The 230686-nt window shown below is 59.6% G+C and carries 208 protein-coding genes and 6 pseudogenes (2 of these 214 running past the window's edge); 124 read left to right on the forward strand and 90 right to left on the reverse strand.

Features of this window, described 5'->3' with window-relative positions; translation table 11 throughout:
• Positions 1-262 carry the 5' portion of a YbaY family lipoprotein gene (locus tag JFU48_RS10525; protein ID WP_003228658.1) on the reverse strand. The gene continues 203 nt to the left of window position 1, outside the view, so only the first 262 of its 465 coding nucleotides appear in the window; it begins with the start codon at positions 260-262; its stop codon lies off the left edge, out of view.
• 128 nt (positions 263-390) lie between these two features.
• Between JFU48_RS10525 and nrdR the strand changes: the two genes are divergently transcribed.
• From nrdR to JFU48_RS10585, 12 genes are all read left to right on the forward strand, one after another.
• Entirely contained in the window at positions 391-855 is a 465-nt protein-coding gene (gene nrdR / locus JFU48_RS10530) for a transcriptional regulator NrdR (RefSeq protein WP_003228656.1), read from the forward strand.
• Positions 852-1985, forward strand: a complete 1134-nt coding sequence (gene ribD, locus JFU48_RS10535; protein ID WP_201136457.1) for a bifunctional diaminohydroxyphosphoribosylaminopyrimidine deaminase/5-amino-6-(5-phosphoribosylamino)uracil reductase RibD — start codon at positions 852-854, stop codon at positions 1983-1985. The genes nrdR and ribD overlap by 4 nt, the downstream gene beginning before the upstream one ends.
• A gap of 47 nt (positions 1986-2032) precedes the next feature.
• Positions 2033-2698, forward strand: a complete 666-nt coding sequence (locus JFU48_RS10540; RefSeq protein WP_003228652.1) for a riboflavin synthase — start codon at positions 2033-2035, stop codon at positions 2696-2698.
• A 16-nt stretch (positions 2699-2714) separates the two neighbouring features.
• Positions 2715-3806 (forward strand): bifunctional 3,4-dihydroxy-2-butanone-4-phosphate synthase/GTP cyclohydrolase II, encoded by a 1092-nt coding sequence (ribBA, locus tag JFU48_RS10545; RefSeq protein ID WP_003228650.1) that lies wholly within the window; start codon positions 2715-2717, stop codon positions 3804-3806.
• 236 nt (positions 3807-4042) lie between these two features.
• Positions 4043-4519 carry a 6,7-dimethyl-8-ribityllumazine synthase gene (gene ribH, locus JFU48_RS10550; RefSeq protein ID WP_003228649.1) on the forward strand — a complete coding sequence of 159 codons (477 nt, stop codon included), beginning with the start codon at positions 4043-4045 and terminating at the stop codon, positions 4517-4519.
• The gene (gene nusB / locus JFU48_RS10555) at positions 4516-5016 is read left to right on the forward strand and encodes a transcription antitermination factor NusB (RefSeq protein WP_003228643.1); all 501 of its coding nucleotides are present in this window, start codon (positions 4516-4518) and stop codon (positions 5014-5016) included. The genes ribH and nusB overlap by 4 nt, the downstream gene beginning before the upstream one ends.
• Before the next feature lie 18 nt (positions 5017-5034).
• Positions 5035-6000 (forward strand): thiamine-phosphate kinase, encoded by a 966-nt coding sequence (thiL, locus tag JFU48_RS10560; RefSeq protein ID WP_201136458.1) that lies wholly within the window; start codon positions 5035-5037, stop codon positions 5998-6000.
• Positions 5997-6500 carry a phosphatidylglycerophosphatase A family protein gene (locus tag JFU48_RS10565; protein WP_003228639.1) on the forward strand — a complete coding sequence of 168 codons (504 nt, stop codon included), beginning with the start codon at positions 5997-5999 and terminating at the stop codon, positions 6498-6500. The genes thiL and JFU48_RS10565 overlap by 4 nt, the downstream gene beginning before the upstream one ends.
• A 34-nt stretch (positions 6501-6534) precedes the next feature.
• Positions 6535-7272: a substrate-binding periplasmic protein gene (locus JFU48_RS10570; protein ID WP_201136459.1), complete on the forward strand. Its 738-nt coding sequence runs from the start codon at positions 6535-6537 to the stop codon at positions 7270-7272.
• A 255-nt stretch (positions 7273-7527) separates the two neighbouring features.
• A complete protein-coding gene (gene ribA, locus JFU48_RS10575; RefSeq protein ID WP_003228637.1) occupies positions 7528-8145 on the forward strand; it encodes a GTP cyclohydrolase II in 618 nt (205 codons plus the stop codon).
• A complete protein-coding gene (locus JFU48_RS10580; RefSeq protein ID WP_003228636.1) occupies positions 8142-8561 on the forward strand; it encodes a hypothetical protein in 420 nt (139 codons plus the stop codon). The genes ribA and JFU48_RS10580 overlap by 4 nt, the downstream gene beginning before the upstream one ends.
• Positions 8561-9361: a cobalamin-binding protein gene (locus tag JFU48_RS10585; RefSeq protein ID WP_201136460.1), complete on the forward strand. Its 801-nt coding sequence runs from the start codon at positions 8561-8563 to the stop codon at positions 9359-9361. The genes JFU48_RS10580 and JFU48_RS10585 overlap by 1 nt, the downstream gene beginning before the upstream one ends.
• Positions 9362-9514: 153 nt before the next feature.
• On the opposite strand, the gene JFU48_RS10590 is transcribed toward JFU48_RS10585, so the two are convergent.
• From JFU48_RS10590 to JFU48_RS10610, 5 genes are all read right to left on the reverse strand, one after another.
• The gene (locus tag JFU48_RS10590; protein WP_201136461.1) at positions 9515-11398 is read right to left on the reverse strand and encodes a TonB-dependent receptor domain-containing protein; all 1884 of its coding nucleotides are present in this window, start codon (positions 11396-11398) and stop codon (positions 9515-9517) included.
• Positions 11399-11538: 140 nt separating this feature from the next.
• Positions 11539-13437, reverse strand: a complete 1899-nt coding sequence (dxs, locus tag JFU48_RS10595) for a 1-deoxy-D-xylulose-5-phosphate synthase (RefSeq protein ID WP_201136462.1) — start codon at positions 13435-13437, stop codon at positions 11539-11541.
• Between the two features lie 91 nt (positions 13438-13528).
• Entirely contained in the window at positions 13529-14416 is an 888-nt protein-coding gene (gene ispA, locus JFU48_RS10600) for a (2E,6E)-farnesyl diphosphate synthase (protein WP_201136463.1), read from the reverse strand.
• On the reverse strand, positions 14413-14655 hold the full coding sequence (locus JFU48_RS10605) for an exodeoxyribonuclease VII small subunit (RefSeq protein WP_003228627.1): 243 nt from the start codon (positions 14653-14655) through the stop codon (positions 14413-14415). The genes ispA and JFU48_RS10605 overlap by 4 nt, the downstream gene beginning before the upstream one ends.
• A 112-nt stretch (positions 14656-14767) precedes the next feature.
• Entirely contained in the window at positions 14768-15913 is a 1146-nt protein-coding gene (locus JFU48_RS10610) for a Fic family protein (protein ID WP_201136464.1), read from the reverse strand.
• Between the two features lie 282 nt (positions 15914-16195).
• Between JFU48_RS10610 and JFU48_RS10615 the strand changes: the two genes are divergently transcribed.
• The 9 genes from JFU48_RS10615 (at position 16196) to JFU48_RS10655 (ending at position 28742) form a co-directional block, all read left to right on the forward strand.
• Complete coding sequence (locus JFU48_RS10615) at positions 16196-16987, forward strand: YfaP family protein (RefSeq protein ID WP_103521354.1); 792 nt, start codon at positions 16196-16198, stop codon at positions 16985-16987.
• 38 nt (positions 16988-17025) lie between these two features.
• Positions 17026-18738 carry a DUF2138 domain-containing protein gene (locus JFU48_RS10620; protein ID WP_201136465.1) on the forward strand — a complete coding sequence of 571 codons (1713 nt, stop codon included), beginning with the start codon at positions 17026-17028 and terminating at the stop codon, positions 18736-18738.
• Complete coding sequence (locus JFU48_RS10625) at positions 18723-19373, forward strand: DUF1175 domain-containing protein (RefSeq protein ID WP_003228618.1); 651 nt, start codon at positions 18723-18725, stop codon at positions 19371-19373. Before JFU48_RS10620 ends, JFU48_RS10625 begins: the two co-directional genes overlap by 16 nt.
• The gene (locus JFU48_RS10630) at positions 19370-23944 is read left to right on the forward strand and encodes an alpha-2-macroglobulin family protein (RefSeq protein WP_201136466.1); all 4575 of its coding nucleotides are present in this window, start codon (positions 19370-19372) and stop codon (positions 23942-23944) included. The genes JFU48_RS10625 and JFU48_RS10630 overlap by 4 nt, the downstream gene beginning before the upstream one ends.
• 1 nt (position 23945) lies before the next feature.
• Positions 23946-25565 (forward strand): DUF2300 domain-containing protein, encoded by a 1620-nt coding sequence (locus JFU48_RS10635; RefSeq protein WP_201136467.1) that lies wholly within the window; start codon positions 23946-23948, stop codon positions 25563-25565.
• 3 nt (positions 25566-25568) lie between these two features.
• Positions 25569-26381 (forward strand): YfaP family protein, encoded by an 813-nt coding sequence (locus JFU48_RS10640; RefSeq protein ID WP_201136468.1) that lies wholly within the window; start codon positions 25569-25571, stop codon positions 26379-26381.
• A gap of 210 nt (positions 26382-26591) precedes the next feature.
• The gene (locus tag JFU48_RS10645; RefSeq protein WP_003228609.1) at positions 26592-26780 is read left to right on the forward strand and encodes a hypothetical protein; all 189 of its coding nucleotides are present in this window, start codon (positions 26592-26594) and stop codon (positions 26778-26780) included.
• Complete coding sequence (locus JFU48_RS10650; protein WP_003228607.1) at positions 26777-27376, forward strand: restriction endonuclease subunit S; 600 nt, start codon at positions 26777-26779, stop codon at positions 27374-27376. The genes JFU48_RS10645 and JFU48_RS10650 overlap by 4 nt, the downstream gene beginning before the upstream one ends.
• Positions 27366-28742, forward strand: a complete 1377-nt coding sequence (locus JFU48_RS10655; protein ID WP_201136469.1) for an HsdM family class I SAM-dependent methyltransferase — start codon at positions 27366-27368, stop codon at positions 28740-28742. The genes JFU48_RS10650 and JFU48_RS10655 overlap by 11 nt, the downstream gene beginning before the upstream one ends.
• Before the next feature lie 181 nt (positions 28743-28923).
• On the opposite strand, the gene darG is transcribed toward JFU48_RS10655, so the two are convergent.
• Both darG and JFU48_RS10665 read right to left on the reverse strand, forming a co-directional pair.
• Positions 28924-30003: a type II toxin-antitoxin system antitoxin DNA ADP-ribosyl glycohydrolase DarG gene (gene darG / locus JFU48_RS10660; protein WP_201136470.1), complete on the reverse strand. Its 1080-nt coding sequence runs from the start codon at positions 30001-30003 to the stop codon at positions 28924-28926.
• A gap of 57 nt (positions 30004-30060) precedes the next feature.
• Positions 30061-30981: a restriction endonuclease gene (locus tag JFU48_RS10665; protein ID WP_201136471.1), complete on the reverse strand. Its 921-nt coding sequence runs from the start codon at positions 30979-30981 to the stop codon at positions 30061-30063.
• A 287-nt stretch (positions 30982-31268) separates the two neighbouring features.
• Between JFU48_RS10665 and JFU48_RS10670 the strand changes: the two genes are divergently transcribed.
• From JFU48_RS10670 to JFU48_RS10695, 6 genes are read left to right on the forward strand one after another with little or no spacing between them, the layout of a single operon-like run.
• Positions 31269-32807, forward strand: a complete 1539-nt coding sequence (locus JFU48_RS10670) for an N-6 DNA methylase (RefSeq protein ID WP_201136472.1) — start codon at positions 31269-31271, stop codon at positions 32805-32807.
• Positions 32804-34009 carry a restriction endonuclease subunit S gene (locus JFU48_RS10675; RefSeq protein ID WP_201136473.1) on the forward strand — a complete coding sequence of 402 codons (1206 nt, stop codon included), beginning with the start codon at positions 32804-32806 and terminating at the stop codon, positions 34007-34009. The genes JFU48_RS10670 and JFU48_RS10675 overlap by 4 nt, the downstream gene beginning before the upstream one ends.
• Before the next feature lie 3 nt (positions 34010-34012).
• Positions 34013-34843 carry a hypothetical protein gene (locus tag JFU48_RS10680; RefSeq protein WP_242486629.1) on the forward strand — a complete coding sequence of 277 codons (831 nt, stop codon included), beginning with the start codon at positions 34013-34015 and terminating at the stop codon, positions 34841-34843.
• 1 nt (position 34844) lies between these two features.
• The gene (locus tag JFU48_RS10685; RefSeq protein WP_201136474.1) at positions 34845-38255 is read left to right on the forward strand and encodes a DEAD/DEAH box helicase family protein; all 3411 of its coding nucleotides are present in this window, start codon (positions 34845-34847) and stop codon (positions 38253-38255) included.
• Between the two features lie 54 nt (positions 38256-38309).
• Entirely contained in the window at positions 38310-39074 is a 765-nt protein-coding gene (locus tag JFU48_RS10690) for a ubiquinol-cytochrome C chaperone family protein (RefSeq protein ID WP_201136475.1), read from the forward strand.
• Positions 39067-39990 (forward strand): hypothetical protein, encoded by a 924-nt coding sequence (locus tag JFU48_RS10695; RefSeq protein ID WP_201136476.1) that lies wholly within the window; start codon positions 39067-39069, stop codon positions 39988-39990. Before JFU48_RS10690 ends, JFU48_RS10695 begins: the two co-directional genes overlap by 8 nt.
• A gap of 358 nt (positions 39991-40348) precedes the next feature.
• Here the strand turns inward: JFU48_RS10695 and JFU48_RS10700 are convergent, their stop codons facing one another.
• The 9 genes from JFU48_RS10700 to exaC form a co-directional block, all read right to left on the reverse strand.
• Positions 40349-41095: a S24 family peptidase gene (locus tag JFU48_RS10700; RefSeq protein ID WP_003228601.1), complete on the reverse strand. Its 747-nt coding sequence runs from the start codon at positions 41093-41095 to the stop codon at positions 40349-40351.
• Positions 41096-41318: 223 nt separating this feature from the next.
• On the reverse strand, positions 41319-41846 hold the full coding sequence (gene ppa, locus JFU48_RS10705) for an inorganic diphosphatase (RefSeq protein WP_003228599.1): 528 nt from the start codon (positions 41844-41846) through the stop codon (positions 41319-41321).
• A gap of 112 nt (positions 41847-41958) precedes the next feature.
• Positions 41959-42771 carry a M90 family metallopeptidase gene (locus tag JFU48_RS10710; RefSeq protein WP_003228597.1) on the reverse strand — a complete coding sequence of 271 codons (813 nt, stop codon included), beginning with the start codon at positions 42769-42771 and terminating at the stop codon, positions 41959-41961.
• 4 nt (positions 42772-42775) lie between these two features.
• Complete coding sequence (locus JFU48_RS10715) at positions 42776-43426, reverse strand: DedA family protein (protein ID WP_003228594.1); 651 nt, start codon at positions 43424-43426, stop codon at positions 42776-42778.
• 346 nt (positions 43427-43772) lie between these two features.
• Complete coding sequence (locus JFU48_RS10720; RefSeq protein WP_003228592.1) at positions 43773-44234, reverse strand: GNAT family N-acetyltransferase; 462 nt, start codon at positions 44232-44234, stop codon at positions 43773-43775.
• 114 nt (positions 44235-44348) lie between these two features.
• Positions 44349-45173: an ethanolamine ammonia-lyase subunit EutC gene (gene eutC, locus JFU48_RS10725; protein ID WP_201136477.1), complete on the reverse strand. Its 825-nt coding sequence runs from the start codon at positions 45171-45173 to the stop codon at positions 44349-44351.
• Positions 45174-45178: 5 nt separating this feature from the next.
• On the reverse strand, positions 45179-46573 hold the full coding sequence (locus JFU48_RS10730) for an ethanolamine ammonia-lyase subunit EutB (protein ID WP_201136478.1): 1395 nt from the start codon (positions 46571-46573) through the stop codon (positions 45179-45181).
• A gap of 207 nt (positions 46574-46780) precedes the next feature.
• Entirely contained in the window at positions 46781-48151 is a 1371-nt protein-coding gene (eat, locus tag JFU48_RS10735) for an ethanolamine permease (protein ID WP_201136479.1), read from the reverse strand.
• Positions 48152-48440: 289 nt separating this feature from the next.
• Positions 48441-49961, reverse strand: a complete 1521-nt coding sequence (exaC, locus tag JFU48_RS10740; RefSeq protein WP_003228584.1) for an acetaldehyde dehydrogenase ExaC — start codon at positions 49959-49961, stop codon at positions 48441-48443.
• Between the two features lie 442 nt (positions 49962-50403).
• Here exaC and JFU48_RS10745 point away from each other — a divergent pair, with 442 nt between their 5' ends.
• The 7 genes from JFU48_RS10745 (at position 50404) to JFU48_RS10775 (ending at position 55114) form a co-directional block, all read left to right on the forward strand.
• Positions 50404-52311 carry a sigma-54-dependent Fis family transcriptional regulator gene (locus tag JFU48_RS10745; protein ID WP_201136480.1) on the forward strand — a complete coding sequence of 636 codons (1908 nt, stop codon included), beginning with the start codon at positions 50404-50406 and terminating at the stop codon, positions 52309-52311.
• A 53-nt stretch (positions 52312-52364) separates the two neighbouring features.
• Positions 52365-52436, forward strand: coding sequence for a helix-turn-helix domain-containing protein (locus tag JFU48_RS30515; protein WP_400507864.1), 72 nt, complete (start codon positions 52365-52367; stop codon positions 52434-52436).
• 53 nt (positions 52437-52489) lie between these two features.
• Positions 52490-52561 (forward strand): helix-turn-helix domain-containing protein, encoded by a 72-nt coding sequence (locus JFU48_RS30520; protein WP_400507864.1) that lies wholly within the window; start codon positions 52490-52492, stop codon positions 52559-52561.
• Between the two features lie 53 nt (positions 52562-52614).
• Complete coding sequence (locus JFU48_RS30525; RefSeq protein WP_400507864.1) at positions 52615-52686, forward strand: helix-turn-helix domain-containing protein; 72 nt, start codon at positions 52615-52617, stop codon at positions 52684-52686.
• A 157-nt stretch (positions 52687-52843) separates the two neighbouring features.
• Positions 52844-54193: a UDP-N-acetylmuramate:L-alanyl-gamma-D-glutamyl-meso-diaminopimelate ligase gene (mpl, locus tag JFU48_RS10765; protein WP_201136482.1), complete on the forward strand. Its 1350-nt coding sequence runs from the start codon at positions 52844-52846 to the stop codon at positions 54191-54193.
• The gene (gene ubiX, locus JFU48_RS10770) at positions 54190-54837 is read left to right on the forward strand and encodes a flavin prenyltransferase UbiX (RefSeq protein ID WP_003228582.1); all 648 of its coding nucleotides are present in this window, start codon (positions 54190-54192) and stop codon (positions 54835-54837) included. Before mpl ends, ubiX begins: the two co-directional genes overlap by 4 nt.
• A complete protein-coding gene (locus JFU48_RS10775) occupies positions 54830-55114 on the forward strand; it encodes a YceK/YidQ family lipoprotein (RefSeq protein ID WP_201136483.1) in 285 nt (94 codons plus the stop codon). The genes ubiX and JFU48_RS10775 overlap by 8 nt, the downstream gene beginning before the upstream one ends.
• Before the next feature lie 163 nt (positions 55115-55277).
• On the opposite strand, the gene JFU48_RS10780 is transcribed toward JFU48_RS10775, so the two are convergent.
• The 3 genes from JFU48_RS10780 to JFU48_RS10790 all read right to left on the reverse strand — a co-directional run bounded on the left by JFU48_RS10780 (position 55278) and on the right by JFU48_RS10790 (position 58232).
• Positions 55278-55919: an oxidoreductase gene (locus JFU48_RS10780; protein ID WP_103520271.1), complete on the reverse strand. Its 642-nt coding sequence runs from the start codon at positions 55917-55919 to the stop codon at positions 55278-55280.
• A 27-nt stretch (positions 55920-55946) separates the two neighbouring features.
• Positions 55947-57674, reverse strand: coding sequence for a C13 family peptidase (locus tag JFU48_RS10785; RefSeq protein WP_201136484.1), 1728 nt, complete (start codon positions 57672-57674; stop codon positions 55947-55949).
• A 102-nt stretch (positions 57675-57776) separates the two neighbouring features.
• Positions 57777-58232, reverse strand: a complete 456-nt coding sequence (locus JFU48_RS10790) for a MaoC family dehydratase (protein ID WP_003228575.1) — start codon at positions 58230-58232, stop codon at positions 57777-57779.
• 181 nt (positions 58233-58413) lie between these two features.
• On the opposite strand from JFU48_RS10790, the gene JFU48_RS10795 reads away from it, so the two are divergent.
• From JFU48_RS10795 to JFU48_RS10805, 3 genes are read left to right on the forward strand one after another with little or no spacing between them, the layout of a single operon-like run.
• Entirely contained in the window at positions 58414-58776 is a 363-nt protein-coding gene (locus JFU48_RS10795) for a CidA/LrgA family protein (protein ID WP_201136485.1), read from the forward strand.
• Positions 58776-59492, forward strand: coding sequence for an LrgB family protein (locus tag JFU48_RS10800; RefSeq protein WP_003228570.1), 717 nt, complete (start codon positions 58776-58778; stop codon positions 59490-59492). The genes JFU48_RS10795 and JFU48_RS10800 overlap by 1 nt, the downstream gene beginning before the upstream one ends.
• 10 nt (positions 59493-59502) lie before the next feature.
• Entirely contained in the window at positions 59503-60093 is a 591-nt protein-coding gene (locus JFU48_RS10805) for an LON peptidase substrate-binding domain-containing protein (protein ID WP_201136486.1), read from the forward strand.
• Between the two features lie 3 nt (positions 60094-60096).
• Here JFU48_RS10805 and JFU48_RS10810 read toward each other — a convergent pair whose 3' ends face one another.
• Positions 60097-61413: a bifunctional DedA family/phosphatase PAP2 family protein gene (locus JFU48_RS10810; protein WP_003228566.1), complete on the reverse strand. Its 1317-nt coding sequence runs from the start codon at positions 61411-61413 to the stop codon at positions 60097-60099.
• Between the two features lie 191 nt (positions 61414-61604).
• Entirely contained in the window at positions 61605-62303 is a 699-nt protein-coding gene (locus JFU48_RS10815; protein ID WP_201136487.1) for a DNA-3-methyladenine glycosylase, read from the reverse strand.
• A 177-nt stretch (positions 62304-62480) separates the two neighbouring features.
• Here JFU48_RS10815 and JFU48_RS10820 point away from each other — a divergent pair, with 177 nt between their 5' ends.
• The 13 genes from JFU48_RS10820 to JFU48_RS10880 all read left to right on the forward strand — a co-directional run bounded on the left by JFU48_RS10820 (position 62481) and on the right by JFU48_RS10880 (position 75022).
• Positions 62481-63752: a glutamate-5-semialdehyde dehydrogenase gene (locus tag JFU48_RS10820; RefSeq protein ID WP_201136488.1), complete on the forward strand. Its 1272-nt coding sequence runs from the start codon at positions 62481-62483 to the stop codon at positions 63750-63752.
• Positions 63721-64443 (forward strand): nicotinate-nucleotide adenylyltransferase, encoded by a 723-nt coding sequence (nadD, locus tag JFU48_RS10825; RefSeq protein WP_103520267.1) that lies wholly within the window; start codon positions 63721-63723, stop codon positions 64441-64443. The genes JFU48_RS10820 and nadD overlap by 32 nt, the downstream gene beginning before the upstream one ends.
• A 72-nt stretch (positions 64444-64515) precedes the next feature.
• Positions 64516-65010 (forward strand): ribosome silencing factor, encoded by a 495-nt coding sequence (rsfS, locus tag JFU48_RS10830; RefSeq protein ID WP_003228555.1) that lies wholly within the window; start codon positions 64516-64518, stop codon positions 65008-65010.
• Between the two features lie 9 nt (positions 65011-65019).
• Positions 65020-65487 (forward strand): 23S rRNA (pseudouridine(1915)-N(3))-methyltransferase RlmH, encoded by a 468-nt coding sequence (gene rlmH / locus JFU48_RS10835; protein ID WP_003185785.1) that lies wholly within the window; start codon positions 65020-65022, stop codon positions 65485-65487.
• A 10-nt stretch (positions 65488-65497) separates the two neighbouring features.
• The gene (gene mrdA, locus JFU48_RS10840) at positions 65498-67393 is read left to right on the forward strand and encodes a penicillin-binding protein 2 (RefSeq protein ID WP_201136489.1); all 1896 of its coding nucleotides are present in this window, start codon (positions 65498-65500) and stop codon (positions 67391-67393) included.
• Positions 67394-67424: 31 nt separating this feature from the next.
• Positions 67425-68528 carry a rod shape-determining protein RodA gene (rodA, locus tag JFU48_RS10845; RefSeq protein ID WP_049827977.1) on the forward strand — a complete coding sequence of 368 codons (1104 nt, stop codon included), beginning with the start codon at positions 67425-67427 and terminating at the stop codon, positions 68526-68528.
• Positions 68529-68545: 17 nt separating this feature from the next.
• The gene (gene mltB / locus JFU48_RS10850; protein WP_201136490.1) at positions 68546-69556 is read left to right on the forward strand and encodes a lytic murein transglycosylase B; all 1011 of its coding nucleotides are present in this window, start codon (positions 68546-68548) and stop codon (positions 69554-69556) included.
• Positions 69556-70566, forward strand: a complete 1011-nt coding sequence (locus JFU48_RS10855; RefSeq protein WP_007960588.1) for a septal ring lytic transglycosylase RlpA family protein — start codon at positions 69556-69558, stop codon at positions 70564-70566. Before mltB ends, JFU48_RS10855 begins: the two co-directional genes overlap by 1 nt.
• A 187-nt stretch (positions 70567-70753) precedes the next feature.
• Positions 70754-71911, forward strand: coding sequence for a D-alanyl-D-alanine carboxypeptidase family protein (locus JFU48_RS10860; protein WP_003228546.1), 1158 nt, complete (start codon positions 70754-70756; stop codon positions 71909-71911).
• An 86-nt stretch (positions 71912-71997) separates the two neighbouring features.
• Positions 71998-72273 carry a DUF493 domain-containing protein gene (locus JFU48_RS10865; RefSeq protein WP_201136491.1) on the forward strand — a complete coding sequence of 92 codons (276 nt, stop codon included), beginning with the start codon at positions 71998-72000 and terminating at the stop codon, positions 72271-72273.
• On the forward strand, positions 72273-72920 hold the full coding sequence (gene lipB, locus JFU48_RS10870; protein ID WP_003228543.1) for a lipoyl(octanoyl) transferase LipB: 648 nt from the start codon (positions 72273-72275) through the stop codon (positions 72918-72920). The genes JFU48_RS10865 and lipB overlap by 1 nt, the downstream gene beginning before the upstream one ends.
• A gap of 25 nt (positions 72921-72945) precedes the next feature.
• A complete protein-coding gene (lipA, locus tag JFU48_RS10875; protein WP_160768663.1) occupies positions 72946-73944 on the forward strand; it encodes a lipoyl synthase in 999 nt (332 codons plus the stop codon).
• Positions 73945-74071: 127 nt separating this feature from the next.
• Positions 74072-75022: a S66 peptidase family protein gene (locus JFU48_RS10880; RefSeq protein ID WP_201136492.1), complete on the forward strand. Its 951-nt coding sequence runs from the start codon at positions 74072-74074 to the stop codon at positions 75020-75022.
• Positions 75023-75148: 126 nt separating this feature from the next.
• On the opposite strand, the gene JFU48_RS10885 is transcribed toward JFU48_RS10880, so the two are convergent.
• The 5 genes from JFU48_RS10885 to leuS form a co-directional block, all read right to left on the reverse strand.
• Positions 75149-76471, reverse strand: coding sequence for a lytic murein transglycosylase (locus tag JFU48_RS10885; RefSeq protein WP_003228538.1), 1323 nt, complete (start codon positions 76469-76471; stop codon positions 75149-75151).
• A 61-nt stretch (positions 76472-76532) separates the two neighbouring features.
• Positions 76533-76697 (reverse strand): alternative ribosome rescue factor ArfA, encoded by a 165-nt coding sequence (gene arfA / locus JFU48_RS10890; protein WP_003228536.1) that lies wholly within the window; start codon positions 76695-76697, stop codon positions 76533-76535.
• Positions 76698-76896: 199 nt separating this feature from the next.
• Entirely contained in the window at positions 76897-77934 is a 1038-nt protein-coding gene (holA, locus tag JFU48_RS10895) for a DNA polymerase III subunit delta (protein WP_003228535.1), read from the reverse strand.
• Between the two features lie 39 nt (positions 77935-77973).
• Positions 77974-78579: an LPS-assembly lipoprotein LptE gene (locus tag JFU48_RS10900; RefSeq protein WP_201136493.1), complete on the reverse strand. Its 606-nt coding sequence runs from the start codon at positions 78577-78579 to the stop codon at positions 77974-77976.
• A gap of 88 nt (positions 78580-78667) precedes the next feature.
• Positions 78668-81274: a leucine--tRNA ligase gene (leuS, locus tag JFU48_RS10905; protein WP_201136494.1), complete on the reverse strand. Its 2607-nt coding sequence runs from the start codon at positions 81272-81274 to the stop codon at positions 78668-78670.
• Positions 81275-81529: 255 nt separating this feature from the next.
• Here leuS and JFU48_RS10910 point away from each other — a divergent pair, with 255 nt between their 5' ends.
• Together JFU48_RS10910 and JFU48_RS10915 are read left to right on the forward strand one after the other, a co-directional pair.
• Positions 81530-81853 (forward strand): hypothetical protein, encoded by a 324-nt coding sequence (locus JFU48_RS10910; RefSeq protein WP_003228531.1) that lies wholly within the window; start codon positions 81530-81532, stop codon positions 81851-81853.
• 104 nt (positions 81854-81957) lie between these two features.
• A complete protein-coding gene (locus tag JFU48_RS10915) occupies positions 81958-82719 on the forward strand; it encodes a YdcF family protein (RefSeq protein WP_103486247.1) in 762 nt (253 codons plus the stop codon).
• 174 nt (positions 82720-82893) lie between these two features.
• On the opposite strand, the gene lnt is transcribed toward JFU48_RS10915, so the two are convergent.
• The 5 genes from lnt to miaB form a co-directional block, all read right to left on the reverse strand.
• Entirely contained in the window at positions 82894-84417 is a 1524-nt protein-coding gene (lnt, locus tag JFU48_RS10920) for an apolipoprotein N-acyltransferase (RefSeq protein ID WP_201136495.1), read from the reverse strand.
• Between the two features lie 14 nt (positions 84418-84431).
• Complete coding sequence (locus tag JFU48_RS10925) at positions 84432-85271, reverse strand: HlyC/CorC family transporter (RefSeq protein WP_003228526.1); 840 nt, start codon at positions 85269-85271, stop codon at positions 84432-84434.
• A 5-nt stretch (positions 85272-85276) separates the two neighbouring features.
• Positions 85277-85771 (reverse strand): rRNA maturation RNase YbeY, encoded by a 495-nt coding sequence (ybeY, locus tag JFU48_RS10930; RefSeq protein WP_003228524.1) that lies wholly within the window; start codon positions 85769-85771, stop codon positions 85277-85279.
• Positions 85764-86762 (reverse strand): PhoH family protein, encoded by a 999-nt coding sequence (locus JFU48_RS10935; protein WP_003228522.1) that lies wholly within the window; start codon positions 86760-86762, stop codon positions 85764-85766. Before JFU48_RS10935 ends, ybeY begins: the two co-directional genes overlap by 8 nt.
• 250 nt (positions 86763-87012) lie before the next feature.
• Positions 87013-88341 (reverse strand): tRNA (N6-isopentenyl adenosine(37)-C2)-methylthiotransferase MiaB, encoded by a 1329-nt coding sequence (gene miaB, locus JFU48_RS10940; protein WP_007960557.1) that lies wholly within the window; start codon positions 88339-88341, stop codon positions 87013-87015.
• A 133-nt stretch (positions 88342-88474) separates the two neighbouring features.
• On the opposite strand from miaB, the gene JFU48_RS10945 reads away from it, so the two are divergent.
• Positions 88475-88804, forward strand: coding sequence for a DUF1820 family protein (locus JFU48_RS10945; protein WP_003185742.1), 330 nt, complete (start codon positions 88475-88477; stop codon positions 88802-88804).
• A 138-nt stretch (positions 88805-88942) separates the two neighbouring features.
• Here the strand turns inward: JFU48_RS10945 and JFU48_RS10950 are convergent, their stop codons facing one another.
• From JFU48_RS10950 to JFU48_RS10965, 4 genes are all read right to left on the reverse strand, one after another.
• Entirely contained in the window at positions 88943-89497 is a 555-nt protein-coding gene (locus JFU48_RS10950) for a tetratricopeptide repeat protein (protein ID WP_003228518.1), read from the reverse strand.
• A gap of 225 nt (positions 89498-89722) precedes the next feature.
• Entirely contained in the window at positions 89723-91006 is a 1284-nt protein-coding gene (gene hemL / locus JFU48_RS10955) for a glutamate-1-semialdehyde 2,1-aminomutase (RefSeq protein ID WP_098965768.1), read from the reverse strand.
• A gap of 15 nt (positions 91007-91021) precedes the next feature.
• On the reverse strand, positions 91022-91645 hold the full coding sequence (gene thiE / locus JFU48_RS10960; RefSeq protein ID WP_003228513.1) for a thiamine phosphate synthase: 624 nt from the start codon (positions 91643-91645) through the stop codon (positions 91022-91024).
• A gap of 18 nt (positions 91646-91663) precedes the next feature.
• Positions 91664-92461 carry a hydroxymethylpyrimidine/phosphomethylpyrimidine kinase gene (locus tag JFU48_RS10965; protein ID WP_007960553.1) on the reverse strand — a complete coding sequence of 266 codons (798 nt, stop codon included), beginning with the start codon at positions 92459-92461 and terminating at the stop codon, positions 91664-91666.
• 473 nt (positions 92462-92934) lie between these two features.
• Here JFU48_RS10965 and JFU48_RS10970 point away from each other — a divergent pair, with 473 nt between their 5' ends.
• The 4 genes from JFU48_RS10970 to JFU48_RS10985 all read left to right on the forward strand — a co-directional run bounded on the left by JFU48_RS10970 (position 92935) and on the right by JFU48_RS10985 (position 99427).
• Positions 92935-95289 carry a hybrid sensor histidine kinase/response regulator gene (locus JFU48_RS10970; protein WP_201136496.1) on the forward strand — a complete coding sequence of 785 codons (2355 nt, stop codon included), beginning with the start codon at positions 92935-92937 and terminating at the stop codon, positions 95287-95289.
• Between the two features lie 97 nt (positions 95290-95386).
• Entirely contained in the window at positions 95387-97036 is a 1650-nt protein-coding gene (locus JFU48_RS10975) for an acyl-CoA dehydrogenase family protein (RefSeq protein WP_201136497.1), read from the forward strand.
• A gap of 183 nt (positions 97037-97219) precedes the next feature.
• Positions 97220-98719, forward strand: coding sequence for an AMP nucleosidase (amn, locus tag JFU48_RS10980; protein WP_177434769.1), 1500 nt, complete (start codon positions 97220-97222; stop codon positions 98717-98719).
• Between the two features lie 72 nt (positions 98720-98791).
• Entirely contained in the window at positions 98792-99427 is a 636-nt protein-coding gene (locus tag JFU48_RS10985; RefSeq protein WP_242486630.1) for a pseudouridine synthase, read from the forward strand.
• Here JFU48_RS10985 and JFU48_RS10990 read toward each other — a convergent pair.
• Entirely contained in the window at positions 99422-99631 is a 210-nt protein-coding gene (locus JFU48_RS10990; protein ID WP_003228500.1) for a DUF2788 domain-containing protein, read from the reverse strand. The genes JFU48_RS10985 and JFU48_RS10990 overlap by 6 nt on opposite strands.
• A 191-nt stretch (positions 99632-99822) precedes the next feature.
• Positions 99823-100302, reverse strand: a complete 480-nt coding sequence (locus JFU48_RS10995) for an Lrp/AsnC family transcriptional regulator (RefSeq protein ID WP_007909658.1) — start codon at positions 100300-100302, stop codon at positions 99823-99825.
• Between the two features lie 464 nt (positions 100303-100766).
• On the opposite strand from JFU48_RS10995, the gene JFU48_RS11000 reads away from it, so the two are divergent.
• Positions 100767-101816 (forward strand): DUF6515 family protein, encoded by a 1050-nt coding sequence (locus JFU48_RS11000; protein ID WP_201136498.1) that lies wholly within the window; start codon positions 100767-100769, stop codon positions 101814-101816.
• Here the strand turns inward: JFU48_RS11000 and JFU48_RS11005 are convergent.
• On the reverse strand, positions 101810-102718 hold the full coding sequence (locus JFU48_RS11005) for a cation diffusion facilitator family transporter (RefSeq protein WP_103521008.1): 909 nt from the start codon (positions 102716-102718) through the stop codon (positions 101810-101812). The genes JFU48_RS11000 and JFU48_RS11005 overlap by 7 nt on opposite strands.
• A 9-nt stretch (positions 102719-102727) precedes the next feature.
• Positions 102728-103147 carry a hypothetical protein gene (locus JFU48_RS11010; RefSeq protein WP_003228492.1) on the reverse strand — a complete coding sequence of 140 codons (420 nt, stop codon included), beginning with the start codon at positions 103145-103147 and terminating at the stop codon, positions 102728-102730.
• Between the two features lie 362 nt (positions 103148-103509).
• On the opposite strand from JFU48_RS11010, the gene hrpB reads away from it, so the two are divergent.
• Entirely contained in the window at positions 103510-106026 is a 2517-nt protein-coding gene (gene hrpB, locus JFU48_RS11015; RefSeq protein ID WP_201136499.1) for an ATP-dependent helicase HrpB, read from the forward strand.
• A gap of 41 nt (positions 106027-106067) precedes the next feature.
• Here the strand turns inward: hrpB and JFU48_RS11020 are convergent, their stop codons facing one another.
• Positions 106068-107477, reverse strand: a complete 1410-nt coding sequence (locus JFU48_RS11020; RefSeq protein WP_201136500.1) for an amino acid permease — start codon at positions 107475-107477, stop codon at positions 106068-106070.
• Positions 107478-107799: 322 nt separating this feature from the next.
• On the opposite strand from JFU48_RS11020, the gene JFU48_RS11025 reads away from it, so the two are divergent.
• From JFU48_RS11025 to JFU48_RS11060, 8 genes are all read left to right on the forward strand, one after another.
• On the forward strand, positions 107800-108819 hold the full coding sequence (locus JFU48_RS11025; protein ID WP_207198989.1) for a TauD/TfdA family dioxygenase: 1020 nt from the start codon (positions 107800-107802) through the stop codon (positions 108817-108819).
• A gap of 4 nt (positions 108820-108823) precedes the next feature.
• Positions 108824-110407: a phenylalanine aminomutase (D-beta-phenylalanine forming) gene (locus JFU48_RS11030; RefSeq protein ID WP_201136501.1), complete on the forward strand. Its 1584-nt coding sequence runs from the start codon at positions 108824-108826 to the stop codon at positions 110405-110407.
• Positions 110404-111465: a pyridoxal phosphate-dependent aminotransferase gene (locus JFU48_RS11035; RefSeq protein ID WP_201136502.1), complete on the forward strand. Its 1062-nt coding sequence runs from the start codon at positions 110404-110406 to the stop codon at positions 111463-111465. Before JFU48_RS11030 ends, JFU48_RS11035 begins: the two co-directional genes overlap by 4 nt.
• Before the next feature lie 79 nt (positions 111466-111544).
• The gene (locus JFU48_RS11040; protein ID WP_201136503.1) at positions 111545-112285 is read left to right on the forward strand and encodes an alanyl-tRNA editing protein; all 741 of its coding nucleotides are present in this window, start codon (positions 111545-111547) and stop codon (positions 112283-112285) included.
• Entirely contained in the window at positions 112278-113210 is a 933-nt protein-coding gene (locus tag JFU48_RS11045) for a hypothetical protein (RefSeq protein ID WP_201136504.1), read from the forward strand. The genes JFU48_RS11040 and JFU48_RS11045 overlap by 8 nt, the downstream gene beginning before the upstream one ends.
• Before the next feature lie 139 nt (positions 113211-113349).
• Positions 113350-114732: an FAD-binding oxidoreductase gene (locus JFU48_RS11050; RefSeq protein ID WP_003228480.1), complete on the forward strand. Its 1383-nt coding sequence runs from the start codon at positions 113350-113352 to the stop codon at positions 114730-114732.
• A 38-nt stretch (positions 114733-114770) separates the two neighbouring features.
• The gene (locus JFU48_RS11055) at positions 114771-116006 is read left to right on the forward strand and encodes an ATP-grasp domain-containing protein (protein WP_201136505.1); all 1236 of its coding nucleotides are present in this window, start codon (positions 114771-114773) and stop codon (positions 116004-116006) included.
• The gene (locus JFU48_RS11060) at positions 116003-117184 is read left to right on the forward strand and encodes an MFS transporter (RefSeq protein WP_201136506.1); all 1182 of its coding nucleotides are present in this window, start codon (positions 116003-116005) and stop codon (positions 117182-117184) included. The genes JFU48_RS11055 and JFU48_RS11060 overlap by 4 nt, the downstream gene beginning before the upstream one ends.
• A gap of 107 nt (positions 117185-117291) precedes the next feature.
• Here JFU48_RS11060 and JFU48_RS11065 read toward each other — a convergent pair whose 3' ends face one another.
• Both JFU48_RS11065 and JFU48_RS11070 read right to left on the reverse strand, forming a co-directional pair.
• Positions 117292-118371: an endonuclease/exonuclease/phosphatase family protein gene (locus JFU48_RS11065; RefSeq protein ID WP_201136507.1), complete on the reverse strand. Its 1080-nt coding sequence runs from the start codon at positions 118369-118371 to the stop codon at positions 117292-117294.
• 74 nt (positions 118372-118445) lie between these two features.
• The gene (locus JFU48_RS11070) at positions 118446-119120 is read right to left on the reverse strand and encodes a YciC family protein (RefSeq protein ID WP_045122649.1); all 675 of its coding nucleotides are present in this window, start codon (positions 119118-119120) and stop codon (positions 118446-118448) included.
• Positions 119121-119298: 178 nt separating this feature from the next.
• Here JFU48_RS11070 and JFU48_RS11075 point away from each other — a divergent pair, with 178 nt between their 5' ends.
• The 3 genes from JFU48_RS11075 to JFU48_RS11085 all read left to right on the forward strand — a co-directional run bounded on the left by JFU48_RS11075 (position 119299) and on the right by JFU48_RS11085 (position 121414).
• The gene (locus tag JFU48_RS11075) at positions 119299-120060 is read left to right on the forward strand and encodes a DUF2076 domain-containing protein (protein WP_103486200.1); all 762 of its coding nucleotides are present in this window, start codon (positions 119299-119301) and stop codon (positions 120058-120060) included.
• 244 nt (positions 120061-120304) lie between these two features.
• On the forward strand, positions 120305-120784 hold the full coding sequence (locus JFU48_RS11080; protein WP_003228475.1) for a LabA-like NYN domain-containing protein: 480 nt from the start codon (positions 120305-120307) through the stop codon (positions 120782-120784).
• Between the two features lie 24 nt (positions 120785-120808).
• The gene (locus JFU48_RS11085; protein WP_098965754.1) at positions 120809-121414 is read left to right on the forward strand and encodes a 3'-5' exonuclease; all 606 of its coding nucleotides are present in this window, start codon (positions 120809-120811) and stop codon (positions 121412-121414) included.
• 135 nt (positions 121415-121549) lie between these two features.
• Here the strand turns inward: JFU48_RS11085 and JFU48_RS11090 are convergent, their stop codons facing one another.
• Positions 121550-122002 (reverse strand): Lrp/AsnC family transcriptional regulator, encoded by a 453-nt coding sequence (locus tag JFU48_RS11090; protein ID WP_103520998.1) that lies wholly within the window; start codon positions 122000-122002, stop codon positions 121550-121552.
• Between the two features lie 163 nt (positions 122003-122165).
• Here JFU48_RS11090 and yedA point away from each other — a divergent pair, with 163 nt between their 5' ends.
• Positions 122166-123107 (forward strand): drug/metabolite exporter YedA, encoded by a 942-nt coding sequence (gene yedA, locus JFU48_RS11095; protein WP_201136508.1) that lies wholly within the window; start codon positions 122166-122168, stop codon positions 123105-123107.
• A 65-nt stretch (positions 123108-123172) separates the two neighbouring features.
• On the forward strand, positions 123173-124513 hold the full coding sequence (locus JFU48_RS11100; protein ID WP_201136509.1) for a DEAD/DEAH box helicase: 1341 nt from the start codon (positions 123173-123175) through the stop codon (positions 124511-124513).
• 117 nt (positions 124514-124630) lie between these two features.
• Here the strand turns inward: JFU48_RS11100 and JFU48_RS11105 are convergent, their stop codons facing one another.
• Both JFU48_RS11105 and JFU48_RS11110 read right to left on the reverse strand, forming a co-directional pair.
• Positions 124631-125872, reverse strand: coding sequence for a TIGR03862 family flavoprotein (locus tag JFU48_RS11105; protein WP_201136510.1), 1242 nt, complete (start codon positions 125870-125872; stop codon positions 124631-124633).
• A 292-nt stretch (positions 125873-126164) separates the two neighbouring features.
• Entirely contained in the window at positions 126165-127085 is a 921-nt protein-coding gene (locus tag JFU48_RS11110) for a histone deacetylase family protein (RefSeq protein WP_201136511.1), read from the reverse strand.
• Between the two features lie 96 nt (positions 127086-127181).
• Here JFU48_RS11110 and JFU48_RS11115 point away from each other — a divergent pair, with 96 nt between their 5' ends.
• The 3 genes from JFU48_RS11115 (at position 127182) to JFU48_RS11125 (ending at position 129316) form a co-directional block, all read left to right on the forward strand.
• Positions 127182-127751, forward strand: a complete 570-nt coding sequence (locus tag JFU48_RS11115) for a GNAT family N-acetyltransferase (RefSeq protein ID WP_201137070.1) — start codon at positions 127182-127184, stop codon at positions 127749-127751.
• 105 nt (positions 127752-127856) lie between these two features.
• Positions 127857-128726, forward strand: a complete 870-nt coding sequence (gene tesB, locus JFU48_RS11120; protein WP_003228466.1) for an acyl-CoA thioesterase II — start codon at positions 127857-127859, stop codon at positions 128724-128726.
• Complete coding sequence (locus JFU48_RS11125; protein ID WP_201136512.1) at positions 128723-129316, forward strand: HAD family hydrolase; 594 nt, start codon at positions 128723-128725, stop codon at positions 129314-129316. The genes tesB and JFU48_RS11125 overlap by 4 nt, the downstream gene beginning before the upstream one ends.
• A gap of 115 nt (positions 129317-129431) precedes the next feature.
• Here the strand turns inward: JFU48_RS11125 and JFU48_RS11130 are convergent, their stop codons facing one another.
• Together JFU48_RS11130 and ypfJ are read right to left on the reverse strand one after the other, a co-directional pair.
• Positions 129432-130385 (reverse strand): alpha/beta fold hydrolase, encoded by a 954-nt coding sequence (locus JFU48_RS11130; protein ID WP_201136513.1) that lies wholly within the window; start codon positions 130383-130385, stop codon positions 129432-129434.
• Positions 130386-131276, reverse strand: a complete 891-nt coding sequence (ypfJ, locus tag JFU48_RS11135; RefSeq protein ID WP_003228458.1) for a KPN_02809 family neutral zinc metallopeptidase — start codon at positions 131274-131276, stop codon at positions 130386-130388.
• 148 nt (positions 131277-131424) lie between these two features.
• On the opposite strand from ypfJ, the gene JFU48_RS11140 reads away from it, so the two are divergent.
• Positions 131425-132216 carry a hypothetical protein gene (locus JFU48_RS11140; protein WP_201136514.1) on the forward strand — a complete coding sequence of 264 codons (792 nt, stop codon included), beginning with the start codon at positions 131425-131427 and terminating at the stop codon, positions 132214-132216.
• 19 nt (positions 132217-132235) lie between these two features.
• Entirely contained in the window at positions 132236-133636 is a 1401-nt protein-coding gene (locus tag JFU48_RS11145; RefSeq protein ID WP_201136515.1) for a hypothetical protein, read from the forward strand.
• 18 nt (positions 133637-133654) lie between these two features.
• Here JFU48_RS11145 and JFU48_RS11150 read toward each other — a convergent pair whose 3' ends face one another.
• Together JFU48_RS11150 and JFU48_RS11155 are read right to left on the reverse strand one after the other, a co-directional pair.
• The gene (locus JFU48_RS11150; RefSeq protein WP_201136516.1) at positions 133655-134488 is read right to left on the reverse strand and encodes an aldo/keto reductase; all 834 of its coding nucleotides are present in this window, start codon (positions 134486-134488) and stop codon (positions 133655-133657) included.
• Positions 134472-136211: an FAD-dependent oxidoreductase gene (locus JFU48_RS11155; protein ID WP_201136517.1), complete on the reverse strand. Its 1740-nt coding sequence runs from the start codon at positions 136209-136211 to the stop codon at positions 134472-134474. Before JFU48_RS11155 ends, JFU48_RS11150 begins: the two co-directional genes overlap by 17 nt.
• A gap of 175 nt (positions 136212-136386) precedes the next feature.
• Here JFU48_RS11155 and JFU48_RS11160 point away from each other — a divergent pair, with 175 nt between their 5' ends.
• The 4 genes from JFU48_RS11160 to JFU48_RS11175 all read left to right on the forward strand — a co-directional run bounded on the left by JFU48_RS11160 (position 136387) and on the right by JFU48_RS11175 (position 140261).
• A complete protein-coding gene (locus tag JFU48_RS11160; protein WP_103484811.1) occupies positions 136387-137163 on the forward strand; it encodes an IclR family transcriptional regulator in 777 nt (258 codons plus the stop codon).
• A 223-nt stretch (positions 137164-137386) separates the two neighbouring features.
• The gene (locus JFU48_RS11165) at positions 137387-138448 is read left to right on the forward strand and encodes a Gfo/Idh/MocA family protein (protein ID WP_201136518.1); all 1062 of its coding nucleotides are present in this window, start codon (positions 137387-137389) and stop codon (positions 138446-138448) included.
• A 2-nt stretch (positions 138449-138450) separates the two neighbouring features.
• Positions 138451-139266, forward strand: coding sequence for a sugar phosphate isomerase/epimerase family protein (locus tag JFU48_RS11170; RefSeq protein ID WP_201136519.1), 816 nt, complete (start codon positions 138451-138453; stop codon positions 139264-139266).
• A 116-nt stretch (positions 139267-139382) separates the two neighbouring features.
• Positions 139383-140261, forward strand: a complete 879-nt coding sequence (locus tag JFU48_RS11175) for a DMT family transporter (protein ID WP_003228449.1) — start codon at positions 139383-139385, stop codon at positions 140259-140261.
• A 128-nt stretch (positions 140262-140389) separates the two neighbouring features.
• On the opposite strand, the gene JFU48_RS11180 is transcribed toward JFU48_RS11175, so the two are convergent.
• Positions 140390-141727: an MFS transporter gene (locus JFU48_RS11180; RefSeq protein WP_027612856.1), complete on the reverse strand. Its 1338-nt coding sequence runs from the start codon at positions 141725-141727 to the stop codon at positions 140390-140392.
• A gap of 268 nt (positions 141728-141995) precedes the next feature.
• On the opposite strand from JFU48_RS11180, the gene quiC reads away from it, so the two are divergent.
• Both quiC and JFU48_RS11190 read left to right on the forward strand, forming a co-directional pair.
• Positions 141996-143897, forward strand: a complete 1902-nt coding sequence (gene quiC / locus JFU48_RS11185) for a 3-dehydroshikimate dehydratase QuiC (protein WP_201136520.1) — start codon at positions 141996-141998, stop codon at positions 143895-143897.
• Positions 143898-143999: 102 nt separating this feature from the next.
• Entirely contained in the window at positions 144000-144677 is a 678-nt protein-coding gene (locus JFU48_RS11190) for a TetR family transcriptional regulator (RefSeq protein ID WP_201136521.1), read from the forward strand.
• 116 nt (positions 144678-144793) lie between these two features.
• Here the strand turns inward: JFU48_RS11190 and JFU48_RS11195 are convergent, their stop codons facing one another.
• Together JFU48_RS11195 and aroQ are read right to left on the reverse strand one after the other, a co-directional pair.
• Positions 144794-145648, reverse strand: a complete 855-nt coding sequence (locus JFU48_RS11195; RefSeq protein ID WP_103521682.1) for a shikimate dehydrogenase — start codon at positions 145646-145648, stop codon at positions 144794-144796.
• Positions 145645-146094 carry a type II 3-dehydroquinate dehydratase gene (gene aroQ, locus JFU48_RS11200; RefSeq protein ID WP_003228440.1) on the reverse strand — a complete coding sequence of 150 codons (450 nt, stop codon included), beginning with the start codon at positions 146092-146094 and terminating at the stop codon, positions 145645-145647. The genes JFU48_RS11195 and aroQ overlap by 4 nt, the downstream gene beginning before the upstream one ends.
• Before the next feature lie 586 nt (positions 146095-146680).
• Between aroQ and JFU48_RS11210 the strand changes: the two genes are divergently transcribed.
• Positions 146681-147127: a DUF2442 domain-containing protein gene (locus tag JFU48_RS11210; protein ID WP_201136522.1), complete on the forward strand. Its 447-nt coding sequence runs from the start codon at positions 146681-146683 to the stop codon at positions 147125-147127.
• A 55-nt stretch (positions 147128-147182) separates the two neighbouring features.
• Here the strand turns inward: JFU48_RS11210 and trmA are convergent, their stop codons facing one another.
• Positions 147183-148262 carry a tRNA (uridine(54)-C5)-methyltransferase TrmA gene (gene trmA, locus JFU48_RS11215; protein WP_201136523.1) on the reverse strand — a complete coding sequence of 360 codons (1080 nt, stop codon included), beginning with the start codon at positions 148260-148262 and terminating at the stop codon, positions 147183-147185.
• Entirely contained in the window at positions 148259-149554 is a 1296-nt protein-coding gene (locus tag JFU48_RS11220; protein ID WP_003228434.1) for an NCS2 family permease, read from the reverse strand. Before JFU48_RS11220 ends, trmA begins: the two co-directional genes overlap by 4 nt.
• Before the next feature lie 224 nt (positions 149555-149778).
• Between JFU48_RS11220 and JFU48_RS11225 the strand changes: the two genes are divergently transcribed.
• The gene (locus tag JFU48_RS11225) at positions 149779-150228 is read left to right on the forward strand and encodes a DUF4879 domain-containing protein (protein WP_103484801.1); all 450 of its coding nucleotides are present in this window, start codon (positions 149779-149781) and stop codon (positions 150226-150228) included.
• A 67-nt stretch (positions 150229-150295) separates the two neighbouring features.
• Complete coding sequence (locus JFU48_RS11230; protein WP_201136524.1) at positions 150296-150847, forward strand: DJ-1 family glyoxalase III; 552 nt, start codon at positions 150296-150298, stop codon at positions 150845-150847.
• A gap of 5 nt (positions 150848-150852) precedes the next feature.
• On the opposite strand, the gene JFU48_RS11235 is transcribed toward JFU48_RS11230, so the two are convergent.
• The 3 genes from JFU48_RS11235 to JFU48_RS11245 form a co-directional block, all read right to left on the reverse strand.
• Positions 150853-151140 (reverse strand): HigA family addiction module antitoxin, encoded by a 288-nt coding sequence (locus JFU48_RS11235; RefSeq protein ID WP_003228428.1) that lies wholly within the window; start codon positions 151138-151140, stop codon positions 150853-150855.
• 14 nt (positions 151141-151154) lie between these two features.
• Positions 151155-151433 (reverse strand): type II toxin-antitoxin system RelE/ParE family toxin, encoded by a 279-nt coding sequence (locus JFU48_RS11240; RefSeq protein ID WP_027612847.1) that lies wholly within the window; start codon positions 151431-151433, stop codon positions 151155-151157.
• A 100-nt stretch (positions 151434-151533) separates the two neighbouring features.
• The gene (locus JFU48_RS11245) at positions 151534-152772 is read right to left on the reverse strand and encodes an MFS transporter (RefSeq protein ID WP_201136525.1); all 1239 of its coding nucleotides are present in this window, start codon (positions 152770-152772) and stop codon (positions 151534-151536) included.
• A gap of 538 nt (positions 152773-153310) precedes the next feature.
• Between JFU48_RS11245 and JFU48_RS11250 the strand changes: the two genes are divergently transcribed.
• From JFU48_RS11250 to JFU48_RS11260, 3 genes are all read left to right on the forward strand, one after another.
• Positions 153311-154753, forward strand: a complete 1443-nt coding sequence (locus JFU48_RS11250; RefSeq protein WP_003228422.1) for a cytochrome ubiquinol oxidase subunit I — start codon at positions 153311-153313, stop codon at positions 154751-154753.
• A 3-nt stretch (positions 154754-154756) separates the two neighbouring features.
• The gene (gene cydB, locus JFU48_RS11255; protein ID WP_007963753.1) at positions 154757-155764 is read left to right on the forward strand and encodes a cytochrome d ubiquinol oxidase subunit II; all 1008 of its coding nucleotides are present in this window, start codon (positions 154757-154759) and stop codon (positions 155762-155764) included.
• An 83-nt stretch (positions 155765-155847) separates the two neighbouring features.
• A complete protein-coding gene (locus tag JFU48_RS11260) occupies positions 155848-156015 on the forward strand; it encodes a DUF2474 domain-containing protein (protein WP_080963309.1) in 168 nt (55 codons plus the stop codon).
• Between the two features lie 74 nt (positions 156016-156089).
• On the opposite strand, the gene JFU48_RS11265 is transcribed toward JFU48_RS11260, so the two are convergent.
• Complete coding sequence (locus JFU48_RS11265) at positions 156090-157214, reverse strand: methyltransferase (protein ID WP_201136526.1); 1125 nt, start codon at positions 157212-157214, stop codon at positions 156090-156092.
• Positions 157215-157372: 158 nt separating this feature from the next.
• Positions 157373-158095, reverse strand: a complete 723-nt coding sequence (locus JFU48_RS11270; protein WP_201136527.1) for an autoinducer binding domain-containing protein — start codon at positions 158093-158095, stop codon at positions 157373-157375.
• A 319-nt stretch (positions 158096-158414) separates the two neighbouring features.
• On the opposite strand from JFU48_RS11270, the gene JFU48_RS11275 reads away from it, so the two are divergent.
• A complete protein-coding gene (locus JFU48_RS11275; protein ID WP_201136528.1) occupies positions 158415-159191 on the forward strand; it encodes a ferredoxin--NADP reductase in 777 nt (258 codons plus the stop codon).
• A 41-nt stretch (positions 159192-159232) separates the two neighbouring features.
• Here the strand turns inward: JFU48_RS11275 and mscL are convergent, their stop codons facing one another.
• Positions 159233-159646 carry a large-conductance mechanosensitive channel protein MscL gene (gene mscL / locus JFU48_RS11280; protein WP_003228412.1) on the reverse strand — a complete coding sequence of 138 codons (414 nt, stop codon included), beginning with the start codon at positions 159644-159646 and terminating at the stop codon, positions 159233-159235.
• 286 nt (positions 159647-159932) lie between these two features.
• Here mscL and katB point away from each other — a divergent pair, with 286 nt between their 5' ends.
• Genes katB through radA form a run of 3 tightly spaced genes read left to right on the forward strand, consistent with a single transcriptional unit; the run spans position 159933 to position 163482 of the window.
• Positions 159933-161474: a catalase KatB gene (gene katB, locus JFU48_RS11285; protein WP_201136529.1), complete on the forward strand. Its 1542-nt coding sequence runs from the start codon at positions 159933-159935 to the stop codon at positions 161472-161474.
• 60 nt (positions 161475-161534) lie between these two features.
• Positions 161535-162071: an ankyrin repeat domain-containing protein gene (locus JFU48_RS11290; RefSeq protein ID WP_201136530.1), complete on the forward strand. Its 537-nt coding sequence runs from the start codon at positions 161535-161537 to the stop codon at positions 162069-162071.
• A gap of 43 nt (positions 162072-162114) precedes the next feature.
• The gene (gene radA, locus JFU48_RS11295) at positions 162115-163482 is read left to right on the forward strand and encodes a DNA repair protein RadA (protein WP_007963764.1); all 1368 of its coding nucleotides are present in this window, start codon (positions 162115-162117) and stop codon (positions 163480-163482) included.
• A 192-nt stretch (positions 163483-163674) separates the two neighbouring features.
• Here the strand turns inward: radA and JFU48_RS11300 are convergent, their stop codons facing one another.
• The gene (locus JFU48_RS11300) at positions 163675-164043 is read right to left on the reverse strand and encodes a PilZ domain-containing protein (protein ID WP_103485423.1); all 369 of its coding nucleotides are present in this window, start codon (positions 164041-164043) and stop codon (positions 163675-163677) included.
• 159 nt (positions 164044-164202) lie between these two features.
• On the opposite strand from JFU48_RS11300, the gene JFU48_RS11305 reads away from it, so the two are divergent.
• The 3 genes from JFU48_RS11305 to yjiA all read left to right on the forward strand — a co-directional run bounded on the left by JFU48_RS11305 (position 164203) and on the right by yjiA (position 167607).
• Positions 164203-166269 carry a carbon starvation CstA family protein gene (locus JFU48_RS11305; RefSeq protein WP_003228403.1) on the forward strand — a complete coding sequence of 689 codons (2067 nt, stop codon included), beginning with the start codon at positions 164203-164205 and terminating at the stop codon, positions 166267-166269.
• 15 nt (positions 166270-166284) lie between these two features.
• Positions 166285-166482, forward strand: a complete 198-nt coding sequence (locus JFU48_RS11310; protein WP_003228401.1) for a YbdD/YjiX family protein — start codon at positions 166285-166287, stop codon at positions 166480-166482.
• Between the two features lie 153 nt (positions 166483-166635).
• Positions 166636-167607, forward strand: coding sequence for a GTPase (yjiA, locus tag JFU48_RS11315; RefSeq protein WP_103485422.1), 972 nt, complete (start codon positions 166636-166638; stop codon positions 167605-167607).
• A gap of 116 nt (positions 167608-167723) precedes the next feature.
• On the opposite strand, the gene JFU48_RS11320 is transcribed toward yjiA, so the two are convergent.
• From JFU48_RS11320 to JFU48_RS11330, 3 genes are all read right to left on the reverse strand, one after another.
• Complete coding sequence (locus JFU48_RS11320) at positions 167724-168434, reverse strand: GntR family transcriptional regulator (RefSeq protein WP_201136531.1); 711 nt, start codon at positions 168432-168434, stop codon at positions 167724-167726.
• A 24-nt stretch (positions 168435-168458) separates the two neighbouring features.
• Positions 168459-169163: a FadR/GntR family transcriptional regulator gene (locus JFU48_RS11325; RefSeq protein WP_045122643.1), complete on the reverse strand. Its 705-nt coding sequence runs from the start codon at positions 169161-169163 to the stop codon at positions 168459-168461.
• Positions 169164-169247: 84 nt separating this feature from the next.
• Positions 169248-170561: a C4-dicarboxylate transporter DctA gene (locus tag JFU48_RS11330; protein WP_003228396.1), complete on the reverse strand. Its 1314-nt coding sequence runs from the start codon at positions 170559-170561 to the stop codon at positions 169248-169250.
• Positions 170562-170936: 375 nt separating this feature from the next.
• Between JFU48_RS11330 and JFU48_RS11335 the strand changes: the two genes are divergently transcribed.
• Positions 170937-172142, forward strand: coding sequence for an ISL3 family transposase (locus JFU48_RS11335; protein WP_201135813.1), 1206 nt, complete (start codon positions 170937-170939; stop codon positions 172140-172142).
• Positions 172143-172203: 61 nt separating this feature from the next.
• Here JFU48_RS11335 and glyA read toward each other — a convergent pair whose 3' ends face one another.
• The 7 genes and pseudogenes from glyA to JFU48_RS29925 all read right to left on the reverse strand — a co-directional run.
• Positions 172204-173457: a serine hydroxymethyltransferase gene (gene glyA, locus JFU48_RS11340; protein ID WP_003228394.1), complete on the reverse strand. Its 1254-nt coding sequence runs from the start codon at positions 173455-173457 to the stop codon at positions 172204-172206.
• Between the two features lie 239 nt (positions 173458-173696).
• Positions 173697-177545, reverse strand: a complete 3849-nt coding sequence (morA, locus tag JFU48_RS11345; protein ID WP_103485420.1) for a cyclic di-GMP receptor MorA — start codon at positions 177543-177545, stop codon at positions 173697-173699.
• 753 nt (positions 177546-178298) lie between these two features.
• Positions 178299-178505: a helix-turn-helix domain-containing protein gene (locus JFU48_RS11350; RefSeq protein WP_446739766.1), complete on the reverse strand. Its 207-nt coding sequence runs from the start codon at positions 178503-178505 to the stop codon at positions 178299-178301.
• Positions 178506-178662: 157 nt separating this feature from the next.
• Positions 178663-179586, reverse strand: a pseudogene (locus JFU48_RS11355) (IS3 family transposase); the annotation flags it as partial.
• A complete protein-coding gene (locus JFU48_RS11360) occupies positions 179582-180787 on the reverse strand; it encodes an ISL3 family transposase (protein ID WP_201136532.1) in 1206 nt (401 codons plus the stop codon). The pseudogene JFU48_RS11355 and the gene JFU48_RS11360, both read right to left, overlap by 5 nt.
• 93 nt (positions 180788-180880) lie before the next feature.
• A pseudogene (locus JFU48_RS11365) lies at positions 180881-181129 on the reverse strand (transposase); the annotation flags it as partial.
• A gap of 105 nt (positions 181130-181234) precedes the next feature.
• Positions 181235-181728, reverse strand: a pseudogene (locus JFU48_RS29925) (site-specific integrase); the annotation flags it as partial.
• Between the two features lie 302 nt (positions 181729-182030).
• Here JFU48_RS29925 and JFU48_RS11370 point away from each other — a divergent pair.
• The 9 genes and pseudogenes from JFU48_RS11370 to JFU48_RS11410 all read left to right on the forward strand — a co-directional run bounded on the left by JFU48_RS11370 (position 182031) and on the right by JFU48_RS11410 (position 195193).
• Positions 182031-182273 (forward strand): hypothetical protein, encoded by a 243-nt coding sequence (locus JFU48_RS11370; protein ID WP_201136533.1) that lies wholly within the window; start codon positions 182031-182033, stop codon positions 182271-182273.
• Positions 182274-182478: 205 nt separating this feature from the next.
• Positions 182479-183975, forward strand: a complete 1497-nt coding sequence (locus tag JFU48_RS11375) for a CapA family protein (RefSeq protein ID WP_201136534.1) — start codon at positions 182479-182481, stop codon at positions 183973-183975.
• Between the two features lie 913 nt (positions 183976-184888).
• Positions 184889-186004, forward strand: a pseudogene (locus tag JFU48_RS11380) (type VI secretion system Vgr family protein); the annotation flags it as partial.
• A 462-nt stretch (positions 186005-186466) separates the two neighbouring features.
• Complete coding sequence (locus tag JFU48_RS11385) at positions 186467-188296, forward strand: DUF1302 domain-containing protein (protein WP_201136535.1); 1830 nt, start codon at positions 186467-186469, stop codon at positions 188294-188296.
• An 11-nt stretch (positions 188297-188307) separates the two neighbouring features.
• The gene (locus JFU48_RS11390) at positions 188308-189684 is read left to right on the forward strand and encodes a DUF1329 domain-containing protein (protein WP_242486631.1); all 1377 of its coding nucleotides are present in this window, start codon (positions 188308-188310) and stop codon (positions 189682-189684) included.
• A gap of 161 nt (positions 189685-189845) precedes the next feature.
• The gene (locus JFU48_RS11395; RefSeq protein ID WP_201136536.1) at positions 189846-190766 is read left to right on the forward strand and encodes a LysR family transcriptional regulator; all 921 of its coding nucleotides are present in this window, start codon (positions 189846-189848) and stop codon (positions 190764-190766) included.
• A 170-nt stretch (positions 190767-190936) separates the two neighbouring features.
• The gene (locus tag JFU48_RS11400) at positions 190937-192235 is read left to right on the forward strand and encodes an MFS transporter (RefSeq protein ID WP_201136537.1); all 1299 of its coding nucleotides are present in this window, start codon (positions 190937-190939) and stop codon (positions 192233-192235) included.
• 105 nt (positions 192236-192340) lie between these two features.
• The gene (locus tag JFU48_RS11405; RefSeq protein ID WP_201136538.1) at positions 192341-193429 is read left to right on the forward strand and encodes a M14 family metallopeptidase; all 1089 of its coding nucleotides are present in this window, start codon (positions 192341-192343) and stop codon (positions 193427-193429) included.
• 123 nt (positions 193430-193552) lie between these two features.
• Positions 193553-195193, forward strand: a complete 1641-nt coding sequence (locus JFU48_RS11410) for a CapA family protein (RefSeq protein WP_201136539.1) — start codon at positions 193553-193555, stop codon at positions 195191-195193.
• Between the two features lie 135 nt (positions 195194-195328).
• Here the strand turns inward: JFU48_RS11410 and JFU48_RS11415 are convergent.
• From JFU48_RS11415 to JFU48_RS11430, 4 genes and pseudogenes are all read right to left on the reverse strand, one after another.
• Positions 195329-195766: pseudogene (locus tag JFU48_RS11415) on the reverse strand (Tn3 family transposase); the annotation flags it as partial.
• 327 nt (positions 195767-196093) lie between these two features.
• The gene (locus JFU48_RS11420; RefSeq protein WP_201136540.1) at positions 196094-196996 is read right to left on the reverse strand and encodes a transporter substrate-binding domain-containing protein; all 903 of its coding nucleotides are present in this window, start codon (positions 196994-196996) and stop codon (positions 196094-196096) included.
• 30 nt (positions 196997-197026) lie between these two features.
• Complete coding sequence (locus JFU48_RS11425) at positions 197027-197377, reverse strand: RidA family protein (RefSeq protein ID WP_201136541.1); 351 nt, start codon at positions 197375-197377, stop codon at positions 197027-197029.
• Positions 197378-197404: 27 nt separating this feature from the next.
• Positions 197405-198646: a D-amino acid dehydrogenase gene (locus JFU48_RS11430; RefSeq protein WP_201136542.1), complete on the reverse strand. Its 1242-nt coding sequence runs from the start codon at positions 198644-198646 to the stop codon at positions 197405-197407.
• Between the two features lie 109 nt (positions 198647-198755).
• Here JFU48_RS11430 and JFU48_RS11435 point away from each other — a divergent pair, with 109 nt between their 5' ends.
• The 3 genes and pseudogenes from JFU48_RS11435 to JFU48_RS11445 all read left to right on the forward strand — a co-directional run.
• Positions 198756-199703: a LysR family transcriptional regulator gene (locus tag JFU48_RS11435; RefSeq protein WP_201136543.1), complete on the forward strand. Its 948-nt coding sequence runs from the start codon at positions 198756-198758 to the stop codon at positions 199701-199703.
• 91 nt (positions 199704-199794) lie between these two features.
• On the forward strand, positions 199795-199890 hold the full coding sequence (locus JFU48_RS11440; protein WP_342216040.1) for a DUF4113 domain-containing protein: 96 nt from the start codon (positions 199795-199797) through the stop codon (positions 199888-199890).
• 272 nt (positions 199891-200162) lie between these two features.
• Positions 200163-200654: pseudogene (locus JFU48_RS11445) on the forward strand (IS66 family transposase); the annotation flags it as partial.
• A gap of 92 nt (positions 200655-200746) precedes the next feature.
• Here JFU48_RS11445 and JFU48_RS11450 read toward each other — a convergent pair.
• The 5 genes from JFU48_RS11450 to JFU48_RS11470 all read right to left on the reverse strand — a co-directional run bounded on the left by JFU48_RS11450 (position 200747) and on the right by JFU48_RS11470 (position 206665).
• Positions 200747-201046: a chorismate mutase gene (locus JFU48_RS11450; RefSeq protein WP_201136544.1), complete on the reverse strand. Its 300-nt coding sequence runs from the start codon at positions 201044-201046 to the stop codon at positions 200747-200749.
• Positions 201047-201211: 165 nt separating this feature from the next.
• Entirely contained in the window at positions 201212-201604 is a 393-nt protein-coding gene (locus JFU48_RS11455; RefSeq protein ID WP_201136545.1) for a hypothetical protein, read from the reverse strand.
• Between the two features lie 2 nt (positions 201605-201606).
• On the reverse strand, positions 201607-203817 hold the full coding sequence (locus JFU48_RS11460; protein WP_201136546.1) for a hypothetical protein: 2211 nt from the start codon (positions 203815-203817) through the stop codon (positions 201607-201609).
• Positions 203814-205403 (reverse strand): site-specific integrase, encoded by a 1590-nt coding sequence (locus tag JFU48_RS11465; RefSeq protein WP_201136547.1) that lies wholly within the window; start codon positions 205401-205403, stop codon positions 203814-203816. Before JFU48_RS11465 ends, JFU48_RS11460 begins: the two co-directional genes overlap by 4 nt.
• Positions 205400-206665, reverse strand: a complete 1266-nt coding sequence (locus JFU48_RS11470; RefSeq protein WP_201136548.1) for a site-specific integrase — start codon at positions 206663-206665, stop codon at positions 205400-205402. The genes JFU48_RS11465 and JFU48_RS11470 overlap by 4 nt, the downstream gene beginning before the upstream one ends.
• Before the next feature lie 144 nt (positions 206666-206809).
• Here JFU48_RS11470 and ettA point away from each other — a divergent pair, with 144 nt between their 5' ends.
• Positions 206810-208501: an energy-dependent translational throttle protein EttA gene (gene ettA / locus JFU48_RS11475; RefSeq protein WP_201136549.1), complete on the forward strand. Its 1692-nt coding sequence runs from the start codon at positions 206810-206812 to the stop codon at positions 208499-208501.
• Positions 208502-208852: 351 nt separating this feature from the next.
• Positions 208853-210190, forward strand: coding sequence for an NADP-specific glutamate dehydrogenase (gdhA, locus tag JFU48_RS11480; protein ID WP_003228389.1), 1338 nt, complete (start codon positions 208853-208855; stop codon positions 210188-210190).
• On the opposite strand, the gene JFU48_RS11485 is transcribed toward gdhA, so the two are convergent.
• The 4 genes from JFU48_RS11485 to JFU48_RS11500 form a co-directional block, all read right to left on the reverse strand.
• Positions 210187-210681, reverse strand: a complete 495-nt coding sequence (locus tag JFU48_RS11485) for a GreA/GreB family elongation factor (protein ID WP_201136550.1) — start codon at positions 210679-210681, stop codon at positions 210187-210189. The genes gdhA and JFU48_RS11485 overlap by 4 nt on opposite strands.
• Positions 210682-210751: 70 nt before the next feature.
• Positions 210752-211108 carry a hypothetical protein gene (locus JFU48_RS11490; RefSeq protein WP_007963787.1) on the reverse strand — a complete coding sequence of 119 codons (357 nt, stop codon included), beginning with the start codon at positions 211106-211108 and terminating at the stop codon, positions 210752-210754.
• Between the two features lie 217 nt (positions 211109-211325).
• The gene (locus JFU48_RS11495; protein WP_103485417.1) at positions 211326-213179 is read right to left on the reverse strand and encodes an Lnb N-terminal periplasmic domain-containing protein; all 1854 of its coding nucleotides are present in this window, start codon (positions 213177-213179) and stop codon (positions 211326-211328) included.
• Between the two features lie 265 nt (positions 213180-213444).
• Positions 213445-213933, reverse strand: a complete 489-nt coding sequence (locus tag JFU48_RS11500) for a DUF3015 domain-containing protein (protein ID WP_003228382.1) — start codon at positions 213931-213933, stop codon at positions 213445-213447.
• Between the two features lie 300 nt (positions 213934-214233).
• On the opposite strand from JFU48_RS11500, the gene JFU48_RS11505 reads away from it, so the two are divergent.
• Together JFU48_RS11505 and JFU48_RS11510 are read left to right on the forward strand one after the other, a co-directional pair.
• Positions 214234-216672, forward strand: coding sequence for a Lon protease family protein (locus tag JFU48_RS11505; RefSeq protein WP_003228380.1), 2439 nt, complete (start codon positions 214234-214236; stop codon positions 216670-216672).
• A gap of 323 nt (positions 216673-216995) precedes the next feature.
• Complete coding sequence (locus JFU48_RS11510) at positions 216996-217325, forward strand: PA4575 family protein (RefSeq protein WP_003228378.1); 330 nt, start codon at positions 216996-216998, stop codon at positions 217323-217325.
• Between the two features lie 6 nt (positions 217326-217331).
• On the opposite strand, the gene JFU48_RS11515 is transcribed toward JFU48_RS11510, so the two are convergent.
• Complete coding sequence (locus JFU48_RS11515) at positions 217332-219164, reverse strand: hypothetical protein (protein WP_201136551.1); 1833 nt, start codon at positions 219162-219164, stop codon at positions 217332-217334.
• Positions 219165-219339: 175 nt separating this feature from the next.
• Between JFU48_RS11515 and JFU48_RS11520 the strand changes: the two genes are divergently transcribed.
• The 3 genes from JFU48_RS11520 to JFU48_RS11530 all read left to right on the forward strand — a co-directional run bounded on the left by JFU48_RS11520 (position 219340) and on the right by JFU48_RS11530 (position 221008).
• A complete protein-coding gene (locus JFU48_RS11520) occupies positions 219340-219828 on the forward strand; it encodes a TIGR00645 family protein (protein WP_003228371.1) in 489 nt (162 codons plus the stop codon).
• Between the two features lie 135 nt (positions 219829-219963).
• Positions 219964-220269 (forward strand): DUF6482 family protein, encoded by a 306-nt coding sequence (locus JFU48_RS11525; RefSeq protein ID WP_201136552.1) that lies wholly within the window; start codon positions 219964-219966, stop codon positions 220267-220269.
• Between the two features lie 121 nt (positions 220270-220390).
• Positions 220391-221008, forward strand: a complete 618-nt coding sequence (locus tag JFU48_RS11530) for an FKBP-type peptidyl-prolyl cis-trans isomerase (RefSeq protein WP_003228367.1) — start codon at positions 220391-220393, stop codon at positions 221006-221008.
• Between the two features lie 137 nt (positions 221009-221145).
• Here JFU48_RS11530 and JFU48_RS11535 read toward each other — a convergent pair whose 3' ends face one another.
• The 3 genes from JFU48_RS11535 to JFU48_RS11545 all read right to left on the reverse strand — a co-directional run bounded on the left by JFU48_RS11535 (position 221146) and on the right by JFU48_RS11545 (position 223100).
• Positions 221146-221403, reverse strand: a complete 258-nt coding sequence (locus tag JFU48_RS11535; protein WP_003228365.1) for a PA4570 family protein — start codon at positions 221401-221403, stop codon at positions 221146-221148.
• A gap of 207 nt (positions 221404-221610) precedes the next feature.
• Positions 221611-221952: a zinc ribbon domain-containing protein YjdM gene (locus tag JFU48_RS11540; protein WP_003228364.1), complete on the reverse strand. Its 342-nt coding sequence runs from the start codon at positions 221950-221952 to the stop codon at positions 221611-221613.
• 179 nt (positions 221953-222131) lie between these two features.
• Entirely contained in the window at positions 222132-223100 is a 969-nt protein-coding gene (locus tag JFU48_RS11545) for a polyprenyl synthetase family protein (protein ID WP_003228362.1), read from the reverse strand.
• 241 nt (positions 223101-223341) lie between these two features.
• Between JFU48_RS11545 and rplU the strand changes: the two genes are divergently transcribed.
• From rplU to JFU48_RS11570, 5 genes are all read left to right on the forward strand, one after another.
• On the forward strand, positions 223342-223653 hold the full coding sequence (gene rplU / locus JFU48_RS11550; protein ID WP_003228361.1) for a 50S ribosomal protein L21: 312 nt from the start codon (positions 223342-223344) through the stop codon (positions 223651-223653).
• Between the two features lie 35 nt (positions 223654-223688).
• Positions 223689-223946: a 50S ribosomal protein L27 gene (gene rpmA / locus JFU48_RS11555; protein WP_003228360.1), complete on the forward strand. Its 258-nt coding sequence runs from the start codon at positions 223689-223691 to the stop codon at positions 223944-223946.
• A 194-nt stretch (positions 223947-224140) separates the two neighbouring features.
• The gene (gene cgtA, locus JFU48_RS11560) at positions 224141-225364 is read left to right on the forward strand and encodes an Obg family GTPase CgtA (protein WP_003228358.1); all 1224 of its coding nucleotides are present in this window, start codon (positions 224141-224143) and stop codon (positions 225362-225364) included.
• Between the two features lie 137 nt (positions 225365-225501).
• Positions 225502-226620: a glutamate 5-kinase gene (proB, locus tag JFU48_RS11565; RefSeq protein WP_103521657.1), complete on the forward strand. Its 1119-nt coding sequence runs from the start codon at positions 225502-225504 to the stop codon at positions 226618-226620.
• Between the two features lie 11 nt (positions 226621-226631).
• A complete protein-coding gene (locus tag JFU48_RS11570; protein ID WP_003228353.1) occupies positions 226632-227099 on the forward strand; it encodes a CreA family protein in 468 nt (155 codons plus the stop codon).
• Positions 227100-227283: 184 nt separating this feature from the next.
• On the opposite strand, the gene rpsT is transcribed toward JFU48_RS11570, so the two are convergent.
• On the reverse strand, positions 227284-227556 hold the full coding sequence (rpsT, locus tag JFU48_RS11575; RefSeq protein WP_003228351.1) for a 30S ribosomal protein S20: 273 nt from the start codon (positions 227554-227556) through the stop codon (positions 227284-227286).
• Between the two features lie 252 nt (positions 227557-227808).
• Here rpsT and murJ point away from each other — a divergent pair, with 252 nt between their 5' ends.
• The 3 genes from murJ to ileS all read left to right on the forward strand — a co-directional run.
• Positions 227809-229347 carry a murein biosynthesis integral membrane protein MurJ gene (murJ, locus tag JFU48_RS11580; protein WP_003228348.1) on the forward strand — a complete coding sequence of 513 codons (1539 nt, stop codon included), beginning with the start codon at positions 227809-227811 and terminating at the stop codon, positions 229345-229347.
• Positions 229348-229476: 129 nt separating this feature from the next.
• The gene (gene ribF, locus JFU48_RS11585) at positions 229477-230415 is read left to right on the forward strand and encodes a bifunctional riboflavin kinase/FAD synthetase (RefSeq protein WP_003228347.1); all 939 of its coding nucleotides are present in this window, start codon (positions 229477-229479) and stop codon (positions 230413-230415) included.
• Positions 230416-230428: 13 nt separating this feature from the next.
• Positions 230429-230686, forward strand: partial view of an isoleucine--tRNA ligase gene (gene ileS, locus JFU48_RS11590; protein ID WP_201136553.1) — the beginning only. Its footprint extends 2574 nt past the window's final position; the window shows 258 of its 2832 coding nt (coding positions 1-258); it begins with the start codon at positions 230429-230431; its stop codon lies beyond the right edge, outside the window.

Raw genomic sequence — 230686 nt, forward strand, 5'->3', positions numbered from 1 at the left:
CGAGCAACTGTTGCGGGCGGGACTTATCGTCGATCACCAGCAACGCCAGTTCGACTTCGGCCCCGGCCGGCACGCCTTGCAGGGTGCCGCTCAGTTCCCGTTGATAAGCCGGCAGCGGACCGAGGTCAGCGGCTTCCCGGGCTTTTTTCTGCGCCTGTTGTGGCGCCGGGCCCGGCGTTGGCGGCTGCGGCTTGGGTTTATCGCTGCCACAGGCCACCAGCAGGGCGAAAAGACTGAGCAAAACGAGCGGTCGTAGCGGCATGGGCTGCTCCAGCAAAATGAAATCCATGGATCAAATGATCATGCCCGTCTGTATACCGCAAACCCTATGGCTTGTCTTGCCACCGGGATGCGCTACCATGGCCCTCCCTTTTTTTGTTGCCAGCCACCATGCACTGTCCCTTCTGCGGTGCCAACGACACCAAGGTCATCGACTCGCGTCTGGTCGCCGAGGGCGAACAGGTGCGCCGCCGGCGTGAATGCCTGGCCTGCGGCGAGCGTTTCACGACATTCGAGACGGCCGAACTGGTGTTGCCGCGCCTGATCAAAACCGACGGCAGCCGCCAACCGTTCGACGAAGAAAAGCTCCGTGCCGGCATGCAACGCGCGCTGGAGAAACGTCCGGTGAGCGTCGAGCGCCTCGAATCCTCTCTGGTTCACATCAAGCACAAGCTGCGCGCCACCGGCGAGCGCGAGGTCAAATCCCTCGTGGTCGGCGAGCTGGTGATGGCCGAGCTGCAAAAGCTCGATGAAGTGGCCTACATCCGTTTCGCCTCGGTGTACCGGCGCTTCCAGGATCTCAATGAGTTCCGCGAAGAGATCGACCGCCTCGCCCGCGAACCGGTGAAAGAATGACCAGCGCCGCCGAGCAGGCGATCCTCGACGCCCACTTCATGGCGCGCGCGCTGCAACTGGCGCGCAAGGGCCACTACACCACCCACCCCAATCCACGGGTTGGCTGCGTGATCGTGCGTGACGGGCAGATTGTCGGCGAAGGCTTTCACGAGCGCGCCGGCGAACCCCACGCCGAGGTCCACGCCCTGCGCGCTGCCGGTGAATTGGCCCGGGGCGCCACGGCTTACGTGACCCTTGAGCCGTGCAGCCACCATGGCCGCACACCGCCGTGCGCCGATGCGCTGGTGACTGCCGGAGTGGCTCGGGTGGTCGCCGCGATGCGCGATCCGAATCCACAGGTCGCCGGGCGTGGCTTGCAGCGTCTGAGCGATGCCGGGATCGCCACCGAAAGCGGCGTGCTCGAAGCCGAGGCGCGCCAGCTCAATCAAGGTTTCCTGAAGCGCATGGAACACGGCTTGCCGTTCGTGCGGGTCAAGCTGGCGATGAGCCTCGACGGCCGCACGGCGATGGACAGCGGCGAGAGCCAATGGATCACCGGCCCGGCCGCGCGTTCCGCCGTGCAGCGTTTGCGCGCGCAGGCGGCCGTGGTGTTGACCGGCGCCGACACCGTACTGGCCGACGGCGCACGCCTGACCGTGCGCGCCGACGAACTGGGGCTGGATGCCGAACAAACCGCACGGGCCATGAGCCGTCCGCCGCTGCGGGTGCTGATCGACGGGCGCCTGCGGGTGCCGCTGGACGCGCCGTTCTTCAAGGCCGGCCCGGCGCTGGTCGCGACCTGTATGGCAGTCGAAGAGCAATACGCCAATGGCCCGGAATGCCTGATCGTGCCGGGTGACGACGGTCAGGTCGATCTGCATCAACTGCTGATCGAACTGGCCAACCGTGGCGTCAACGAAGTGCTGGTCGAGGCCGGTCCGCGTCTGGCTGGCGCGTTCGCGCAGCTCGGTCTGGTCGATGAGTTCGTGATCTTCATCGCCGGCAAGTTTCTCGGCTCCACGGCGCGGCCGTTGCTGGACTGGCCGCTGGCCTATATGAAGGACGCTCCCGAGCTGAAAATCACTGAAATCCGCGCGGTTGGCGATGACTGGCGAGTCACTGCGACGCCAGTCGTTTCGGCGAGCGTATAATTCCCGGCCATCGCGTTAGCGCTGGCTTCGTTCTCAAGGAGAACCCCATGTTTACCGGCATCATCGAATCCATCGGCAGTATCCGCGCACTGACCCCAAAGGGCGGTGATGTGCGGGTGCATGTCGAAACCGGCAAGCTCGACCTGAGCGACGTCAAACTCGGCGACAGCATCGCGGTCAACGGCGTGTGCCTGACGGCGGTTGAGCTGCCGGGCAATGGCTTTGCCGCTGACGTCAGCCGCGAAACCCTCGACTGCACCGCCATGAATGACCTGAAAAGCGGCAGCCCGGTCAATCTGGAAAAAGCCCTGACCCCGACCACCCGTCTCGGTGGGCATCTGGTCAGCGGTCACGTCGACGGTGTCGGCGAAGTGGTGTCGCGCAGCGACAATGCTCGTGCGGTGGAATTTCGCATTCGCGCACCAAAAGAGCTGGCCAAGTACATCGCCCATAAAGGCTCGATCACCGTCGATGGCACCAGCCTGACCGTGAACGCGGTCGATGGTGCTGAATTCATGCTGACGATCATTCCGCACACCCTGAGCGAAACCATCATGGCTTCCTACAAGCCGGGCCGCCGGGTGAACCTGGAAGTCGATTTGCTGGCGCGTTATCTGGAGCGTTTGCTGTTGGGTGACAAGGCCGCAGAGCCTGCATCCGGTGGCACGATCACTGAAAGCTTTCTGGCCGCCAACGGCTACCTCAAATCCTGACTGAAGGGGGTGCCTTGTGGCGCTCAATAGCATCGAAGAACTGGTTGAAGACATCCGCCAAGGCAAGATGGTCATCCTCATGGATGACGAAGACCGCGAGAACGAAGGCGACCTGATCATGGCCGCCGAATGCTGCAAGGCCGAACACATCAACTTCATGGCCAAGCACGCCCGCGGCCTGATCTGCATGCCGATGAGCCGCGAGCGCTGCGAACTGTTGAAGCTGCCATTGATGGCGCCACGCAACGGTTCCGGTTTCGGCACCAAGTTCACCGTATCGATCGAAGCCGCCGAAGGCGTCACCACCGGTATTTCCGCCGCCGACCGTGCGCGCACCGTGCAAGCGGCTGCGGCGAAAGACGCCAAGGCGGAAGACATCGTCAGCCCGGGGCACATCTTCCCGCTGATGGCTCAGGCTGGCGGTACGCTGGCTCGTGCCGGTCACACTGAAGCCGCCTGCGACCTGGCGCGCATGGCCGGTTTCGAACCAAGCGGCGTGATCTGCGAAGTGATGAACGACGACGGCACCATGTCCCGTCGCGCCGAACTGGAAGCGTTTGCCGCCGAACACAACATCAAGATCGGCACCATCGCCGACCTGATTCACTACCGGATGATCCACGAACGTACCGTTCAGCGGATTGCCGAACAGCCGCTGGACAGCGAACTGGGCCAATTCAACCTGGTGACCTATCGTGATTCGGTGGAAGGCGATGTGCACATGGCCCTCACTTTAGGTACGGTTTGCGCCGAAGAGCCGACCCTGGTTCGCGTGCATAACATGGATCCGCTGCGCGACCTGCTGATGGTCAAGCAACCGGGCCGCTGGAGCCTGCGCGCCGCGATGGCTGCGGTCGCCGAGGCCGGCAGCGGTGTGGTGCTGTTGCTCGGTCACCCGCTGGACGGCGACGTGTTGCTGGCGCATATCCGCGAAACCGGTGAGCAGGCAGCGGTGAAAAAACCGACCACCTACAGCATCGTCGGTGCCGGTTCGCAGATCCTGCGTGACCTCGGCGTACGCAAAATGCGCTTGATGTCTGCGCCAATGAAATTTAATGCGATATCCGGTTTCGATCTGGAAGTTGTAGAATACGTGCCCTCCGAATAATGACCGGTCGTTTCCGGCATTGTTGACGTAGATCCTTGTGGTGAGGGGATTCATCCCCGACGGGCTGCGTAGCGGCCCTATTTGATTGGGACTGCTGCGCAGTCCATCGGGGATAAATCCCCTCGCCACAGGGGTGTAGTCGAACAGCAATGCGGTGTTTCCGGTCATGAATTTGTGGCTAATATCACTGAGGGATGCGTACGAAACGCGTCCCGGCTCTTTAAGAGATCTGACGAATGACCCTGAAGACCATCGAAGGTACCTTCATCGCCCCTAAAGGCCGCTACGCTCTGGTAGTGGGCCGTTTCAACAGCTTCGTGGTTGAAAGCCTGGTCAGCGGTGCAGTTGATGCCCTGGTTCGCCACGGCGTGAGCGAAAGCGACATCACCATCATCCGCGCACCTGGCGCCTTCGAAATCCCGCTGGTTGCGCAGAAAGTCGCTCAGAAAGGCGAGTTCGCAGCCATCATCGCCCTCGGCGCGGTCATTCGTGGCGGCACTCCGCACTTCGAATACGTGGCTGGCGAATGCACCAAGGGCCTGGCCCAGGTGTCCATGGAGTTCGGCGTACCGGTCGCGTTCGGCGTCCTGACCGTTGATTCCATCGAGCAAGCCATCGAACGTTCCGGCACCAAGGCCGGCAACAAAGGTGCTGAAGCTGCCCTGTCCGCTCTGGAAATGGTCAGCCTGCTGGCGCAGTTGGAGGCCAAGTGATTAGCGACGATAGCGATCGTTTCAACCCGCGCGATCCGAAACCTGCGGATGCCGGCAAGCCATCGAAAAGCGTCAAGCGTCGCGAAGCCCGTCAGCTCGCGACTCAGGCTCTGTATCAGTGGCACATGGCCAAGGCTTCGCTGAACGAAATCGAAGCGCAGTTCCGCGTTGATAACGATTTCACCGATGTCGATGGCGCGTATTTCCGCGAAATCCTCCACGGGGTTCCGGCGAGCCGCACCGAAATCGACACCGCGCTCAAACCGTGCCTGGACATCGAAATCGAAGAGCTGGATCCGGTTGAACTGGCGGTTCTGCGCCTGTCCACCTGGGAACTGCTCAAGCGCGTCGACGTGCCGTACCGCGTGGTGATCAACGAAGGTATCGAGCTGGCGAAAGTCTTCGGTTCGACCGACGGCCACAAGTTCGTCAACGGTGTACTCGACAAGCTGGCTCCGCGCCTGCGTGAAGCTGAAGTCAAGGCGTTCAAGCGCTGATCAGCGCTTGATATCGCAATGGGCGAGTTTGAGCTGATCCGCAATTTCTTCGCCGCCGCGCCTTGTGCGCAGGGCGGCGAGGGCGTTGCCCTGGGGATCGGCGACGACTGCGCCTTGCTGGCGGTTCCCCCCGGGGAGCAGTTGGCGATTTCCACCGATACGCTGGTGGCCGGCGTGCACTTCGCCGATCCCTGCGATCCATTTCTGCTCGGTCAGCGCTCGCTGGCCGTTGCGGTCAGCGACCTGGCCGCCATGGGCGCCACGCCCGTTGCCTTTACCCTTGCCCTGACTGTGCCGACGGTGACCGCCGATTGGCTGCAAGCCTATGCCCGCGGTTTGAACCGCATGGCGCAGAGCTGCGGCGTCGCGCTGGTTGGCGGCGACACCACCCGTGGGCCGTTAAGCCTGACCGTCACCGTGTTCGGTCGCGTCCCGGCCGGGCAGGCCTTGACCCGCAGCGGCGCACAACCGGGCGACCTGCTTTGTGTTGGCGGCGAACTGGGCAATGCCGCCGGTGCCTTGCCGCTGGTGCTTGGCCAGCGTGAAGCCGACACTGATATTGCCGAGCCGCTGCTCAGTCATTACTGGTCGCCGCAACCGCAACTGGCTCTTGGTCAGGCGCTGCGCGGCAAGGCCACCTCCGCCCTGGATATCTCCGATGGCCTGCTTGCCGATTGCGGCCATATCGCTCTGGCTTCGCAGGTGCGGCTTGAGGTTGAACGCGAGCGCGTACCGTTGTCCGATGCTTTAGTGGCGTTTCTCGGCCAGCGTGGCGCCGAACGGGCGGCGTTGAGCGGCGGCGATGATTACGTGCTGGCCTTCACGCTACCGTCCGTCGAGTTGCCGGCACTGCTGGCCGATGGTTGGCCGATCCATGTGATCGGGCGTGTGGCGCAGGGCCAGGGTGTGGTGCTGCTGGATCGCGAAGGACACGACATCACCCCGCAAATCCGGGGTTATCAACATTTTCAGGAGACACCGTGACAGATCACCCGAAACAGGTTCCGGCCGAATTCGTTCCGCCGTCGGTCTGGCGCAATCCCTGGCATTTCCTCGCGTTCGGCTTCGGCTCCGGCACCTTGCCGAAAGCGCCGGGCACGTGGGGTTCGTTAGTTGCGCTACCCTTTATTCCGTTGTGGCAGATGTTGCCCGACTGGGGTTACTGGCTGATGCTCGGGATTACCATGCTGTTCGGCTTCTGGCTGTGCGGCAAGGTCGCCGACGATCTGCGGGTACACGACCACGAAGGCATCGTCTGGGACGAAATGGTCGGGATGTGGATCACCCTGTGGTTGGTGCCGGAAGGCTGGTACTGGTTGCTCGCGGGGTTCCTGATGTTCCGCTTCTTCGACATTCTCAAGCCATGGCCGATCCGCTGGATCGATCGGCATGTCCATGGCGGCGTCGGCATCATGCTCGACGACGTGCTGGCCGGCGTGTTCGCCTGGCTGGCGATGCAGGGACTGGTGTGGATTTTCGCCTGATCCGGATTGTCAGGGTTAAGTGGGGAGACTAAGGATGGTTAGTCGCTGGCTGGCGCTGGTGTTTTTTACCTTGCTGGGCACTGTCGCCAGTGCGCAGGAAGCTGCGCCGACGCCCGCGGTCATCCATCTGGCCAGCGAAGACTGGGAAGACTACACCGCCGCTGACGGTCACGGCCTGGGCTGGGACGTGCTGCGCAAGGTCTTCGAACCGGCCGGGGTGCAACTCGACATCCGCACCGAGCCTTACACGCGCTCCGTGGGTCTGGCCCAGCGCGGCGAAGTCGATGCTTGCGTCGGCTCGTATAAAAACGAGGCCAGCGATCTGCTATACCCGCGCTGGAATTTCGACACCGACCACATCTACGCCCTGGGCCTGGCGAGCAATCCTTCACCGACCCCGGACACTCTCGGCAGCTATCGCCTGGCCTGGGTGCGCGGCTATGACTATCAGGATTATTTGCCCAATGTGCATAACTTTAACGAAGTCATGCGACGTACCGGGATCCTGTCGATGCTCACCCACAACCGCGCTGACTATTACATCGATGCGCAGACCGAAATCGATTACGTGGTTGGCCGGGCCAAGGATCCAACGCAGTTTCGCAAGACCCACATCGCCGAATTGCCGCTGTACCTGTGCTTCGCCGATACGCCGCAAGCGCGCACGCTGATGGCGCTGTTCGACAGGCGCATGGAGCAGTTGGTGAAGAGCGGCGAGCTGAAGCCGATTTTCGAGCAGTGGAAGCAGCCGTATCCGTTTGATACGCCCTGATTGCGAATCTTGTGCCCAACACTGTGCCCCCTGTGGGAGCGGGCTTGCTCGCAAATACGGTGGTTCCGCCAGCCTATTGCCGACTGACACGACGCCTTCGCGAGCAAGCCCGCTCCCACAGGGGGGCAAGGCAAGTCGGGTGTTATCAAACTTTTTGATCGTTATGCCCGATAATTCAGCCTAAGCGCCTGCCGGAACCTGCTGTTACAATGCCGGCCTGCGAATCTTCAGACTTTTTAGATCAGGAGCACACAGGTGCCTGTCGTTTTTGTCGCCGCTTGCAAGCTGCCAACGCCTTTTGCGCAATTCACCATGCACGGTTTTCTCGATGAAGCCACCGGCCGCGAGCACGTTGTGCTGAGCCTGGGTGAAATTGACGACGGTGCCCCGGTCCTTGGCCGGTTGCATTCCGAGTGCCTGACCGGTGACGCCCTGTTCAGCCAGCGCTGCGACTGCGGTTCGCAACTCGAAGCGGCGCTCAAGGCCATCGCCCGCGAAGGCCGTGGCGTGCTGCTGTACCTGCGCCAGGAAGGTCGTGGCATCGGTCTGCTGAACAAGATCCGCGCCTACGAGTTGCAGGACGGCGGCGCCGACACCGTGGAAGCCAACGAGCGTCTGGGTTTCGCCGCCGACCAGCGTGACTACGCGATGTGCCTGCCGATGCTCGAGCATCTGGGCGTGAAGTCCCTGCGCCTGATGACCAACAACCCGCGCAAGGTCAAAGCCCTGACCGACATGGGCATCGTCGTCGCCGAACGCGTGCCGCTGCACACCGGCCATAATCCGCACAACAAACTGTACCTGGCGACCAAGGCCAGCAAGCTCGACCACATGATGGGCAACGAGCATCAGGGCGAGGTCGACCGCGCGTGACCCGCGGTCAGGTACGACGCCGTCTGGCGGTCGACTGGTGGAAGTATCTGGCGTTGGCGCTGCTGCCGCTGTTCGTGCTCAACGCACTGTTCGGCCAATATGAAGCGTTTCTGCCGGTACTGACCATGCCAATGTTCATTGCCGGTGTCGCCTCGATGTTTGTCAGTCTGAAGTTTTTTGGTGGCTACAAACACGCCCTGATCGCCACCCAGAAAGCTCTCGATACGCCTGCCGAGCCGGCGGCCTGGATCGCGCTCGCGGCCCGTCGCCGTATTGCGTTCCTCGCTGCATCGTTGCCGGCATGGATCGGTGCGCTGGCCGTGTTCGTCGGCCTCGAAGCCGTACCGCTGATGCTGCTGGCGCTGTCCACGGCCGTGCTGTTCTACCTCTATCGCATCCCGCGTCAACTCGGCTGATGCGTCGTCTGTGGCTGGCGGTGCTGTTGCTGGCCGTCGCCGGCCCGGCGCTGGCGAGCCTACGGGTGGTGAGCCTCGCGCCTTCGCTGTCGGAAATCGTTGTCGAGCTGGACTCGGCCGATCTGCTGGTTGGCGTGCTCGATGCCGGCGAGCGTCCTGCCGCGCTCAAGGATGTCCCGTCAGTGGGCCGCTACGGTCAGCTGGACATGGAGCGTCTGCTCAGTTTGAAGCCCGATTTGTTGCTGTTGTGGCCCGGCAGTGTCGGCCCGGCGCAACGCGATCAGCTCAAACGCCTGAACATCCCGACCTACGTCGCCGAACCGCACAATCTCGAACAGCTCTCTGCACAGATCGAAGCCATTGCCGCGCAACTCGGCCGGCCTGAACGTGGGGTGACACTGGTGGCGGATCTGCGCCAGAAACTCGATGACCTGCGCCAACGCTATCGCCGGGAGACGCCGCTGACAGTGTTCTATCAAGTCTGGGACAAGCCGCTGTACACCGTCGGTGGCGGGCAGATCATCAGCGATGCGCTTGAGGTATGCGGCGCGCGCAATGTGTTTGCCGATCTGAGTTTGCCGGCGCCGCAGGTCAGTATCGAAGCGGTGTTGCAGCGCGATCCCGGGGTGATTCTGGCCGGTGATCAGGCCCAGCTTGATGCCTGGAAAGCCTGGCCGCAGGTGGCGGCGGTGAAGCAGGGGAAACTACTGTTGGTTACTGATAAAGGCCTTGAGCGCCCAAGCGGCCAAATGATCGATGCCACCGCCAAACTCTGCCAACTCATTCAGCCACACCGCTAGTTTTGTGGCGAGGGAGCTTGCTCCCGCTGGGTTGCGAAGCAACCCCAAAACCTGTCCCCCAAATCCGTCTGTCACTCTGAGCAAGCCGGGGTTGCGACTGCTGCGCAGCCGAGCGGGAGCAAGCTCCCTCGCCACAGTTGATTGAGGTTTACCTTAGAGTCCCGGCGTCCAGGTCACCCCAAACACCCAGGCCCGACCTTCCTCGCGATAGCCATACTGGCTGCCGTCATAGCTGTAGAGCGCGCGGCTATAGCCTTTATCGAACAGGTTCTCGACCTTCATATCCAGTTTGATCTCACGGTTCAGTGCCCAACTGCTGCGCAATCCGATCAAGCCGTAGCCGCCCAGTGACTGGGTGTTGTCCTTGTCGTCGTAGCTACTGCTTACCGCCTGCCAACTGGCGCCCAGACCCAGTCGGTCAAACTGCCGATCCAGATCCCAACTCATCGTGCGCCGTGCGCGGCGGGCCAAGGTGTGCCCTGTATCGCGATCACGCGGATCGATGATCGCCACGCCGAGATTGCTCTGCCAGCCGAACAGCTCCTGCTTCAATGCCGCTTCGAAACCGTTGATCCGTGCCGAGGCCACGTTCTCCGGGCGTGAGTTGCTGCCGAAGATGATCGCGTCTTCCAGGTCTGTGCGGTAAATCGAAGTTTCCAGGCGACTGGAATCGCTCAACTGGCTACGCCATTGCAACTCGTAGCTTTTCGAGGTTTCCGGTTTCAGGTTCGGGTTGCTGAAATCCGGGTAGTACAGGTCGTTGAAGGTCGGCGCGCGGAAGCCTTCGCTGTAGCTCAGCAGCAGATCGTTGTCCGGGTTCAGCGGCAGCGTAAAGGTGCCGCTCCAGGTGTTCTGGCTGCCGAACTGCTGGTTGTCGTCGTGGCGCAGGCCCAGCTCTGTGGAGAAGCTGTCGGCCTGATAGCGATGCTGGATGAACGCGGCGCGGTTCCAGCGGCTGTCTTCGTCGAACGCGGTGCTGCTGTTGACCCGGTCTTCGTACCAGTCGCCGCCGAGGATCAGGCTGTTGCGCGCATCCAGAGTCAGGTCGTTCTGCCAGTTCACCGAATCGCGATAGGTGTTGAAAACCGTGCGCTCGTCGCTGAGTTTGTCGAGGGTCTTTTCGCGGTTTTCGGTGTGACCGAATTCGACGCGGGTTTTCCAGATTTCGTTGACCCGGGCATCGACGTAGCTGCTGACACTGCTGACGTTGAAGTCGCTGTAGGGCTGCTGTTGCACCGACTCGAAAGTGGTCGTATCGAAGCGCCCGAACGGGTTGTCGAACTCGCTCTTGCCGCGGTTATCCAGCAGGTTGGCGCCGACTTCGATGTCATCGGTCAGCGCATGGCTGAGACTCAGGCTGACGGATTGATTGCGATAGGCATCGTGATCGCTGTCGCTGGGGTAGGACTCGTGAGTACGGTCGAGGCCAGCGGTGTCATCGAGGCTGGCACCCAGGTTGAAGCGGGTTTTCTCGTCGCCACCCGACAGGCCGAGACTGCGTTCCCAGGTCTGGTTGCTGCCGAAACCGACGTGCAAGCGAGGCTGTAAACCTTGCTGGTTACCGCGCCGGGTGAAGATCTGGATCACCCCGCCAATCGCATCGCTACCGTAGATCACCGAACGCGAACCGCGCAGCACTTCCACGCGTTCGATCTGGTCGATGTTCAGGTGCTGCAGGTTGCTGTCGCCGGAGGTCGAGCTGCCGATGCGCTGTCCGTCGACCAGCACCAGACTTTGCGCAGATTGCGTGCCGCGAATGTAGATCCCCGGCAGACTGCCGCGCCCACCGGCCTGCGCCACCTGCACGCCCGGCACCCGTTGCAGCAGGTCGGTGACGCTGCTCGGTTGCAGGCGGTCGATGTCTTCGCGGGTGAACACGGTGTTGGCGGCGCTGCTGTCGTTGCGCGCTTCGACCTGGCGGTTGGCGCTGATCAGCGTGTCCGGCAGTTTCAGGGCCTGATCGCGTTCGAAGCTGTCGGCGAGGGTGCTGGTGGCTGGCAGCAGGAAGAAGGGCAGGGCGAGGCGCGAGAGGTTCATCGGTGATCCATTGGGTATTTCTGATGTACACAAATCAAATGTGGGAGCGGGCTTGCTCGCGAATGCGGTGTATCAGTCAGCATTACTTTGACTGACAATCCGCATTCGCGAGCAGGCTCGCTCCCACAGGGGTATTGCGTTTATTTGTCGAGTAAAGCCAGACGCTCACGAATCGAAGCTTCGATTCCCGCTTCGTCCAGCCCGCACTCGGCCAGCATCTGCGCGGGTTTGGCGTGCTCGACGTAGATGTCCGGCAAGCCCAGATGCAGCATCGACTTGAGGATGTTCTCGCGCGCCAGGAACTCGCTGACCGCGCCACCGGCACCGCCCATGACCGCGTTCTCTTCGATCGTCACCAGCAACTCGTGGTTGCCGGCGATTTCGCGCACCAGTGCCTCATCCAGCGGCTTGACGAAGCGCATGTCGACCACGGTCGCATCCAGCTTCTCGGCGACTTTCAGTGCTTCGCTCAGTTGCACGCCGAACACCAGCAGGGCGACTTTGCTGCCCTGGCGACGGACGATGCCCTTGCCGATTTCGATCGGCTCCAGATCCTTGTCGATGGTCGCGTTCGGGCCGGTGCCGCGCGGGTAGCGCACCGCCGCCGGGCCGTTGTACATGTGGCCGGTGGTGAGCATTTTGCGCAATTCGTTTTCATCGCTCGGGGTCATGATGACCATGCCCGGAATGCAGCGCAGGTACGAGAGGTCGAAGCTGCCGGCGTGGGTCGGGCCGTCTTCGCCCACCAGACCGGCGCGGTCGATGGCGAACAGCACGTCGAGGTTCTGCACCGCGACGTCATGCACCAACTGGTCATAGCCGCGTTGCAGGAATGTCGAGTAGATCGCCACCACAGGCTTGGCACCTTCGCAGGCCATGCCGGCGGCGAACGTCACCGCGTGCTGTTCGGCAATCGCCACGTCGAAGTAGCGCAACGGGAAACGTTCGCTGAACGCCACCAGGTCTGAACCTTCCTTCATCGCCGGGGTGATGCCGACCAGACGCGGATCAGCCGCCGCCATGTCGCACAGCCATTCGCCGAACACCGCCGAATACTTCGGCCCGCCAGCCTTTTTCGGCGCCGCGGCCGGAGCGTCGAGCGGTTCGAGCTTGGTGATCGCGTGGTAACCGATCGGGTCGACTTCCGCCGGGGCGAAGCCTTTGCCTTTCTTGGTGACGATGTGCAGGAACTGCGGGCCTTTCAGATCGCGCATGTTGCGCAGGGTAGCGATCAGGGTTGGCAGGTCGTGGCCGTCGATCGGGCCGATGTAGTTCCAGCCCAGCTCTTCGAACAGGGTGCCGGGAACCAGCATGCCTTTGGCGTATTCTTCGGTGCGACGGGCGATTTCCCAGGCGCCGGGCAGGCGCGACAGGACTTTCTTGCTGCCCTCACGCATGCTCGCGTAAGTGCGGCTGGAAAGGATCTTCGCCAGATAATTCGACAGACCACCGACGTTGCGCGAGATCGACATGTCGTTGTCGTTGAGGATCACCAGCATGTTGGCGTTGACTTCCGGCGCATGGTTCAGCGCCTCGAAGGCCATGCCGGCGGTCAGCGCGCCGTCACCGATCACCGCAATCGCCTTGCGATCGCTGTTTTGCAGGCGGGCGGCAATTGCCATGCCCAGCGCGGCGCTGATCGAGGTGCTGGAGTGGCCGACGCCAAAGGTGTCGTACTCGCTCTCGGCGCGACGCGGGAAAGCGGCGATGCCGTCCTTCTGGCGCAGGGTTTCCATGCGCTGGCGGCGACCGGTGAGGATCTTGTGCGGATACGCCTGATGACCGACGTCCCACACCAGCCGGTCATCCGGGGTGTCGAAGACGTAATGCAACGCGATGGTCAGCTCGATGACGCCCAGGCCGGCACCGAAATGCCCACCGGTCTGGCCGACCGTGTAGAGCAATTCCAGGCGCAACTCATCGGCCAGGGTTTCCAGCTCGGCTTCGCCTAACCGGCGCAGGCCGTCCGGCGTGTTCGCGCGGTCGAGCAGGGGCGTGGTCGGGCGCTTGCGGGGAATCTCATGAAACGTCGTGGGCATCAGGCGAATCGTTATAGGTATAAAAGATGCGGCAGTTTACCTGATGCATCGCCCCCTGCCCACGCGTTGGTCTTTTTTGGCAGGTTGGCGTTCAGTTACGCCGCTCGACGATATACCGGGCCAGGTCGCGCAAAGGCTCGGCTGCCGCGTCAAACGGTCGCAGCGCGTGCAGTGCCTGATCGCGCAGTTCCAGGGCGTAGACCTTGGCCGCGTCCAGCCCCAGCAAGGCCGGGTAGGTCGGTTTGTCGCGGGCGATGTCGGCGCCCTGGCGTTTACCGAGGGTTTCGGTATCGCTTTCGACGTCGAGAATGTCGTCCTGCACCTGGAAGGCCAGACCGATGGCTTGTGCATAAGTCTGCAGGGCTTTGAGTTCATCCTGCTCGGCACGGCCGCTGGCCAGGGCGCCGAGTTTGACGCTGACTTCGATCAGCGCGCCGGTCTTGTGCTGGTGCATCTGCTCCAGCGCTTGCTGATCCAGCTTCAGACCGACCGAACCGAGGTCGATGGCCTGACCGCCGACCATGCCCGCCGGGCCCGCCGCGTGCGCCAGCGCCGTGACCTGTTGCAGACGGATGTCAGCGTCGAGGTTGCTCAGGCGCGGGTCGAGCAGGGCGCTGAAGGCCAGGCTCTGCAAGCCGTCACCGGCGAGAATCGCGCAGGCTTCGTCGAATTTCTTGTGAGTGGTGGGCTGGCCGCGACGCAGATCGTCGTCGTCCATCGCCGGCAAATCGTCGTGCACCAGCGAATAGGCGTGGATCAGCTCCACCGCGCAGGCCGCGCCGTTGGCTTGCTCAGCCTTGCCACCGAGCGCTTCGCACGCGGCGTAGGCCAGCAGCGGGCGCACGCGTTTGCCGCCGATCATCACGCTGTAGTGCATCGCCTCATACAGGCGCGACAGCTCCGGCAGCGGAGCCTTGAAAAGGATTTCCAGTGCCGCATTGACCCGCGCCTGACTGGTCGCCGAATACGCCGCAATCATTCTGGCTGTTCCGCGTCGAAGGGTTCCTCGGCGAGTTCGCCATCGCGCTCCAGCAGCACTTGCACCTTCTGCTCGGCCTGGGCCAGCGCTGCCTGGCAGTCACGGGTCAGGCCGATGCCCTGCTCGAAAGCGGTCAGCGAGTCTTCCAGCGACAATTCACCGTTCTCCAGACGCTCGACCAGTGTTTGCAGGTCGGCGAGGGACTGTTCGAAATCCAGTGCAGCTTTTTTGCGGGCCATGGCGGCGATTTCCGGTTGACGTTAAACCGGCGCGACACTAGCAGATAGGGGGTTTATGGGCAAATGAGCGGGGCGCGGCCGATCCTTACCTCCTCACTACAGACGCCAGTGGTCAGTTTGAGGAATCGCCCGGGTAATTGATTTTGTAGCGGGTACTCCGTCCACCCCCCGGCATTCTTTGCAGGCAGCCCTTTTCCAGCAGTTCCGCCAGATGGCGGGTTGCCGTGGCTTTCGAGACCTTGGCCACCGCCTGATACTGTGCCGCGCTGATGCCGTGCTCGAAACCTCGTTCTCCACCGTCGAGCAGGCGATTGAGCACTTTACTCTGTTCCACCGACAGTTCGGATTCACGGTGTGCCTGCCAGAAGCGTGTTTTGCCCAGCACGCTTTCGATCCGTGCGATGGCTTGCTGCAGACTGCGTAAAAGAGTCTGCAGAAACCAGGTGAGCCATTGGGTGACGTCCAGCGTGGCCTTTTGGCTGGCCTCGAGCACTCGGTAGTAGCCGTTGCGGTCATCCAGAATGCTGGCCGACATCGCGTAAAAGCGGATCGCCTGGGCTTCACCTTGCGCCAGCGCCAGATCGGTAAGGGTGCGAGTAAGGCGACCATTGCCGTCATCAAACGGATGCAGCGTGACAAACCAGAAATGCGCGATGCCGGCACGTAGCAAAGGATCAAGCGCTGTTTGATGCTGGCTGGCCTCGAACCAGGCGAGAAATTTATCCACCTGTCGCTCGAGACCTTGGCGCGGAGGGGCCTCGAAATGCACAGTGGGCCGGTCGAGGCGACCGGAAACTACCTGCATCGGCTCCTCGCCGCGAAGCGCACCGACATGCATTGATCGTGCGCTGAAGTCGCTTTCCTGATCCGGAAACAACCATCGATGCCATTCCAGCAGTCGATCCAGCGTCAGTGGTTCGGCGAAGCGCCGCGTGGCGTCAAGCATCAGTTGCGCAAGGCCTTCGCTGCGTTGGCTGACTTTATCGCCGTCAGACAATTCCAGCCCCAGGCGTCGAGCCAATGACGAACGCACCGAGCCGACATTCAACTGCTCACCCTCAATGGCCGAAGAGGTCACGATGTTTTGCAGCAGTGCGTCGAGTTCGGTCTGAGCGCTCAGGGAGTTGCCCACGGATCCCGCCATACCCATCAATTGGCCTTGTGCCTGAACGCATTCACGCAGCAGCGGCGCCAGACGTTCTGCCTGCCAGTTGAAGTCGGGCCAATCCGGCTGCTGCCAGATCCATTGAGTGGTCATCGGTTACTGCCTGTAATAGGGGCGTGAGCCGAATAGAAATGCTATTCGGCTCATTTAGTGAGCCGAATATGACGGCTATTCGGCTCACAGTCCACCCGTACGGCGTGATTCCCACAGCAAATCCAGATGTATCCGATTGTTAAAAAACTGCCGAATCGCTAATCTTCGCGCCTTCTACGACCCGCTGGTCACGGGGTCTTTCAGACGAAACGCAGTTTCCACCGCTGTGAAGTACCGAGGATCGGGTGCAAGGTTTCGTTCAGGCATGGCAGGAGGCACTACATGCGTTCATTTCTTTTGTTGCTGATCGGTCTGGCTGGCGCGCCTGCGCTGCTGGCGGCGCCGACTGCCGAGCTGTCGGAACCGTCGGGCGGTTGGCGCTACAACGGTCTGCTTGATCGCAGTGAAAACCCGCAAGTCGCCTATCCGACGCCGCCAATCGACCGTGGCATCCAGCGCAATCGCACGATGATCCAGGGCCAGCTCAAGGCCATCGGCAATCAGCGCGGGCCGCACACGCTGGCGGTCAATGGCAATCCACTGAATCTGTACACCGACGATGACGGGCGATTTGCCCGTCCGTATGCGTTCGGCGCCGGTTCCAACAGTGTCGAAGTGCGCAGCGCCGAGGGGCAGTCGCTCAAGCGCGTGCAGTTCTACGAAGCGAACAACCTGCGCACTCCGGCGAAAATCCGTGTGGTGCTGGGTTGGGACGATCCCAAGGCCGAACTCGACCTGCACATCATTACGCCCGACGGTCAGCACGCGTTTTTCGCCCACACGGCGCTGACCAACGGCGGCGGTCTGGACCCGGACGGCGTCGATGGCCCCGGCCCGGAAATGTTCACCATGACCGCGCCGCTGCATGGCACCTATCTGGTTTACGTCAACTATTGGGGCAACTTTGGCGACGGCGGCTATAACTTCGAGGAGGCCAGCAATCAGAACGAGGTCATCACCTCGCAAATCACGCTGGTGCTCAACGAAAACACGGTCGACGAAAAACGTGAAACGTTCATCGTGCCTCTGCGGGCGATCGGTGATCTGCTGCTGGTCAAGACTTTCAACTATTAAGCATCCCGCTCCACGGATGAACTTCGGGTTTTGTGAACATGAGTGATAACGCTGCTTCTCCGGCCGTCCCGACACCTGCCGGCAAACCTTCCCGGCGCTGGCCGGCGCTGCTGATTGGCCTGGTCCTGGTGGCCGGGGTGGCGGGCGGTCTCGGCTGGCTGCTGCACAAGCCCAAGTTGCCGGCGGCTCTACTTGCCAGCGACAAGCTCGGCCTGAGCCGCCCGGACGCACTGCTGGAAACCCGCTCCCTGAGCCAGTTGCCCAAGGACCTGCTGACGGTGCCGTTCCTCAAGGCCACGCTCACCGAAGATTTCGTCTTCTATTACGAAACCCACGGTGACCGCCTCGGCCTGATCGGCAGCCTGCGACGGATCATCTACGAGCACGACCTGCAGCTGCAGGACAGCCTGATCGAGCAGCTTTTCGATCAGCCAGCCGATGTCGCGTTGTGGCGGGGCGCCGATGGCCGACTCAAGGATTTCCTGCTGGTGATGGATCGCGGCGGTCTGGCGAAACTGCTGGAGCCGCTGGCGAAAGTCGCGCTGGATGACTCGCAACTGAGCAAGTTCGGCACGCTGAAAGTCGGCAGCGACGAGGTGACGCTCTATCAGCTCAGCTACAACGCCAGCAAATCGCTGCTGTTCGCTTCGCGCGGCGACAAGCTGGTAGTGCTGTCCAATCCGGCCAAATACTACGACTCTGAAAACGGCGCCTCGGAGGAGTCGGGCCACGTGTCTTCACAAGCGCTGGCAGCGTTGCTCAATGGCGACAAACTGTTCCCCGAAGCCTTCGGTTTGGCAACGAAAGCGCCGGAAATCAAACAACGCCTGTCGGTGAGCTCCAGCGTGCTTGCCATGGGGTATCAGCGCTTCATCCCGAACTTCGCCGGCCTGCGTTTCGACATGGACGACAAGGGCTGGCACAGCTTTCTGGCCATGGACGAACTGGACAATCAGCCGGACTTCGATTTCAAACCGGTGTGGCAAGCCATGCCGCTGGGCGCCAGTGCCTGCGTGACCTTGCCGGTGGCGGCCGAACCGCAGAAACCATTGCTGGTGAAACTCGGCGCCGACGAGGCCGTGGCCGGACGCATGATCACCCACGTCGCCGGTGCCGCCGGGCTGTGCTGGTATGCCGACTCACGCCTGTACACGCCGTTGCTGGTGGCGAGCCTGAAGAACGAGGATACCGGCCGGATCGACGGTGAACTGGGTGCATTGTTCAGTTCGATGATCGGCGCGTATGAAAACAACGTTGAGTACCACGCATTCCCGGTGGTCGAGAAACAGGAAGGCCAGAGCCACGTGTGGCAGCGTCAGGTCAGCTCGAACTTTGGCCAGTACCCGGCCAAGGATGCCGAGAACCCGGACGCAATCACCGGCAAGGCGTTCATGAAAGTCAGCATGGCGCGTCACAACTCGACCCTGCTGTTTTCCCTCGACGACAAACTGGTGGAAAAGGCGATTGGCACCCTCGACAAACGCTTCCCGCCGATGGCCGACGTGCTGCCGAAAGACGTGCTGATGCCGATCTACTTCGGTCCGGATGCGATGGCGCAACTGATGCAGCAGGAAACCCTCGACAGTCTGCCGCAGGACATGGAGCCGGTGTTCTACAACGCCGCGCAAACCTACCTGATCCCGAAACTGCGCACCCTCGGCGGTTATGGCAAATACGCGCTGACCCTGCCCGAAGGCAGCGAGCCTGACGGCCACTGGCAATGGCTGCCGCTGGAATGGAAAGCGCTGTGACGACACTGATCCGCAGCCTCGGCCTGCTCGCGCTGCTGCTCAGCGCCGGCGCCCGAGCCGTCGAAGCGCCTGCACTCGATCCGGCACAGTCCCAGGTGTTCCGCGCCTGGTTCGTGCGCATCGCTCAGGAGCAACTGAGCCAGGGGCCGAGCCCGCGCTGGTATCAGCAGGACTGCGCAGGCCTTGTGCGTTTCGCCGCCAACGAAGCGTTGAAAGTCCACGACGACAAATGGCTGCGCAGCAATGGCCTGTCCAATCGCTACCTGCCCCCGGAGCTGACGCTCAGCGATGAGCAGCGCAAGCTCGCCCAGCAATGGCAGCAGGGCGGCGGCAAGGTCGGGCCGTACGTCAACGCGATCAAACTGATTCAGTTCAACAGCCATCTGGTCAGCCGTGACGTGTCCCAGGCACGCCCCGGCGACCTGATGTTTTTCGATCAGGGCGACGACCAGCACCTGATGATCTGGATGGGCCGCTACATCGCCTATCACACCGGCACGACCACCCCCACTGACAACGGCATGCGTTCGGCAAGCCTGCAGCAACTCATGACATGGAAGGACACCCGATGGATACCCGACGCAGCCAACCCCAACTTCATCGGCGTCTATCGACTGAACTTTCTCTCCCAATGACCGGTGCCCGCATGCTGCGACTCTGCGCTCGAATTCCCCTGCTGCTGGCGCTGTTGCTGCCACTGGCGACCGTCAACGCTGAAGATTCGGTGGAGCCGAGCGGCTACACGCCGGTCTCTGGTGAAAGCTTCTTCCTGCTGGCCGATAGCAGTTTCGCTGCCGACGAGCAGGCAATGGTCCGTCTCGAAGCGCCGGGTCGCGACTACCGCCGCTTCCGCATGGAACCGTACGGCGGCGCCGACATCCGCGTGTACCGCATCGACAAACCGCTGGATTTCCTCAAGCGCCAGAAGAACCTGCACCGCGTGGTCAGCGACGGTCAGTTCAAGGGCGAAGGCCTGTCCAACACCCTCGCGTACCTGTGGGACAACTGGTACCGCAAATCGCGGCGGGTGATGCAGCGTGCGTTCTCCTACGAATCGCGCAAGCAGGTCACCGAGGAAGTGCCGGAACTGAAGATGGGCAACGCCATCGCTGCGCCGACCCCGTACGACGCACAGCCGCAATTCGCGTTGATTCCGGGTCTGCCGGTGGTCAGCCAGTTCCGTTATCCGCTGTGGCAGGCCAAACCGATTCAGCCGCCGGCCGGGGTCAATCTGGCCGGGTCTTCCAGCGAGTTCGTCAGCGTTGCGCCGGGTAACGTGTACATCCCGTTGGGCAAGCTGAAACCGGGCCTGTATCTGGTCGAAGCGCTGGTCGGCAAGTACCGCGCGACCACCATGGTTTTCGTCTCCAACACCGTGGCGGTGAGCAAGATTGCCGGTGATGAATTGCTGGTCTGGGCCGCACGCAAACACGAAGGCAGTTCGGTGCCGAAGGTCAATGTGCTGTGGACTGACGGCCTCGGCGTGATGAGCAGCGGCGCCACCGATGCCGATGGTTTGCTGCGTCTGAAACACGTCAGCCCCGAGCGCTCGTTCGTGATCGGCGAGGACGAAGAGGGCGGGGTGTTCGTCTCCGAGAACTTCTATTACGACAGCGAAATCTACGACACCAAACTCTACGCGTTCACTGATCGACCGCTGTATCGCCCGGGGGATTGGGTGTCGCTGAAAATCGTCGGTCGCGAGTTCAAGAATGCGCGGGATTCGGTATTGCCGGGTGCGGCGGACGTCACGGTCAGCGTACTGGATGCCACCGGCACCGAGTTGCAACACCTCGACCTGAAGCTCGATTCCAAGGCCGGTACCCAAGGCCGTTTCCAACTGCCGGATAACGCCGTGGCCGGTGGCTACGAGATCCGTTTCAACTACAAGGATCAGGCCTACAGCAGCGCCTTCCGCGTGGCTGAATACATCAAGCCGCACTTCGAGATTTCGCTGAATCTGGCCAAGCAGGATTACCGCACCGGCGAGCCGGTGAAGGGCAGTCTGGTGCTGCTGTATCCGGACGGCAAACCGGTGGCCAACGCCAAATTGACCCTGAGTCTGCGTGCCCAACAACTGTCGATGGTCGACAACGAGCTGCAATATCTTGGGCAATTCCCGGTGGAACTGACCAGCACCGAACTGACCACTGACAGCAAGGGCAACGCGACCCTCGACCTGCCGGCCGCCGACAAACCGAGCCGCTACATGCTCACCGTGTTCGCCAGCGACGGCGCGGCGTATCGGGTCAAGACCACCAAGGAAATCCTCATCGACCGTGGCGCCGCAAGTTTCCGTCTGAGCGCGCCGCAACGTTTCAGCGCGGTCAACGACAAAGTCGCGTTCAGCTACGTCAACGAAGGTGGCAGCGAGCAAAGCAAAGCCGTGACCCCGAGCAGCTACAGCTGGGTGCGTCTGGAAGACCAGAGCACCGTCGAAGGCAAACTGGCGGCAACAGACAAGGGTTTCAGCATTGCCTTCGAACGTCCGGGTACTTACAACCTGACGCTGAAAGATCAGCACGGTCGCGTCCTCGGCGCCACCGGCCATTCGGTCACTGGTGACGGCGTCAAAGCGGTGCCGGGCACTGTGGAAATCGTCCTCGACAAGCCCGAGTACAAGGCTGGCGATGAAGCTCTGGCGCTGATCACGTTCCCGGAGCCGGTCAGCGATGCCCTGCTGTCGCTGGAGCGTGACAAGGTCGAAGCCACCGCGCTGCTGGCCAAGGGCGGCGACTGGCTGAAACTGGAAAAACTCAGCGACACTCAATACCGCGCACGCATCGCGGTGAAGGACAATTTCGCGCCGAACCTGACCTTCTCGGTGCTGTACACCAAGGGCGGGCAGTACAGCTTCCAGAACGCCGGGATCAAAGTGGTCGCGCCGCAAATCGACGTGGCGATCAGCACCGATAAAACCGTGTACCTGCCGGGCGACACGGTCACGGTTGACCTGACCACGCAGTTCGCCGGCAAAGCGGTCCCGGCGCATCTGACCGTCAGCGTCGTCGATGAAATGGTCTACGCGCTGCAACCGGAAGTCGCACCGACCATCGACCAGTTCTTCTACCACCCACGCCGCAACAACGTGCGCACCAGCGCCAGCCTGTCGTTCATCAGTTACGACGTGGCGTTGCCGGGCAGCCCCGGCGCGCCGGGCAAGGCCAACCGCAGCGAGCGTGGGGTGAAAGTGCTGGAGCGTCCGCGTCGCGAAGACGTCGATACCGCTGCGTGGCAACCGGAATTGCTCACAGGTGCCGACGGCAAAACCCGTTTCACCTTCAAGATGCCGGACTCGCTGACTCGCTGGCGCATCACCGCCCGCGCCATTGCCGATGACGGTCAGGTCGGGCAAAAGAAGCAGTTCGTCCGTTCGGAGAAACCGCTGTACCTGAAGTGGAGCGGGCCGAGCAAATTCCGCAAGGGCGATCAGCCGCAACTCGGTGTGTTCGCCTTCAGCCAGGCGGAAAAACCGGTCAAGGCTGAGCTGGTCACCCATTACGCAGGCGCCGAACAACGCCTGCCGGTAACCCTGAACAACGGCATCAACTACGTGCCGCTGCCAGCGTTTGCGCTGGCGACGGGTGAGTGGACTGCCGAGCTGGTGCAGGATGGCAAAACCGCGGACTCCCTGGCCGTGCGCCTGAGCGCGACCGGTGACGGCTGGCAAGTCACGCAAACCCAAAGCCTCGACGTGGCCAGCGGCGACACTCCGTTGAGCCTGCCGGCGGACGCCACTGACATTCGTCTGCGTCTGGATGACAGTCCGCAAGCGCTGTACCGTTCCGCGCTCGACGATCTGCTGAGCTACCCATACGGCGGCGTCGAGCAGACGGCCAGCCGTTTGCTGCCGCTGAGCATCGCTTATCCGTCGCTGGCGTCGAGCCCGCAGATCCGCGATCGCCTGCGCCTGATCATGCAGAACAGCCGCCTGCGTCTGGTGCAAATGGCCGGGCCGTCGGCGAGCTTCACCTGGTGGGGCTTCGATGGCGAGCCGGACGCGTTCCTCACCGCTTACGCCTACTACGCCGACTGGAACGCCAGCCAAGTGCTGGAACTGACCTTGCCACCGGAGCACTGGCAGCGAGTGCTGGAGGTCTACGCCAAACAAGCGCCGAACACGCCGCTGCTGCAGCGGGCACTGATTCTGTCGTTCGCCAAGCAGATGCACCTGCCGGTGAATACCCTGCTCAGCGGTTTGATGGACGATCTGGCCAAGGCCGGTGAGGGCAATGCCGAAACCCTGATGGACGACGGCGAAGACAGCCTGGTGATGAGTGACCCGGATTCGGCGCTCGGTCTGGCGGCGGCGCGGGTGTTGACCGCGGCGCTGGCGACTCAGTCGAAAGTCGCGTTGCCGGAGGCATTCAATCGTCAGGTCGGCGCGGCGCAACAACGTCTGGCGGTCAGTTCGCAGCCGTTTGCCGAAGCGCTGAACCTGTCGCTGCAAGCGTTCGATCAGGCCCGGGCGACGGCGTTGCTGCAACGTCTGCTGCCACAGCAATCGACCCTCGAGCGCGCCCTGGCGCTGAGCTGGTTGCAACGCAGCATCGCCGAGGCCTCGCCGACCATCGCGCTGATGCCGGGTGAAGGCTGGAAGAAAAACTACGGCGCGACCGGCGAGATGTTCTGGACCTGGCAGGGTGCGACGCCGGTGCCGAGCGTGTTGTCGGTGTCCGGCACTCAGGAGCGTCCGCTGCGGGCGGCGCTGAGCTTCCAGACCCAGCAACCGGCGGTCGATCCAATGGCCGTGACCATCACCCGGCGCCTGTCGCGACTGGTGCCGGGCGACGAAGCCTTCACCTTCAAGCTGGAACCGGTCGGCAGCAAACCGCTGTCCAGCGACAGCCTGTACCTGGATGAAGTGATCCTCACCAGCAAGGCGCCGAAACCGCTGCGCTACGGCATGCTCGAAGTGCCGCTGCCGCCGGGCGCCGATGTCGAGCGCACCACCTGGGGCATCAAGTTGCAGGGCAAGGACGGCACCGAACCGACCGCGCTGGAGAAAGCACGCTTCGAGCCGGGGCAACTGGCTTACGCGGTGCCGGTGGATGCGCTGAGCGGCGAATTGCGTCTGCGCCATCTGGTGCGTTTCTCGCAGAAGGGGCAGTTCAACCTGCCGCCGGTGCGCTTCACTCAGGTCTATGCGCCGCAGCATCAGGCCCAGGAAGCGAAAGCCGCCCTCGGTCAGGTCACGGTCAACTGACATGAACCGGCCGCTGCTGTGGCTGTTGATGTGTGTGATGCCTGCGCTGGCGACGGCGCAGGATGAGCCGTTGCGGCTGGCGTACAAGGGCGAGTTGCTGTCGTTGAATCACACGCAACTGATCGCTCGCGAACCGTTGCCGTCGACGCTGGATACGCCGCTGGGCAGTCTGTGGAAATTGTTCGTCTATGCGTGGCTGGTGGATACCGGTGCGCATGAGCCGGCGTATGAATGTCACGGGCAATCCAAGGAAGAGGTTTATTGCTGTTCGGCGGGCGGCAAGATCGAGCGCGATCTGGCGTTGGTCAAATCCTGCGGCTTGTACTTTGAACCGGCGCGATTGGGCATTGCTGCTGCCGATTGGCGCACGTATTGGCAGGCGCGGCAGGCACCGGCGTGGTTGCAGGATTTGCCAGCCGTGCAACCGGCTACCCGGGTTTCCGTGGCTGACTTGCTGAAGGTGTTGTCGGTGCTACCGGCGCAGGAGCAGATGCGCCGGGTGTTGCTCGACGTCGTGCTGAATGCGGCGGACGGCAATGTCGTCGGCGAACTCGGTGGTCGCCTACGGGTGAAAACCTGGAGCTGGCTCGGCGATCAGGATCCGCAATCGCGGCAGGGTGGTTTCGCCGGTTGGACGGCAGATGGCTCGCCGATCTGGGCCGGTGGACGTGGCACCAGTCAGATGGTTTTGCGCCATTACGGACAGGCGTTGGCGTCGGTGTTGCCAGCAACCTGGCCGGCCGAGGCGGGGCGTTGTGTTGAGGTCGGACTGTTCTCGCGGTATCCGGTTTCGCGAGTCCTGTCGGGTGAGCGCGTTGCTGGCTCCGGGCCTTTGCAGGGCGACTACCGCGTCGAATTCGCCAATGGCAATGCGCTGGATATCCACAGCGCCGGCGAACTGTTTCTGCTCAACGACAAACTCGTCGCACGGCTCGATCGCGAAGAATACGTCGCCCGCGTCCTTGAGCGTGAAGCCAAACCCGAACCCGCCGAAGCCGCCAAGGCGCTGGCCGTGGCGATCCGCACCTACTTGCTGCAAAACGCCACGCGCAATGGCGATTGTCTGAGTATCGACGACAGCAGCAACCGTCAGCGCGTCGCCCCACGCCCGGCTTCCGCCGAGTCGCGCAACATCGCGGCGTGGACCGCGGATCTGGTGCTGGCCGGCAGCACCGTCACCTATCACTCCGACCAACCCGGCCCGGACAAACTCGCCTGGCAACAGGCCGTCGAGCAGGCCAATGCCGGCCAGCGCTACGACGCGATTCTGCTGCACGCCTATCCGCGCGCCAGCCTCAGCCGCTGGGACAACCCGGTCGCCTCCTGCGAAGCACTGCCCGCCGCGCAAGACTGGCTGCAAAAGCAGCGTCGTGGCTGGCGTCCTAAGCTTGAAAGCGAAACCGGCTACAACGAAGTCAGCACCTTCGCCGTGTGCAAACTCGCTTTCGGTCGCCCCTTTGTCGATCGCGAACGCCAACGTATTTACGTGCGTGGCGTGCTGACGCTGCAGGATCGCCTCGACCTGACTCACGAATACCTGCACCTGGCCTTTGAAGCACATCCCAATGGCCAGGATGAAACCTACATTGAAGGGCTCGCCCGTCACCTCTTGCTGGAATAGACCATGACACTCCGTTATCCACAGGTCTTGCTGTTGCTCTGCGCGTTCCATGCATTGCCGATGGCAATGGCCGCCGACAGCGTCAAACTCGACACCCCGGTCGGCGGCTGGCGCACCGGCGCGCCCGAGGGCGAAGGCGAAAACTTCCGCCAGACCGTCAACTACCCGGCCTCCTCGGTGAACACCCCGGTCGGCCAGGCCAACACCGCGCGCATCCGTGGCGAAATCAAGGCCACCCCCAAGAGCAAGGAGCCGGGCCGGCTGATCGTCAACGGCGTCAGCATGCCGCTGAAAATTGACGACAGCGGCCACTTCGACCGTCCGTTCTCCTTCCCCAACGGCAGCAACAGCGTCGAAGTACGCAGCCCTGACGGCCAGCAACGCCATCGCACCCAATTCCTCAACGCCAGCGGCGGCGCCACCCCGGCCAAACTGCGCGTGCTGCTGTCGTGGGACAGCGACGGCACCGACCTCGACCTGCACCTGATCACCCCCGACGGCGCCCACATCTGGTACGGCGACCGCGTCGCACCCAACGGCGGTACGCTCGACGTCGACGTCACCACAGGTTATGGCCCGGAAATCTTCGCCATGCCGGCACCGATCAAAGGGCAGTATCTGGTGTATGTGAACTACTTCGGCGGCGGCTATCGCGGGGATGACGAGGGTGGGGAAGAGGCGGTGCAACCGTTGACCACGGCGCAGGTGACGGTGATTACCGAAGAAGGTACGCCGAGCGAGAAGATGGAGACGTTTGTGGTGCCGATGCGGGCGGTGGGGGAGTTGACGTTGGTGAAGGCGTTTAGTTATCCGTGATAAAAAATCTACTCGAAGCAGGTAGGAGTGGATTTCCGTTAGAAACAAGGTATTGGAGACGGGGATTTCATTTCTGTATTGTCAGTACTGACTTGACATTGTAGGTTGGAGCTCCTAGTATTGCGTTGACTGCCTTGCAGTATTGCTGGTACAGCTTGTACCCATGTTGCATCTAAAGGTAGATCTCACACAACTAGGAGAAGAAAAAAAATGAAAAAGAAACGACCAAAATTGTCGAAACACGCATTCACGACTGCGATCTTCCTCATTCTGAGCCCAAGCCTGAGCATCGATTTCAGACAATCCTCGTCAATCGCGATGGACGGTTCGCACCTCAGCAGTATAGAACTGTCGCTTAAAAGATCGGCTGCTGACCAGCGCGGATTGCTCGCAAAATGATCAAAAATATAAAATTATCCTCGATCGCAAAAATCTCCCTCGGACATACCTTCAGAGAAAAAGCTGAAGCTGTAACTTCAACAAGTGGCGTACGTTTGGTCCAGATCAAGGATGTGCGTGAAGGAGTATTGGAAGACATTGAGCAATTACCGTTTGCTGATGTTGATCCGGAGAAATTGAAAATTCATTTAGCTTTAAATGACGTCTTACTGCCTTTGAGGGGTAACAGAAGCGAAGCTATGATTTACAGTGTTTCGGATCCAAAAATCTTAGTCACTACGACAAATCAGGTCGCTATTATAAAATCTATAGATAAAAGTGTTATTCCGGCATATTTTCATTGGTACTTTAATTCTTCATTTGGGCGGAAGGCGCTTGAGTCAATTCGTGGAGGAGCCACCATTCCAAATATAAGTATTAAGAATTTGTATGAGGTTGAGGTGCCTGTGCCGAGTGTTGAAGAGCAGGTTGAGATATTGCGAGTGTATAGCAGTTGGAGCAAGCAGAAGGCAGTGTTGCAGGAGCTTTTAACTAATGGTGAAAGTCTCATGGCAAGTCTTTGCGCACAAATTATGGGGGTGGGAAATGGAAAATAATTTGCAGCGTCAGTTTGCTTTACTTATGTCCTCTGAGATAGAGCACCTTAAACTAAGGTTGGGCGGATCGGAGTTGGTCGAGCAATTAGTTCTTTTGATGATTGTCAGATACAAGTTTTTGGATCATAAGTTTGCAAGTAATGCGCCGGCGCTAGGTGGCTGGGAAGATTTCGATCAGTGGTTTGGGCGTGTCATTTTCGGCGGGGATCTTGGATCGGTTGGGTTTAGAGAACTTTGTTTTTCTGTACTTCAAAAAACATCTAGCTCTATGGGTATGGATTTAGGTCTGAAAAAAGATCTATGGAGACTGTGGCGTGGGTTGCAAGATTTACCATTCGAGCATGAGGGTGGTCGGCAGTTAATTGGTGAGTGTTTTGAATCGCTTCTCTTTATGTTTGCAGAAAGCAATTTTGGCGGGGCAGGTTATTCTTATACGCCGCGTGGCATCGTCGAATTGATGACGGACATCCTTCAACCCCAATCGTCGGAGGCTCTATATGATCCTGTTTGCGGTTCGGGTGGATTTTTAACTGCTGCCACGAATTATGTAAAGAAAAATTCAGGTGCTAGTGGTTTTAAGGTTTATGGGGAGGAAGTTTCTGCCGGTTCCGTTTTTATTGCCAAGGCCAATATGCTGCTGCATGGTGTGAGTGAAGAAAGTATTGTGCTCTCAAATAGTATAAGTAGCTTTGAAAGTGCGGTGAGGCAAGATAGCTTTGACTTGGTCATGGCCAATCCACCTTTTTCCATGCGGTGGAACGGTAATGGTGATGCCGATGCTTTTGAATATGGTGTGCCCCCTAGGTCTAATGCGGATTACGTTTTTCTTCAGAGAGCACTTTTTAGTTTGAAGAAAGATGGTCGTGGCGCGGTAATAGTTCCGACTGGAGTGCTTTCTAGGGGCGGTGTCGAAAAGGCGATTAGGCAAAAGATGCTGGCTAACAATAATATTGAGGCGGTTGTTTCCCTGCCGGCGAATACTTTTTATGGCACCGCCATAGCAGCCAATATTTTACTGATTCGTCGAGCTCGCCATGAAAGTGAGGTTCTCTTTGTTGATGCGTCTAGCTTTTTCTCAAAGGATCGTAATCGAAATATTATTCTTGAAGAAGGTGTAGGTAAACTTGCTGCTCTATGTATTGGTCGGGTGAGCGAGGGTGATGTTTCTAGGCTGGTATCACTGTCAGAGATACAGGCTAACGATAGTAATTTGAGCGTTTCCAGATATATTTCTAATGAAGTAGTTGCGGATAGCATGCCATTAGACGTGTTGGTGCAGCGTCAATCTGAGCTTGAACTTCAATTGACGAATCTCCAGCAGGAAATGTCGACACTTGTACAAAGTGTGATGGGGCGGTTTTCCTAGGTTTTTACACCAGAACGGAGTAAAGATTGCGGTAGCTGTCAGTGAGGAGCTCAGATCTAGATAAAGAAAATTCCTGCTGGCCAAAATAATGATAAATAGAGTTAATTGTTTGCGAGGGAACTACCGCTTAAACGCTTATTAAGCTAGGTGATAGAGCATCTTTTAGATACAAGTATAGGCCTTAGGGGGGGCTGTCCGGCGCGAGGGAAGTCAGGCGTATAAGCGCAATACCGAGGGCCTTATCATCGAACAGTTCGTTCTTGCGGGTAGCAGCTTCAACACTACCTTCGCAATATTGCAGCGCTTCACGCACCGCGGAAATCGTAGGGGATACTCCCTTCTGGCTACACAACCAACCGACCGTTCCCAATAATTCCAATCCGAATGGTGATTCAAATCCATCAATCAGCTCGGCAGTCTTCTCCAAAGCCTTGGAGTATACCTTGGCTTCATTCTTGAGATAGGTTTCCAAAAAAGAACTGCGCTTCTGGTGAAAACAGATCTTGTCACTGATGCCAGTGCCGCAGGCGCGTTTTTCGCAATGAAGATAGCTCCCATCGAGGTCATCGAGCAGATCCTGTAGTCGATTGGCATAGGGGCCATACTCATGCTCGAAAAACTTCAGATTAAAGGGACTTTCGATGTTCGAGAGCTTTTTGATAGCGCGCTCGAGAAACCACACCAGGATCTGGATCTCAAAAAGGCTGCACTCCATACCCAGCACTGAGTAGCGTCGAACAAGCTCCGCGATAAGCGCGTGAGCGGGAGTAAGTTTTTCTTTAGCTGTTCGTTCGGCCACATATCGATATTGCTTTGAAGGCTCGAATACTAAGACATCAGCATTCAGATCCCCCAACACTTCGACAATCTGCTCACGTACTTCAGACCACCTCAAACCGCCGTTACCAGCACCCAGAGGCGGGACGGCGACAGATTTCACGTCGTTCTCAAGCAGAAACCGGCGTAGATCATGCAAGCCTTCAATTATCCACTCCATTTGCGACGGTGAACGCCAATGGCGTTTGGTAGGGAAGTTCACGATCCAGCGTGGGCCATCGAGTTCATTGGTGGCCGTCACATGCATCTTGCCGGTTTCTACTTCCTTCGCTTTACACGCTGTTGCATAGAGGCGGTAATTTTGCGCAAAGCGTTCTTTGAACATCAATGCGATGCCCTTGCCCATCACGCCTACGGTATTCACCGTGTTGACGAGGGCTTCGGTGTTGGCTTCCAGCAGGTTGCCTTGGGTAAATCTGATCATTGGAAATACCATCTGAGGAGCGCACGGATAAAGGCTAATTCACTGGGCTTTTAACACTCACTCTTCGTCAAAATAATCGCGGTCCAGCGTCGGCAGCCGCAACAAACGCGATGTCACGCCCACCTCATGATCCATCATCAGATGCACCAGCCGCGTACCGTCTACCAGCACAATTCCGTCCACCGATTTGGCAAAGTCGACAGCGTGCGCTGTGAAGCCGGACGTAGTGATGAAAACGCCACGCTTGGCTTTTTGCCCCGCGAGTGCTCCGTAGAACGCCTGCAGTTCAGGCCGGCCAACCGTGTTCTGCCAGCGCTTGGCCTGAACGTAAACCTTCTCCAGCCCCAATTTATCGAGCGAGATAATGCCGTCGATACCCGCATCACCGGAACCGCCGACACGTTGCAGATCATTACGACTGGCGCCGTAACCCAGGCGATGAAGCACATCCAGCACGATCACTTCGAAGCGGTTGGGGCTGACTTGCAGCAAGTTATCCAAAAGGTCGGCCGCCGTGGCATCGCGCAATTCTTTTAGCGCTCGCTCCAGTCGGTCGTCGGGGCTTTCGGTGGCGGAGGCCAGATCTGGCTCAACGTTTGGTTGGTCATCCAGTGGCTCGGCATCAGGCGCGACTTTCAGCTTCACATTCATGTAGCCGATTGCTAAATGCTCCACATCCTTGGCCGACAGCGGAAATGCATGCTCCTTGGCGTACTGCACGCCTGCATCGGTCAATTTCCAGTAGCCGCGTTTGGCACTGCTGGAAAGACCGGCACGCTTGAGACGGTCGTGCGCCCAGCCTGATCGGTTCTTGTAGGTGGCCTGACCACTCGCGATCAGCTCCTCACGCTGCGCTTCTTTTAGTTGCAGCATTTTGGCTGCCGCTTCGTGAGCGTCCCGAGCAATTGCACCCTCGGGTCTTGTGGCGAGAAAACGCAGGATCGGCTCAATGAACTGATCGTAGGTTGGAACGGACATGGCGCATCCCTGTGCTGATGGGTGTTTTTGAACTGACCGGCGGGCGAGTATAAATTAACGCTCGCTGAGGATGCCTTCGAGAGTAAGCGCTGATGCCGTGAAAGCGTAAGCCGCTGTGTCCCAGCACACTCACACATTGAATGACTGACCGGAAAGGGTTTTGTCCTACAGAACATCCCTGCGCAATAAATTCCGCCGTCTGGCATACGCAAGCTTTGCCCAGGCGCTATCATCCCCCACTTTTTAGCGCCTGCTGATCGGGCGCGTGAGCTATGGAGCAACACACGGTGATCACCGGCGAACTCAAAAGCAAAATCGACGCAATCTGGAATGCCTTCTGGTCGGGTGGTATCTCCAACCCGATGGAGGTCATGGAGCAGCTGACCTATTTGCTGTTCCTGCGTCGTCTGGATGAATTGCACACCCTTGAAGAGAACAAGTCCAATCGTCTGAAGCAGCCGATGGAGCGCCGCATCTTCCCCGAAGGCCTGGACGCACGGGGCTGCAATTACAACGATTACCGCTGGTCGCACTTCAAGAACCTGGCGCCGGCTGACATGTTTGAAGTCATTGCCGATCACGTGTTCCCGTTCCTGAAAACCATCGGCAGCGATGACTCCACCTACAGCCATCACATGCGCGATGCGCGCTTCACTATCCCGACGCCGGGGCTGCTGGCCAAAGTGGTGGACTTGCTCGACGACATTCCGATGGAAGATCGCGACACCAAGGGCGACGTATACGAATACATGCTCGGCAAAATTGCCAGCGCCGGGCAGAACGGTCAATTCCGCACGCCACGACACATCATTCAGTTGATGGTTGAACTCACCGCACCGCAGCCGAACGACGTGATCTGTGATCCGGCCAGCGGTACTTGCGGCTTTTTGGTCGCGGCGGGTGAATATCTGCGTGAGAAGAATCCAGGTCTGCTGCTGGATGCTGCGCAGCGTGAACACTTTCACCATGGTATGTTCCACGGCTTCGACTTCGACAACACCATGCTGCGGATTGGCAGTATGAACATGATGTTGCACGGGGTGGAGAATCCGGATATTCGTTATCGCGATTCTCTGGCGGAAAATACGGCAGGGGAGGCTGAGCATTATAGTTTGATTCTGGCGAACCCACCGTTTGCCGGGAGTCTGGATTATGAAAGCACGGCAAAAGATCTGCAGAGGATCGTCAAGACTAAGAAGACCGAGTTGTTGTTTTTGGCGTTGTTTTTGCGTTTACTTAAGCCAGGTGGCCGTGCGGCAGTAATTGTGCCTGATGGTGTGATGTTTGGATCGAGTAAGGCGCATAAAGAGTTGCGTCGCATGATCATTGAAGATCATAAGCTAGATGGCGTCGTCAAACTGCCAAGTGGCGTATTCAAGCCTTATGCGGGGGTTGCGACTTCAATCCTGTTATTCACAAAAACCAATTCTGGCGGTACGGATAGCGTTTGGTTCTACGATCTGCAAGCCGATGGGATGAGCTTGGACGACAAGCGCACGCCGTTGCTCAGTGAGGACAAACTGGGCGTTGCTCCGAGCATTGCGCTGAGCGAAGAGGATCACTCGAAAAACAATCTACCTGATGTGTTAACGCGCTGGAATGAACGGAAGGGAGCGGAGATCTCTCGCTCGCGTACAGCACAGAGCTTTTGCGTGCCGAAAGACGAAATTGTTGCGCAAAGTTATGACCTCAGCATCAGTCGCTACAAAGAAATAGTACATGAGGAAGTAGAACTCAGAACTCCTGCGGAAATATTTACTGTATTGTCCAAGCTGGACGAGAAGATCCGGCAGGGGATGCAAAACCTTCGAGGAATTTTGGAATGACCTTGCCTGTTACAGTTACCTTGGGTGAGGTGGCAACGTTTATACGCGGAATAACGTTCAAGCCCGAAGATGTTGTACCTGTTGGAACTGAAAACTCTGTGGCTTGCCTACGTACTAAAAATATTCAAGCATCACTTTCTTTGAGTGATGTTTGGGCTGTGGATGAGCGTTTGGTAAGGCGCGGTGATAAAATTTTGCAATCGGGTGATATCTTAATTTCTAGTGCCAATAGCTGGAATCTGGTGGGGAAGTGCTGCTGGATTTCGGAGCTTCCTTGGAAGGCAAGTTTTGGTGGGTTCGTTACTGTGCTTCGAGCGAATCCTGAAAAGATTTTTCCACGTTTTTTATATTGGTGGTTTTCTTCAGATCGAATCCAGGCGCTGGCAAGAAGTTTTGGGAATAAAACTACTAGCATTTCAAATTTGAATATTGAACGTTGCTTGTCTCTTTCATTTTCTCTGCCGGATTTACAGCAGCAAAAACGCATAGCGCAAGCTCTGGATCAAGCTGATTCTCTTCGCCTTATGCGCCGTGCGGCCATAAGTGAGCTTGAGAATCTCACCCAAGCTATTTTTAACGAAATGTTTGGTGATCCGTTTGACAATCCACATCAACTGCCCGTCAGTCCTCTCATTGATCTTGTGTCGCCGCTTCGGCCGATCAGCTATGGGATTCTTATGCCGGGCCCTGATCAAGATGAAGGCGTTAGCTACGTGCGGGTTGTTGATATGAAAGATGGAGGAATAGATATCAAATCTGTTCGTAAAACTACCGTCGAAATATCTACTGCGTTTAAGCGTTCGCTTCTGAAGGAGGGGGACATCCTCATGTCTATTCGAGGACATGTTGGAAGGTTGGCAAGTGTGCCTCCAGAGCTTGAGGGGGCAAATATCACACAGGATACTGCTCGGTTAGCTGTTGATGAGTCGAAGGTATTACCTGTTTTTGCTAGGGAGTGTCTGCGTACCGCAGGAGTCCAGCGCTGGATGGCTAAGCATATTAAAGGTGTTGCTGTGCGAGGGATAAACTTAGCGGATGTTAAAAGAATCCCTGTAATATTACCAAGTATAGAGAGGCAGGAGGAGTTTGTTCTCAAAGTGCGTTCGATAGAGTCTTTAGTCTCAATATATCGGATTCAACTTGATCAATTAGAGAAATTATTTTCCGTCCTCCAACACCGCGCCTTCCGAGGCGAACTCTAACCCATGCGCGGTTCCCTGCTCCCAGTCTGGTCCCGAACCTGGCGCGAGCTCTGGAGCCCCTTGGCACGGCACGGATCGGCGCCTGCCGATCTGTTCTGCGAGTTGTACCGGGCGTTAATGCCTGCCTTAAAAACGCCCCCATCCATGGCCGCTCTGGCCGAGATCATCGACGATCCACCTCAGAGCGTTCGAGCCTTCCGGCAGATCAGCGCCGATGACCTGATCGACGAATCATCCCTGCTGAGCTTCCTGCAAACCGCCTACGAAGTGCTCGACGAACTGGCCGGCGACGCACTGGCCAATGCGTATTTCAATCGCCTCGCCAACTTCATCGACACCTACAACCTCAACTATGAACTACGCCGCCCCTGTCGGTTGTATCCGACAGTCCTCGGCCTGTTCGCCAATCTGGTTCAAGGCCTGCGCAACAGCAACGCTGAGCATCCGCACCTGCATACCCTGCAAAGGGATTTTGACGAAGCCTTTCGCGACCTGCACGACAGGGGCGGTGAAGGACGGATCAAAACCTGCCTGCAGAAACACATCAATTTGCTGGAAGCCCTCGGTCGCAACAATCCGCAGGTCAATGAATACGCGCTGTCGAGCATCTGCGACCAACTCCCGCATTGGCCCCACGCCAAGGTTCGCCAAGCGCTGAAAAGCCTCTATGGTTTCACCTGCGACTATCCCGGCATCCGCCATGGCGGTAAGCCCGGTAGCGTTGAAGGCAATATAGAGATGCGCGATATGCTGGCACTTTGTATCCTATTCACCGGATTCACCCCCTACCTGACCGATCGGCTGGACGTTGCCGCCATATTTCAAGGACGTTGATATGAGTAACTTTGCCTTCTTGCGCGCTGAATGGCCCGGGCTGCATGCCGAGGCGCTGAAGGCTGAAGCCAATGTGCTGGCGGATCCGCGCACGTCCTGCTTCTATGCCCGGCGCACGCTGGAGTTGCTGGTGGCGTGGCTGTTTCAGGCTGATCGCAGCCTGAAACAGCCGTACAAAAGCGACTTGTCGGCGTTCCTGTTTGAGCCAACATTCAAGACCCTGACCGGGCCGATGCTCCACGCCAAAATGGAAGTCATCCGCAAGCGCGGTAACGATGCCGTGCACAGCGCCCGGCAAGTGCGCGAGCAAGACGCCAAAGCGGTGCTGAGCGAACTGTTTCATGTGGCTTATTGGTTGGGACGGCATTACGCACGCAGCGCGGCGGGCAAACCGGATGGCGCATTAAAGTTCGACTCGGCGCTATTGCCCAAGCCGCCGCAAATCGCCGCCACGCAAACTCAGGCGCAACTGCAAAAGCTTGAACGCGAACTGGCTCAACGAGACGCCGCGCTGGCGCAAGCACAGAAGAAAAATGCCGCGCTGGATCAAGAACTGGCCCAGCTACGTGCTGATGTGGCCGCTGCAAAAGCCGCCAACGCCAGTCAGCCGGATAACCACGATTACAACGAAGCACAAACCCGTGACCTGTTTATCGATCAGTTGCTGCACGAGGCAGGCTGGCCACTGAATGCCGCCCGTGATCGCGAGTTCGAAGTCGCGGGTATGCCAAATAGCAAAGAACAAGGTTTTGTCGATTACGTGCTGTGGGGTGACGACGGCAAACCGCTGGCGTTGATAGAAGCCAAGCGTACGCAGCACGATGCCCGCAAGGGGCAGCAACAGGCCAAGTTGTACGCCGATTGCCTGGAGGCGATGTTCGGCCAGCGCCCGCTGATCTATTTTACCAATGGCTACGAACACTGGCTGTGGGATGACTTGCTTTACCCGCCACGCCTCATTCAGGGCTTCCACAAGAAGGCCGAATTGGCGCTGCTGATTCAACGTCGTAGCAGCCGCAAGAAGTTGGGCGAGGCGACGATTGATCCGCTCATTGTCGAGCGGCACTACCAGCAACGGGCCATTCGCCGTATTGGTGAAACCTTCGAGCAGGATCACCAGCGCAAAGCGTTGGTGGTCATGGCGACCGGGGCCGGCAAGACCCGGACAGTCATCGCTTTGAGCGATTTGCTGATGCGCTGTAATTGGGCCAAACGCATTCTGTTTCTGGCAGACCGAGTGGCCTTGGTCAATCAGGCTGCGAATGCGTTCAAGAAATTTTTGCCCAACGCGGCGCCGGTCAATCTGGTGACTGAGAAGAACACCGAGGGACGAGTCTACGTCTCGACCTACCCAACGATGATGGGCCTGATCGATGAGAAGCAGGAAGGGCAGCGGCGCTTCGGTGTCGGTCATTTCGATCTGATCATCATCGATGAGGCGCACCGTTCGGTGTACCAAAAGTACGGCGCGATTTTTTCCTACTTCGACGCGTTGCTGGTGGGACTGACCGCAACGTCTAAAGATGAAATCGACCGCAATACCTACAGCCTGTTCAACCTCGAAAGCGGTGTACCGACCGATGCATACACGTTGGATGACGCGATTGCCGAGCGCTATTTGGTCAGGCCGCGTGGGGTTTCGGTGCCGCTAAAGTTCCAGCGCGAAGGGATCCGCTACGACGAGCTGCCTGAAGACGAGAAGGATCAATGGGACGAACTCGAATGGGGCGAAGAGCAAGAAGTCCCCGACGAGGTCAGTGCTGATGCAGTCAACCGCTGGTTGTTCAATACCGACACGGTCGACAAAGTGTTGCAAACGTTGATGGAGCGTGGCCACAAAGTGGCGGGCGGCGACCGGTTGGGCAAGACCATTATTTTCGCCAAGAACGATGCTCATGCTCAGTTTATTGCCGAGCGGTTCGACGCGAGCTATCCGGACAAGAAGGGTGCTTTCGCTCGGGTGGTGACTTATAAAACCGATTACGCACAATCCCTGATTGATGATTTCTCGATCAAGGACAAAGCTCCGCACATTGCCATTTCGGTGGACATGCTCGACACCGGGATTGATGTGCCGGAAGTGGTTAATCTGGTGTTCTTCAAGATCGTTCGCTCTAAAGCCAAGTTCTGGCAAATGGTTGGACGTGGTACGCGATTATGCGATGACTTGTTCGGGCCAGATCAGGACAAAGAAGATTTCTTCATCTTTGATTTCTGCCAGAACCTGGAATATTTCAACCAGAACCCTGAGCCAACTGAGGGCACGTTGAGCGAGCCACTGGGGCAGCGTTTGTTCAAAGCGCGTTTGCAGGTGTTGGCGGCGCTGGATCGACGCCGAAAGAGTGTTGATGCCAGAGAGTCTTGCGGCACCTACTCCATCATCTATAGCGACGATGAACTGCGTGATGACATTGCCCGTGGTTTACACGAGCGAGTCAGTGCCATGACGCTGGATAACTTTATGGTTCGACCAAAGCGTTACTGGGTTGAGCGGTTCTCCGCTGCCAGTATCTGGAAGGATCTCGGTGACACCCAACTGCAGGAGCTTGCCGAGCATCTGTCCGGGCTACCGACTCAGTTGGCGGAGGAGGATGAGGAAGCCAAACGTTTCGACCTTTTGCTACTGAGACTGCAGCTTTGCGTTCTCAATGCCGAGCAAGGCTTCGCCAACTTGAGCGAAAAGGTTCGGGAGCTGGCTGAGGCGCTGTTGGGCCAAAGCAACATCCCGGCGATTGCTGAGCATTTGCTGATGGTCGAGGCCGTGGCGAGTCAGGAATGGTGGGAAGACGTAACGGTTTCTATGCTCGAGCAGGCGCGTCGCAAACTACGCAGCTTGATCAAATTGCTGGAAAAGGGACGAGGTGTTCGCGTCTATACCGATTTTGAAGATGAGCTGGGCCAAATCGACGAAGTGATCATGCCTTCGATGGTGAACCCGGCAAGTTTCGAGCGTTTTCGTGACAAGGCCCGTGCGTTTCTGAGGGCGCATCAGGATCATTTGTCTTTGCAGAAGCTGCGACGGAATCAGCCGCTAACTGCGCTGGATCTTGAAGCGCTTGAGCAGATGTTGGTTGAAAGCGGGGCGGGTGCAGGCGAGATCAGTCGCGCGCGTGAACAAGCTAAAGGCTTGGGTTTGTTCATTCGCTCCCTGGTGGGATTGGATCGCGACGCGGCAACTGATGCGCTATCGGGCTTTTTGGCAGGAAGAGCACTGAATGCCAGTCAGATCGAGTTCAGCAATTTGGTGATACATCACCTCACGGAACATGGGGCGATGGATGCGAATCTGCTCTATAAATCGCCGTTCACCGATATCACCCCTAAAGGGCCAGATGACTTGTTCGACTCAAAACAGGTGGATGAGTTGTTCGCGGCGCTTCAAAAGATCGAGGCTGGTACCCGCGTAGCTTAAGGCTCATCACTGCATTTATAGACATGGATTAAAAGGATTAAAAGGAGCTGCACGATGACTTCAATTTCAACCAAAGACGTGATGGCAAAAGCTTCGAATGAGGATCTGAACCCTCTGGTCGAATACATTCTTAAAGCCAGTACTACTGAAAGCTTGTCTGGGAAAGAACTCTACAAAGCGCATAACCCCAATCATCAACGCTATCCCGGTCTGATACTCAATGAGATCCGTTTGTTCGGAGGCAATAGTTTCGTCAATCTCTTTCGCAGCGAGGGGCCGGAATACCATGAGGTTGTGAAGGATGTAGCCAGCAAATTTGGCGTAAAAGAAATCGACTCCTTTGGTCTGGTTCAACTCGAGGAAGAACTGATTCAGAAAATTTTGCGTGACGCGCTGAAAAAAGCTGAAGGGCAAGAGCGTGCGGACATGGAAGCTATTCTCAAAGAGGCAGGTCTTGGTAAAAGTGATCTGAGTGCGCTGCTGTCTGGTGCGTCTCTCCTGACTCTATTGGGAGCCAGGGCAGCAGGCGTAGTTACCTACCAATTGTCGGCAATCATCGCCAGTGCGATGGCCAAACAGCTTTTGGGCTATGGCATCACGTTGGCCGCCGGTGGGGCAGCTAGCGCTGCACTCGGCCGTGGTTTAGCTGTTTTCATGGGGCCAATCGGCTGGATCCTCACCGGCATCTGGACTGCTATTGATTTGGCTGGCCCCGCGTTCCGAGTGACCGTGCCCTGCGTTCTGCATATCGCGATGCTCAGGCAGAAAATGATGTGTGCTCAGATGAGCTCGGCATTTGAGGGCGCTTTCGATGATTGATTTGAGCGTTGTATTTAAAGTGCCGGAGTGGCTCGCGGCTGGACTTCAGTCTGGTGAGCTTGAGCGTGTCGGCGGTGTGATCCGGGATAAGGTCACGAAAAAGGTCGTTGCCTGGTTGAGAGAGGGTGATTCTGTCAGCACTGAGCCGCCATCAGAAGTACTTAATGGGCAGTTGTCGAAGTTGATGATGCAAGGCCAGGTGTTGATGGGACTTCAGGTCGCCAACCTGGTTGTGAGTGCTGTCGGCTTTGCCATGATTTATCGAAAGCTACAGGGGATTGAGCGGCAGCTTTCAGTTATTGGCGATGCTGTAAATGAGGTAAAGGCAAATCAGAAGTGGTTTGACGACAAGCAGTGGATGGGCAACTTTGCACCTGTGAGTGCAGCGATGAGTACGCTGGCTGATCTTCAGCATTACGTTTCGCCCAAACTTGTTCATGAGAAGTTATCCATAGCCGAGACTCAATGCGCTGTTGGCCAGAATTATTTTCATGGTGTGGTCCGCAAGCTCACAGCCGATAAAAAGGAGTATCTACGTGCCTTTGAGCTTTCGATGAGCTATCGCTCATGGTTGGCTTCAGGGCAGGGGCGAATTCAGGCGCTGTCGGAACTGGGTGAGCAAAAAGCTGCTCTCACTGTCGCTCAGAAACTCACGACTGATCACGCTGAGTTTGGGAAGACCCTTACGGCGATTTTGAGCGATCCATTGCGACGTTTCGTTCCCGGAAACTACGACCAGCAGGCCAGCGCCAGTTTGATCGACCTAGCCAGTCAGGCAACACAAGTGCATCAAGTATTGAAGGGGAACGTGCTGCAGCTTGATTTCATGCACGAGAACAAGCTGCTGCCGTCTGATTTGCCATCGGCTGAAGAGTTGGATCAGCAAGGAATGTTGATCTACCTCGCTAATCGCTGATGGGGACTTTACTGCAGGCATTAAAAAGCCGGCTTGTGGCCGGCTTCTCGGGGACTGGCTTGGTTTATTTTTGGTAAACCGCGTCAGCCTTCAAAACGTACACCCGGATCTGCGTCCGGCTGTGGGACTTGGCCAGACGTTGGTCTGCCGCGTCAGGCGTCATCTGAGCCGCGGGAGCGGGGCGATGCGCAAAATGTGGGGCGCAGGATACTGAGTTTTGTTGGGGATTCCCAGCCTCAACTGCGGAATAGAGCCACCGCGGGGGGCAAAATTCGCGATTTGTACTGATTTTCGGGGCCTCTTCGCGAGCAGGCTCGCTCCCACAGGGTTTGGTGCAGGGTTGAAGATCCGTATCCGATCAGAGAAACGGCACCACCGGCCGGCGTTTGCCCAGAGTCGACCACCAGAATACCCAGCCCAGAATGTGTATTCGCTGCTCATCGATCTGCGCTGCGCGGAAGATTTCGTCCGGGTATTCGGCGCTGTTGTGGCTGCGCAGGCGCAGGGCGTTGCCGGGCATGCGGTGCAGGTATTTGATGCGCAGCATGCCGTCGTGTTCGATGGCGTAGATTTCGCCGTCGACCACCTGGGTCAGGCCGCGGTCGATGCCGATGATCGAGCCGTCTTCGATGCGCTCGGCCATGCTGTTGCCGATCATGTGTGCGCAGATGGCGTCGCCGGGGCGGATTTCCAGTTGGGCGAGGTGGGCGCGGGGCAGGCGGACGGTATGTTCGGGGTCGAGGATGACGTGGGTTTTGTCGGCGCCGGCGCTGAGCGGTGTTTCCTTGAAAAATGGCAATTCGATGTCGTTGGGGTCGATGATCGAATAGACGCCGTTGACGGACTGCGCGTCAAAGATATCGCCGTTGCTGGCAGGGGTGTGCAGGCGGGGTGATTCCTTGGTGCCTTCGCCGGTTTTCAGCCAGTCGCTGTTGACCGAGAGCAGGCGTGAGACTTCCTCCATGCGATACGCCGGGACGCCCCGGGTGTACCAGTTATGAATATTTTGGGCTTCCGTGCCCCAGAACTTTGCGAATCCCGTGGTGGTGATGTTCGCTGCTTCCAGGAGTGCCTTGAATCTTGGACCGCTAGTGTTCTTTCTCATAAACACGGAGTCTACGGCCGTGCTAGAGCGGTTTGAATAAACTGGGTGTTCAAAAAGCGGCTGTATTTTGCGACTGGATGTAAGACGTGCTTGTGGGAAATTACACGCCTTAAAACTTTTCTGTAGTCCGTCGTAAACACGCTGTTTAAGACGACTTTTCCCAGGCACAAAAAACCCCGGATCAACCGGGGTTTTCTTCAAGCGTCATGCAGCAAGCAGGCGCTTAGCCCTTGTAGGCAGCAACCGACTTGGTGATCGCAGCGCGAGCGGCGTCAGCGCCGTCCCAGCCTTCGATCTTGACCCATTTGCCTTTTTCGAGATCTTTGTAGTTTGCAAAGAAGTGCTCGATCTGCTGGATCAGCAGCGGTGGCAGGTCGGTGTATTCCTTCACGTCGACGTACAGCTGGGACAGCTTGTCGTGTGGGACTGCGATGACTTTGGCATCGCCGCCGCCGTCGTCGGTCATGTTCAGGATGCCGACTGGACGCGCGCGGATCACCGAGCCTGGAGCAACCGGGTAAGGGGTCACAACCAGCACGTCGAGGGGATCACCGTCGTCAGCCAGGGTGTTCGGGATGTAACCGTAGTTGGCCGGGTAGAACATTGGGGTGGCCATGAAACGGTCAACGAACAGGCAATCGCTGTCTTTGTCGATTTCGTATTTGATCGGCGCGTGGTTGGCCGGGATCTCGATCGCGACGTAGATGTCGTTCGGCAGGTCTTTGCCAGCCGGAATCTTGCTGTAGCTCATTGGGCGTTGCCCCCGTAGTTGACCAAAAACACTTGGCCGGATTGACCAAAAAGTGGCGGCGATTATAGGCATATTCCTAAGCCGACGCCACGTACCAGAAGTCGTGCAGCGCTTACTCGTGCGCCTGATAGACCGGGTCTGTGGCCTGAAGTTGCCGCAGCCTGCCCAACGGATCCTGCCGGTAGAAAAGCTGCAGCTGCAAGTAGACCTGTGGATAAGCCGCGTGCAGCAGATCCGGGGCGCTGAAGAAGTATTCGCTGGTGACCGCGAAGAACTCCGCCGGGTTCTCGGCGGCGTAGGGGTCGATGGCGGTTTCGGCATCGGGGTTGCGGTCGAGCTGGCGGTTGAGGTCATCGTAAGCGTGTTGCATGACCTCGGCCCAGTCGCTGACGCGCATGTCGGCGTGCAGCGGCGGCAGGCCGTTGGCGTCGCCATTGAGCATGTCGAGTTTGTGCGCCAGTTCGTGGATCACCAGGTTGTAGCCTTCCCAGCCACCACTGGCCATCACGCCCGGCCAGGCGAGGATGATCGGCCCCTGTTGCCAGGCTTCGCCGCTGTGCTCGCCGTCCCACTCGTGCTCGACCCCGCTGGCATCGCGATGCCGTTGCGGGCTGAGGAAGTCATCGGGGTAGAGGACGATTTCGTGGAAACCCTGATACCAGTTCAAGTCGCCCAGATTGAGCAACGGCAACTGGGCCTGGGCGGCGAGCAGCAGGCGTTGTTCCTGATGCAGTTCGACACCGGGCAGGGCGGTCAGGTGTTTTTCTTCGAGGAACAGGACGCTGGCTTCACGCAGCCACTGGTCTTCGGCGGCGCTGATGCCGTCGAGAAAGCTCAGATGATGGCGCACCCGTTGCCACATCTCGTCGGCAATCGGGTGCCTGGCCAGAATGCGCCGGCGACGCCAGGCGCTCAGTGACCACATCGGATCAGTGGGTTTCAGCTTTGGCGCCGCCGAAACGGCTGCGCACCACACCGATGATCATCGGCACCAGCGACAGCAGGATGATGCCGACCACCAGCAGCGACAGGTTTTTCTTGATGAATGGCACGTTGCCGAAGAAGTAACCCAGGGTCACCAGGCCGCCGACCCAGAGGATGGTGCCGAACACGCTGAAAGCGAAGAAGCGCGGGTACGGCATCTTCCCGACGCCGGCGACGAACGGGGCAAACGTGCGGATGATTGGCAGGAAACGCGCCAGAGTCACGGTTTTACCGCCGTGCTTGTCGTAGAAATCGTGGGTTTTCTGCAGGTAGTCGCGGCGGAAGATTTTCGAATTCGGGTTGCTGAAGAGTTTTTCACCCGCGGTTCGTCCAATCACATAGTTGGTGCTGTCGCCGAGGATCGCCGCGAGCATCAGCAGACCGCCCAACAGCACCGGATCCATGCCACCACCCGCCGCTACCGCGCCGGCAATGAACAACAGCGAATCGCCCGGCAGGAACGGCATCACCACCAGACCGGTTTCACAGAAGATGACAGCGAACAGAATCGCGTAGATCCACGGCCCGTAGTTGGTTACCAGCAAATCGAGATACACGTCGAGATGCAGGATAAGGTCGAGCGGGTTGAAATCCATGGGGGCACCTGTGGTGATGGCCTGACTCGGCAAGCCTGTGCGGATGATTCGGGTGTAAGCCTACAGCGGGGTGTAGTTTTTCTTACAAGCCGGAAAGCTCGGGATTATACGGGCTGAGAGGTGAAAAGCGCGTTGGTTTTGTAGCGAGGGATGTCGGGGTGTGAACAAATGTCAGGCAGGCATTGATGGTGGCGGCAAGGTTGATGTGGCGAGGGAGCTTGCTCCCGCTGGAGGGCGGAGCACTCCCAAGCCTTGATTTGCCTGACCTGTTGAGATGACTGAGGTGGGGCCGCTTCGCAGCCCGGCGGGAGCAAGCTCCCTCGCCACAACAGGCCCTTGATGAGTGCTAGAGCTCGTCGCTGATCGGTAGCACGTAGTTCTTGAACTCGGTGTCTTCCTTGAAGCCGATCGACTCGTAGGTCTTCTGCGCCACTTCGTTATTGCTGCTGGTGGAAACGCGCATGCGCACGGCCTGGGTTTCCTTGGCCATTTTCTTCGCGGTGCGGATCAGGTTGTCGGCCACCAGTTGGCGGCGGGCGTCTTCGGCGACATAGATGTCGTTGAGGATCCACACGCGCTTGAGCGACAGCGAGGAAAAGCTTGGATACAGCTGACAGAAACCCATCAGTTTCTTGTCGTCATCATCGGCCAGGGCCAGATAAATCACCGATTCCTTGCGGCGCAGGCGTTTTTCGAGAAACGCGCGGGAGGAATCCGGGTAAGGCAGGGAACCGTAGAACTCGCGATATTTGACGAACAACGGGGTCAGCAAATCCAGGTGTTCGAGGGTCGCTTGAATAATCCGCATGATAGGTCTCGTCTTCAAGTGGCTGTCTTCAACTGCTCTGACGGCGATGGGAAACCCTGCGGCCGTGCATCGATCCTGCCTGAAAGCAGCGCAGAAACGCAATGCGGAAACGGTTCAGGTTGTGGGCGGATCGAGTAGGAAGTTTCCCTTCATGTCCGCACCAGCGTCCGACTCCAGCGTCTGAACCTGTGCTTCGTCCTTCAGATTGACCCCCGACAGCTGCCGCCGACAGGCTTCGCGCATCAGATACAGCAAGCGATGTGCCGCCATCCCGTAACTCAAACCTTCAAGCCGCACGTTGGAGATGCAATTGCGGTAGGCATCGGTCAGCCCGATCTTTGGATTGTAGGTGAAATATAACCCCAGGCTGTCGGGCGAGCTGAGGCCCGGGCGCTCTCCGATCAGCATTACGAGCATTTTCGCGCCGAGCAACTGGCCGATTTCGTCACCGACGGCGACGCGGCCCTGTTCCACCAGCACCACCGGGGCAACGGACCAGCCGTCGCCGGCCATTTGTTCCTCCAGACGGCCGAGAAACGGCAGGGTGTGCCGATGCACTGCCAGCGCCGACAGACCGTCCGCCACCACAATCGCCAGATCGACGCCGCCAGGGTGCGCCGCAGCGTAATCACGCAGGGTCTGTGCCGACGCGTCGCTGAGCTTGCGCCCCAGATCCGGCCGTTGCAGATAGCTGTTGCGATCCGTTGCCGCGCTATGCAGCAACAGGCTCTCGCGCCCGCGTTCGCGCAGTTGCGCGCTGAGCCCGGCATGATCGAACGGCAGATGCACCGCATCCCGTGCCTGAGCGTGGGCAAACTGGAAGTCCAGTTGCGCGCTGGTCGGCAGGCTGGTGCCGGTGCGGCCGAGGGCGATGCGCGCCGGGGTCAGGCGGCGCAGTTCCAGCCATGGGTTTTGCGGGTCGACAGGCGGTTTTTCCATAACACTCATCCCAGTTGCGCCAGCGCCTGGCGGAAGGCCGGCGGCAGGTTGTTGCCAAAGCGAACCTTGCCGTCCGCCTGGGTGAAGATGCCCATGTTCGCCAGCCATTGCTCGAACTCCGGCGCCGGTTTCAGGCCCAGGGTCTGGCGCGCGTAGAGCGCGTCGTGAAACGAGGTGGTCTGGTAGTTGAGCATGATGTCGTCGGAGCCGGGGATGCCCATGATGAAGTTGATCCCGGCCACACCGAGCAGGGTCAGCAGGGTGTCCATGTCGTCCTGATCGGCTTCGGCATGGTTGGTGTAGCAGATGTCGCAGCCCATCGGCACGCCGAGCAACTTGCCGCAGAAATGGTCTTCGAGGCCGGCGCGGATGATCTGTTTGCCGTTATAGAGGTATTCCGGGCCGATGAAGCCGACCACGGTATTCACCAGAAACGGCTTGAAATGCCGCGCCACGGCGTAGGCCCGGGTTTCGCAGGTTTGTTGGTCGACACCATGGTGGGCGTTGGCCGACAACGCGCTGCCCTGACCGGTCTCGAAATACATCAGGTTCTGCCCCAGAGTGCCGCGCTTCAGGCTCAGCCCGGCGTCATAGCCTTCCTGCAAGACATTGAGGTTGATGCCGAAACTGGCATTGGCCGCTTCAGTGCCGGCGATCGACTGAAACACCAGATCCAGCGGCACACCACGGTTGATCGCCTCGATCGAAGTGGTGACGTGGGTCAGCACGCAGGCTTGGGTCGGGATGTCGTAGCGCTGGATGATCGCGTCGAGCATTTCCAGCATCGCGCAGATCGAGGCGATGCTGTCGGTGGCCGGGTTGATCCCGATCATCGCGTCGCCGTTGCCGTACAGCATGCCGTCGAGAATGCTCGCGGCGATGCCGGACGGTTCGTCGGTTGGATGGTTCGGTTGCAGACGGGTCGACAGGCGCCCGCGCAGGCCGAGGGTGCCGCGAAACCTGGTGACCACGCGGATCTTCTGCGCCACCAGCACCAGATCCTGCACGCGCATGATCTTCGATACGGCGGCGACCATTTCCGGGGTCAGACCGGGAGCGAGGGCGCGCAGGCTGGTTTCGTCAGCGGCGTCGCTGAGCAGCCAGTCGCGGAAGCCGCCGACGGTGAGGTGGCTGACCACGGCAAAGGCTTGTTTGTCGTGGGTGTCGATGATCAGTCGGGTGACTTCATCAGACTCGTACGGAATCAGCGCTTCCTGTAGGAAGTGCGTGAGCGGGATGTCGGCCAGCGCCATTTGTGCGGCCACGCGTTCGCCGTCGTTGAGCGCGGCAACGCCAGCCAGAAAGTCCCCGGAGCGCGCCGGGCTGGCCTTGGCCATGACGTCCTTGAGGCTGTCGAAACGGTAGGTCTGGGCGCCGACGGAATGGGCAAATGTGGCCATGGGGCGGTGTCCTCCAATCATTACTGCAATCTGCTTTTGTGCAGGAGATGAGCCTTTGTGGGAGCGAGCCTGCTCGCGAATACGGACTGACATTCAACACAGGTGTCGACTGACACTCCGCCTTCGCGAGCAGGCTCGCTCCCACAGAGGGATTTTCATGCACTTTTATATAGCGGGCATCGGGCGATGAGCCCGGTGCCGGTGCAACTAGATACCTTCGAGCATAGCGTCTGCCGGGGCTTCGGCGCGTTGCCTGGCGGTCAGCTGGAAGTACAGATAGCCAGCGGCCATGAAACCCAGGAACACACAACCGATCAGCGTGTTGAACCACGCCATCGCCACCAGGCACACCACCGCCAGAAACAGCGCAATCGCCGGCACCAGCGGATAGCCCGGGGCGCGGAAGGTGCGTTCCAGGTTCGGTTCGGTTTTGCGCAGTTTGAACAGGCTGAGCATGCTGATGATGTACATCACGATCGCGCCGAACACCGACATGGTGATCATCGCTGCGGTCAGGGTCATGCCTTGCAGATTGACCAGACCGTCGCTGTAGATCGCCGCGATGCCGATCACCCCACCGGCCAGAATCGCCCGGTGCGGGGTCTGGAAGCGCGACAGTTTGGCCAGGCTTTTCGGCAGATAACCGGCGCGGGCGAGAGCGAAGAACTGTCGCGAGTAGCCAAGAATGATGCCGTGGAAACTCGCCACCAGACCGAACAGGCCGATCCACACCAGCATGTGCATCCACGATGAGTTGTTGCCGACCACCGCTTTCATCGCCTGCGGCAGCGGATCGTTGATGTTCGACAGCTGGCGCCAGTCACCGACGCCGCCGGCCATCACCATCACGCCGATGGCGAGAAACACCAGGGTCAGGATGCCGCTGACGTAGGCCTTGGGAATCGTGCGTTTCGGGTCCTTGGCTTCTTCGGCGGCCATGGCGGCGCCTTCGATGGCGAGGAAGAACCAGATGGCAAACGGGATCGCGGCAAAGATTCCGGGGATCGAGCCCAGGGTGAACTCGTTGGCACCCGACCAGCCGTTGAGCACGAAGTTGCTGAAGCTGAAGCCCGGTGCGACCACGCCCATGAACACCAGCAGTTCGGCGACCGCCAGCACGGTGACCACCAGTTCGAAGGTGGCGGCGATGCTGACGCCGAGAATGTTCAGGGTCATGAACACGAAATACGCGCCGACCGCTGCCACCTTCGGATCAAGCTCCGGGTACTGCACGTTGAGGTAGGCGCCGATGGCCATGGCGATGGCCGGTGGGGCAAAGACGAATTCGATCAGCGTGGCGATCCCGGCGATCAACCCGCCTTTTTCGCCGAACGCCCGGCGGCTGTAGGCAAACGGCCCGCCCGCGTGGGGAATTGCGGTGGTCAGTTCGGTGAAGCTGAAGATGAAGCAGGTGTACATGGTCGCGACCATCAGCGCCGTGACCAGAAATCCGAGGGTGCCCGCCGTGCCCCAGCCGTAACTCCAGCCGAAGTATTCGCCGGAAATCACCAGGCCGACGGCAATGCCCCACAGATGCAGGGTGCCGAGTGTGGGTTTGAGCTGTGTGGTGGAAGTCATAAGTCCTCTCTGTTTTTTATTGTTCGATCTGTTGGACTTTCGGGTGCATTGGTTGAGGTGGATGGAAGCTGTTCACGCAGCGGCAGTTTTCACGACAATTCCTGAATGACGGGTACGCAAGGGCCGTGCCAGAGCGGCCAGGCCTATTGTTGTGTCATTGAGGGCGCCTTCGCGAGCAAGCCCGCTCCCACAAGGGATTTGTGCCGAACCCAACATCCCCTGTGGGAGCGGGCTTGCTCGCGAAGACGATTGAACAGGCAACACAGAATCATCTGTGTTGCCCAGGGTTTTAGAAGAAGCCCAACGGATTGATGTCGTAGCTCACCAGCAGGTTTTTGGTCTGCTGATAGTGATCGAGCATCATCTTGTGGGTTTCACGGCCGACGCCGGACTTCTTGTACCCGCCGAACGCGGCATGCGCCGGGTACAGGTGGTAGCAGTTGGTCCACACACGACCGGCCTTGATCGCGCGGCCCATGCGGTAGGCGCGGTTGATGTCGCGGGTCCACAGGCCGGCACCGAGGCCGAACTCGGTGTCGTTGGCGATCGCCAGGGCTTCGGCTTCGTCCTTGAAGGTGGTGATGCTTACCACCGGGCCGAAGATTTCTTCCTGGAACACGCGCATTTTGTTGGTGCCCTTGAGCAGGGTTGGCTGGATGTAATAGCCGGTCGCCAGATTGCCCTCGAGTTTTTCCACCTTGCCGCCGGTCAGCAGCTCGGCGCCTTCGCCCTTGGCGATTTCCAGGTACGAAAGAATCTTGTCGAATTGCTGCTCGGACGCCTGCGCGCCAACCATGGTGTCGGTGTCCAGCGGGTCGCCACGTTTGATCTGCAGGACTTTCTTCATCACCACGGCCATGAACTCGTCGTAGATCGATTCCTGTACCAGCGCGCGGGACGGGCAGGTGCAGACTTCGCCCTGGTTGAAGAACGCCAGCACCAGGCCTTCTGCGGCTTTCTCGATGAAAGTCGGCTCGGCCTGCATGATGTCTTCGAAGAAGATGTTCGGCGATTTGCCGCCCAGTTCCACGGTGGACGGAATGATGTTCTCGGCCGCGCATTTCATGATGTGCGAGCCGACCGGGGTCGAGCCGGTGAAGGCGATCTTGGCGATACGTTTACTGGTGGCCAGCGCTTCGCCGGCCTCTTTGCCGAAGCCTTGCACCACGTTGAGCACGCCCGGTGGCAGCAGATCACCGATCAGCTCCATCAGCACGCAGATGCCCAGCGGAGTCTGCTCGGCAGGTTTGAGCACCACGCAGTTACCGGCGGCCAGTGCCGGAGCGAGTTTCCACGCGGCCATCAGCAGCGGGAAGTTCCACGGGATGATCTGGCCGACCACGCCCAGCGGCTCATGGATGTGATAGGCCACGGTGTTGCCGTCGATTTCGGCAGCGCTGCCTTCCTGCGCGCGCAGGCAGCCGGCGAAGTAGCGGAAATGGTCGGCCGCCAGCGGGATGTCGGCGTTGAGGGTTTCGCGGATGGCTTTGCCGTTGTCCCAGGTTTCGGTGATCGCCAGCAGTTCGAGGTTCTGTTCGATGCGGTCGGCGATTTTCAGCAGGATCAGCGAGCGCGCCTGCACGGAGGTCGCGCCCCACGCATCGGCAGCGGCGTGGGCGGCGTCCAGTGCCTTGTCGATGTCTTCGGCAGTGGAGCGCGGGAATTCGGCAATCGGTTGGCCATTCACTGGCGAGGTGTTGGTGAAGTACTGACCTTTGACAGGCGCGACGAACTCGCCGCCGATGTAGTTACCGTACTTGCTCTTGAACGAGACTTTGGCGCCTTCAGTACCGGGGTGAGCGTAACGCATGATTTGTTCTCCTTGGCTTTGTACTTATTAGAGAAACGCGCAAGTGCGCTTGCTATAAGCGTAGAGCAAAGGTCGGGCCACTGCCGTGCAGGGCAGGCAAATCAAGGCCTTGCGTGGTTTGTGTCGGACGGGCGGACGGCGCCTGTGATGGTTTCGGTACAGAGGGGGTGACAGTTTGTACCGCTTTTGGCACAGCCTGTGACCGGGTGGTCTTGCCAGCATTGCAATGCGCCGATGGCTGGAGGATGCTGACTGCCAATCGCCCAGCGGTCGATTTTTGTGGCGAGGGAGCTTGCTCCCGCTGGGCTGCGCAGCAGTCCTGAAATGTTTACCGCTCATATGCTTTGGCGAGCGCTTCGCACTCGAGCGGGAGCAAGCTCCCTCGCCACAGGTCAGTGTTGGTAGTCTGGAAGGGTCGACCTTTCGGGGAGAATAATAAGAAATGCACGACAACCATTTGAGTCGCCATGCCCAACAGGTGCTCACCGTCACTCAGGGCAAGCCGCACCTGCACGGGCCCGGTGCCGACCCTTCGATTGCCCGTTCGTGGCTGCGCTGTCTCGAGGACTATCACCTCGATCCGGCCCTGACCATGGCGCCCACCGTGCTTGAGCACGGACGCGTGCTCGAAAGTCGCGAACGCCTGCAACAGGTGCTGCAGATCGCCGGCAATGAAATGAGCAGCCTGCATCAGCAGCTGTCCGGCGCCGGCCATGCGGTGCTGTTGACCGATGCGCGCGGGGTGATCCTCAACTGCGTCACCGCGCCTGCCGAGCGCAAGATTTTCGAACGTGCCGGGCTCTGGCTCGGCGCCGACTGGAGCGAGGCCTGTGAAGGCACCAACGGCATTGGCACCTGCCTGGTCGAACGCCAAGCGCTGACCATCCATCAGGACGAACACTTTCGCGGCCGCCACACCGGCCTGACCTGCTCGGCGAGCCCGGTGTTCGACCCGCACGGCGAATTGCTGGCGGTGCTCGACGTGTCCTCGGCGCGCCATGACGTCTCGCGGCAGAGCCAGTTCCACACTATGGCACTGGTCAATCTGTCGGCGAAGATGATCGAGAGCTGCTATTTCCTGCGTTGCTTCGATAATCAGTGGCTGCTGCGTTTCCATCTTCAGGCCGAATCGGTCGGCCTGTTCAGTGAAGGGCTGCTGGCGTTTGACGGGGAAGGGCGGATCAGTGCGGTCAACCAGAGTGCGCTGAACCTGCTCGGGCATATTCGCGGTGGTTTGCTCGGCAAACCGGTGGAAGCGTTTTTCGATTGTTCGCTGGATGAATTGCTCGGTCGGGCCAGCGCCAATGCCAGCGCCAGTTGGCCGCTGCGCACCCGCGACGGGCGGCATCTGTTTGCCTTGTTGCGCGGCGAATCGCGTAAACCGGCGCCGATCCTGCCGGCCCCAATCGTGACGAAGCTTCAACCGCTGGCGAACATTTGCCTCGGCGACGCTGCACTGCAAGCGGATTTCCGCAAGGCGTTACGGGTATTCGAACGCGACGTGCCGCTGCTGATCAATGGCGAAACCGGCTCGGGCAAGGAAGCCTTTGCCAAGGCTGTGCATCACGCCAGCCAGCGCGCCAACAAAGCCTTCGTCGCCCTCAACTGCGCGGCGATCCCCGAAAGCCTGATCGAGAGCGAGTTGTTCGGTTATCGCGGCGGAAGTTTCACCGGTGCGCGCAAGGACGGCATGCGCGGCAAGCTGCAGCAGGCCGATGGCGGCACTTTGTTTTTGGATGAAATCGGTGACATGCCGCTGGCGCTGCAAACCCGTTTGTTGCGGGTGCTGGAAGACCGGCAGGTGGTGCCGATCGGCGGCGAGCCGGAAGCGGTCAACGTACGGATCATCAGCGCCACTCACCGTAATTTGCTGGAGCGGGTGGCGGATGGCAGTTTCCGCGAAGATCTGTATTACCGGCTCAATGGCCTGGAGGTCGCGTTGCCGGCGTTGCGTGAGCGCAGCGACAAGTCGCAGTTGCTGGATTTCCTGCTGGCCGAGGAGGCGGATGGCGAAGTGATTGTGATCGACGAACCGGCGCGTCAGGCGTTACTGACCTTCAACTGGCCGGGCAACGTGCGGCAGTTGCGCAATGTGCTGCGCACATTGGCGGCGTTGTGCGATGAGGGGCGGATCGGGCTGGAGGATTTGCCGGTGATGATTCGGCAGGCGCGGCCGACGCTGGAGCTGAAGTCGGTTGAGTCCGAGCATCCGCTGGAAGACGCTGAACGTGTGGCGCTACTCAATGCGCTGGAACAGACACGTTGGCATATGACCCAGACCGCGCAGCAGCTTGGGGTCAGCCGCAACACCCTCTATAGAAAGCTGCGTAAGCACGCGATCTCCCGTTAAACCGCGTCGCGCCATTCGCGAGCAAGCCCGCTCCCACAGGATTGGCGCCATCCTTGTGGGAGCAGCTCGGGGTCAGCCGCAACACCCTTTATAGAAAGCTGCGTAAGCACGCGATCTCCCGTTGAACCGCGTCGCGCCATTCGCGAGCAAGCCCGCTCCCACAGGATTGGCGCCATCCTTGTGGGAGCAGCTCGGGGTCAGCCGCAACACCCTTTATAGAAAGCTGCGTAAGCACGCGATCTCCCGTTGAACCGCGTCGCGCCATTCGCGAGCAAGCCCGCTCCCACAGGATTAGCGCCATCCTTGTGGGAGCAGCTCGGGGTCAGCCGCAACACCCTCTATAGAAAGCTGCGTAAGCACGCGATCTCCCGTTGAACCGCGTCGCGCCATTCGCGAGCAAGCCCGCTCCCACAGGATTAGCGCCATCCTTGTGGGAGCGGGCTTGCTCGCGAAGGCGTCGGCGCAGGCGAAACACAAGGTGCGATTTTTCCCACCCTACGCTAACCTGCGGCCATGTTTTACGAGGTCGACTATGCACATTCATATTCTGGGTATCTGCGGGACTTTCATGGGCTCGATGGCGGTTCTGGCCAAAGAGCTGGGCCATCACGTGACCGGCTCCGACGCCAACGTCTATCCGCCGATGAGCACGCAGCTTGAGGCCCAGGGCATTCAGCTGACCCAAGGCTACGATCCGGCCCAGCTCGATCCGGCGCCGGATCTGGTGGTGATCGGCAATGCCATGTCCCGCGGCAATCCGGCAGTGGAATACGTGCTGAACAAAGGTCTGCCCTACGTCTCCGGCCCGCAATGGCTGGCCGATCACGTGCTGCAAGGGCGCTGGGTGCTGGCAGTTGCCGGTACGCACGGCAAGACCACCACCAGCAGCATGCTCGCCTGGGTGCTGGAACACGCCGGCATGAGCCCGGGGTTCCTGATCGGCGGGGTGCCGCAGAACTTCTCGGTGTCGGCGCGGTTGGGCGGTACGCCGTTCTTCGTGATCGAGGCCGATGAGTACGACAGCGCGTTCTTCGACAAGCGTTCGAAGTTCGTCCACTACCGTCCGCGCACGGCGATCCTCAACAACCTTGAGTTCGATCACGCCGACATCTTCCCCGATCTGCCGGCGATCGAGCGGCAGTTCCACCACTTGGTCCGCACTATCCCGAGCGAAGGTCTGGTGATCCACCCGACCACCGAGCCTGCCCTGCAGCGTGTGATCGAAATGGGCTGCTGGACCCCGGTGCAAACCACCGGCGTCGGCGGTCAGTGGCAGGTCAAGTTGCTCAAGGATGACGGTTCGGCGTTTGAAGTGATGTTCGAAGGCGTGTCCCAGGGCACTGTCGAATGGGAGCTGACCGGTCAGCACAACGTCGCCAACGCCTTGGCTGCGCTGGCAGCGGCGCGGCATGTCGGTGTGGTGCCGTCGATGGGCATCGCCGGGTTGAGCGCATTCAAGAACGTCAAGCGCCGGATGGAGAAAGTCGCCGAAGTGCGCGGCATCACCATCTACGACGACTTCGCCCACCACCCGACCGCCATTGCCACCACCCTCGATGGCTTGCGCAAGCGCATCGGCGACGCCCCGTTGATCGCGATCATCGAGCCGCGCTCCAACTCGATGAAGCTCGGCGCGCACCGTGACGGTCTGCCGGACAGCGTGGTCGATGCCGATCAGGTGATCTGGTACGCCCCGGCCAATCTCGGTTGGGATCTGGCAGCCACCGCCGCACTGTGCAGCGTGCCCTCGATTGTCAGCGATTCGCTCGAAGGCATCATCGAACGCGTGAAGAGTCAGGCCCAGCCTGGCACTCACGTGGTGATCATGAGCAACGGCGGCTTCGGCGGCCTGCACGGCAAGCTCGCCGAGGCGCTGCAATGAACACTTTTTCCCAGAACGGCGGTCCGGAACGCATCACGTTGGCGATGACCGGCGCGTCCGGCGCGCAGTACGGTTTGCGCCTGCTCGATTGTCTGGTGCGTGAAGATCGCGAAGTGCACTTCCTGATCTCCAAGGCCGCACAACTGGTGATGGCCACCGAAACCGATGTCACGCTGCCGCCCAAGCCGCAGATGATGCAGGCGTTCCTCACCGAATACACCGGGGCGGCCGCCGGGCAGATCCGCGTGTACGGCAAGGAAGACTGGATGTCGCCGGTAGCCTCGGGCTCCGGCGCACCGGCCGCGATGGTCGTGGTGCCGTGTTCCACGGGTACCTTGTCGGCGATTGCCACGGGCGCGTGCAACAACCTGATCGAGCGCGCGGCGGACGTCACCTTGAAGGAACGTCGCCAGTTGATTCTGGTGCCACGCGAGGCACCGTATTCGAGCATTCATCTGGAACACATGCTCAAGCTGTCGAACATGGGCGTGACCATCCTGCCGGCCTCGCCGGGCTTCTATCACCAGCCGCAGACCATCGACGACCTGATCGATTTCGTCGTTGCGCGGATTCTCAATCTGCTGGGTATTCCACAGGACATGCTGCCGCGCTGGGGCGAACATCATCTGAGCAGCGATGAATAAGCTGCTGGCAATGATGCTGGCCCTGCAACTGGCCGGCTGCGCCACCGCGCGCACGCTGGATGCGGCCAAACCGGGGGCGCCGGTGGTGTATTCCGGGACGCGCCTGGATTTGTATGCGATGAATGGCGGGTGCTGCGCGATGGATCGCTTCGGGGCTGAGGCGCCGAGCTATCCGGGCGTGGATCTGCCGGCGAGTGCGGTGCTCGATACGCTGTTGTTGCCGTTGTCATTGCTGACCGTGATTGGCGTGGGATTTCAGGCGACGGGCGGATTGTAGGGGAGCGCTGCGCACTCCTGTGGCGAGGGAGCTTGCTCCCGCTGGGCTGCGAAGCGGCCCCAAAACCCCGCGACTAAATCCTTCAGATACACCGCATCTTTCAGGGTTGGCGACTGCTGCGCAGTCGAGCGGGAGCAAGCTCCCTCGCCACAAAGTCCCGCTGTTATTTGCCGAGCTTGCGTAATTCATCCGACTCAACCACCCGCACCCCGTCCTGTTCTTCCAGCGCCAGACGCCACATCGCCCGGGCCAGTTGGCAGGCTTCGATGCCGCGGTACTTGCCGGGAATCAGCTTGGAAAACGGCGCCGCAAGCTGTTCGCCCAGGCGCGGTTCGCTGCGATCTCCCAGTAATAGCGATGGCCGGCAGATGGTCAGTTGCGGCCAGTCCTGAGCGCGCAATGCCTGCTCCATTTCGCCTTTGACCCGGTTGTAGAAAATCGACGATTTCGGATCGGCGCCCAGCGCACTGATCACGATCAAGTGCCGCGCGCCCATCTCCCGTGCGCGTTTGGCGAAGGCCACGACCATGTCCAGATCCACCGCGCGGAACGCGGCTTCGGAACCGGCCTGTTTGATCGTGGTGCCGAGGCAGCAATAGGCGATATCGACGCGTCCGCTCAGTTGCGGCAGAAAGGTCTGTGGGTCGCCCACCGGGTTTTCCAGGTGCGGATGTTCCGCCAGCGGCCGACGGGACGGCGCGAGCACGCGGGTGATCGTCGGCTCGTTGAGCAAACGGTCGAGCAGATGCTCACCGGTCAGTCCGGTGGCTCCGGCAAGCAAAACGTGCTGAGGCGTCAAGTACATAGTGTTTCTCCCTTGATACTGTTCAGCTTAGTTGCTGTTTGTTGCTCCGTCGTTCAATGCAGCACTCTGCAACGCTTTTCTCGCTTGCTGTTTACGCAGCAGTTGCCAGTGCGCCAGTACGGTTTTCGGTGCCCAGATCTGCGGCTCCGAGGCTTCGAAGTTGTCCGCCAGTTCGCGCTCGGCGACGGTGGCCTTGGCCAGTTTGAACGCTTGCTCCAGATCGTCGGTCTGGTTCAGTGCCTGAGCGAACAAGGCGTCGCCGAAGTAGGTGAAGTTGGCTTCTTCCGAGCAACCGAACGACACGCGGTCGGCGCGCGAGGCGGTCATGATCAGGGTGCGCTCATCTTTCAGTGCGGGGATGAAACCGCCGGAATAGCACGAGGAAATCACGATCACCTTGTCGCGATTTTTCAGCGGGGCCAGCACCGTGGCAAGTTCGTCGGCGGGCAGATCGGCCAGCTCCATGCGCGGCTGGTCGAGCACCAGTTCGTGTTCGGCGGTGCCGTGGCTGGTCAGGTAGATGAACACCAGGTCTTCCGGGCCGCTGCGCTCGGCCAGGGTCTGCGCGGCGCGGCGCAGGTTTTCGCGGGTGGCCATCGGTCGGTCGGTGAGATGGTCGCGATGGTTCACCAGACGGATTTGTCCATAGGCGCCAAACCGCGTGGAGAGCATGTTGGCGACATAATCTGACTCGCGCAGGAACACGCTTTGCTTGCCGTCGCCACCGAGGGTCAGGGTGTACAACTCCACCGCAGGCGTTGAGGCGGGCACGGCGGCCAGCGCCTCGTCCAGCAGACGGCCTTGGGCCAGCAGGCCGAGTTCGAGGGTGTCGGGCAGCAGCTTGCCGTCGGCGTCACGTACGCGCTGGCCGTTGATCCAGGTGCCGCTGAGGACGGTGCCGTCAGTCAGCACCAGAGTGCCACGTCCCGCGTAACTGTCGCTGTCGAATTCGCCGATGTAGAAACTGCCGTCGGCCAGGTTCAAACGGCCCTGGCCGCTGAAGCGCCAGTCGTTGAAGTAGCCGACGTAATGGCTGCCGTCGGCACCGATCAGTTCACCCTTGCCGGTCAGTGCGCCTTCCTTGAATTGGCCGAGCCAGACATCGCCGTCGGCGTTTTCATAGCGGCCCTTGCCGTGCAGCTGGCTGTTCTTGAAGCCGCCGACATAGATGTCGCCATCGGCACTGTTGAAGGTGCCATTGCCTTCGAGTTGGCCGTTGACGAAGTGGCCGCTGAATGTATTGCCGCTAGAGTCGCCGCGCTGGCCTTCGCCATTGGGTTTGCCGTGGGCGAACTGGCCCTGATAGGAACTGCCGTCGTCCATTTCCAGACGGCCCAGCCCGGAATACTGGTCAGCCTTGAACTCGCCACGGTAGGTCATGGCGTTTTCTTTGAGGGTGCCTTCGCCGTCGCGCCGGCCGAGTTTGAAGCCGCCGGTGTAGCTGCTGGCGTTGGTGGTCAGGCTGCCCTGACCGTCGAACAGTCCCTGCTGGAACTGGCCGCGATAGACCTCGCCGTTGCTGCCGTGCCACTCGCCCTGACCATGCCACTGACCCTTGTCGAACTGGCCGGCGTACCAGCTGCCGTTGGGGTAGTCGACGCGCCCCTGACCTTGCAGCAAACCGTTGACCAGTTCGCCGCGATAGCGTCCGCCGTCCGGCAGCCGTGCGTCCGGGGGCAACAGCGATTCGCCGTCGCCGCAAGCGGTGAGCATCAGGGTCAGGGCAATGGGTGCAAGAGAAGCGAGTGGGCGCATAGCGGGATCCGGGCAATTAGGCGACCGAGTATGCCGCAGCTATGTGTCGCATATATAGAGAGGGAACGCGAAACAGCGTGAGCCGCTTCGCATCCGGGGCACTTAGACGAAGCAGAGCGACAGCGGTTCGGCGATGTAGGCCGGTTTGTCCGAGCCTTCTATCTCCAGTGTCGCGGTGGCCTTGAGCAGCCATTGACCGGGTTTTTTCTCGGTCACTTCGGCCAGATCGACTTTCAGGCGAACTTTCGAATTGACCTTCACCGGCTGGATGAAACGTACGCTGTCCAGGCCGTAATTGACCACCATCTTCAGGCCTTGCGGCAGCACGAGGATGTCTTCCATCAGTTTCGGGATCAGCGACAGCGACAGGAAACCGTGAGCAATGGTGCTGCCGAAAGGCGTTTGCGCGGCTTTGACCGGATCGACATGGATGAACTGATAATCCCCGGTGGCTTCGGCGAACAGGTTGATGCGCTCCTGATCGATGGTGAGCCATTCGGAACGTCCGAGTTCCTTGCCGACATAATCTTTGAGCTCTGCAACTGGAACATAGGGCATTGAGACTCTCCTTGGGTTCATCGGTTTTATAGTTTTTCAGGTGGGGGATTTGACCGCCCTGCGAACCACTGTAGATCAACATGGCGATTTGCTCCGGTCAACCGACCATGCTTTTGGCGAATGCCGATGCATAGCGCCGGCGTGCTTATAATGCGGGGCGCTTTTTCACAGGGGATGTCGGATGTTGTTACGTGGCCTGACCATGCTGGTGCTGTTCCAATTGCTCGGCACCGCGCTCAACCACTTGCTGCTGCCGGTGCTGCCGGGGCCGATCATCGGCCTGCTGCTGTTGCTGGTGTTCCTGATCATTCGCGGCGAAGTCGCTGAACCGCTGAACCTTGCCGCCGGCAGCCTGCTGCGCTATCTGCCGTTGCTGCTGGTGCCACCGGCGGTGGGCGTGATGGTGTATGCCTCGGCCATTGCCGCCGACTTCTGGGCGATTGTCGGTGCGCTGGTGCTGTCGCTGATTCTGTCGATGGCGTTCGCCGGGGTGCTGATGCAGCGCCTGGTCAAACGTCACGCACCGCGCTCGGAGGAAACCTGATGCTCTTCGATTGGCAAGGTGCCTGGGCTTCGGTCATCCATCATCCGCTATTCGGCATTGGCATCACCCTCGGTGCCTATCAACTGGTGCTGGCGGCGTTCGAGAAAACCCGCTGGATCTTTCTGCAACCGGTGCTGGTCTCCATGCTGTTGGTGATCGGCGTGCTGGTCGGCTGTGGCCTGACCTACGCCGAGTACCGCAAGAGCACCGAGATCCTCAGCATTCTGCTGGGCCCGGCCACGGTGGCACTGGCGGTGCCGCTGTATCTGAACCTCAAACGCATCCGCCAATTGTTCTGGCCGATTTTTACTACGCTGGTGATAGGCGGGGTGGTTGCCACCGGCATGGGGGTTTTGTTGGGATGGTGGTTCGGTGCCGATCATATGATCCTGATGACCATGGCGCCGAAGTCGGTGACCTCACCGATAGCGATGCTGGTGGCCGAGCAGATCGGTGGCGTCGCGGCGCTGGCGGCGGTGTTCGTGCTGATCACCGGGGTGATCGGGGCGATCTTCGGCCCGGCCATGCTGACCCGGCTCGGTGTCCACAGCCCAGAGGCGCGCGGCATGGCGCTGGGCATGACCGCGCATGCGGTCGGCACCTCGGTGGCGTTGCAGGAAAGCGATGAGTGCGGCGCCTTCGCGGCGCTGGCGATGAGTCTGATGGGCGTGGCCACGGCGGTGTTCCTGCCGTTGGCGGTGTCGATGGTGGTCTAAGGAAATGTCTATGAGTCTGCCGCTTTTTCCGCTCAACACAGTGCTGTTTCCCGGCTGCAACCTCGACTTGCAGATCTTCGAGGCGCGCTACCTGGACATGATCGGCCGCTGTATGAAACAGGGCGGCGGTTTCGGCGTGGTGTGCATCCTTGACGGCCAGGAGGTCGGCGTTGCGCCAGAAGGCTTTGCCCTGGTCGGCTGCGAGGCGCGGATCACCGATTTCCAGCAACAGGACAATGGTCTGCTGGGGATTCGCGTGCAGGGTGGGCGGCGTTTTCAGGTGCTGCACACTGAAGTGCAGCGTGATCAGTTGATACTCGCTGACGTCGAGTGGCTGGATGATGAGCCGGAGCAACCGCTGCAGGACGAAGACGCCGATCTGGTGGCGCTGCTCAAGGCCTTGGCCGAACACCCGATGGTCGAGGCTTTGAACATGGGCACTGAGGCCTTGGGCCAGCAGTCACTGGCCAATCAACTGGCGTATCTGCTGCCGTTCGCCGAAGAGGACAAGATCGACTTGCTGCAACTCGACGATCCGCAGCAGCGGCTGGATGCGATCCAGGCGCTGCTTGATGAACTGCAGGGCGAGTTGTTCGCCTGAGCGTCAGTACGCGTAGCGCAGCATCGTATGCGGCAAATGCCGCAGAACGAAGAAGCCGAACAGTGCGACCAGTGCCGGCAGCACCAGCCACCAGACTTTCTGCGGCATGGGTTCGAGCGGCGTGTTGCGCTGGCTCAGCCACAAGGCAGCAGCGCAGACGCACGCTGCCAGCATCGCCCCGGCCAGAATATCGGTCGGCCAGTGCGCGCCCAGATACACCCGTGACAGCGCAATCGCCATGGCCGGAATACAGCCGAGCAGCAGCCACGTCAGGCGCATGCGCGGCGGTTGTCCGCGTCCGGCCAGCACGGCGAGGGTCAGGAACAACGCAAACGACCCTGACGCATGGCCGCTGGGCATGCTGAAGCTGGTCAGCGGTTCGGTCAGAACTTCCGGTCGAACACGAGCGAAGAATTGCTTGGTCGCGGTGTTTGCCAGCGCCGTGAACAGCAGTGTGCCGCCGACGAAAATAGCCTGTCGCCATTGCTTGCACAGCAACAGCAGGCCGGTCAGCAATGCACTGAACACGAACATGTTGCGGAATTCACCGATCAGCGTGAAGGTGACCGCAATCTCATCCAGCACGGGTTGACGGTGCTCCTGCACCAGCGTCATCACACCCTGATCGAGCGCACTCAGATACGGATAGCCGACGAACAGGCCGAGCAGAATCAACAGACTCATGCTGCTGATCCACAGCGTAGCGCGGCGATGCTGACGCAGGCTGCTGTTGACGCTCAGGCCGACCATCACCGCGATACTGCCGGCGACGATCCCGGCTTGCAGCCAGAAACCTTCCGGTAATGGCAGGCGGATTGCCGCGCCGGTGGCCCAACCCGGCAGCAGGTAGGCGACGCTCCAGCCGGCAGCGGCCAGCAGGCTGACGGCGGCGAAGCGTGGGAAGGGCATGTCGCACATGCCGGCGACCATCGGCAGCATTGGCCGCAGCGGGCCAATGAAACGGCCGACCAGCAGGCTGGCAATGCCGTAACGCTGGAAGTAGGTTTCGGCCCCGGCCATCCATTCCGGGTGATGGCGCAGGCCGGGCAAACGGCGGATGTTCTGGTGGAAATGACGGCCCAGGTAATACGAAACCGCATCGCCCAGAATCCCGCCGAGAAAACCCAGCAGCAAGGTTTCACTCAACGACAGTGCGCCGCTGCCGGCTAGTACGGCCACGGCAAACAACAACACAGTGCCGGGCACGATAATTCCGGCAATCGCCAGACACTCCACGAATGCGACGATAAACACCGCAGCGGCCAGCCACTGCGGATTGGCGGCGAGCCACCCGGTCACGCTATCGAGCCATGGGCCCATACAAGCAACTCCATCAAATCTTCAATTGGCCCCAAAGGGTGCAGGCTACTTTCAACAGCACTCAGTTCCCCTGTGGGAGCGGGCTTGCTCGCGAATGCGCTGTGTCATTCAACTTATCCGCTCCTGACACGGCCCCTTCGCGAGCAAGCCCGCTCCCACAGGGGGATTTCATCTATTTCAAATCCGTCACTTCAGGACAGCAAAAAATAATCGCGACCTTCGACCTGGCCCCGGCGCAGCGGGTTCCGTGTGCACCACTGGGCATACGTGGCGTCGACGAAGCGGTACATCAGGTGTTCGTCACGGCCATGGGGGATGCCCAGGCGAGTGGTCTGGATAATCTGGGTCGGCGCAGGCCCGGTGTCTTCCACCAGTATCCGCTCATGATCGAAGCGCTTGGCGTCCCACATCGGTACTTTCAGGCCCAGCGCTTTGCACAGCAGCGTCTGTCCGGCGCAAAGCTTTTGTGAAGGGCGCGGCCGACCCTGAGTGTCAGGGTTGTTCAGCAGCATCTGCGCCAGACTCGCCTGCCCGCTGATTTCATCGACCCAAGGGTAGGCGGACTTGATCAGCACCGCGTTGCCTGGCCCCTTGGCGCTGAAGTTCAGCGAATCGCCGCCCCGGGCGTAGTACATATAGATGTGCCCACCGTCCAGAAACAAAGCCTTACGCTTTTCCGTATAACCGAGCGACGCATGACTGCCTTTTTCCGCGCAGTAATAGGCTTCGGTTTCGATGATCCGGGCGCTGAGCCACAGATCGCCGACCCGGTGGCGGATGACTTTGCCGAGCAGATCGCGGGCCAGCACTTGAGCGTCACGGTCGAAAAAAGCGTCCGGAAGGCCCAGTGGCAGGCGCTCGGCGGTGGCGCGAACGGTCAGGTTGGACATGGCAAACGAGGTTTATCCAGGCGGAAGAGGTCGTGATGATAGCAATCCGAGGCTTAATTACGGCTGAACGTCGGCAAATTGCAGTCCATTTCGACCATCCGCCTGTCACCGCTGTTAGTCCCGGGACGCGACAGCTATAATCTGCCGCTTTCCTCTTTGCCAAGACCCCAGCAGACCATGACTGAGTCCGTTCTTGACTACATGACCCGATTGGGTCGCGCCGCCCGCGAAGCTTCCCGGGTCATCGGCCGTGCCAGCACCGCGCAGAAAAACCGCGCCCTGCAGGCTGCTGCCAATGCGCTGGACGCCGCGCGCGCCGAGCTGGCAGCAGCCAATGAGCGCGATCTGGCCGCCGGTCGCGCCAATGGTCTGGAGCCGGCCTTGCTGGAACGTCTGGAACTGACCCCGGCACGCATCGACGGGATGATCGTCGGCCTGCGCCAGGTCGCGGCACTGCCGGACCCGGTCGGGGCGATCCGCGACATGAGCTTTCGTCCGTCCGGTATTCAAGTTGGCAAGATGCGCGTGCCGCTGGGCGTGATCGGGATCATCTACGAATCCCGACCCAATGTGACCATCGATGCCGCCAGCCTGTGCCTGAAGTCCGGTAACGCGACCATCCTGCGCGGTGGTTCCGAGGCGATTCATTCCAACCGGGCGATTGCTGCGTGCATCCAGCGCGGTCTGGCCGAGGCCGAGTTGCCGGCAGCCGTGGTGCAAGTGGTCGAAACCACGGATCGCGCCGCCGTCGGCGCGATGATCAGCATGCCCGAGTACGTCGACGTGATCGTGCCGCGCGGTGGTCGGGGCCTGATCGAGCGCATCAGTCGCGATGCGCGCGTGCCGGTGATCAAGCATCTGGACGGCATCTGCCACGTGTATGTCAGCGAGCACGCGGATCTGGCGAAAGCCCAGCGCATCGCCTTCAATGCCAAGACCTACCGTTATGGCATCTGTGGCGCGATGGAGACCTTGCTCGTCGATCAAAGTGTTGCCAAGGATTTCCTGCCGTCGATGGCGGCCCAGTTCCGCGAAAAAGGCGTCGAGCTGCGTGGCTGCGAACGCACCCGGGCGATCATCGACGCGGTGCCGGCCAGCGAAGACGACTGGAGCACCGAGTATCTGGCGCCGATCCTGTCGATCCGCGTGGTCGACGGACTGGACCAGGCCATCGAACACATCAACCATTACGGCTCGCATCACACCGACTCGATCGTCAGCGAAAACCTGGCGGACACCCGGCGTTTCGTCGCGGAAGTCGACTCGGCCTCGGTGATGATCAACACCCCGACCTGCTTCGCCGATGGATTCGAATACGGATTGGGTGCCGAGATCGGCATTTCTACTGATAAGCTGCACGCCCGCGGCCCGGTGGGCCTCGAAGGACTGACCTGCGAGAAGTACATCGTGGTCGGTGATGGCCAGTTGCGCGGCCAGGCGACGGTCTGACTTGACCGACCTCGACCTGACAGCGCCGCTGCCTGACAGCGAACTCCGACCCCGGCGCATCGGCGTACTGGGCGGCACGTTCGATCCGGTGCACATCGGCCATTTGCGCGGTGCGCTGGAAGTCGCCGAAGCGCTGACGCTCGACGAGCTGCGCATGATGCCCAGCGCCCGGCCGCCGCATCGCGATACGCCGCAGGTATCGGCGCAGGATCGGCTGGCAATGGTTGAATGCGCGGTGGCCGGAGTGCCGCCGCTGGTGGTAGACGCCCGCGAATTGCAGCGGGACAAGCCGTCCTGGACCATCGATACCCTGGAGTTGATGCGTGCCGAAATGGCCGCCGAGACCCAGGTTTTTCTGCTTTTGGGCTGGGACGCATTTTGCGGCCTGCCCACTTGGCACCGCTGGGAAGAGTTGCTCCAGCATTGCCACATCCTGGTGCTACAGCGCCCGGACGCCGACAGCGAACCGCCGGATGCCTTGCGCAACCTGCTGGCAGCGCGTTCGGTGAGCGACCCGCTGGCCCTGAAAGGGCCGAGCGGACAGATTGCATTCGTCTGGCAGACACCGCTCGCGGTTTCCGCCACCCAGATCCGTCAACTGCTGGCCAGCGGTAAGTCGGTACGTTTCCTGGTGCCCGACGCGGTCCTGGCCTACATCGATGCGCACGGTCTGTACCGTGCGTCGAACTGAACAAGGCGTGCTTCACTGATACGAATCCACGTATCGCCAAGCCGCCGAATACATGAGCAAAACGAGTTTTATATGACTGACAAAGATGTAAGCAAAGTTAAGCGTAAAGGCACGTTCAAGAGCGCGCCGCTGCCGGAAGTGGCCAACACCAACGAGCCGCTGAAAGGCGACGAACTGGTCAAGGTTGCCGTGGCCGCCCTGGAAGACGTCAAGGCACAAGACATCCAGATCATCGATGTTCGCGACAAGCAGAGCATCACCGACTACATGATCATCGCTACCGGTACGTCCAATCGCCAGATCAACGCGATGCTGGACAAGGTCCGTGAAGAAGTGAAAAAGCAGGGCGCCAAGCCACTGGGCGAAGAAGGCAAGGGCGACAGCGACTGGGTGCTGCTCGACCTCGACCTGGTGATCGTGCACATGATGACTGCCTCGGCGCGTCAGTTCTACGACCTGGAACGCCTGTGGGCCGGTGCCGAGCAAAGCCGTGCGGCAGACGCCAGGCACCACAGCCCGGAAAACACCCACGAGCATTTCACCAAGCTCAACAAAGACCAGCTGTAAGGGATTGCTGTGCGACTGCGACTGATCGCCGTCGGTTCACGCATGCCCAAGTGGGTGGAAGAAGGCTGGCATGAATATGCCAAGCGTCTTCCGTCCGAGCTGGCGCTGGAACTGGTGGAAATTCCGCTCAATACCCGTGGCAAGAACGCCGACGTGGCCCGTTTCATCCGTCAGGAAGGCGAAGCCATGCTGGCCAAGGTCGGGCCGAACGAGCGGATCGTCACGCTGGAAGTCCACGGCAAGCCCTGGAGTACCGAGCAGCTGGCGGTCGAACTCGACCGTTGGCGGCTGGATTCGCGCACGGTCAACTTCATGGTCGGCGGCCCCGAAGGGCTGGCGCCGGAAGTCTGCGCCCGCGCCGATCAGCGCTGGTCGTTGTCGCCGTTGACCTTGCCGCACCCGCTGGTGCGGATCCTGATCGGCGAACAGCTGTACCGTGCCTGGACCGTGCTGTCCGGTCACCCTTACCACAAGTAGTCCTGCCCTCATGTCTCAGCCGATCCGCATCAAGGACCACGAAAAGGACGCCCGCCTGGTGCGTAGCCGCGTCGTGTTCGGGGCCATTGCGGTCATGCTGTTGATCTGCGTATTGATTGCGCGGCTGTACTACTTGCAGGTGATCCAGTACGAGTACCACTCGACGCTCTCGGAAAACAATCGCGTCCACGTGCAGCCGATTCCGCCGACCCGCGGCTTGATCTTCGACCGCAACGGCGTGGTGGTGGCGGACAACCGCCCGAGCTTCAGCCTGAGCATGACCCGCGAGCGTTCCGGCGACTGGCAGCAAGTGCTCGACGTGATCGTCGAAGTGCTGCAGTTGACGCCCGAGGACCGGGTGATCTTCGAGAAGCGCATGCGTCAGGGGCGCCGGCCGTTCGAGCCGGTGCCGATCCTGTTCGAGCTGACCGAAGAGCAGATCGCCCGGATCGCGGTGAACCAGTTCCGCCTGCCAGGGGTGGAAGTGGTCGCGCAGCTGGTGCGCCACTACCCGCAGGGCGCGCACTTTGCGCACTCGGTGGGTTACATGGGGCGCATCAATGAGAAAGAGCTGAAGACCCTCGACCCGGTCAATTACAGCGGCACTCACCACATCGGCAAGACCGGCATCGAGCGTTTTTACGAGCCGGAATTGCACGGCCAGGTGGGTTACGAGGAAGTCGAGACCAACGCCCGAGGCCGCGTATTACGCGTGCTCAAGCGTACCGATCCGATTCCCGGCAAGGACATCGTCCTGAGCCTGGACATCAAACTGCAGGAAGCGGCCGAGGCCGCGCTGGGCGGGCGCCGTGGCGCGGTGGTTGCGCTCGATCCGAACACCGGTGAAGTGCTGGCGATGGTCAGTCAGCCGAGTTTCGACCCGAACCTCTTCGTCACCGGCATCAGCTTCAAGGCCTATGCCGAGCTGCGCGATTCCATCGACCGCCCGCTGTTCAACCGGGTGCTGCGCGGTCTGTACCCGCCGGGTTCGACGATCAAGCCAGCGGTGGCGATTGCCGGTCTCGATGCCGGTGTGGTGACAGCGTCGAGCCGGGTGTTTGACCCCGGTTATTACATGCTGCCCAACTACGATCACAAGTACCGCAACTGGAATCGCACCGGTGACGGTTTCGTCGATCTCGACACGGCGATCATGCGTTCCAACGACACCTACTTCTACGACCTGGCGCACAAGCTGGGCATCGATCGGTTGTCGGCCTACCTGAACAAGTTCGGCATCGGCCAGAAGGTCTCGCTGGACATGTTCGAAGAATCCCCCGGCCTGATGCCGTCCCGCGAGTGGAAACGCGCGACGCGCAAACAGGCGTGGTTCCCGGGCGAAACCCTGATTCTGGGGATCGGCCAGGGCTACATGCAGTCCACCCCGTTGCAACTGGCGCAGGCTACGGCGCTGGTGGCCAACAAAGGCATCTGGAACCGGCCGCACCTGGCCAGGACCATCGAAGGCGCCAAACCGGTAGACGAAAACCCGATGCCGGATATTGTCCTGCGCGACCCGTCGGACTGGACCAAGGTCAACCACGGCATGCAGCAGGTTATGCACGGCGCCCGGGGTACGGCGCGCAAGGCGGCGATCGGTGCGCAATACCGCATCGCCGGCAAGTCCGGTACCGCTCAGGTGGTCGCGATCAAACAAGGTGAGAAATACGACCGCTCCAAGGTTCAGGAGCGCCACCGTGACCACGCCTTGTTCGTCGGTTTCGCCCCGGCCGACAACCCGAAAATCGTGGTCTCGGTGATGGTCGAGAACGGTGAGTCCGGCTCGGGTGTCGCCGCGCCAGTGGTGCGTCAGGTCATGGATGCCTGGCTTCTGGACCAGGATGGTCGGTTGAAGGCCGAATACGCCGGTCCTATCAGTGCGGAGGCTACGGCCCGTGATGAATAATTTTGATCGCATGCTCTCCAGCGAGGATGTGATGCGTCGCCGCGCGACGCTGCTGCAACGTCTGCATATCGATGGCCCGCTGTTGATCCTGCTGCTGATCCTCGCTGCGGGCAGTCTGTTCGTGCTGTATTCGGCCAGCGGCAAGAGCTGGGATCTGCTGGGCAAACAAGCCACTTCGTTCGGCATCGGCCTGGTGTCGATGATCGTCATCGCCCAGTTCGAACCGCGTTTCATGGCGCGCTGGGTGCCGCTCGGTTACGTGGTCGGCGTGGTGCTGCTGATGGTGGTGGACATCATGGGCCACAACGCCATGGGCGCGACGCGCTGGATCAACATCCCCGGGGTGATCCGCTTCCAGCCCTCGGAATTCATGAAGATTTTGATGCCGGCGACGATTGCCTGGTATCTGTCCAAACGCACACTGCCGCCGCAGCTCAAGCATGTGGGCATCAGCCTGTTGCTGATCGGTGTGCCGTTCATTCTGATCGTGCGCCAGCCCGACCTCGGTACGTCGTTGCTGATTCTGGCCGGCGGCGCGTTCGTGCTGTTCATGGGCGGGCTGCGCTGGCGCTGGATCCTCAGCGTGCTGGCCGCCGCCGTACCGGTGGCGATCGCCATGTGGTTCTTCATCATGCACGACTACCAGAAGCAGCGGATCCTGACCTTCCTCGACCCGGAAAGCGATCCGCTCGGCACCGGCTGGAACATCATCCAGTCGAAAGCCGCGATCGGTTCCGGCGGTGTGTTCGGCAAGGGCTGGCTGCTGGGCACCCAGTCGCACCTGGACTTTTTGCCGGAAAGCCACACCGACTTCATCATCGCCGTCCTCGGCGAAGAGTTCGGTCTGGTGGGCATCTGCGCGCTGCTGCTGATCTATCTGCTGTTGATCGGTCGCGGGCTGGTGATTACCGCCCAGGCGCAGACGCTGTTCGGCAAACTGCTCGCCGGCGCGTTGACCATGACGTTTTTTGTTTATGTTTTCGTCAACATCGGTATGGTCAGTGGCCTGTTGCCGGTGGTGGGGGTGCCGTTGCCGTTCATTAGCTACGGAGGAACTTCGCTGGTGACACTGCTGTCAGCGTTTGGGGTTTTGATGTCGATTCATACGCATCGCAAGTGGATCGCACAGGTTTGAATAAGGTGAAGAGTTCAATGCAAGTCATGCGCAGCTGGGCGACTCGTTACGCGCCGTGGGTCGGCCTGGTCGGCATCCTTGGCAGCGCGCAGGAAGCGCTGGCCGGCGATTACGAAGGCTCGCCGCAGGTGGCCGAATTCGTCGGTGAAATGACCCGCGACTACGGTTTTGCCGGTGAGCAACTGATGGCGGTGTTTCGCGAGGCCCAGCGCAAACAGGCGATTCTCGACGCGATTTCCAAGCCCGCCGAGCGGGTCAAACAGTGGAAAGAATATCGCCCGATGTTCATCACCGACGCGCGCATCGCCCGTGGCGTGGACTTCTGGCGCCAGCACGAGGCCGTACTGGCCCGTGCCGAGCAGGAATACGGCGTGCCGGCACAAGTCATCGTGTCGATCATCGGCGTCGAGACCTTTTTCGGACGTAATACCGGCAATTACCGGGTGATTGATGCGTTGTCCACGCTCGGTTTCGACTATCCTCCCCGTGCCGAATTTTTCCGCAAGGAATTGCGTGAGTTCCTGCTGCTGGCCCGTGAAGAACAAGTTGATCCATTGACCCTCAAAGGCTCGTACGCCGGGGCGATGGGCCTGCCGCAATTCATGCCGAGCAGCTTTCGCGCCTACGCGGTGGATTTCGACGGTGACGGTCACATCAATATCTGGACCAATCCGGACGATGCGATCGGCAGCGTGGCCAGTTACTTCAAACGGCATGGCTGGGTCGCCGGGGAACCGGTGGTCAGCCGCGCCGATGTGCGCGGCGAGCAGGTCGACGACGGCCTGACCACCGGCATCGAGCCGACGAAGACGGTTGGAGAGTTGCGGGCGCTAGGCTGGTCAAGTCATGATGCGCTGCGCGATGATATGCCGGTTACTGCATTTCGCCTCGAAGGCGATAACGGCACTGAATACTGGATGGGCCTGAAGAATTTCTACGCGATCACGCGTTATAACCGCAGCGTGATGTACGCCATGGCCGTATATCAACTGTCTGAAGAGCTGGTAAAAGCACGGGGCGTCAAGTAATGCGGGCATTGCCTATCAATAAACCCCTGAAGCTGGTGGCTTTCGCTGCGTTGGCGGTGCTGGTCGCCAGCTGTTCGACCAGCCGCGCGCCGACCCAGAAGACCTCGTCCACCGCCGTGCGTGCGCAGCCGGGGCTGGACATCAACCGCGCCCACAAAGACGGCGCGCCTTGGTGGGATGTCGACGTTTCGCGGATCCCGGATGCCACGCCGACCCTGCACACCGGCCCGTACAAGGCCAACCCGTACACCGTGCTGGGCAAGACCTATTTCCCGTTGCAGGAATCCAAGACCTACGTCGCCTCGGGCACGGCGTCCTGGTACGGCACCAAGTTTCACGGGCAGAACACCGCCAACGGCGAAGTGTATGACCTGTACGGCATGAGTGCCGCCCACAAGACTCTGCCACTGCCAAGTTACGTTCGGGTGACCAACCTGGACAACAACAAGAGCGTGATCCTGCGGGTCAACGATCGCGGGCCGTTCTATTCGGACCGGATCATCGACTTGTCCTACGCGGCCGCGAAGAAGCTCGGTTATGCCGAAATCGGCACCGCGCGGGTCAAGGTCGAGGGCATCGATCCGCAGCAATGGTGGGCCGCGAAGGGCCGTCCGGCGCCTCTGATGCTCAACGAGCCGCAAGTCGCGCAGAATAGCGCCCCGGTGATCACGGCCTCGGCCGGTACCATCGAGCAGTGGACCCCGCCGCCGCAGCAACATGCCTCTGACACTGTACCTGTACAGATCAGCGCAAAAAAAAACGCTTCTGCACCAGCGTCTGGCCAGTATCTGCAGGTGGGCGCGTTCGCCAACCCGGACGCTGCAGAACTCCTGAGGTCGAAGCTCAGCGGGATGGTGAGCGCTCCGGTGTTCATCAGCTCGATCGTGCGCAATCAGCAGACCCTGCACCGGGTACGCCTGGGGCCGATCGGTTCGCCGGGTGAAATCGCCCAGGTGCAGAATAGCGTGCGCCTGGCCAACCTCGGTTCGCCGAGTGTGGTCACAGAGTAAGAAACGTAGCACTTGATTGACGGTTCACTTGCGGTTTTGGGGGGTGAACCAGGTTGTTGGCTCGTCGAAGAACAAAAGCCCGGCAAGGGTGACTGGAGTGAGCAACTGAACACGCGATGGCCCGTTAGAAGGCTGTCTGAATAGTTTTGCCCTCGGGCAAGTTTCCATTAGCGATTTCGAGAGACGGATGAACATCACCACCTTTGCCAAACGCCTGTGTCTGCTAGTCCCGCTGCTCCTCTCGCCAGCCGCCTTCGCGGCCGAGATGATGCCGTCGCCACCTCAACTGGCTGCAAAAGCCTACGTGCTCATGGACGCCAGCAGCGGCAACGTGCTGGTGGAGAACAACGGTGACCAGCGTCTGCCGCCAGCCAGCCTGACCAAACTGATGACCGCGTACATCGCTACGCTGGAAATTCGTCGTGGCCAGATCGGTGAAAACGACCCGGTGACCGTCAGCGAAAACGCCTGGCGTACCGGCGGTTCGCGGATGTTCATCAAAGTCGGCTCGCAAGTGACCGTCAGCGACCTGCTGCACGGCATCATCATCCAGTCCGGCAACGACGCCAGCGTGGCGCTGTCCGAGCACATCGCCGGCAGCGAAGACGCGTTCGCCGACCTGATGAACAAGACGGTCGCCGATCTGGGCATGACCAACTCCCACTTCATGAACCCGACCGGTCTGCCGAACCCTGAGCACTACTCGTCGGCTCACGACATGGCGATCCTGGCGCGCGCGATCATCCACGAAGACCCGGCTCACTACGCGATCTACTCGCAGAAAGAGTTCTTCTGGAACGGCATCAAGCAGCCGAACCGCAACCTGCTGCTGTGGCGCGACAAGACCGTTGACGGTCTGAAAACCGGTCACACCGACGAAGCCGGCTACTGCATGGTGTCCTCGGCTGTACGTGATGGCCAGCGTCTGATCGCCGTGGTGTTCGGCACCAACAGCGAAGTGGCTCGTGCTGCTGAAACCCAGAAGCTGCTGACCTACGGTTTTCGTTTCTTCGAAACCCAGACCTTCTACCAGAAGGGCACCGAACTGGCTCAGGCCCCGGTGTGGAAAGGCACCACCAGTCAAGTCAAGGCCGGCCTGGCTGAAGACCTGACCATGACCCTGCCAAAAGGCCAGCTGAAAAAGCTCGCTGCCAGCATGACCATGAACCCGCAACTGACCGCGCCAATCGCCAAGGGCGACGTGATCGGTAAAGTCGAAGTGAAACTGGACGACAAGGTGGTGCACAGCGCCGACTTGATCGCCCTGGACGCTGTCGAGGAGGGTGGTATCTTCCGTCGCATGTGGGATAGCATCCGTCTATTCTTCTACGGCTTGTTCAACTGATTGAGTGTTGACCTGCATGGCCCCGTTCCCATCCGGATCGGGGCCATGTGCGTTACCACGGCTTACGCTTACGAGGCCGTTACGCCATGACCGATACCGAAGTAAAGGTGCCAAAGATCGAATTCCCCCAGGTTGATTATCCGGTTAAGGTAATCAGCGATACGGGCGTCGGGCACAAAGACAAGATCATCGAGATCGTGAAGAAATTCGCGACCATCAACGATGAGCGTGTCGACGAACGCTCGAGCAGCAACGGCAAGTACACCACCATCCAGTTGCACATCGTCGCGACCGATCAGGATCAGCTGTACAACATCAACAGCGAACTGCGGGCGACCGGTTTCGTACACATGGTGTTGTGATGCCGGGCACGCTGGGCTTTCGCGAACTTGGCCAGATGGCTTACGAGCCGGTCTGGCATGCCATGCAACGCTTCACCAACGAACGCGGCAGCGATGCCGCCGACGAAATCTGGCTGGTCGAGCACCCTCCGGTGTTCACCCAGGGCCAGGCCGGCAAGGCCGAACATTTGCTGCTGCCGGGGGATATCCCGGTGGTACAGGTCGATCGCGGCGGGCAGGTGACCTATCATGGCCCCGGCCAGCTGGTGGCCTACCTGTTGCTGGATGTACGCAAGCTGGGCTTTGGTGTGCGTGATCTGGTGACGCGCATGGAGCACTGCCTGATCGAATTGCTGGCCAGCTACGGCGTGACCGCTGTAGCCAAGCCAGATGCTCCCGGCGTCTACGTCGACGGAGCGAAAATCGCTTCTCTGGGTTTGCGGATTCGCCACGGTTGCTCCTTTCATGGCCTGGCCCTGAACGTGGATATGAACCTGGAGCCGTTTCGACGGATTAATCCCTGCGGCTATGCCGGGCTGGCGATGACCCAGCTGAGCGATCACGCAGGATCGATTGAATTTGCCGAGGTAAGTGCCCGGCTGCGCGCGCAGCTCGTCAAACACCTCGACTATGCTGAGCAGACGACCCTGACGGGCGGAATCGACTGATATGACTACTGATGCAGTGCAAACCATGATCCCGACGCTCGACGTGACCGAGCGCCCGGCCCCGCGTCCCAAGGTTGAAGCCGGCGTCAAGCTGCGCGGCGCCGAGAAGGTTGCACGCATTCCGGTCAAGATCATTCCGACCACCGAACTGCCGAAGAAACCTGACTGGATTCGTGTACGTATCCCGGTTTCGCCGGAAGTCGACCGGATCAAGAGTCTGCTGCGCAAGCACAAGCTGCACAGCGTCTGCGAAGAAGCGTCCTGCCCGAACCTCGGCGAGTGCTTCTCCGGCGGCACCGCGACCTTCATGATCATGGGCGACATCTGCACCCGTCGCTGCCCGTTCTGCGACGTTGGCCACGGCCGTCCGAAGCCACTGGACGTCAACGAGCCGGAAAGCCTGGCCATCGCCATTGCCGACCTGAAGCTCAAGTACGTGGTGATCACTTCGGTTGACCGCGACGATCTGCGTGACGGCGGTGCCCAGCACTTTGCCGACTGCATTCGCGAAATCCGCAAGCTGTCGCCGAACGTGCAGCTGGAAACCCTGGTCCCGGACTACCGTGGCCGCATGGACATCGCCCTGGAAATCACCGCCGCCGAGCCGCCGGATGTGTTCAACCACAACCTGGAAACCGTGCCGCGCCTGTACAAGGCTGCGCGTCCGGGTTCGGATTACCAGTGGTCGCTGACCCTGCTGCAACGCTTCAAGCAGATGATGCCGCACATCCCGACCAAATCCGGCCTGATGCTCGGCCTGGGCGAGACTGACGAAGAAGTCATCGAAGTCATGAAGCGCATGCGCGAGCACGACATCGACATGCTGACTCTCGGCCAGTACCTGCAACCGTCGCGCAGCCACTTGCCGGTGCAGCGTTTCGTGCACCCGGACACCTTCGCCTGGTTCGCCGAGGAAGGTTACAAGATGGGCTTCAAGAACGTTGCTTCCGGCCCGCTGGTACGTTCTTCGTATCACGCTGACGAGCAGGCGAAACTGGTCAAGGCCGAGCTGCTCGGTTCCTGATCCGGCGCTGATTGCCTCCAAAAATACCCGCCTCGGCGGGTATTTTTGTTTGGGCCTGCCGAGCACTCTTTTGTTTGTCTCTTTACCTGACTACTGTGTGTTCATGAATTCACAGGGAGACCCATGGATGACCGTTCGACCGACTCACACCCTTTTTCCGCATAAGCCTGTGCCGGCGCTGCCGTCCGAAGGGCAGATCGGCGTGATTGCTCCCGCCGGCCCCGGTGCACTGGACGCTGACAAGGCTGTGCAGTGGATGCGTGCCCGCGGCTATGCGCTGAAGGTGTTCCCCGGTGTCTACGAGAAGGACGGCTATCTGGCCGGCAGCGATGACGTGCGCCTCAACGACCTGCACGCCGCTTTCGTCGACCCTGAAGTCGACGCGATCATCTGCCTGCGCGGCGGCTACGGTACGCCGCGCCTGCTGGACCGGATCGATTACGACTTGCTGAGTCGTCACGCCAAGCCGTTTGTCGGCTACAGCGACATTACCGCACTGCATCTGGCGATCAGTCGCTACGCAGGGTTCGTGACCTTCCATGGCCCGCTGCTCAATGCCGACCTGCTGGGCGACAAGGAGCCACCTACCGTCACCTCATTCTTCGCCATGTTGCGCGGTCAGTTGAAGGCGGGGAGTGTGTTGAGCCATCCGGTGGCTTATCCATTGACCACGGTCGAACCCGGCATCGCTCACGGGCGCTTGCTTGGCGGTAATCTGGCGATGATTGCCTCGACGCTGGGTACGCCTTATGAAATTGATGTGGAAGGGGTGATTCTGCTGATCGAGGACGTCAACGAGCCGCTGTATCGGATCGACCGTTTGCTCACGCAGATGCGCCTGGCTGGCAAGCTGGCCAGATTGCGCGGTGTGCTGGTGGGGGATGTCGCCGGGGTGGATGTCGAGGCGTTGAATCGCTTGCTCAAGCAGACCTTCGAGCCGTTGCGGATTCCGGTGCTGTCGGGGTGGCGCAGTGGGCATTGTGATCCGAACCTGACGCTGCCGATGGGGGCGCTGGTTCGCTTGGATGCCGGGAAGAAGGAATTGATGTTGGAACAGGATGTAGTGATCAAACGCTAGGGTTTGGTTGCCAGTGAGTCAGTCTTCGCGAGCAAGCCCCCTCCCACATTTGATTCGTGTCGTACACAGAACCAATGTGGGAGCGGGCTTGCTCGCGAAGGCGGCTTCAGCCATACGACGATCTTTCTATTGGGAGCGCAGGCTCTCAAGCAGCTTATGCGTCGGATACCCGTCTGCCGGCCAGCCAAACGACTGCTGGGCACTGCGGATCGCCTTGCGGGTATTGGCGCCGATAATCCCGTCCGCCGTGCCCGCATCGTAATTACGCGCGCTCAGCAGGTTCTGCAATTCGATGCGTTCGGAACGGCTCAGTGGCAGATCGTCTTTCGGCCAGGTGCCGTTGATCAGGCCTGCGCCATTGAAGCGCTCGGACAACAGACTGACCGCCAGTGCATAGGACGACGAGTTGTTGTACTTGAGGATCGCCCGGAAGTTATCGAGGATCAGGAACGCTGGGCCACGGTAGCCGGCCGGCAGCAGCAGGGCGGCAGACAGCTGTTCCGAGCCGGCAGGGGCCTGACCGCCATTGGGCAGGATCACGCCCAGTTGACGCCATTCGGCAACGGTCTTGCGCATCGCGCCATCGGCCAGGGTGTAGTTGAAACCGCTCGGCAATTGCACCTCGAAGCCCCACGGCTGACCACGCTGCCAGCCTGAGCTTTGCAGGTAGTGCGCGGTGGAGGCCAGCGCATCGGCCGGGCTGCCCCAGATGTCGCGGCGACCGTCACCGTCGAAATCCACGGCGTGGGTGTTGTAGGTCGTCGGAATGAACTGGGTCTGGCCCATCGCACCCGCCCATGAGCCAAGCATCTTTTCTGGGGTGATGTCGCCCTGTTGCAGGATCTGCAGCGCCGCGATCAGTTGTGCATGAGCAAATGCGGGGCGACGGCCTTCGTAGGCCAGGGTCGCCAGCGAGTTGATCACCGATTTGGTGCCCTGGAACTGACCGAAGTTGCTTTCCATGCCCCATACCGACACCAGTGCCTGGCGATCCACGCCATAACGCTGTTCGATGCTTTGCAGGATGTCGGCGTACTGACTGATCAGCGCCTGCCCCTTGCGCACCCGCAGCGGCGACAGGGCGCCGTCGAGGTACTCCCATACCGGACGGGAAAATTCCGGCTGGCTGCGGTCTGCTTTGATCACGCTGGCATCGAAGCTGACATTGGCAAACGCGCGGTCGAACACATCTGCACGGATACCGGCTGCCAGCGCATCCTTGCGGAAACCTGCCTGCCATTCGGCAAAGGTCTGGGTTGGCTGCAAGTCGAGAGAGTCGGCGGACGGCACTACCGGCGGGATGATCGCTGGGGCCGTGACTGCAGGAACGGTCTGTAATGGTTGCGCATCGGCGGCGGTAGGTTTTTCCGCGCAGGCGACAAGCAGAATGAAGCTGGAGGCAGCGATCAGTTGGCGAACGGGCCAACGACGGGAAAGACTGAAGGGCATGCACAGTTCCAGGGGATACGAATCAGGTGCAGACCTTAACATGACCGGGGGGTACTGTGCTTCAGGCAGCCAGAAAGTAAGAAGCCTCCCAGCTATCAGACTGGAAGGCTTCGCGGCGGTAGCTGCCTTTGCCCTTGGTTGGTCGTTCCTGGCGGCTGCGGAACAGGGGTTGGGCGATGATGGATTTGGCCTTGTTCGGGCCATGTTTCGATGGCTTTTTGCTCATGATGGATCTCTCGGTGGGTGGGTGTTGCGGGGGAAATAATCTGCCGAAGCCGTGCGTCTGTCCAGTCTCTATTGCGTAGGAATATTCCGACGCCTTCGCGAGCAAGCCCGCTCCCACAGTCGATCGCATTCACATGATAGAACTCGGTCGACTGTGGGAGCGGGCTTGCTCGCGAAAGGGCGTTATGCGGTTGAACGTCTTACTCGGCGGGCAGTGAAAGACGCTGGCCGGACATCAACAACGCCAATCGGCTCAGGCTCATCCACGGCGAACCGGCGGCTTGCCCCTTGATCTGCGCATCGATGCGCTGGGCTTCGAGTAGCAACTGCGCCCAGCGTTGTGCCGAATAGCGTTGCAGGGCTTTGCTCATCAGCGGTTTGCGCTTGTCCCAGACCGGCGGTTTTGCCTGGCTGAAGCACTTGTCCAGTGGTGTGCCCTGGCTGTACTGCAGCGAGATATTGGCCAGCAGGCGCAACTCCCGCGCCAGCGCCCAGAGAATCACCGGAGGCTCGACACCCTCACCGCGCAGGCCTTCGAGCATGCGCAAGGCGTGGGCCGGTTCACCGTTGAGCACGGCGTCGGTCAGGCCGAACACGTCGAAGCGCGCACTGTCGGCCACCGCGGCCTGCACGGTTTCGACGGTGATCTGCCCACCTTCGGCCATCAGCTTGAGCTTTTCGATTTCCTGCGCGGCGGCGAGCAGGTTGCCCTCGACGCGCGCGGCGATCAGTTCAACCGCGTCCTGGCTGGCCGACAATCCGGCCTGCGAGAGGCGTTGGCGAATCCAGCTCGGCAGCTGATTGGCATCCACCGGCCAGATCTGAATGAACTGGGTTTGCTGGCCTTCGACCAGCGCCTTGCCCCACTTGGTCTTCTGCGCACTGCCATCGAGCTTTGGCAGACTGATCAGCAGCACAGTGTCTTCGGCGGGGCGCGAGCAGTATTCGATCAGCGCGGCAGCACCCTTGTCACCGGGTTTGCCCGAAGGCAAACGCAGCTCCAGCAGGCGCTTTTCAGCGAACAACGACATGCTGGCGCCGGCCTGCAGCAAGGTACCCCAATCGAAATTGGCATCGGCGGCGAACACCTGGCGTTCGTCGAAACCTTGCTGGCGGGCGGCGCTGCGGATGGCGTCGGCGGCCTCCTGGCACAACAGCGGGTCATCGCCGCTGATGATATAGACGGGCGCAAGAGCGCCTTGCAGGTGTTTGCCGAGTTGAGCGGGAGCGAGCTTCATAAGAGAGGGCGAACGGGGCGCCTTAGCGCCCCGTACGTCTTACTGCTGCGGCAGTTCGAGCGGCGACTGACGCGGCGTTTCCGCTTCAGCCTTCTGTGCCGCTTTCAGGGCATCGGCTTCAGCCCGGGCGCGATCGTTGGCCGCTTGCTGCAGTTTCTCCAGTTGACCCGGAGTCAGCTGTTGCAGGCGCAGCATCATGCGCTGAACCAGCTCGCGACGAGTTTCGTTGCGGGCGTCGTTGGCTTCCTGATCGGAGCCGACCAGGTTGTTGCCGTCGTGGATGAACACCTTCTGCACTTCAAGCTTGTCGCTCAGCAGGTTCAGATTGTGTTCGCCAACGATGTCGTAGTTCAGCACGGTGGTCACTTGATACTCACCTGTACGACCGGCGCCGGCATAGCTGAGGATGCGCTGGTTTTCCTGCTCGTCAGCCAGATACAGCTTGTACGGTGCACCGCTGTAGACCTTGACGCCGCTGGACTCCAGCACCTGACGCAGCTGGGTGACGGTGTCGCCATAGGCGTTGCGGGCGCTCAGGTCGAGTTCCTTGATTGCCAGTTCGGTGGTGCCAGTGCCACGCAGCTGGAAACCGCAGGCGCTCAGCAGAACAGCGAGGCCCATCACCAGCAGATTGCGTTTGATCATTGTGTTGCTCCCCTTGAAACCATGTGGGCCGACCCTGCGGCCCGAAAGGTTTTACAGTGCGTCAGGCGAACCTGACGCCCAATCCAATTTAGCTGGCGACGATGTTGACCAGTTTCCCCGGTACAACGATCACTTTGCGAATGGTCAGACCGTCGACGAAACGCAGCACGTTTTCGTTGGCGCGGGCTGCCGCTTCGACTTCCTCGCGAGTGGCGCTGGCCGGCATTTCGATCTGGCCACGCAGCTTGCCGTTCACTTGAATGACCAGTTGCAGGCTGTCCTGCACCAGAGCGCTTTCATCAACCGCTGGCCAGCCAGCATCGATCACCGGGTCAGCGTGGCCCAGTTGATTCCACAGCTCATGGCTGATGTGCGGCGTGATCGGAGCCAGCAGCAGCGTAACGGCTTCCAGGCCTTCGTGAATCAGTGCGCGATCCTGCTCGGTGCCTTGCGCGGCTTTTTCCAGCACGTTCATCAGCGTCATCACCTGAGCGATGGCGGTGTTGAATTTGTGGTTCTGGCCAACGTCGTGGCTGGCCTGCTTGATGGCCAGGTGGATGGCGCGGCGCACGGCTTTCTGCTCGTCGTTCAGGCCGGCGATGTCCATTTTGCCCGGCAGGCCCTGGGTGACGTGGGCCTGAGCCAGACGCCAGACGCGCTTGAGGAAACGGTGCGAGCCTTCCACGCCGGAGTCGGACCATTCGGCGCTCATGTCCGGCGGTGAAGCGAACATCATGAACAGGCGGCAGGTGTCGGCGCCGAACTGATCGATCATCGACTGTGGGTCGACGCCGTTGTTCTTGGACTTGGCCATTTTCTCGGTGCCACCGATTTCCACCGGCAGGCCGTCGGATTTCAGTTTGGCGCTGATGACCTTGGCCTTGCTGTCACGCTCGAGTTCCACGTCCGCCGGGTTGAACCAGGTGTAGGCACCGTTGGCTTCGCGACGGTAGTAAGTCTCGGCGATCACCATGCCCTGGGTCAGCAGGTTCTTGAACGGCTCGTTGGAGCTGACCAGGCCTTCGTCACGCATCAGCTTGTGGAAGAAACGCGCGTACAGCAGGTGAAGAATCGCGTGTTCGATACCGCCGATGTACTGATCCACCGGCAGCCAGTGGTCAGCCGCGGATTTTTCCACCAGGCCACCTTCGAAGTGCGGCGAAGCGTAGCGGGCGTAGTACCAGGACGACTCGACGAAGGTGTCCATGGTGTCGGTTTCACGCTTGGCAGGCTGGCCGCATTTCGGGCAGCTGCACTCGTAGAATTCCGGCATGCGCGCCAGCGGCGAACCGGCGCCGTCCGGCACCACGTCTTCCGGCAGAACCACCGGCAACTGGTCTTCCGGGACCGGCACGTCACCGCAAGTGGCGCAGTGGATGATCGGGATCGGGCAGCCCCAGTAGCGCTGACGGCTGATGCCCCAGTCGCGCAGGCGGAACTGGGTGCGCGAGGCACCGAGGTTTTTCTTGATCAGTGCAACTTCCATGGCATCGAACGCGCCAGCGAAGTCCAGACCGTCGAACTCGCCGGAGTTGATCAGCGTGCCGTGCTCGCCGTAGGCGTCTTGCCACGGAGCCGGGTTGGTGTCACCGGAGCTGGTGCGCACCACCGATTTGACCGGCAGGTTGTACTTGTGGGCGAATTCGAAATCGCGCTCGTCGTGCGCCGGAACCGCCATCACCGCGCCGTCGCCGTAGTGCATCAGCACGTAGTTGGCGACCCATACCGGGAGTTTTTCACCGGTCAGCGGATGCTCGACGAACAGGCCGGTCGGCAGGCCTTTCTTCTCTTGAGTGGCAACGTCGGCTTCAGCGACGCTGCCGCCCTTGCATTCGGCGATGAACGCTTGCAGCTCAGGATTGTTCTGCGCGGCCTGGGTGGCCAGCGGGTGTTCGGCTGCCACGGCAACGTAGGTTGCGCCCATCAGGGTGTCCGGACGGGTGGTGAAGACCTTGAGGGTGCCTGCTTCGCCGATCGAGTCGACGTTGTACGGGAACTGCACTTCCATGCCGCGGGACTTGCCGATCCAGTTGCGCTGCATGGTCTTGACCTGTTCCGGCCAGCCAGTCAGTTCGTCGAGGCTCTCCAGCAGCTCATCCGCGTAGGCGGTGATCTTGAAGTAGTACATCGGGATTTCGCGCTTTTCGATCAGCGCGCCGGAACGCCAGCCGCGGCCGTCGATCACCTGTTCGTTGGCCAGAACGGTCTGGTCGACCGGGTCCCAGTTCACGGTGCCGTTCTTGCGGTAGATCACACCTTTTTCGAACAGGCGGGTGAACAGCCATTGTTCCCAACGGTAGTAATCCGGTTTGCAGGTGGTCACTTCACGGGACCAGTCCACCGCCAGACCCAGGCTGCGCAGCTGGGACTTCATGTAGGCGATGTTTTCGTAGGTCCACTTGGCGGGTGCCACGTTGTTCTTCATCGCGGCGTTTTCTGCCGGCATGCCGAAGGCGTCCCAACCCATCGGTTGCAGAACGTTCTTGCCTTGCATGCGCTGGTAGCGGGAGATCACGTCGCCGATGGTGTAGTTGCGCACGTGCCCCATGTGTAGCTTGCCGCTGGGGTAAGGGAACATCGACAGGCAGTAGTAGGTCTCCTTGCCTGGCTGTTCACTGACTTCAAAGGACTTTTGCTCGTCCCAGAACGACTGGGCGGCGGCTTCGATTTCACGGGGCTGATATTGTTCGTGCATGGCTACTTTTGTACTGGATAGGGGTGGCCTAATCCTCTTCAACGCGCCCTCCGGGGATGCTCCGGACAAGCTGGAAGTGGAATTACAGGAAGCGCCGTAGCATACATGACCGCGCTTGGCCTAGGGAAACCCTGATTACAGCTGTCTGGCCCCGGAAAACCGTGGCGAGGGCCGTTGGTCGCGGCGTTCAGCCGGTTTGTGCAGCGAAGCTAAGCTCTTATTGGGGAGTGAGTCTTATCTTCAATGAGGTGAGGGATGGTGGAGCAACGGCAAAAAAACGTGACGAAACCCGAGTTGTACGAACGGTTGATGGATCGTCTGGGCATGGCCCTCGACGCTGCCAAAACCGCTGGCCGGCTGCGCGACGAGCGCCCCCTGGAACTGGAATTGCGTGGCTTGAGCCCCGCCGAGTTCAAACTGGTCAAGGCCTACCTGGATCGCTGTGAACGTGAAACGCATGGAAGCTTGTCTCAGGCAGTGAAGCAGCTCGATGCACCACAATCGGCCAAGGTCATCTGGCTCAAGGACAAGGCGCCCGGCAAAGACACCATCAAGGTTCGCTCTTTGCAGGCCAAGTAAGCGCAAGGCAGCAGGAAACGGATCTTTTTCAACAGGATCCGACCCTATCGGTTGTAACGCTCTATTAACACTCTTAGGCTTCGGGCATCTCTGGAGATGCCCCGATGCCTTTTCGTTACTTCATCAAACAACTTTTATTGCCGCCCGGCATTCTTTTGCTGCTGTTGTTGGTCGCCTGGTGGCTGCGCCGCTCCCGACCGCGGCTGGCCGCTGCGTGTTTCGCCATTGGCCTGGGTGGGTTCTGGCTGATGAGCCTGCCAGTGGTGGTGCAGTGGGGCGCCAAGGCGCTGGAGCGTGAGCCGCCGCTGCCCCGTGACGCGTGGTCGATGCTGGCGCAGCGGGCTGACGCCATCGTGGTATTGGGTTCCGGGCGTGAGCGCGGCGATCTGGCCTGGGGCGAGGATCAGCCGACCGGCGTTGGACTGGAGCGGCAGCGCTACGCCGCGCGGCTGGCCAAGGCGTCCGGCTTGCCGATCCTGACCAGTGGTGGTTTGCATTACGGCACACCGCCGACGGAAGCGAAGCTGATGGCCGATTCGCTACGCGATGATTTCGGCGTGACAACGCGTTGGCAGGAAGGCGAGAGTCGTACCACATGGGAGAACGCCAAATTCAGCGCCGATATGTTGCTGCCACAGGGGATCAAACGCGTCGTGGTGGTGACCCAGGCCTGGCATATGCCGCGCGCCGTCTGGTGTTTTCAGCAGGCAGGGTTTGAAGTGGTGCCGGCACCCGTAGGGTTTCTCGGGACCGACAATGCACGACCGTTTGGTGGCTGGCTGCCGGAGTTCAAGTCGATCTGGCAGAGCGGACAGTTGCTGAATGAGGCGGTGGGGCAGGTGGGGTATTCGCTTTTTTACCGCTGAATCACTCAGTGGCAGTGAGGCCTTTTGTGGCGAGGGAGCTTGCTCCCGCTGGCCTGCGCAGCAGGCCTGATCCAGGTAAACGCACTGTCTTAGACAGATCGCGTGCGCTGGATTTACGACTGCTTCGCAGCCGAGCGGGAGCAAGCTCCCTCGCCACAGGTCAGTGACCTGCTTTTAAAGGGTTTTCGACATCCGGCTCGCCATCAGTGCCCAGCCAAACAGCAGGACGCACAGAATTATCAGCGGCCACGAACGCCATTCAAGGTACGGCGTCAGGTTGTGCATCGGCACCACTTCGCCATACAGAATGCCCTGCTCGAACTGCGGGATCTGCTCGGTGATCTGCCCGAACGGGTTGATCAGTCCGGTCACGCCGTTGTTCGTAGCACGGATCATCCAGCGGCCCGCCTCAAGTGCGCGCATCTGGGCCATTTGCAGGTGCTGCAACGGGCCGATCGAGGTGCCGAACCAGGTGTCGTTGCTGATCGTCAGCAGCAGATCGCTGCGTGCCGACAAACCGGCGGCGAACTCCGGGTACACCACTTCGTAACAGATGAACGGCGCGATCTGATAACCCTTGGCCTGCAGCAACGGCTGATCCGCCGGGCCGCGAGCGAAGTCGGACATCGGCAAATCAAAGAACGCAATCAAACCGCGCAACAGATCCTGCAGCGGCACGTACTCACCGAACGGCACCAGTTTCTGTTTGAGATAGGTGCCATCGCCTTCGCCGACCACGGTGATGCCGTTAAAGAAGCGTTTTTCGTGGCGCACCGTCTCGCGGATCGGCACGCCGGTGATCAGTGCTGACTTACGCTCGGCGGCGAAGTTGCCCATCATGTTCAGGTAGCCCTCGGCGGACTCCTTGAGCACGGGTACCGCGGTTTCCGGCCAGATCAGCAGGTCCACCGGTTTGGAGCGGAAACTCAGGTCGCGGTACAGCGCCAGTTGCGCGTTGAGCTGCGCCGGGTCCCATTTCATGCTTTGTTCGACGTTGCCCTGAATCGCCGCGACAGTCAGCGGTGCACCGGCTGGACTGGTCCAGGCGTGGCCCTTGAGCGCGATGCCCGCCACCCAAGGCCCGACCAGCAACACCAAACCGGCCGCGATAAAACCTTTGCGACCGGATTGCAGCAGACGCGGTGCGTTGTAGATCAGCGCGGCAGTCAGTGCCAGAACGAAGGACACCAGCCACATGCCACCGACCGGCGCGAGCCCGGCCAATGGGCCGTCGAGCTGGCTGTAACCGGAGTAGAGCCACGGGAAACCGGTGAGGAACCAGCCGCGAAAGGCCTCCTGACCGACCCACAGTGCAGCAAACGCCAGCGCATCGGCCAACGGTGCCTCGTTGCGGCGCAACCAGCGCGCCCAGACCCACGCGGGCAGGGCGAAGAACAGCGCGATCGCTGCGGTGAACAGCAGCATCAGGAACCCGGCCAGCAGCACCGAGGCGCCACCGAAGTGGTGAATGCTGTAGTAGATCCAACTGGTGCCGGCGCCGAACAGGCCGAAACCGAAACACCAGCCACGGCCCAGTGCCTGACGCGGTTTCAGCTCGCGCAGGCCGGCATAGAACAGGCCGACCGCCAGCAAGGCCAACGGCCAGATGTTGAACGGGGCCAGGGCGAAGGTGGTGATTGCACCGGCCGCCACGGCCAACAGGTTACCGGGCCAGCCGGGGCGGGTTGTCCAGCGCATTTCAGTCCTTAGATTTAACGAGCGATTGGCGTCAGTCGCAGCAAATGAATCCGACGGCTGTCGGCGTTCAGGATGCGGAAGCGATAGGCGCCGATTTCAGTGATTTCGTTGCGTTTTGGCAAGTGCCCGAACGCGCTCATCACCAGACCACCGACGGTGTCGAACTCGTCGTCGGAGAATTCGCTGTCGAAGAACTCGTTGAAGTTCTCGATCGGCGTCAGGGCCTTGATCAGGAAGTCACCGCTGGGCAGTGGTTTGATGTAGCTGTCTTCTTCGACGTCGTGCTCGTCTTCGATGTCGCCGACGATCTGCTCCAGCACGTCTTCAATCGTCACCAGACCGGCCACGCCGCCGTACTCGTCGATGACGATGGCCATGTGGTTGTGGTTGGCGCGGAATTCACGCAGCAACACGTTCAGACGCTTGGACTCCGGCACGAACGTGGCCGGGCGCAGCAGGTCCTTGATGTTGAAGCTGTCGCCGTTCTCCTTGAGGATCAGCGGCAGCAGATCCTTGGCCAGCAGCACGCCCATCACGTCGTCGTGGCTTTCGCCGATGACCGGGTAGCGCGAGTGGGCCGAGTCGAGCACGGCAGGCAGGAATTCACGAGGGGTCTGGGTCGCCTTGATGCTGATCATCTGTGAGCGCGGGACCATGATGTCGCGTACTTGCAGGTCAGCCACCTGAATGGCGCCTTCGACGATGGCCAGCGCTTCGCTGTCCAGCAGTTTGTTCTGATGTGCATCACGCAGCAGCTCAAGCAGCTCCTGACGGTTCTTCGGCTCGTGGGCAAAAGCCTGGGTCAGTTTACCCAGCCATGACTTCTGCCCGTTGCTCGATCGATCTTCGCTCATAGCGATTACTCTGAATCCTTTGTTGTAACGATAGGGGAGGTTTCGGCTTCGTCGTCCGCGTACGGATCGGGATAGCCCAGTTCGGCAAGCAACTCGCGTTCCAGTGCTTCCATTTCTTCGGCTTCGTCGTCATCTATATGGTCGTAACCGAGCAGATGCAAGCAGCCGTGAATGACTAGATGTGCCCAATGGGCCTGGAGTTCCTTGCCTTGTTCGGCAGCTTCGCGTTCGACCACAGCCACGCAGATCACCAGATCGCCGAGCAGCGGGATGTCGAGAAACTCGTCCGGGACTTCGGCCGGGAACGACAGGACGTTGGTTGCGTAATCCTTGTGGCGCCAGGTGTGATTGAGTTCGCGACCTTCTTCCTCGTCGACCAGGCGAATGGTCATTTCCGAGTCGGCGGTGCGCTGGCGCAGGGCCAGTTCGCACCATTTGCGGAAGTCGGCTTCACTCGGGGCGTTCGCTTCGGTAGCGATTTGCAGATCCAGCTCAAGCATCGCGCGAGGTTTCCTTGGCGGCTTCGGCACGGGTCTCGAAGCGCTCGTAGGCCTCGACGATCCGTTGCACCAACGGGTGACGCACAACGTCTTTGGGCTGGAAATGGGTGAAGCTGATACCCGGAACGTCCTTGAGCACTTCGATCACATGGTGCAGCCCGGACTTGGTGCCGCGCGGCAGGTCGACCTGGGTGATGTCGCCGGTGATGACGGCGGTTGAGCCAAAGCCGATCCGGGTCAGGAACATCTTCATCTGTTCGACGGTGGTGTTCTGGCTTTCGTCGAGAATGATGAAGCTGTTGTTCAGCGTCCGACCGCGCATGTAGGCCAGCGGCGCGACTTCGATCACCTGACGTTCGATCAGCTTGGCCACGTATTCGAAGCCGAGCATTTCGTACAGCGCGTCGTACAGCGGGCGCAGGTACGGGTCGATCTTCTGGCTCAGGTCGCCGGGCAGGAAGCCGAGTTTTTCACCCGCTTCAACCGCCGGACGCACCAGCAGGATGCGGCGGATCTGCTCGCGCTCCAGGGCATCAACGGCGCAAGCCACGGCCAGATAGGTCTTGCCGGTACCGGCCGGACCGATGCCGAAGTTGATGTCGTTGCCGAGGATTTCCTTCACGTAGCGCAGCTGATTCAAGCCACGTGGGCGAATCATGCCTTTCTTGGTGCGCAGGGCGACGGAGGCTTCGGCGGGGGCGTGGTTGTCCAGTTCGACGACGGCCGATTCCTGGAGGAACAGGTGCACCATGTCCGGCGACAGCTCGGTACCCTTGGTTTCCCGGTACAGGCGGCGCAGCAGGTTTTCCGCAGACGTGGTGTGCTTGGGGTCGCCGATCAGTTCGAACTGGTTTCCGCGATTGCGGATCTCGATGGCCAGGCGTTGTTCGATCAAGCGCAGGTGCTCGTCGAATTGCCCGCACAGATTGGCGAAGCGGCGAGCCTCAAAGGGCTCGAGGATAAAACGATGTGGTTCTATGGGTGCGTTCAAGGTCGTATTTAGCCGCCCTGGGGCAATTAAGATGAAATCAAGGATAACGCCAGTGGCGTGGGTGCGAAAGCTCTTAAAACGGTCTCACTGGATAACTGTGGCGAGGGAGCTTGCTCCCGCTGGAGTGCGCAGCGCTCCCAAGTCCTCCAGCCTCGATCATTCAGGATGATCGAGGTGTCTGGTTTGCGGCTGCTTCGCAACCGAGCGGGAGCAAGCTCCCTCGCCACAGAGGCACTTTGACGCCTTACGTTTACTGGATCAGCGAGCCGCGCAGCGAGTGCGGTTGCGCCGCGTCGATGTGCACGTCGGCGAACTGGCCGATCAGGGTCGGATTATCGCAGCGGAAGTTGACGATACGATTATTCTCGGTGCGCCCTTGCAGCTCGCCCGGGTCCTTCTTCGAATAGTCGGTGACCAGAATGCGCTGGATCGAGCCGACCATTTGTCGGCTTATCTCGAACCCTTGCTGATTCAAGCGATGCTGCAAGGCGTTCAGGCGTTCTTTTTTCAGTTCTTCCGGGGTGTCATCGGCCAGATCGGCCGCCGGGGTGCCCGGGCGCTGGCTGTAGACGAAGGAATAGGAGAAGTCGAAACCGACGTCGGCAATCAGCTTCATGGTCTGCTCGAAATCTTTTTCGGTCTCGCCGGGGAAGCCGACGATGAAGTCCGAGCTGATGCAGATCCCCGGCACCGCAGCGCGCAGTTTGCGCAGTTTGGACTTGTACTCCAGCGCCGTGTGGTTGCGCTTCATCGCCGCGAGGATCCGGTCCGAGCCTGACTGCACCGGCAAGTGCAGGTGTTTGACCAGCTCCGGCACTTCGGCATGGGCCTGGATCAGGCTGTCGGAGAACTCCAGCGGGTGCGAAGTGGTGTAGCGAATGCGGTCGATGCCATCAACGGCAGCGACCACACGGATCAGCTCGGCCAGATCGGCCAGGCGCCCGTCGTGGGTCAGGCCGCGATAGCCGTTGACGTTCTGCCCGAGCAAGGTCACTTCACGCACGCCGTTTTCCGCGAGGTGGATGATCTCGGCAATCACGTCATCGAACGGCCGGCTGACTTCTTCGCCACGGGTGTAGGGCACCACGCAGAACGTGCAGTACTTGCTGCAACCTTCCATCACCGACACGTAGGCGCTCGGGCCATCGATGCGCGGCTCGGGCAGGTGGTCGAATTTTTCGATTTCCGGGAACGACACGTCGACCTGTGGCAGCTTGCTGCTGCGTGCCGCGTCGATCATTTCCGGCAGGCGGTGCAGGGTCTGCGGGCCGAAGACCACGTCGACGTACGGCGCGCGATCACGGATCGCCGCGCCTTCCTGGCTGGCCACGCAACCGCCGACGGCGATCACCATGTCCGGATTGGCCAGTTTCAGTTCACGCCAGCGGCCGAGCTGCGAGTACACCCGATCCTGGGCGCGTTCGCGGATCGAGCAGGTGTTGAGCAGAATCACGTCGGCGTCTTCCGCACGCGCGGTGACTTCCAGGGCCTGATGTTCGCCCAGCAGATCGACCATGCGCGAGCTGTCGTACTCGTTCATCTGGCAACCGTGGGTTTCGATGTAAAGCTTCTTGGCCATGGAGTAGGGTCGTCACGTGATTCAAAGAACCGCGCATTATAGGGAACAAGCCCTCAGGTTCCTACCGCTGTGCGTCCGGTGGCTATGCTATAGTTTGCGCCCTCATTTTTATCCCCGATGTTATCCGCCCGCCATGACCAAACGCGAAGCTCCAATCTACAAGGTGATTTTCCTCAACCAAGGCCAGGTGTTCGAAATGTACGCCAAGCAGATCTATCAAAGTGATCTGTGGGGTTTTCTGGAAGTGGAAGAGTTCGTCTTTGGCGAGCGCACGCAAGTGGTCGTCGATCCGAGCGAAGAGAAGCTCAAGGCGCAGTTCGAAGGCGTGGTGCGCAGCTTTGTGCCGATGCATTCGATCGTGCGCATCGACGAGGTGGAGCGTCTGGGCACCCCGAAAATCAGCGAAGCCCGTGGCGCGGTCGGCAATGTGATGCCGTTTCCGATGCCGATGCCTGAGAAGTAAGCCGCAAAACCGAGTCGTCTCATTCGCGAGCAAGTCGAATCGTCGCACCGTCGCTCCCACAGGGGATCTTCTGAACACTGGAGATCTACTGTGGGAGCGAGCTTGCTCGCGAAGGGGCCGGAAAGGTCGGCGCAAAAATCAGGGAAGCGGCGAAAACGGCGTACGCCCATCCGCGCTCTGCAGTTCCATCAGGTATTTACGGAAAATTTGCCCGAGCACCTGGGTCGCGGTTTCGAGGTCTTCGCGGGACATTTTTTCCGAGACTTCGTCGGCGGTGTCCAGCGCATCTTCGGCGCCGTTGACCGCGGCCATCTTCAGCACGATGTACGCCTGAATGTTGTTGGCCTGCACGCCTTCACCGTGGAAGAACATGGTGCCGAGCTTGAACTGTGCCTGAGCATGGCCTTGCAACGAGGCCTTTTCGAAATAGCTCAGGGCTTGATTGAGGTCGCGCGGCGCATTCTTGCCGTCGTAGTAGAACTCACCCAACTCGTATTGCGCTTGCGCATCCCCTTCGTCCGCCGCTTTCTGGCAGGCAGCCAGTGCCTGCGTGACGTCTTGCGGCTGAGTATTGAGGGTGCAACGACCCATCGCCGGGATCAACAACGAGTTGCCGCCTGCTTGTGCATGCGCGAGCAGGGGCTGAAGGAGCAACAGGCAGCCCAAGGCAAGGGTGCGGCCGGTGCGGTTCATGGGAATCGACTTACCTCTGAAGGGCACGCGGACCCATCGAGGGATCCAATAAGCGCGCATTATGAAATAAGCGGGGCCAACCTTACAAAGTCTTTACTCGTTTTTCTGCTGCGCGGGGAATATATCGCCCACTTTCTGGCGGATTTTTAGCAGAGGCGTGGGAAAAACGGCGTGGGTGTAGGTAAAAGCTGACGCTGGCCATGGCCAACGTCAGCGGGACGGGCATTACTTCAGTGCGGCGAAGGCGCGCTCGGCAGCGTCCAGGGTGATTTTCAGCTCGGTTTCGCCGTGGGCGATCGACGTAAAACCGGCTTCGAAAGCGCTCGGTGCCAGATAAACGCCGCCTTCGAGCATCAGGTGGAAGAAGCGCCCGAACAGTGCTGCGTCGCTGGCCATCACGTCTTCAAAGGTGACGATGTCGTCGGCGCCGCTGAAGTACAGGCCGAACATGCCACCCGCTTGCGTGGTCACGAACGGAATGCCCGCCGCATCGGCGCGTTGTTGCAGGCCGTCGAGCAGGCGCGTGGTGTAGTCGGTCAGTTCGGCGTGGAACCCCGGACGGCTGATCAGGCGCAGGGTGGTCAGACCGGCGGCCATCGCCAGTGGATTGCCCGACAGGGTGCCGGCCTGGTACACCGGGCCCAGCGGCGCGATGCGCTCCATGATTTCACGCTTGCCGCCGAAGCAGCCGACCGGCATGCCGCCACCGATGATCTTGCCGAACGTGGTCAGGTCCGGGGTCACGCCGTAGTGCGCCTGGGCGCCGCCAAGGGCAACTCGGAAACCGGTCATCACTTCGTCGAAAATCAGTACCACGCCATGTTTGTCGCACAGCGAACGCAGACCCTCGAGGAAGCCCGGCGCCGGCGGTACGCAGTTCATGTTGCCAGCGACTGGCTCGACGATGATGCAGGCGACGTCCTGACCGACTTCGGCGAGCATCTTTTCCACTGCGTCGATGTCGTTGAACGGCAGGGTCAGGGTGTGTTTGGCGAACGCTGCCGGGACACCGGCGGAGCTCGGCACACCTTGGGTCAGCGCGCCGGAACCGGCCTTGACCAGCAGGCTGTCGGAGTGGCCGTGGTAGCAGCCTTCGAACTTGATGATGCTGTCCCGACCGGTGTAACCACGGGCCAGACGAATCGCACTCATGGTCGCTTCGGTGCCGGAGCTGACCATGCGCACCATGTCCATCGACGGCACCAGCGAGCAGACCAGATCGGCCATCTCGGTTTCCATCGCGGTCGGCGCGCCGTATGACAGGCCGTGTTGCAGCTGATTGCGCACCGCGTCGAGCACATCCGGGTGGCTGTGGCCGAGGATCATCGGCCCCCACGAACCCACGTAATCCACATAGCGCTTGTCGTCTTCGTCGGTGACGTAGGCGCCTTCGGCATGCTTGAAGAACAGCGGTGTGCCGCCCACGCTCTTGAACGCGCGAACCGGCGAGTTCACGCCACCGGGAATGTGTTTCTGGGCATTGGCAAACAGGGTTTCGGAACGAGACATGATCGGGCTCTCAAATCAGATTTTCAGAAGTTCGTTGAAGGCGCGGGCGCGGCGGGTCACTTCGGCGGTGCTCTCGGCACCGAACAAACCGTGGACCACCGCCAGCAGGTCGACCCCGTGGGCCACCAGCGGCGCGGCGTTGTCGAGGGTGATGCCGCCGATCGCGCAGACCGGCAGGTGCAGCTTGCGTTTGGCCTCGTCGAGCAGATCGAGGCTGCAGCTTGGCGCGCCGGGTTTGGTGTTGGAATTGAAGAAGCGGCCGAAGGCGACATAACTCGCGCCTTCCTTGGCGGCCTGTTCAGCCAGTTCGAGCTGCGCGTGGCAGGTCGAACCGATGATGGCCTTGGAGCCGAGCAGGGCGCGGGTCGGCGACAGCGGGCCGTCGGTCTGCCCCAGGTGCACGCCGACGTTGAGGCGTGCGGCCAGCTCGGCGTCATCGTTGATGATCAACTGCGTCTTGTAGCGCTCGCACAGGTTACGCAGCGCTTCGGCCTCGCGCAGACGGCGGGCCTCGTCGCTGCTTTTGTCGCGGTATTGCAGCAGGGTGACGCCGCCTTCCAGCGCCGCCTCCACGTACGACAGAAACTTGCCCGCCAGCAATTGGCTGTCGGTGATGGCGTACAGGCCACGGAGTTTCATCAGGCAGACCTCACGACGTTACGAGCAAAAATCCAGCGGCAGGCGACGCGGCACGAACTGGCCTTTGCCCAGTTGTTCGGCATCGCGCAGGGTGCGCCAGGTGTAATCCAGTGCGGTACGCACGGCGCTGGCAAGGTTTTCACCCTGGGCCAGCCGACCGGCGAGGGCGCTGGCCAATGTGCAGCCGGAACCGTGATAACTGCCCGGCAAACGCTGGCAATAGAAGGTTTCACGCAGGCCGTCACGGCTGTACAGGCGATTGTGGATTTCAGTTTCGTCGCCATGGCCGCCGGTGATCAGCAGGTTTTTGACGAACGGCAAGAGTTTTTCCGCGCACTCGTCCGCCGTGCCTTCGGGCAGTTCGGCGAGAATCCGCGCTTCGGGAAGGTTGGGGGTGGCAATGATCGACAGCGGCAGCAGACGCTCGCGCATCGCATAACCGACTTCATCCTTGCCCAGGCGTCCGCCGCCGCCGGCACGCAGCACCGGGTCGCAGACCACCGGCAGGTGCGGGTGCGCCGAAAGCAGTTCGACCACGGTGTCGACCATTTCCAGCGAACCGAGCATGCCCAGTTTGACCGCAGCGACTTCGGAGTCGTTGAGCACGGCATTGGCCTGGGCCAGTACCCACTCACGGTCGAGGACGCGGAAGTCAGTGACGTTGACGGTGTCTTGCACGGTCAGGGCGGTGACGGCCGGAGCCGCATGGCAACCCTGCGCGAGCAGGGCTTCGATATCTGCCTGCAAGCCGGCGCCACCACTGGGGTCGTGGCCGGAGAGACAGAGGACAACGGGGCGGGAGCTGTAGATATTCATGGTGCGCGAGCTTACCACCAAACCTGATTTTGGGGTTCAGTCCTGAAAGCGTTTGGCTAGAGATTGTCTGACACATTGCGGCCATTAGTCGGGTAGCAATTGTGGCGAGGGGATTTATCCCCGATGCGCTGCGAAGCAGTCGCAAATCCATTCTATGAATCGTGTCTGAAAGAATCTGGTTGCATGGTTTGGGGTCGCTTCGCGACCCATCGGGGATAAATCCCCTCGCCACAGAGGTATTCACAACATCCGTCGTTGTAGTGAACTGACCAACTCAACAGCTCTAGCTCGCTGCTTTGCTCTGAAACGCCCGTTCTAGAGCCTTTGTAGGAAAAATTTCGATGGTGCTCAATGGCCATCAACGGCTATGCTAGTCTGGATCCAAACCAATAACAGGTAATACCGGTTTTACGTCTACTCAAAGGGAATGGGGGGCTTCCTGACACAACCGGACGAGCCACGCTGGGGCTTCAATGCGCTATTTGCTGATGTTGCTGTTCTGCTTGCCCCTCTTCGCAAGCGCCGTCGAGTTCGACGAAAATACCCAGAGCCTTCCCCTGGGCCGCTCATTGCAAGTGTTCGAGGACCCAAGCGGTCAGGCGAGCATCGCCGACGTCCGCGCTCAAGCGGCGGCGGGCAATTTCAAACCCCACGATAAAGCCACGCTCAATGCCGGTTACTCGCGCTCGGCGTTCTGGCTGAAGATCGACCTGCATTACCGTCCGAACAACCCGGCCGCCCAGCGCACCTGGCTGCTGGAACTGGCGTATCCGCCGCTCGATCACCTCGACCTTTATATGGCCGATGCCAATGGCGACTACCGACTGATCCGGCAAACCGGCGACGCCTTGCCGTTCGCCAGTCGCGAGATCCGCCAGAACAACTACCTGTTCGACCTTGAGTTCAAGCCGGATCAACAACGCACCGTGTACCTGCGCCTGGCCAGCGAAGGCTCGATCCAGGCGCCGGTGACCTTATGGTCGAGCACCGCGTACCTCGAGGATCAACCGGTGCGCCTGTATGTGCTGGGGATCATTTATGGCGTGCTGCTGGGGATGCTGGTCTACAACCTGTTCATCTACCTGAGCGTGCGCGACACCAGTTACCTCTATTACATCTTCTACATCGCTTCGTTCGGCCTTTATCAACTGTCGGTGAACGGCGCGGCGGTCGAGTATTTCTGGCCGGACAATCCGTGGTGGACCAACGCCGCCACACCGTTTTTCATCGGCTGCGCCGGCCTGTTCGGCAGCCAGTTCGCCCGCAGTTTCCTGCAGACCAAAAAACACAGCCGCTGGCTCGACTATCTGCTGATCGCCTTGATCGCATTCGGCGCGCTGGTGGTCGGGCTGTCGCTGATGACCAGTTACGCCTTGTCGTTGCGCCTGGCGACCCTGTTGGCGCTGGTGTTCACCGTGGTGATCTTCGCCGCCGGGATTCTCGCCTGGTGGCGCGGCTTGCGCGTGGCGCGTTATTTCATCATTGCCTGGTCGGCATTCCTGCTCGGCGGCATCGTCAATACGCTGATGGTGCTCGGCCTGCTGCCGAACGTGTTCCTGACCATGTACGCCAGCCAGATCGGCTCGGCGATCGAAGTGGCGCTGCTGTCGCTGGCGCTGGCGGATCGCATCAACGCGATGCGCGAGCAACAGGCGCAGACCCTGTTCGATGCCGGGCAGAAACTCGAAGTGCTCAACCAGCAACTGGCCCACAGCAACAAGCTCAAGGATGAATTCCTCGCGACGCTGACTCACGAATTGCGCACGCCGATGAACGGCGTGATCGGTTCGCTGGAGCTGATGCAGACCGTCGAGCTGGAACCCGAGCTGGAGCAGTACCAGCAAACCGCCGCCGGTTCCGCCCGGGACATGATGCGCATGGTCAACGGCATCCTCACCCTCACCGAACTGCAGGCCGGCAAGCTCAAGGCGACGCCGGGCAGCTTCAGCCTGCGCGCGGTGGTCGAGGCCTTGCGCGTGCAGTTCGATGGCAACGCGGCCAGCAAGTCGCTGGACTTCAAGGTCGAGGTGCTGCCGACCCTGCCGGATCGCTTGCACGGCGATAGCGCCAAACTGGCGCAGTGCCTGGAGTGCCTGCTGGACAACGCGATCAAGTTCACCCGGGTCGGTGGTCTCGCGCTGCGGGTCACTGGCAAACCGGCGGCAGAGAATCGCCTAGCGTTGTCGTTTGCGGTGATCGACACCGGCATCGGTTTCACCGATCTGGGCGAGGCGACGATGTACCAGCGCTTCTTCCAGCTCGATGGCTCGATGACCCGCGAATACGGCGGACTGGGCGTGGGGCTGGCGATCTGTCGGCAACTGGTGGAACTGCTCGGCGGCAAGCTCACGCACCGCTCCCAACCTGGCAGCGGCAGCCGTTTTCAGCTGGATGTCGAGTTCGAGCTGCCGGAAGTCGAGGCGGCGCCAACCGCGGACGCGCTGCACGAGCGCAGCCGTGCGCCGCAGGACTGCACGGTGTTGCTGGTGGATGACAACAGCGTCAACCAACTGGTGATGCGCGGCATGCTGCTCAAACTGGGGTTCCGCGTACGCACGGCGGACAACGGCGCGGCGGCGCTGGATTATCTGCAGCGCGAGGCCTTCGATGCGGTGCTGATCGATTGCCAGTTGCCCAGCCACGAAGGGGCCTCGTTGTGCTGCCAGATTCATGGGTTGCCCGGCTGCGCCAATCTGCCGGTATTCATGCTGGCCCTGGGCACGGATCGCGAGCATTGCGCACCTGTTGCGCGCATCGATTACCTGAACAAACCAGTGAAATTCGAAGACCTGCAAACGGCGCTGGAGCGTCGGGTGCTCAGCGCGTAATAGGGTGAAAGCGCCGGAAGTTCGGCGCATATGACACTTTGATCAGCGGCGGCCCGGTGCTTAACTGGATTCCTTGGCTGACCAAAGGAGCCCCGTCATGAACCTGCATCAGTTCGCCGAAACCCACGAAGTCACCAACCAGCCACCGTCGCTGGACGGCGCCAACCTGTACCGCATTGATCTGCCGCTGCAGGAGTGGTCGCGCCGTTTTGGTGCCGGTTGGGCCGAGTCGCGGATCGACACCTATGGCGCGCTGGCCGGTGGGCCGCTGATGGAAGCCGGGTTCCTCGCCAATCAGAACAAACCGGTATTCGTCAGCCATGACCGCTACGGTCATCGCATTGATCTGGTGGAATTCCATCCCGCTTATCACGAGCTGATGCGCACCGCGATCGAACATGGCCTGACGTCGTTGCCATGGGCGCATCCGCAGGACGGCGCGCATGTCGCCCGCGCGTCCATGAGCTATTTGCACAGCCAGGCCGAGGCTGGCAGCGGTTGCCCGTTGACCATGACCTTCGCCAGCGTCCCGGCCATGCGTTTGCAGCCGGATCTGGCCGAACAGTGGCTACCGAAGATCCTCGCCACCGAATACGACCCGCGCAACGTCGGCATGGCGCACAAGGCCGGCGTGACCATCGGCATGGCGATGACCGAAAAACAGGGCGGCACCGATGTGCGCGCCAACACCACCAAGGCCTATCCGGTGGGTGCCAGTGGCCCGGGCCAAGCCTATGAACTGCTCGGGCACAAGTGGTTCTGCTCGGCGCCGATGTGCGATGCGTTCCTGACGCTGGCGCAGACCGACAAGGGCCTGACCTGCTTCCTGCTGCCGCGCCATCGCCCGGACGACACGCGCAATCAGTTCTACATCCAGCGCCTGAAAAACAAACTCGGCAACCAGTCCAACGCCTCCAGTGAAGTCGAGTTTCGCGGCGCGCTGGCGTGGATGGTCGGCGAAGAGGGGCGCGGCGTACCGACCATCATCGAGATGGTGGCGATGACCCGTTTCGATTGCATGGTCGGCTCCAGCGCCTTGATGCGTCAGGCGCTGACCCAAGCCAGCCACCACTGCGCGCACCGCAAGGTCGGCGGCAAACTGCTCAGCGAGCAACCGTTGATGCAGAACGTGCTGGCCGATCTGGCCCTGGAAAGCGAAGCCGCACTGGCGCTGAGTCTGCGCATGGGCAAGGCGCTGGATCATCTGGATGATCGCCATGAAGCGCAATTCGCCCGGCTGGTGACGGCGGTGGGCAAATACTGGATCTGCAAACGCGCCCCCGGAATGATCAATGAAGCTGCCGAATGCATGGGCGGCGCTGGGTATGTCGAGGAGAGCATCCTGCCGCGCCTGTATCGCGAAGCGCCGGTTAACTCGACGTGGGAAGGCTCGGGCAACGTGCAGTGCCTGGACGTATTGCGTGCGCTGTCGAAAGAACCGGGTGTGCTCGATGTGTTGTTCAGCGAATTGGGCGATGGCCATGGCGATAAGCGTTTGGCCGCGCATATCCAGCAGTTGCAGGCACAGTTCAAGGACACCAGCGACATTCAGTATCGGGCGCGGCAGTTGACTGAGGACATTGCGCTGGGGCTGCAGGCCAAGCTGTTGCTGGAGGCCGGAAACTCAGCAGTGAGTGATGCATTCATCGCCAGCCGTTTGAGCGGTGGCGGCCGGGTCTACGGCGCACTGCCGCGTGGGCTGGACGTCGACGCCATCGTCGCCCGCTCAACCCCGCAGGGTTTCTGACTCAACACAAATCCCCTTGTGGGAGCGGGCTTGCTCGCGAATGCGGTGTGTCAGTCAATGGATAGGTCGACTGACACTGCGCATTCGCGAGCAAGCCCGCTCCCACAGGGGGATCTCCATTGACAGGGAGATTTGGGTACAGCCACAACGCCACTGTTCCCGTGACGCCACGATGCAGGCAAGATGAAGCTCTGCAAGTCAGAACACAGGAAGCTGATCGTGACCGAAGCGTTTATTGTCGTTCAAACCGCCGAACAAGCCGTGGATCGTCTGGCCGAGCTGCATGAGCGGGCCACCACTGCGCTGAACTCGGCGCTCAAGCGGTATCTCAAGGATCGCGTCGAGCCCGACGCCGAACAGCGTGCTCTGTTTCGTTACCCCGAACTGCGTCTGACCTACCTGTGTCAGGGCGAAGTGCCGCAGACCACCCGCGCCTACGCCAAGGTGCAACTGCCGGGCACCTACAGCGTCACCGTCACCCATCCGAAGGCGTTCCGCAAATACCTGCTGGAACAGCTGGTGCCGTTGATGCACGACTTCACCGTGACCGTGGAAGTCGGCGTCAGCCAGCAGAACATTCCGTATCCGTACGTGGTCGAGCAGGGCGATGAACTGGCCGGCTCCGGCGTTACCGCTGCGGTGCTGGCGCGGGTGTTCCCGAGTACCGACCTGTCCGCCGCCACCGATGGCATTGCCGACGGTCTCTACGATTGGGAAAACACCGATCCGCTGCCACTGGCGCTGTTCGATGCCGCGCGCGTCGACTTCTCCCTGCGTCGCCTGGTGCACTACACCGGCAGCGACTGGCGTCATGTGCAGCCGTGGATCCTGCTGACCAACTACCACCGCTACGTCGACCAGTTCATCGTTCATGGCCTGGAACAACTGCGCAACGACCCGCGTTTCGTGCGCATGGTGCTGCCGGGCAACGTGATCATCGAGAAGGGCATGGATCACGGCGAAGCGTCGGCGATTGCCGCTGGCGTGGTCTGGCACCGCTACCAGATGCCGGCCTATCACCTGATCGCCAATGACGGCCACGGTGTGACCCTGGTCAACATCGGTGTCGGCCCGTCCAACGCCAAGAACATCACCGACCACCTGGCGGTGCTGCGTCCGCATTGCTGGCTGATGATCGGTCACTGCGGCGGCCTGCGGCAGTCGCAGACTATCGGCGACTACGTGCTGGCTCACGCCTACATGCGTCGCGACGGGATTCTCGACCGCGTAGTACCGCCGAACATTCCGATCCCGGCGCTCGCCGAAGTGCAGCTGGCGCTGCAACAAGCCGCGGCCAATATCACCGGCGAGAAGGGCGAAGAGCTGAAAAAGCGCCTGCGCACCGGCACTGTGCTGACCTACGATGACCGCAACTGGGAACTGCGCTGGGCGCAGGAACGTCCGCTGATCAACCTGTCCCGCGCCGTGGCGGTGGACATGGAAAGCGGCACCATCGCCGCCCAGGGTTATCGCCTGCGGGTGCCGTACGGCACGCTGCTGTGCGTTTCGGACAAACCGCTGCACAGTGAAATCAAGCTGCCGGGCTCGGCCAACGCGTTCTACGAGCGCGCGGTCAGCCAGCACTTGAAGATCGGTATCGAGGCGGTGGATCTGCTGCGCACCGAACTCAACTCGCTGCACTCGCGCAAACTGCGCAGCTTCGACGAGCCGCCGTTCCGTTAACGGTTAGTCGTGGTCATTTGGCGGTCGGGGCACTAGCATTGTCAGCCCAGATCGCCAGATGTTGTTTTGCCCATGTCCCGTCCCCCGCGTCCTCCTTCCCGCCGTCCCGGTGCGAAGCCATCCTCCTCAGCTCCGCGTCGTGTCGCCAAGGCGCCGCCGGCCGAGCCGAAGCTGATCCTGTTCAACAAACCGTTCGATGTGCTGACGCAGTTCAGCGACGAAGGCGGGCGGGCGACGCTCAAGGATTACATTGACGTGCCCGGTATCTATCCGGCCGGACGCCTTGATCGCGACAGCGAAGGCTTGTTGTTGCTGACTAATGACGGCCAGTTGCAGGCGCGCATCGCTGATCCGAAACACAAACTGGCGAAGACTTACTGGGTGCAGGTCGAAGGCGTGCCGACAGGCGAGCAGTTGCAGCGTCTGCGCGAAGGTGTCGAGCTGAATGACGGCATGACTTTGCCTGCCGAGGCGCGACAACTGGAGGAACCTGAACTGTGGCCGCGCAATCCGCCGGTGCGCTTTCGCATGACGGTGCCGACCCGTTGGCTGGAGCTGGTGATTCGTGAAGGGCGCAACCGTCAGGTACGGCGGATGACCGCCGCGGTGGGGTTGCCGACGTTGCGGCTGGTGCGGGTGCGGATTGGCGACTGGACGCTCGAAGGGCTCGATCAGGGTCAGTGGAAAGAAGTGCCGGCGCGTCTATAGAGCGCCGGATTCGATCAGGCCGATCACCACACTCTTGATGATGAATGCGGCCACGCCCAGGCCCAGGACGAAGAACAGGATGAACGAGCCGAAACGCCCGGCCTTGGACTTCTTCGCCAGATCCCAGACGATGAAACCCATGAAAATGATCAGGATGCTGACCAGGCCAGTCATCATCCACTCTTCGAATACTGCAGGATCCATCGGGCATCTCCGGCGCGCACAGGGCTGAAAGGGCTGGGCGATTATACGCCGAGGGGAATTGCGGGCGCATTGACCTGTGTCGGTATGCCGCAGTGATGGTGGTCGCCTGTGCCGGCCTCTTCGCGAGCAAGCCCGCTCCCACATTCGGAATGCATTTCCCTGTGGGAGCGGGCTTGCTCGCGAAGGCGATGTCAGCTACGCAGATGGGTCAGCGGCAATTCAGTGCTATTGAGCACCTGATTCAACACAAAACTCGAACGCACGCTGGTTACGCCTTCAATCCGGGTCAGATGCCCCAGCAGCAGTTTCTGATAGTGATCCATGTCCGGCACCACCACTTTCAACTGATAGTCGGCATCGACGCCAGTCACCAGGCTGCACTCCAGCACCTGCGGCAGAGTGCGGATCGCCGCTTCGAAGTTCTCGAAACGCTCCGGGGTGTGCCGGTCCATGCCGATCAGCACGTAGGCGGTCAGGCTCAGGCCGAGCATCTTGCGGTCGAGCAGGGCGACCTGGCGCGAGATGTAGCCGTCGTCTTCCAGTTGCTTGACCCGGCGCGAGCAAGGGGAGGGCGACAGACCGATGCGCTCGGCCAGTTCCTGGTTGGAGATGCGGGCGTCGCGCTGCAATTCCGCCAAAATGCTCAGGTCATAACGGTCGAGTTTGCTCATGAATCTGTCCTTGGTTGTAACTATTGCGGCGAATTATCTATCCAGGGTTAAAAATTGCGCAAGCAGTGTTTATTTGAGCAATCTTCGCAATCCTCTGTCGCGCCTCGCGGCCTATTCTTATCACCAGAATCACTGCTCGGTAACACAGTCCACTGCGGCCCGCCCAATCAGGCCCGCCGCGGCCGCCACCCCCACCGGGGATGTGCCGGCCCCCGAGCTGCACACTGTCCAGAAGACGGCGTGAGGTGAGCCGACGTCAAAAGCGTCGAGCCAGGACGAAGTTCTCTAAAGGGAGGCCGACGGGTCTCCCTTTTTTCTTGCCTGCGATTTGCCCGCCACGGAGAATGCCGGCCTCAATAAATAAGTTGCGTGACTGATAACCTGTCGCAGAACCCGGACTGTGGTTTCCCGGTCTTAGCTACAGGTCCACTCAATTACAGGCCTAGCCCGCAGTGAGGAAAAGCATGAAGTCGCGCATCTGGCGTCTGGCCAGTGTTGGTTTGCTATGTGTGAGTGTCAGTGCGCAAGCGCTTGCCGATGAGCCGCAGAACCGTGGTCCCGAGAATGACGGGCGTGGTCCGGAGCATCAGGGCAACAATCAAGGCCATGGTGGCAACAATCCGCCGCACGGGCAGAACAATCCGCCGCCGCAAAATCAACCTCGTCCGCAAAACAACGAAATCATTCGTGGCGACAACAGTCGCCAGTTCGAGCACAACGGCCAGCAGCACAACAATGGCCAGTGGCAGAACCAGAACCGCGCGCCGAATCAACCGGCCCCGGTGCATCAGCCATCGCCGTCGCCGGCCAACAACCTGCCGATCCAGCCACGGCCCGACGCCGTGCGCCAGACCCAGGAACCGCGCCAGGGTTACTACCGCGACGAGCGTCCGCAGAACGGTTACAACAACCAGCACTGGCAGGCCGGCAACAATCGGCCCAACGATAATCGCTGGCCGGGTCGCCCGGACGGGCATGGCAACGGTTGGGGCCCCGGCCCGCAATACCGCCCGGGGCATGTGATCGACCGCTTCCCGGATCGCGAATACCGCGTGCCGTATCGCGGCCAGGATTACTTCTATTCCGGTGGCTACTGGTATCGCCCGCAAGGCCCACGCTACATCGTCGTGCAGCCGCCACGGGGCATTCGTACCCACTATCTGCCGGACTACGCCCGTGAAGTGTGGATCGGCGGTGCGCTGCTGTTCCTCGCTGCCGGTTCGTACTATGCGTATGAGGAGTCGACCCAGGATTACGTGGTGGTCGAGCCGCCGGTTCAGCCGCCGTCACCTCAACCACAAAGCCAGGGGTATGACGTGCAGGCTTATCCGGCCAACGGTCAGTCGCCGGAACAGGTGCAGCAGGACGGTTATCAGTGCTACCAATACGCCGTGCAGCAGAGCGGTTTCGATCCGCGCACCGCGACATATCAGCCGGCGCCCCAAGTGGTGCAGGCGTACCGTCAGGCTCAGGGTAATTGCCTGAGCAGTCGCGGTTATCAGGTGTCTTACTGAATCCGGGTTTGTGCCCGTTCGGTCTTGACCACTTCCTGCGGGTCGGCGTGCACCAGCACTTCGGCCCGCGGGTAGGCGGCGTGAATCGCATCGGCCGCCTGATCGCTGATGCCGTGGGCGACTGACAAGGTCAGCTCTCCCGGCAATTCCAGATGCAACTGCACAAACCAGTGGTTACCCGAGATCCGTGTGCGCAAGTCATGCGCGCCCAACACACCGGGTACCGCGCAGGCCAGTTCGAGCATGTGTTGACTGACGTCCGTCGGCAGCTCTTCATCCATCAGCACCGAAAAGCTTTCCCGGGCGATCTGGATCGCACTCCACAAAATGTATCCGGCAATCCCCAGGCCGAACCACGCATCGAGTTGATGAAAGCCCATGCCGGCGAGGATCAGCGCGATCAGAATGCTGCCGTTGAGCAGCATGTCCGACCGGTAGTGCAGCGAGTCGGCGCGCACGGCGTTGGAGCCGGTCTGCTTGATCACTCGATGTTGCAGCGTCAGCAACGCCGCGGTCAGCAGCAGCGAGAACACGATCACGCCGATGCTCAGCCACGGCGCGCCCAGCGGCTCCGGTTGCTGAATGCGCTCATACGCTTGAAACGCAATCAGCACCGCACTGCCGCCGATGAACAGCGCCTGCGCCATGCCCGCCAGCGATTCGGCCTTGCCGTGGCCGTAACGGTGATCGTCATCGGCCGGGCGCAGCGCGTAATGCACCGCCAGCAGATTCAGCAGCGAGGTGACGCCATCCAGCGCCGAGTCGGTGAGGCCGGCGAGCATGCTCACCGAACCGCTCAGCCACCAGGCGATGGCTTTGGCGATGATCAGCGTGCAAGCCACCGCCACCGAAGCGCGGGTTGCCAGCCGCAGCAGGCGGGCGTGTTCGGGGCTGGTGGTCATGTGATTTCCTTATGCGGCGGGTTGCAGGCCAAACATCGCCAGTTGCTGAGTGCTGCCCTTGTGCTGGATCAGGCGTGGATCGTCCAGCGGCAGGTTGCGGCCCAGCTCAGTTTCGAGAATAGCCTGCAACTTGAGGTTATCGACCTGACCATCCGGGCCGACCGCCTGTTTGAGCTTGGCCGGATCGACCTGAGCGGTGTGGCCCGGTTCGAAATAGATCGCGCCGGTGGTGAAGTCCACGGCAAAGGCGATCAGCCCGGGAATCACGTAGAACAGCAGGCCCACGGCGTCGAGCACGGCAATCGCCGGGTCGATCTTGCCGTCGATCTGGCCGCGACGGTCTGGATAGAAAATCGAACCGCAGGCCGTGAGTTGAGTGAGCAGGGTGGCGACCAGTACACCGCCGATCAGGCGAGAAGGTAAGCGCATGGATAATCTCCTGAGTCATTTGAAAACGAAGCGTCGTCATTTGAAATTAAGACCCTGACAAACGCCCGGCAGTTCGCCGTTATACTCGCCCTCGGCAGGGCGCGCCCACAGTAAATTGCGGCCTCGTCTCACCCCACCGAAATACGTTGAGGATTGAAGTTGTTTTCTCCAGATCGACACCGCGTGAAGGTTGATGAATCCTGGCGGGGTTCGGCCCTCCGGGCTAAAGCTGTGAACGCGCCATGCTGCGTTGCGGAACTTGGCAAGGAAACGACCCTTACCTGCGTCCCGCGCCTTGCCTGGCACGCTCACAGCTTTAACGCGACTCGCAATTTACTGTGGGCACGCCCTGGGGAGCCAGCATGATTTCTTTGCCGATCGATGAAGTTTTACCCGCCCTGCGTGAAGCCTTGGCGACACGCCACGAAGCCGTGCTCGAAGCACCGCCCGGCGCCGGTAAAACCACCCGCGTGCCCCTGGCCTTGCTCGATGAAGCGTGGCTGGCCGGGCAGACCATTCTGATGCTCGAACCGCGCCGTCTCGCTGCGCGTGCAGCCGCAGAACGTCTGGCCAGCGAACTGGGTGAGAAGGTTGGCGAAACCGTCGGCTATCGCATCCGCCTCGACAGCAAGGTCGGCCCCAATACCCGTATCGAAGTGGTCACCGAAGGCATCCTCACCCGGCGTCTGCAGGATGATCCGGCGCTGGAAGGCGTCGGTCTGCTGATCTTCGACGAATTCCACGAACGCAGCCTCGACGCCGATCTGGCCTTGGCCCTGAGTTTGAACGGTCGTGAACTGTTCCGCGCTGAACAGCCGCTGAAGATTTTGCTGATGTCCGCCACGCTGGAAGGCGAGCGTCTGGCCGGGTTGCTGGATGACGCGCCGATCCTGCGCAGCGAAGGGCGCATGTACCCGGTGACGATGCGCTGGGGGCGACCGTTCCAGCCCGGCGAATACATCGACCAGCGCGTGACCCAGACTGTACTTGAAGCCTTGCACGATGAAACCGGCAGCCTGCTGGTGTTCCTTCCGGGGCAGGCGGAGATCCGTCGCGTGCATCAGCAACTGAGCGATGCCATCGGCGAGCGTGAAGATGTATTGCTCTGCCCGTTGCACGGCGAACTGGATCTGAATGCCCAGCGCGCTGCCATCGACCCGGCGCCGACCGGCCAGCGCAAAGTGGTGCTGGCGACCAACATTGCCGAAACCAGCCTGACCATCAACGGCGTGCGCGTGGTGATCGACGCCGGGCTGGCGCGGGTGCCGCGCTTCGACCCGGGCAGCGGCATGACCCGCCTCGATACGCAGCGCATTTCCCGGGCCAGCGCCACCCAGCGTGCGGGTCGGGCTGGGCGTCTGGAGCCGGGTGTGTGTTACCGCTTATGGTCGCAGGATCAGCACGAGCAACTCGCCGCTTACGGCAGTGCCGAAATACTGTCGGCGGATCTGGCGAGTCTGGCGCTGCAACTCGGACGCTGGGGCGTGACTCCGGGCGAACTGGTGTGGCTCGATGTTCCGCCAGCAGCGGCCTATGCACAGGCGCAGGATTTGTTGCAGCGCCTGGGCGCACTTGAAGGCGAGGCGCTGACCGCGCACGGTCAGGCCATGGCCGAGTTGCCGGCGCATCCGCGCATCGCCCATCTGTTGCTGCGCGGTCAGGCGCTGGGGCTGGCGCAAATGGCGTGCGACGTCGCCGCACTGCTCGGCGAGCGCGATATTTTGCGCGGTGCCGGTGCCGATCTGCACAGCCGCCTGGTGCTGCTCTCCGGCGAAGAACGCGCGGCACGCGGTGCACAGGGTGGTGTGCAACGTGCGCGGCAACTGGCGCGGCAATATCGGGGTTACCTGCGCGGCAAGGCCAGCGAGCCGGTCAGCGATCCCGATCACCCGCGCTGGCTCGGAGCGTTGCTGGCGCTGGCCTACCCGGATCGTGTTGCCCAGCAGCGGCGTGCCGGTGGCGCTGAATATCGTCTGGCCAATGGTCGCGCTGCGCTGTTCGCCGAAGCCGACAGCCTGATGAAGGAACCGTGGATTGTCATCGCCGACCTCGGCAGCCGTCAGGGTCAGCGGGAAGAGCGGATTTACCTGGCGGCGGATTTCGATCCGGCGCTGTTCGATTCGGTGCTCGCCGAACAAGTGCACGTCGTCGATCAACTGGACTGGGACGAGCGCGAAGGCGTGCTGCGCGCCGAGCGTCAGCGCAAGGTCGGCGAACTGATCCTCAGCCGCGAACCGTTGACCGGTTTCGACGAAGCGGCGCGCAGTCAGGCGCTGGTCAATCTGGTGCGGCGCAAGGGGCTGGAGTTGTTGCCGTGGACGCCGGAACTGCGCCAGTGGCAGGCGCGGGTTGCCCTGTTGCGGCAATTGGATCTGAACGCTCAGGCTGAAAGCCAATGGCCGGATGTCAGCGATGCAACGTTGCTGAGAACCCTCGAGCATTGGTTAATGCCTTACTTGGGCAAGGTCTCGCGGCTCAGCCATTTCGCCAATCTGGATCTGTCGAGCATCGTCCGCAATCTGCTGCCGTGGCCGTTGCCGCAGAAGCTTGATGAGCTGGCGCCGCATCACATCAGCGTGCCGTCGGGGTCATCGATTCGTCTGGATTACAGCGAACAGCCACCGATTCTCGCGGTGCGTTTGCAGGAGCTGTTCGGCCTCGCCGAGACGCCGCGAATTGCCGGCGGCCGGCAAGTGGTCAAGCTGCACCTGTTGTCCCCGGCGCGCCGGCCGGTGCAGGTGACGCAGGATCTGGCCAACTTCTGGCGCAGCACCTATGCCGAGGTGAAGAAGGATCTGAAGGGGCGTTATCCGAAGCATTATTGGCCGGACGATCCGTTGGTGGCCGAGGCCACGGCGCGGATCAAACCTCGCAAGTGAGCCTTGCTTGCCCGGTGTCGACCGGGCTATGGCTGCAATGATCAGGCCTCGCCGCAGAGACTTTGCGAAGCGCGGCGTCTGTGCTTGATGCTGTGGCATACCCATACCAGGGCGATCCAGATCGGAATGGCGTAGACCGCCATCCGGTTGACAGGATCCATCAGCATCACCGCCATGATGAACACCATGAAGGCCAGACAGACATAGTTGCCGTAGGGGTACCACAGCGCCTTGAACCGCGGTGTCTGTCGGGACCGGTTCAGGTGTTGGCGAAATTTCCCATGGGCCAGACTGATCATCGCCCAGTTGATCACCAGCGTTGCAACCACCAGCGACAACAGCACTTCCAGGGCGTGCTGCGGGATCACGTAGTTCATCACGACGGCGATCAAGGTCACTGCCGCCGTGGCGAGGATCGAGCGCACGGGAACGCCGCGTTTGTCGATCTTGACCAGGCTTTGCGGCGCGTCACCTTGCTGGGCCAGCCCGAGCAATATCCGACTGTTGCAATAGGTACCGCTGTTGTAGACCGACAGCGCAGCGGTGAGGACCACGAAGTTCAGAATGTGCGCGGCGGTATTGCTGTCGAGCATTGACCACACACGTACGAACGGGCTGCCACTGTAGGTATCGCCAGACGCATTGAGCGACGCCAGCAGGCTGTCCCACGGCATCAATGACAACAGCACGACGAGTACGCCGATATAGAAAATCAGGATGCGGTAGATCACCTGATTGATGGCCTTCGGAATGACACTGCGAGGTTGTTCCGCTTCGGCTGCGGTAAAACCGAGCATTTCCAGCCCGCCAAAGGACAGCATGATAATCGCCATGGACATGGCCAGGCCGCCAATCCCGTGCGGGAAAAAGCCGCCGTGCTGCCACAGGTTGCTCACCGATGCCTGAGGCCCTCCGTTACCGCTGGCCAGCAGGTAGCTGCCCATGGCGATCATCCCGATCACCGCCAGGACCTTGATGATGGCGAACCAGAATTCCGCTTCGCCAAACACTTTGACGTTGATCAGGTTGAGCGCATTGATCAGCACGAAGAACACCGCAGCCGATACCCAGATCGGTATCTCGGGCCACCAGTAATGCACGTACTTGCCGACGGCCGTCAGCTCGGACATGCCGACCAGGGTGTACAGCATCCAGCAGTTCCATCCCGACAGGAAACCGGCGAATCCGCCCCAGTACTTGTGGGCGAAATGGCTGAAAGAGCCGGCAACGGGCTCTTCAACGATCATTTCGCCCAGCTGCCGCATGATCATGAAGGCAATGAAGCCGCAAATCGCGTAGCCGAGGATCATCGACGGCCCGGCGAACTTGAGTGCGCCCGCCGAGCCCAGGAACAGTCCCGTACCGACGGCGCCCCCCAGGGCGATCAATTGAATGTGTCGATTTTTCAGGCTGCGTTTCAGCTGGCCTGAGTGCGCATGGGGGCCGTTCATGAAAAAGGATTCTCGCAAGGTTGCGTGGGTTTTTGCGGGGAGTTGGCGAGGGGAAAGGCAAGCCGTTGCAATGACGCGCCGATGCCAATAGCGGGAGAAAAGGTTTTTTCCACAGTCATACGGATTCTGATCCTTCAGATTATTTGTATTTTTATCAGCGAGTTAGATCGATTTTTCAGCGCGATCGGCGGCAACTTCGTGCGCGTTGCCGCTATAAATCTAGTGGAAGAAACATATTTCTATATGTTGAATTTGTAAATGGGGGATGGTATCTAATGCTCCGCACATGGACATGCCAACGATTCCAGGGACGTGAGGAGTGATGACTGTGACGGGCTGTGATGCACAAGGGACATTCGATTTTGCGGTCGGCGCCCATGCCGATCCGGCAGGCTATTTTGCAGCGGCGGCAGACGACATCCGGGCACAGCTGCTGATTGAAGGCAAGGTGCTCATTCGTGGCGCCCATCCGTGCAGGGATCCTGAAGTGTTTGAGCGGGCCATCGGCGTGCTGGGGTTTCATACTCGCGATTACGTCGGTGGCAGCTCTCCACGCTCGACGATCCAGGGCAAGGTCATGGAAGCGACGCGCACACCGCCCGACTGGTCGGTGATCCTTCATCAGGAAATGGCCTATGTAAAACATCCCCCCGAGATCATCGCCTTCGTCTGTGTCGAGCCTGCGGGGCGAGGCGGAGAATCCGTGGTCGGGGACATGCGCAAACTGGAGCAGTTGATTGATCGCTCGACCTTGAAGCACCTGACCGATCGCGGGCTTAAGTTGCGCCGGACGCTGCCCGGCGAGGCGCGGGTGAATCTCAAGCCCGGGGTGAAAAAAAGCTGGCAGGAGACGTTCTCCACTTCCAGCACCGCTGAGGCAGAAGTGCTATGCCGGGCGCGGGGGTGGGACTTCGAATGGAGTGGCGGCGACCTGATTCTCTGGCAGGACTGTATCTCCCCGATGCGCCAGCACCCGCGTAAAGCGGCAGAGATCTGGTGCAATCAAGCGCACTTCTGGGGAGCGGCCGCGATGATCGAGTGGGCGCGTATCGATGGTCGCGAACAGGACGCCAGTGAGCTGGTGAAGGCGCAGCGCAACACTCCACAACTGCTGGAGGCCATGTGTTTCGGTGACGGCGAACCACTGCCGGATGACCTTACCCTCGAGCTGTTCCGCACCGTCAGAAGTGTTGAACAGGATGTCGATCTGGGGGCAGGCGATATTTTACTGCTCGACAATTACCAGTATGCGCACGGTCGGCGCGCATTTTCGGGCAACAGGACAATCAACGTGATCATCGCCAATTGGGCGGATGATCAGGTACACGTAGCTCAGGGATGAAAAGATGACGATTCAGGAAAAGAACTTCACGTCGGATAGCGCATTTGTACTGAACCCCGGCGTCGATGTCAGTCTCAAGGACTTGATCAGGTATTCCCGGCCCGGGGCTCAGGTGGTCGCCTCGCAAGCAACCCGGCAACGGGTTCAGGCATCGCGAGAAGCCTTGGAAAACCTCGTCGCGCAGGGTGCGGTGATTTATGGCGTGAACACCGGAATGGGTGGTTTCGTTGATCATCTGGTGCCCATCGAGAAAGCCCACGAGCTTCAATCGAACCTGATTCAGGGCGTCTCGACCAACGTTGCCGAGCGATTCCCGGACAATGTGGCGCGAGCCACCATGTTTGCGCGAATCGTCTCCCTGTCCCGTGGCAACTCGGCACTCTCGCTGGAGAATTTCGACCGCTACATCGCCATCTACAACGCGGGCCTGATTCCGGAAATTCCGACCAAGGGCTCTTTGGGGACGAGTGGCGACCTGGGGCCTCTGGCGGCGGTTGCGCGGATGCTGACCGGGGACGGTTACGCCTATCTTGACGGTGTGCGGATTCCGGCGGCGCAGGCGCTTGAGCAATTGGGCCTGGCGCCGCTCCAGCTGAGTTACAAGGAAGGGCTGGCGCTGATCAATGGCACCTCCTGCATGGTCGCAGTCGCGGCGATGAATGTGGTCGAAGCCCGGGAATTGCTCGAGCAATACACATCGATCTCCGCCTTCTCTTTTGAAGCGTTGCAGGCTCGGGTGCGTCCTTTCCATCCGGATGTGCACCAGTTGAAACCGCACCTGGGCCAGCAAAAAATTGCCGAAGCCATCTGGGCCGATCTTCAAGGCTCGGAACTGGCGATTGACGATCTCGAGCTTTCTGCGCAATTGAGCGCCCTGCGCACCGACCAGGTACGCCAGGAAGACATGCCCATCGAAGATGCCTATTCCATTCGCTGCACGCCGCAAATCCTCGGGCCGGTGCTGGAAACCATCGAGTTTGTCGAGCGGGTGGTCGGCAACGAGCTGAACTCCTCCAACGACAACCCGTTGATCACCCCTGAAAACGGCCAGGTTTTTCACAACGGGCACTTTCATGGGCAGTACATCGCTTCGGCCATGGACTACCTGACGATCTCCATCATCACCCTGTGCAACCTTTCGGATCGGCGGATCGATCGCTTCCTGACCAAAGCCAACAGCAATGGTCTGCCGTCCTTCCTGTGCGCGGAAAACGGAGGTCTGCGTTTCGGCCTCATGGGCGGGCAGTTCATGTCGGCGTCGCTGACGGCGGAAAACCGTTCGCTGGCCACCCCTGTCTCGATCCAGACCCTGACCACCACGGGCGATTTCCAGGACGTGGTTTCCTTCGGCCTCGTCGCCGCACGCCGTGTGACCGAAGTGCTGCAGAACACCCGTTACGTTCTCGCGTTCGAACTGATCTGTGCGGCCCAGGCCGCCGATATTCGCGGCAGCGCCAAACTCGGGCCGAAGGGCCGCGCCTGGCATGCGCGGGTGCGTGAACATATTCCGTATCTGGATCGGGATGTGGCATTGACCGGTTACCTGGAAGCGATCGTTGCCCAGGTACTGGGAGGACACAGCCGATGAGTTCGTCCGGAAAGAGCAATCTGTTCGCAACGGCGGCCACCGACCGTGTCCGGCTGCATGCCAACGAAAATCCGTTGGGTGCATCGGGTCTGGCCCTGCATCTGTGCGCCTCGATGCCGACGCTGCTCAGCGAATATCCTGAAGTCACTTACAAATCTCTTCGCGTGGCAATCGGCGAGCGCTGGCGGGTTGATCCCGAGCGCGTAGTGGTGGGCGCGGGCTCCGATGAACTGATCGATATCGCATTGCGCAGCCTGTTGAAGCCCGGCAGTCGCATCGTGACGCAGCAGCACAGCTTCAAGATGTACAAAATCCGCGCCGCGCTGCTGGGGGCCGACTATCGCGAGATGGCCCCGGACGCCAACGGCGACTATGAGGCTGCATTGAAACGTGCGCTGGAGAAAAAGCCGGACGTGGTGGTGCTGGTCAATCCATCCAATCCTTTGGGCGACTATCTGTTGCCCTCGCAGCTGTTATCGCTGGTGGCCCTGATTCCGCCGACCACGACCGTCATCATCGATGAAGCGTACGCAGAGTTTGCGCCGGATCGGGAAAACACTGCCGGCATTCAGATCGTCAACAGCCGGGAAAACGCGATATGCCTGCGCACGTTTTCCAAGGCCTACGGTATTGCGGGTCTGCGCCTTGGCTGGGCTTACGCGAGCGCCGATCAGGTGCCGGCGCTGCAAGCGCGGCGTGCACCTTACAACGTCAGTTCGTTTTCCGCCCTGGCAGGCGAATACGTCCTGCAGGACTGCGATCATCTGGACAAGACGGCGGCGTATTGTCAGGCCTGGGGGCAGGAACTCGTGAGTCTGTTCAAGGCTCATGGCATTGAAGCCAGAAGCCGCTACGTCAACTTTGTTTTCGTCGATTGCGTCAGCCAGACACGCTGCCAGGACTTGCATCAGCACCTGGAGCGTGAGGGTTTCCTGACGTCTCCATTGACCGACTATGGTCTTGATATGTGCCTGCGCATCTCCTTCGGAAACGAGGCCCAGATGACCCGGCTGTGCACTGTACTGCAGCAAAAACTGCAAACCATGGAGCTCGCCTGAAGCCGCTGCGGTATGGAGGCCCACGGCGATTGCACGGGGCTTCCAAGGCAAGATCAGTGAGACCTTATCTGAGGTAAAAATGAGCCAGACGCTGCCTTTGTTTCACGATGAACCCTACCTGAAGCAACTGGACTGCCGAGTCGATCTGCTTGAGCGCGACGACGCCGGTCTGCCTTTCGCACTCCTTGGCGAGACCGTGTTCTACCCCCAGGGCGGCGGACAGTTGGGAGATCGGGGTGTGCTGAACATTGCGCTCGCCGGGGAGGGTGAGGCACTGCGCACGCTGGAGATCGTCGCGACGAAAAAAAGGGATGACCAGATCAGGCATTACCTGGGCATTGATGACGAAGCGTTCACACAACTGCAGGCGCGGGTGATCGGCCAGCAGGCGACCGCCACGCTGGATTGGTCATTGCGATATCATCAGATGCGTGTTCATTCGGCGATGCATTTGATTCATTGCATGCTTGAGCGGACGCTCGGACGAGCGATTGCACATCCCGTACGTTCGCCGCTGAGCGACGAGGGTGGAGAGAATCAATACGAGTTTGTCGGTGAGTTCGACGAAGACAGTCTGAGGCGGGCGACAGACGCCTTGAATGAGTTTTGCTCTGCAAGTCATGAGATTCGTACGGAAGCGGATACCAGCCAGGGACAGGGATTTCGTTGGTGGCAATGCGAAGACTGGTCAATCCCCTGTGGGGGCGTTCATGTGCGTAATACGCAAGAAATAGGCGTGGTAACTTCCAGTATGAAGATCAAGAAAAATACGACCAGAGTGGTTGTCACTCTGTCGGCAGAGGCTGAAGAGCTTGGATAGCAAACGAGCGTTTGGCGCATTTCTCATGCAGTTTCGAATCGACGCGGGGCATCTGAAGATTTCCACGTTTCTCGACGAGGTCAATATTCCCTTTTCGGCCAATTACTACCGCGATGTCGAGGCCGGAAGGAAGTATCTGAGCATCGATGCCGCCGTCGAACTGCATGATCACCTTGGAATCGATGCGGCCAGCAAAGCCAGTTTTGATTATTTCTGGCACTACTTCAGGGACTTGTTGCCGGCTGACGTCCACGAGATGTTGTTCGGCAAAGGCGTCGAGGTCACCGACCTTTCTTCGCGCCTGGAGCTGCGCGAGCACGACTCCAAAATCTTGCGCCGGGCCCTGAGTCTGAGCCGCTACGAGCGTGAGTTCATTGTCACCGAAGAGGTGATAGCCGCGTTCGAGGCGCAATTCGAACTGCTGCCATTGATGACGTATCTCTACATGGTCGACAGCGCCTCCGTGGCGGAGATTCAGCTGGTGTGCCAGCAGCTCGGTCTTGCCTACGACTCAGGCACGGAAGCGTTCCTGAACCTGATCTCCAAGGCGCGGGCAACGCCGGATGAGCCGTTTGTCCGGCATGCACCCACGTTGAGGATGCCAAGGACGGTGGACGCGTTGAAGTTGAAGGATCAGTTCCTGCGCCATGAAGTGGACCGGTCGCTGCTCAAGCCTGAGAAGAGCGAATACTTCGATGTTTCTGGCTCCTTCAAATACAGCTCGATGGTCACGCTCAAGGACGCCGAAATAGAACAGATTCAGGACCGTCTGGTGGATCTGTTCTCTGTCATTGAAGTGCACAACAAGTCAGGCCGTCAGTTGGAGGATTCCGGCGCGCAGCCTTATTTCTTCGGGCTGGTCGTTTCCGGACGTCCGGAGTACGACGGGCGTGCGGCCCGAGCCAGTAAAAAAGCCGAGGAGTGAACAGCCACAGGGCGCTCGCCGCCTCTGTGTTGCATGAACCGGCGAGGGCCAACCGTTCACAGGAGTGCGCGGGACAGTGCAGTGAACGGGGCGCTGAAAAGTAACCCGGCCGTAATCAGTCAGAACAGGGATGAGATGAATGAATGCTCCAGTCGTAGAGAAACTCCGTCAGTTGTTCGGCGAGCGTTTAAGGCTCGAACAGGGGATCCGGCAACAGTTCTGCCAGGCGCCTCCGGGTATCGAACTGAGCCCTCCCGATGCCGTGGTGACGGTTCACAGCGAAGACGAAATCGTTCAGGTCGTGAAGCTCTGCCGTGAGTACGGTGTTGCGCTGATCCCGGCGGGCGCGCGTTCATCCCTCGAAGGGCAAATCAATGCGCCACAGGGTGGCGTCTGTGTCGACTGTTCGGAAATGAACGCGATTGTCGATGTGAACGTCACCGACATGACGGCCACGGTTCAGCCGGGCGTCACTCGCGAACAACTCAACAGCCATTTACGTGACACCGGGCTGTTCTTTTCCGTCGACCCCGGCGCCAACGCTTCCATGGGCGGGATGGCGGCAACCCGTGCTTCGGGGACCAACTCGGTGCGCTACGGGACGATGGCCGGGAATGTCAAAGCCGCGCGCTGGATCATGGCGGACGGCTCAGTCGCCGCCATCGGTTCCCGCGCGCCGAAATCGGCCATGGGCCTGGATCTGTTGGCGGTTGCCGTAGGTTCAGAGGGCACGCTGGGCATCTTCAGTGAGTTGCAAGTCCGGCTGCATCCGGTGCCCGAGGCCATCGTTGCCGGTGTCTGTTCGTTCGACTCGGTGGACAGCGCGGTACAGACCGTGGCCAGCGCCCTGGGCCAAGGCCTTTCGATTGCCCGGATCGAGCTGCTGGATGTCACGGCTGTGCGTGCCTGCAATGCCTATTCCCCGGCATTGGGTCTGGTGGAAACGCCGCATCTTTTTCTGGAATTCCATGGCGACCGGTCCACGGTCGCCAGCAGTGTCGAGCTGTTCAAGGATTGCGCCGGTGAGTACGGCGGGCAGGTCAGGATTTCCGAGCGTCTTGAAGAACGCACGGCCCTGTGGAAAGCCCGACATGACGCCTGGTGGGCATTTCACGCGTTCTACAAGGGACGCAAGGGGCTGGCCACCGATGTCTGTGTTCCGTTGTCTTGCCTGAGTGCCTGCATCAGCGCCACTGCGGCCGACATTGCCGCCTCCGGTCTTGACGCGCCGCTCATCGGCCACGTCGGTGACGGTAACTTTCACCTGCTGATCATGCTCGATGAAGGTGAGGACGAAAGTGCGGAAATTCAGGCGTTTCTCAGTCGACTGTCGAGTCGCGCGTTGTCATTCGGCGGCACCGTCAGTGGAGAACATGGGGTCGGTCAGGGAAAGCTGAAGTGGATGTCGGCCCAACACGGGGCGGCGCTGCAGTGCATGGCGGCCATCAAATCGGCACTGGACCCGGACAACCTTTTCAATCCCGGCAAGATGTATCACGCGCTGCCTGTTGATGCTCGGTAACCGTCGATTTTTCATTTTTAAGGATGGATGTGAAAGATATGCGCCATATTTTGATAGTGGGTATTAACAAGGTCTCCATCAAGTACGTGTGTGAGGCGATCCGCAGTGCAGGTTTTGAACCGATACTGTCCGTTGACCCTTCGGGTTTTCACGGCGCGGCGAAAAACGTATTTGAAGGCGTCACCTGCATTCCGGCCTTTAGCGACAAGGAAGCGCTGTCCGGTTACTTGAAGTCCGAGCCGGCGCTGGTCGGAATGATCCATAGCATCACGACCTTCTTTGACGAGTTGTTCCCGGTTGTCTGCGCGATTGCCCAAGAGTTCGGCTTCAACGCGCCACCCGCGGTGTTTGCGCAGCTGTCATCCAAGGAATACGTGGGCAGCCTGGTTCCCGAGCACGTGCCAGCCGAGTCTTGCGTGTCGCTGGCCGATGGCGACTTCACCTTGCCCTGGCTGACACCCGGTCTGCACAACGATGTGGTGCTCAAACCTTCGGTCGGCTCCGGTGCGGTGGCAACCACGCTGCTCTCGATTGCCCCGGACGCTGACCCTGCCGCTGTGATCCGCTCGGCCATCCTCGACAGCGGAATCGACGACCCGCAAGGCATTGCCTGGATTGTCCAGGCGCATTGCGTGGGTGATCTCGTCAGCCTGGAGGGCTTCGCCCAGGATGGCCGAGTGGTTTTCCTTGGCCTGTCACGGCGTGATCGTGTGGGATTCACGGAAGTCGCCAACCAATTCCCGGCCGACGCCCGGATTGCCTCGCCCGTGCGTTCGAAAATCGAGACAGCGGTGCGTGATCTGATTGCCCGCTCGGCCTTTGACAATGGCTTCTTCCATTGCGAGTTCATCGCGAACGAATCCACGGCTTATCTGATTGACGCCAACATGGGGCGTCTGGGCGGCGCGAGCATCGTCGAGCAGATTGCGCTGGCCTACGATCTGGCACCCGCGACGGTTCTGCAGCACGTGGCGCTGCTGCCACTGGGCTTGCTGGAAGCTCCGCTTCAATACCAGCCTGTCGAGTCCTGTCGCCAGACCTTGAGCTACTGGTATTGCCTGGATCACGAGGCCATCGTGCATGACTGGGAGATTCCGCCAATGGCCTCCATTCATACGCCCATCGCCAACGTCGGCAGCGTGATCCAGCCCATCGGCACGTCCGACTACGCCTGGATCGGCATGCTCACCGGCTATGCCGATGTGGTTGTGCGGGAGATTGGCCAGGTACGTGTCCTGACCGATCGTGGCCCTAGAAGCCCGGTCTTCAAATGATTTACTTCGTCCGGTTTCTTTCGTCCGCCGCCTGGAGTTGCTTCTATCCATTCATGGCCATCTGGCTCAATACCGCCGTAGGCCTCAGTACCAGTGCGGCGGGGATCGTTGTCGGGTTCGCGATTGTCTCCAACCGCATCGGAGCATTGGCCTTTCAGGGCATGCTGGACAAGGTCGAGCGGCGCCGGGAAATAGCCCTGGCGTTGTTCTGTGTGGCGGTGGCAGCGCTATTGATGCTGGTCACGGCCTCGATGGGCATCACCAACGTGTTCATCTGGGTCGTGCTGGTCGTGGTGTTCGGTGTCTCCAACTCGATCGCGACAATCTCGCAGATCTCCTACATTGTTCAGTACTTTCGCGAGGGCGAGCACGAACGCGTGCTCTCCTACGAGAATGTGGCCGCAAACGCGGGGGCCGGGGTCGCGCCGTTCGTGGCGTCGTTGATCCTTGCCGGCACCGGCTACTGGTTTGTCGCCTTGCCGCTGCTCCTGGGCGTGTTTGCCACGGCATCCACCCGTCTGATTCCACAGGTGGTGCGCAGCGCAGGCGCGGAGTTTGCCGCGCCTGCCTCCACGCCAGGCGAAACCGAGGCATCTCCCAAAGTCGTGGCATTCATGGCAATCAACTTTTTGACCATGATCGGCTATGCGCAGTTTTATTACGTGTTCCCTACCTATGCCACCGAGCGCTTCTCCAGTGAACTGGTGGGCGTGCTATTCCTGGTGGCCAGCGGCATCATCATCTTCAGTCAGGTTTACGTCACCTCATTCGCGCAGCGTGTCTCGCGGCTGTGGCGGGTCATCGTTTCCAACCTGTTGATCGGCGCGGGCTGCCTGCTGTTGATTATTTCGTCGCAGGCGCAGGCGATTCTGTTTGTCGTGGTGGTGTTTATCGTGATCGGCGAGATGATCTGCGGCCCGCTGTACCAGGCGCAGGCCGTGAAGATCTGGCGCGGGCGCAGTTCCGTCGCGATGGCCGTGCAGACCTGTGTCTGGGGCGCCGCCGAGGCGACTGCGGCGGTGCTCGGCCTTCTGGCGGTGGCGAACGAACTGAGCTTCATGTCGTTCCTGCTGGGTTTTGCCGCCTGCGTGATCGCCGCCGTGGGCGCCTGGATATCGATTGCGCTGAAACGCCCACTGATCGGCATCGACGTCGAGCGGCCAGTTGCGGTTTCCTGAGGGCGCGGGGGCATATAGCTGTCCGGCGGGCTGCTGCACGACGACCTCGAGCAAGTGCATTGACTCGGAGTCACGCCTATTTCCCACAGGGTTATGAGGGGGGGTGACTACGGGGCGGCGGGCAGCAGGAACCGCGCAATCACTGGCAAATGATCGGAGATGCGCAGCGTATCGTCCTGGCGCACCATCGCCTCGATCCGTTTGATCTTCGGGCTGTAGAACAGGTAGTCGACGGTGCGATCCGGGCCATCGAGGCCGGGGTCGTTGGGGTAATGGGTCAACCAGTGGGCGCGGTCGATGCCGCTGGCTTCGTTGTTGGTCGGGATCATCGGGTACTTATCCCATAACAGATGCAGCGCGCTGTCCACGGAGTAGGGCTTGCGCTGTTCAGTGGGCAGGCGTTGGTACTGGCCCAGCGGCAGCAGATTGAAGTCACCGCCGATCAGCCATGGCAGGCCCTGGCTTTCGTACGTGTCGAGCACCTTGGCCACCGCCGTCACTTGCGCCCGCAAGGTGTCGTCCGGTTGGCTGGCGCGATCCAGATGGGTGTTGAACACCGTCAGTTGCCCGCCGTCGCTCAGCGGCAGTTTGGTGGCGAGCAGGGCGTCCTTGGGTTCGAACTGGCGGGAGATGAAATTCGCCGGGGGCACCGGCAATTGCAGGCGTTCGGCATGTTCGATGCGATAACGGCTCAGGGTCGCCAGTTGCCGGCCGACGCTGCCGAAGATGTGCGGGTCGGGGACAAAATCGGCCTTCCAGTCGAAGGCGTGGGCGCTGCATGGGTAAAGGTCGGTGACCCGTTCTTGCAGCAACTTGAGCTGATTCTGGTAATCGCTGGCCTTGGCGCCGTCATCCAGTTCCTGCAACAGAACCACGTCGGGCTGCTCGTCGCGGATCACCCGTGCCACTTCGTCGAGGCTGAAAGCCATGTCTTCCAGGGTTGGCGACTCGTCGTCGCCGTGGGCCAGATCGTTCCAGAACACGTAGCGCTTGCCCGCCAGGTACTGCACGTTCCAGGTCATGACTTTCAGGGCTTGTCCGGGCACCAGGGTCGGCGGCGTACCGATGCAGCTGACCGGCAGGGTTTCGCGGGCGCCGGGGCGCCATGTCAGGCTGTAGATCAGCCCGCCGATCAGGACGATGGCGAGCACAATCAGCAACAGGGTGTAGCGCAGTAGACGGGGCATGGCTCGGCTTATCGCGTTACAAAGGTGGCTCCGAGCATACCTGACGGTGAACGCTTGGCCCAAGGGCCACGAGGTCAGACCGCGCCGTTACGTTTGTCAGGCAATTCGCTGATCAGCATGAACAGGCGGAACAGCACCACACTGGTGAACAGTTGCAGGAAGCTGTGTGCGCTGTCGATCATGACCGCGATCAGCGGATTCTGTGGATCGGGGTACACCGCCAGCGTCGCGCCCTTGAGCAGCCACAACGGCCCCATCACACACAGAATGCACAGCAGGATGCGCCAGAAATGCCCACGGGTCAGGCGCAGGCTTTCCTTCATCGCCTGCAACGGCCCCATGCCGCGCAACACCAGCAGGTATTCACCGAACGCGAGCATCACCATCAGCATCAGGCCCGGCAGGAAATACAGCGACAGTCCCAGCAGGATCAGCAACGTATTGAGCGCCGTGAGCAGGGCGAAGCGCGGCCACAGGCGGGCGGACATCGCCAGCAGGTCGAGGGTGCGCGGGGCTTCGCCACGGGTGCGGGCGTCGAGGAACAGGATCAGCGCAGCGGTGTACAGCGGATACACCAGCAGGCCGACGACCACGCTGGCGGCGGAGAAGCTGTCGGGGTCGGTGGCGTGATCCACTACTTGCTGCAGCGCGGCCTCAAAGATCACCAGCGGCAGACACAACTGCACGATGCTGGCCAGATGGCGTTTGAAAAAATACAGCGAGTCGCGCAGTACATCGAAGGCATTCATCAGTCGGTATCGCAGGTCGAAAACAGTGGCTCACTTTAACCGATGATGGGCGGGCCGACACAAACGTAAACATTCGGTAAAGGTCGTTGAAACATCCTGTCACTGCCTCCATTACAGAGGTGCGCCATGTCCACAGTGGACACGGGCAACGTTATCCCCGGCAATCTACGAGGTCGCCATGAACAGCGAAGAGCAAACCCTGATCGATGGACTGTTTTCCCGGCTGCAACAGGCCGAAACGGAGGCAGCCCCGCGCGACGCCCAGGCCGAGGCGCGGATCAAGGAACACCTGACCCGCCAGCCGGCGGCAGGTTATTTCATGACCCAGGCGATTCTGGTGCAAGAGGCTGCCATCAAGAGCCTCGACGAACAGAACAAGCAGCTGACCCAGCAAGTCCAGCAATTACAGGCTGAACTGCAAGCGGCCAAGTCCCAGAGCGCGGCCCCGGCGCCAAGCGGCGGCGGTGGTTTCCTGTCGAGCATCTTCGGCGGCGGCAGCTCGCGCCCGGCGCCAACCCAGAGCGCTCCGGCTTCCACCGGCGGCTGGCGTGAACCGGCGCCACAACAGAACTTTGGTGCGCCGCCGCCACAACAGAACTGGGGTGCGCCTGCGCCTAACTATGCCCCGCAGCAAGCAGCACCGGCTGCGGGCAGCAGCTTCCTCGGCGGCGCCCTGAAAACCGCCGCTGGCGTGGCCGGTGGCGTGATGCTGGCGCAGGGCATCAGCAGTCTGTTCCATCACAACCAGCAGCCCGAAGAAATCGTTGAAGTGATCAAGGAAGAGCCGGCGCAAGTGGCCGACCAGAGCGGTAACGACTGGGGCAATGATCAGCGTGTGGCCGATAACGGTTTCTCTGGCAATGACCAGGGCGGATTCACTGACACCGACTACAGCGATGACAACTCGTCGTTCTTCGATGACGACGATTCGTTCGTCTGACGGATCAGTCGCCAATACCAAACTGTGGTGAGGGGATTTATCCCCGATGGAGTGCGCAGCAGTCCCATTTTTGGGGCCGCTGCGCTGCCCATCGGGGATAAATCCCCTCGCCACAATCCACCATCCGTCCGGAGTGGTGGGTTGATTATTCGCGCCACCTTCCTGTGGACTGGCATACTGAGCGCCTTTTTCGGGCCTGGTGCCTGATTCCGCTTCGTGCGCTCGCGCGCTCACAGGAATTCCGGTGAAAAAAATCGCAGTGTTCGCCGATGTGCAGAACCTCTACTACACCGTGCGTCAGGCCTATGGTTGCCATTTCAACTACGCCGCATTGTGGGCTGACATCAGCAAGGACGGGCAGATCGTCGAGGCCTACGCTTACGCGATCGACCGTGGCGACAGCAAACAGCAGCAGTTCCAGCAGATCCTGCGCAACCTCGGTTTCACCGTGAAGCTCAAACCCTACATCCAGCGCAGTGATGGCTCGGCCAAGGGCGACTGGGACGTGGGCATCACCCTCGACATCATGGACGCCGCCGACCATGTCGACGAAATCGTCCTGGCCTCCGGTGACGGCGATTTCGACATGCTGCTCGAACGCATCATCAACAAACACGGCGTGCAGGCAGTGGCCTACGGTGTGCCGGGCCTGACCGCCAACTCGCTGATCCGCGCCGCCAGCCGTTATGTGCCGATCGAAGGCGCGTTGTTGCTCAAAAATTGATTTTTGTACGGAGTTGAACCCGGTTTGGAACGCATTGCAGTCATCGACTTTGAAACCACCGGCCTGTCGCCGAACAGCAGCTGTCGCGCCACGGAAATCGCCGTGGTCATGCTGGAGAACGGGCGCATCGTCGAGCGTTACCAGAGCCTGATGAACGCTGGCGTGCGCGTCCCCGCGTTCATCGAACAACTGACCGGCATCAGCAACGCCATGCTGCGCAGTGCGCCGCCGGCAGAGCGGGTGATGGAAGAGGTCAACGAATTCGTCGGCTGCACCCCACTGGTCGCGCACAACGCGTCATTCGACCAGAAGTTCTGGGACTTCGAACTGGGGCGGATCAAACGCACTCGCCTGCAGAACTTCGCCTGCTCACTGCTGCTGGCCCGACGCCTGATGCCGGCGGCACCGAATCACAAGCTCGGCACCCTCACCACCTTCGCCCGCCTGCCGCACACCGGCCAGGCGCACAGGGCGATGGCGGATGCCGAGATGGCGGCCAACCTGATGGCGCATCTGGCGGAAGAACTGCGGCACAAGCATGGGGTGCGTGAGCTGAACCACGACCTGCTGTGCAAACTGCAGAAAGTCCCCGCCGCCAAAGTCAGCGAGCATCTGCAGCGCTACCGCTGATCCCAAGAACGCTACAAATCCCCTGTGGGAGCGGGCTTGCTCGCGAAAGCGGTGTGTCATTCGACAAAAATGTTGTCTGACACACCGCATTCGCGAGCAAGCCCGCTCCCACATTTGGATCCTCTGAGTTGCTGATTACTTGCCGGTGCCTTCGATATGGCTCAACGGCACGCGCTTCTCTATTGCGCTCGACAACACAATCGAGGTCTTGCTGAAGCCGAACTTCGCCACCCGATTGATCAACTCTTCCAGTTCCGGCATCGAGCCCACCGCGCCCTTCATCATCACGCATGGATCGCCGGTCACTCGGAAGCATTCGGTCAGTTGCGGGATTTTCACCAGTTCGTCATACACCTTCTGGCTGCCATTCTGGTGCAGGCGCAATTCGATCATGCACTGGATCGGCAAGCCGATTTTCGACAGGTCGATGTTTGCCTGATACCCGGTGATCACCCCGGACGCCTCAAGCTTGGCGACGCGTTCGGCCACCGCCGGGGCAGAAAGGTTCACCTTGCGCGCCAGATCGGCGTAGGACGCGCGACCGTTCTCCAACAGGGCGCTGAGCAGCATGCGGTCGTATTTGTCCAAGGCCGGACTCCTGAAATTGCCAGACTTTCGAAATCGTGGTTTATCCCGTCGATCTCCGTTGTTTCAAAAGTGTACCGGCGCGATAAACAGGTTTTGTAGCTTATTTTTGCGCGCCGGCCTTTCTAGAATAATTCACACCCTGCCTCTGACTGTCGAGCTGCCCATGCCTGCCTTGCGCCGTTTTTCTCTGCCGCTGATCGCCGCGTTTTTCGCGCTGTACGTGATTTGGGGATCGACCTATCTGGTGATCCGTATCGGCGTCGAATACTGGCCGCCACTGATGCTCGGCGGCGTGCGCTTCGTGATTGCCGGCAGCCTGATGTATGCGTTCCTGCGCTGGCGCGGGGCGCCGGCGCCGACCTGGGCGCAGTGGAAAGCGGCGGGGATCATCGGGATTTTGCTGCTCAGTTTCGGCAACGGCGCGGTCAGTGTCGCGGAGCACACCGGCGTGGCGTCCGGCGTGGCAGCGTTGGCGGTGGCGACGGTGCCGTTGTTCACCTTGCTCTGCGGCTATTTCTGGGGCGCGCGCAATACTCGGCTGGAGTGGGCCGGGGTGGCGTTGGGGATTATCGGCATCGCCATGCTCAACATGGGTTCCAACCTGCAATCGAGCCCGATGGGCGCGGCGCTGCTGATTTTTGCGGCGGCAACCTGGGCGTTCGGCTCGGTGTGGAGCAAACACCTGCCGTTGCCGCAAGGGGCGATGGCCAGCGCGGTGGAGATGCTGGTGGGTGGCGTGGTGCTGCTGATCGGCAGCGCCGTCAGCGGCGAACACCTGCAAGCCTTGCCGCCGGTGGAAGGCTGGCTGGCCCTGGGTTATCTGATTTTCTTCGGCTCGATCATCGCCTTCAATTCCTACATGTACCTGCTCAAGCACGTGCGTCCGGCAGCGGCCACCAGTTATGCCTACGTCAACCCGGCGGTGGCGGTGTTGCTGGGGATCGTGTTTGTCGGCGAGAGCATTGGCATGGAAGAGGCGCTGGCGATGCTGGTGATCATCAGCGCGGTGGTGTTGATCGGTCTGCCGCAGTGGCGGCGCCCGGCGCAGCCGCTCGTCGTGGAGACGCCGAAGACCGCCATTCCAGCAGAGCAACGTGTGAATTAGGGTAAACTGCGCGCCATTGCATCCTTGTTTTGCGCAACCGCGCTGATTTTTCCTACGGTACTCCCATGACTTTCGCCACCCTTGGCCTGATCGAACCCTTGCTGCGCTCCCTCGAGAAGCTCGGCTACCAGACTCCAACGCCGGTCCAGGCGCAAGCCATTCCGGCCGTTCTGGCCGGTCGCGACCTGATGGCTGCGGCCCAGACCGGCACCGGCAAGACCGCCGGTTTCGCCTTGCCGCTGTTGCAGTTGCTGGCCATGGAAGGGCCGAAAGTGGCCGCCAATTCGGCGCGTGCGCTGATTCTGGTGCCGACCCGCGAGCTGGCCGAGCAGGTTCATGAGTCGGTGCGCCAATACGCTGAAAACCTGCCATTGCGCACGTATGCGGTGTACGGCGGCGTCAGCATCAACCCGCAGATGATGAAGCTGCGCGGCGGCGTTGATGTGCTGGTCGCCACACCGGGTCGCCTGATCGACCTGTTCCGCCAGAACGCGTTGAAACTCGATCAGTTGCAAACCCTGGTGCTGGATGAAGCCGACCGCATGCTCGACCTGGGCTTCTCCGAAGAACTGGCGAACATTTACCGCATGCTGCCGAAGAAGCGCCAGACGCTGCTGTTCTCTGCGACCTTCTCCGATGACATCCGCCTGCTCGCCGGGCAGATGCTCAACGATCCGCTGAGCATCGAAGTCAGCCCGCGCAACGTCGCGGCCAACACCGTCAAGCAGTGGGTGGTGACGGTGGACAAGAAGCGCAAGCCGGAACTGTTCGTGCACCTGATGCGCAAGAATAAGTGGAAGCAGGTGCTGGTGTTCGCCAAGACCCGTAACGGTGTGGATGCGCTGGTGGAAAAACTCCAGGGCCTGGGCATCAACGCTGACGGCATCCATGGCGACAAACCGCAGGCGACCCGTCAGCGTGCGCTGGATCGTTTCAAGCTCAGCGAAGTGCAGATTCTGGTGGCGACCGACGTGGCTGCTCGTGGTCTGGACATCGAAGACCTGCCGCTGGTGGTCAACTTCGACCTGCCGATTGTGGCCGAGGATTACATTCACCGCATCGGTCGTACTGGCCGTGCCGGTGCGACGGGCGAGGCGATCTCGCTGGTGTGCGCGGATGAAGTGAACATGCTTTCGGCAATCGAGATGCTCACGCGTCAGACCTTGAAGCGCCAGAACGAGCCGGACTTCGAGCCCGAGCACCGCGTGCCGGATACCGACGCCAGCGGTCAGGTGATCAAGAAGCCGAAGAAACCGAAAAAGCCGAAAGCATCCGGCGGCGGTGGCGGCAAGCGCAATCTTGGCAAGTGGGTCGACAGTGGCGACACCCAGGCGCCGGAGCCGTCGATCAAGCCTGTACGTAAAGTGCCGGTGTTCAATACCGGGCCGCGTAAGCGCAAGCCTTGATCTGATGGGGCGTCTGTAAGGACGCCTTCGCGAGCAAGCCCGCTCCCACATGGGTCTTCATTGAAATGGAGAACTCCTGTGGGAGCGGGCTTGCTCGCGAAGGGCGCGCCGCGGTCTTCAGCGCTGGCGCTGCAACCACTCCAACATCCCCAGTCCCGCCGCCCGCCCGCTGGCAAAACACCCAGTCAGCAGATAGCCGCCCGTCGGCGCTTCCCAATCCAGCATCTCGCCCGCACAGAACACCCCCGGCAACGCCTTGAGCATCAAACGCTGATCCAGCGCTTCGAACGTCACGCCACCGGCACTGCTGATCGCTTCATCCAGCGGCCGCGTTTTTACCAAAGTCAGCGGTAACGCCTTGATCGCCCGCGCCAACAACGCCGGATCAGCAAACGTTGCTGCATCGCTCAGCTCTCGCAACAACGCCGCTTTCACCCCATCAACCCCGACCTGACTGTGCAGATGCTTGGCCATCGAACGCGAGCCGCGTGGTTTGCTCAACGCGGCCTGTAATTTATCCACAGGGCGGCCGGGCAGCAGATCGATGTGCACCGTGGCTGAGCCATGCGCGTTGATCGCTTCGCGAATCGGTGCCGACAGCGCATAGATCAGGCTGCCTTCGACCCCGGTTGCGGTAATCACGCATTCGCCCAGGCGCGGGATATCGTCGTTCAAACCGATGGCGACATTTTTCAGCGGTGCGCCGGCGAATTTACTGACAAGGAACTCGCTCCAGGCCTGCACTTCGAAGCCGCAATTGCTCGGTTGTAACGGCGCCAGTCCTACGCCTTTTTGCTCAAGGGGCAGCATCCACGCACCATCCGAACCCAGCCGCGACCAACTGCCGCCGCCGAGGGCGAGCAGGGTGGCGTCGGGTTTGACGGTGATTTCGCCGTCGGGGCTGGCGATGCGCAGCGCATCGTGTGCATCCCAGCCGAGCCAGCGATGGCGGGTGTGGATAACCACGCCGCTGTCGCGCAGGCGCTTGAGCCAGGCGCGCAGCAGCGGCGCGGCTTTCATGTCGGTGGGGAATACCCGGCCGGAGCTGCCGATAAAGGTTTCGATGCCCAATTCATGAATCCAGCGGCACAACGCGTCGGCGTCGAAACCGCGCAGTAACGGCGCGATCTGCGGCGCGCGTTCGGCGTAGCGCGCGAGGAACGCCGGGTAAGGCTCGGAGTGGGTGATGTTCATGCCGCCGACCCCGGCCAGCAGGAACTTGCGACCGACCGAGGGCATGCCGTCATACAGATCGACGCGCACGCCGGCCTGGCTCAGCACTTCGGCGGCCATCAGGCCGGCGGGGCCACCGCCGATGATGGCGACGTGAGCGGGGAGGGGGGCGGAAGTCTGGGTCATGGCGTGCGCTGCGGTATGGCGGGATAAGGCGCGCATTCTAACAGCGCAGAGCAATGCGGGAGATCCCTGTGGGAGCGAGCTTGCTCGCGAAGACGTCGGTAGATTCAACATCCAGTTGACTGACACACCGCCTTCGCGAGCAAGCTCGCTCCCACAGGGGTATTTAGTGGATTCGATACCTGGTTAAAAATTAGTCAGTGTGCTGCAGGCCATGAGCGATATGGCCTGTAGTCCCTTTCGCTCAGGTTATCCACAGGCCGTTCCACAGCCATTGTGGGTAACGCAGCACAGCTTAGTGACAACCGTGTGACGTCCAGACCCGTTGCGCACTGTGATGGAGGATGCCGTGGCGGCGGGCGAGGGCGTGGCGATCCTTGCTGTAGCCGCCGCCGATCACGCCGACCACCGGGATGTCGCGGCCCAGGCAGTGACGCATTACGCTTTCATCGCGGGCGGCGACGCCTTCGTCTGTCAGCTGCAGATAACCGAGGGCGTCGTCCTTGTGCACATCGACGCCGGCGTCGTACAGCACCAGGTCCGGTTGATACAGCGGCAGCAGGTAGTTAAGCGTGTCATCCACCACCTGCAGATAGTCGGCATCGCCCATACCTTTGGGCAGCGGAATGTCCCAGTCGCTTTCAGCCTTGCGTGCCGGAAAGTTCTTTTCGCAGTGCAGGGAAACGGTGATCGCCTCCGGCGTGTCCTGCAGAATCCGCGCAGTGCCGTCGCCCTGATGCACGTCGCAATCGAAGATCAGCACTCGGTTCACCCGACCGCTTTGCAGCAGGTAATGGCTGATGATCGCCAGGTCGTTGAAGATGCAGAACCCGGCCGGGTAGTCGTAGTGAGCGTGATGGGTGCCACCTGCCAGGTGACAGGCCAGACCATGCTCCAGGGCTTTTTCCGCCGCCAGAATCGAGCCACCGACCGCGCGCACCGTACGCCGCGCCAGCGCTTCGTTCCACGGCAGACCAAGGCGCCGCTGGTCTTCACGGGACAACTCGCCGCTCATGTAACGTTCGATATAGTGACGGTCATGGGCCAGGGCGAGGATGTCGTTGGGACAGATCTCGGGACGCAGCAGGTCGGCGTCGCGGGTCAGGCCGCTGTCGACCAGGTGATCGCGCAGCAAGCGGAACTTGTCCATGGGAAAGCGGTGATCCGCCGGAAACTCGGGGCTGTAGTCTTCGTGGTAGATCAGCGGCAGTGGCATGGTGATTTCGTATGGCTTTTGAAGATTGGGAACGCAGGAAAGAGTGAACGATCCTACCAGCGATGTAGACTTGCGGCATGGAAATGGAGGGGCATGATGGAGCCGATTCAGCAACTCGAAAGCGCACGCCTGTTGATGCGTCAGTGGCGCGACGAGGATTTGCCGGCATTTGCGGCGATGTGCGCCGATCCGCAGGTGATGCGCTACTTTCCGGCACCGCTCAGCCGTCTGGAAAGTGCGTCGATGATCGGCCGGGTGCGCGGGCATTTTGCCGAGCACGGCTTCGGTCTGTGGGCGCTGGAGCGCAAGGACAGCGGTGAGTTCATCGGTTTTACCGGTCTGGGTGTGGTCAGCTTCGATGCCCCGTTCACTCCGGCGGTGGAAATCGGCTGGCGTCTGGCCCGCGAACATTGGGGCCTCGGCTATGCCAGTGAGGCGGCGTGGACGGCATTGCGCGCAGGCTTTGATCGGCTGGGGCTGAAGGAGATCGTTTCTTTCACCGCGCAGAGCAATCTGCCGTCGGAGAAAGTCATGCAGGCGATTGGCATGCAGCACGATCCGGCCGATGATTTCGATCACCCCAAAGTTGCCGTCGATCACCCGTTGCGCCGGCATCTGTTGTACCGAATCACCAGGGAGCAATGGCTGCAAACCCTGCATGGCTAAGCCGACACGGACGTTTACAATGGCGCGACAGTGGCTCGCGCCAGAACCTGAATGGGCCGCCGCAACCAAGACTGCGCGGCATAGCGTTGTGTGAGGAGAGTCTGAATGAGCCAAGTGTTGGAAGATCTGGTCGACCTGCTGACCCTGGAACCGATCGAGGAAAACCTGTTCCGTGGCCGCAGCCAGGACTTGGGTTTCCGTCAGTTGTTCGGCGGGCAGGTGCTCGGTCAGTCGCTGTCGGCGGCCAGTCAGACGGTTGAAGAGGCGCGCCATGTGCATTCGATGCACGGCTATTTCCTGCGCCCGGGCGATGCCAAGTTGCCGGTGGTGTATTCGGTGGATCGCGTGCGTGATGGCGGCAGCTTCAGCACCCGTCGGGTCACGGCCATCCAGAAGGGCCACCCGATCTTCACCTGCAGCGCTTCGTTTCAGTACGACGAGGCAGGCTTTGAGCACCAGAGCCAGATGCCGGTGGTGGTCGGCCCGGAAAACCTGCCGTCGGAGCTGGAACTGACCCAGCAACGTGCGCACCTGATCCCCGAGCACATGCGCGAAAAACTGCTGTGCCCGAAACCGATCGAAGTGCGCCCGGTCACTGAAAAAGACCCGTACAACCCACAACCGGCCGATCCGGTGAAATACGTGTGGTTCCGTGCCGACGGCGCGTTGGCGGATATTCCGGCGCTGCACAAATACCTGCTGGCCTATGCCTCGGACTTCGGTTTGCTGACCACGTCGATGCTGCCGCACGGCAAGTCGGTCTGGCAGAAAGACATGCAGGTCGCCAGCCTCGATCACGCGCTGTGGTTCCACAATGATCTGCGCGCCGATGACTGGCTGCTCTATGCGATGGACAGTCCGTGGGCCGGCAATTCCCGGGGTTTCTCCCGTGGCAGCGTGTACAACCGCGCCGGGCAACTGGTGGCGTCGGTGACCCAGGAAGGCCTGATTCGTCACCGCAAGGACTGGGCATGAGCCTGAGCGATGTGAAGCACTGGGTGTTCGACATGGACGGCACCCTGACCGTCGCCGTGCATGACTTTGCGGCGATTCGCGTGGCGCTGGCGATTCCGCCCGAGGACGACATTCTCACCCACCTCGCTTCGCTGCCGGCCGAGGAGGCCGCGGCGAAACACGCGTGGTTGCTGGAGCATGAGCGCGATCTGGCGCTGGGTTCGAAACCGGCTGTCGGTGCGGTGGAGCTGGTGCGCGACCTGCACGGGCGTGGCTATCGCCTGGGCATTCTGACCCGCAATGCGCGGGAACTCGCGCATGTGACGCTCGACGCCATCGGCCTGGCCGACTGCTTCGCCGTGGAAGATGTGCTGGGCCGCGATGAAGCGCCACCGAAGCCGCATCCCGGCGGATTGCTGAAACTGGCCGAAGCCTGGAACGTTCCGGCCAACGAGATGGTGATGGTCGGGGATTACCGCTTCGACCTCGATTGCGGGCGGGCGGCAGGGGCGCGGACGGTGCTGGTGAATCTGCCGGACAACCCGTGGCCGGAGCTGACGGATTGGCATGCGCAGGATTGTGTCGAGTTGCGGCGGATGCTTTTGGCCTGAGATCTTTATTGTCTGATCTGGCCTCATCGCGAGCAGGCTCACTCCTACAATTGGAATGCGCTCCCCTGTGGGAGCGGGCTTGCTCGCGAAGAGGCCAGAACGGCCACCGCAAGGATTACTGATCAAACAGCGCTTTCTGCCCCTCCGGCGACGTCAACATCCCATCGCCGTTATGCCCGACACCGGGCACTTCCACCAGCCGCTGATTCACCCCTTCCGGATGGCGGCGCAGCAGGTAACTGAAAAATGCCTTGCCCCGCTCCAGTCGATACGCGCCCTGCGCCTCGGCGGCGCAACTCTTGTCCAGCGCCGGATGTTGCGGGTCGGTGTCCTGCTGCCCCAGCAGATAAATCACCTCGCGTTTGATGTAACTGCTTTCAAGCTGCATCGGCGTTTGCCCACCGGCGTACACCGGCATGTCGGTCAGACCGTACTTCCAGCGATTGAAGCCCGGGCACTGTGCGTGATCGAACGCCACTGGCCGCTGTTCGTTGAAATAAGCGTACGACGACGGATTGGCCACCACATACCGCAGGCGAATGCCGTTGGCCTTCAGCGCCGGCTGATCCTTGGCCAGCAGGGCGTAGCGTTGCACCACTTGTCCGCCACCGGAATGGCCGAAAATCACGATCTGCTGCACATCCGGAAACTGTTTGCGATCACTGACCCGGGCGACGATGGCGTCGAGTGCGGCGTAGGAGCTCAGCGGCTTCGGCCCTGTGGATAAACCGCCGCCCATCCACTCGTTGCCTTTCCAGCGCAGCAATGTGTTGGGCAGGGAGTACAGCGCGACGTCGCTTTCGTTGAGAAACTGCGGCGCGATCACCAGCGTGTGCGCCGTTTGCCCGGCCAGTTCGGTGGCGTGCTCGGCACTCTTGCGATAGGTCTCGGCATTGCGCAGACGACCGTGAATGACGATCAGCACCCGTTCGATTTTCTCCGGTGCCGGGCTGATGCCGACGGCCATTTCGCCGGCCTCGAATTGCAGGCGTCCGGGGCTGATGGCATCGACGCCCGCCGCGTGGGCGTTGCCGCCGATGATCAGTAAAGCCAAAAGCCATTTGCGCATTTACAGGTTTTTCGCCGCGAAGGTATCGCACTGGCCGACCTGGCCTTGGGCGAAACCGGTTTTGAACCAGCGCACCCTTTGCGCCGACGTGCCATGGGTAAACGAGTCCGGCACCACACGGCCCTGACCCTGTTGTTGCAGGCGATCATCACCGATGGCGTTGGCCGCATTCAAGGCCTCTTCGACGTCACCCGGTTCCAGCCAGTTCAGGCGCTTCTGCGCATGGTAGGCCCAGACGCCGGCGAGGCAGTCGGCCTGCAGTTCCTGGCGCACCAGCAAACCACCGTCGCCCTGCATCTGCCGGCCTTGCTGACGGGCCGCCTGAATTTTCGCCGAGACGCCGAGCAGCGTCTGCACATGGTGGCCGACTTCGTGCGCGATCACGTAAGCCTGGGCGAAATCGCCGGCAGCCTTGAAGCGCTGGGCCATTTCCTGGAAGAAGGCCATGTCCAGATAAACCTTCTGATCCGCCGGGCAATAGAACGGGCCGGTCGCCGAAGTCGCCAGACCGCAGGCGGAATTCACCCGGTTGCTGAACAGCACCAGGGTCGGGTCCTTATATTGGCGGCCGGCCTGCTGGAAAATCGCGCCCCAGGTGTCTTCGGTATCGCCAAGGATCGACCGCACGAATTCGGCCTGCTGGTCGTTGGCCGGTGGCGCCTGACGGGGTTGCGTCGAGGCCGGTGCCGATTGCTCGGTCATTTGCCCGGTGAGCTGGCCGAGGATCTGCAACGGATCCTGGCCGGTGATCCAGCCGATGCCGACGATCAGCAAAATCGCCCCCAGGCTCAGACCCTTGCCGCCACCGAAACGCATGCCGCCGCCACCGCCGGTATCATCGCCACGGGCATCGACGACGTTGTCACTGCGTCGGCCTTTTTTCCATAGCATGTGGGAAATCCTCTTTCTGTACGTGGTGATGAGTGTTGCTGGTGTGTGATGCTGGCGCCAGTCCGATCGTCCGGCAAGGTTTTGAATTCAGACAGTGAGCATACAAGGAATGTCGATAAAAAAAGGGCAAGCAACATCGATAAGAAAGATGGCGCAGACGTTGGGTGACTACTTGAGCCCAAGCATCGGTAATGTGGATGAGTATTATCAGTGGCCGATCAATTGCCAAAAAATTAGCGACCTTACTCAACAGGATTTTTCGGAGATCGGCAGTGCCTATGAACAGACCCTGAAAATGAAGGCGTGTTTGCGTCCAATGCTGGCAGATCCGAAGAGCAAAGAAGGATTGGATGCCGCACGTTTTCTGGTGGGTGAGTGGGGCGGGATTACCCCCAGCGTAAAGCTGTCTGAATGGGTGATTAAAGCCCGCTGTAGCCTTGATAAGGGGCCGGAGAAGATGGATGACATCTCACTGACCGGTGTGAGCTCATGGTCAAAGGTTGTCTCATGTCTGTATGACTGGGCGCCGATCTACGATTCCCGGGTCGCATTCTCCATCAATGCAATCAATTACATGAACGGTGATACCGAGGCGTTTTTTCCAATGCCCGTCGGTCGAGGAGCCCGTTTGTCACTGATTAATCTGGAAAGCCTGTTCCTCTTGTCGAACCTGCGCTCTGGGGCGTTGGATTCGAGCATCTTGCTCAGCGCGCATGTAGGTAAGGAAATACGACCTCAGTTTCACATCCCGGTGAGATCAGCCTATCGAGAGTATGTACGGTTGGTGGCGCAGATCGGCGACTACCTCCAATTGGAAAGGGATCAACACTGTAAAATCGAAATGCTGTTATTTGCTTTAGCTCCCCACCAGGTATTCGCCGATCTGGTCAAGCGGCTTCTAATCGAGGGTATTACGTCCGATGCCATTAAACAGGGATGATCGAAAGGGTATGACACGAATGGATGCGGTTGAAGAAACACTGGTTTTTTATGGCCTGATGAACCTGTCCACCATCGACCCCTTGGGCAATTTCGAGGGCGGTGAAATTGTTTTTGATGCCTTTCACGAATCGTTCGAACGAAAAGCAGAGGCGGGTGCGCTTGGGCAAGATAGCCTGAGCGATGACATACGTTACCCGGTCGCGTTGTTTGCGATAAACCGAGTCGAGGCTTGGCGAACCTTGCAGGTGACCGTCCAGCAGTTCAACTCTCAGTCCTGGTGGAAAATCATCCTACGGGCATCAACCAACGATGGGGTGGCCGTTCGATTTCTTTTGTCTGACGACAATGTGCAGCTGAAAAATGTTTATCGAGTGATCAGCATTACCCCAGCTGACCCTCCAGTGAATGAATCGCTTGATGCGTTGACGCAACTTCCGACTGCGCCACTGTTCGAGGGAGTAAACATCGATAAAGCCTTTCGCAATGCCGGTAGCCAATCCATCCGGGTCAATGTCGTCGATGTCGGGCAAGGAAACTTGAACGCGATTCAGAGTGGGTCTGACACCCACCTATTTTTTGATTTGGGGTGGCCAACGACGTTTCAAGATCGAGCTGGCTTGCCTCGGTTCAAGCCGGATTTATCCAGCGGTAGTGAGAGCACAGCACCTGTGGTGCTTTCTCACTGGGATTGGGATCACTGGGGCATGGCAATAGACACTGTGATTTTCCATCGTGGTGGAGGTTCGACCATTACCTGGCACATTCCGGCGCTGGATCGGCCGTGGATTGTGCCGGGTATCGGGTCAGATTGGGGTGGGGTCAAGCTCAGACCGTTGCATTGGCGATTTGTCCGAGAGCTCCATCGACGTGGACAGTTGTATTTGTGGCCCGCATCCCATTCCGAAATGGAGTTTGACTACGTGTCGATTTATCGGACTCGCGAGATCAGCAGAGGACGTCGCGCCAATGATCCGAATCAAAATGGACTGGCCATGGTGGTGCATGAGAGGCGACCTTCTGATTCTGCGCGATTGAAAGGCATCTTGTTGCCAGGAGACGCTGACTTTATCAATATCCCGATCCTGCGCGGAAGCAGGGTGCCTTATAAGTTCAATGGCCTTGTAGCCACTCATCACGGTGCAGCATTCACATATCAAGGGTGCCCGTCGACTTTTTCGAATTTTGCGCGAGTTGCTGTATCTGTGGGTTACAAGAACGGATATCGACATCCCAGGAAAATGGCACTGGCCACCTACGTGGCCAGAGGGTGGACCCATCAGGCTCGAACCGACTATCGACTCGATATGGAACCCCTTTACGATGAATATCTCGCAAATGTGACGCTGACATTGAACGGCATTGCATCGGGCGCAGCCATATACGCGTTTGCCATTTCATCCCTTTACTGGTGGCGATGACGCGCCTTGCATTGACGGTTAGCGATCAAACGAGTCCCAAACTGGCGCGAAGTCCGGGCTGACCTGACGCTCGCGCTTGGACAACGCGGCGATCAACGCCCGGTCGTCGTCATCTAGTTCAACCTGCAGCGAGGCCAGGTTCGCCAGTTGATTGGCGCGGCTGCTGGCCTTGGGAATCGCTGCGACGTCGGGCTGATCCAGCAGCCATTTCAATGCGACCTGAGTCGGCAGCACGCCGTGTTTTTTCGCGACCTGCTGAATCTGCGCAATGTCCGAGACCTTGTTACGCGCCAATGGCGTGTAGGCCGTCAGTGCCAGATCGTGTTGGCGGGCGTAGTCGAGCAGGGCGTTCTGGCCGAGCAGGACGTGGTACTCGACCTGAATCGCCGAGAGGGGAATACCGTATTCCTCGACGACTGTGCGCAGCAGCGGCAGAGGAAAATTCGCCACGCCGATGTTGCGAGCCAGACCTTGCTCCTTGAAGGATGCGAGGGTTTCAAGCGTGCGCGGCAAGTCCCAGTCAGTGCTCGGCCAGTGGATCATGAACAGGTCGACGTACTCGCTGCGCAAGGCCTTGAGGCTGCGCTGTATCGAGTGGCGCATCGCATCAGGTTGTAACTGATCCCACCAGACCTTGGTGGTGACATGAATCTGCTCGCGGGGTGTCGGTGTGTTCGCCAATGCTTGTCCGACGGCGTCTTCGTTGTTGTAGGCCGCTGCCGTGTCGATGTGCCGGTAGCCGAGTTCCAGCGCTTGCTCGACGGCACGGGTGCATTCGTCGCCGAGCATCGGCCAGGTGCCGAGGCCGAGTTTCGGCATGTTCAAACCCTGGGCGTTAACAATGTGCTGCATGGTCGATCTCCTGTTCGAAAGCAGTGATGCCGGCGATATGCCGGGCGGCGATGTAGCCGAAAGTCAGCGCCGGGCCGAGGTTGATCCCGCCCGCCGGATAGTGCCCGCCCATGATGCTGGCCATGTCGCCACCGGCGGCGTAGAGCCCGGCGATGGGCCGGGCATGGGCATCGAGCACTTGCGCATGCGGGTTGACCTTGAGCCCGGCAAAGGTGCCGAAGCAGCCCGGTTGCACTTTCACGGCATAGAAGGGGCCTGTCTCTATTGGAGCTACGCAAGGGTTGGGAAGGTTCGCCGGATCGCCCTGTTTGCGGTTATAGGGCGTTGCGCCGCGACCGAACGACGGGTCCTCGCCGTGGCGTGCATGGCGGTTGTAGTCCTCCACCGTGTGGCGCAACCCGCTGGGGTCGATGCCGCAGGCGCTGGCCAATTCTTCAAGAGTGTTGCCGGTTTTCAGATAGCCGCTGCGGATAAATCCTGACACCGGAACGGGAAATGGCCGCGACATGCCCAAGCCATAACGCCGTTGAAAGGCGCGGGTGCAGATCAGCCACGAGGCGACTTCTTCGCCCTCGGGCGTGGCGGCAACCATGGCGCTGACGTAGTCGTAGTAACCGTTGGCTTCGTTGACGAAGCGTTGGCCGTTGCGCAGTACGCCAATAATTCCTGGTTTGCCGCGCTCGATGATGTGCGGGAAATGGCCGACGCTGCCGTCGGCATGGGGCACTCGCGAGACCGGCGCCCAGGCCACGGGCGAAGCCACGTCGGTGTTGACCGTGGCGCCGACACTTTCGCCCAGGCGCAGGCCGTCGCCATTCACCGCCAGCGGCGGCAGTGCCCAGTGTTCATGACCCGAGGGCGTGCGCGGAAACAAGGCCTTGCGTCGCTCGATGTCGTTGGCAAATCCACCGGCGGCCAGCACCACGGCGTTGCGTGCATGAATGCGGATCGAACCTTTGGCGCTGCTGACCAGCGCGCCGCAAACCCCTGTTTCATCGCGCAGCAGTTCGGTCACTGGCGCCGACGCCCAGAGCAGGACGCCAAGGTCCTCGGCGGACTTCGCCAGTCGTGCGACCAACGCCACACCGTTGACCAGTTGCATCGCCCGACCGTGTACCGCGAGGTCAAGCAAGTGCCGGGTAAAACGTCGGGTTACGTGCCACGTGGCTTTCAGTGATCGGCTGAGATTGAGGAACGCCGCAAGGTCGGCGCCGGCCATGATTGGCATGCCCATGAAGGACGTTTCGCGCATGGTTGTGCGCAAACGCTTGAGCAGGCGTCCGACCTTTCGCCCGTCGTAAGGCGCCGCGATGACTGAGCGACCGCCCGTGCCCGCGCCGGGTGTATCGCCATGAATGTCGGCGATGGCGTTGCCGTCGGCAAATTGCAGAGCGGTGTGCTGTTCAAAAAACGCCACCATGCGCGGCCCGGCGGTGAGGAAGGCATCGACCATTGCCGGGTCGTAATGCTCGCCGAGTTCGTGGCGCAGGTAAGTGCGCGGTTGCTCAACGTCCTCGACGATGCCTGCGCGTCGAGCCAGCGGATTGCACGGCACCCACGCCCAGCCGCCGGACCACGCAGTGGCACCGCCGAACACCGGCTCTTTTTCAACCACGATGACTTTCAGACCATGCCACGCCGCAGTGACCGCTGTGGATAAACCGGCGGCACCGGAGCCGACGACCAGAACGTCGCAGTCGATTTCGGGAAGTTCGGCAGGCATCAGGCAAAGCTCCGCAGTGGGTTTTATTGGAATTGGATTCCGGAAATTAACCAATGAAGCGCGACTGCAACAAGGCTTGTTTCAGTAAAGTGGGCGTTTATCGCCCGGCCAGTTCCGGATTTCGCTTTGTGTGAGATGTCTTCTAGAATCGGCAAAATTTCACTTGGATTTCCCCATGGCCGGCAGTCAGATCGAACGGGTTTTCAGCGTGCTGGAAAGCCTCACCAGTGAGCCGCGCGGGCTGCCGATGCAGACCCTCGCCGAACAACTGGACATCCCGAAAAGTGCCACTCACCGCATGCTCGCCGAGCTGATTCGCCTGGGTTACGTGCGGCAGAATGCCGACACTTTGCGCTATCACTTGTCGACCAAACTGGTGGCGATGGGGTTTCAGTATCTGTCGAGCAGCGGTGCCGACATCGTGCAACCGGTGCTGGATCGACTGGCTCAGGAAACCGGTGAACTGGTGCGTCTGGGGGTGATCGATGGCGAGCGCCAGACCTGGATCGCCAAGGCCCAGGGCGCACGCACGGGCTTGCGTTATGACCCGGACATGGGCCGCGATGCGCCGCTGTTCTACACCGCCTCCGGGCATGCGTGGCTGGCGTGCATGAGCGATGCCGAGGCGTTGTCGCTGGTCGAGCGCCAGGGCGCGGAAGTACCGGTGGGCGTCGGGCCAAATGCGCCGCGCTCCAATATCGAACTGCTGGAGCGCCTGCGCCTGGCGCGGGAACAGGGTTATGCCTGTGTCGAGGAAAGTTCGGCGGTGGGCACCTCGGCGATTGCCGCGGTGGTCAAGCATCCGGTGGACGGGCGAGTGATCGGCGTACTGAGCATTGCCGGGCCAAGCGCACGGATGCCTGGCGCGCGACTGCACGAATTGGCGCCGTTGCTGGTGAAGTTCACCGAGGAATTGTCGGCGGCGAGCCTGGCGTCTGAGTTATTCATCTGACCGATCCCCTGTAGGAGCTGCCGAAGGCTGCGATCTGTTGATCTTGACCTTAAAAACAAAGTCAAAAGATCGCAGCCTGCGGCAGCTCCTACAGGTCAGGCGTTGGTATGAAGTTGTGCGGTGTTCGCACGGTTTTCCCATCACTGGGTGTTTGATTGTGGAACGTGGTTCTAAATTGTTGCTGGAGTGACTTTTCCAACAACAATCACAAGAGGATCGCGTCTTGACTCCGCCCCTTCGTATCGCCCTGATCGGCGCTGGCAACATGGGCCAGCAGCATTACCAGCACCTGCAAACCCTCAACGAAGCCCGTTTATGCGCAGTGGCCGATCCCGGCCCGCAGGCTGTCGCGCTGGCGGGGCAGTGGGGCGTGGCGTATTTCGCCGATCATCGGCAGATGCTGGAGCAGGCGCGGCCAGACGCGGTGATCGTGGCCAATCCGAATAATCAGCACGTCAGCACCGCCCTGGATTGCCTCGCCGCCGGGGTTCCGGTGCTGCTCGAGAAACCGGTCGGCGTGCACCTGGATGAGGTGCGTGAACTGGTGGCGGCGGTCAAACGCTGTGGCGTGCCGGTGCTGGTCGGCCATCATCGGCGGCACAATCCGCTGATCGTGCGCGCCCATGAGTTGTTGCGCAGCGGCGCGCTCGGGCGGCTGACCACGGTTACCGCACTGTTCCAGTTACGCAAACCCGACGCTTATTTCGAGATCCCGTGGCGCCGTGAACCGGGGGCGGGCCTGTTGCTGACCAATCTGATTCACGACCTCGATCTGCTGCGTCATCTGTGCGGTGAAGTGCAATCGGTGCAGGCCGTCACCGACAACGCGGTGCGTGGTTTTGCCAACGAAGACAGTGTGGCGCTGTTGCTGCAATTTGCCGACGGTGCACTCGGTACGCTGAGCGGTTCTGATGCCGTCGCCGCGCCTTGGAGCTGGGAGCTGAATTCCGGGGAAAACCCGGTCTACCCGCGTCAGGTCGACCAGCCGTGTTACCTGCTGGCGGGTACCGCCGGGGCGCTGAGCATTCCGCAACTCAAGCGCTGGCATTACGCTGCCGATCAAGTCGATGCCGGTTGGCACGAGCCTTTGCTCGCGGTGCAGGAACATTGCGCGGCCGGTGACGCCTTGCGTTTGCAGCTGCAGCATTTTGTGCAGGTCGCGCGGCGTGAAGTCGAACCGCTGGTCAGTGCCGCCGATGCCGCACGAACATTGGCGCTGGTCGAGGCGATTCGCGAGGCGGCGGCCAGCGGTCGTGCCTGTTCCCCTGCAGTGGTCGAGGCTTGAACATGAACGAACGAATCCTGTCCCTGGCCAGTCTCACCGTACTCGAATTGTCGCCACCGCAAATGGTCGAGGTGGCGGCGCGTGCCGGTTACAGCCATGTCGGCCTGCGTCTCGAGCCGGCGACGCCCGAGGAATATCACTTTCCGTTGGTGGCCGATGCTGATTTGCGGCGTCAGACGCTGGCGCGTTTGCGCGACACTGGCATCGCTGTGCTCGATGTGGAAATCCTGCGCTTGAAACCGCAAACCGTGGTCGCCGATTTTGAGCAATTGCTGGCCGTCGGCGCGGAGTTCGGCGCCAGTGAGTTACTGGTCGCCGGCAACGATCCTGACGAGCAACGGCTCACCGACAATTTTGCCGCGCTGTGTGATCTGGCGGCGCCTTACGGCTTGCATCCGCATCTGGAGTTCATGCCCTGGACCGATGCGCGCAACCTCGAGCAGGCGTTGCGCATTGTTGCCAACGCCGACCGGGAAAACGCCGCGGTGCTGGTCGATGCCTTTCATTTCGATCGCTCCGGCTCACGGCTGGAGGATCTGGCCCGCGTCGCACCTGCGCGCCTGCGTTATGCGCAATTGTGTGATGTGGCGGGCCCGAGACCGGCGGACATGGCCGAGATCTTGCGTCAGGCGCGCAATGAACGGCGGTTTCCCGGCGAGGGCGATTGTGACTTGCTCGGGTTGCTGAAAGCGCTGCCGACTAATCTTGCATTGAGCCTGGAAATTCCTGCAGTGAAATTGCTCGAGCAGGGCGTGAGTGGATTGCAGCGGGCGCAGATGGCGATGGATAGCACCCGAGCGTTGTTGGCGCGGCTTTAAGCGCTGCTGCGCACCTGTCGCGGGCAAACCCGTTGCCACAGGGACAGTGTTGTTCCAGTGGCGACGAGACTTGCCTGCGAAGATTTTTGATCTTTTTTGCAACACAAGGAAATCCAATGACCGTCAGCACCCCGCTCTCTGGTGTCAACCAACCCTTCAAGGGGATCTTGCTGATTGTCGTGGCGACCTTCCTGTTCTCCAGCCACGACGCCCTGTCGAAATACCTTTCGGGCTTTTACCCGATCATCATGGTGGTGTGGGCGCGGTATCTGGTGCACACCTTGCTGATGGCGGGGATTTTCCTGCCGCAGTCGGGGTTGCGCGTGCTGCGCACCAAACGGCCGTTGTGGCAGTTGGCGCGGGCGCTGTGCCTGCTCGGCACCAGTCTGTTTTTCACCACTGCGCTGCTGTACATCCCGCTGGCCGAGGCCACGGCGGTCAACTTTCTTGCGCCGGTGCTGGTGACGGCCCTGTCGGTGCCGCTGCTCAAGGAACGGGTGACGCGCGGACAGTGGATCGCGGTGATCTGCGGGTTTATCGGGGTGCTGATCATCGTCCATCCGGGAGGTGAGCTGTTCACTCCGGCGGTGCTGCTGCCATTCTGCTCGGCGTTGTTTTTCTGCTTCTATCAACTGCTGACGCGCAAGCTCGCAGAAGTCGACAGCCCGACCACCAGCAACTTCTTCGCCGGGTTGTGCAACACCTTGGTGATGAGTGCGCTGGTGCCGTTCTTCTGGCAAGTGCCAACGTTGTCTCACGCCGTGCTGATGCTGGCGCTGGGCAGTTGCGGGATGACCGCGCACCTGTTTCTGACCCAGGCGTTCCGCCATGCCGCGCCGGCATTGCTGGCGCCGTTCGGTTATTGCCAGATCGTGTTTGCCGGGTTGTTGGGGTGGGTGGTGTTCAATCACACGCCGAGTCTGTTGACGGTGATCGGCATTGCGGTGATCTGCTGCAGCGGCCTGGCGGCGGCGTGGCAGCAGAGCCGTAAGTGAGATAAAGACACAACCCTGTAGGAGCGGGCTTGCTCGCGAAGGCGGTGGATCAGTCGACATCAATGTTGAGTGTCAGTCCGCTTTCGCGAGCAAGCCCGCTCCTACAGGGGGAGGGTGGTGCAGGCCGGTTACTCGGTAACGTCTGGAATCTTGCGCGGCGCCATGAAGTACATCCAGGTCAATGCAATGAAGTACATCGCCGGAATCAGCGTGAACAACACGGTGTAGTTGTTATGAGTGACGGTCAGGATGTGGCCGACGATCTGGGTCATGAACATCCCGCCGATCGCTGCGCACATGCCGCCGAAACCGAACACCGTGCTCATCATGTGCTTGGGCGTGTAGTCCATCACCAGACTCCAGATGTTCGCAGTCCAGGCCTGATGCGCGCCGATGGCCAGAGAGATTGCCGCGACGGCGACCCACAGATTGCTCGAACCGGCGGCCATGATCACGCCGATGATGCAGCAGGCGAACAGGAACATCGACAGCAGCCGCGCCTTGATCGAGTTCATCCCGCGACCGATCAGGAACGACGACAGAATGCCGCCGCCGACGCTGCCGAAGTCGGCCGTCACGTAGATGATGATCAGCGGAATACCCATCTGGGTGACGTTGATGCCCAGGTTGTATTGCTGATTGAGAAACGGCGGCAGCCAATACAGGTAGAACCAGAACACCGGCGCTGTCAGCGAATAGGCGAGGGCGAACGCCCAGGTGCCACGCATGCGCAGGATGCGTGAAAACGGTACGCGGGCCTGTTCCGGTTCGACTTCCTGCTGGATGTAGTCGAGTTCGGATTTCTTCACCCGTGGATGGTCTTCCGGGTTGAAGTATTTCAAGCCCCAGAACAGCAGCCAGATTCCGCCGAGGGCCGACATGCACAGGAACGCCGCCTGCCAGCCCCATACGTGGAGAATCAGTGGCAGCAGCATCGGCGTGAACATGGCGCCGACGTTGGTCCCGGCGTTGAAGATGCCGGTGGCCACGGCGCGTTCACCGGCCGGGAACCACAGGCGCGTGGTTTTCACGCAGGCCGGGTAGTTGGCCGCTTCGGTCAGGCCGAGGATGAACCGGCAGACCATGAAGCCGACGGCCGAAGTCGCCAGACCGTGGGCGCCGGTGGCCAGGCTCCAGAGCAGCACCGCGCAGAAGAACACGCGTTTCACGCCGACCCGGTCGATCAGGCGTCCCTGCAGGACGAAACCAATCGCGTAGCCGACCTGAAACCAGAAGTTGATGTTGGCGTAATCCATCGCCGTCCAGCTCATTTCCTTGGCGAGGATGGGCTGCATGACGCCGAGGGCGGCGCGGTCGATGTAGTTCAGGGTCGTGGCGAAAAACACCAGCGCCAGCATGCCCCAACGGGTCTTGCCGACAGCCATGGCGCCGCGGATCTTGTCGCCGATGCCACCCGTGGCAGTGCTCATGGCCGGGGCCATGCGGGAAGTCTGTGAAGGAATCATTGTTCCACCCGTTTTTGAATTTGTTATGTGGTGTTGTTTGCACGCACTGCGACCGAAGGTTCATTTCCGGACTCAATGTGAAGTCGATGGTGGGCAGTGGACGAAAAATCGTCAATTCGTCGAAACGCCATAGTGTTCGATAATCGCACGCAAAACTAACCGGCTGGTACACTTTAAATTGCTGCTGAAGACGATGCAGCCAATAATTTCCTCACGATAAAAAACGATCCCCTGTAAAAAAACTGCAGCGCAGTCCGGGAGTAGAAACATGCAGCGTTCCATTGCCACCGTTTCCCTGAGCGGCACCCTGCCGGAAAAGCTCGAAGCCATTGCCGCCGCCGGGTTCGACGGCGTCGAGATTTTCGAGAACGATCTTCTGTATTACGACGGCAGCCCGCGGGAAATCAGGCAGATGTGCGCTGACCTGGGGATCGCCATCACCCTGTTCCAGCCGTTCCGCGATTTTGAAGGCTGCCGCCGTGATCGACTGGCGCGCAATCTGGAGCGGGCCGAGCGCAAATTCGACCTGATGCAGGAACTGGGCACCGATCTGGTGTTGGTCTGCAGCAACGCCTCGGCGGACAGCATCGGCGATCAACAGATTCTCGTCGATGACCTGCGCCTGCTGGCCGAACGGGCCGGCGCTCGCGGGTTGCGCATCGGCTATGAAGCGCTGGCCTGGGGCCGGCACGTCAATACTTATCAACAGGTCTGGGACATCGTCCGCCAGGCCGATCATCCGGCGCTCGGCGTGCTGCTCGACAGCTTTCACACCTTGTCGCTGAAAGGTGATCCACGCGCGATTGCCGACATTCCCGGCGACAAGATCTTCTTTGTGCAAATGGCCGACGCGCCGATCCTCGCCATGGATGTCTTGGAGTGGAGCCGGCATTTCCGTTGCTTCCCGGGACAGGGCGAATTCGATCTGCCGGGGTTCCTCGCGCCGATCATCCAGAGCGGCTACACCGGGCCATTGTCGCTGGAGATCTTCAACGATGGTTTCCGCGCCGCACCGCCACGGGCGAATGCCGCCGATGGTCTGCGTTCGCTGCTGTATCTGGAAGAGAAAACCCGTCAGCGCCTGGAACAGCAAGCAACGCCGCTGGCCAACCGCGAAATCCTCTTCGAAACGCCGCCGGCCAGCGAATACAACGGCATCGAGTTTCTTGAGTTCGCCGTCGACGAAAGCCTCGGCGCCAAACTGAGCAACTGGCTGGAGCGGCTGGGCTTCGTCAAGGCCGGGCAGCACCGCTCCAAGAGCGTGAGCCTGCTGCGTCAGGGCGATATCAACCTGATCCTCAACGCCGAACCGTATTCGTTCGGCCACAGTTTTTTCGAGGCCCACGGCCCGTCGCTGTGCGCCACCGCCGTGCGGGTCAAGGACAGCGCCAGCGCACTCGCTCGTGCGGTCGCCTACAAGGGCCAGCCCTATCGCGGCCTGGTCGGCCCCAACGAGCTGGAACTGGCCGCGGTGCGTGCGCCGGACGGCAGCCTGATTTATCTGGTGGATGAAGCGGCGGATGTCTATGGCACCGACTTCAATCTGCTGCCGAACGCTCAGGCCCGTGGCGGCCTCAAGCGCATCGATCACATGGCCATGGCGTTGCCGGCCGACAGCCTCGACAGTTGGGTGCTGTTCTACAAGAGCCTGCTGGATTTCGAGGCCGACGATGAAGTGGTGCTGCCCGACCCGTATGGGCTGGTGAAGAGCCGGGCGCTGAGAAGCCGTGACAGTTCGATCCGCTTGCCGCTGAACATCTCGGAGAACCGTAACACCGCGATCTCCCACGCGCTGTCGAGTTATCGCGGCTCCGGTGTGCATCACATTGCCTTCGATTGTGATGACATCTTCGCCGAAGTCAGTCGCGCCAAAGAAGCCGGTGTGCCGTTGCTGGATATCCCGCTCAACTATTACGACGACCTCGCCGCGCGCTTCGATTTCGACGACGAATTCCTCAGTGAGTTGGCGTATTACAACGTGCTCTACGACCGTGACGCGCAGGGTGGCGAGTTGTTTCACGTGTACACCGAGCCGTTTGAGGGGCGCTTCTTTTTCGAGATCATCCAGCGTAAAAACGGTTATGCCGGTTATGGTGCGGCGAACGTCGCGGTGCGTCTGGCGGCGATGGCCAAATCACGCAGCGGCGCGGTGCGCCAGGCGAAGTTGTAGGAAATTCGTAAACGCGGGATTAAACACGGGTCGCGCAGCTTCCTTAGCGCAGTTGTGCGGCCCATAATCGCCAGCCTGTGCAGTGATGGCCGTGAGCCCGCAATGACAATGACTTCAGAACTCCCCGCCGCTCCAGTCGTATCCGGCATCGAGCCGCGCAAGAGTCGCAAGAACAACCCGGAAAAGACCCGCGAGAACATCCTGCAGGAGGCGATCGTCGAGTTCGTCCAGCAGGGCTTGTCCGGCGCCCGCGTCGACGCGATCGCCGAGCGTATCCACACCTCCAAACGCATGATCTATTACTACTTCGGCAGTAAGGAGCAGTTGTACGTCGAGGTGCTGGAGAAGCTTTACGGCGACATCCGCAGCACCGAAAACCGCCTGCACCTGGCCGAGCTGCCGCCGGTGGTGGCGATCCGCCGACTGGTGGAGTTCACCTTCGATCACCACGACCGCAATGTCGATTTCGTGCGCATCGTCTGTATCGAAAACATTCATAACGCCGAGTTCGTGAAGCGTTCGGACACGATCAAGGCGATGAACAATACGATCCTCGATTCACTGGGCGAGATTTTGCGTCGCGGTGCCGAGGAGGGTGTGTTCCGCGCCGGGCTGGACGCGCTGGATGTGCACTTGCTGATCAGCTCGTTCTGCTTCTATCGCGTCTCGAACCGTCACACGTTCGGTGAGATCTTTCAGATCGACCTGCCGGACGAAAGCATCAAGCAGCGTCATCGCGAGATGATCTGCGAGTCGGTGTTGCGCTACTTGCAAGCCTGACACCCTCCAATGTGGGAGCGGGCTTGCTCGCGAAGGCGATGTGTCAGCCTATACATCTGGCACCTGGCACACAGCTTTCGCGAGCAAGCCCGCTCCCACAGGGTCGATGTTGATCTTCAGCTATTCATGCTTTGGAAATGCGCAAGCATCCGCTGCGCATCCGGCACCACGCCGCTGAACAGTTCAAACGCCTTCACCGCTTGAAACACCGCCATGTTGCCGCCGTCCAGCGTGCGGCAACCGAGGGCGCGGGCGTTGCGCAGCAGTTCGGTTTCCAGCGGGAAGTAAACAATCTCCGCGACCCATAATTCCTTGCGCAGCAGCTCCACCGGCACCGGCATGCCCGGCAGTTTGGCCATGCCCATCGGCGTGGTATTCACCAGACCATCGGCCTGATTCAGCGTGCCCGGCAGATCGCGCCCGGCGACGGCGCGACCGACGCCGAAATGCTGGTTGAGGTTGTTCGCCAGACTCTCGGCACGCTCGCGGTCGACGTCGAAAATGCTCAGTTGCTGTACGCCTTCGCTCAGCAGCGCGTGGGCCACCGCCGCCCCGGCACCACCGGCGCCCATCTGGACGACACGCTCACGCGCAGCGTCTGTCAGGCCTCGGCGAAAACCTTCGGCAAAACCCAGGCAATCGGTGTTGTGGCCGATGCGCTTGCCATCCTTGAGCACCACCGTGTTGACCGCGCCGATGCCCCGGGCTTCCGGCGACAGTTCATCGAGCAACGGGATGATCGCCTGCTTGCACGGGAAGGTGATGTTCAGGCCGGTGTAGTGCATGCGCTCGGCGGCCAGCAGCAAGTCGGGCAGCGCGTTGCTGTCGAGTTGCAACTGATCGAGGTCGATCAGTCGATACAGGTAGCGCAGGCCTTGGGCATCGCCCTCGTGTTCATGCAGTGCTGGCGTGCGCGAGGCCTGAATGCCCGCGCCGATCAGTCCGGCGAGTATTACGTTCTTGCGGATCATGCTGCGCGTCCTTTCAGCCGTTGACTGAAATGCTCCAGGGCCAGGCGATAGCCATGGCTGCCGAAGCCGCACATCACCGCCGTGGCGATGGCCGAGACGAACGAGTGATGGCGGAACGGCTCACGCGCATGCACGTTGGACAGGTGCACTTCGATCACCGGCAACTCACTGGCCACCAGCGCGTCGCGGATCGCCACCGAAGTGTGCGTCCAGGCCGCCGGGTTGATCACGATCCCGGCGCAACGCCCGCGTGCCGCGTGAATCCAGTCGAGCAATTCGCCTTCGTGATTGGTCTGGCGAAATTCCACGGTCAGGCCGAATTCTTCAGCGGCGCGCCCGCACAGTGCAGAAATATCGGCCAGGGTTTCGTGGCCGTAGGTCGCCGGTTCACGGGTGCCGAGCAGGTTCAGGTTCGGGCCGTTGAGCACCAGAACGATAGGGGGCATGGGGGCAAACTCCACTTATTGTTTTTGGCTTGGGCCGAGGGTCTCAGCCTGTGGAGGTAAAATGTACCAGATGGTTACCATGGTCAATTGAACTGCCTGGACCTTTGGCTTTTGTGTTCGGTGATCGCACACAAGCCGTTTTCATTTCAGATTTGTTCGAGTTGTATCGACAGCTTTGCTTACGTTTTTTCTCGAAGATTCAGCACCTCCTCACCCATGCCGCCGCTAGTCTCAAAGGGGGGAAAGCCATTGGGTGCTGTGCAGCACCGACCGTCGGATTTGCAAGGAAAATCGAATCTTGAAACTTATTAACCTAACGGATGGGTTAGCATGAAGGTATGCAGCTACAAGGGATTGTCGATAAGCATCATGTTGCGAGATGAGCATTGCCCACCACATGTCCACGTTAATGCAGGCGCCTGGAATGCCCGATTTCAGTTCAGTTTCTGGCACAACGACATTGATCTGTGGGATGTCGTGCCGCTTTCTCGTCGACCTACAGGATCAGTTCGGCGCGTTATGAGCCAGAAGCAGACAAGACTCTTCTGACATTGCTCGGCAAACTGGAAGGAGTGGAAATCGATTTATGAATGTCATCAAGGCAAAGCCGTCCGTGCATCGTCCACTGACGGAAGAAATGCTCGATGCCGCGATAAAACGTGGCGAAGCGCGACAAGCAGGTAGCTTGCAGGCTGTTTCCGTGACCTTTGAAAACCCCTCTCTGGTCATTCGTTTTGAAGACGGCAGCGGTGTGTTGCTACCGGTAAGCCAGTATCCGGAGTTCGAAGGGTTTGAGGCAGACGATTATGCAAGCCTGACAGTCGGTTTTGCAGGCACTGCGCTTTGTCACGAGGGCAAAGACCTCGACGTTTCCATCTCCGGAATGATCTCGGCGAGCCCGTCACTCATGAGAATGGCGGCTTCGGTGGTTGCTTCGCGCAACGGTCGTCAAAGCAGTGCGGCAAAATCCGAAGCCGCACGAGCGAATGGCAAGAAGGGCGGGCGTCCACGTAAAACCGACACGGCACCGTAAGCAGGCACAAAAAAGCCGTCAATCACGACGGCTTTCTCGTATCTGGCATTCGCCATCAACGCCGGGTCAGCAACACCCCGGACTCCATGTGGTGCGTCCACGGGAACTGGTCGAACATTGCACAACGGGTGATGCGGTGGGTGTCGTGCAGTTGGGCGATGTTGGCCGCCAGGGTTTCCGGGTTGCAGGAGATGTACAGGATGTTGTCGAAGCGCCGGGTCAGCTCGCAGGTGTCCGGGTCCATGCCGGCGCGCGGCGGGTCGACGAACACGCTGCCGAACTCGTAGCTCTTCAGGTCGATGCCGTGCAGGCGACGGAACGGACGCACTTCGTTCAGCGCTTCGGTCAGCTCTTCGGCGGACAGACGCACCAGCGTGACGTTATCCACAGCGTTTTCGCTGAGGTTGCTCAGTGCGGCGTTGACCGAGGTCTTGCTGATCTCGGTGGCCAGCACGTTGCGCACGCGGGTGGCGAGCGGCAGGGTGAAGTTGCCGTTGCCGCAGTACAGCTCCAGCAGATCGTCGGGACGATCGCCCAATGCTTCGTACGCCCAGTTCAGCATCTTCTGGTTCACGGTGCCGTTGGGCTGAGTGAACGCGCCTTCCGGCTGACGGTAACTGAAGGTGCGACCGCCGACTTCAAGCTTCTCGACCACGTAATCGTGGCCGATCACTTCGCGCTTGCCCTTGGAGCGGCCGATGACGCTGACGTTGAGATCAGCCGCCAACTTCGACGCGGCCGCATGCCAGTGCTCGTCCAGCGGACGGTGATAGCACAGGGTGATCATCGCATCGCCGGCCAACGTGGTGAGGAATTCCACCTGGAACAGCTTGTGGCTCAGCGCCGAGCTGGCCTGCCATGCCGCCTTGAGCTGCGGCATCAACTGGTTGATGCGCAGGCTGGCAATCGGGAATTCTTCGATCAGGATCGGCGTGCGTTTGTCGTCCTGGGAGAACATCGCGTAGTGCCGCTCACCGCCCTCGCGCCACAGGCGAAATTCCGCGCGCAGGCGGAAGTTCTGCAGCGGCGAGTCGAACACGGTCGGCTCTGGCGCATCGAACGGGGCCAGCAGGTCACGCAAACGCGTGACCTTGTCTTCGAGCTGAGTGGCGTAGGCCTGGGAATCGAAAGTCATGCGTTGAACCAACCCAACTTGATCACGAACAGAATCGACAGGATCACCAGCGCCGGGTTCAGCTCACGGGCGCGGCCCGACAGCAGCTTGATCACGGTCCAGGAGATGAAGCCGAAGGCGATGCCGTTGGCGATCGAGTAAGTGAACGGCATCGCCAGCGCGGTAACCACCACCGGTGCGGCCACGGTGATGTCTTCCCAGTCTATTTCCGCCAGACCGGAAGTCATCAGCACGGCGACGAACAGCAGCGCCGGTGCGGTGGCGAAGGCTGGAACGCTGGCCGCCAGTGGCGAGAAGAACAGCGCCAGCAGGAACAGGATCGCCACGACGACCGCCGTCAGGCCGGTACGCCCGCCAGCGCTCACGCCGGCAGCGGATTCGATGTAGCTGGTGGTGGTCGAAGTACCCAGCAGCGAGCCGGCCATCGCCGCGGTGCTGTCGGCGATCAGTGCACGACCCATTTTCGGCATGTGGCCGTCCTTGCCCATCAGGCCGGCGCGCTTGGCGACGCCGATCAGGGTGCCGGAGTTGTCGAACAGGTCGACGAACAGGAAGGCGAAGATCACGCTGACCAGACCGATGTCCAGTGCGCCCTTGATGTCCAGTTGCATGAAGGTCGGGGCCAGCGAAGGTGGCATCGAGGTCACGCCGCCAAACGGAGTGAAGCCCATGGCGATGGAAATGATGGTCACCGCCAGAATGCCGATCAGTACTGCGCCGCGCACTTTCAGCGCTTCGAGGGCGACGATCAGCGCGAAGCCGAGGGTGGCGAGGATCGGCGCCGGGGCTTTCAGGTCACCGAGGCCGACCATGGTCGCCGGGTTGCTGACCACGATGCCGGCGTTGTGCAGGGCGATCAGCGCCAGGAACAGGCCGATACCGGCGGCAATCGCCGAGCGCAGGGGCAGCGGGATGCTGTTGATGATCCATTCGCGGATGCGGAAGATCGACAGCAGGAAGAAGCACACTGCCGAGATGAACACCGCGCCCAGCGCCACTTGCCAGGTGTGGCCCATGTGCAGAACCACGGTGTAAGTGAAGAAGGCGTTCAGGCCCATGCCAGGCGCGAGGGCGATCGGGTAGTTGGCGATCAGGCCCATGATGGTCGAGCCGATGGCGGCTGCCAGACAGGTGGCGACGAACACCGCGCCCTTGTCCATGCCGGTCTCGCCGAGGATGCTCGGGTTGACGAACAGAATGTAGGCCATGGCCAGGAAGGTCGTGACGCCCGCCAGAATCTCGGTACGCACGTTGGTGTTGTGTGCCTTGAGTTGAAACAGCCTTTCCAGCATGTCTGCTCCCCGTGGCGCGCGCGGCGCCGTGAATGTATCGACCTCAACAGCAAAGCACAGACCGTCGCAAGCGCCTGGGAATTTGTGGTGGGCCGGAAAAAGCCGCGCATCATACCAGCAGCGTGAGGAATATGGCGGTTGTTGGTGCCGAACGTCGTCGAAGTTTTGCCGGAGGGTTATCTGCGCCATACTGCGCGCTGAATTTTTCGGGGAAATACGATCACATGGGCAAGCGCTGGATGAAGGCTTTCTGGGTAATGGCGGGGCTGATGGCCGGGTCGACGGCGGCGCTGGCAGCCTCGGCGCCACCCTTGACGCAAGTGAAAGTGATCAAGGTTCAGTCACCGGCCTGCGGCCTGGAAGACATCGGCGATGGACAGACTCAGACCCAATGCAATCACGCCGGGCCGAGCATCAAGGTGTATGTACTGGAAGTCGGCTATGGCCAGAACCAGCCGCATGCCACGCTGGACGGTTTTGAAGTCAACGGCACCCGGGCTCCAGTGTGCGCTTTTGATAACGGCAATCTGACCGAGTGCACGCCCGGCAGCAAAACCGTTGGCTCGCTGTATACCTTCGATCTGGCGGGCAAGCAGGAAGGCACCTTCAGCTTCAGCAACACTTCGCTCAACGCGCCGCGCAACACCCTGTCGACCCAGCTTTACATCAAGTAACGGCTATCACCGGACGGGGCAGGACAAAGCTGACTACGCTTGGAAGATCACCCAGCGGATGGCGCCCATGACCTTTAGAGCCCTGATTACCCTCGCCGAGGGCATCGATGATCTGCAAAGCGTGACCCTGATCGACGTGCTGCGCCGCGCCGGTATCGAAGTGGTAGCAGCCAGCATCGAAGGCCGGCGCATGCTGACCTGCGCGCGCGGTACGCGCCTGACGGCGGATGGCATGCTGGTCGATGTGCTGGCGCAGACCTTCGACCTGATCGTCCTGCCCGGCGGGGTGGTCGGTTCACAACATCTGGCAGCACATCAACCGCTGCAGCAACTGCTCAAGGATCAGGCCAGCGCCGGACGCCTGTTCGCCGCCATTGGCGAAGCCCCGGCCATCGCCCTGCAAGCCGCTGGCGTATTACGCCAACGGCGCATGACCTGCCTGCCGGGTGCGAGTCATCAATTGTCGGGCTGTACGTTTGTTGATCAACCGGTGGTGGTCGACGGCAACTGCATCACCGCCCAAGGCTCCGGCGCCGCACTGGCCTTCGCCCTGACGCTTGTCGAGCAGCTTGGCGGCAAGGCGTTGCGGGCGAAGGTGGCGGGGGAGATGTTGGTGTGATGGCTTCAGGCGTGGGCAGCGATAGGCGTAATGGCTGGTTGCTCCCGATGCTCTGCTTGCCACAGATCGTAATCGGTTTGAACGCCTAGCCACACACGCGCCTTGCCAATGCCTGCTCGCTCCAGCCGTACTGCCAGATCCGGGCTGATCGGTGCATGGCCGTGCAATACGCGGGAAAGGTGAGGGCGGGCGAAGCCCAGATGTCTGGCCAATTCACTCACACTGATGCCTAACTCTGGCAAGACATCCACGAGCAGTGTTTCACCGGGGTGTGGCGGGTTGTGCATGGGCATGAGCCTGCCTCCTGTCAGTGGTAGTCCAGATAATCGACCAATTCGATGTCCGAACCGACAAAACGAAAGATAACCCGCCAGTTGCCTGAAACACTGAGCGACCAATATTCGGACAGTTCACCTTTCAGTGGATGCAGGCGCCAACCCGGCAGATCAAGATCTGCGGGAAGTGCTGCGCGATCCATGAACTGCAGCATACGTGCCAGACGTTTTGCGTGATCGGCGCGAATTCCGCGGGTCGAACCTGTTTCATAGAAGCCACGAAGGCCTTTGTGCTGAAAGGATTTGATCATGGCGGCGAGTGTAAGGCGATACATTACACTCTGTGCGGTAACTATGTACCGCACCTTTTCAATCAATTTGTGCTTGGCGTGTTGATTTCGCTGATGTGCCTCAGACCTTCGCCTCTTCCACCGGCACATGCATCCGGTCGCGTTTGGCCAGGGTCGGGAACAGTTTGATCCAGGTCCCGGTCACCACCAGCGTGCCGATCCCGCCCATCACCACGGCCGGTACGGTGCCGAACCAGTGCGCGGTGAGGCCGGATTCGAATTCGCCCAACTGGTTCGAGGCGCCGATGAACAGGCCGTTCACCGCGCTGACCCGGCCACGCATTTCGTCCGGGGTTTCCAGTTGCACAAAGGAGGCGCGGATCACCATGCTGATCATGTCCGCTGCGCCGAGCACCACCAGCACCGCCAGCGAGAACCAGAACGAAGTCGACAGACCGAAGGCGATGGTCGCGACGCCGAATACGCCGACGGCGGTGAACATCACCCGGCCAACGTTGCGTTCGACGGAGAACCGGGCGAGGAACAGCGACATCCCCAGCGCGCCAACCGCCGGCGCCGAACGCAGCAGGCCCAGGCCCCATGGGCCGGTGAGCAGGATGTCTTTGGCGAACACCGGCAGCAACGCGGTGGCGCCACCGAGCAGCACGGCGAACAGATCCAGCGAGATCGCCCCGAGAATGTCCGGGCGGCTGCGGATGAAGCGAATCCCGGCCAGCAGCGAGTCCAGCGTGGCTTTGCCTTTGTTCAGCGGCGTCTGCCGCGCGGGCAGATTGAGCATCAAGGTGCAGGCGATAACGTAGAGCAACACCGTCGGGCCGTAGACCCAGACACTGCCAAACGCGTAGAGCAGGCCACCCATCGCCGGGGCGACGATGGTGGCCGACTGCTGTGCCGACTGCGCTGCGGCGACCGCCCGAGGGAATAGTGCTGCGGGCACGATGCTCGGCAGCAGTGCCTGGGTGGTCGGCAGCTCGAAGGAGCGTGCGCCGCCGAGCAGGAAGGCGAGGATGAAGATCATTTCCCGGGTGATGTGATCGGTGGCGCTGCCGATGGCCAGTGCCAGGGCGATCATCGCCTGCAACGACTGACAGATCGCCGCGACCCGGCGTCGGTCATAGCGGTCGGCGACGTGACCGGTGTGCAGCATGAACAACACCCGTGGCGCGAATTCGACCAGACCGACCAGACCCAGGTCGAGCACGTTGCCGGTCAGTTGATACAGATTCCAGCCGATCGCCACCGTGAGCATCTGAAAACCGCTGGCGGTGAAGATCCGGGCGAACCAGAACGCGAGAAATGGACGATGGTGACGTAACAGCAGGGGCTCTTGGCTGGGCATCTGAAGGCAGGTCTGGCTCGGGGGGGAACCGCGAGGTTATCACCAGTCTGTAACAGGAAGTTGCTATGACAAAAAATTTAGTTAGCCAGACATCTATCGTCCAAAACCGTCAGTTTCTTGTGGCGAGGGAGCTTGCTCCCGCTGGAGGGCGAAGCACTCCCGAGCATTTCTCTGGATAGGTCAAGGTGGCAGGTTTTACGACTGCTGCGCAGCCGAGCGGGAGCAAGCTCCCTCGCCACAAGGGATTTCGCCGCTCCGGGAATGTCTTTCAGAGCGCAGCTCAGGCAATGAGGCAACTTGTCACGCGGCAAACGACCACGCCGTTCTTCGTCGGAAATGGGACTACTCTTTCAACATTGCTTGATCCAGATCAAGACCCTCCCGGGCCATGGTCTGGTGGCCCGATGGCCAGACTCCCTGCGTCGCGATGGTTATTAAAAAAGAACGAATCAGAATTCGCCGCACTCGATATTCGTGGGGGCAGTAGGTGCAGGGGCCGCAAGCCCCATCGCCGGTATTACCTGACAGAGGAAGACGTATGTTCGGTTTAGAGGCGCTCGATCTCGCCCGAATTCAGTTCGCATTCACCATCTCGTTCCACATCCTGTTCCCGGCCATCACCATTGGTCTGGCGAGCTACCTGGCGGTGCTCGAAGGCTTGTGGTTGAAAACCCATAACGACACCTACCGGGATCTCTACCACTTCTGGTCGAAAATCTTTGCCGTCAACTTCGGCATGGGTGTGGTCTCCGGTCTAGTCATGGCCTACCAGTTTGGTACCAACTGGAGCCGTTTCTCGGACTTCGCCGGTTCCGTCACCGGACCGTTGCTGACCTACGAGGTGCTCACGGCATTCTTCCTCGAGGCCGGTTTCCTCGGGGTGATGCTGTTCGGCTGGAACAAGGTCGGGCGAAAACTGCACTTCTTCGCCACCGTAATGGTGGCCATCGGTACGCTGATCTCGACGTTCTGGATCCTCGCTTCCAACAGCTGGATGCAGACGCCGCAAGGCTTCGAGATCGTCAACGGTCAGGTGATCCCGACCGACTGGCTGGCGATCATCTTCAACCCGTCGTTCCCGTATCGCCTGATGCACATGGCGACCGCTGCGTTCGTGGCCACGGCGTTCTTCGTCGGCTCGTCGGCGGCCTGGCACCTGCTGCGCGGCAAGGACAACCCGGCGATCCGCACCATGCTGTCGATGGCGATGTGGATGGCGCTGATCGTCGCGCCGATCCAGGCGGTCATCGGTGACTTCCATGGCCTCAACACCCTTGAGCATCAGCCGGCAAAAATCGCCGCGATCGAAGGCCACTGGGAAAACAAAGGCAACGAAGCGACGCCGTTGATCCTGTTCGGCTGGCCGGACATGAAGGAAGAGAAAACCAAATTCGCCGTGGAGATTCCGTATCTCGGCAGCCTGATCCTTACCCACTCGCTGGACAAGCAAGTACCGGCGCTCAAGGAGTTCCCGCCTGAAGACCGGCCGAACTCGACCATCGTGTTCTGGTCGTTCCGGGTCATGGTCGGTCTCGGCTTCCTGATGATCTTCACCGGTCTGTGGAGCCTGTGGCTGCGCAAGCGCGACACCCTCTACACCTCGCGCCCGTTCCTGTATCTGGCGTTGTGGATGGGACCGTCCGGACTGATCGCGATCCTCGCTGGCTGGTTCACCACCGAGATCGGGCGTCAGCCGTGGGTGGTCTACGGGCTGATGCGCACGGCGGATGCGTCTTCCAACCACAGCTTCATGCAGATGAGCATCACCCTGATCATGTTCGTCGTGGTGTATTTCGCGCTGTTCGGTGCCGGGCTCGGCTACATGATGCGTCTGGTGCGCAAAGGGCCGAAAACCGATGAAGGCAAGGAAACCAACGACGGTGGTCCTGGCCAGAAACGCACACCGGCGCGGCCGTTGTCCGCCGCCGATGACGAAGGCACCGACGCTGACTCGCAGCGCAGCCTGGAAAAGGAGATTTGACTCATGGGTATTGATCTTCCGCTGATCTGGGCCGTGATCATCATCTTCGGCATCATGATGTACGTGGTCATGGACGGTTTCGACCTGGGGATCGGGATTCTCTTCCCGTTCATCCCGGGCAAGACCGACCGTGACGTGATGATGAACACCGTGGCCCCCGTGTGGGACGGCAACGAAACCTGGCTGGTACTGGGCGGCGCGGCGTTGTTTGGCGCGTTCCCGCTGGCCTATTCGGTGGTGCTGTCGGCGCTGTATCTGCCGCTGATCTTCATGCTGATCGGCCTGATTTTTCGCGGTGTGGCGTTCGAGTTCCGCTTCAAGGCCAAGGACGACAAGCGCCACCTGTGGGACAAGGCGTTCATCGGCGGCTCGGTGGCGGCGACGTTCTTTCAGGGCGTGGCACTCGGGGCATTCATCGACGGCTTGCCAGTGGTCAACCGGCAATACGCCGGCGGTTCACTGGACTGGCTGACGCCGTTCACCCTGTTCTGCGGCGCGGCGCTGGTGGTGGCCTATGCCTTGCTCGGTTGCACCTGGCTGATCATGAAGACCGAAGGCAAGTTGCAGGAACAGATGCACAACCTCGCGCGGCCGCTGGCGTTCGTGCTGCTGGCGGTGATCGGCATCGTCAGTCTGTGGACGCCGCTGGCTCACCCGGAAATCGCGACACGCTGGTTCAGCATGCCGAACCTGTTCTGGTTCATGCCGGTGCCGATTCTGGTGCTGGTGACGCTGTACGGCTTGATCCGCGCGGTAGCGCGCAACGCCAACTACATGCCGTTCCTGCTGACCCTGGTGCTGATTTTTCTCGGTTACAGCGGTCTGGGCATCAGCCTGTGGCCGAACATCGTGCCGCCGTCGATCTCGATCTGGGACGCCGCCGCACCGCCGCAAAGCCAAGGCTTCATGCTGGTCGGTACACTGTTCATCATCCCGTTCATCCTGGGTTACACCTTCTGGAGCTACTATGTGTTCCGCGGCAAGGTCACCCATGAAGACGGTTACCACTGATCTGCGGCTCTGCTCACCCTGAGGGAGCAAATCTGTTCGCGGTGGCGTCCTCAGCGACGCCATCGCCCAAGAGGAACGATGCAATGAACGGCAAACATTCCCTGCACGAGATTGAAGAGGCCGAAAAAAAGCCGCTGTGGCAGCGGCTCGGCTGGTTGGCCCTGATCTGGATCGGTAGCGTCGGCGCGCTGTTCATTGCGGCCAGCCTGATGCGCCTGTTCATGAGCGCGGCGGGCCTGACCACTCACTGAAACATCCCGTTCCGTTGCCTCTGGGCACGGTTTACAACCCTCCGTACCACGGAGGGTTTTTTTTGCCTGAGGTTTTACTTGCGGGCTTTGAGAATCACGAATTTCGGCGTGGCCGCTACTTGCTCGACACCACGGAACAGCCGCGCCAGTTTGCTGTGATAACCCAGATGACGGTTGCCGACGATGTATAACGCACCGCCCACCACCAGCGCCTCGCGGGCTTGCTGGAACATGCGCCAGGCGAGGAAGTCGCCGACCACTTGCTGTTGATGGAACGGCGGATTGCACAGCACCACGTCCAGCGATTGCGGCTCTTGTCCGGCCAGACCATCGCCGGCCCGCACGATCACTTCTCGTGCGCCCAGTGCCGCCCGCCAGTTCTCGCCGGCCGATTGCACCGCCATGAACGATTCGTCGACCAGCGTGTAATGCGCGTCAAGGTTTTGCATGGCGCTGGCGATCGCCAATACGCCGTTGCCGCAGCCCAGGTCGGCGACCCGGGCCGAACCAAGGTTTTTCGGCAAGTGCGGGAGGAACGCGCGGGTGCCGATGTCCAGCCCTTCGCGGCAGAACACGTTGGCGTGGTTGAGCAACTCGATGGCCGGTTCGTCGAGCAGGTAACGCGACGGGTAGGGCGAGATCGTCGGGGCTTTTGCTTCAGGTGTGGCGATCAGCAAGCGGGCCTTCTTCACCGCCAGCGATGCCTGTACCGGGCCGATGTAGCGCTCCAGCAGGTCGCCAGCCGCCCGTGGCAAATGCTTGACCATCGCCGCAGCCACCACTTGCGCGCCCGGAGCCAGTTGACCTTGCAGGCGAATCAGTTGCTCTTCAAGCAACGCCAGGGTTTTCGGCACACGGATCAGCACCCGGTCGTAGGGGCCGACCAACGGCTCGCTGGCCGGTGTGCCGCGCACGGCATCAAAGGCCAGGCCATTGCGCACCAGGTTTTTCTCAAGGCCCTGAAAAGCCAGGAACGAGTCACCACTGCTGCTGACCTGAACCTTGCCCGCCAGGCTGGCCGCGAGGGCGCCGAAGCTGTCGTTGAGCACCAGTACCCGGGTATCCGCTGCCGGTTGCTCGGCGGCCAGATGATTGAGCAGGTATTCGTCGGCCGCATCGAAGGCTTGCAGCGGTTCATTCTGCTGTTCAGGCTGGCGGATCAGATCGAGTTGGGCAAAGGGCGTATCGAGCAAGGGCATGGGACGGGGACTCTGGGTAATCAACGGGTGGCCCGCGGCCCAGGTGAGCGTGCTGCGGAACCGTCCGAGTGGACCACGACGCCAAAGTTGCCGTCATCACTCAGGAAGGTCGCAAATGGTACTTTTTTTTGCGCTCGAATACTCGCAGGTTTTAGCGTTTACGGCGTGTCCAGCAGGCCGATGCGCGTGGCCGCAATGACTGCGGAAATCTTGTTGCACACATTCAACTTCGAAATCACGTTCTGCACGTGATAGTTCACAGTCCGTTCGCTGAGGCAAAGGATCCGCGAAATTTCATAAGCGGTCTTGCCGACGGCCGAAAGCTTCAGCACTTCCAGTTCCCGGGGTGAAAGCTTCGGTCGGGTGAGAGGGTCGCTGTGCCTGGGCAAGGTTCTGGCGAACAACTCGCTCAGATGGCCGGTTACGTAGAACATGTAACCGAAATGCTCGTACAGCTCGAGCGGGCTCAAAGGACCCTTTTTTCTGGCGAGGCTCAGCGTGGTGCAGAGCCCGGATGCTTCATGATGGAACGACTGTGACCAGCCGTGGCGCAAGCCATGTTCTTGCAAGGCCTGCCAGAGTTCTGGCGTTTGCGAGTACAGGTCTTCGTTCCACATCACCGGTAACATACAGTGATTGCAGTGTGCTATTACCGGATCAATCTTGCCGTAGCGTTCAAGTTCATACAGTTCGTTCCACTCTTGAGGGTAGTTGTTGATTTGCAAGGGGTTTAAGTTGTCGTTCCGATTATTCGAAGTCAACGAGATCGCGCAGAAATTAAAACCGATATTCTCAGCGAATCTCAAAAGGATCGGATAGGCAGTCTCTATCTCCTTTGCGAAAGTCAGTTGCTTCAGTTGCGACTCCTTCCACATTTCCATTACAAACTCCGTGAGGCTTTTCCTGGGAGTGCGGTTTGGATCCAAAGGATCCGGCACGAACCCGAGTGTAGGACGTTTCTTACGTGGTGTTCTGATCTTTTCGCTCTTGGCTGCTTTGAAAATTAAATAAAGGGTTATTAGTGGGGTTATTTATAAAATGTCATCCTTAATTCAAAAGCTGAGCTGTTCCAGTTAGTTAATATTCACAAGTGAAAATAAATTTAATTCTGAAATGCCGAGCGTACAACAGCACAAACTGTCGGTGTTTAAGCTGTTGATTTTGCGCGACACTGGGGGCATTCGTTGAATGGAGTGCCCCATGACCGCCAGCGCAGATAAGTTCACGGCCCAGACGTTGCTCGACGTGCAGCGCTTGACCCCCAGCCTGTTCACCCTGCGTACCACACGCGACGCCGGGTTTCGATTCAACGCCGGACAATTCGCCCGTCTCGGCGTGACCAAAGCCGACGGCAGTACCGTGTGGCGCGCCTACTCGATGGTCTCGTCGCCATTCGACGAGTTTCTCGAGTTCTTTTCCATCGTGGTGCCGGGGGGCGAGTTCACCAGCGAGCTGAGCCGCTTGCAGGTGGGGGATACCTTGCTGGTGGAGCGCCAGGCCTTTGGCTACCTGACACTGGACCGGTTTGTCGATGGTCGGGATCTGTGGCTGTTATCCACAGGCACCGGGGTCGCGCCGTTTCTGTCGATCCTGCAGGACTTCGAGGTCTGGGAGCGATTCGAGCGGATCATCCTGGTGTACAGCGTGCGTGAGGCACGGGAGCTGGCCTATCAGCCTTTGATTGCGGGGTTGGCCGAGCGTGATTACCTGGCAGGACATGCCCATAAACTGCGATTCATTCCCACGGTTACCCGCGAACAAATGCCTGGCGCCTTGCACGGTCGGATTACCAGCCTGATTGAAAACGGCGAGCTGGAACGGGCAGCCGGTGTTGAACTGACCCCTGAGCACTCGCGTGTCATGCTCTGCGGCAATCCACAGATGATCGATGACACTCGGGCACTGCTGAAAAAACGCCACATGAGCCTGAGCCTGTCGCGGCGGCCGGGGCAGGTAGCGGTGGAAAACTACTGGTAGAAAAACGGCGCCATCAGGCGCCGTTTTCATTCATGAGGCGGTCAAGGCCGGTTGTTCTGGGCCTTGAGCAGATCGCGAATCTCGCCGAGCAACTCTTCTTCCTTGGTCGGAACCGGTGGCAGGGAAGGGGCCACGGCTTCTTCGCGTTTCAGGCGGTTGATGGCTTTGACGCCCATGAAAATCGCGAAGGCGACGATCACGAAGTCCAGAATGCTCTGGATGAATTTACCGTAGGCCAATACCACGGCCGGGGCGCTGCCCTCGGCGGCTTTTAGCGTAACGGCCAGATCACTGAAGTCCACCCCACCGATCAGCAGGCCGATTGGCGGCATGATCACGTCGCCGACAAACGACGAAACGATTTTGCCGAAGGCGGCACCGATGATGATACCGACGGCCATGTCGACCACATTGCCTTTGACCGCGAAGGCCTTGAACTCACTTAGCACGCCCATAGGTTATTTCCTTGTTACAGATGAGGTTGGTGTACGCAGTGTAAATCAGCAAAACGCGTCCTGCGCGAAACACCTTCTTACAATGCCCGTTTTTATCGACACATGAATCCACGATTAGTTTGCAAAGTGCCACTAATCGCGCGCGAAATACGCCGTAAACCGCTGATCAGGAAGCCATTTTTTTCAATCGTCGAGTTGCGAACTTTCTATTTATGTTCACCGGCATAGCCCTCTAGCCTCTGGTTGGCGCACCTGGATGCGCCCAAAAAAACCAGAGGAACCTGATATGAATTCCACTCTTGGACTGGGGGCTTTTCCCCATCGCCGTACGCTCGGCGTACTGACCGCCAGCCTGCTGACTTTTTCCGTGAACGCCGCACCCCTGACCCGAGATAACGGCGCAGCGGTTGGCGACAATCAGAACTCGCAGACCGCCGGCGCCAACGGCCCGGTGTTGCTGCAGGATGTGCAACTGATCCAGAAGCTCCAGCGTTTCGACCGCGAGCGCATTCCCGAGCGCGTGGTGCATGCCCGCGGTACCGGTGCCCATGGCACCTTCACGGTGACCAATGATCTCAGCGACCTGAGCAAGGCCAAGGTGTTCGCTGCCGGCCAGGTCACGCCGGTGTTCGTGCGTTTCTCTGCGGTGGTGCATGGCAACCATTCCCCGGAAACCCTGCGCGATCCACGGGGTTTTGCCACCAAGTTCTACACCGCCGATGGCAACTGGGACCTGGTGGGCAACAACTTTCCGACCTTCTTCATCCGCGACGCAATCAAGTTTCCGGACATGGTTCACGCGTTCAAACCCGATCCGCGTACCAACCTGGACGATGACTCGCGTCGTTTCGACTTCTTCTCCCACGTACCGGAAGCCACGCGCACGCTGACCGAGTTGTATTCCAATTCGGGAACTCCAGCCAGTTATCGGGAAATGGACGGTAATGGTGTGCATGCCTACAAGTTGGTCAATGCCAAGGGCGAAGTGCACTACGTGAAGTTTCACTGGAAAAGTTTGCAAGGCATCAAAAATCTGACGCCCGAACAAGTTACAAAAGTTCAGGGGAAAGATTACAGTCATATGACTAATGATCTGGTCAGTCATATAAACAAGGGTGATTTCCCGAAGTGGGACTTGTACATCCAAGTGCTAAATCCGCAAGATTTGTCCAAGTTTGATTTCGATCCATTGGACGCTACCAAAATCTGGCCGAATGTTCCTGAGCGAAAAGTTGGACAAATGGTGTTGAACCGAAACCCAGCCAATGTGTTCCAGGAAACCGAACAAGTTGCGATGGCCCCGGCCAATGTTGTTCCGGGTATCGAACCTTCCGTAGATCGTCTGTTGCAAGGCCGGGTGTTCTCTTATGCCGATACGCAGATGTATCGTCTGGGTGCCAATGCCCTGCAGTTGCCGATCAACGCGCCCAAAGTTGCCGTCAACAACGGCAATCAGGACGGTGCGATGAACTTCGCTGCCACGCAGTCCGGGGTGAATTATCAGCCGAGCCGTCTGCAACCGCGTGATGAGCCACAAAATGCGCGCTACAGCCAAATGGCGCTGTCGGGCAGCACCCAGCAGGCGAAGATTCAGCGTGAGCAGAACTTCAAGCAGGCCGGTGATCTGTATCGCTCATTCAGCCAGCAGGAGCGTCAGGACCTGATCGCCAGCTTCGGCGGCTCGCTGGCCACCACCGATGACGAGAGCAAGCACATCATCCTGTCCTTCCTTTATAAGGCCGATCCGGAATACGGCAGCGGTGTGGCCAAAGTCGCCAACGGCGACCTGAGCCGGGTAAAGGCGCTGGCGGCGAAACTGGTCGACTGATCTCGACGCCATATCACGCGGGGCCTGACTCAGGCCCCGTTCTGCTCAAGGAGACGGCTGATGCGATTTTGTCTGTTATTGCTGCTCGGTTGCCTGTCATTTACAGCGCTGGCCGAACAGAACGCCGAGGCGATCAAGGCCCAGTTGCAGGATTACTATTTCGATGCCGCCCGGCGTGGTGATGTGCCGATGCTCGAAACCTTTATCGAGTCCGGCTATTCCCTCGATACCCGCGACAGCAAGGGTTACACCGCTTTGATTCTGGCGGCGTATCACGGCCAGGGCGCGGCAGTTGATCGGTTACTGGCGGCGGGCGCAGATGCCTGCGCGCAGGATCAACGTGGCAACACGGCGCTGATGGGCGCGATTTTCAAAGGCGAGATGCAGATTGCCAGACGGTTGATGGCCACTGATTGCAGCCTCGATCAGCGCAATGGCGCCGGACAAACCGCTGCGATGTACGCCGGGTTGTTCAAGCGTGTCGAACTGCTCGACGCACTCAAGGCCAAGGGTGCCGACCTCAATGCCGAAGACCCGCTGGGCAACAGTGCCGCGCGTCTGGCCAACGGCGAAATCCGCACCGCCGCGCCGCGCTGAGCGGTGGCTGCGTTATCATCGCGGTTTTTGCCGGGGGATCCAGATGGCCAAGGCCAAGCGCATGTACGGCTGCACCGAGTGCGGCGCAACCTTTCCCAAGTGGGCGGGCCAGTGCGGCGAGTGCGGCGCCTGGAACACCCTGACCGAAACCATGATCGAAAGCGGCGGGGCCACGGCGCCCACCGGGCGTACCGGTTGGGCCGGGCAGCAGGCGCAGATCAAGACCCTGGCCGAAGTCAGCATCGAGGAGATTCCGCGTTTCTCCACCGCGTCCGGTGAGCTGGATAGGGTCTTGGGTGGCGGTCTGGTCGACGGTTCAGTGGTGCTGATCGGTGGTGATCCGGGCATCGGCAAGTCGACGATTCTGTTGCAGACCCTGTGCAACCTCGCCAAGAGCATGCCGGCGCTGTACGTCACCGGCGAAGAGTCCCAGCAGCAAGTGGCCATGCGCGCCCGACGTTTAGGGCTGCCTCAGGATCAATTGCGGGTCATGACCGAAACCTGCATCGAAACCATCATCGCCACGGCCCGCCAGGAAAAACCCAAGGTGATGGTGATCGACTCGATCCAGACCATTTTCACCGAACAGCTGCAATCGGCGCCGGGTGGTGTATCACAAGTGCGCGAGAGTGCGGCGTTGCTGGTGCGGTATGCCAAGCAAAGCGGTACGGCGATTTTCCTCGTCGGTCATGTCACCAAGGAAGGCGCGTTGGCAGGCCCAAGGGTTCTCGAACACATGGTCGACACCGTGCTGTATTTCGAAGGCGAGTCCGATGGGCGTTTGCGTCTGTTGCGGGCGGTGAAGAACCGTTTCGGTGCGGTCAACGAACTCGGCGTGTTCGGCATGACCGACAAGGGCCTGAAAGAAGTCTCCAACCCTTCGGCGATTTTTCTGACTCGCGCTCAGGAAGAAGTCCCGGGCAGTGTGGTCATGGCCACGTGGGAGGGCACCCGGCCGATGCTGGTGGAAGTGCAGGCGCTGGTCGATGACAGCCATCTGGCGAACCCACGGCGGGTAACTCTGGGGCTGGATCAGAATCGTCTGGCGATGTTGCTCGCCGTACTGCACCGCCACGGCGGCATTCCGACCCACGATCAGGACGTGTTCCTCAACGTGGTCGGCGGGGTGAAGGTGCTGGAAACCGCGTCCGACCTGGCGTTGATGGCGGCGGTGATGTCGAGCCTGCGCAACCGGCCGTTGCCGCATGATCTGCTGGTGTTTGGCGAAGTCGGTTTGTCCGGTGAAGTGCGTCCGGTGCCGAGCGGTCAGGAGCGCTTGAAGGAAGCGGCCAAGCATGGCTTCAAACGCGCGATCGTGCCCAAGGGCAACGCGCCGAAGGAAGCGCCGCCGGGGTTGCAGATCATTGCCGTGACCCGGTTGGAGCAGGCGCTCGACGCATTGTTCGAGTAACCGCTTACGCTCTCTCCAGCCGCAACTACTGCCCATTCCGCGAAAATAATCTGTGGCGAGGGAGCTTGCTCCCGCTGGACTGCGCAGCAGTCCCTTGCTTTTTTAGTGAAGAGCAGGGGCCGCTTCGCGACCCAGCGGGAGCAAGCTCCCTCGCCACGGTGGCAGCGTCACCCTTACCTGAGCAGCATTATTTTAGATTTCGATCAAGGCACCCAATTCGCGCTCAAGCTCGGTTTCATCCGCCAGATTCAGCTCGATCAACCGCCGCAAGCGCTGGATCGATTCCAGGCTGATATGCCGGCATTCAAACCCCAGTTGCCCGTGATCCTCGTGGGCCAGATGCACATCCATCTGAATATTCACGTCATCGCTCAGATGAATGTCGACGAAGAAATCCTGCTCCTTGTCCCCCAGCCACGGCTGCGGCTTCTCGATCAGCAAGCCCTTGAGCGACAGGTCGATCAACTTCACCGGCCAGATGAAGTGGCCCTGACTCAGCTCGGTTTTGGCATCGAACGCAATACGTTTGAAGCGACGGCGATTGGCTGGGTGTTCGCTCATGGCGCAATCCTCGGAAGAGTTCGCTGACTATAGACCCGACCGGCGGGTGGCGGCCAATCGACAAGGCGTCTAGACCAACGTCGGGGTATGGCCTTTGGCGCCGTAAGCGCTAAACTCGGGGTGGCTGTCTTTCTTGTCCACCCTGGCTGGAATAATAAAATGAAAAATAATAATAGCCTGCTACGCCACTTACCCTGGCTAGTGCTGGCAATCGTAGGAGCGTGCGCCCTGGGCGTAGTGGCATTGCGCCGAGGAGAGGCGATCAACGCCTTGTGGATCGTGGTCGCGGCAGTGGCCATTTATCTGGTTGCGTACCGTTACTACAGCCTGTTCATCGCAAACAATGTGATGCAACTCGATCCGCGTCGGGCCACCCCCGCCGTGCTCAACAACGACGGTCTGGACTACGTGCCGACCAACAAACACATTCTGTTCGGTCACCACTTCGCGGCCATTGCCGGCGCAGGCCCGCTGGTCGGCCCGGTATTGGCGGCGCAGATGGGCTATCTGCCCGGTACGCTGTGGCTGATTGCCGGGGTGGTGCTGGCGGGCGCGGTGCAGGACTTCATGGTTCTGTTCATGTCGACCCGGCGCAACGGCCGTTCCCTGGGCGACATGGTGCGCGAAGAAATGGGCCGCATTCCCGGCACCATCGCCCTGTTCGGCTGCTTCCTGATCATGATCATCATCCTCGCGGTGCTGGCGCTGATCGTGGTCAAGGCACTGGCGGAGAGCCCATGGGGCATCTTCACCGTGATGGCGACCATCCCGATCGCGATGTTCATGGGCATTTACATGCGCTACATCCGTCCGGGCCGCATTGGCGAGATCTCGGTCATCGGTGTGTTGCTGCTGCTCGGTTCGATCTGGCTCGGTGGGCAGATTGCCGCTGATCCGGTGTGGGCCAAGGCCTTCAGCTTCACCGGTGTGCAAATCACCTGGATGCTGATCGGTTACGGCTTCGTTGCCGCCGTGCTGCCGGTGTGGCTGATTCTGGCACCGCGCGACTACCTGTCGACGTTCCTCAAGATCGGTACCATCATCGCCCTGGCGATCGGCATTCTGGTAACCATGCCCGAGCTGAAAATGCCGGCGCTGACCCAGTTCGTCGACGGCACCGGGCCGGTGTGGAAGGGCGGTCTGTTCCCGTTCCTGTTCATCACCATCGCCTGCGGTGCGGTGTCCGGTTTCCACGCGTTGATCGCGTCGGGTACCACGCCGAAGCTGCTGGATAACGAAACCAACGCGCGTTACATCGGTTACGGCGGCATGCTCATGGAATCGTTCGTCGCGATCATGGCGATGGTTGCCGCTTCGGTGATCGAGCCGGGCGTGTACTTCGCCATGAACAGCCCGGCCGCCGTGGTCGGTGGTGACGTGGCATCGGTGGCGCAAATGGTCAGCAGTTGGGGCTTCGCGATCACGCCGGAGGCGCTGCAAGCAGTGGCGCATGACATCGGTGAAACCACCATCCTCGCCCGTGCCGGCGGTGCGCCGACCCTGGCGGTCGGTATCGCGCAGATCCTGCACAGTGTCCTGCCGGGTGAAAACACCATGGCGTTCTGGTACCACTTTGCGATCCTGTTCGAAGCGCTGTTCATCCTGACCGCTGTGGACGCCGGTACCCGTGCCGGGCGTTTCATGCTGCAGGACCTGCTCGGCTCCTTCGTGCCGGCGCTGAAACGTACCGAATCGTGGACCGCCAACCTGATCGCCACCGCCGGTTGTGTGGCGATGTGGGGCTGGTTGCTGTATCAAGGCGTGATCGATCCACTGGGCGGCATCAACACCCTGTGGCCACTGTTCGGTATCTCCAACCAGATGCTGGCCGGTATCGCGCTGATGCTCGGCACCGTGGTCCTGATCAAGATGAAGCGTCAGCGCTACATCTGGGTGACCCTGCTGCCAGCCGCCTGGCTGCTGATCTGCACCACCACTGCAGGCTTCATCAAGCTGTTCGACGCCAACCCGGCGATCGGCTTCCTGTCGCTGGCCAAGAAGTACAGCGATGCCCTGGCCGCCGGACAAATCATCGCGCCGGCCAAGAGCATCGATCAGATGCAGCACGTGATCTTCAACGCCTACACCAACGCAACGCTTACCGCGCTGTTCCTGTTCGTGGTGTTCAGCATCCTGTTCTATGCGCTCAAGGTCGGCATCGCCGCCTGGGGCAAAAAAGAGCGTACGGATAAAGAATCGCCATTCCAGGCCCTGCCGGACGCGTAACCAGAGGATTGCACCATGTTCAATGACCTGAGTCGCCTCGGTAAATACCTCGGTCAGGCCGCACGCCTGATGGTCGGCATGCCCGACTACGACACCTACGTCGAGCATATGCAAACCAAACACCCGGACAAACCGGTGATGAGCTACGAGATGTTCTTCCGCGAACGTCAGGAAGCGCGTTACGGTGGCAAGGGTGGGCCGAAGTGCTGTTGAGCTGACAGCCTGCGGTTGATGCAATCCCCCCTGTGGGAGCGAGCCTGCTCGCGAATACGGAGTGTCAGTTGATGAATGATTTGACTGACACACCGCTTTCGCGAGCGAGCCCGCTCCCACATTTGTTTTGTGTTTCTTTCAGGAGATCGTGTTTTGTCTTCTCCCATACCCGTAACGGTACTCAGCGGTTTCCTCGGTGCCGGCAAGACCACCTTGCTGCGCCATCTGCTTAAAGCCGAGCACGGCCTGAAAATCGCCGTGATCGAAAACGAATTCAGCGACGCCGGCATCGACACCCAGTTGCTTGGCGACGAACCGGTGCAAGTCATGACGTTGGCCAACGGCTGCGTCTGCTGCACCATCCACACCGATTTGACCAAGGCCCTGTACCTGCTGCTCGAACGCCTGGACAGCGGTGAAATTGCCTTCGATCGGCTGGTGATCGAGTGCACCGGTCTGGCCGACCCGGCCCCGGTAGCGCAGACCTTTTTTATCGACGAAGAACTGCGCGAACGCTATCTGCTCGACGGCATCATCACCCTGGTGGATGCGGCTCACGCCGACCAGCACCTGACCCAGACCATCGCCCAGGCGCAGATCGGTTTCGCCGACCGCCTGCTGGTGAGCAAGACCGATCTGGTGGATGAGGCCGCGTTCACCGCGTTGAGCGAACGCCTGACGCGGATCAATCGTCGCGCGCCGATCCGCGTGGTCGAGCATGGCAACATCGATCTGGCGGAACTGCTCGACGTGCGTGGCTTCAACCTCAATGCCGACCTCGGCGGCGGGGTGAGCCTGCGTCCGGTGAGCAAGGCGCCGTCCATCGACCGCATCTCCAGCTTGGTGCTGCGCACTGACCAGCCGCTGGATATCGATCGGCTCAGCGAATTCATGAATGAGCTGCTGGAAGAACACGGCAAGCAGTTGTTGCGCTACAAGGGCGTGTTGAACATCGCAGGCGAGGATCGGCGGCTGGTGTTTCAGGGCGTACTGAAACTCTACGGTTTCGACTGGGACACTGAGTGGACCGAGGGTGAGGCGCGGGAAAGTGTGATTGTGTTTATTGCCGATGATTTGCCGGAAGAGAAGATTCGGGCGGGGTTTGCCAAAGTGACTTCTGCCTGATGGGTCTTCGGCGCCAGGGCTGACGCCTTCGCGAGCAAGCCCGCTCCCACAGTGAATTGCATTCCTCCTGACAGAATGCGGCCTACTGTGGGAGCGGGCTTGCTCGCGAAGGCGATCTAACCGGCGACACGATGCTCAAGGGCTGTACCCAGCAAAGTCTGCTCAAGATGATCCAGGTGTTGATTCATCAGTCGCTCAGCCATGGACACATCCCCAGACGCGACCGCCTCGACAATCGCCAGATGCTCCTGCCACGCGCAGCAACCCGGCGTCGATCCATCACGCCGCGCAATCGCCAGCGACGTCAACGGCACCAGGCTGCCAAGGAAATGCGCCAACGGTGCATTGCCCGCCATTTGCGCCAACTGCAGATGAAACTCGCCGGACAACCGAATCGCCGCCGCACGCCGCTCTTGAACCACGGCCAGGCGTTCGCGTTCGACCAGTGCACGCAAGCGTTTCAAACCCTCGACTGATGCATTCTGACAAGCCAGGCGCACCAGTGTCGCTTCGGTCAGGCGCCGCGCATGCAGGGTCTGTCGGGTCTGCTCGGCATCCGGTGCGGCCACCCGTGGCCGATGATTGGCGCGCAGCACAATCACCTGCTCGTGGGACAACTGCGTCAGCACCCGGCGCACATCGGCGCGGCTGACCCCGAACATCTGCTTGAGACTGTCTTCGGTGAAGCGGCTGGCCGGATCGATTCGCTGGTCCAGAATCGCGTCGAACAGCCGCGGGTACAGATCATCTGCCGGCGTGCGCAGGCGGGAGAAGGGCAAGGGTGCCGACATCTGACGAGTGTGCGGCGACGTGGCAAGGCTGTTCATGGCCGGTCTCCAGTGTGAAGAAAGTCAGTTGCTGAGGTGGTCATCCGGAATGTTCAACTCAATGCCCATGCGCTGACCTTCGCGCAGAATGTGCCGGCGCATTTCGGCGCTGGCCTGGGCGCTGTTCTTGCTGCGGATCGCGCGCACCACCGCTTCGTTTTCTTCCAGGCGCTCGGCCAGATGCTCAGGTGAATTGCGCAGCACTTCGGCGCTTTGCTTGAGCGCGTTGCTGGTCTGCTGCACCACGCTCTGAAAGATCGGGTTCGAGGTCAGGGTGAACAGCTCTTCGTGGAAGGCGATGTAGGCACTGACCCCGGCTTCGCTGTCGCCCGCTTCAAGGGCTTCGCGCATGTCCATCAGGGTCAGGCGCAATTGCCCGACTTCCTTGCTGCTGATCGACTGCGCGACCAGCCCGACGATGAACGGCTCAAGGGTGTAACGCAGTTGCAGCACGTCTTCGAGGCTGGCGCCGGCCACCGCGCTGTCGTGGCTCTGGCTGTCGCTGAGTTGGGCGTCGAGCACTACCACGCCTTTGCCCGGCATCGAGCGCACCAGGCCAAGGGTTTCCAGAACGATCACCGCTTCGCGCAGGCTCGGACGGCTGATGCCCAGTTGTTCGGCCAGTTCACGCTGACCCGGCAGCATGTCGCCGGAGCGCCACTGACCGCGGGCGAGGGCGGCGCGCAGTTTTTCTACGACTGAGTTGACGACGGTTGATGTGGTTATCACTTGTCTAGCTCCGTAAGCCCATAGGGGATGCCGCAAACGAGATCAAAAGATCGCAGCCTGCGGCAGCTCCTACAGGGTTGAAAATCAGAACTCTTGCTGGTGCGCCGGAGTTCCGGTTTTACGCGGTTGAAAGGTGTAGCCCTGCTGACCGCTGAGTACTTTGTTTGCGCGTTGCACATCGATGTCCTTTTCCCAACGGGCGATGGCCACGGTGGCGACGCAGTTGCCGATCAGGTTGGTCAGCGCCCGGCCAATGCCCATGAACCAGTCCACCGCCAGCACCAGCACCAGCCCGACCACCGGAATCGCCGGGATCGCCGTCAGCGTCGCCGCGAGAATCACCAGCGCCGAGCCGGGAATGCCGTGGGCGCCTTTCGAAGTGATCAGCGACACCAGCAGAATCGTCAACAGGTCGGTCATCGCCAACGGCGTGCCGGTGGCGTTGGCGATGAACACGATGGCCAGGGTCAGGTAGATCGAAAAGCCGTCGAGGTTGAACGAGTAACCGGTGGGGATCACCAGCCCGACGGTCGAGCTGCCGATGCCCAGGTGTTCCAGTTTGCGCATGATCTGTGGCAGCACGGCGTCGGAAGAAGCGGTGCCCATGACGATCAGCAATTCTTCACGCAGGTACTTGAGCAGTGGCCACAGGCGCAGACCGGACGCACGCATCACCAGTCCTAGAATCACGCTGACGAATGCCATGCAGGTCAGGTAGAACAAGCCCACCAGACTGCCCAGGTGTTGCAGTGAATCGAGGCCGTATTTGCTGGTGGTGAAGGCGATGGCGCCGAAAACGCCGATCGGTGCCAGACGCACGATCATGCCCATGATCCGGAAAATCACATGGCTCAATTCGTTGATCAGCCGCGAGATCCCGGAAGCCGCTTCACCCACCAGATTCAGCGCACTGCCGAACAGCACCGAGAACAGCAGCACCTGGAGGATGTTGTTGTCGGCGAAGGCACCGATCACCGAGGTCGGGATCAGGTCCATCAGGAACTGCGTGGTGGTGTGCATGTGCTGGCCGCGTTCGGCGATATCGCCCATGTCGGCGGCGGACAACTGCTCCAGATGGATATTCGCGCCGCTGCCGATTCCGGTGCTGAAAGCGAACACCAGACCGATCACCAGGGCGATGGTGGTCAGCACTTCAAAGTAGATCACCGACTTGAGGCCGATGCGCCCGACCTTCTTCAGATCGCCCGCGCCACTGATGCCGCTGACCACCACGCAGAACACGATCAGGCCGATGAGCATCTTGATCAGTTTGATGAAGCCGTCGCCCAACGGTTTGAGCTGGGCGGAATATTCGGGAAGGGTCAGCCCGCAGATGATGCCGAGCACCAGTCCGAGAACCACTTGGAGGAAGATTGAACGCGAGCACCATCTGAGCATGGGAGGAATCCTGGTCGGTGTCCTGGCTGCCGTGTGCGGGGCACATCAGATTCAGGACTTAATTATTGTGGTCTTACCGGTATGTCCAGTGCAGGCGCAGTCTACGCTCGGTTTTTTCGGGATGACAAGTGAAAATCGCTAAATTGGCATGACCGGTCTGACCAGTGGCCAGAGATCAAAAGATCGCAGCCTTCGGCAGCTCCTACAGGTGAGCGCATTCCAAATGTAGGAGCTGCCGAAGGCTGCGATCTTTTGATCTTTCCGACGGGCGAAAAAAAAGGTTCTTCACGGAATCCCGGGAAACACAGAAACAAGAACGCCGATTTGATTGATGATGTTCGTGCGAGCAAACACATCTAACAAACCGGCGTTCTTATGCGCGATATTAATACTTTCCTTCCTTTTTGGGAGGGCTTTTCTGTTGTCACGATCAAGCCTGATGGCGACGCGCTTCAGATCGACCTGATTCCCCACGCCACCCGATTCCCTTCCTGTAGCGGCTGCCAAAAAACCTGTTCAACCACGCATGAGTATTGCGAGCGAACCGTCCGCGATTTACCGATTCTCGGCCGTGCGGTGCGCCTCAGCGTGTTGCTCAGGCGTGTTGTCTGTCGTGACTGTGGTAAACGTATGGAGGCCGTCAGTTGGCTGGACCGCTATGCCCGCATGACGCGGCGTTTGGCCGAGGCGGTCATTCAGGCCTGCGAACGCCTCCCCACACTGCATGTGGCTCAACTGTTCGGGTTGCATTGGGACACCGTTCGGTTGCTGGAGCGTCGAGCCTTGCAAGCGGCGTTGAGCGTTTTGCCAAAGGCGCAACCGCGACGTCTGGTGATGGACGAATTCGCCCTGTTCAAAGGTCATCGTTACGCCAGCGTGGTGCTGGATGCGGATACACGCCGCGTGCTGTGGATCGGTGAAGGCCGCAGCCGAGCAGCGGTCAGGCCTTTCTTCGAAGAATTGGGGCCAGAGGGTTGCGCTCGCATCGAAGCGGTGGCGATGGACATGAACACCGCTTTTGACCTGGAGGTTCGTCAGCACTGTCCCAACGCGCGAGTGGTCTACGACCTCTTCCATGTGGTGGCCAAATATGGCCGAGAGGTGATTGATCGGGTTCGCGTCGACGAGGCTAACCGGTTGCGTCACGACAAGCCGGCCCGCAAGGTTATCAAGCAGGCGCGATGGCTGTTGCTGCGCAATCCGCAGAACTTGAAAACGCCGGAACAACAGGTCCGCCTGGAGGATCTGCTGGCGGCCAACCAAGCGTTGATGACGGTCTATTTGATGAAGGCTGAACTCAAAACACTCTGGACTCCGAGTACTGCCTGGGGTTGGCGAGCGGCCTGGAAGCAATGGCTGCGCCATGCGCATGAAAGCGAAATTCCAGCTCTGATCCAGTTCGCCACACGGCTAAAGGGTTACTGGCGGGGCATCGTGAGCCGGGTTCGCTGGCCGATGCACACCGGTCAGTTGGAAGGAATAAACAATCGAATAAAGGTCATCAAGCGGATGGCGTACGGTTACCGGGATAGCGAATTCTTTTTCATGAAGATCAAGAGCGTCTTTCCCGGTAATCCGTGAAGAACCAAAAAAAACCGGCCATCGCTGGCCGGTTTTTCATGCTGCGGATTTAACGTCGCGATTACGCGCCGTACACCGGCAGTTTCTTGCAGATGGCTTTGACTTTCTCGCGAACGGCGTCGATCACCGCTTCGTTGTTCAGATCAGCCAGGATGTCGCAGATCCAGCCGGCCAGCTCTTTGCACTCGGCTTCCTTGAAGCCGCGAGTGGTCACAGCCGGGGTGCCGAAGCGCAGGCCGGAAGTGACGAACGGCGAGCGTGGGTCGTTAGGCACGGAGTTCTTGTTCACGGTGATGAACGCTTTGCCCAGAGCGGCGTCGGCGTCTTTACCGGAGATGTCCTGCTTGATCAGCGACAGCAGGAACAGGTGGTTCTTGGTGCCACCGGAAACTACGTCGAAACCGCGCTCGATGAACACTTCGGCCATGGCCTGGGCGTTCTTCACCACTTGTTCCTGGTAAGCCTTGAACTCAGGCTGCAGCGCTTCCTTGAAGCAGATCGCTTTAGCGGCGATCACGTGCTCCAGCGGGCCACCCTGGGCGCCCGGGAATACTGCGGAGTTCAGCTTCTTCTCGATCTCGGCGTTGGCGCGCGCCAGGATCAGACCGCCACGAGGACCGCGCAGGGTCTTGTGCGTGGTGGTGGTGACCACGTCAGCGAATGGCACCGGGTTCGGGTAGACGCCAGCGGCGACCAGACCGGCCACGTGCGCCATGTCGACGAACAGGTAGGCACCGACCTTGTCAGCGATGGCGCGGAAGCGCGGGAAGTCGAGGATCTGCGAGTAGGCAGAGAAACCGGCCACGATCATTTTCGGCTTGTGCTCAACCGCCAGACGCTCGACTTCGTCGTAGTCGATCAGGCCGTTGGCGTCGATGCCGTACTGCACGGCGTTGTACAGCTTGCCGGAGGAGGAAACGCTGGCACCGTGAGTCAGGTGACCACCGTGGGCCAGGCTCATGCCCAGAATGGTGTCGCCACCTTGCAGCAGGGCCAGGTAGACAGCGGCGTTGGCTTGCGAACCGGCGTGCGGCTGAACGTTGGCGTAATCGGCGCCGAACAGCTCTTTGGCGCGGTCGATGGCCAGTTGTTCAACAACGTCGACGTACTCGCAACCACCGTAGTAGCGCTTGCCCGGGTAGCCTTCGGCGTACTTGTTGGTCAGTACCGAGCCTTGAGCTTCCATCACCGCAGGGCTGGTGTAGTTTTCCGAAGCGATCAGCTCAATGTGCTCTTCCTGGCGCTGAGCTTCTTGCTCCATGGCGGCAAAGAGATCGGCGTCGTACTTGGCAATAGTCAAATCACGGCTGAACATGGCGGTCCTCAAGGATCGGGGGCAGAAAAGGGGGGCATTCTAACCCAATGGGTTTTGGATGGCATATGAAACGACATCATGTCGCAGACAAGTGGCGTTCATGACAGATGTGCGGTGCTTTTGCTGGCCTCTTCGCGAGCAGGCTCGCTCCCACAGTAATCGAGGCAGGCCTGAGATATTGTGATCGACATCAATCCCTGTGGGAGCGAGCCTGCTCGCGAAGGGCGCGCCGCAGATCTTCAGTCGAACATGAAGAGGGCGTCGTTACTGAACTGCGCCTCGAACCGGCTCGCCGGCATCGGTCGTCCGAACAGGTAACCCTGCACTTCATCGCAACCGTGCTCGCGCAGGAAGTCCAGTTGCTCATGGGTTTCCACGCCTTCGGCGATCACCGCCAGATTGAGGCTGTGGGCCATGGCGATGATCGCGCGGGCGATTTGCGCGTCCTGCTCGCCGGACGGCAGGCCGTCGACGAAGGTGCGGTCGATCTTCAGCACGTCGATCGGGAATTGCTTGAGGTAGTTCAGCGACGAATAACCGGTGCCGAAGTCATCGACCGCGATGCTCAGGCCGAGGTTCTTCAGCCCGGCGAGGATCTGCATCGCCTCGCTGACTTCGCGCATCAGGATACTTTCGGTCAGCTCCAGCTCCAGACACGCCGGTGGCAGCCCGGTTTCGCGCAGGATGGTGGCGATGCGCGTGCCGAGCTGGCCGTCGGAGAACTGCCGCGCCGAGATGTTCACCGAGACCTTCGGCACGCGCACGCGGTTCTGGTGCCAGGTCTTGAGCTGACGGCAGGCTTCGCTGATCACCCAGTCGCCAACGTCGACCACCAGACCCAGCTCTTCCAGCACCGGAATGAAATCCCCCGGCGGCACCAGTCCACGACGCGGATGACGCCAACGCAGCAGCGCTTCGGCGCCGGTCAGGCGTTTGCCGTCGCCGCTGAACTGCGGCTGGTAATACAGGACGAATTCGTTCTGCTCCAGCGCATGGCGCAGGTCGCTTTCCAGCTCCAGACGTTCCAGCGCACTGGCGTTCATGTCGGCCTGATAGAACTGGAAGTTGTTCTTGCCGCGTTCCTTGGCGTGGTACATCGCGGTGTCGGCGTTCTTCATCAACTGGCTGAGTTCGTTACCGTCCTGCGGACTCAGGGCGATACCGATACTGGCGGTGACGAAGAACTCGCGGCCTTCCAGCACAAACGGTCGCACCAGACTGGCGAGAATCTGCTCGGCCACGTGAATCGCCCGGTTCAGCGCCATTTCGCGGCTGGAGCGGTGTTGCAGGAGCAAGGTGAACTCGTCGCCGCCCATGCGCGCCACGGTGTCGTCATCGTCGACGCAGGCCAGCAGCCGCGTGGCCATGTCTTTCAACATGCGGTCGCCAGCAGCATGGCCGAGCGAGTCGTTGATCGGCTTGAAGCGGTCGAGATCGAGGAACATCAGCACCACCCACGACTTCTGCCGTTCGGCCGATTGCAGTGCAGTGTGCAGGCGATCCTGGAACAGTGTGCGGTTCGGCAGGTGGGTCAGGGCGTCGTAGTAGGCGAGGCGGTGGATGCGTTGCTCGCTGGCCTTGCGCTCGCTGATGTCGCTGAAGAAACACACGTAACTGGCGAGGTCGCCTTCATCGTCGAGTACCGCCGTGATGCCGACCCACGCCGGGTAATGCTCGCCGTTGCGGCGCTTGAGCCAGACTTCGCCTTCCCAGGTGCTGTGCTGGTGCAATTGCTTGAGCACATAGCGCAGGTGCGCGTCCTGTTGCTCGTCGACGGTGAGCATGTTCGGCAACTGATCGAGCACTTCCGATACCGCGTAACCGCTGACCCGGCTGAACGCTTCGTTGGCCTGCACGATGTAACCGGCGGGGTCGGTGATCAGAATCGCCGAAGTCGAGTGCTCGAATACCGTGGCCGCCATGCGCAGGTCTTTCTCGGCGCGGCGTTGCTGGCTGATGTCGCGGCCGACACCGAGCACGCCTTCGAACGCGCCGTGTTCGTCCCACACCAGCACCAGACGCAGCTCGATCGGGATCTTGCGGCCGTCGGCGCGCAGGCAGTCGAACAGGAACATCTGGGTCTGCACCTGGTTGCGCAACACTGCCAGTTGTTCAGGTTTGTCGAGCGCTTTGCTGACCCGATCCATCAAGGAGTAGATGCCGCTCAGTTGCTGCGGGTTGGCGATGGTCGATTGCCAGCCGTTCTGGAAAATCCACTCGGCGTCGTAACCCAGTACCGCTTGCACTGACGGGCTGACGTAGTTCAGCGACAGCTTGCTGTCGGTGGAGAAGATCACGTCGCTGATGCTTTCGGCGAGCATGCGGTAGCGTTGTTCGCTGTCACGCAGGGATTCACTGGCCTCGATCTGCTCGGTGATGTCCTTGGCCACGCCGATGATCCGCGTGACCTGATCGTGCTTGTCGCGGGCCAGTGCCTGTTCGCGGATGTCGAAGCGCCGCCACTCGCCATCGCGATGTCGGAAACGCAGTTGGCATTGCAACAACTGGCTGTAACCGGCGTGACGCTGCATCTGCCGCGAGCGATGGTAGTAGTCGGCGTCCTCCGGGTGCAGGAGGATTTCCCAGAAGTACTCGCCCATCTGATGCAGTTCGGTGCGGTTGTAGCCGAGGGTCTGGCCGAGGTGGTGGTTGCTGAAAATCATCCGCTGGCTGATCACGTCCTGCACATACAGATGATCCGGCACGGTGCGCACCACGTCCGACCAGAAGCCTTCGCGTTCCAGCAGCGACAGCTCGATCAGCTTGCGGCTGGTGATGTCGTTGATGCTCAGGATCACCGCTTTATAGTCGTGCTGTTCTTCAGGCAGGCGCAGGACCATCCACAGGTGCTGATCGCGACCATTGATGTCCGGCAATTTGATTTCCAGTTCCAGCTGTTTTTGTTGCTGCAGAACGGCGTCGAGCACCTGGTTGCCGATGGCGCACTGGCTGTGCGGATGACCGTCGATCAGCAACTGCCAGGCGTGCTCGCAGGAATTGACATTGAGCAGTTGCAGCGCCACCTGATTGACCTCGGTGACGCGCAGTTCTTGCAGCAGTTGCTGGCGCTGGGCCGGCTGGTCGAGCCAGGCCTTGAGCTGGTCGCTGGTCTGGATCTGCGCCTTGTCGAACACCTGCTTGAGGCCGGACAGGTCGAGCACGCACAACGCCACGCCAGTGCCTTCGAAAATGTCCTGATAGCGCCGGCGACCTTCATGCAACTGGCGCTGACGGCGACGCATGTTCAGCAGCGCGATCACCGGCAGCATCGAGAACGCCAGACCCAGCAGGCATTTGCCGATGAACGCCGGTAGCAGTTCTTCGAGCACGCGCTGGCGGTCGAACAGCCCGCGCAACTGCCAGTCGCTGCTGCTCAGCGGCACGGTGAGCACGGTGTTGGCCATGTCGTCCGGACTCAGCACGCCGGGCCTGGCTGAGGACAGCGCTTCGTCGCGGCTGATGATCTGATGATTGAGACGGTTTTCCACCAGCCACAACGGGCGGATGCCGGTTTCGCCCTGCTTGGTCAGCGAGTCGAAGAAGGTCGGGGTCAGGCGCAAAACCCAGTAGCCGCGCGTGCTGCCGCTGGCCTGATGCAATAACAGATGCACCACCGAGCCGTCGTCGGCGTTGCTGAAGTAATGCGCCTGGGCGCGGCTACGGCGCACCAGTTCACCAAGGTAATCGGCGTCGTGGCTGTCGCTGGCGCTGTCGTTGATGATTTTCCCGGACGGGCTGAGCAGGGCCAGACTGCGCAGGTCGGGCAGCGATTGCTGGAGCTTGCGCAGCAGTGCCTGCTGTTCGTCGGACGACTGCGGTTGTTCGACGATCGGTAACAGGTTGAGGGCGATCTGCGCATTCAGCGACATGTTCAAGCTGACCTGCGAGGCGAGGTCGGCGGTGTAGTCGATGGTGTACTGGCGCTGGTTTTTCTGGGTCTCGCGCAGTTGATCGAGCAACTGCCAGAACAGCAATGCCAGCAGCAAAAGTACCAGCGTCGCCAATGCACCCTTCAGTGTTCCGCGCAGGGGCGAGCCGGTCCCCGGATTGGACGCGCTCACAGAAGCTGGCGGGGTAACGTTGGACAAGCTGTAATCCTGCGGTTTGGCTGGACTGGCGCGACGTGCACTATAAGCCGGACGCCCGAAGGGCGGCTAGCATGCCTTGAGTTGTGGCGAAGTGCCAGCCCCACTCGGCTGGACTGCCTTCCGTCATTAAGGTAGCTTTGCCGGTTACGCGGGAGCGTTCCAGCTCCTAGACTCAGACTTTTTCCGCGCGCACGCATTGATGGCCATCAAGTGGTCTAGTGAACGACGCGCATCGGTCTGGCCGGGCATCGCCTGCGCTCCAATCATTCATCTGTCACTGACCCAAGGTTCTCCATGGCTCAATACACCTATCTGCCCTATTAGTTTTTAGTCACGTTTTTGCGCCGCAGGCGAGCCCGCATCATCATTGGTTTTTAAGCCTCTCCCGCATTTATTTCCTCTCAGTTCTGTCTCGGAACAGAATTTCTGGTTAGCTTTTACCGGCCTTCGAACAAATTTAGGTCCAAAACTTAACTTTTCTGTGAGTGCTCCGGCGGTAAGTTTTTTCAAGCATCGCCAAGCATCGCTCCCGCGACGTGATTGAAAAAATCTAGCCGTGCAGGTGAGTGATAATGAACGTCTAGGTTACCGTTTTGGACGCCGTGACCGATTACGAGAAGCTGCCGCTGGAAGTGTTGGATAACGTGAACAGGAGCCGCACGTTTTTGAGGATGCTGACGGAGTGGGACAAAGTAATATCGACGCTCCTGTCTGACCTTCTTGCGCGCAGTTATTATTTGCTCAGGTTAGATTTCAGACGGCTGTGGCAGAAGGCTTGAAGGAGAGTTGGCCTGCGATGCGGTAGAGCTTCTCGACGGTGATATTGACCTCGCCACGTTCGATTCGCCCAACGTAGCTGCGGTCGATATTGCATGCCAGCGCCAAAGCATCTTGGGAAATCCGGCAGGCCTTCCTCTGCACTCGGATGCGTTTCCCTAACGCTTTCGCCAATTTATCCATGACCGTATCAATTCAACTTGAGGCGGCACTATCGTGCTTTTGCGGACACACGGGATACGGATTATAATCCGCATTTCTTTTGCGCTAACTCTTCTGGTGCCTCAATGAAATCGGCCTAGTTTATCTTCGACAGGCGAGTTGAATCGCCCCGGGTTTTCTAGACACTCTCCAAGCTCGCTGTGTAGCGCTTTTCAAACTCTACCGGTGACAGCTGATTGTTGAAACTGTGACGTCGTTTTGGGTTGTAAAACATCTCGATGTAATCGAACACATTACCACGAGCATCTTGCCGTGTGGTGTAGATTTTTCTCTTGATTCGTTCGCGTTTCAGCAGCTGGAAAAAACTCTAAGCTACGGCGTTGTCGTGACAGTTACCTCGACGGCTCGTGCTGGCGATAAGGTTGTTGGCCTTTAAAAGGCTGCGCCAGTCAGAGTTGCTGTATTGGCTGCCCTGATCAGAGTGAACCATTACTTCTTGCTTCGGCTTACGCCTCCACACTGCCATCAGCAGTGCATCAATGGCCAAGTCGCTAGTCATTTGTGACTTCATTGACCAGCCAACGACTTGGCGTGAAAACAGATCGAGCGCCACGGCCAAATACAGGCAGCCTTCATAGGTTCGGATGTAGGTGATGTCGGTGACCCAGACTTTGTTGGGTTCTCTGACATCGAACTGGCGCTTCAGTAAGTTTGGTGAGGCAACCGCTGGTTTACCACCAGATTTTCCTGGTCGCCGCCGACACCCTGTTTGAGAACGCAAACCTTCAAAGCGCATTAACCTAGCCACCCGGTGGCGGCCACAGCTCTCACCAACTTCGTGCAGGTCATCATGGATCTTGCGATAACCATAAACACCACCGCTTTCCAACCAGAAATGCTTGATCAAACCGAGCAGTCGTTGATCCTCCTTGGCGCGCGCAGATTTTGGTTCGGATAGCCAAGCGTAGTAGCCGCTATTATGAACCTTCAGCGTCAGGCAAAGCCGTCGAATGGCGTAGTCACCGGAAAGCTGCTTAATAAAGGCGTACTTCAGCCGAACTCCTTGGCAAAGTACGCGGCGGCCTTTTTTAGGTTCATCACGGATTACCGGGAAAGACGCTCTTGATCTTCATGAAAAAGAATTCGCTATCCCGGTAACCGTACGCCATCCGCTTGATGACCTTTATTCGATTGTTTATTCCTTCCAACTGACCGGTGTGCATCGGCCAGCGAACCCGGCTCACGATGCCCCGCCAGTAACCCTTTAGCCGTGTGGCGAACTGGATCAGAGCTGGAATTTCGCTTTCATGCGCATGGCGCAGCCATTGCTTCCAGGCTGATCTCCAGCCCCAGGCGGTACTTGGCGTCCAGAGCGTTTTGAGTTCAGCCTTCATCAAATAGACCGTCATCAACGCTTGGTTGGCCGCCAGCAAATCCTCCAGGCGGACCTGTTGTTCCGGCGTTTTCAAGTTCTGCGGATTGCGCAGCAACAGCCATCGCGCCTGCTTGATAACCTTGCGCGCAGGCTTGTCGTGACGCAACCGGTTAGCCTCGTCGACGCGAACCCGATCAATCACCTCTCGGCCATATTTGGCCACCACATGGAAGAGGTCGTAGACCACTCGCGCGTTGGGACAGTGCTGACGAACCTCCAGGTCAAAAGCGGTGTTCATGTCCATCGCCACCGCTTCGATGCGAGCGCAACCCTCTGGCCCCAATTCTTCGAAGAAAGGCCTGACCGCTGCTCGGCTGCGGCCTTCACCGATCCACAGCACGCGACGTGTATCCGCATCCAGCACCACGCTGGCGTAACGATGACCTTTGAACAGGGCGAACTCGTCCATCACCAGACCTCGCGGTTGTGCCTTTGGCAAAACGCTCAACGCCGCTTGCAAAGCTCGACGCTCCAGCAACCGAACGGTGTCCCAATGCAGCCCAAACAGTTGAGCCACATGCAGTGTGGGGAGGCGTTCGCAGGCCTGAATGACCGCCTCGGCCAAACGCCGCGTCATGCGGGCATAGCGGTCCAGCCAACTGACGGCCTCCATACGTTTACCACAGTCACGACAGACAACACGCCTGAGCAACACGCTGAGGCGCACCGCACGGCCGAGAATCGGTAAATCGCGGACGGTTCGCTCGCAATACTCATGCGTGGTTGAACAGGTTTTTTGGCAGCCGCTACAGGAAGGGAATCGGGTGGCGTGGGGAATCAGGTCGATCTGAAGCGCGTCGCCATCAGGCTTGATCGTGACAACAGAAAAGCCCTCCCAAAACGGAAGGAAAGTATTAATATCGCGCATAAGAACGCCGGTTTGTTAGATGTGTTTGCTCGCACGAACATCATCAATCAAATCGGCGTTCTTGTTTCTGTGTTTCCCGGGATTCCGTGAAGAACCCTTTTTTAAGATGTCTCGCTCCTCCGTCACCCGCATTAGCTCAGCACGTAGGCGGCGAAGCTCAGCACTCTGATCGTCCTCCTGAACCCGCTGCTCCTGGGGCTTGGTGTAGCGATTAATCCAGGGATAGGGGCTGTGCACGGACACGCCCAATCGCGCAGCTACCTCTGAAACAGGAAGCTGTTTTTCGGTCACTTGGTTGACCGCCTGGATTTTGAATTCTTCGGGATAACGCTGGTTGCTCATGGCACCTCCTAATGGGCCTCATTTTAAGGCTTGGAGGTGTCTACCAAACTAGGGGCGATTCATTAAGCCCGACGGGCTGAGTTTTCCAATGGAACAAATGCCCTTACCCGCCTGTCGATAGAGCCTGCTGAAAGTCTGTTGCAGACTGTCACAGGCGGGGTACGTTTCTGGCCCGCTGTCCAACATGCGGTACTTGAAAGCCAGCTCAAAGGCTTGCCCCTTGTGCGTCAGGACCAGCTTCGATGCTGGTCGCAACCCACGATACTCATCAGCCCCGGAAAGTCCCCAACGGCGCCTGAGGCGTACTGATAGCCAGTCTTCCAGGGCCGCGATGCACCTAGCATTCGTTAAGTAGACGTTTCTGGGACTGCATCCCTTGCAGACCTCAGCCCGAAGATACACCTCAGGCTTTATCGCACCGCTTGGATAGAGAACGTCGGCACATCCAGCAAGGCCAGTTCAGTGACGCGAATTCCAGTCGTGTGAGTCAGCCAAAGAAGCATCACGTCACGCTCAGGCAAACGGCCAGTAACGGATGCAATGCGAAACAGGTGTTTGAATTGTCCAGGGCGTAGCGAAGTGGCACGGCGGGGAGTCATTCGGGCTCTCTGTCAGGATAGGACGGGGATCGTGATCGAGCCTGAGAGAGTCGGCGGCAAGTCTCCAGCGAAGCCTACCACCAATGATTTAGCGATGTTCACAGAAAATACCACGGCCATAGGCTCAGGGCCTTCAACTGGTGCCGCTGTTACTACGCTGATTCCGAACAGCGGGGCCAGCAGGTGGATAGGGCTAATCATGTGAGTTACCCTAATCTATAGAGGTGATCGGGCGCATTTTCGCGCCCGCGAATTGGGCCAGCACCTCAAACTACACGGGGGCATTCGCCAAAGGTGAAGCCATGCGTCTCAATGAACAAGCGCTCGCCCCACGCCACTGCCACGGCACGGTCGATGCCATACAGGCCGTCAGCGAACTCAGAAAATCTGTCATGACTCACTGTCGGGCGTCCTTCATCATCCAGTTTGTTAAGGTGCGCGAAGCGCGCTTTATCGTCCTCCGCCTGGGCAAGACTGACGCCTTCGTCTTCATGGTGGTAGATCCCATTGAGGATCATGTAACGGGAAAAGAGTCGCTGGAATAACAAATAGTTATATGTATAACTAAATAAAATGTCTGAAATTTGTGGGCGTCTATACTACGACACTAAGCACTGCATGTTTTTGTTTGTTTTATTTCGCCCCCCCCGGGTGAGGCAGTGTGTTGGCGGCTTTGTGATGTATGCCTGAGACTCCGCGGGTATATTTTCATAATTTAGCCTTCCCCATAAAAATCAGACGAGAAAAAAAATGGAAGAGTATTTGATAGAAGATATTCAAAAAATTTTTGTGCGACTTAAAAACCACCTTGAGGAAAATTTAGAGGAAGTTGTCGATACCCTTGGAAATGTAGCTAGCGGTGAACTACCAATAATCGAGACGGTGAGCCCGGAAGAGGCGGAGAAATTTAGAAGGCTTTGCGAATGGCTTGTAGGAGGAATGGTAATTGACCTAAAGGCCTTGAGAAGACAGACAGTTCTCCTGATGAGTTATATTTTTTATGAAGATTTTCATTACCCCCAACAAGGAACGGGACGTTATGATATAGCGAATGATTCATTTGAAAAGCTAAAGTGGCTTTACCGTTATTCGCTTAATCAGCTTGAAGTTGCTGAGAAAGGGTCTGGGATAGAAGAGGTCTTTGCATCACAAAATTTGGGGGGGTTCGCTATAGAGACTCCGCCCGAGGCCAAATATATCACTGTTGCATGTGCTGGGGATTTGCTTGCAGTTGATGTTTTGAAACCGGAGAACACCGTTAGTTTGTTCGATGATATTGTTGATTTTTATAGTGACGCTGATATCGTTAGTGCTAATTTAGAGTCAACCGTTGATGAATCTAAGCCCATTGGGCGCTATCAGTTGTCGGGGCAGCCTGCTCAAATGAACACATCAGAAGCAATGTTTAATAAATTCTGCTCTGAAGCGAAGATAAATTTCTTCAGCACCGCAACCAATCATGCGATGGACTGGGGACCTGATGGCGTTCGTGCCACATTAGATGTACTCAAAAAATCTGGCGCACTCTACGCAGGCACTGCTGCAAGCCAAGCAGAGCAAGATGAAGTTGTTATTTTCCAAAAAGGTGATGCTCGTGTTGCTCTGTTGAGTTTTACTATGGACCTTAATGGCTATGCTATACCACCCGACCAACCGTACCTGGTGAATGAGGTAAGATTTAACGACGTTAACCCAGGCCCCGATTACGCGTTATTAAGGAGACAAGTTACGCAAGCAAGAGATAGAGGGGCCGATTGTATAATCGCTTATTGTCACTGGGGGTGGGAGTTTGAGATGTATCCACACGTCGACATTCGCCGTGCGGCGCGTGAAATTCTTTTAAGCGGCGTTGATGTTATCCTTGGTAATCATGCGCACGTTAGTCAGCCTGCGGAGGTGATAGATGGTAAGTTGGTCATCTACAGCTTCGGCGATTTCGTTAGCTATCATCCGGAAAGTCGCAACTCTAAGCTATCCTATATAGTGAAATTTGACGTATTTAGCTCTCAACCTTGGTCTAGATTCGTGCGCGGACTTAAAGTATTACCAATTTATATAGTTAATGAGGATCTGGGGGGCGGAAAATTCAATTGTCGTATTGTAAGATTCTATGACGTCCTAGAAAATCCGGACGCGTACGGACTAACTGATGAAGAAAAGAACCAACTTCCGCACCTGCGCGATAAAGTTTGGAAAGAAATTTTGTCCCCGCTTTCAAAGTTGATGGATGGCCCAGCTAACAATTAGTAAGCTCCAAGCTAGGCGGCACCAATTTAGCTTCACCTAAACGATGGGTGCCAGAAGTACGCAATGCACCTTTATTGACCCGGGGCTGGCCGTGCACCGGGTCATTTTTATTTCAGGCCGACTCCAATGAATAATGATAAGAAACATTGCAGTAATCTGCTCTGAGCAAAAGTTCCTGCGCTTCCGAGCTCTCAGCATTTCCTGCCCCACGAGTTATGGCTCAGCTAATTGAAGTGCTACGCGCAACTGTCACGAAGTGGCGTGCAGGCAACGGGGTTTGGGGAGCAATGGAACCAAATACCAACGTAAGCCTTACCACGTCCGCTCAGAACCCCATATCCAGGTGTCCGCCTCAGAAAAACAGTTGCGCATCTCGGGCTCTTGACTGATTTCGGTCAAGGGGGAGCAGCGGAACAGAAAGTGCACTCAAACTCGGATATCCATCCCAGAATTGATCGTCTATGGGATCGTGTTGATTTTCACTGTTTTTGCTTTAGCACTCTCCGACGTAACATTCAGAATGGTTTTTGAGACTTTTCCTACATCAATTCCTTTTCCGCTTTGTTAGCGTGCGTGCCTATTTATATTCTCGGGCCCGGTATGACGCCAACTGTCACGTTTTTTTGGTTGCCCTTCCTGCGCACCTAGGCCTGTCCTGCCTAGGCAAATAAGGAACAATGGATGTTCAACGCTTCCCCGAGCCTGATGACGACAGACCTCAAGCATGGTCTCCAAACCCTCATTTTCAGCCAAGCACGCCGTGACATCCATCCGCATATATCACCGCCTCAAATCCAATTGCATCCAGGCACTGAGCATCGCGGCTCAAATGGCCGGAGTTACACCCGGGCATTAGCGGTGAGCACCATATTACTTTGCTCTTCACTGATCCTATCGCCACGGAGGCCAGAACATGCTCAATGAGCTGCGCACTTTTTTCGACCACAGCCGGCATTCACTCAGTGTCCGTGATGTTGATGCGCGGCTCGATGTCCTCGCCTCCGAAGGCCAAGAGAGCTTGAGTCACCCCTTCAACTACCGTTTGGAATTCACCTGTACCGACGGAGACATCGGTGCTGAAAAAATGCTTGGCAAGAGCGCCAGTTTTAGCCTGCACGATGCGCCGCATAACTTGCCCTTTCTGGGCCTGAGTGCGTCCCAGGTGAAGCCGCTGCGCACGCTGCACGGCGTGGTCACCGGTTTTAAACGCTTGTCCGGCTCTGCTGACGAAGCCCGCTACGAAATCACTCTGGAACCGCACTTGGCCCTGCTGGTGCGGGGTAAACAGTTTCGTATCTATCAGCACCAATCGGTGCCGGAAATCGTCGAGAGCATTCTGCGCAGCCGCCACGACTTAGAAGGCCAGGATTTTCTCTTCAATGTAGTGCGTGAATACCCCAAACGCGAACAGGTCATGCAATACGGTGAGAGTGATCTGGCTTTTATCTCTCGCCTGCTGGCAGACGTCGGCATCTGGTACCGCTTCACCCGCGACGAACGCCTGAACATCGATGTGGTGGAGTTCCACGACGACCAGCGTCACTACCAGTTCGACGTCGAACTGGCGTACCGTCCGCAATCAGGGCTGAGCAGCAGCGGACAAGACGGGGGGTGGCAACTGCAAGCGAGCCACCAGGTGGTGGAGCAGCACGTCAACATCCGCGCCTACCATCACCGTGTTGCCAGCGCGCACCTGAACGGTGACTTCGACCAAACCCGTGGCGCCAGCGGTACCTATGGCGAGGCCTATCACTACGCCGAACCCTATACCGTCATGGGCGACCGCTACGCCCATGACGAAGACCTTCAAAGCGAAAGCGGCTTTTTCTATGCACGCTTGCGCCATGAGCGCTACCTCAATGGGCAGACTCAGCTTAGTGGCGTTAGCAGCAGTGCCACTATGGCACCTGGGCAGGTGCTCAAGATCAGTGGTGGTGCGCCGCAAGCCTTTGCACCGGGCGCGGTCATCACCCGACTGACCACCCGCGCTTCGCGTGATTGCAGTTTTGAGGTTAGTTTTGAAGCCATTCGAGCGCACAGATGCAACTTCGGCTTGGCCGTACGTGTACCTATAACCTAACGCCTATCTAGACTGAATATGCTAAGCAGGCCACTTAAGCTGCGTAGCCTACTTAGTAAACAGTTTGGGCGTTTGAGATCCGTGCGCGGTAACGCCCCTAGCCGACCGTATCATTGATGTGACCGGGAAGGGCCAGTTTGGCCCAGTGTTGAGTAGATGTAAGCCAAGGTCCTGGCCGGTGCGTACTTGAAAGCGGCCGCGTCGCCGAACGCACATACATGTGTGTGACTTGAGCGCCCAAAAGTTATTCCGGTCTCACCTTTGGCTATAGCCATAAATTTTTTTCAGAAGGCAGAACGCCGGATGCGCCCTAAGATGCCAGCGCAACTGTCCTCAGACAGTTACCCAATGATGAGCCTTGTGGCGACAGCCTCGGCCTTCCTTGAATAGCACGCCTAGGCGGAGAGCCTTATGAATAAAACAACAAAAGGCGCAGGGGATTTTCGCCCTCATGCCCTGGCACTGGCGGGTGCCCTTTTCGCACTACCGGCACAAGCCGCCAGCTTCAATATCGGGGAAATCGAGGGGCGCTTCGACTCGTCACTGTCCATCGGATCCAGTTGGGCCATGGATGACGCCGACGCGAAGTTCATCGGCAAAGCCAACGGCGGTCGCGCGTCCACCCGCACCAGTGACGACGGCCGGCTCAACTTCAAGCGAGGCGAGACGTTTTCGAAGATCTTCAAGGGCGTACATGACCTGCAGTTGAGCTACGGCGAGACCGGCGTCTTCCTACGCGGCAAGTACTGGTACGACTTCGAACTGAAAGATGAGCACCGTCCGCTGTATGACATTGATGACAGCGGACGCGACCGTGCGGCGAAGGGATCGGGATTCGAACTGCTGGATGCCTTCGTTTACCACAACTACTTGTTAGGCGATCTGCCCGGCAGTGTGCGTGTCGGCAAACAGGTGGTGAGTTGGGGCGAGAGCACCTTCATCGGCAACAGCATCAACGCGATCAACCCCGCCGACGCGGCCTCGCTGCGCCGTCCCGGTTCGGAGATCAAGGAAGGCCTGATCCCGGTGAACATGCTGTATGTCACCCAGGGCCTGACGGAAAACCTGTCGGTGGAAGCCTTCTACCAACTGGAATGGGAAAAGACCGTTCTCGATAACTGCGGCACCTTCTTCGGCGGCGATACCGCGCCCAAGGGCTGCGACTACGGTATGACAACAAACGGCAGCGACTTTGATCGCGATGGCCCCACGTATGGCTGGGTGCCCCGTGGCGCGGATCAGGACGCTCGCGACAGTGGCCAGTTCGGCGTGGCGCTGCGCTGGATGGTGCCGGAGCTCAACGATACCGAGTTCGGTTTCTATGCCCTGAACTATCACAGCCGCACACCGGAAAGCATGTGGACCACCAGCAATGCCACCGGCGTCGGTGCCATTCTTGGCGCGCCCGGACCTTCTACCGCCAGCTACTACCTGAAGTACCCGGAAGATATCCGTCTGTTCGGCATCAGCTTCGCCACCACCACCCCCGACGGCACCGCGCTGTCCGGTGAGATCAGCCACCGGCCAAACATGCCAATAGCACTCAACGGCACCGATGTTTCTACAGCCGCGAGCATCGGTCAGCTCTACACCGTGGGCAACATGAACGGCTTGGCCATCTTTGATACCGACTGGGCCGACAACCGCTATAGCAGCCTGGTACAAGGTTACAAGCGCATGCCTTTCACCCAGGCCCAGATCAGTGGTGTACACACATTCGATCAGGTGCTGGGGAGCGACCGCCTGACGCTGATCGGTGAAGTCGGCTACAGCCATATTGGCAACCTCGGTTCGACCGACGGCTCTGACCTGCGTTTCGGTCGCAGCAGCATCTACGGCATGGGTGCGCTGCCTGCTTCTGCCTCTGCCAGCCTTCCCGGCGTTGGCACGATACGCGGCGAAAGTTTGTGTAAGGTCGTGCTCAATTCCGCTAATCCCGACCAGTGTACCGACAAGGGTTTCTACACCCAGAACTCCTGGGGTTATCGGCTGCGCGCCGTGTTTGATTTCAACAATGCCATCGCCGGCATCAACCTCAAGCCCAACCTGGCGTTCGCTCATGACGTCGAGGGCTATGGCCCGACTTTCACCGAAGGTAACAAGTCGGTAAGCGTGGGTCTGGATGCCGATTACCTGTCCAAGTATACCGCGAGCCTGAGCTACACCGACTATTTCGGTGGCGACTTCAACACGAACACTGACCGCGATTTCCTCGCCTTAAGTGCCGGCATGAATTTCTGAGGGGTATGCACATGATGTTTTTCCTTTCCAAGACCCAACGCCTAAGTGCCGGCAGCCTGTACCTGGGCCTGCTGCTGACCCATCAGGCACTGGCGGCAGTCCCGCAAGAGCAGATCGCCCGACTGGACAAAGACCTGACGCCCATCGGTGCGGAGCGGGCCGGCAATGCCGACGGCAGTATTCCGGCATGGACCGGCGGCATTGGCCCGGAGGCCGGCCGGCGTGATGCCAGTGGCTTCCTCAGTGATCCCTTTGCTGCAGACAAACCGCTGTTCACCATCACCGCCGCCAACGTTGCGCAATACCAGGGCAAGCTGACCCCCGGCCAACTCGCCCTCTTCAAGCGCTATCCGGATACCTACCGCATCCCGGTCTATCCGACCCGGCGTACGGTCAGCCTGCCCCAGGATTTTCTCAACACCAGCCGCCTCAACGCCGCCAACACTCAACTGGCTGAAGGCGGTAACGGTTTGCAGAATTTCCGCAGCGGCGGACTGCCTTTTGCCATACCGCAGAACGGTATGGAAGTTATCTGGAACCACATCGGTCGCTACCGAGGCCTGGCCTTCGAGCGGATGGTCGTGCAGGCGTCGCCGCAAACCAATGGCAGCTTTACCCCGAGTCTGATCAAGCAGCAATTGGCCTACCCCGCTGGCCTGACTGACTACTCCCCACAGGAGATGGCCAACGTCCTCTACTTCTACCGCGAAGAGTTCCTCTCCCCCTCGCGCATGGCCGGTGGGGTGTTGCTGGTGCACGAGACCATCAATCAGGTCAGCGAACCGCGTATGGCCTGGCAGTACAACGCGGGTCAACGCCGTGTACGCCGCGCGCCGCAGATTGCTTACGACAGCCCGGGCGCCGAAGGCATGCGGACCATGGACGATTTCGACATGTTTAATGGTTCGCCCGATCGCTTCGATTGGGAGTTGGTCGGCAAGAAGGAAATGTACATCCCCTACAACAGCAACAAGATGGGCTCGCCCACGTTGAAGTACAGCGACATCATCCAGGCGGGTCACCTTAACCCCGAGCATGCACGCTACGAACTGCACCGGGTCTGGCATGTCAGGGGCACGCTCAAGGCAGGCCAGCGCCACATCTATTCGCGTCGGGATCTGTTCATCGATGAGGACAGCTGGCAAGCCGCCGAAGCGGATGCCTATGACGGCCGCGGACAGCTGTGGCGCGTCTCTGAAGGACACGGCATTTTCTTCTATGATCAGAAGATCCCGCAGTTCAGCGCCGAAACTCACTACGACGTTCTGTCCGGTCGCTACGCGGTGGGTGCGCTGTACAACGAACAACAAAATGCCTACCAGTTCGGCATGCCCTACAGCCGCAAGCAGTTCACCCCCAATGCCTTGCGCGCTGCGGGGATTCGTTGATCAACCCCCCCTTCGCGCTCCACCCTTTGCGGCGGTCTTTTGACCGCCGCTTTTTTACCTGGCCACTCTTCGACTACCCTCACCGAAATCACATTGCCACCACCCTGTGGGTTCTTTACTTTAGATTCCGTCTTTTACCTTGAGCAGGCGAGGCTTTTGCCATGAAGTTTCACCAACTGCGCGCCATCGTCGCCATCTGTGAAAGCGGCAGCATCCAGGAAGCTTCGCGCCAGCTGCATATTTCTCAACCCGCGCTTTCCAAGGCGATAAAGGAGCTTGAGGCCGAGCTCGGCGTGCCGCTGCTGGTGCGTTCCAACCGCGGCATCACGGTCACCGAGTACGGCGAACGCCTAGTGAAACGCGCGCGCATGGTGCTCGAAGAAGTACGCCGCGCACGCGAAGAGATCGACACGCTCAAAGGCGTGATGGATGGCAAGCTCGCGATCGGCGTGTCTTCGGTTACTCCCAGCCATCAGTTTGTGACCAGCCTCAACCGCTACCGAAAACGCTTCCCCAAGGTTCAGGTGCAGATCATTGAACTGCGGCCCTCCAAACTGCTGGAAGGACTGCGGGAAGGACAACTTGATCTGGTGCTGACGTCTCTGCCGGAAGCCCGCAGCTCGGATGGTTTTCACTGGATCGCGCTGTATGAACAAGCCACGGTACTGGCCGTCCGTAAAGATCACCCGATACGTCACGCCCGCTCACTGAGCGAACTGAAAGGCCAGGATTGGTTGCTGCAGGAGTCACTGGAGCAATCGAAGGTTGGCCAGATGCTCAATGAGTACGGCATCGCCTCACCGGAAAACATCATTGAATGCGCCTCGGTGGTGTTGTACGCAGAACTGGCAGCCAGCAGCGACGCGATCAGCTACTGGTCGATCCGCGTGCTGGAACTGGCCCAGAGCCTGCTGAATCTGGAGCGCCTGCAAATTGCCGAATCGCTGCCCTCGATGAATATCTCCCTGGGCTGTAGAGATCAGGAACTGATGACTCGTGAAGCTAAGGCGATGGCCAATGAACTGGTATACGCCTACACCAACCCGGATGTGTCCAACAGTAATGGACTGTTTAGCGGCTGATGCCGGCATCGGAGCCAGCACGCACTTTCTCGCCGACTAGGCGGCGCCAAGCCGCCTCACGCATGGATAACCAAAACCGATACACATGCGCAGAGGTGATTATTCATCGGTTGATGCCTGCGGCATGCTGCATGCCTACTACCGTGTTTACCTTTGCGAGGCTTGAGCCAATGCAGCCCCCTTCCAACAAACGTCGCACCCTGATCGTCCTGATGCTCATGGCGGTAATGGTCATCAGCGTACTGGACAAGACCATCTTCGCTTTCGCCGGCCCGCAGATCATCGATGAACTGAAGTTATCGCCGGAGCAGTTCGGCTTTATCGGCAGTGTCTTCTTTTTTCTCTACTCGGTTTCTGGCGTGCTGGTGGGCTTTCTCGCCAACCGCCTGCCAAGTCGCTGGATTCTTTCCAGCATGTCGATTGTCTGGATGGCCGCCCAGGTACTCACCGCCATAAGCACCAGTTTCTATGCTCTAGTCGCCGCCCGGATGGTGCTGGGTGCTGGCTGTGGCCCAGCCACAGCGGTGACTCAACACGCTTGTTTCAAGTGGTTCCTACCGCGCGAGCGAGTGCAGCCTGCCGCGTGGATTCAGGTGGCGATCATGATCGGGGCCATCGTGGGCGCACTGTCTCTGCCAATACTGATCCAGCATACGGGCTGGCGTGTGGGCTACCTTATCTTGGCGGGCATCGGCCTGATCTGGCTGGTCATCTGGCTATTGATTGGTCGCGAGGGCCTGCATGACGATTCGGTCGCCGAGGGCGGCGACGGAACGGCCCCTTATCGCGACTTACTGCTCAACCGCACGTTCATTTTCATTACATTGGCCGGATTCTGCACCTACCTGCCCACTGCCCTGATCTACAGCTGGGTACCGACTTACCTGCAGAAAGGCTTGCAGATGACGCCGATGCAATCCGGGTATGTGGTGATGGCTGCCACGGTCGGCGTGATCTTTCTCAACCTGGCAGTCTCCAGCCTGTCGCAACGTGCTCTCAAACGCGGAGCCAGCGTACGGATGGCAATGGCGATGCCTCCAGCAATGGCGTGCCTGATCGGCGGTGTAGCCTTGAGCCTGATGGGCCTCGTCGAGCAGGGTCTGTACAGCACCATGGCCTTGTACCTGGTGGGCGGCGTCGTGGTGAACCTGGTGCCAGCCTTTGCCAACTCCATCGTCGCTTACATTGCCCCGCCCAAGCAGCGTGGCAGCATGCTGGCCATCCACATCGGCCTGATGACCAGTGCCGGCATGCTCGCCCCGCACATGGTCGGCCAGGCCATTGGCTGGGAAGGTGGCGATCTGGTCAAAGGCTTCGAACTCAGCATAGGCCTGTTCGGTATCGCCCTGCTGATTGGCGGCTTGCTGGCTCTGCGCCTGATCGACCCCGAGCGCAGTCGCCAGGCGCTGACCTTGATCACCTCAAACGCTTCCTCGTCCAAACACGAACCGGCCGCAAGCGAGGCCTAATCAGCTCCTCACATTTTTCCGTCACCGGTGCAAGCAGCAAGCCTGCGCCTCGGGCGCGGCCATGCCCAAAAAATATGCGGGCACTTTTACGTCACAAGGACCGATATGGATCTTTCCAGTTTCTCGCAACACTACGCCGAAGCCCGGCAGAAATTCCTCGACGCCAGCGTCGCCGCCGGGCTTTCCATCGAATCCTGGGTCCACCCGCTGCCCGGTCGCGATGGAGAAGAGCTAGCTCTGGACGTTGCTCGCCTTGGCGCACCGGACGCCGCTAACCTGATGGTAATCAGCAGCGGCTGCCACGGCGCGGAAGGTTTCTGTGGCTCAGGCCTGCAGGTCGATCTGCTGCGGGATGCTTCCTGGGTCGAACGTTGCAAACGCGAAGACCTGGCCGTGCTGTTCCTGCACGCCCTCAACCCCCATGGTTTTTCCTGGCTGCGCCGAGTTAACGAGGACAATGTCGATCTGAACCGTAACTTCCTCGATTTCACCCAGCCACTGCCGGACAACCCGGACTATCGAGCCCTCGTCCACCTGCTGCTTCCCAAACGCCAGCCACCGACTTTGTCGAGCTCGCTCGGACTGATCGGCTACGCCCTACGCAACGGTCGAATAGCCCTGCAGAGTGGCATCTCCCGCGGCCAGCACAGCGATCCGCGCGGCTTGTTCTTTGCGGGCACGGCGCCCGTCTGGAGTAACCTCACCTTGCGCCGGATCCTCCTACAGCATGCACAACACTGCCAGCGTATCGGCTGGATCGACGTGCACACGGGCCTTGGCCCAACCGGCGTGGGCGAATACATCTACAAGGGTCGCCAGGAACCGGAAGACATCGCCCGTGGGAGAAGTTGGTGGGGTGAGAAGATGACTAACAGCGCCGAGGGCAATTCGGTATCGGCCCAGCTCAACGGCACAATCGACCTAATGGTATTGGAGACCTGCCCGCAGGCCCAGTACAACGGACTTACCCTGGAGTATGGCACCCTTTCGGGTATAAAAGTGCTCAACGCTTTACGGGCCGATCACTGGCTGCACTGCAATCCTCAGGCACCCGACGCTCAGTCCCAACGCATCAAAAAACAACTACGTGATGCGTTTTATGTGGATACCGATACCTGGAAGCGTGCAGTACTGCAACAGGGCCGCAAGGTGTTGGATCTGACTGTTTTCAACCTCACCAGGCCCTCACTTTAAATAGAGCGCAATAACGTAAAAATGGCCGTTCAGGGCGCTCTGAATCCGTACGCCGCCTCCAGGGTGTGGCGCTGATTGCTCACCGGCCGCAGACCTAGTAATACAGTGAAAAGGGTGTTCAGAATGGATAGATATCTGATTGAAAGTTTAAGAGAAATTCTGCACAAGCTTGAGCAGCATCTTGATGACCATAGGGATGAGGTCGCGACCACACTGCAACGTGTGGCGAGGGGCGAATTGAAAATGCCCGAGACGATCAGTCCCAAGGAGGCTGAATACGCTAGGGCGCTGTTCGGTCAGATTGCACAGGTGGGCCCGCACAACATCTGCGCGACGCTTCAGTCTATGCTGGACGAGCCCGCCACGTTGGAGGGCGCTTTTGCTTTCGATAGAATTCTTCTTGAGCTTGAGATTGCGATAAAGCTGCCTACTCTTGGTGAATTTGTAGATAAACGCCTCCAGGCCAAGCTCGCGGTTCTCCTGCTGAGTTACCTTTTCTATGAAGAGTTCCATTACCCTCAGCCAGAGACCGGCATGTATGACATCTCAGGGAGTAGCTTCCAAAAGCTCAAGTGGCTCTACCGTTACTGGTTCAATCAGCTCGAAGTAGCCGAAAAAGGTACGGGACTGGAAGCGTTCTTCGCGTCGCAGTTTCTTGATTTCTACATACAGAGCGAATCTTCGTCAGACCTCGAATATCCCGTCCCTGAGGCCGTCATCTCTGTCTCGTGTGCGGGAGATTTACTAGCGGTCGACGTCCTGACACCACAAAACACGCCACACCTGTTCGACGAGATCACTGACTTCTATAGCACCGCTGACATCGTTAGCGCCAACCTGGAGTCAACCGTCGACAAGAACAGGCCCGTGGGGCGAACTCAGAGACAGGGTCAACCGGCTCAAATGAATACCTCTGAGGCGATGTTCCAGAAGTTTCGCGACGAGGCGAAAATCAATTACTTCAGCACCGCGACCAACCACGCGATGGACTGGGGCGAACAAGGCGTGCTCGCCACACTCGAGGTTCTCAAGAAATCGGGCGCCTATCACTCAGGCACTGCCGCGAGCCAGGCCGAGCAGGATGATGTGGTGGTTGTCGAGAAGGACGGCATCAAGGTCGCCCTGCTGTCCTACACCTTTGATCTCAATGGGTACAAGGTACCGCCCGACAAGCCTTACCTCGCCAATGAGGTGCGATTCAACGATGTCGAGCCACCACCCGATTATTCATTGATAAAGAAGCAGATTGCGGCGGCGAAAGCCAAAGGCGCGGAGTGGATCATTGCCTACTGCCACTGGGGATGGGAGTTCGAAATGTACCCTCACGTCAACATCGTTGAAGCCGCGCGCAAGGTGATTGAATGCGGCGTAGACACCATCCTTGGCAATCACGCGCACGTCAGTCAGCCTGCAGAACTCATTCCACGCCCAGGCCAGCAGGATGCGTTGGTCATTTACGCATTCGGCGACTTCGTTAGCTACCATCCGGACAGCCGCAACTCAAAACTGGCCTACGCCATAAAATTCAACATCGGGAAGCTACGCGGATCTGTCCGGCTGTTTGGCCTTGAGGCGTTGCCTATCTACATTGTGAACGAGCAACGTGATGATGGTGGCTTCAACTGCCGTATCGTCAAGTTTTTCGATGTTCTGGAGAGCCCGGATAGGTATGGCCTGACTGACTTGGAGAAGCGTCAACTTCCACACTTACATGACAAAGTGTGGAAAGACATTCTGTCGCCGATTTCAAGCATGCCGAAGTGACATTAGAAAGCTTCGAGCCGTCCTCCGCCTTACTGGTTGAGGACGTCAGTCGGTGTGTTTCGCACACAAACGATTGCACCAGTTTACGGTGGCCCTATAGAGGGGGGCCTACAGAATTCGGAAAAAAAGCATACGCTATGGTTTTCCGACCTGTCGTAGCGGCCTGAACTTCCCATCTTCCAGCTTGCGGCTCTGCCGCCAGACGTAATCGCCGGTCAGGTTGACGTGCTCCCAGCCCAACGGTGATAGGTATTGAAACAGGTCGGTGTTCACCGGCTTTCCGGCGTCAGCCAACCCTTGGGTGGCTCGCTCCAGGTAAACCGTGTTCCACAGCACAATGGCGGCGGTCATCAGGTTCAGGCCGCTGGCTCGGTAGCGCTGCTGCTCGAAGCTCCGATCCCTGATTTCACCGAGGCGGTTGAAAAACACCGCCCTGGCCAGGGCATTGCGCGCTTCGCCCTTGTTCAGGCCAGCATGCACACGACGGCGCAGCTCGACGCTTTGCAGCCAGTCCAGGATAAACAACGTGCGCTCGATCCGGCCCAGCTCCCGCAGGGCGGTGGCAAGGTCATTTGAGTGCGAGCCCACGTGTTTCAAACGCGCGCCGCTACAACTACAGGCTTTCTGGGTCGAACCGAGAAGACATAGTACTTCCTCATTGATAGGGTTTCGGTCAGCGTAGTGCATCGGCAGATGGGGGGCTTCCGCCGTGTCCAGTAGAGCTCTTAGGTCATTCACTGCCTCATGGTCAGCTCCAGCGAGTAGCGCGACTCGGCTCTCAGGTAGGTCTTGGGGGCAAATGCTGCGTGCAGATGTCACCCCAGTTATTGACCTGGCAAAACGGTTTTCACCCCGATTCGTAAATGACCGTGACACGGTCCGACGACGAATGCAGAGGAACTACTGCACCGGATCACTCACCGGCTTGGCAATGATCGCCTTGAGTTCGCTGGTCATCGGGAACTCAAGGTTCAACCCTTTCGGCGGGATCGGCTGTTCAAACCAGCGCTGGTAAATACCGTTGATTTTCCCAGAGCTGAACAGGTCGCCCAACGCACCGTTGACCAGGGCCAGGAACTGCGGATCGTCCTTACGCACCATGCAGCTGTAGATTTCCCGCGATTGCTCCTCCCCGACTACGACCCATTTATGCGGGTCGCGAGCCTTTGCCCGTTCGCCATACAGCAACGCATCGTCCATGTAGAACGCCACGGCGCGACCCGATTGCAGCATCTGGAAAGCTTCGCCGTGGTCCTTGGCGCTGATCACGAACATACCGAACTTATGATCGGCGTTGTAGCTTTTCAGAAAGCGTTCGTTGGTGGTGCCGGCAGTGGTCACTACGTTCTTACCGCCCAGGTCGGAGAAACTCTTGATCCCGCTGTCCCTGGCGGTCAGCAACTGCCCTTTGACGTAAATGAAACCGTATGAGAACGCCACCTGTTTCTGCCGCTCAGCGGTCACGGCTGTGGAGCCGCATTCCAGATCCACGGTGCCGTTCTGCACCAGCGGAATGCGCGTTTGCGAAGTCACCAGGTTGTACCGGACCCTGAGATCCGATAACGCCAGTTGCTGCTGGATACGGTCGACGATCTTTCCCGCCAAATCCACCGAATAGCCCATGGGTTTGCCGGTTTGATCACCCACGTAGGAAAACGGCACCGATGCATCGCGATAGCCCAGGGTGATGGTCTTGGTATTGGCGATTTTGCTCAGGGTGCCGGTCAACGGTGTTTCGTCAGCCTGGGCCAGGCCCCCAAGCAACAGCCCTAGGGAGCAGCCGAGCAACGTGATTTTTTGCATTGTTATTCTCCGTTGTGGGTGTTGGTCATTTCATGAACGTGCGGCGATGACTGTAATTTCCACGAGTAGCTGCGGGCGGGCCAGTTCAGCCTGCACCGTGGTACGACTCGGCGCCTGCCCCGGCGATAGCCAGGCCGACCACACCTCGTTCATCGCGGCGAAATCCTCGGTGATGTTTTTCAAATAGATGGTCGCGCTGAGCAGATGGTCCTTGTCGCTCCCAGTCTCGGCCAGCAAGGCGTCGATTTTCGCGAGCACTTCTCGGGTCTGGCCCTCAACGTTAGTGGAGTGGCCCGGCACCTGGCCGGAAAGAAACACCAGATCACCATAGATCACGGCGCCAGACAGGCGCGGGTTGCTGTGAAATCGGGTAAGGGTCATTGCAGGGTTTTCTCCTACGAGCAGAATTCAGGCGGTCCGGTGATTGAAACCGTGCAGGTCGATAGAAGCCTGCCGCTGGCCGATCAGTTCGCTGAGCAAGCGCCCGCTGCCGCAGGCCAGGGTAAAACCGAGCGCGCCATGGCCGACGTTCAGCCAAAGGTTGCGGTATGCCGTAGCACCCAGCAACGGCACGCCAGTGGGAGTGGCCGGCCGCATTCCGGCCCATGCCACGGCAGCCTGGTAATTGCCAGCGTCGGGTAAGGTTTCACGGGCCTGGCGCTTGATCAGCGCCAGGCGTTTGGGGTCCACGGCGGAGTCGAAGCCAACGATGTCGACCATCGCTGCCACCCGTAACTGTTCACCAATGCGGGCGTAGACAATCTTGCGGTCGTAATCGGTGATACTCACGTCCGGTGCGGAATGGGCAGGGCCAATCGGCACGGTCAGGCTATAGCCTTTGAGTGGATAAAGCGGAAGTTGCAGGCCAGGCAACGCTAGCAACGGGCTGCGATGGCCTGCGGCAATCACAAGTTGATCGACTACCAGCACGTTTTCGCCTAACTCGATGGCACTGACATTGCTATTGGCTTGGCGAATCCCGGTCACCGTTTGCCCCAGGCGGAACTCACAGTTGCCGGATGCCTTCAGCCGCGCAGCCAGTTGCTGACAGAACGCGTGGCAATCGCCGACTTCTTCGTCTGGGGTATAAATACCGCCGACAAAGGGTACATCCGCCATCGCCGGTTCCAACCTTTTACATTCGGCGGCTGCCAACACGTGCTGATGCCTGGAATCGGTCAAACCAAGTCGCGCGCGCTTAAAGCTACTGCCTTGGCGGAACGTCACCAATTTGCCGTTGCGGCGCCATTGAAAGGCCTCCAGCCCGTCGTCCTCGCGCCAGGTCTGTAGCGTTTCCTGGCTGAACAAACTCAGGCGCAACAAGTGCGCGGCGTTCTCGCGGTTGACCGAGCGGCGGCAGGCGCCGAGAAATGCCGCCATCCAGCGCCACTGTGCCAGGTCCAGCCTCGGGCGCAGCTTTAACGGTGAATCGCCGCGCAAAATCCAGCCGATCGCCTGCACTGGTACGCCGGCATCCGCCAGTGGTGCGACGTAACGATAGGAAAGCTGGCCGCCGTTGGCGAAACTAGTTTCGCGACCCACTGAGTCCCGGGCCTCGATCAAGGTTACCTCGAAGCCGTCACGCACCAAAGCATAAGCTGTTGTCAGGCCAATCACGCCGCCACCGATGATGCATACACGCTGAGCCATGTCCGTCCTTAAAACCGCAGTGAAAACTAGGCCAAGGTTAGAGCCAGGTGACAGGGGACGAACAATGAATAAAGATGTCAGACCTATAAGCAAAGGTTATGGGCTTGCAATGCGCTTTCGTCATATTGAGATTTTCCAGGCTATCCGCCAGACCGGTTCGATCAGCGCGGCCGCGCAGTTGCTTCACGTCTCGCAGCCGGCAGTGACCAAGGTGCTGCAGCATGCTGAGCAGCAACTGGGATTCCCGTTGTTTTTGCGCGTACGGGGCAAGTTGCAGGCGACGCCTGAAGCACTGGCGCTGGAACGCGAAGTCGACAAGGTCAGCGAAAGCCTGCAAGGGGTGCGCCGCCTGGCCCAAAGTCTACGTCGCGAACCGAGCCACAGCCTGCGGATCGGCGCCACTCCGGCGCTGGCCCTGTCATTGCTGCCGCCTGCGATTCACGAGTGGGCCGGGCTTTACCCCGACATTGCCTGTGAGCTGTCCAGCGGCCACAGCCGCGAGCTGGTGCAGAAACTGCTGATGCGCGAAGTGGATGTTGCCCTGACCCTGCAGCAGCCGGATCATCCTGGATTGAACGCTCAGACGTTGGCTTCGGGAGTGCTAGTGGCGTTGGCTCCGAAGGGGCATTGGCTGGTTGAAGAAATCGGCCAACCGCTGCCGCTGATGGACCTGGCCGATTCGCCCCTGATTGGTTTGTCTAGCGCCGACCCGCTGGCCGCCCGACTCGACAGCTACCTCGAAGCGGTCGATCCACCGCCCAAGGTGCGCATCACCGTGCAGACTTATTCACTGGCTAGGATGATGGTGGAATCTGGTGCTGGACTAGCGGTGATCGATCCGTTCACTGCGCTCGGTGCGTCCCCTGCCACAACGAGCATTCGCCCCCTGACACCACCGTTGCCCATCACCCTATACGCGGTGACCCGCGCCACCGAACCGCTGCCCCACACGTTGAATGACCTGCTGCGGATGTTCAGCCGCCGGGCGCAGGAACAGTTGGATCGTCTGCTTCCGATTCTGCCTCTGACCGACGACGAACCTCGTAGAGGTAAATAAAATTTTGCGAGATCTCAGCTGAGCCGTTCGGGAATGGCTAACTAGAGCAGACGAAGCCAAAGCCCGTTCACATCCGACCGCACGCCTGCGAATACGCGCGCCCCCAGAATGGGCTATGCGACGCGACCTAAAAAGTCAGAGCTACACCACCAAACTCGATCTACTTTGGCAAATGCACTGCCGTTAGCTGTAAACAGCAAAAAATATTGACACCTGCTACCCCGAATTACCTAGGCTAAACGCTGCTGAACTGAAGTCACATACGAATTTATCATGACAACATTTTGCTAAGTGCTTGAATATTAGGTCTTTCTATCACAACATAAAATGACACTGGTCTCTCATAGCGACCAAGTGACTACTTCCCCCAATCCAATCGCGTATGCATGGTGATGGTTCTACCTAGCTGCTATCGAACCTCAGCTACCTGAATCAGCATTTCTTCGACCAGACGTCTGAATCGCCCTGAATCTGATCAACAAGCTGTACGGTATCGAGCGCGATTTAAAAGAAGTCGGCGATGAGCATCGCCACGAAAGCCGACAGCAAAACATCCTGCCGGTGTTGGCGCAGTTACACACAAGGCTGGAGAAAACCCGGCCACAAGTGACGGCGCAGAATGCACTGGGCAAAGCCATCAGCTACCTGGCCAGCAACTTGATCAAGTTGGTGCGCTACACCGAAGCCGGTTACTTGCCGATTGACAACAATGCGGCCGAGCGTGCGATCCGGCCCTTCGTGATCGGGCGCAAGAATTGCCTGTTCAGCGACACGCCCAAAGGCGCGATGGCGAGCGCTCAACTTTACAGTTTGGTCGAGACGGCTAAAGCCAACGGCCAAGAGCCCTATGCATGGCTGCGCCACGCACTGGAACGTCTGTCGCAAGCCACGAGCGTAGAAGACTTCGAGGCCTTGCTGCCGTGGAACTGCACGCCGAAAATTCCAAGATAGCCGTAGATCCCCACCTTTAAAATGTGGGGTTCATGGAGCGCTTACGAAATTCCGGCCTCGTTGAGCCTCGGTGATTATGAAAGCTGACGACTTTAAGATTTATCTTTCAGGGCTGAGTGAGTTTTCAACTCTTCGTCAGTGAATGCGGAGATCATGGCTCTGTATACCCGCTCCACGACATCAGGTGAGGCACCGGAGTCGTTTGCAATTCCGCGCACTTTGCTGATGACCTCTTCAACCCGCGCTGGAGCGCGCACATCATCAGTGGTTTTCTTGAAAGCCGCCGCCTGGATGACGAAGTTGCCGCGCTTGGCGAGGAGTGCAACCACATCGCGGTCGATGCGGTCTATTTGCTGACGAACTTTTTCGATTGATGAGCAATGTACTTCCATATAAATATCTCCTTTTAGGTAACATTAATGCGTCAGTTTTTCTCATAGGATATTAAAGAGGAGCACTTTATAAGTCCACCGCAGGAACCGATCAATCTCGGATCCGGCTTTCGCCGTTGGTTCCTTCACCGTCAGTCAGCGCGCAACATGGTGGGCTCTTTCAGGCTACCTACTGAACTGAACCAGCGGTCGATCCAGCATCGCCTGGGTTATGCCACGCATATCTGCATTGGCCTGCCAAGTGAGGAAGCGCGCAAGAAGTTGCTGGTTAATAAACTTTAGACGCTGATTAGCTTCTGTCAGCTTTTCGATGCGTTCATTCGCTCGGTGGATGTCTTTAACCCAGCCTTGCTTCTCAGTTGGTAACTTGAGCGCTGCCTTGCGATCTTTCATTGCTATGCCTATTTCTGGCAGTTTCATCAGCGACTGGCGAGCTCTATTGATATTTAGTTTGGTTTTGCACGCCTCTACCAGAAGAGGCCAGGTCAATTTTGGTTCAGACCATTCTTCAATGAGCTTGACGATCTGCACTTGGTCTTTCTTGGTTAAATGTCCCACATCTATCCCTCAATCACGTTTAGCATCGCGGCCAGTTCGCCCAAAGAGGGAGGCGTGTCTTGTTTCGACGCTACAATTGTTTTTGCTTCTATAAGTCCCGCCATCGCGGCAGCATTTTTGGTCAAATTCCAGCCGTTATCAACATTCCACACAATGTCGCCGTATTGGAGCTCCGGACTCTCTAAGACGTTGATCAGTGCATCGCATTTGAGCAGATCAAGCGCTGTTTTCTTTCTCCAGTCAGATGCACCGAAGGTGTTGCTAGCTTCGGCAGCCACCGCTTTTTCAAAGCGCTGCTTAAGGTAGCTCCTCTCTTCCTTCAGATTGGTCAGCTTTACATTGTCACCCTTCACACAGCCCAGGCTTCCGCAAGTCAAACAGGCACCCATTTTGGGGCAAGGTTCACTTTCAAATGAGTGGACACAAAGACCGAGGTGAGTTTTATGAATAATTCGATCTTGATCACCATCACCAAGATCAAGAATCTCACTGAGATTCAAAGGTTCATTCGTACTGATCTTGTCCAAGCACTTCGCCGCATTACTCTGCTTGGTTTTAGGGTGAACGGCCGCAACCGCTTGGCGACGCTCTTCAAGAGTTACATGGTTGTAGACCGATCCTCGGGTCGTGCGTCCTGAAAAAGCATCAATCAGCAGTTGTGAAAGACCTGCCCGATGCATTTCCGTATTCAGTTCGTGACGAAAGGCGTGTGTGTTCACCCTAAGGTCTCCGTAACCGTGGCGCTGGAAGATACTTTGTGAATGCGAAGCGCCTCCTAGTTGTGCAGTCATTCGCGTATGGCCGACAGCTATCTCAACGCCAAAATCACGTTGCATTGCAAAATTATTCTTTGTTTCATCAGGAAGAGTGCCCGTACGCACCGTGAATAATGCATCGCGATACTTAACGCGTTTTTTTCCGTTTTCGGAAGAAGTGGTGTAGGGAAAGTACTTAGGCAGGTATTTTTCGCGCACAAGGACATTGAGCTTTCGTAAGGTGATTACCGTTTTATCGTTAAACTGATAGGAATTCAGTTTTCCGTTCACATAAATACGCTGTCCGGTGCTGGTATCCCATCCATGCCGAATTTCTTCCAGTACCGTTAGGGCGTCAGGACTTAATGCGGTACGTTTCGCTAGCGAGTCGATCCATTTAGTTACAAAAAACCTTCGAGCTTGTTGTTCCCCATAAACCTTGGTTTTGAGCGCTGCACAGGCTTCCTCATACGACAGTGGATCATCTGGACCTTTCGAGGGCATACCGTCATGCGGGGGGAATTCGTCGGGGTGATCTTCTAGCCATGCTGCGTAGCTACGAGCCTCTTCGGTAATTGGCGTCAGTAGCTCAATCATACGTTCCACTGATGACTCCATGCCCATCACAACGGGCTTAGTCGTCGCACCAAAACCTTTCTCGGCATACCATCTCAGGAACATGCGATCACCGCCCTGAGCATCGTGTTTGAATACAATGCAGTCACGCTCAACGTCAGCTAACTCACCGACGCGACTGGGCTGACTGAGTAAAAGGACGCACGCTGAGAGCGTTACAAGGTCTAGTGGACTGGTCAATTCGTTATTAAATAACTCGCCCAGGGCTCGAATGGACTCACGGCTCGGCAGTCTTTTTTGATTGATTTTTTGCTGTTCTTTTAGTGTTCCCGAGTTTTTGTATCGCAGCGGCGAAGTCCATCGAAATGGCTTTGCGAGTAATCCTTTATTCCTCATCAGCACGACTATCTGTTCGAGGAATTTACTCCGTCTATACGCACTATCCCCATCAGGATATTCGGCCTTTAGGTGTTCACAAGCTATGTTACAGATAGCGGCCGAAACTCTTGTCGGATCGCTCGTACCAGTCACATCGAATAGTGCTACTTCAAGGATCCTCGCGCCGGAGAGGATGTCTTTGGCCGATTTTTTTGCTCGAAATACGCTGTGGTGCACGATCAGTGCCTTGGCGAAATTCATGAATGGTACCTGCATGAATTTTCTGCTTTTTGCATTTGAGTTTCTCGGTGACCCATGTGCAGTGAAGGCGCAGCTGTTAATGCCCAAATTGTGCCATGAGTTCATATCCCATCGAATCCCCGCAAGAACCCGTTGATTAGGGACACCCTTGGGCAAAGTGGATTGCGCCCAAGCGATAAAGGCATCCAACTGCGCGGTGGCTTTGACGTTGCTAAGGGGCTTAAAGTCGGTTATCTGAATCATGCATCGCCTCCGCGCGCCGTACGTGATTCTCGCAGCGTTTTGCAATCAAGAATTACCATGCGGCATGCCAGAATTGCACGATCCCATAGCACGCCCGTGATTTTATCATTGCTAATGGTTTGCGCGCGGCGGCGTTCAAGCCGTTCAAGTGCGGCACTGTGGTCAGCTTCTAAAAGCGGCTGAAATTTGCTGCACCCGTAACAAGTAAAGGGAGCATCTAGATAGCAGGTTTGATCAGCACCGCAGACAGCCAGATCCTCAATCTGACGGTCCACACGACCTCCGTTTTTGGCAGAAGCACGATCAGTCACGATCAAGCCTGTAAACGCTCCCACAACCAGCGCGAGATGATCACTCATCTTCTCGTCAATTCGGCTCATTAACTCAGCTGAAACCGCTCTGTATTTACGGACGGTGCGTGTACCTGAATGCATCAGCGCGCTCGCAATTGACCACTCATCTAGCCCCGCGTTGGAGAGGTCTGTACCAAGCGTATGCCTGAAGCGATGGCCTTTAGAGATTTTCAGAGGCTGATGAGTACGCAAGGATATGGGGAATCCAGCCATACCCTCCATTTGTAACAACCAAACTCTTATCATCCCGCCGGAAATATGAAATTTCGCCTGCGGGCTCTGCTCCAATGCTTCTAGGTCCGGTAAATCAACTAAGACAGGAACTAATTTATTCTCCCTTCTCTGATGATCTAGTTTGCGGCGAAAGAGTGGGACGTGCCCAATCGCTTTAGGCCAGTTGGCGCGATGAGGATATTCTCGCTCAAGTTGAGCTAGAACAATCGATTTGTAGGCCTGCACTGTGTTGTAAAGATCTTCATCTAAGTTGAAGGTTTCGTACGCTACTCTCCATCCTGCGTCATCGTTTTTCTGCTTTGCCCAGAATATTCGTAAAACGTAGCCTCGCTTGGTTTTTAAAAAGTCATCAAAGACCATCATGCGCAGTTGCGAACCACGTTGTCCGTAGATCATCGCCAGGCGCAAGTAGAGATAGCGCTCAGCATCTAAGTTGCCGTGACAGAATTGTTCATGTGCCCACTGATGCAGGGCGTCCTGCTCCACTTGCGTGAATGGTCCCTGTTCTGGGTCTAAGCGCAAGATGACATCGTTTTGCGGCCGCTTCTTTCTAGGTAGTGAGTTATAAGCTTCAATCAAGGCTTTCGACGGTCGTTGTTCAAGTGATTCGCACGCTTGCCAAAATCCCATGAATCCGGCCAGCGCAGAAAACTCTCCCATGTTAAAACGCTCGCGCAAATCGATCAGGTGCTCATCAGCGAGAGGGTCTAGCCCCGCTTGCGCAGCTCTCGACAGAATTGAAGCTATTAGACCAATGGTTCCCTGTGAAACCTCGGCCATTCGATAGGCCAAGGCAGCATGCAACCACCGGTGCCAATCGAGTGGAACGCAACGGATTGCGGCTTGCCAATTGATCGCACTGCGGGATGACCTGTCAGGCCACCACATAGGTTCGGAAGGCGTGAAAAGCGTGCCACATTTTGCAAGGCGAGGTGTATTCAACCATGCTTCGATAGAGTCCGTCGTGGGTACTTCCAGTGCTGCAACTGTGAGGTTCACTCTGCGTACCCTCTGCGGACTTCAGCTTCAACACTCACTCGGATAGCCTTGAATTTATCCGAGCGTGTTTTTATCGCCTTATTGGCTTCTTCCTTCCAGAATTTCGCTCCATACAGGCTCGGCATGTTGGATTCAGGACTCCATCCAAAAGCGTAAGTGAGGATTTTTTGAGCCTTTGTAGTGCGATCTTCAGGGGTGAGCATATCCAGGTCCTCTCGCATGCTATCGAGGAGCGTGAATACTGCATCGTGGCGCAGCACATGCGGGTGAACATGTGATAGCTCGGGTGTGGCCTTGACAACCCGAGGCAGGATGCAATCAAGGGCTTTAACGCTCAGCGGGCTGCCATCGTTGCGTCGATGCGACACCAGCAGAAATGGATGATTCTTTGCTTCAGACGGCCCCTTTTTGCAGACACGGTAGATGTCGATATATGTCTTGAGTGCGAAGATTAGGTCGTCACCCATTTCCAGCACGCGCTCGTGGGTTTTGAATTGCGGAGCCAAGGTGCGCGGGTCGATTTTCTCACTCTCAATATTCACGACAGAGAGTTCCCGACTGTGCCACCGAATATCGCCGATCTTGATAAGCAGCATTTCTGATCGGCGCAGTCCCATATCAAGACCCAGGAGCAAAATGATGTAATTGCGCAGCTTCAATGATTCATTTGCAAAAGGGTTTTCGGCACTCTCAGGATGCATAATCTCCAATAAGCGATTTCGCTCCTGACTGGTCAGCCCTTTCATGTCATCATTTCTGACTTTCTTCCATGAGGGCTTGGCAGCCTTTATCTTGCGATTGATACGCCGCTCGACTTCATCAAGAGCTGCATCTCGCGTCGCCTCGTCGCCTAGCTTGTCGTACAGAAATTTGAGGTAGTCGCGCACGGTTTCAAGTCGCTGCTGCGCATGAATTTTACCTACTGTTTTGTAGGCTGCAGGAGGCAGATGTAGCCCCCTATACTTTTTGTCCAGAGTGGATTTGCACAACGCCGCGTCCGCGACAAAACGTGAGATCTCGGTGTCAGTTAAGTAACGGGACGTCGGTCGTTCCTCCAGGCGAGCGATCAGGTTAATCGACTCATGCTTCAGATAGTCCTCAACCACCCCTATGTGCTCCAAATACTTTTGCTGCGTATTTAAAGCACGGCCCGACTGCTCTAACGTCACATAAAGATTTGGGTAGTAGACGGGCATGTGCTCTTGCGCCAACAGCTTTCTTCTCGCGCCATTGACTCTTATCTCGACTATCCGATGGCCCATGATCCGCCTCCGAAACTTAACTTTTTCAAGTATAGTAACGAATCGAATTTAGCTCAGATTGAAACGTGACTTTTTTCATTCTGGATCGCGTGCCGAAAAGCACTGCAAAGCCCCACATTATCTGACTTATAGGTGTTCTTAAAAATGGCAAAAGGCGACAAGCACGGACAAACAGGCTCTTACGTCTTCACCATGCATCGGCTGGGCAAAGTTGTTCCGCCGAAGCGGGAAATCCTGAAAAACATTTCGCTGTCGTTCTTCCCCGGCGCCAAGATCGGCGTGCTCGGCCTCAACGGTTCGGGTAAGTCCACGCTGCTGAAAATCATGGCCGGCGTCGACACCGAGTTCGAGGGCGAAGCCCGTCCGATGCCGGACCTGAACATCGGTTATCTGCCGCAAGAGCCACAACTTGATCCGACCAAGACTGTGCGTGAAGTGGTCGAGGAAGCGGTCAGCGTGATCAAGGACGCGCAAGCGCGTCTGGACGAGGTCTACGCCGCTTACGCCGACCCGGATGCCGACTTTGACAAGCTGGCTGCCGAACAGGCCAAGCTCGAAGCGATCCTGCAGGCCAGCGATGGTCACAACCTGGAGCGTCAACTGGAAGTCGCGGCCGACGCCCTGCGTCTGCCAGCCTGGGACGCCAAGGTCGAACACCTGTCCGGTGGTGAAAAACGTCGTGTGGCCCTGTGCCGTCTGCTGCTGTCCGCCCCGGACATGCTGCTGCTCGACGAACCGACCAACCACTTGGACGCTGATTCGGTGGCGTGGCTGGAGCACTTCCTGCACGACTTCCCGGGCACCGTGGTCGCGATCACGCACGACCGGTACTTCCTCGACAACGTCGCTGGCTGGATTCTGGAACTCGACCGCGGCGCGGGCATTCCGTACGAAGGCAACTACTCGGGTTGGCTCGAAGCCAAGTCCGATCGTCTGGCGGCCGAATCCAAGCAGCAGTCGGCTCACGAAAAAGCCATGAAGGAAGAACTGGAGTGGGTGCGCAAAGGCGCCAAGGCCCGCCAGTCGAAATCCAAGGCTCGTCTGCAACGCTTCGAAGAAATGCAGTCGCAGGAATTCCAGAAGCGTTCGGAAACCAACGAGATCTACATCCCGGCCGGTCCGCGTCTGGGCGACAAGGTCATCGAATTCAAGAACGTCACCAAGGGCTACGGCGATCGCGTGCTGATCGACAACCTGTCGTTCTCCATGCCGAAGGGCGCCATTGTCGGCGTGATCGGTGGTAACGGTGCCGGTAAGTCGACCCTGTTCCGCATGCTGATGGGCAAGGAAACTCCGGATTCCGGCACCATCGAAGTCGGCGAAACCGTGCAACTGGCCTGCGTGGATCAGAGCCGCGAAGACCTCGACGGCAGCAAGACCGTGTTCCAGCAGATCTCCGACGGTTCCGATCAGATCCGCATCGGCAACTACGAGATTCCGTCGCGTACTTACGTCGGTCGCTTCAACTTTAAGGGCGGCGACCAGCAGAAGTTCGTCAAGGACCTGTCCGGTGGTGAGCGCGGGCGTCTGCACCTGGCGCTGACCCTGAAGGAGGGCGGCAACGTCCTGCTGCTCGACGAACCGTCCAACGACCTCGACGTTGAAACCCTGCGTTCGCTGGAAGAAGCCCTGCTGGACTTCCCGGGCGCCGCCATTGTGATCTCTCACGATCGCTGGTTCCTGGACCGCGTCGCGACGCACATCCTGGCGTACGAAGACGACTCGCAAGCAGTGTTCTTCGAAGGTAACTACACCGAGTACGAAGCCGACCGCAAAAAGCGCCTCGGCGAAGCGGCTGCCCAGCCACATCGGGTACGCCACAAGAAACTGGCCTGATATCAGGCTGGTTGCATGAAAAAGAGCGGAGCCTTCGGGCTCCGTTTTTTTTTGGGTTTTTTTCAATGAGACCGAGTCGCGGCCTTCGCGAGCAAGCCCGCTCCCACATTTGAAATGCATTCCCCCTGTGGGAGCGGGCTTGCTCGCGAAGGCGGTGTAATTAACGGTGCAGGACCTTCGTGTGTACTCCTCATTCCGGTGCAAAACCAGCCCAAAAAACCACCTGATTTATATCTTGTGCACCATTTAATTTCATAACTGCGACATTTTGCGCTGTTGCTGTGCGCAAATCGTTTGTTACAGTCCGGCTCAATCGCTTCCAACGACAATAAATTTGCCGAGACTTTTCCCATGATCGAATCCGTCGAATCCTTCCTTGCCCGACTGAAAAAACGCGACCCGGATCAACCCGAATTCCACCAGGCTGTCGAAGAAGTCCTGCGCAGTCTGTGGCCGTTTCTCGAAGCCAATCCGCGTTACCTGACCTCAGGCATTTTGGAGCGCATCTGCGAGCCGGAGCGGGCGGTGGTGTTCCGCGTGTCGTGGGTCGACGATCAGGGCAAGGTTCAGGTCAATCGCGGTTTCCGCATCCAGATGAACAGCGCCATCGGCCCGTACAAGGGCGGCTTGCGCTTCCATCCTTCGGTGAACCTGGGCGTGCTGAAGTTTCTCGCCTTCGAACAGACCTTCAAGAACTCCCTGACCTCATTGCCCATGGGCGGCGGCAAGGGTGGTTCGGACTTCGATCCGAAGGGCAAGAGCGACGCCGAAGTCATGCGCTTCTGCCAGGCGTTCATGAGCGAGTTGTACCGCCACATCGGCGCCGACGTTGACGTACCGGCCGGTGACATCGGTGTCGGGGCGCGGGAGATCGGTTTCCTGTTCGGCCAGTACAAACGCTTGAGCAACCAGTTCACCAGCGTGTTGACCGGCAAAGGCATGACCTACGGCGGCAGCCTGATTCGCCCGGAAGCCACCGGTTTCGGTTGTGTGTACTTCGCCGAGGAAATGCTCAAGCGCCGCGGGCAGACTGTCGAAGGCAAGCGTGTGGCGATCTCCGGTTCCGGCAACGTCGCCCAGTACGCGGCGCGCAAGGTCATGGACCTCGGCGGCAAGGTGATTTCGCTGTCCGACTCCGAAGGCACGCTGTACTGCGAATCGGGACTGAGCGAAGAACAGTGGCAGGCACTGCTGGAACTGAAAAACGTCAAACGCGGACGCATCAGCGAACTGGCCACGGCGTTCGGTCTGGAGTTCCGCGCCGGGCAGTTGCCGTGGTCGCTGCCGTGCGACATCGCGCTGCCGTGTGCCACGCAGAACGAGCTCGATGCCGAGGCTGCGCGTACGCTGCTGCGCAACGGCTGCGTGTGTGTGGCCGAGGGCGCGAACATGCCGACCACCCTGGAGGCTGTGGATATCTTCATCGAGGCCGGCATTCTGTTCGCCCCGGGCAAGGCGTCGAACGCTGGCGGCGTGGCGGTCAGCGGGCTGGAGATGTCGCAGAACGCCATGCGCCTGCTGTGGACGGCGGGTGAGGTGGACAGCAAGCTGCACGCGATCATGCAGTCGATCCACCACGCCTGCGTGCATTACGGCGAAGAGAACGGACGGATCAACTACGTCAAAGGCGCGAACATCGCCGGCTTCGTCAAAGTCGCGGATGCGATGCTCGCGCAGGGTGTGGTTTAAGCCGGTTCGATGCGAATCACTTCAATCACCTGATCGCCGGCGGGGCGCTGCCACAGCACTTCGTCATTGAGCCGGGCACCGAGCAATGCCCGGCCCAACGGCGAGGCCCAGTTGATCAAGCCCTGACTGGCGTCGGCCTGATCTTCGCCGACCAATTGCACCCGACTTTCGGTGTTGTGTTCGTCGGCGTAGGTCACCCAGCTGCCGATCTGCACCTTGTCGGTGGAGGTCGCAGGGGCGGCGACCTGTGCGCTGGCGAGGCGTTGATTGAAGTAGCGCAGATCCCGTTCCAGATCGGCCAGCCGTTGCTTGTCGGCCTGTTCGCCTTGGGCCGATTGCTCGGCGTGCAGGCTTTGCAGCTCGGCGACTTTGGCCTGTAACTGTGCCAATCCCTGCGGTGTGACGTAGTTGGGCTGCGTACTGACCTGCCGTTCGACGGGTTGATCGGCTTGCGCGGCGGCGTTGTCCTCGTTGACGAAAGCGCGGCTCATGGTGTCCTCCTGTTATAGGAGTTGGGCCATGGTCGCTGGCATTTGGTTTCACTGGATGTCTGGAAACGACCTATTGCGAGCGATAAGCCCGCCCGGCGTCCTGATCTTTCTGCTGCTGCCAGGCGCGCTCGCGTTCGTCCCAGTGCTCGTTGCGATACTCTTCGCGATCCTTGTTTTCCAGCATCGCCTGACATTGGCGAAAGCCGTCGGTCCAGCCTTCGGCGTATTGCTTGTCCTTGAGATAGCGCGGCACGTTCTTGCGAAACTCGCCACTGATCGAGCCGGCGGCTTGCCGGCCACTGACGCAGCCATCGTCAAAACCGTCGGCGAAGGCCGGTGGATAACCTTTGGCGATCAAATCTTCGTGGGTGGTCTGGCAACCCCCGAGCAACAGCAAAACACCCAACAGCCCCGCACACCGCCACATCGAAGTCTCCCACGCCGATTTTCGGCTGATTGGGAAAGTCTAGAAGCGTATTCATGAGACGGATGTCGAAGACGAGTGAAAAATCCATTACCCCCCAATAACCAATGTGGGAGCGAGCCTGCTCGCGAATGCAATCTGGCATTCAACAATGATGCTGAATGACCCACCGCTTTCGCGAGCAGGCTCGCTCCCACAGGGGGGATTTGTGGGGCTTCAGTCAGTAGTGATACCACTTCACCTCAAGCATGACTTCGGTCTCCGGTGTGGCAACGTGGCTGAACTCACGCTGTGCCGTCAGGCGCAAACCGAGGTTGCGCGACAGTTCCCACTGCTGGTTCAGGCTCAGGCTGCGGCGTACCTCGCCGTTGGTGAAGTAATCGCCCTTGGCCTCGACGCTCAGATTGCCCAACGGGTTTTTCCACAGCACGCCGCTGTTGAAGCCAGCGGCCGGCGTGACGAACCCGGCGAAGTCATTGTTGTGTTCGATCCGCACCGTACCGAGGGCAAAGCCGAGCGTGTCTTCGCCCAGTTGCCAGGTGCCACCACCGCCGCCGTTGACGTGGCTGACCAGGTTTTCGTCATCATGCTTGCCGGGTACGCGCTCGAGGCCGCCGGTGACTTGCCACGACAGTGGCTGCAGCAACTCATTGCGCGGGGTCAGCGAGCGGATGGTTGCGAGATCCAGTTGCTGGAACTGCCATTGATTACCTTCGTATTGACGCAGCTTCATCTGCAGGATTTCGATCTGCGCGCCGAGGGGGAAGCTTTCGGCGTTGTCGTTGAGATCGTGATAGGCCATGCGCAAGCCGTACTCGCCGAAGGCACGATCGCCCCGGGTGCCGATGCCGGCCTGCCAGGTGCGCGATTCATGGCCGTCTTCGGGCAGGCCCGGTTGTGGAATCTGCAAGTCCGGCGGCGGGTTCTTGTTGATCGCCCGCAGCAGTTCGAAGCTGCGCTGCGCCCGTTGCGGATCACGTTCCTGACCGTTGGCGCGGTAGCGTTCCAGACGGTACGCGGCGTCGATGATCAGCGCCTGGCGATCCCGGGGCAGGGCCTTGAACGTCGGGTCCTGCAACACCTGTTGATCGGCGCTGACCTTCAGCACCCATTGCTGTTCTTCCTTGTTCAACGGCTCGGCGCGGCTGAGCAGTTCACGCTCGCGTGACGGGCGATATTCGATACTTTCCACCAGCCCGGCCTCTTTCACCGCTTTGACCGTGTCGGTAGGGATCGCGGTCAGCGGGAATTGCTCGGTCAGGCGCAGGCTTGGGCGCGCCACCTGCAGCAGTTCGAGCAGGCGATAGGAGCAGTTTTCGTCGAAGAAGAAATAGTCGAACTGGATCTGTTTCAGCTCCCACACGTGCTCGACCATGCGTGCGGTTTCTTCTTGTGTCAGGTTCAGCCGGTATTCCCACAGGTCGCGGTTTTCCAGGCTGCGGTACTCGGAGAGTTTTTCCTGATACGGCACCAGCGCGAACAGCCCCGGGTAGCCACCCATCAAGCCTTTCCAGGCGTAGAGGATGCTGTTGTCCGAGCCTTCGATGTAGGCGCCGAAGTTGATTGCGTAACTCAGCAGCGACGTCTTGTCGGCCTGCACGTCGGCCTGGTCGATGCGCAACAGGGTATGGCCGAACATCGACGACGGACTGTTGAGGTAGGCCGCTGGAAAAATCATCACCGCGCTGTGCGGCGAGACGTCCTTGAACCACTTCTTGAATTCGGCGCAATCGGGGGCGGGCAGGTCGGTCAGATTGAGCTGTGCTTTCAGCCAGCGCGTACGCGCCGGGTAGACGCATTGGGCATGTTGCTCGCCGAGACTGGCCGGGGCGTATAGCGCTTGCACGGTAGCGGCCAGTTCATGGTCGGGGTGTTCGTTGCCATCGGGCGCGAGAAAGAACTTCTTGTCGCTGACATAGCTGCGCCAGCCGCCGAGCTTGGCGGTTTCGTAGTGACCGAGGGAAATCCAGAAGCGGTCGTTGGCCAGTTGCTGCAAACGTTGAGGGTCGACGTGAGGCGCGGCGGACAGCGGGGCGCAGACACAGAGCGCCAGCCAGGCAAGGCGTTTGAGCATAGGTGGCAACTTAAGTCGAAAGAAAATAAAACCCGATTCGGGCTGCGATCACTCCAACTTGTGGCGAGGGGATTTATCCCCGATGGGCTGCGAAGCGGCCCCAGAACCTATATCCCAAATGCATCGGATACACCGCATGCACAGGTTTCACGACTGCTTCGCAGCCGATCGGGGATAAACCCCCTCACTACAGGTTCAGCGTCACATTCGAGTGATTGCATTCAAAACAAAACCCGCTTCCCGAAAGAAGCGGGTGGGGTCGAGCTTAAGCTTGAGTCGCGTACTTGGCCAGACGAGGGTCGTTTTTCAGTACGGCCAGAGTGTTGGTATGCACGTCTTCTGCGGTCACGTCAGCTTTGCTGAAGATCTGCTGGAAGTGCTCGTGAGTGACAGCCGCGAAGTGCGCACGGTCTTCCGGCGCCACGCCCAGTACCACGGCGTAGGTCGTCAGCGCTTCGCCGTTGCCCTTGGCCATGTCTTCGGACAGCTCGTTCATCATGCCATTCATGGCGAACCAGGATTTACCGCCGTAGGTCAGCGACGCGTTGGTCGAGCAACCGTTGGTGCCGGAAGTCATACCGAACGTTGCGTTACCGGAGGTGCCGTTGGTGGTGGATGCCAGGAAGTGTGCCGGGGTGCCACGCTGACCTTCGAACAGCATGTTGCCCCAACCGCAATCCGGACCGCCTGGCGCCTGAGCCATGGCGTTGAGGGAAACAACGGTGAAGAGAGTACCGAGAAGAATCCGTTTCATAGCTTTGTTCTCTTTGTGTGCATACCAATGGACAGGGTTCTGGCCCCCCAAGCGCTGTCTAGACAGACTCTTTTGAAGCCAGTGGGCCGGTTATTGTTCCAGCCGCGCAGTTTGGAGTTTAGGCACGTTCCTGTGGTTCCGTGATTTTTTGCTGATTATTCGTTGATGTCCCCGGTTTCACGGGGCCGGCTGCGGAGCAGGGCGCTTGTCTATGCTTTGTCGTGTGGCGCGCCTTGCCAGTGGGGTACGGGCAGCGCCAGAATGCCGCTATCTGCCCCGCCTGATTGTTAAGGAAGCCCGATGCCTGATCCTGTTGCTGCCAGCTTGCGTCTAGCGCCCGAAGCGCTGACCCGTCCGTTTTCCGCTGAACAGTTCAGCTTCACTACCACCAATGATCTGGAGCCCTTTCGCGGTGTGCTTGGCCAGGAACGTGCGGTCGAAGCCTTGCAGTTCGGTGTGGCCATGCCACGCCCCGGTTACAACGTCTTTGTCATGGGCGAACCCGGCACCGGCCGTTTCTCGTTCGTCAAACGCTACCTGAAGGCCGAAGGCAAACGCCTGCAGACCCCGGCGGACTGGGTCTACGTCAACAATTTCGATGAGCCGCGTGAACCTCGCGCACTGGAATTGCCTTCGGGCACCGCCAGCGCATTCATCGGCGACATCAACGGTCTGATCGACAACCTGCTGGCGACTTTCCCGGCGGTGTTCGAACACCCGTCCTACCAGCAAAAGAAAAGCGCCATCGACCGCGCCTTCAACCAGCGCTACGACAAGGCGCTGGACGTCATCGAGCGTCTGGCCCTGGAAAAAGACGTCGCCCTGTATCGCGACAGCAGCAACATCGCGTTCACCCCGATGCTTGAAGGCAAGGCGCTGGACGAGGCCGAGTTTTCGCAACTGCCGGAAGCCGAGCGCGAACGCTTTCACGAAGACATTTCCGGCCTCGAAGAACGCCTGAACGAAGAACTCGCGAGCCTGCCGCAATGGAAGCGCGAGTCGAACAATCAGCTGCGTCAACTCAATGAAGAAACCATCACCCTGGCCTTGCAGCCCTTGCTCTCGCCGTTGTCCGAGAAGTACGCGGAGAACGCCGCGGTCTGCGGTTACCTGCAAGCGATGCAGGTGTATCTGTTGAAAACCGTGGTCGAGCAATTGGTCGACGACAGCAAGACCGACGCTGTGGCGCGCAAGCTGCTGGAAGAGCAATACGCGCCGAGCCTGGTGGTGGGCCATCCGCACAGTGGCGGTGCGCCGGTGGTGTTCGAGCCGCATCCGACCTACGAAAACCTGTTCGGCCGTATCGAATACACCACCGATCAGGGCGCGCTTTACACCACTTATCGTCAGTTGCGCCCAGGTGCATTGCATCGCGCCAACGGCGGCTTCCTGATTCTTGAAGCAGAAAAAATGCTCAGCGAGCCGTTCGTGTGGGACGCGCTGAAACGCGCCCTGCAATCGCGCAAGTTGAAAATGGAATCGCCGCTGGGCGAGATGGGCCGTTTCGCCACTGTGACCCTCAATCCGCAGCACATTCCGTTGCAGGTCAAAGTGGTGATCATCGGTGCGCGCCAGTTGTATTACACGCTGCAGGATCTGGATCCGGACTTCCAGGAGATGTTCCGCGTGCTGGTGGACTTCGACGAAGACATCCCGATGGTCGACGAAAGCCTGGAGCAATTCGCCCAGTTGCTGAAAACCCGTACCTCGGAAGAAGGCATGGCGCCGCTGACTGCCGATGCGGTCGCGCGTCTGGCGACCTACAGCGCGCGGCTGGCCGAACATCAGGGGCGGTTGTCGGCGCGTATCGGCGATCTGTTCCAACTGGTCAGCGAGGCGGATTTCATTCGTCATCTGGCCGGTGATGAAATGACCGACGCCGGGCACATCGAACGTGCGCTGAAAGCCAAGGCAACCCGTACCGGTCGGGTCTCGGCGCGGATTCTCGACGACATGCTCGCCGGGATCATCCTGATTGACACCGATGGTGCGGCGGTCGGCAAGTGCAACGGGCTGACCGTGCTGGAAGTCGGTGATTCGGCGTTCGGTGTGCCAGCGCGGATTTCCGCCACGGTGTATCCGGGCGGCAGCGGCATCGTCGACATCGAGCGTGAGGTCAATCTCGGCCAGCCGATTCACTCCAAGGGCGTGATGATCCTCACCGGGTATCTGGGCAGTCGTTACGCCCAGGAATTCCCGTTGGCGATTTCCGCAAGCATCGCGCTGGAGCAGTCCTACGGTTACGTCGATGGCGACAGCGCGTCGCTGGGCGAGGCTTGCACGCTGATTTCAGCGTTGTCGAAAACTCCGCTCAAGCAGTGTTTTGCGATCACCGGTTCAATCAACCAGTTCGGCGAAGTCCAGGCGGTCGGCGGGGTCAACGAGAAGATCGAAGGCTTCTTCCGGCTCTGCGAGGCACGCGGGCTGACCGGCGAGCAGGGCGCGATCATTCCTCAGGCCAACGTCGCTACGCTGATGCTCGACGAGAAGGTGCTGGCGGCGGTGCGCGCCGGGCAGTTCCACGTGTACGCGGTGCGTCAGGCCGACGAGGCGTTGAGCCTGTTGGTCGGCGAGCCGGCCGGTGAGCCGGACGCCGAAGGCCAGTTCCCGGAGGGCAGCGTCAACGCCCGCGTGGTCGAGCGTCTGCGGGTGATTGCCGAGATGATCAGCGAAGATGACCTGAAAGAGGCCGAGAAGGAACTGGCGCAGGAGGCGTTGGCAGAGGCCAAACCAGCCTGAACGCTGACCTGGTAAACATTGTGGGAGGGGCTTGCTCCCGAAGGCGGTGTATCAATCAACTAATGTGTCGATTGATACACCGCCTTCGGGAGCAAGCCCCCTCCCACAGTTGTTTTCAAATTGGATTTTGCGGTGATCATCGGGAAAAGTGCCACTACTCTGACGTCAGAATTCACACAATGACCATTCGGCGCCTTCTGGTTCTATCCGGCTTGCTTGGCGGACTTTTCTTCTATTCTCAGCTCAAGGACATCGACAGTATCACTGGATCGAAACAGCCTTCGCGTGAAGGCTGAATACAGGCTTTACCGAGGGTCGCCGCCATGTCGCGCAACCTCTGCCTCACCCGTCAATGCCTGGGTCTTGTGACCCGCATCGAATGCGTCATCAAGCCGTTGGCCGGTGATACCGGCATGTGGACGCTGCTCTTCGCTGCCGGCATGGCCGGCGAACAACCTTCCGCCATCAAGGCCCAGGGTCCGTTTCACGGGCCGGTCGCCGCCGAGTCGATTCTCGACACCATTGTTGAAAGCCTGACGATGCACGGCTACGAACTGGCCGACGATCCGCAGATCTGGAGCCTGCACCTGCAAGCACAGCTGCGCCAGATCAACGGTGGGCGTGGGCGTACGGTCGGCGTGTTCGACCATTAGGCGCCATCATGGCGCAGTGTCGGGCAGCTGCGCCTTGTCGAGCTTGACCTCAAAGCCGTATTGCACGGTATTGAGTTCGGTTCGCTGGTAGGTCTCCACGTGCGTTGGACGGCCATAGAAGTAATGCACGCCGAACAGCGCCGGACCTTGTGCGCTCGCGTCGTGACTGACCGACAGAATCTGTTTCAGGTAGTTGCCACTGTCATCTTTGACGAAGAATCGCCAGGCGTTGGCCGGGAACAGTTTCAGGTCCACCACCAGCATGTTGTTCTTGATTTCCAGACCTTTGGGCAAGGACTTGGCGTCGTAGGTTTTTTTGTCCACGCTGGCGAGAAACAATGGCATCGAGCCCACGGCAATCGCCGGGGTTTCCGGAAACAGATTCAAGTCGTAAGTAATGGTCGCTTGCAGCGGATCGACCTGGTACGCCTCGGGCGGCAGTTCGATCGGTTCATCGAGTTTGCCGCTGCGTTTCTCGGTGAAGAACGTCACGGGGCTGTCGCCCGGGCTGAAGTCATCGCCGAGCAATTCATCGTTGAAGGTGCGTCGGTGGGAGAACTCGATGCGTGCAGCGCTCGGGTCTTCCATGGACTGATGGATGCGGATGCCGGCCTTCAGCGCTTCCTCGGTGAGGCTCGCGCCCTTGAGCCAGTTCGGCGCCAGATCGTCATACACCACCACCCCCGGGTCCAGCGGCTGGATGGCCTTTTCCGTGGTGTGCTGACTGAAGGTGCGCACCGGTAGATCCAGGGCTTTGCGAGTCACGGTCGCCGATGAGAAATCGAGCACGCTGATTTCCAGAGTGTCGATAGGGCCGTTGAAGTAGATCTTGTTGTAACGCCGTGGGTGTTGCTGCTCGAAGGCATGCTGTTCGTTCTCGAGCTGTTTTTCCAGACCTTCGCTCCAGGTTTTCTGTTGTTGCAGGTACGCCAGTTGTTTTTCGTAGAAGGCTACCTGTGCCGGACTTTCATTGATTGAGCCGGCGCGCTCCAGGTATTGCCCGCTGGTGTCGCGAGCCTGAACGATTACTGGATTGAGCTGTGCCCCCTCAACCTCGGGAGCCAGTGGCAGGCTGTTGCTGACTTCGATTTCGGCGTAGTTCTTTTCCAGCTTCAGCAGGGTGACGCTGAGGTTGTCGTCGGTGCGGGTCTGGCCGACATCCTTCTGGTTCAGGTTGAAGCTGAACAAGCGTCGCGGCGCAATCACTTCCACTTTACCTTGCAGGCTCACCGGCTGCGGCTGGCTCTTCCTGTCCACGTCCAGACCCTCGATGAACGGGTAGGTCACGGTCAGGTCTTCGGGGTTGGTGACGTTGGAGCTGGACGGGCTCAGCTGAATGCCTGGATCGGTTTCCGACCACTCCTGCTGATAGGCAATCACGCGTTTGTTGCTCAGCGTGACCGACTGCCATTCCACACCATGCGGGAACAGGAAGCCGCCGGGAATGTTCAGGTTGAAGGGGAACACCGGTTGCAGGTCGGTGAGGTAGTCGGAGCTGGCATCCTTGTGCAGCACGAACAGGCCATTGATGAAGGTATCGACCAGCGCCTGCGGTGAAGGGTAATGCTTGAGGACGCCGAGAATGTCTTCGCCGTACACGGTTTTCAGCGGTGCGCCGTCAAGTTTGAGCTGCGCGCGTTCGAGCAACAGCAACGATCCGCCGAGCTCGGTCACGGCCTCCTTGAGCTTCGGGTCGGCGATGGCGTCCAGTGAATGTTCGAACGTTGCCGTCTTTGCTTCGAGGCTGACCGATGGTTTTTTCTCATCACCCGGAGAGCAGCCTCCCAGCAGCAGAGCGAGGCAAATCCCGGCAGTCTTAAACGGCAATCGCACATCCATTTCCAGTCGTCCTGTCCACTTTCGCTAGGTGTTCAATGGTTTGGACAGTAGCAGAAAAAAAATCACATACACACGCAGGTGGCGGTGATTGGAGGTGCGAGCCGGGCGGTTTCTGGCTGTCACAGGGGGCTGGTATACTCGCCTCCGATTACAACCCCCCCTCGTGTGAGATTCAATGGAACGCTTTTTCGAAAACGCAATGTACGCCTCGCGCTGGCTGCTGGCGCCGATCTATTTCGGCCTGTCCCTCGGGCTGCTGGCGCTGGCACTGAAATTTTTCCAGGAAGTCTTCCACGTCATCCCCAACGTGTTCTCGATGGCCGAATCGGATCTGATCCTGGTGCTGCTGTCGCTGATCGACATGGCGCTGGTTGGCGGCCTGCTGGTGATGGTGATGATTTCCGGCTATGAAAACTTCGTCTCGCAGCTGGACATCGACGACAACAAGGAAAAGCTCAACTGGCTGGGCACCATGGACTCTTCGTCGCTGAAGATGAAAGTGGCGGCATCGATCGTGGCGATTTCTTCGATCCATCTGCTGCGCATCTTCATGGACGCCAAGAACGTCGATCCCGAGCACCTGATGTGGTACGTGATCATCCACATGACCTTCGTGATCTCGGCGTTCGCCATGGGTTACCTGGACAAGGTCACCAAGCACTGATCATTGATTGATCGCTGCAAAAACACCGCCCGTCTGTTGCGAAACAGACGGGCGGTGTCGTTTGTGGCTTGTGCTTTGGTGCGTCCGGGCATATCCCTGTAGAGGTCTTGGCTCGCCACCGTGTGAGGTGCGTTCATGAACCTGCAAGAGTTGAATGCGTTTGCCATCGCCAGGAAGGTCGATGAGCTGAACCTGATCTCCATGGAGGGCGGGCTTTATCTGCTCGAGGCGCGGATGCATGGGGCGGCGTATCCGCTGAGTGATCCCAAGGGCAACATGCTGATGCTGCGTTCGGTGGAGCATGCGCGGGATGTGTTGCATAACTTTCCGGTGCTGCCGTTCAACCTCGTACACACCTCGGTGCACGATGAAATGTGCGGACTGGTCGCCAGTGCCGATGAAAGCCTGAAAGTACCGCTGGCCTGGCGCTCGGCCCTGTAGGCCTTGCGCGCCATCGCTGGGCATCTGTGCTAGTCTGCTCGCCCTTTTGGTTCCGGGCGCGCCGGGACGCGCTGTGCACGCACGGCAAGTCTGATGGCCGTCCGCACAGCGGAGCAGTGTCATGTCCGAAGTAAATCTGTCCACCGACGAAACTCGCGTCAGCTACGGCATCGGCCGTCAACTGGGTGACCAGCTGCGCGACAACCCGCCACCGGGTGTCAGCCTGGACGCCATCCTGGCCGGTCTGACCGACGCATTCGCCGGCAAGCCAAGCCGTGTCGATCAGGAAGCCATGTCCGCCAGCTTCAAGGTGATCCGCGAGATCATGCAAGCCGAAGCCGCCGCCAAAGCTGAAGCCGCTGCCGGCGAAGGCCGTGCTTTCCTGGCTGAAAACGCCAAGAAAGAAGGCATCACCACGCTGGCCTCCGGTCTGCAATTCGAAGTGCTGACCCAGGGTGAAGGCGCCAAGCCATCCCGTGAAGACACCGTGCGTACTCACTACCACGGCATGCTGATCGACGGCACCGTGTTTGACAGCTCCTACGATCGTGGCCAGCCAGCAGAATTCCCGGTTGGCGGCGTGATCGCTGGCTGGACCGAAGCTCTGCAACTGATGAATGCAGGCAGCAAATGGCGCCTGTACGTGCCGAGCGAACTGGCTTACGGCGCTCAAGGCGTTGGCAGCATCCCGCCGCACAGCGTTCTGGTATTCGACGTCGAGCTGCTGGACGTTCTGTAAGACCTGGCCTGTCCCTATGACAGGTCAATAATGTGGGAGCGGGCTTGCTCGCGAAGGCGTCCTTTCAGGCAACCCATTCGTTGCCTGACACAGCGCTTTCGCCAGCAGACCGGCTCCCACAGTTTTTACCGCGCTGATCATATTTCGATCTTGTGATGCAGCTCATTGGTCGGGCGCAACGCCCGGGCATAGCAGAACAGGAACAGATTGCGCACCAGCTCCTTGAGCACCAGCGGTTCGCTGGAATTCAGGCTGCTGACGTCCAGATCACCCTGATCCTGCAGCTCATGCAGGGCCTCTTCTTCCAGTACCGCACAGACTTCTCCGGTTTCCCGATGCAGGATCCTGAGGTATGGGTGTGGGCGATCCAGCCAGGCGTCGATCAAATAAGTCATGGGTCTCATCTCCTTGAAAGGTTTCAATGAGAATAATTCTTATTCGTCAAATAGCAAGTGCCTATTGGCGGAATGCGATTTTTTCCGGGTAAAGATTGCGTAAGGTCAACACGGCTGGCGTCTGGCTATCACGCGAGAATGCAGGAGGGGAAAGCGGGGAGGGCGATTCACCATCCCGCGGCGGGCGCGGGATGGCTGACAGCAGGATCAGACCTTTCTGACGAACTCGGACTTGAGCTTCATCGGGCCGATGCCGTCGATCTTGCAGTCGATGTCATGGTCGCCATCGCACAGGCGGATGTTCTTGACCTTGGTGCCGACCTTGACCACCAGCGAAGTGCCTTTGACCTTGAGATCCTTGATCACGGTGATGGTGTCGCCGTCCTGCAGCACGTTGCCGACCGAATCTTTCTTCACGGCATCATCGGACGCCACTTCGGCTTCGCCATTGGCCGACCACTCGTGGGCGCACTCGGGGCAGATCAGTTGGGCACCGTCTTCGTAGGTGTATTCGGAATTGCATTTCGGGCAGGGTGGCAACGTGCTCACTAAGGCTCCTTGATAGGGGATCGCTAAAAGTCGCACATTGTATAGGGTTTTATGCGCAGGAGGGCATAGCGCAGAAACAACTGTGGGAGCGGGCTGCTCGCGAATGCGCTGTGTCATTAAACATTAATGTTGAATGACAGGTTGCTTTCGCGAGCAAGCCCGCTCCCACAGAAGGCAGATCAGTGCGTGCGGGCGACCGCAAACTCGCTCAGCTCTACCAGTGCATCGCGGTATTCGCTGGCTGGCAGCGCGTCGAGGCATTTGATCGCACGGGCCACGTAGTCGCGGGCCAGTTGCGCGGTGTACTCCAGCGAACCCGAGGCTTCCACGGCGATGCGGATGCTTTCGAGGTCTTCGATCCCGCCTTTCTGGATTGCCTGGCGGACCAGTGCAGCCTGCTCAGGTGTGCCTTCACGCATGGTGTAGATCAGCGGCAGGGTCGGCTTGCCTTCGGCCAGATCGTCACCGACGTTCTTGCCCAGGGTCTCGGCGTCGCCCTTGTAGTCCAGCAGGTCGTCGACCAGTTGGAACGCCACGCCCAGGTGATCACCGAAGGTGCGCAGGGCTTCGCTCTGCTCGGCGGTGGCACCGGCCAGTGCGGCAGCGCTGTGGGTCGAGGCTTCGAAGAGCATCGCGGTCTTGCCGCGGATGACTTCCATGTAGGTTTCTTCGGTGGTGCTGGCGTCGCGTACCTTGGACAGCTGCAACACTTCGCCTTCGGCGATGATGCGCGTGGCCTGGGACAGGATCTTCATCACCGGCATCGAACCCAGCTCGACCATCATTTCGAACGAGCGCGAGTACAGGAAGTCGCCGACCAGCACGCTCGGGGCGTTGCCCCACATGGCGTTGGCGGTCGAGCGGCCACGGCGCATGCCGGACATGTCGACCACGTCGTCATGCAGCAGGGTCGCGGTGTGCAGGAATTCGATGGTGGCGGCCAGCAGACGCATGTCGTCGCCTTCGCGGCCCAGGGCCTTGCCACACAGCAGCACCAGTAACGGGCGCAGGCGTTTGCCGCCGGCCGAGGTGATGTAATCGCCGATTTTCGATACCAGCGGCACTCGGGAAGTCAGCTGCTTCTTGATGATGCCGTCGACGGCGTTAAAATCGTCCGCCACCGCGCGGTAGAAAGCTTGGGGTTGCATCAGCGACAGTTGCTCCAGAAGGGTTGCGCGGCATGCTAGGACCCACACCGGGGCCTGTCAAGGCGCGATGGACGGCCACTTGCGTGACTCTCGCGGCTTGCGTACAATCGCGCACCCTGAACTTCCTGGGCAGCACCTGCCTTACGCAATTGCACTTGGGCCGTTCCAGCCCCATGCAGCCATGCCAGCCAATACCTCTTCTTATAAAGAGCTGGGTGAGCAGGATTATCGGAGAAATACCATGTACGCAGTAATCGTTACCGGCGGTAAGCAATACAAGGTCGCTGAAGGTGAATACCTGAAGATCGAAAAACTGGAAGTCGCTACTGGCGAATCCGTGACTTTTGACCGCGTTCTGCTGGTCGCCAATGGCGACGACGTGAACATCGGCGCACCTGTTGTTGCTGGCGCAACCGTCAAGGCTGAAGTGATCTCCCAAGGTCGTCACGATAAAGTCCGCATCATCAAGTTCCGTCGCCGTAAGCACCACATGAAGCGTATGGGCCACCGCCAGTGGTTCACCGAGATCAAAATCACCGGTATTCAGGCTTAATTACAGCCTAATTCCTCACTAGGAGAATTGAACTCATGGCACACAAAAAAGCTGGTGGTAGTACCCGTAACGGTCGCGACTCAGAAGCCAAACGCCTTGGCGTGAAGATGTATGGCGGCCAGGTCATCAAGGCCGGCAACATCATCGTGCGTCAGCGCGGCACCCAATTCCACGCTGGCTACGGCGTTGGCATGGGTAAAGATCACACCCTCTTCGCGAAAATCGAAGGCGTGATCAAGTTTGAAGTAAAAGGCGCCTTCGGTCGTCGTTACGTGAGCGTTGTCGCGGCTTAATCGCGAGATCGCTGGAAGAGCCCTGTCTTGCGACGGGGCTTTTTCGTTTGTGGGGTGAGTCTCTTGCAAAACTGTTTGTATGGGCTGTCGGCGTGCGATGCAGGTCGTGGTTTGGGGTCGCTGCGCTCATTTTTGCAAGAGTCTTATGTCTTGATTGTTTTTCGGCTCGTCCGTATGGCGAGAGGCGTTGAGTTATGAAGTTTGTAGACGAAGTATCGATCCGCGTAAAAGCTGGTGACGGCGGCAATGGCTGCATGAGTTTCCGTCGGGAAAAATTCATTGAAAACGGCGGCCCGAACGGCGGTGATGGCGGTGACGGCGGTTCCATCTACATGATGGCCGACGAAAACCTCAACACCCTGGTCGACTACCGTTACACCCGGCACTTCGATGCCGAGCGTGGCTCCAACGGCGGCAGCACCGATTGCACTGGCAAGAAAGGTGAAGACCTGATCCTGCGCGTGCCGGTCGGTACTACCGTGATCGACTCGGCCACCCAGGAAGTGATTGGCGACCTGACCAAGGCCGGCCAGAAACTGATGGTGGTGCAGGGCGGTTGGCACGGTCTGGGCAACACCCGTTTCAAATCCAGTACCAACCGTGCGCCGCGCCAGACCACGCCGGGTAAGCCGGGTGAGCAGCGCGACCTGAAACTGGAAATGAAAGTGCTGGCTGACGTCGGTCTGCTGGGCTTGCCGAACGCCGGTAAAAGTACCTTTATCCGTTCGGTGTCGGCGGCCAAGCCGAAAGTCGCCGACTACCCGTTCACCACGCTGGTGCCGAACCTGGGTGTGGTCAGCGTTGATCGCTGGAAAAGCTTCGTCATCGCCGACATTCCGGGGCTGATCGAAGGCGCTTCCGACGGTGCCGGTCTGGGCATTCGCTTCCTCAAGCACTTGGCGCGTACGCGTCTGTTGCTGCACCTCGTCGACATGGCGCCGCTGGATGACACCAGTGCACCGGACGCGGCTGAAGTGATCGTCAACGAACTGGTCAAATTCAGTCCGTCGCTGGCTGAGCGTGATCGCTGGCTGGTGCTGAACAAATGCGACCAGATCCTTGAAGAAGAGCATGAAGAGCGCGTCAAGGAAATCGTTGATCGCCTGCAGTGGGAAGGTCCGGTCTACGTGATCTCGGCCATCGCCAAAGAAGGCACCGAGCGCCTGACGCGCGACATCATGCGTTATCTGGAAGATCGTGCCGATCGTCTGGCCAACGACCCGGCGTACAAGGAAGAGCTGGCCGATCTCGATCAGCGTATCGAAGACGAAGCCCGTGCACAGTTGCAGGCGCTGGATGACAAGCGTGCCCTGCGTCGCAGCGGCGTGAAGTCGGTCCATGACATCGGTGACGATGACTGGGACGAAGAAGATGTGGATGATGAAGACGGTCCGGAAATCATTTACGTGCGCGACTGATTCGTTGCAGTAAACTTAAGCGCCGCTCAATCGAGCGGCGTTTTAGTATCTGGAAATCGATCGTTGGTCACCAATAGCCACGATTAACGTCACGGGCAGCGCTGGGTCGCGCGGCCCTCAAGCTAAGGTTGAAGATGATGCGGAGCAAAGTGACAGGTGCGCAGCGTTGGGTCGTGAAGATCGGCAGCGCTTTGCTGACGGCGGACGGCAAGGGGCTGGATCGCAAGGCAATGGGTGTCTGGGTCGAACAGATGGTTGCCCTGCATGAGGCGGGTGTCGAGCTGGTGCTGGTGTCCTCCGGCGCAGTGGCTGCAGGCATGAGCCGCCTGGGCTGGACCTCGCGACCCAGTGCGATGCACGAGCTCCAGGCCGCTGCTGCAATCGGCCAGATGGGCTTGGTGCAGGCCTGGGAATCGAGCTTCGCCGAGCATGGCCGGCACACCGCGCAGATTCTCCTGACTCACGACGACCTGTCCGACCGCAAGCGCTACCTGAACGCCCGCAGCACCTTGCGCGCACTGGTCGAGCTGAAAGTCATCCCGGTGATCAACGAAAACGACACGGTGGTCACCGACGAAATCCGTTTCGGCGACAACGATACGCTGGCGGCGCTGGTGGCCAATCTGGTCGAGGCCGATCTGCTGGTGATCCTCACCGATCGCGACGGCATGTTCGACGCCGATCCGCGCAACAACCCCGATGCGCAGCTGATTTACGAAGCGCGCGCCGATGATCCGACGCTTGATGCGGTGGCGGGCGGTACTGGTGGCGCGCTGGGACGTGGCGGCATGCAGACCAAACTGCGTGCGGCGCGGCTGGCGGCGCGTTCCGGGGCGCACACGATCATCGTTGGTGGGCGTCTGGAGCGAGTGCTCGATCGCCTGAAGGCTGGCGAGCGCATCGGTACGCTGCTGTCGCCTGAGCGCGGCATGCTGGCGGCGCGCAAGCAGTGGCTGGCCGGGCATTTGCAGACTCGCGGCACGCTGGTGCTCGACGAAGGTGCGGTGTCGGCCTTGTCGCAGGGTAACAAGAGTCTGCTGCCGGTCGGCGTCAAGCTGGTTCAGGGCAGTTTCCGTCGCGGCGAGATGGTGGTTTGCGTGGCGCCGGACGGTCGTGAAATTGCCCGTGGTTTGGCCAACTATAGTGCTCTAGAGGCGCAAAAAATCATTGGTCAGTCGTCGGACGCGATTGTCGGCGTGCTGGGCTACATGGCTGAGCCGGAACTGGTTCACCGTGACAACCTGATTCTGGTCTGAGGAAAAGCGCGATGCGTATGGCAAAAGGATTGTTGGGTCTGCTGATGGCGTTGCCGCTGCTGGCCTCGGCCGAGGAAATCGGTCAGGTGTCGACGGTATTCAAGTTTGTCGGTCCGAATGACCGGATTGTGGTCGAGGCTTTCGATGATCCGAAAGTCGATGGCGTGACCTGCTACCTGTCTCGCGCCAAGACGGGTGGGGTAAAGGGTGGTTTGGGTCTGGCCGAGGATCGTGCCGAGGCGTCGATTGCCTGTCGTCAGGTTGGTCCGATCAAGTTCAAGGGTGAACTGAAGGATGGCGACGAGGTATTCAAGGAGCGCACGTCGCTGGTGTTCAAGACCATGCAGGTGGTGCGTTTCCTCGACAAGAAGCGCAATACGCTGGTGTACCTGGTCTACAGCGATCGCGTGATCGAAGGTAGCCCGCAAAATGCGGTGACGGCGATTCCGATCGTGCCGTGGGTTCCGGTTCAGCAATAACACCGCAAATCCACAATGTGGGAGCGGGCTTGCTCGCGAAGAGGTCGTGTCAGTCGCTAGAGATGTCGGCTGACAGATTGCATTCGCGAGCAAGCCCGCTCCCACTTTTTTATGTGCGGGATTCACCAAATCGCAGGCAATAAAAAAACCGACCCTAAGGTCGGTTTTTTAATGACTACGTCGATTAAGCAGCTTCTTTCAGTGCCTTGACGTGGCCATTCAGACGGCTCTTATGACGAGCAGCCTTGTTCTTGTGGATGATGCCTTTATCGGCCATACGGTCGATAACTGGCACAGCCAGAACGTATGCAGCTTGAGCTTTTTCAGCGTCTTTTGCGTCGATGGCTTTAACTACATTCTTGATGTAGGTACGAACCATGGAACGCAGGCTGGCGTTGTGGCTGCGACGCTTCTCAGCCTGTTTTGCACGTTTTTTGGCGGAAGGTGAGTTGGCCACCGTCGAGCTCCTCGAAAGACTTTTTAGGAAATAGCAAACAAAATAGGCCGCGAATCATGCCGATGAGTTGAAGTCTTGTCAAGGGCGCTTGAAACGTTCCGCTAAGTGGTAGGTGTAAAGAGGCGGGATATTTATTTCCGGCGCTTGACCTGTAAACTCGCGAGCTTTGGCTCTGTGCTGTTGCGGCGCGGAGTATCGCACAAGTGGGCGCATTGTTCGCCTGCTGTTTATCGACAGGCACTAATTCCCTCAATGAATCTGCTCAAATCGTTGGCCGCTGTCAGCTCTATCACGATGCTTTCCCGGATTCTGGGGTTCGTCCGTGACACGCTCATCGCTCGCACATTCGGCGCCGGAATGGCGACGGACGCCTTCTTCATCGCCTTCAAATTGCCCAACCTGCTGCGGCGAATCTTCGCCGAGGGCGCGTTTTCCCAAGCCTTCGTGCCGATTCTGGCCGAATACAAGAGTCAGAAAGGCGAAGAGGCGACCCGCACCTTCATTGCTTATGTCTCGGGCCTGCTGACCCTGGTGCTGGCGCTGGTCACAGCGCTGGGCATGATTGCCGCGCCGTGGGTGATCTGGGCCACCGCGCCGGGGTTTGCCGATACGCCAGAAAAATTCCAGCTCACCTCCGATCTGCTGCGGGTGACGTTCCCTTATATATTGCTGATCTCCCTGTCCTCGCTGGCCGGGGCAATCCTCAATACCTGGAACCGCTTTTCGGTGCCGGCCTTCGTGCCGACCCTGCTCAACGTCAGCATGATCGTGTTTTCGCTGTTCCTGACGCCGTATTTCGATCCGCCGGTCATGGCTCTGGGCTGGGCGGTGCTGGTCGGTGGTCTGGCGCAGTTGCTCTATCAACTGCCGCACCTGAAGAAGATCGGCATGCTGGTGCTGCCGCGCTTGAATCTGCGTGATACCGGTGTCTGGCGGGTGATGAAGCAGATGCTGCCGGCGATCATCGGTGTCTCGGTCAGCCAGATTTCGCTGATCATCAACACCATTTTCGCCTCGTTCCTGGTGGCTGGTTCGGTGTCGTGGATGTACTACGCCGACCGTTTGATGGAATTGCCGTCCGGCGTGCTCGGCGTAGCGTTGGGCACCATTTTGCTGCCGACGCTGGCCAAGACTTATGCGAGCAAGGATCGTCACGAATACTCGCGGATCCTCGACTGGGGCCTGCGCCTGTGCTTCGTGCTGGTGTTGCCGTGTGCACTGGCGCTGGGGATTCTTGCCGAACCGCTGACCGTGTCGCTGTTCCAGTACGGCCAGTTCAGTGCGTTTGATGCGTCCATGACTCAGCGTGCGCTGATTGCCTATTCTGTCGGCCTGCTCGGGATTATCGTGATCAAAGTGCTGGCGCCGGGCTTTTACGCGCAACAGAACATCCGCACACCGGTAAAAATCGCAATCTTCACCCTGATCGTCACTCAACTGTTCAACCTGGTGTTGATCGGCCCGCTGGCTCACGCCGGTCTGGCGCTGGCAATCAGTGCCGGTGCCTGCCTCAATGCCGGGCTGCTGTTCTATCAACTGCGCAAGCAAAAGATGTATCAGCCGCAACCGGGCTGGTACCTGTTCGGCTTCAAACTGGTGGTGGCGGTCGCGGTGATGTCGGCGGTGTTGCTGCTCGGTATGCATTTCATGCCGGCCTGGGATCAGGGGCACATGCTGGAGCGCTTCCTGCGACTGGGTGCGCTGGTGATTGCCGGTGTGGTGGCGTATTTCGGTATGTTGCTGCTGCTCGGTTTCCGCCTGCGTGACTTCAATCGCAAGGCTTTGAGCTGAGGTTTCAGCCTTTATCAACGGGCGCGGGCCGGCAGTTTTGTCGGCTCGATCACTTTGCGTTACGGTGTTGCCTGTCGTCGACCGTCGGGTGTGGTTATAATCGACCACTTTATGAGCAAGAAGCGCGTTATGCAGCTGGTTCGAGGCCTCCACAACTTGCGCCCCCAGCATCGGGGCTGCGTCGCCACTATTGGCAACTTTGACGGTGTTCACCGTGGTCACCAGGCTATCCTGGCCCGTCTGCGTGAGCGTGCGCTGGAGTTGGGCGTACCCAGCTGCGTGGTGATTTTCGAACCGCAGCCACGGGAATTCTTCGCCCCGGAGACCGCGCCGGCACGTCTGGCCCGCTTGCGTGACAAGCTGCAACTGCTGGCCGCCGAAGGCGTCGACCGGGTGCTGTGCCTGGCGTTCAACCAGCGCCTGAGCAAGCTCAGCGCCAGTGAATTTGTCGATACCATCCTGGTGGACGGTCTCGGCGTGCAGCATCTGGAGGTCGGTGACGATTTCCGCTTCGGCTGCGACCGCCTCGGCGATTTCGATTTCCTGCTGCAGGCCGGGCAGGTTCACGGTTTTACCGTGGAAGCCGCGCAAACCGTCGAGCTGGACGGCATTCGCGTCAGCAGCACCCAAGTGCGCAACGCGTTGGCCGCCGCCGATTTTGCCTTGGCCGAACGCTTGCTTGGCCGCCCGTACCGGATCGCCGGTCGCGTGCTGCACGGTCAGAAACTGGCCCGGCAACTGGGTACGCCCACTGCCAATATTCAACTCAAGCGTCGTCGCGTGCCATTCACCGGGGTTTATCTGGTGGATGTGGACATCGACGGCAAGACCTGGCCCGGCGTCGCCAATATCGGCGTGCGGCCTACGGTTCAAGGTGATGGCAAAGCCCACCTTGAAGTTCATCTACTGGATTTTGCCGGCGATCTGTATGACCGGCGTCTGACGGTGGTTTTCCACCAAAAGCTGCGTGAAGAGCAGCGTTTTGCCTCTCTGGAGGCACTGAAAACGGCGATCAACGCGGATGTCGCCGCCGCCCGTGCACTAGCCGCACCTAGCGCCCATCGCTAATGAAGAGCCTTAAATGACCGACTATAAAGCCACGCTAAACCTTCCGGACACCGCCTTCCCAATGAAGGCCGGCCTGCCACAGCGCGAACCGCAGATCCTGCAGCGCTGGGACAGTATTGGCCTGTACGGAAAGTTGCGCGAGATTGGCAAGGATCGTCCGAAGTTCGTCCTGCACGACGGCCCTCCGTACGCCAACGGCACGATCCACATCGGTCATGCGCTGAACAAGATTCTCAAGGACATGATCATCCGCTCGAAAACCCTGTCGGGT

Origin of the sequence: Pseudomonas sp. TH49, from assembly GCF_016650625.1 — a bacterium.
Lineage (GTDB): Bacteria > Pseudomonadota > Gammaproteobacteria > Pseudomonadales > Pseudomonadaceae > Aquipseudomonas > Aquipseudomonas fluorescens_H.

Coding starts and splice junctions, on each gene's coding strand:
- nrdR (WP_003228656.1), top strand. CDS start 391: ATGCACTGTCCCTTCTGCGGTGCCAACGACACCAAGGTCATCGACTCG.
- ribD (WP_201136457.1), top strand. CDS start 852: ATGACCAGCGCCGCCGAGCAGGCGATCCTCGACGCCCACTTCATGGCG.
- JFU48_RS10540 (WP_003228652.1), top strand. CDS start 2,033: ATGTTTACCGGCATCATCGAATCCATCGGCAGTATCCGCGCACTGACC.
- ribH (WP_003228649.1), top strand. CDS start 4,043: ATGACCCTGAAGACCATCGAAGGTACCTTCATCGCCCCTAAAGGCCGC.
- thiL (WP_201136458.1), top strand. CDS start 5,035: ATGGGCGAGTTTGAGCTGATCCGCAATTTCTTCGCCGCCGCGCCTTGT.
- JFU48_RS10570 (WP_201136459.1), top strand. CDS start 6,535: ATGGTTAGTCGCTGGCTGGCGCTGGTGTTTTTTACCTTGCTGGGCACT.
- JFU48_RS10585 (WP_201136460.1), top strand. CDS start 8,561: ATGCGTCGTCTGTGGCTGGCGGTGCTGTTGCTGGCCGTCGCCGGCCCG.
- JFU48_RS10590 (WP_201136461.1), bottom strand. CDS start 11,398: ATGAACCTCTCGCGCCTCGCCCTGCCCTTCTTCCTGCTGCCAGCCACC.
- dxs (WP_201136462.1), bottom strand. CDS start 13,437: ATGCCCACGACGTTTCATGAGATTCCCCGCAAGCGCCCGACCACGCCC.
- ispA (WP_201136463.1), bottom strand. CDS start 14,416: ATGATTGCGGCGTATTCGGCGACCAGTCAGGCGCGGGTCAATGCGGCA.
- JFU48_RS10605 (WP_003228627.1), bottom strand. CDS start 14,655: ATGGCCCGCAAAAAAGCTGCACTGGATTTCGAACAGTCCCTCGCCGAC.
- JFU48_RS10610 (WP_201136464.1), bottom strand. CDS start 15,913: ATGACCACTCAATGGATCTGGCAGCAGCCGGATTGGCCCGACTTCAAC.
- JFU48_RS10615 (WP_103521354.1), top strand. CDS start 16,196: ATGCGTTCATTTCTTTTGTTGCTGATCGGTCTGGCTGGCGCGCCTGCG.
- JFU48_RS10620 (WP_201136465.1), top strand. CDS start 17,026: ATGAGTGATAACGCTGCTTCTCCGGCCGTCCCGACACCTGCCGGCAAA.
- JFU48_RS10625 (WP_003228618.1), top strand. CDS start 18,723: ATGGAAAGCGCTGTGACGACACTGATCCGCAGCCTCGGCCTGCTCGCG.
- JFU48_RS10630 (WP_201136466.1), top strand. CDS start 19,370: ATGACCGGTGCCCGCATGCTGCGACTCTGCGCTCGAATTCCCCTGCTG.
- JFU48_RS10635 (WP_201136467.1), top strand. CDS start 23,946: ATGAACCGGCCGCTGCTGTGGCTGTTGATGTGTGTGATGCCTGCGCTG.
- JFU48_RS10640 (WP_201136468.1), top strand. CDS start 25,569: ATGACACTCCGTTATCCACAGGTCTTGCTGTTGCTCTGCGCGTTCCAT.
- JFU48_RS10645 (WP_003228609.1), top strand. CDS start 26,592: ATGAAAAAGAAACGACCAAAATTGTCGAAACACGCATTCACGACTGCG.
- JFU48_RS10650 (WP_003228607.1), top strand. CDS start 26,777: ATGATCAAAAATATAAAATTATCCTCGATCGCAAAAATCTCCCTCGGA.
- JFU48_RS10655 (WP_201136469.1), top strand. CDS start 27,366: ATGGAAAATAATTTGCAGCGTCAGTTTGCTTTACTTATGTCCTCTGAG.
- darG (WP_201136470.1), bottom strand. CDS start 30,003: ATGATCAGATTTACCCAAGGCAACCTGCTGGAAGCCAACACCGAAGCC.
- JFU48_RS10665 (WP_201136471.1), bottom strand. CDS start 30,981: ATGTCCGTTCCAACCTACGATCAGTTCATTGAGCCGATCCTGCGTTTT.
- JFU48_RS10675 (WP_201136473.1), top strand. CDS start 32,804: ATGACCTTGCCTGTTACAGTTACCTTGGGTGAGGTGGCAACGTTTATA.
- JFU48_RS10680 (WP_242486629.1), top strand. CDS start 34,013: ATGCGCGGTTCCCTGCTCCCAGTCTGGTCCCGAACCTGGCGCGAGCTC.
- JFU48_RS10685 (WP_201136474.1), top strand. CDS start 34,845: ATGAGTAACTTTGCCTTCTTGCGCGCTGAATGGCCCGGGCTGCATGCC.
- JFU48_RS10690 (WP_201136475.1), top strand. CDS start 38,310: ATGACTTCAATTTCAACCAAAGACGTGATGGCAAAAGCTTCGAATGAG.
- JFU48_RS10695 (WP_201136476.1), top strand. CDS start 39,067: ATGATTGATTTGAGCGTTGTATTTAAAGTGCCGGAGTGGCTCGCGGCT.
- JFU48_RS10700 (WP_003228601.1), bottom strand. CDS start 41,095: ATGAGAAAGAACACTAGCGGTCCAAGATTCAAGGCACTCCTGGAAGCA.
- ppa (WP_003228599.1), bottom strand. CDS start 41,846: ATGAGCTACAGCAAGATTCCGGCTGGCAAAGACCTGCCGAACGACATC.
- JFU48_RS10710 (WP_003228597.1), bottom strand. CDS start 42,771: ATGTGGTCACTGAGCGCCTGGCGTCGCCGGCGCATTCTGGCCAGGCAC.
- JFU48_RS10715 (WP_003228594.1), bottom strand. CDS start 43,426: ATGGATTTCAACCCGCTCGACCTTATCCTGCATCTCGACGTGTATCTC.
- JFU48_RS10720 (WP_003228592.1), bottom strand. CDS start 44,234: ATGCGGATTATTCAAGCGACCCTCGAACACCTGGATTTGCTGACCCCG.
- eutC (WP_201136477.1), bottom strand. CDS start 45,173: ATGGAAAAACCGCCTGTCGACCCGCAAAACCCATGGCTGGAACTGCGC.
- JFU48_RS10730 (WP_201136478.1), bottom strand. CDS start 46,573: ATGGCCACATTTGCCCATTCCGTCGGCGCCCAGACCTACCGTTTCGAC.
- eat (WP_201136479.1), bottom strand. CDS start 48,151: ATGACTTCCACCACACAGCTCAAACCCACACTCGGCACCCTGCATCTG.
- exaC (WP_003228584.1), bottom strand. CDS start 49,961: ATGCGTTACGCTCACCCCGGTACTGAAGGCGCCAAAGTCTCGTTCAAG.
- JFU48_RS10745 (WP_201136480.1), top strand. CDS start 50,404: ATGCACGACAACCATTTGAGTCGCCATGCCCAACAGGTGCTCACCGTC.
- mpl (WP_201136482.1), top strand. CDS start 52,844: ATGCACATTCATATTCTGGGTATCTGCGGGACTTTCATGGGCTCGATG.
- ubiX (WP_003228582.1), top strand. CDS start 54,190: ATGAACACTTTTTCCCAGAACGGCGGTCCGGAACGCATCACGTTGGCG.
- JFU48_RS10775 (WP_201136483.1), top strand. CDS start 54,830: ATGAATAAGCTGCTGGCAATGATGCTGGCCCTGCAACTGGCCGGCTGC.
- JFU48_RS10780 (WP_103520271.1), bottom strand. CDS start 55,919: ATGTACTTGACGCCTCAGCACGTTTTGCTTGCCGGAGCCACCGGACTG.
- JFU48_RS10785 (WP_201136484.1), bottom strand. CDS start 57,674: ATGCGCCCACTCGCTTCTCTTGCACCCATTGCCCTGACCCTGATGCTC.
- JFU48_RS10790 (WP_003228575.1), bottom strand. CDS start 58,232: ATGCCCTATGTTCCAGTTGCAGAGCTCAAAGATTATGTCGGCAAGGAA.
- JFU48_RS10795 (WP_201136485.1), top strand. CDS start 58,414: ATGTTGTTACGTGGCCTGACCATGCTGGTGCTGTTCCAATTGCTCGGC.
- JFU48_RS10800 (WP_003228570.1), top strand. CDS start 58,776: ATGCTCTTCGATTGGCAAGGTGCCTGGGCTTCGGTCATCCATCATCCG.
- JFU48_RS10805 (WP_201136486.1), top strand. CDS start 59,503: ATGAGTCTGCCGCTTTTTCCGCTCAACACAGTGCTGTTTCCCGGCTGC.
- JFU48_RS10810 (WP_003228566.1), bottom strand. CDS start 61,413: ATGGGCCCATGGCTCGATAGCGTGACCGGGTGGCTCGCCGCCAATCCG.
- JFU48_RS10815 (WP_201136487.1), bottom strand. CDS start 62,303: ATGTCCAACCTGACCGTTCGCGCCACCGCCGAGCGCCTGCCACTGGGC.
- JFU48_RS10820 (WP_201136488.1), top strand. CDS start 62,481: ATGACTGAGTCCGTTCTTGACTACATGACCCGATTGGGTCGCGCCGCC.
- nadD (WP_103520267.1), top strand. CDS start 63,721: ATGGCCAGTTGCGCGGCCAGGCGACGGTCTGACTTGACCGACCTCGAC.
- rsfS (WP_003228555.1), top strand. CDS start 64,516: ATGACTGACAAAGATGTAAGCAAAGTTAAGCGTAAAGGCACGTTCAAG.
- mrdA (WP_201136489.1), top strand. CDS start 65,498: ATGTCTCAGCCGATCCGCATCAAGGACCACGAAAAGGACGCCCGCCTG.
- rodA (WP_049827977.1), top strand. CDS start 67,425: ATGCGTCGCCGCGCGACGCTGCTGCAACGTCTGCATATCGATGGCCCG.
- mltB (WP_201136490.1), top strand. CDS start 68,546: ATGCAAGTCATGCGCAGCTGGGCGACTCGTTACGCGCCGTGGGTCGGC.
- JFU48_RS10855 (WP_007960588.1), top strand. CDS start 69,556: ATGCGGGCATTGCCTATCAATAAACCCCTGAAGCTGGTGGCTTTCGCT.
- JFU48_RS10860 (WP_003228546.1), top strand. CDS start 70,754: ATGAACATCACCACCTTTGCCAAACGCCTGTGTCTGCTAGTCCCGCTG.
- JFU48_RS10865 (WP_201136491.1), top strand. CDS start 71,998: ATGACCGATACCGAAGTAAAGGTGCCAAAGATCGAATTCCCCCAGGTT.
- lipB (WP_003228543.1), top strand. CDS start 72,273: ATGCCGGGCACGCTGGGCTTTCGCGAACTTGGCCAGATGGCTTACGAG.
- lipA (WP_160768663.1), top strand. CDS start 72,946: ATGATCCCGACGCTCGACGTGACCGAGCGCCCGGCCCCGCGTCCCAAG.
- JFU48_RS10880 (WP_201136492.1), top strand. CDS start 74,072: ATGACCGTTCGACCGACTCACACCCTTTTTCCGCATAAGCCTGTGCCG.
- JFU48_RS10885 (WP_003228538.1), bottom strand. CDS start 76,471: ATGCCCTTCAGTCTTTCCCGTCGTTGGCCCGTTCGCCAACTGATCGCT.
- arfA (WP_003228536.1), bottom strand. CDS start 76,697: ATGAGCAAAAAGCCATCGAAACATGGCCCGAACAAGGCCAAATCCATC.
- holA (WP_003228535.1), bottom strand. CDS start 77,934: ATGAAGCTCGCTCCCGCTCAACTCGGCAAACACCTGCAAGGCGCTCTT.
- JFU48_RS10900 (WP_201136493.1), bottom strand. CDS start 78,579: ATGATCAAACGCAATCTGCTGGTGATGGGCCTCGCTGTTCTGCTGAGC.
- leuS (WP_201136494.1), bottom strand. CDS start 81,274: ATGCACGAACAATATCAGCCCCGTGAAATCGAAGCCGCCGCCCAGTCG.
- JFU48_RS10910 (WP_003228531.1), top strand. CDS start 81,530: ATGGTGGAGCAACGGCAAAAAAACGTGACGAAACCCGAGTTGTACGAA.
- JFU48_RS10915 (WP_103486247.1), top strand. CDS start 81,958: ATGCCTTTTCGTTACTTCATCAAACAACTTTTATTGCCGCCCGGCATT.
- lnt (WP_201136495.1), bottom strand. CDS start 84,417: ATGCGCTGGACAACCCGCCCCGGCTGGCCCGGTAACCTGTTGGCCGTG.
- JFU48_RS10925 (WP_003228526.1), bottom strand. CDS start 85,271: ATGAGCGAAGATCGATCGAGCAACGGGCAGAAGTCATGGCTGGGTAAA.
- ybeY (WP_003228524.1), bottom strand. CDS start 85,771: ATGCTTGAGCTGGATCTGCAAATCGCTACCGAAGCGAACGCCCCGAGT.
- miaB (WP_007960557.1), bottom strand. CDS start 88,341: ATGGCCAAGAAGCTTTACATCGAAACCCACGGTTGCCAGATGAACGAG.
- JFU48_RS10945 (WP_003185742.1), top strand. CDS start 88,475: ATGACCAAACGCGAAGCTCCAATCTACAAGGTGATTTTCCTCAACCAA.
- JFU48_RS10950 (WP_003228518.1), bottom strand. CDS start 89,497: ATGAACCGCACCGGCCGCACCCTTGCCTTGGGCTGCCTGTTGCTCCTT.
- hemL (WP_098965768.1), bottom strand. CDS start 91,006: ATGTCTCGTTCCGAAACCCTGTTTGCCAATGCCCAGAAACACATTCCC.
- thiE (WP_003228513.1), bottom strand. CDS start 91,645: ATGAAACTCCGTGGCCTGTACGCCATCACCGACAGCCAATTGCTGGCG.
- JFU48_RS10965 (WP_007960553.1), bottom strand. CDS start 92,461: ATGAATATCTACAGCTCCCGCCCCGTTGTCCTCTGTCTCTCCGGCCAC.
- JFU48_RS10970 (WP_201136496.1), top strand. CDS start 92,935: ATGCGCTATTTGCTGATGTTGCTGTTCTGCTTGCCCCTCTTCGCAAGC.
- JFU48_RS10975 (WP_201136497.1), top strand. CDS start 95,387: ATGAACCTGCATCAGTTCGCCGAAACCCACGAAGTCACCAACCAGCCA.
- amn (WP_177434769.1), top strand. CDS start 97,220: ATGAAGCTCTGCAAGTCAGAACACAGGAAGCTGATCGTGACCGAAGCG.
- JFU48_RS10985 (WP_242486630.1), top strand. CDS start 98,792: ATGTCCCGTCCCCCGCGTCCTCCTTCCCGCCGTCCCGGTGCGAAGCCA.
- JFU48_RS10990 (WP_003228500.1), bottom strand. CDS start 99,631: ATGGATCCTGCAGTATTCGAAGAGTGGATGATGACTGGCCTGGTCAGC.
- JFU48_RS10995 (WP_007909658.1), bottom strand. CDS start 100,302: ATGAGCAAACTCGACCGTTATGACCTGAGCATTTTGGCGGAATTGCAG.
- JFU48_RS11000 (WP_201136498.1), top strand. CDS start 100,767: ATGAAGTCGCGCATCTGGCGTCTGGCCAGTGTTGGTTTGCTATGTGTG.
- JFU48_RS11005 (WP_103521008.1), bottom strand. CDS start 102,718: ATGACCACCAGCCCCGAACACGCCCGCCTGCTGCGGCTGGCAACCCGC.
- JFU48_RS11010 (WP_003228492.1), bottom strand. CDS start 103,147: ATGCGCTTACCTTCTCGCCTGATCGGCGGTGTACTGGTCGCCACCCTG.
- hrpB (WP_201136499.1), top strand. CDS start 103,510: ATGATTTCTTTGCCGATCGATGAAGTTTTACCCGCCCTGCGTGAAGCC.
- JFU48_RS11020 (WP_201136500.1), bottom strand. CDS start 107,477: ATGAACGGCCCCCATGCGCACTCAGGCCAGCTGAAACGCAGCCTGAAA.
- JFU48_RS11025 (WP_207198989.1), top strand. CDS start 107,800: ATGACTGTGACGGGCTGTGATGCACAAGGGACATTCGATTTTGCGGTC.
- JFU48_RS11030 (WP_201136501.1), top strand. CDS start 108,824: ATGACGATTCAGGAAAAGAACTTCACGTCGGATAGCGCATTTGTACTG.
- JFU48_RS11035 (WP_201136502.1), top strand. CDS start 110,404: ATGAGTTCGTCCGGAAAGAGCAATCTGTTCGCAACGGCGGCCACCGAC.
- JFU48_RS11040 (WP_201136503.1), top strand. CDS start 111,545: ATGAGCCAGACGCTGCCTTTGTTTCACGATGAACCCTACCTGAAGCAA.
- JFU48_RS11050 (WP_003228480.1), top strand. CDS start 113,350: ATGAATGCTCCAGTCGTAGAGAAACTCCGTCAGTTGTTCGGCGAGCGT.
- JFU48_RS11055 (WP_201136505.1), top strand. CDS start 114,771: ATGCGCCATATTTTGATAGTGGGTATTAACAAGGTCTCCATCAAGTAC.
- JFU48_RS11060 (WP_201136506.1), top strand. CDS start 116,003: ATGATTTACTTCGTCCGGTTTCTTTCGTCCGCCGCCTGGAGTTGCTTC.
- JFU48_RS11065 (WP_201136507.1), bottom strand. CDS start 118,371: ATGCCCCGTCTACTGCGCTACACCCTGTTGCTGATTGTGCTCGCCATC.
- JFU48_RS11070 (WP_045122649.1), bottom strand. CDS start 119,120: ATGAATGCCTTCGATGTACTGCGCGACTCGCTGTATTTTTTCAAACGC.
- JFU48_RS11075 (WP_103486200.1), top strand. CDS start 119,299: ATGAACAGCGAAGAGCAAACCCTGATCGATGGACTGTTTTCCCGGCTG.
- yedA (WP_201136508.1), top strand. CDS start 122,166: ATGCCTGCCTTGCGCCGTTTTTCTCTGCCGCTGATCGCCGCGTTTTTC.
- JFU48_RS11100 (WP_201136509.1), top strand. CDS start 123,173: ATGACTTTCGCCACCCTTGGCCTGATCGAACCCTTGCTGCGCTCCCTC.
- JFU48_RS11105 (WP_201136510.1), bottom strand. CDS start 125,872: ATGACCCAGACTTCCGCCCCCCTCCCCGCTCACGTCGCCATCATCGGC.
- JFU48_RS11110 (WP_201136511.1), bottom strand. CDS start 127,085: ATGCCACTGCCGCTGATCTACCACGAAGACTACAGCCCCGAGTTTCCG.
- JFU48_RS11115 (WP_201137070.1), top strand. CDS start 127,182: ATGGAGCCGATTCAGCAACTCGAAAGCGCACGCCTGTTGATGCGTCAG.
- tesB (WP_003228466.1), top strand. CDS start 127,857: ATGAGCCAAGTGTTGGAAGATCTGGTCGACCTGCTGACCCTGGAACCG.
- JFU48_RS11125 (WP_201136512.1), top strand. CDS start 128,723: ATGAGCCTGAGCGATGTGAAGCACTGGGTGTTCGACATGGACGGCACC.
- JFU48_RS11130 (WP_201136513.1), bottom strand. CDS start 130,385: ATGCGCAAATGGCTTTTGGCTTTACTGATCATCGGCGGCAACGCCCAC.
- ypfJ (WP_003228458.1), bottom strand. CDS start 131,276: ATGCTATGGAAAAAAGGCCGACGCAGTGACAACGTCGTCGATGCCCGT.
- JFU48_RS11140 (WP_201136514.1), top strand. CDS start 131,425: ATGGCGCAGACGTTGGGTGACTACTTGAGCCCAAGCATCGGTAATGTG.
- JFU48_RS11145 (WP_201136515.1), top strand. CDS start 132,236: ATGGATGCGGTTGAAGAAACACTGGTTTTTTATGGCCTGATGAACCTG.
- JFU48_RS11150 (WP_201136516.1), bottom strand. CDS start 134,488: ATGCAGCACATTGTTAACGCCCAGGGTTTGAACATGCCGAAACTCGGC.
- JFU48_RS11155 (WP_201136517.1), bottom strand. CDS start 136,211: ATGCCTGCCGAACTTCCCGAAATCGACTGCGACGTTCTGGTCGTCGGC.
- JFU48_RS11160 (WP_103484811.1), top strand. CDS start 136,387: ATGGCCGGCAGTCAGATCGAACGGGTTTTCAGCGTGCTGGAAAGCCTC.
- JFU48_RS11170 (WP_201136519.1), top strand. CDS start 138,451: ATGAACGAACGAATCCTGTCCCTGGCCAGTCTCACCGTACTCGAATTG.
- JFU48_RS11175 (WP_003228449.1), top strand. CDS start 139,383: ATGACCGTCAGCACCCCGCTCTCTGGTGTCAACCAACCCTTCAAGGGG.
- JFU48_RS11180 (WP_027612856.1), bottom strand. CDS start 141,727: ATGATTCCTTCACAGACTTCCCGCATGGCCCCGGCCATGAGCACTGCC.
- quiC (WP_201136520.1), top strand. CDS start 141,996: ATGCAGCGTTCCATTGCCACCGTTTCCCTGAGCGGCACCCTGCCGGAA.
- JFU48_RS11190 (WP_201136521.1), top strand. CDS start 144,000: ATGACAATGACTTCAGAACTCCCCGCCGCTCCAGTCGTATCCGGCATC.
- JFU48_RS11195 (WP_103521682.1), bottom strand. CDS start 145,648: ATGATCCGCAAGAACGTAATACTCGCCGGACTGATCGGCGCGGGCATT.
- aroQ (WP_003228440.1), bottom strand. CDS start 146,094: ATGCCCCCTATCGTTCTGGTGCTCAACGGCCCGAACCTGAACCTGCTC.
- JFU48_RS11210 (WP_201136522.1), top strand. CDS start 146,681: ATGAATGTCATCAAGGCAAAGCCGTCCGTGCATCGTCCACTGACGGAA.
- trmA (WP_201136523.1), bottom strand. CDS start 148,262: ATGACTTTCGATTCCCAGGCCTACGCCACTCAGCTCGAAGACAAGGTC.
- JFU48_RS11220 (WP_003228434.1), bottom strand. CDS start 149,554: ATGCTGGAAAGGCTGTTTCAACTCAAGGCACACAACACCAACGTGCGT.
- JFU48_RS11225 (WP_103484801.1), top strand. CDS start 149,779: ATGGGCAAGCGCTGGATGAAGGCTTTCTGGGTAATGGCGGGGCTGATG.
- JFU48_RS11230 (WP_201136524.1), top strand. CDS start 150,296: ATGACCTTTAGAGCCCTGATTACCCTCGCCGAGGGCATCGATGATCTG.
- JFU48_RS11235 (WP_003228428.1), bottom strand. CDS start 151,140: ATGCCCATGCACAACCCGCCACACCCCGGTGAAACACTGCTCGTGGAT.
- JFU48_RS11240 (WP_027612847.1), bottom strand. CDS start 151,433: ATGATCAAATCCTTTCAGCACAAAGGCCTTCGTGGCTTCTATGAAACA.
- JFU48_RS11245 (WP_201136525.1), bottom strand. CDS start 152,772: ATGCCCAGCCAAGAGCCCCTGCTGTTACGTCACCATCGTCCATTTCTC.
- JFU48_RS11250 (WP_003228422.1), top strand. CDS start 153,311: ATGTTCGGTTTAGAGGCGCTCGATCTCGCCCGAATTCAGTTCGCATTC.
- cydB (WP_007963753.1), top strand. CDS start 154,757: ATGGGTATTGATCTTCCGCTGATCTGGGCCGTGATCATCATCTTCGGC.
- JFU48_RS11260 (WP_080963309.1), top strand. CDS start 155,848: ATGAACGGCAAACATTCCCTGCACGAGATTGAAGAGGCCGAAAAAAAG.
- JFU48_RS11265 (WP_201136526.1), bottom strand. CDS start 157,214: ATGCCCTTGCTCGATACGCCCTTTGCCCAACTCGATCTGATCCGCCAG.
- JFU48_RS11270 (WP_201136527.1), bottom strand. CDS start 158,095: ATGGAAATGTGGAAGGAGTCGCAACTGAAGCAACTGACTTTCGCAAAG.
- JFU48_RS11275 (WP_201136528.1), top strand. CDS start 158,415: ATGACCGCCAGCGCAGATAAGTTCACGGCCCAGACGTTGCTCGACGTG.
- mscL (WP_003228412.1), bottom strand. CDS start 159,646: ATGGGCGTGCTAAGTGAGTTCAAGGCCTTCGCGGTCAAAGGCAATGTG.
- katB (WP_201136529.1), top strand. CDS start 159,933: ATGAATTCCACTCTTGGACTGGGGGCTTTTCCCCATCGCCGTACGCTC.
- JFU48_RS11290 (WP_201136530.1), top strand. CDS start 161,535: ATGCGATTTTGTCTGTTATTGCTGCTCGGTTGCCTGTCATTTACAGCG.
- radA (WP_007963764.1), top strand. CDS start 162,115: ATGGCCAAGGCCAAGCGCATGTACGGCTGCACCGAGTGCGGCGCAACC.
- JFU48_RS11300 (WP_103485423.1), bottom strand. CDS start 164,043: ATGAGCGAACACCCAGCCAATCGCCGTCGCTTCAAACGTATTGCGTTC.
- JFU48_RS11305 (WP_003228403.1), top strand. CDS start 164,203: ATGAAAAATAATAATAGCCTGCTACGCCACTTACCCTGGCTAGTGCTG.
- JFU48_RS11310 (WP_003228401.1), top strand. CDS start 166,285: ATGTTCAATGACCTGAGTCGCCTCGGTAAATACCTCGGTCAGGCCGCA.
- JFU48_RS11320 (WP_201136531.1), bottom strand. CDS start 168,434: ATGAACAGCCTTGCCACGTCGCCGCACACTCGTCAGATGTCGGCACCC.
- JFU48_RS11330 (WP_003228396.1), bottom strand. CDS start 170,561: ATGCTCAGATGGTGCTCGCGTTCAATCTTCCTCCAAGTGGTTCTCGGA.
- JFU48_RS11335 (WP_201135813.1), top strand. CDS start 170,937: ATGCGCGATATTAATACTTTCCTTCCTTTTTGGGAGGGCTTTTCTGTT.
- glyA (WP_003228394.1), bottom strand. CDS start 173,457: ATGTTCAGCCGTGATTTGACTATTGCCAAGTACGACGCCGATCTCTTT.
- JFU48_RS11350 (WP_446739766.1), bottom strand. CDS start 178,505: ATGGATAAATTGGCGAAAGCGTTAGGGAAACGCATCCGAGTGCAGAGG.
- JFU48_RS11360 (WP_201136532.1), bottom strand. CDS start 180,787: ATGCGCGATATTAATACTTTCCTTCCGTTTTGGGAGGGCTTTTCTGTT.
- JFU48_RS11370 (WP_201136533.1), top strand. CDS start 182,031: ATGCGTCTCAATGAACAAGCGCTCGCCCCACGCCACTGCCACGGCACG.
- JFU48_RS11375 (WP_201136534.1), top strand. CDS start 182,479: ATGGAAGAGTATTTGATAGAAGATATTCAAAAAATTTTTGTGCGACTT.
- JFU48_RS11385 (WP_201136535.1), top strand. CDS start 186,467: ATGAATAAAACAACAAAAGGCGCAGGGGATTTTCGCCCTCATGCCCTG.
- JFU48_RS11390 (WP_242486631.1), top strand. CDS start 188,308: ATGATGTTTTTCCTTTCCAAGACCCAACGCCTAAGTGCCGGCAGCCTG.
- JFU48_RS11395 (WP_201136536.1), top strand. CDS start 189,846: ATGAAGTTTCACCAACTGCGCGCCATCGTCGCCATCTGTGAAAGCGGC.
- JFU48_RS11400 (WP_201136537.1), top strand. CDS start 190,937: ATGCAGCCCCCTTCCAACAAACGTCGCACCCTGATCGTCCTGATGCTC.
- JFU48_RS11405 (WP_201136538.1), top strand. CDS start 192,341: ATGGATCTTTCCAGTTTCTCGCAACACTACGCCGAAGCCCGGCAGAAA.
- JFU48_RS11410 (WP_201136539.1), top strand. CDS start 193,553: ATGGATAGATATCTGATTGAAAGTTTAAGAGAAATTCTGCACAAGCTT.
- JFU48_RS11420 (WP_201136540.1), bottom strand. CDS start 196,996: ATGCAAAAAATCACGTTGCTCGGCTGCTCCCTAGGGCTGTTGCTTGGG.
- JFU48_RS11425 (WP_201136541.1), bottom strand. CDS start 197,377: ATGACCCTTACCCGATTTCACAGCAACCCGCGCCTGTCTGGCGCCGTG.
- JFU48_RS11430 (WP_201136542.1), bottom strand. CDS start 198,646: ATGGCTCAGCGTGTATGCATCATCGGTGGCGGCGTGATTGGCCTGACA.
- JFU48_RS11435 (WP_201136543.1), top strand. CDS start 198,756: ATGCGCTTTCGTCATATTGAGATTTTCCAGGCTATCCGCCAGACCGGT.
- JFU48_RS11450 (WP_201136544.1), bottom strand. CDS start 201,046: ATGGAAGTACATTGCTCATCAATCGAAAAAGTTCGTCAGCAAATAGAC.
- JFU48_RS11460 (WP_201136546.1), bottom strand. CDS start 203,817: ATGATTCAGATAACCGACTTTAAGCCCCTTAGCAACGTCAAAGCCACC.
- JFU48_RS11470 (WP_201136548.1), bottom strand. CDS start 206,665: ATGGGCCATCGGATAGTCGAGATAAGAGTCAATGGCGCGAGAAGAAAG.
- ettA (WP_201136549.1), top strand. CDS start 206,810: ATGGCAAAAGGCGACAAGCACGGACAAACAGGCTCTTACGTCTTCACC.
- gdhA (WP_003228389.1), top strand. CDS start 208,853: ATGATCGAATCCGTCGAATCCTTCCTTGCCCGACTGAAAAAACGCGAC.
- JFU48_RS11485 (WP_201136550.1), bottom strand. CDS start 210,681: ATGAGCCGCGCTTTCGTCAACGAGGACAACGCCGCCGCGCAAGCCGAT.
- JFU48_RS11490 (WP_007963787.1), bottom strand. CDS start 211,108: ATGTGGCGGTGTGCGGGGCTGTTGGGTGTTTTGCTGTTGCTCGGGGGT.
- JFU48_RS11495 (WP_103485417.1), bottom strand. CDS start 213,179: ATGCTCAAACGCCTTGCCTGGCTGGCGCTCTGTGTCTGCGCCCCGCTG.
- JFU48_RS11500 (WP_003228382.1), bottom strand. CDS start 213,933: ATGAAACGGATTCTTCTCGGTACTCTCTTCACCGTTGTTTCCCTCAAC.
- JFU48_RS11505 (WP_003228380.1), top strand. CDS start 214,234: ATGCCTGATCCTGTTGCTGCCAGCTTGCGTCTAGCGCCCGAAGCGCTG.
- JFU48_RS11510 (WP_003228378.1), top strand. CDS start 216,996: ATGTCGCGCAACCTCTGCCTCACCCGTCAATGCCTGGGTCTTGTGACC.
- JFU48_RS11515 (WP_201136551.1), bottom strand. CDS start 219,164: ATGGATGTGCGATTGCCGTTTAAGACTGCCGGGATTTGCCTCGCTCTG.
- JFU48_RS11520 (WP_003228371.1), top strand. CDS start 219,340: ATGGAACGCTTTTTCGAAAACGCAATGTACGCCTCGCGCTGGCTGCTG.
- JFU48_RS11525 (WP_201136552.1), top strand. CDS start 219,964: ATGAACCTGCAAGAGTTGAATGCGTTTGCCATCGCCAGGAAGGTCGAT.
- JFU48_RS11530 (WP_003228367.1), top strand. CDS start 220,391: ATGTCCGAAGTAAATCTGTCCACCGACGAAACTCGCGTCAGCTACGGC.
- JFU48_RS11535 (WP_003228365.1), bottom strand. CDS start 221,403: ATGACTTATTTGATCGACGCCTGGCTGGATCGCCCACACCCATACCTC.
- JFU48_RS11545 (WP_003228362.1), bottom strand. CDS start 223,100: ATGCAACCCCAAGCTTTCTACCGCGCGGTGGCGGACGATTTTAACGCC.
- rplU (WP_003228361.1), top strand. CDS start 223,342: ATGTACGCAGTAATCGTTACCGGCGGTAAGCAATACAAGGTCGCTGAA.
- rpmA (WP_003228360.1), top strand. CDS start 223,689: ATGGCACACAAAAAAGCTGGTGGTAGTACCCGTAACGGTCGCGACTCA.
- cgtA (WP_003228358.1), top strand. CDS start 224,141: ATGAAGTTTGTAGACGAAGTATCGATCCGCGTAAAAGCTGGTGACGGC.
- proB (WP_103521657.1), top strand. CDS start 225,502: ATGCGGAGCAAAGTGACAGGTGCGCAGCGTTGGGTCGTGAAGATCGGC.
- JFU48_RS11570 (WP_003228353.1), top strand. CDS start 226,632: ATGCGTATGGCAAAAGGATTGTTGGGTCTGCTGATGGCGTTGCCGCTG.
- murJ (WP_003228348.1), top strand. CDS start 227,809: ATGAATCTGCTCAAATCGTTGGCCGCTGTCAGCTCTATCACGATGCTT.
- ribF (WP_003228347.1), top strand. CDS start 229,477: ATGCAGCTGGTTCGAGGCCTCCACAACTTGCGCCCCCAGCATCGGGGC.